This is a genomic window from Pygmaiobacter massiliensis (assembly GCF_900199435.1).
GTDB lineage: Bacteria > Bacillota > Clostridia > Oscillospirales > Ruminococcaceae > Pygmaiobacter > Pygmaiobacter massiliensis.
This window is the reverse complement of sequence record NZ_OAML01000003.1, coordinates 1208249-1436440: the sequence shown is the minus strand read 5'-3', so window position 1 is coordinate 1436440 and position 228192 is coordinate 1208249. Positions and strand designations below refer to the sequence as shown.

The following is a 228192-nucleotide window of genomic DNA, read 5'->3' as shown; positions in this document are numbered from 1 at the left end:
CGCATTGTGGCAGGGGGCATATCCCTTTAAAGTGCAGGCAAGCTGCCCGCGCCCACGGGTATAGCTGATTACTTCTCGCTGATAGCCTTGTAATTCTGCCACGGGTGCACTGCCGGACAGCACTGCCATCTCGCCCTGTTGCAGGGGCGGTGCAAAGGTGCCGCTTTTGCGCTGCATGTCCGCCATTGCGCGTCCCAGCGACTCAGCAGGCAGCGTCAAACGATAATCATACCAGGGCTCCAGCAAAATGCTTTCTGCCTGGCGCAGCCCCTGCCGCACCGCACGGTAGGTCGCCTGCCGAAAATCCCCGCCCTCGGTGTGCTTTAAATGCGCGCGCCCGGCAGCAAGGGTGATTTTCATATCCGTAATCGGTGAGCCGGTCAGCACACCAGGATGCGTTTTTTCTTCCAGGTGGGTTAAAATCAACCGTTGCCAGTTTTTATCCAGAACTTCTTCACTACAGTTGGTTGCAAACCGCAAACCGCTGCCGGGCGCTGTCGGCTCCAGTAACAGATGCACTTCTGCGTAATGGCGGAGCGGCTCAAAATGGCCGATGCCTTCTACTGTTTTTGCAATCGTTTCTTTGTACACGATGCTACCCTGCCCAAAGCCCACCTGCCAGCCAAAACGCTCTGCCACAAGCCTTTGCAGCACTTCCAGTTGCACTTCGCCCATTAATTGCAGATGAATCTCTTGCAACTGTTCGTTCCACACAATATGCAGCTGCGGGTCTTCTTCTTCCAGCGCGCGCAGCTGCGCAAGTGCCGTATGAGCCGACACCTGCGCGGGCAGTTCTGCCCGGTAGGTCAGCACCGGCTCCAGCACCGGGGCTTCTGCATCGGGTTCGGCGCCCAGCCCCTCTCCGGGATATGTTTTACTGAAACCGGTAAGGGCGCAAACCATGCCACACTCCGCCACTTCGGTGGTTTCGTATTTTGTACCGGAGTAAATCCGAATCTGGTTGACTTTTTCACTCCACGGCTCACCTGTTTTAGTTGTTCCCGCAAGTGACGTTTTCACCGGCAGGCTACCTCCGGTAATTTTGCAGTAGGTCAGACGTGCACCCTGCTCGTCCCGCGCAATTTTAAAAACTTTTGCGCCAAATGCTTCAGCACAGGCTGGCGCTTGCGTGTAATCCTCCAGCCCGCGCAGCAACGCTTCAATGCCGTCCAGACGCAGCGCGGAGCCAAAATAGCATGGAAACACTTTTCGCGCTGCCACTGCACGGATGGTACCGCCTTGTGACGGTGCTCCGCTTTCCAGCACTTCTTCCATCAGCGCTTCGTCGCAAAGGGCAAGGTTTTCTGCAAAGGCCGTATCCTGCGCTTGCCCAAACACAACGCAGTTTTCGCTGAGCCGTTGTTTTAGCTCTTCTAAAAGCCGCTGCGCATCCGCCCCGGCAAGGTCCATTTTATTTAAGAATAAAAAAGTAGGAATCCGGTGCCGTGCAAGCAGCCGCCAAAGCGTTTCGGTATGGCTTTGCACTCCGTCGGTACCGCTAATTACGAGAATGGCATAATCCATCACCTGCAAGGTGCGTTCCATCTCGGTCGAAAAGTCCACATGGCCCGGGGTATCCAATAGCGTAAAGCGGGCCGTGCCATATTGCAGCACAGCCTGTTTTGAAAAAATTGTAATGCCGCGTTCTTTCTCCTGCGCGTTCGTATCTAAAAAAGCGTCGCGGTGGTCTACGCGGCCCAATTTGCGCAGTGCCCCCGCAGTATAAAGCAGCCCCTCTGACAGAGTGGTTTTGCCGGCATCTACATGCGCGAGTATGCCCAGAGCCAGTTGTTTCATAGCGTTGCCGTCCCATCTTGTTTTCGGCTTTCGGCAACTTGCCGTGTGCCATCTCTTTTATGTTATTATAACCTGCTTTTCCGATAGGCACAATCAGCAGAATCGTCGAGATTAGCATAGAACAGCAAATGTTGGCTCCCTATCGCATCAGCACTCCTTCTTAACTTTCATACTCATCGGTAAATGTACCCAAACAAAAACACAGCCGAACTTTTTGTTGTTCGGCTGTGTTTTAGCAAAAATTTTCAACTAAGTGTTGCAACAAGAACAACCGATTAGCTAAGAGTGTTACTGTTCTGCTTTTGCAAGATATTTCCCGGAACATTCGCGGTTTCTTTGCCAGAATTAAACTGATCCCATGCAAGATCTATAGAAAGGGTTGCATTGCCCCGCTGGGAAAGCTCATCGCTGATTCCGCTCATTTTTTGAGCGTTGCCGCTGGTATAAACACCCTGGGCATCGGGATCCATTGCAACGGCCAGGAAAAGGTCCAAACGCTCATCATTCGGTTTGCAGAGCAAAGTATTGTGTTCACACACTTGAGCAATAGTTGCCTCACTCAAGTTAGTAAAGGCAGACAAGCGCAGAAACTCTACACCACCTACCGTAAATGTGGACCCGGGACCAGCTTTAACAGCTAGCTCTTTGCAGAGTGCGAAAGTATCGCCGTCGCTATTTCCCCCAGTCTCATGGTCTACCAGCAGTGCAACACCCAGCATATCATCTACGTGAGCTTTGTCAATGCCCGAAACACTAAATTTCACATTGCTCAATTTGGCTGCAAGGTTGCCGATATTGATAATATCGGAACGGTATGCCTGTGCATAGCCCGGATAGAGATTATTAAGAGAGATTGCAATTTTATCACTGTGCAGAGTGCCCTCCGGATAAACCTTATTCACCTTTTCGTCCGCCGTGAGAGGAGTCGCATCATCCAGTTTGGTGGTTTGGGGGTCAATGGTCACACTATGGTATCCCTCGGTGCGCTTTGCATAGCTTTTTAAAGCATTTGCGTCTGCAATTCTATTGTAATAGGTGCCACGTCTAAAATAATCACTCTTTACATAGTTACTATTTTCGCCGTTGGCTCCTTTGATGCCATCGATGATGCTCCAGCCATTCTCTTTAGCTGCTCCGAGCTCATTGTTATACTGAGCATACAAACCAAAGTCAACAAAGGTGACATCCAAATCACCGGTGGTGGCCTTAGTAGTTACATTCAGGGTATCGGTCCAGTATGCGTACCCGGTACCGGTTAAAATCATGGAAAATGCCAGAACACCGGCGATGACTGATTTTTTGCTTGCTTTTCTCATTTCAAAACCTCCCAAAAAGTTTGTATCTTTATTATAAGAAAGGTTTTGATTTTCCACAGCGCACTTTCTGCCCCTTTTTGAGGGCCAAAATATCCAATCAATTCACCCCAAAAGCATCGGGCTAACTACTACTTAAGTAGTAATGTGTGGGTGGCAATAAAGGTACCACCGGTTTTCGCTTAGCACGCCAAACAAACCCTCTTTGGCAAGGCCCGCAAGATCAGCCGCATAAAGCACCGGTTGCTGCAACTCTTCCGAGAGCAAAATCAGCTGAGAGATTTCTTCCACCTTGAGCAGCTCTCGCCCTTCTGTGGGCGGCATTTGATGAATGTTCACCATGCGGCTGCCGTATTTTCTTAAAATTTCACGCAGGCTGTCGCGGTATTTTTCTTCTGGCGTCTGCGGGCGGGTTCTACGCAGCACATACCAAGCCACAGCAGCGCCAGCCGCAAGGCAAACGGCACCCAATACTATTTTCGCAGCATCCGGGTGGCCCGGAGTTGTCACTTCAGTGGAAATATCCGCTGTAAGGGCTGTGGGTTCGGACTTTGCCAACTCATAAAGATCATTGCCTTTGCCCAGCGGAATATGAAACTGGTAGCTAAACTCTTTTTCGGTAGCGCCATCCGGCGTATTCGCAGAAAAAGTCCCCTGATACAGCAGATAGAAGTCCCGGTTGGGACTGGTATCTAAAATTGCGTCTGCCTGTGCGGCCTTCTCGCGGTATTCCGCCGGTACAATGCGAATCGGGGCTTCCATTTTTGCCTGCACTGCCTGCTGGTTGATACTACCCGTTTGCAGCGAATAGCTTTGGCTGTAAACCACCTGCTTTGTTTCGTTTACGGTACGGTAGCCTTCCAGTACGGCAGTCAGTTCGTATCTGCCAGTTATCGCGGCCTCTCCGCTGCCTTCCAGTGTTGCTGTAGGGATTAGTTCAATGTAATCTGTTAGCTTTTCCGAATACACGCTGCCTTCTTCCATCCACTCCTGCGGGTACAGCTCGTTGGCTATCAGGTGAACCCGGTAAGCAGCGTCTACTGTAATTTGCGCTTGGTACAACGGTTGCTGTGTTGTCACCGGGGCACGTTGGCTGCCTGTAAACAGCAATGCAGCACCGCCACATACCAGCCCGGCAGCTGCTGCGAGCGCTATCAACTTATTTTTCGCGCTCAGTGCGCGCTTAGGCGCTTTTTCTGCTCCTCTCATTACCCGCTCGGCGCTATCTGCAATCATCGGTATTTCTGTTTTTTCTACGGCCTTTGCCGTGCTATTTTGCTCCATTCTCCACTACCCCTTCCGGAATTTCCTCCTGGCTTTTCAGCAAAAGTACCGGCATCCCTACTTTTGGCACAATTTTTTCTACGGTGCCCTGAATATCATTTGGGGCTACTTCCTGCTGGTCGGGCGAATCGTTATTGTCGCCTTTGGTTACAAAAGAGAGGTTGCCAGCCTCGTCCTTTTTTATGGTGAGGATGCGATGTGTAATCGTGATATCCTCTCTTTTAAAATTGATGATATCGCCTTCTCGTAGTTGTTCCAGCTCTGCTTCTGTTTTCAGTTTCCGAATTACCACTGCATCTCCGGGCTGAATCAGCGGTTCCATACTGCCGGTTAAAACCACGGACGGATAGTAACGGAACACCCCGACACAAAACCAGCAAAACAGCACCGCTGCGGATATGCTGGCAATGTAGCTGCCAAAATTCTCTTCTCTGTCTGGCAGTACCTCGTGGTTCAAAACTTCATAGCGCGCTTTTAGAATTTGCGCAAAAAATACCGGGTAGCAAATACCGATGGCGCTTTTTGCAAGCCAGCCCAGATTCGGCAGCACCGGAAAAATTCGTTCAAACACCTGCAAAATGCCGAGGTATAGCATACTTGTTGCCGGCCCGCCATACCACACCAGCACACATGCAGCCAAATTTTCTGCAAGCACCGGCAACGTTTCACTGCACACCGCAATAAAAAGAGATTTGCCCGAACCCGTGAGCTTTGCCCAGTTCCACTGCGTTGCCGTAAGCAGCAAGGTAGTAAACACCATAAGCGGCACCCGCCAGCGGGGCAGGTAAATCGCAAGGCCCAGACCATAAGCCCGCACTGTTTCCCGTGCGGCCAATAGCGGCAGTAAAGCCAGCAAATTGTAGAGAACACCCAGAGGGGTATGGTCGTACGGTGATGGGGCAAGCTCTTTTAAAAAGGCCGCCAGCAAAAAGCAGAGCGCCAGTTTCATCAGCGCGCCCAGCACCGCACAACTTTGCATGGTGCCACGATGAACCAGTTTACCGTAAGTACCCAGCTGGGGCAGCCCAAATTGCACAAGCAAAAAAAGGCTGACCCAGCAAATCGGCATGGCAAAAACCGAAAAATTCATCAGCCTTTGCCATGCCGGTGCAGAAAAACCGGCAAACAGCAAAAAAATTGCGATTGCCGTAATGCCGTATTTTTTCGTGCTGATCATTTTCTCCTCCAGTACAGCAACGCACTAAGCAGCCATATCTGCCATAGGCAGCAATTGCCCATTCGCAGGCGGGGCAGCTTCTTGCACTGCGGGTTGCTCCGGCGTGAGGGTCATATCCGGTTCCGGTGCAGCCGTAGGCTCCGGTGTATTGAGGACTATGCCAGGCTCCGCGCTGGGCACTGCACTCGGTTCTGCCGTCTGCTGCGCCGGAGAAGAGTCTGTCGCTGTGGATGCACTAGGCTGCGGTGTTGTCTGTGGATGCGTAGGCAGCGCATCCGGTACAGCAACTTCAGCCACTGGCTGTTTTTTCGTTGCAGCCGCCGCCTCGATTTTCACGGGGTAGCAAATTTCGCCTGTGCCGTCCAGTTCCAGCTGTGCTGTCCAGTAGGCCAGGGCAGTTGGCACAGCACAAAAAACTAAAATAAAAGCCACCAAAGCTTTTTTTCGATTTTTAAATAGCATGTTTGGATGAACCTCCATTACACAATTGGGCCCGTTTTGCAATTTATGCCCCTTGGGTAAAGGCAAGCGGCAACTGCAGCCGATATTGTACGGCAAGCGCGCCCTCTTGGCCCTGTATTTCTTCCGGCAGAGTGCTCGCGGGGAGGACTACTGCTTTTTCCCGCATTTTCGCCAGCGCGACACTTTCTTCTGTGAGCTTCAGGTAAAGAGTACCGATGGCTTCTCCGCTTTTAGCATACGCAATACCTTGAGTAGCCTGCACTTCCAGCGCGGCGGGGATGCCCTCCGGGCAGCTACTCAGTGGGTACTCTTTTTCGCCTAACCGAAGCACAAAATTTTCTGCGGTAAGTGCCGCTTTCATCTCCGGTTCTGCCAGGTTTGCTTCCTTTGCCGCTACTGGCGCGCTGCCTGCCTCCGGCTGAATCAATGGATATTCTACAACCAGATACTGCCCTTGCAGAAAGGCCTCTGGCAATCCTTCATCGAAATTTATGAGCAGGCTTCGGCCATCTCCGGTCAACGTAGCCTTAACTCCTGTTTCCTGCTCAAGCCCCGGCTGTTGCAACCGAACGCCGCATTGCTGTGCAGGTGCAAACTGCAGGCCAAAGTTGCTCGTTTTCAGCGAAGCTGTGATATTCAGTTGGTCCGTCCAGTAAGCATACGCGGTGCCAATGCCAGAAAAGCCTGCTACCAGCAATACCACCGTTACTGCTTTTATCATGGTACGACGTTGCCGCTTCAAACAACCCTCTCCTTTCTTCTATTTTCCAGCAGCGCGCTTTGGTAGGCACGCTGAAGCAAAAAGGTGTTTTTGTTGGCAAACAAAGCTGCCTCTACCCGGTTTGTAGCGTTCAGTTTTTCCATGATACCGGCAACATACTTCTTTGTAGTTCCCTCTGAAATATAAAGCTGTTTCGAAATCTTTTCGTTGCACAGCCCCTGCCCCAGCAGCATCAGCACATCCAGTTCTCGGTTGGTCAGCTGCTGCACACATCGCTCATCCTGGCTTAACTGCTCTTGCGTGTCAAACAGCGCGGGGGAGTAAAATTTTCCTCCCCGCTGCACTACGGTAAGTCCATAAAGAATTTCGTCTACAAATGCATCTTTTAGCACGTAGGCATCCACCCCTAGACGCTTGGCATACTCAAAATCACTTTTACGCGAACAGGAGGTGATTAAAAACGTTTTCATCTGCGGATATTTGGGGAGTGCCCACTCTAAAAAATCAAATCCGCTCTCGACACCTAGGTTCAAATCTATAAAAGCAACTTCTGCGTTTTCTTTCTGCACTTGCTCTTTAGCTTCGCGTACTGTTCCTGCCTGCGCGATTTCTTTTTGCGAAAAATGTAGTTCTATCAGTGATGCCAACCCCTGACGGGCAATCGGATGGTCATCTAAAATCAGGACCATAACTACCTCCTAAAAATCAATGCAGCGGAATCTGAGCCATAAGCCGGGTGCCTTTTGGCTCACCCGGTCCAATGGATACCTGCCCCGCCAGCAGCTTTACCATCTTGTTGATGTTATTTAGGCCGTTGCCTTCAAATGGTTTGCTCTCTTCCCGTTTGAATCCCTCTCCGTTATCCGCCACTTTTAATGTAATGTTGCTCTCATCCATCCGAATCGAAACATCTGCATAGGTGGCTTTGCCGTGACGCAGAGCATTGCTTACCCCTTCGCAAATGATACGGTAAGCTGCTATTTTTTGCGCGCTTGTCATCTGCTCTACTCGGTCATCCAGCTCTAGCTCCAGCTGGGCATCACTGAGCCGCTGCATCTCTTGCATATATTCCTGCAAGCGGCTGGTAAAGGTCTCGCCCTCAAAGCTTTTGCCATAAATGGTTTGGCGCAGTTCTTTCATGGTTTGTTCGGTAGAGCGCTCAAGTGCACAAATTTCTTCTTTCATTTTCTCTTCTGACGCATTCCCCGCGTCTCGTTCCAATCGTTTCAGATTGCAGGCAATGCCAAAAAGCCTCTGGATAACAGTATCGTGAATCTCGTCAGTGATGCGACTCTTTTCCTGGGTGACAATCAACTCCTCTAGTTGTTTTTGGCTATCTAGGTTTTTAAAAATCAGTTCGATGAGTTCAAAGTAAAAATTTTTTTGCCCTGTCTCTGTCTTATCGTGCGAAGAAACAGGTAAAATTATCAGACCGGCTGGCAGCCAACCCGCTGCACCAACTGGCTGCACTTCATAAGTTTGGCCAGCTTGCATCGTACGGTAGCTCATCTTGTTTTCGCCTTCTGCTTCTGCCAAAAAATTATGCGCCAAGACTTTTGCGTCCTCTGCCGATACTTTGTTGCTCTGAAGTCTCTCCACCTCGTGCTCTCCGCTAAATTTCACAAGAGCACAGCCCTCCGGTGCAATGGTGCGGCAGAGGGTGTCAGTAAGCTGCGCCATTACCCGTTCTGGCTGCGTCATCGCAAACAAAGTAAACGTGTTATACAAGTCTGTAATCTGGTCAATCGCCTGATGATTGAGCTCCTTTTCGTGCAGCAGAATACAGTTGAGTGCCTGCTGCTTTTCTTGCAAAGCACTGAGCCTGCGCACGTAACGACAGATAACGTCGCTGCTGCCCAGCACAATAACGGCCCCAAAGCAGATATTCGCTGCCATATAAAACGCGCTCATCTCGTTTGGCAAAAAAAAACGGCTCAGCGTAAGGCTGGCGGTACACCATACAAAAACAATCACCGTACCGACAACCGTACGCTTTAATGCCATTAACATCATTAACGAGCCAAAGTAGTACCAAAGGTATGGGCTTGCAACGCCGCCGCTGAGCAAGGTAAAAACGCCGTAAGCAATCAATTCGATGCCCAGCGTAATATAAAACACGGTTCTGCTGCCCTGCTCTATAAACAATTTTTTATATAAATAATTCCCTAAAGCACAGGCCGACAACATCCCTGCAGCAATCACCAAACGTATTGCCGTATGCCCGCTTTGGTGCGGCGCAAGGGTAAGAAATACCAAAGTAGAGACCAATGCGGCGACCCACCGAAACCGAATACAGAGCCTGCCATACCGTGCCAGCTCTTCTTTTTCCATCCCGTCACCTACCTGTAAAGACACCTTTTTATTAGCCTAACATTTTTCTATCCTGAGTCAATTCTTTTTCATCGCCGTATTCGGCAAGGTTCGTGTTGTTTTGGGGCACAGGAGCACACATATGGGCAAACGGTGTAACTGCTTGTTTTTTCTTGTCTACAATTTTTTTGCTAAAAGCAGCCTTTTTTGCGGAGACCGGATTGCTTTTTAATTACACGCAAAAAACCCTCTTACAGAGAGTACTCTCTGTAAGAGGGTTTTGCGTTGCCGAAAGCAAAGGAAAAACTGTTTTTCGCCTTGGCACAAAAGTTTGCATTACTGGTCAAAAAGTATTTCCAGTGCCAGCATCTGCTCTACCGCTTCCGTCAATCGCTGGGGGGGAAGATGCCGAAAGTTGAAAAACGAAACCATGGCTTCCACCTGATTTTTTCGGGTCGAAATATCTTCTACCGCCGCTGAAGATTTCTCTGCCCGAATGCCAAATGCTATGTACGATTCTCCTTCTTCCGACATTAAAGTCGTTTGGGTCAAAAAATACTGTTCCTCCTGCATTTTTTAGCGCCTTCTCTCTTTAAATTAATGATGAGCGATTTCTATGTACTACCTTTAATAATAATAACAAGGAGCCTTTTCATCAACAGGCAAATAATGTAAAGCGAAAAAAATGTAATATCTACTTAAATTATGTTAGTAAAATGGTAGTATTAGACGAAACTTTTTGTCAATTCCCAGAAGTGGAAAAAAGCAAAAAAGTGTCAATATAGCGATTTTATTTCTCGTTTTCCTGAAAATTCAAAACGTTTTAAATCTTATAACTAAAGTTGATTCGTCAATAAAAATATGGTAAATTTAAGACATCTTAATTGCCATTAAAAAAGAGTGCAAGGGAAGGAGCGAAAAAGTGAAATCTTTACCTAAGCTCCTAGACCGCATTGTAATATTCCTCATCTTATTTGCCCTCACAGGTTTCGCCGCCATCTGCCTGTTAAGAGATAATTCTTCTTTTACCGATAAACAAGCTTTACCGCTGCAGGAAAATTGGATAAACACTACTTCTGGCGATACTGTCAGCTTACCGGCCAGCTTGTCCCTGACAAAAAACGTGCCGCTCACACTGCAATTTACGCTGCCTGAAAGCAGCCCTCATCCCTATACCGAACTTTATTTTTCACCTTATTATTATGACCTTGAGGTGTATCTGGACGATCAGCCGCTGCTAAAAGAAAAGTTTGAGCCTGTCTACTTTTCTCGCACCAACGGGGCGCGCAAGGTTTTCGTTTCCTTGCCTGATGATTGGGAGGGAAAACAACTTACCATTGTAATTACGCCCCAGGTACAGATTTCCTCGGTTAAATTGACCGCACCTACTCTTTGTTTCCAAACAGATGCTCTGACCGAAATTTATCTACTTAATCTCCCCAGCCTGGTTGCCACAAACATTATTTTTTTACTCGGCATATGCCTTGTGGTCTTGTATCGGGTATTGCGTAAAAACAACCATAATGATTCCGGCCTGCTGGCACTGGCACTATTTTCGCTGCTTTGCAGCATTTATCTCAGCACCCAGCTTGGTTGGAATAAGCTCTTGTTCGCCAATACCACTCTGCTGTATATCGCAGAGTTTGTTGCCCATTTACTACTCCCCTTGCCTTTACTACTTGTGTTAAAGAATGCATTGGCCGACCGTAGTCGCAGGGTAATTGACGGGTGCCTTTGTGCTACGGCCCTGCACGCAACTATTCAGAGCCTGCTTTTTTTATTCGCAGGAATTGAATTTCGCGAAATGCTTCCCGCGGCGCACCTTCAGTTGTTGATCTTGGTTATCATCACGGTACCAATACTTGCTTTTGGTCGCTTTCGACAATCAGGCCAACGGAGGCAAGTCTGCATTTCTCTTGTTCCTATTATTGTATGCAGCAGTATTGATACCATCATCCACTACTTTACCAACGTTGCGCTGCCTGCCTTCTTCCTGCAAATTGGCTTTTTCACCTTTGTTGTATTGCAGGCATTCTTTTTGATTCGGCTTTATCTGAAAGCATGGGAGGTGGAGCAACGCTCAAAAGCGTACGAGACGCTTGCCTATACCGACCTTTTAACCGGGCTGAAAAACCGCAATGCCTACGAGTCAGATGCCGAGTATCTGGACGTTATGCTAAAACGCAATTTGCGATATAACATTAGCTGTATTGCAGTAGATGCCGATAATCTGAAACGCACCAATGACCAAGAGGGACACGCTGCGGGCGATTTGTTGCTTCAAACCATTGCCGAGGTGCTGAAAAAGGCCTTCCCTAAAAACCTTGGCATCTATCGTATCGGTGGCGATGAGTTCACGATTCTGCTGACTTACCGCAGCAAAACCGAACTTCGGCTGGTTTTAGAGGAAGTGGTAAAAAGTCTTGCTGCCCATCGTTTTCAAAATCTTGCAATCTTTTCTTTCTCGTATGGCATCTCTGATTCGACCGAGTTTCGGACCTTAGCGGCACTTACCGCACAGGCAGATGCAGAAATGTACAACATGAAAAAGCACCACCGTCAAGAAGCAGGGCTCATCGAATAACCACTTTTTCAAAACCAAAAAGCCAGCACCCATTCTTTTAAAGGAAAGGTGCTGGCTTTTACCTTTTGCCATGCTTCAAACAGCCTACCTCGCACAAAAGTGACCATGTCACGGTAGCCGTCGTGATTTTTCCTGTACAATGGTGAAACAATCAATGGGAGGTAACCTTGTGCAAACAATTATAAAACGAATCAAAAAAGCGTATGTCGAAACAGAAAACTGTGTGGCCTGTGGCTGCTGTGTCAAAGTTTGCCCGCGCGATGCAATCAGCGTCCCAGACGGCATCTGCGCTCTAGTGGCAGTGCAAAAATGTATCGGCTGCGGTTTGTGCGCCCGCGAATGTCCGGCTTCCATCATCTCTTTGTTGGAGGTGCCTGCATGAAAAAGCATTGGTACGATTTTTTATGGATTCCCTCGCTGCTTTATCTCACCCTCGGTTTTTTTAACATTCTATTTGCATGGCTGGGGTTAATCTGCTTTTTTGTTCCCCTTGTTATTTCTCTTTTTGGGGGCGGCAAGACATATTGTAATCGCTATTGCGGACGGGGCCAGCTGCTGGCTCTGGTGGGTGGTCGGTACGGATTTTCTCGCAAAAAAGATATGCCACGCTTTTTGCGGAGCAAATGGTTTCGTTATGGTTTTTTGATTTTCTTTTTTGTCATGTTTTTTCAAATGCTCTGGAACACCTGGCTCGTCTTTTCCGAGGTAAACGACCTGCGCCAGGCAGTAACATTGCTCTGGAGTTTTCGTCTGCCCTGGCACTGGGCCTACCATAGCAGCGTCGCCCCTTGGGTAGCACAGTTTGCTTTTGGCTTTTACAGTGTAATGCTCACTTCTACCGTGCTTGGTTTTCTCACAATGCTGCTGTTTAAACCCAGGTCCTGGTGTGTTTACTGCCCTATGGGTACGATGACCCAACTTATTTGCAAGGCCAAAGCTTAGCGCATTGGGTGAGGCTTTTATTGCAAAAGGAGGCTTTTTATGAACGAAAAACCGAAACGCAACATCCCCCGCTGGCTGCCCATGCTGCTGCTCGCACTTTTGGGCACCTTGGGTGGCTTTCTTTGGTACCGCTCTGTCGGATGCACGACCGGCAACTGTGTGATTTCTTCCAATCCGCTGCTTTCCACCTTTTACGGTGGAGCTATCGGCGCTTTGCTTGGATATGTATTTACCCCTGCAAAAAGCAAATAAGCTCGTCTTTTCCGTCAAATCAATTATATAATTAAAAGCAGTCGCTTTCTTTCAATAAGAAGGCGGCTGCTTTGCAGTTATAGTAATATTCTCTCAAGTGTAAGGTGCAGTTGTATCATATAAAACAAAAACCGCGCATCGGCTCTGCAAACAGAGAGATGCGCGGTTTTTCCGGATTATTTCTGCACAGGTCCGGACACAAAATGAGGAGGGGCTTAACTGGGACACTAGTTCAGGTATTGACCCAAGCGAGCTCCGCCAAGGTCGCTGCCGTCAGAATCCGTAAACAGTTCTGCATAGCCGGGCACATTGCTGAAACTAACAGGTGCGTCTGCATACTGTTCTGAGTAGGATTTGGTATACTCAATAATGCCTTGCAGGTGGCGGCCGACACGTTCTTCAATCGGGTGGCCGTTTTCATCGTAGGGCACATAGAGCATGCCGAGTTCGGCGCTCTTCTCATAGGCTTTGTCGATACCGGTCAATGCCAACGCTTCGTTGGTAGCGCCGCGCAAACGGCCCTGAGAGGCGTTAGCGGTTTCCATCAGAAGTGGAATCGTGTCGGTATAGTCGCCCAGTTCGCGGTGGGTAAGGCCGTGCAGGTTGACCGGCGAGGGCTCCAGCGCCATCGAAATACCGGCAAACTGCAGCTCCATAAGGCCAACCGAAGCAACGCTCATGCCTTTTTCATGAGAAACAGTCGCATTAATAACCGGGTATTCGGGCGATGCTTCGTGCAAATCAAAGGTAAGGTTTACATTTTCAGCTTTGATCATCTGAGTAATGGCATATGCCACTTTCTCAGTGAGATTTCCGTTTTCCACACCGGGATAAGCGCGGTTAATGTTGCGTGTTTCAGAGCCGGAAAGTGTCTGCCCGGAAGCCGCGTGCACATATACATCCGGGTCGGGCCACTGGTCGATTGGGTTGGTTGCACGAGAGCCGTAGCGGAAAGTACGGACAGCGCCATCTTTGTTGCTAAAGTGGATATACTGAGGCGAAGCCTCCTGAGCATCGTTGTGCGTCATACCGCTGCGGTTGGTGTAGGGGATGACGTAAACGGTACCCTCGTCCACCACTGCATTTTCAATAAAAGTAATAGCGCTCATATAGCCGGAAGGCTCGTTGCCGTGAGTGCCACCCAAAATGAGCACTTTGCCGCCGGGCTTTTTGCCCTGCATCACATAGATTTCGGTATCGCCGTTGGTGCCAGCAATGCCGTCAAAATATTCGCTAAGCATATGAACTTCGGAAACGCCGGGACCGGGGATAATGTCACCGGGGTTTTTAAGCTCTATAAAATTGATGCCAGTAACTGTCGCAATCGCCAAAGCAAGCACGAGGCAGATGGCACCGGTAATGGTGTTTTTCTTCATCATCTGTCCTCCTTACTTAATCATCAGCAATCTGAGAATCATCGGAATGACCACCAGCGCTGCATTTGCCTGGTTCGTTACTTTTTCTTCGGTGAAGAGATTCCACACCGTAAATACCAGTACGAGACCGATAATGCCTCGGTAAATCAGGGTAATCATAGTGTTAACCTCCTGTTATTTCAGTACGATAAAAGGTGCAAGCTGGTTGGCGAAAATGATAAACAGAATTGCCCAGACAATAAGCACCAGCGCAGGGATAAGGCACTTTTTAAGGACCGGCGTATATTTTTTCATGCCAACCACCTGTGCTGCAAAAATGCCAGCTAGTGCCGTCGGCGGCATCATGTCGCCCAGTGCTGCAATCAGAGAAATAGCAGAGGCAGTGATAATCTGGTTGCTGCTCATAAAAGCCAACAGGAAGGGGACGCCCAGTACCGACGCTGCACCGTAAGAGGAAACTGCACCGAATAGCGGGATAGCAACCGCCATTGCCACGTACAACAAACCGTTGGGCAGGCTCAGGCAGCTGGTTACGATAAAGCCACGCACGCCGGTTAGCGTCATCACCTGAATAAACATGCCTACGCCCATCAAAATACCGAGTACTGGCAAAACACTCTGCACTGCGTCTTTGCAGACGGTAACAACCTTAATTTTGTTGCCGGTGAACAGGCCTACCGCCGCACCGATGAGGAAAATCAGCGGCATGCCCAGGCTCGGGAAAGACGGTACCGCTTTGTTCAGTACCATCAATACCAGCGCAAGCAAAATAGGAATAAAGATACGGAAGCCATACTTTTCGCGCGGCTCATTGTTCAGTTTCAGCTTAATTGCTTCATAGTCCAGCTTTTTGACATATTTGTAGCCAAATAGCAGCACGGTAAAAATAGCAAGCGGGAAAGTAAGCAGCGTAAGCGGCAGCTCAAATCCAACATAGGGAATATCAATACCGCCACCGATAATCATTGCAGGGATGTTGACCGGGGGCGCAATCATACCCAGCAGGCCGCCCATAGCAATAATGCTTGCTGTTTCCAGCGCGGGGATGCCCATTAACATCAGCACCGGTGCCATGATGGAACCGGCAGAAAGCACTGCCGCGGTGGAAGAGCCGGTAATCATACCGGGGAACATGATAACCAGCATGATAAGGCAAAGCAAAAGTGCGGGCACTTTATGGAATTTTTCAATAATCAGCGAAGCCAGTGCGTCCAACGCACCGGATTCCTGCACCACCTTCATAAAAATCATCGCGCAGGTAATAACCAGCACGGTGTCTACATAAGAGAAGGTGCCCTCAACGAGATGGCGCAGGGGAATGCCCTGCCCGCCAACCAGCGCACCGATAACTGCGGAAAGCACCATGGAAATGCTTACCGGCAGTTTCAGTGCAAAGCAACCAGCGGCAAAGGTGACCACCATCGCGAGAAAAATAATTAACTCGTGACTCATTTCATACCTCCGAATCGTGTGCAGCCACACACGAAAATAAGCGTTTTTTCTCTGCCCGCGCGCCGCGCGGTACCGCAGTGCTTATTTAAAAGCAGCTTTCAGCGGGGTGAGCACTTCGCCCATCGAAGTCACTTCATCCATCGGGATGCCAGCTTTGGAGGCAAGCTCGGTCATCATGCCGTCTTTGTTGCCCTCTTTAACAACGATAGCGTAATCTGCCTTGGTAAAGCAGGGGGCGATAAATTTATCAGAAAGGTCGCCACGGCGTGCTTCGCCGCCGATGTGCAGCGCAAGGATGGTAAGGCCTGCTTCGTCCGCTGCGTTAATCAGCTTCTCTACACGCGCAATCTCCTGGTCTGCGTCAATACCGGCAGCACCAAGGCCTTTGGAAGAACCGCCGATGGCAAGCACCAGCGTTTTTGCATCGCCGAGGTCGCTGCCGTCGGACATATTGTCGATGCTGTATTTCAGCTCAGCTTTGTCCATCATTACTTTTACCATTTCAACGTCAGCACTCTGGCCTACGCTGGTAAGCAGTGCAGGCTGCTCTGCGATGGCCTCTTTCAGTCCCTCTACGGTTGCGGTGCTGCCTGTTGCGGTGCTGCCCGCTGCCGAAGAAGCCGGTTTGCTGCCGCAAGCGGTCATGGAAAGTGCGAGCATAGCTGCCATTGCAACGGCAATCATTTTTTTCATCATCGTAATATCCTCCTGATGGGTGGTTGTTGGTTTTTCTCTTTTTTCTCATGCCCCTATTTAGGGGAATAAGCACAACGGGCAAGCCCATTGTGCTTATTCCATAAAAAGAGCAATTTAATAAATTGTGTAAGATTTAGAAGCCAAGTGCCTTACCGTCACGGCGGGGGTCGCCTGCGCCGTCAAGGGTACCGTCTTCTGCATAACGTACTGCGTTAACAGAACCAAAGCTGCGGTTCCATTCGTCGTTCGGGTTACAGATGTGGCCCATCTCGGTCAGCTCAGCAATGACATCTTCGCCAATGCGGGTTTCGTAGCTGATGGTGTTATTGCGGAAACCGGAGATACGGGGTGCATCGACGGCTTCCTGCATGGTCATGCCGTGGTCGATGAGGTTAGAGACAACCTGTGCAACCGTAGCAATGATGGTGGTGCCGCCCGGGCTGCCCAGTACGGCGAAAGGCTTGCCGTCTTTCATGATGATGGTCGGGCTCATCGAGCTCAGCGGGGTTTTGTTGCCTGCGATGGAGTTCGGGTGATCCGGACCAACCACGAAGTCAGCCATTTCGTTGTTCAGTACAAAGCCATAGCCATCTACTGCAACGCTGCTACCGAAGTAGCCATTGACCGTAGAAGTCACCGAGACCATGTTGCCTTTTGCGTCGGCTACCGAGTAGTGTGTGGTATCTTCGTGCTCGAACATCCAAGGATCGTCGGGCAGAACATTTTCGAGAGCAACTTCGGCATCGATTTTGCCGGCGAGTTTCTTTGCGTAGTCTTTGCTGAGCAGGCCATTGATGGGCACATCAACAAATTTGGTGTCGCCCATGTATTCGCCGCGGTCAGCGTAAGCCAGCTTAAATGCCTCAGCAATGATGTGCAGCTCTTCTGCCGAGCAATCTTCCATCGAGGGCAAATCAAAGTTCTCGAGGATATTAAGTATCTCCAGCACGATGGTGCCGCCGGAGGACGGAGAAGGAGAAGAAATAATATCGTAACCGCGGTAGCTGCCTACCACCGGCTTCATAACTTCAACTTCATAGTTTGCGAGATCTTCCATCGTAAACACGCCGCCGTATTTGTTTGCATTGGCGACAATGGATTCTGCGATTTCGCCTTTGTAGAAAACGTCTGCGCCCTGCTCAGAAATCAGCTCGAGAGTCTTGGCGTAATCCAGATTTTTGAACGTCTCGCCAACTTCGTACGGAAGTTTCATGCCGTCGACATCTTTGAGAAAAATCTCGCCGCTCTCCGCAAAAAGGGTAAGGCTATCGTAGCTGTTTTTCATGTCGTTGGCCAGAGTCGGGGTAACGGTAAGGCCCTTATTTGCCAGCTCAATGACCGGCGCGAGCACCTGCTCACGAGTCATGGTACCATAGTTATCCAGCGCGTAAAGCAGGCCCGCCACAAAGCCGGGGACACCTGCCGATTTGCCGCCAACCCAGTTCTGGTTGCCAATAACTTTGGTGTTGCCGTCTGCATCGGTATAGGTCTGCCACATATCCGGTGTGGCTGCTGCCGGTGCAGACTCACGGAAGTTGATGAAAAGGTCTTCGCCAGTTTCTGCGATGTGCAGCGTCATAAAGCCGCCACCGCCAAGGCCGGTTGCATTTGCCTCTGCAAAACCAAGCGTAAAGCCAACTGCGACTGCCGCGTCTACTGCGTTGCCGCCCTGCTCCATAATGATTTTGCCAATTTTGGATGCCTCATATTTGCCAGCAGAAACCACGCCGGTGCTGCCGGTGGCATCACGACCAGTTTTGGTCAGACTCAGATCATCCCCCCATAAAACAAAATCGTCCAGCGAGGTGTAGCTTGCATCGGTCGCAGAGCCCGATGTGCTAGAGGAGGCTGCCGGTGCAGAACTGGATGCCGCGCCGCAACTTGCAAAAGATAAAGCCATTGCACACGCAAGTGCCAGTGCTAGAAAACGTTTTCCCATCTTCTCTCATACTCCTTTTAATCATTTAACGCGAAAGAAAACTTAATATTTTTTCATTAATCACGAATCTTTCACATTTATCTTAGCCCTATCTTAGCACATAAAAATAGCTTGGTCTATTTTTTCTCTTTTATCTTTCGTGGCAGTTTGACTAAAAAAAGCAACGTTTTTTGGAATATAAATCCGTTTTTCTTCCTGATTTGGGCGAAATGTAAGTTTTTTCTTTCTAAAACAAGCAATTTTCATAATATGAAACATTTCTTCTCTTCGCATGGAAATACAAAAGGCTGCCGAACTTCTTAAAAAGCGTCCGCCAGCCTTATGCATATATATTCAATTGTATATGCGTTTTATTTTTCTATCCATCGAAAACTTTGTTTGGGTCTGCCAATCTTACCATAGCTGCTTTTACTTTCTAATACACCTTCTGCGACCAGGTGCTGTAAATAGCGATAGGTTGTTTGGTATGCAAGCCCGGTAGCAACTGCTATCTCATTTGCAGTCAGGTAGGTTTCTCCTGCGCGGGTCAGGCAGTCGCGAATCAAATCTAACGTTGCACCGCCAATCCCTTTGGCCACCGGCTCAGCAGCCTTTCGGCTCTCCATCAGACGCACATGCAATTTAATACGGCTGATAATGTCGGGGGCCTTGATGGGTTTAAGGGCAAAATCGCTTGCTCCGGCTTCCAAAAAGCGATCTGCCACCTGCTGGTCCTCGTCAATCGTAAACACAATAATCGGCACATCCCCGCCAATTTGCCGCAGCATACGCACCCCCTCAATGCCGTTGATTTCTGGCATGTGGTAGTCAATCAGCACTATGTCGGGCCGGTGTTCTCGAAAAAGCGCAATTCCTTCTTTCACATGGCTTGCCGTTAGGGCTTGCCAGCCTTGAAAGTCAAACACGGCTTTGAGCGCAAAACGAATTTCTTCGTCATCGTCGATGGCAAGAATGGTAAGTGTGCGGTTATTCATCTGTTTCCTTCCCTTCTGGCAGTACAATGGTAACGTCGGTTCCCTCGTCTGCCCTGCTTTCCATGTGGATGGTTCCTCCCGAACTGGTAACAACCTGCTTGACAAAACTTAGCCCCAGCCCGTGCGAAGAACGAGTAGAAAATCCACTTTCCCAAATCTGCTGCATTACGTCCTGCGGAATGCCTCTTCCGTTGTCTTCCACGCGTAAAATAATATAATGTTCCTGTTCCTGATTGCTGTACACTGCGGATAGCCCAATCCGCCCGGATTGCTTATCTACAGCATAAAAAGCGTTTTCAATTAGGTTGACCAGTGCACGCACAAAGCGAATTTTATTCACTTCTATCACAGCATTCGGTGCATCGTTATACACTTCTACTAAGCTTGCATATTCCGAAACCGAAATATCTGCCAACACTGCGTCAAATAAGCTTTGCGTAGTAATCGGAGTAAAATGGTTTTCGTTGAGAATCTCAGAAATCATTCCGCTCATTCGTTCAATCGAGGATTCTATTTTTTGTAAGTACACCTGCTCTTGCAAGTCTCCACGCTGTTCACTGGCCAGCTTCACAAGGCTCACCAATGCCTGTGCCGAGGTAAGCGGAGATTTTAAATCGTGTACCAAATGCCGCATTTCGGCATAGGTTCGATTTTCCAGTACGCGTATGCGGGTTTCCATCATCATTTCTTCATTCTGCTTTTTCAGTTCGCCTACTGCGCGCAAATTATTTTCGTCTCGCACCAGCATGTAAAGCAGCAGGCCAACCAGCATAAACAGCACAAAAAACAACAGTGCCATCGATTGCAGCACGCCTTCGGCCTCGAGAAATGCTGCTGTAAACTTAATTTCTGTCGAGGTTTCTCCCCGCCCCACCGGCAAAGCGGAGAGTGCTGGCATCACATCGAGAAACTGCACCGCCGAAATAAACATTGTGACCATCATCAGTTTTTTCGGCAGACTGACCAGGTTATAGTCTGCTCTACCGAGAAAGAGCAGCAGCCCAATCAGCACAAACGCGGGCACGCCAAAATCGTACCGAATATCAAATAGCCGTTCAATTAAAAAATACACCTGTGGAATGATAATCAGTACAATCGCCGCTTTTTCCAACCGCAGCTCTTTGCCGCCCCGTGTAAGAACAATCGAATCGGCCATAATAAAAGTGCCGAGATAATGCGGCAGACAGCGCAGAATATTCAGGCTCACCAATTTCAGCGCAGCTATCATTACATATACCGTGTTTTCTTCGCGGATTGCCGTTATTAAATCTCGCGGAATATGCAGCTGCATCACGGTAAAAAGGCGCGGCATCAAAATGCCGAGGGCTACCAACAGCAATCCAACTGTAAATTTTCTTTTATAAAAGCGCCGCACTTCTATTTTTTCCAAGGTCTTGTTCCCCTTTCCGCATAGGGTTTTCCACCGTTTTCTTTTGCCCCGATGGAAAGCTGGGTTTCAGGGTCTACCGGGCGGCGCATCCACCAAAGCCAGACCAGCAGTGCCAGCACGCTCGCAAGCGCGGCAGTAATCAGCCCACGAGGATAAGCTGTGGTATAAAACACAGCACTTTCTCCGGCTACGGACGTCACAAGCGGATCAAACGGTAACGCGTAGTCAGCAACAATCTGCTTTATGTTGAGCAGATTAATGACCGGCAACCCCTGCGCTTGATACCATTGCACAAGACCGCTTTTTTCGTCTATTCGCCCGACCGATAACGTGCTTTCCAAAAGCCCTTGCCCAACTACCGTTGTTTCGCCCTGTCCAAGCGAGGTGGTATTGCCGCCCACCGCTACAAAGCAATCAATCCCCGCGGCTTCATACAGTTGGCGGCGCGCGGTAAGGTTTGCGTTATAGTCAGTCTGTTTCATCAACTCAAGTCCTGCGGTTTGCAGCCGCTGCTCTATCTCAGCCGCAAGCGTCTCATCCATACCATGCCCGGTGTCGTAGTCGCCGCCCATGGTCACAAGACGGCTGTCAGTAGAAATCAGCCCGTCCATGTAGAGCAGATGAGCCATTTCCGGAAAGGTCAGCTGCGGGTTATTGGCACCATAGGTTGAAGCGCCAACCGAAGAAATATAGGTCAGGTTCAGTTTCATCGCGTCGCAGGCAGCAATTACCGCAAGGTTCAGCGCCGGGAAAGAACCAGAAAATCCGGCGCCAACATTGTCGCCAGCCGCAAGCCCCGCCTCAGTGAACATACGAACGACCATCGCAGCCATGTTGGGGTCTGCCGTGGTGCGCTTAGCTTCCAGCGCGCCAAGCGTGGTGGTAATGCCGTTGTACTCTTCGCCAATCATTCCGGTTTTACGCAAATCGAGCGGTGAAAATTCGATGCCGTACGCCTGCTTGTAGTGTTTTACCGCCTGCATGGCAGTCTCCATTCTGCGGTAGGCATCCAGCTGTGCCTCGTAGCAGGTGGTTTTTGCTCGGGTGCCCATTGTGCTTGCAACGCCAACAATGCTCCAAAGCAAAAGTGCCGCAGCGAACAACAGGCTGTAAACTCGTTTTTTGCTCATACCGGAAACACCGGTATGCCAAGCCAAAGCATAATAAGCGCCAGTATCCCCGTAACGATGGAGAGCGAAACGAGAGATTTTGCAATGCCTTGTTTTTCAAATTCCTGTGCAATAATGCCCGGCACCAACGCACCGATAAGCCCGGGGTTATGTACCAGCAAACCTGTTTTTAAAATTGCCCAGTTGATGGCAAACGAAAGAAGAATCATAACCGCAAATCTGCGCCGCCCATATAAAATGGTGACGTTGCCAAGCAACCTTGAGAGTCCCCACGTGGCAAGAACAACCGCCAGCGTATAGCCAATACGCGCCGGTGTTTGCAGACAAAGGGCAATATACCCCGGTACAACCAACCCTGCGGGAGAAAGGCCGGTGCACTCATAATAAATCAGGCTGAGTACAACCCCTAAAATTACGATATCATGGTACAAGCGCATCCCCCTCCTCTCTCACTCTTGCCATTAGCAAATGGCCTTCTGCGGCAATATTGCCCGCAGCAAAAATAACCATATTTTCATCGGCTGCAAGATCAAGCTCGTCAGCGGAGGCAAAGCAGCGCACCGGTACTGGCCCCACTTTTTGCAGTTTGCGCGCAAAAGCTTTTTGGGCCGCGCCAAGCAGCCATACCTCGTCCGGCTTTAGCCGTTTGGCCAGCAAAAGCATATGTGCGGTGCGGTAGCCGCGGTCCCGTCGGTTGTTAATCAGCAACACTAGCCGGCGCTGTGCGAGTTCGTGTCGCTCTTTCATCTGATGCCACACCTGTTCGGACGATTGTGGGTCGTTGACCGATAATGCCCCTACAAAAAGTGCACCACCCGGCAACCGATGCAAGGAAAGCGCATACGGGTCCTTACAATAATGCGCCATCCCCTGCAATGCTTGCGGGCGCGGCACGCCAAGGTGTGCACACACTGCCAACGCCAATGCTACGTTCTCGTCAAAATCTATGGCTTGTGCCGGTAAATTTTCTGCGGTTGCCAGAATCGCCTTGGCGCCTTTTTGTGCTGCATTTTTTGCTATCTGCGGATAAAAAATTGCATCTGCGGTAAATACCACACCATTTTCTGGAATCATCGAGCAAAGCGAATCACAAATTTCTGACAGCGTGCCCCCCATCTCATCGGTGTGATCCAGCCGCACATTGGTAATAACGCCGATGTCAGCACGCATCATTTTTTGCTGCGACAGTTTTTGCAGTGCCGGGTCTACCGCCATGCACTCTGCTATCAAAACCTCCGCGCTATTTTCTGCGGCACGTTGCAACACCCAAAGCTGTTCTCGGATATTGGCCGGCCCGCGGCGGAGAATCTGTTGTTCGCCCCCCTCCGCATTAATTGTCATTGGCAAGGTTCCCGTGGTTTTGCAGAAGCATCGCTTTCCCCCAGCGCGCAGACCTGCGTCAATCAACCTTGTTACAGAAGATTTGCCGCGGATACCATTGACGTAAACCACATGCTGTAGCTTTGCCCGGTTGCGCAAGACGCGGCGGTTTTCATAAACCAGATAAATGATCTCGCCCGCAAACAGCAATAAAATAAAAAGCTCCAGCAATCGCGTCACATCCTTTCTTTACCATTATATAAGACACGCCTACAAAAGCCAAAGGAGAAAAAAGAGAGAAATTCTTCCAGCTGAGTAAGGCAGTGCATTAAATTGATTCGAAAACTTTCCTTTAGAAGATATATTTTATAAATTTCGCTCAGATAAAAAGCTATTCTTTTCAAACACTTACCTTTTAGCGAATGTTTGAATCCGCTTTTGAGCGACAAAATTTCATCTTCTCACCCCTAAAAATCCACGAAAGCCACGTGGTTTATCACAATTGTGTCGCTTATTTTCTTGAAATGACACTTTACTTATAAAGCGATAAAAGCTTCTTTTTTAGGAGCTAATTAGAAAATAAAAATCCGCAGAAGCTATCTTCTGCGGATTTTTTTATTCGGTTTTCGGCTGTGCCGTTACCGTTGGAGGTATGGTTTTAATCCCAAACACAAAATAGACGATATGAAACACCCAGACTGCTGCAAGGATCATGCGACCAATTGGGACTCTGCCCATCATCAAAAATCCAAATGCCATGGTCACGGTAACCAGAAGCATAATGCGCAGCTTGGTTTTCCATGTCATGCCCTCCCCTTTTACGAAGGATTCAAGATTGTTTTTATAAAGCTTTGTCGCAACAAACCAATGATGCAAACGCTCAGAGCTTTTGCCAAAGCAGCACGCTGCCAACATTAGAAATGGAAAAGCCGGCAGCAGTGGCAGTGCAGCGCCCAGTGCCCCAAGCCCTACCCCAATACAGCCAAGGGTAATATAAATCACTTTTTTCAATTTCATTGACTCTCTGCCTTTCTTCGCTTTTCCCGGGTGCTTTCTATTACATGTCGCACCGCCATAACAGGGTGCACAAACAGCATCCGCGGTCCTGCAAAACGCATCACTTCGCGAATTTTTTCGCGCATCTCCGCGTTATAGCAATGCACCTTGCAGTTAGAACAAAACGTCTTTGTTTCCATAAACGGGCACTTATCACTGCGCGCTCTGGCATACGCCTCCAACGCGGCACAATCAGCACACAACCCTTCTAAAGCGCCATGCTTTTTGCGGCAATAAAGCTGAATCATTTCGCTTACCAGTTGCTTTTCCCGCTCGCGCTTATCTTGTTGTTTCATTAGCTCACCCGGCCATGCTCTACGCTGTACACGCTATCTGCCAGCCGCATGGTAGACGCACGGTGAGATACCAACACCACGGTTTTGCCCTTGCGCTGCTCGGCAATAGATTTCAAAATCACTGCTTCATTCAGGCTGTCGAGGTTGCTGGTCGGCTCGTCCAGCAGCATAAATGGTGCATCGTGCAAAAAGGCACGTGCCAAGCCGATACGTTGACGCTCGCCGCCAGAAAGCGTGTCACCAAGCTCGCCGACATGTGTTTCGTAGCCTTGTGGCAGCTTGCTGATAAAATCATGCACCGCCGCTTTTTTGCAGGCTTCTTCAAGTTCAGCTTGGGTTGCATCCAGTTTTGCAATGCGCAAATTATTTGCAATGCTATCCTGAAAAAGGTGCGTTTCCTGTGTGACAAATCCCTGCATCTCTCGCAGACAGGTGGTGTTGATCTCGTTGATGCTGTGCCCAGAAACAGCAATTTCGCCTTGCTCTGCCACCCAAAAGCGCATCAGCAGCTTCAGTAAGGTAGATTTTCCGCTACCGCTTTTGCCGGTAACGCCAATCACCTTTCCTTCAGGGAAGTTCGCCTTTACATTTTGCAAAATCTCTTCACCACCGTAAGAAAAACTTAAATTTTCAACGCTTGCACCGGAGAACTCACAATCTGTTTTGCCGGTAATCTCTTCTGCTACCGGTTTTTCTTCTAAAATATCCAGCACGCGATTGCCTGCGGCAAAGGTGTTTTGCAATCCGCTGCCGAGGTCTGCCAGTGCCACAAACGGGCCAAACGAGCTCATCAGTGTAATCACAGCAATCAGCGCGCGAGAAAAGTTAATCTGTCCGCTAAGCAGCAATGCCGACGCCACAAAAAGCATCAGTAAATCAAACAGCAAAATAGCCGTCTGCGTCATTGCAGTGTTGGTTCCCGCTCGGTCTTTCATTGCTTTTTGCTGGGCAGACAGCTGCTCTGTTCTGCTTTGCATTTCTGCCAGGCGTTCTTGGCCGGCATTATATTGCAGCGTTTCTGAAAGCCCGCGCAAACTATCCAGCACAAAGGTGCTCAGTTCGCCGGATTGACGACGAAAGCTCAGCCCATTATCTTTGCTGCATCTAGAGGTGACGAGCGGAATAATAACACCTACGGTAAGGTATGCCACCAGTGCAACCGCCGCCAACACCGGGTGCAGATGCCCGATGATTTTGCCCATAAAAAGCGCCATCAGAAAAGCAATAAGTACCGGTGAAATGGTATGCGCATAAAAAACTTCGAGCAGCTCAATATCCGAGGTGATGATGGAGATGAGGTTGCCTTTATCTTTGCTCTCCAACTTTGCCGGGCACAAACGCCGCAGTGCAGCAAATACTTTATCTCGTAATAAAGCGAGCAGTTTAAACGCAATAAAGTGGTTGCAGTATTGCTCGCCATAGCGAAGTACGCCGCGCAGCAGCGCAAAAATTAAAACTGCCACAAAAACCGTTTTCGCCGTAAAGTGAACGCTCATACCCAGAATATCCAGCAGTGCCATACCGCCGAATACCGGAATCATGACAGCGCACAAATGCCCCAGCGTGCCGAGCAGCACTGCTAGTGTCATATATCCTGCAAGCGGGTTTACCAGGCCAATCAGCCGCATGCAAACCTTGAAATTGCTTCTTTTTTTCATGCTTTCGCCTCCTGTGCAAACTGCTCCAGATTTTGCTGCGTATTCCAAAGCTGCGCATAAACGCCGCCTTTTGCAAGCAGCTCGGCATGGGTACCGAACTCTTTCACTATGCCGCTCTCCATTGCGCAAATGACGTCTGTGCCTTGGGCATTCGCAAGGCGATGCGTAATGAGAATGACTGTTTTCGTCTTTGCCAATTGCTGAATCTCTTCCATAATCTCATTTTCACTTTCGACATCAACATTAGAAGTTGCCTCGTCAAAAATGTAAACCGGGCTGTCGTGCAGCATTGCGCGTGCCAAAGCCAAGCGCTGGCGCTGCCCGCCCGAAAAATTGCTGCCCTTTTCGGCAAGTCGGGTGTCCAGCCCGTTTTCACTACGCAGAAACTCTGCCAAGTTTACCTGCTCAAGCACCTGCCACAGGGCATCCTCGGTTGCAGCCGGTGCACCCATGCGCAGGTTTTCGCGCACCGTGCCCTTAAACAGGTAGCTGTCAAAACCTACATAGGTCATGCCGCGCATCAGGCTCGCTTCAGAAATGTCTTTCAAGTTTATGCCGCCAATGGTAACTCTGCCGGTGTAATCGCTGTTGCACCCCATGAGGATAGAAGCCACCGTAGATTTACCGCAGCCGGATTCCCCTACGATTGCAGTGAAACTGCCTGCGGGGAAAGAAAAGTTAATCCCGTGAAGAATCTCACGCTCCGGTTCGTAAGAAAAGCGAAGATTTTCGCAGCGAATCGTGCTGTCTTGCGGAAAATCAGCCGTACCACGCATATTAGGCTCTGCGATATCCAGCAGACGAAAAATCTTTTCGCTTGCGGCCATGCCGTTCATCGCAATATGAAAAAAACTGCCCAAAAGCCGCATCGGTATGTAGAAATCTGCCGACAGCAAAATAATCGCCAGCGCACCGCCAAGGCTTACCGCGCCGCTGCGCAACTGTGTGGCTGCCATAATCACGCCCAGCGCGGCGCCACCGTAGGCCAGTGCGTCCATCAGCGTAATTGAGTTTAGCTGCATGGTAAGCACTTTCATCGTGATTTTACGAAAGCGCTCAGACTGCTCGTTCATTTCCTGATGTTTAAACTCATCTGCCTGGTAAATCTTCATCGTGGTAAGACCCTGCAGGTTTTCCAAGAAAGTGTCGCCCAGCGTGGTGTACTCTCCCCAATATTTCGCGAGCAATTTTTTTGCAAAGGTTTGCACGGCTGCAATGGTAATGGGAATGAGCGGCACACAAACCAGCAGCACCGACGCAGCGGGAACGTTGATAAAGCAAAGTACCACAAATAGGGTAAGCGGTGCCAGCATACTGTAAAAAAACTGCGGAAGGTAAGCACCGAAATAGGTCTCCAACTGATCAACACCTTCTACGGCTACTTGTACCACCTCGGCTGCCGAAGCTTTTTCTTTATAGGTCAGCCCCAGCCGCAGCAGTTTTTCATAAATCAGCTGCCGCAGCGTGCTTTTTACTGATTTCGAAGAAAGAAACCCCATTTTTGTGGCGGCTTTGGTGCAAACAAAACGTACTGCAACGGCGCAGGTGATTACCAAGGCTGTAAACGCCAGCGTTTTGTTGCTCGCAGTGCCTTCATACAGTTTTTGCATCAACCGCGTTACAGCTAAAATCATGCCGATGTTGGCGACAAGTGCAGTCCATTGCAGCGCCACGTTACCGGCGATGTATTTTTTGCTTTCCGGCACTGTACCGATAAGCCGTTTGTTAATCATCATAACCTATTTCCCTTTACATTCGATGTTCTCGCCGTTCCTCTTTACCAAAGAGTTACGGTGGCATTTTCTATTATTTGGCTTGGTTAGTTTAAGCTAACTGCTTGTGTAAAAAATAAGTTAGTGCAAGCTAACCGTTTTTTATCATACGGACTTTCCTTAAAAAAGTCAAGCAAATTTCAGTTTAAGCTTGATAGGAAATAATACCAAAATGTTTTTTCAAAAATTTATTTTTGCTTTTACTTCATTCACAGTTTTTGTTAATTGCTTACCTTTATATAGAAAAAAGCAAACGGCAACGGGCCATGCCTCGCCGTTTGCTCTTTCGCTGCCTTCCATATAACGAACATTTTTCTCTGTTTCATTTTTGTCCATCATCGCAAACCTTGCATGATAGCTGTACTGTCGCAGGTTCTAAAATACAGCTTTCATTTTTATAAAAGCCAAAACAGGGCCACCCTTTCGGGCGACCCTGCCTTAGCTTTAGAGAAGCGCGGGAAACTTGCGCTCTAACAAGTTCCTGGGTTTTGCTGCGGAGCGAAAAACCCTGATAGGAATCTCCTCCCCAAAAAGCTCTCGGCGGAGAGTGCCTTCTGGCGGGCGGAGCGATTACAACTTGGCTTTCTGCTTCTGCACAAAGCAGTTTTGCCAGGCCCTATCACCAAATAAGACTCCCGGCGGCGGCTGCGCCCTTGCTTTGCACAGCGACCGCTTGGTGCTGATTTCAACAGCACTCGTAAAATATTTCAAAACACTTCTTGTTCAGAAAATTTCTTATGCTACCTTCTCTTTTTTGCGCTGCATGAGAGCATTTACAACCGGAATCAGTGCAAAGCCCAAGATGACCAGAACGATGACGATTGCAACCGGACGGGTCAGGAAGTAAGCGAACAGGCCGCCCTTGGTGCTTGCCATCAGCAGTGCACGGCGGAAGTTTGCTTCCAAAATGTCAGCAAGCACAACGCCCAGAACCAGCGGAGCCGGCTCGAAGCCATAGATTTTCATTAAGTAGCCAATGACACCGAAGATGAGCATGATCAAAACTTCGTACATGCTGTTGGCAAGTGCGAAGGTGCCGATGGTTGCAAGTGCTACGATGATGGGCACCAGCACAGAGTTCGGCACGAGGCAAACTTTTGCCATCTGTTTTGCCATGGTCAGACCGATAATACCCATAAGGATATTTGCAAACATAAAGCCAAGGAAAATTGCGTAAGTAGTCGGCGCTTTAGCACCGGTGAAGAGCTCGCTGCCCGGCTGCAAGCCGTGCATCAGCAGTGCACCGTACAAAATAGCGGTAACGGGGCTGCCCGGGATGCCGAGCGTAAACAGCGGAATCAGTGCACCACCGCAAGCTGCGTTGTTAGCTGCTTCCGAAGCAGCAATACCCACAGTAGAACCCTTGCCGAATTCTTCGGGGTTTTTAGAAGAGCGTTTTGCCATGCTATAGCTGATCCAAGCTGCGATAGAGCAACCAGCTGCCGGAATAAAGCCGACAAAGGAGCCAATCAGAGAGCTGCGCATCATGGTCGGGCTAAGCTTTTTGGCATTGCCCTTCTCCCAGCGTTTGCCGGTAAGCGCTTTCGAGGGATCGTCTACGATGGTGTTGCCACGGCCGGTAATCAGACGATCTACCAGAATCAAAACCTGGGCAATCGAGAACAAGCCGATGAGAATCGGGGTGGAGTCAAGACCATCCTCCAGCCACATCTGGCCAAAGGTAAAGCGAGAAACGCCGGTAATCGAGTCCATGCCGACGCAGCCGATTAACAAACCGACCAGCGCGGAGAAGATGCCCTTTGCACGGTTTTTTCCGGTAAGGCCGGAAACGACCAGCAAGCCAAAGCAAGCAATCAGGAAGTACTCAAGCGCAGAGAAACGAAGGCTGAGTTTTCCCAGCACGGGGGCAAACAGGATAAGGCACAGTGCGCCAATAATGCCGCCGACCACAGAAGCAACGGTAACAACCGAGATTGCTTCCATGCCTCTGCCTTTTTTGGCCAGCTCGTAACCGTCTTCGGTTGTAGCTGCCGAAGCTGCCGTGCCCGGTGTGTGGCACAAAACTGCAGTGATGGAACCGCCATAAACACCGGTGGTGTACATTGCGGTCATCATGACCAGTGCAGCCTGAGGGCTCATGGAGAATGTGATGGGAATCAGCAGTGCAATACCCACCGAAGGTCCAAGGCCGGGGATAATACCAATCGCCATGCCTGCAACAACGCCAATGACAAGTGCCAAAATCACTTCCCACGAAGCGAAAAGCCCCAGGGCGCTAGTAATGTATTCTAACATATTCTATTACCTCCCTGGTTAAATAAAGCGGAAATAAGATCCCAAAATGCCGATTTTGTAGATGGGCAGTTTCAGAATAACAACGAACAGGATGTAGGTGATAACCACGTACGAAACGGTGATAATCACATTTACCTTCCAGGACTTTACACGCAGGTACTTCTGTGCAAAAAGCAGGAAGATGGGGGTGGCTACCCAGTAACCGATGTATTTAAAGCCCAGATAGTAAATAAAGATAAACAGCAAGAACAAGAATGCATTTTTGCTGCTTTTCAGGGTCATGGCGTACTGAAACTCGCCTTCTGCCTCTTTGGTTTTGCGCAGACCATTAACGATAACAATCAATGCGCAGACTGCCATCATCGCACAAAGCGCGACCGGCAGTACCGATGCTTGTCCCGGAATATTCAAAGAAAGCACCAATACCCAAGCAGAGAAGGCCAGCAAAACCGCGCCAACCCAAACGTCACGATGGATTTGTTTTTTCATAGTATCCTCTTCTCCATACACATAAACACCAATGCAGTGAATCTGTTTTCGTAAAAAAGGGTGCCCTTATAACAAGGGCACCTTTTTTAGATTAACCCCAGATTTCCTGGCGTGCCTCAACCTGGCTCTGCAGCAATTCTGCATATTCTTCGCCACTGGTGTTGTCCAGCTGCAAGCCGAGGGTAGCCATATCTTTAATGTAAGTTTCGTCCTGCATAGCCTTCTGCATGGCCTCGTTCATCATAGTAACGATTTCTTCCGGCACGCTGTTCGGGTAGAAGTAGCCGCGTGCTGCAAATGCAACATAGCTTTTGCCGGTAGCTTCTTCAATGGTCGGCACGTCGGGCATAAAGTCGTTGCGCTCGTCAGCAAAGACGGAAAGAATCTTCATTTCGCCCTTCTCGTAGTAGCTCTGTACGTCCGAGATGGAAGCGAAGAATACGTCGGTATCGCCTGCGAGGAACATGCTGCGGCCGTCAGATGCGCCGTCAACCGGGATGGTAACAATCTGAGTGCCGAAGTTGTTGTTGAACCACTGTGCGGTGGTAGAGTCACCGTCGGTGATGCCGGTAGCCTGTGCGGAGATCAGTACCGGGTTTGCTTTTGCATACTCGATAAAGCTATCCATATCGCTAAAGCGGGTTTCGTCTGCACGAATGGCGATAACGTTGTAATCAAGCACCTGGTTGGAGAGCACCTGAACGTCGTCAAGGGTGTATTTGCGCGGGTTTTCGGGATCAAGCGCACCCATAACATAGTTGTGGTTGATGAGGCCGATGGTGTAGCCGTCGTCGTAATCGCCGGTGATCAGGTCGGTCCAGGCGATCCAGCCGCCGGAGCCAGTCTGGTTCTCTACAACAACGTTGACGCCCAGCTCTTTAGAAAGTGCGGTTGCCATGTAGCGAGCGCCGAGGTCGGTGCCGCCGCCAGCAGAAAAAGGACATACCAATGTAATAGGCCCACTGGGAAATGCACCTTTTGCCGGCTTGCTAGCCGTGTCAGAACCGGCTGCCGAAGAGGAAGCCGCGCCACCACAGCCCACCAGCGCAAGCGCAAGGGACATGGACAGGATTGCAGCGATAATTTTTTTCATAGTCTTCTGTTCTCCTTTTGTTTTGTGTTCTTTTTCGTTTTCATCTGCACGGGCAAAACTGTGCAAAATTTAGCCTCAGCCCGTGACGATTTATGTTGTTATTATACAAACGCCTGCACTTCTTGACCAACAGTTTTTCCCTGGTCACCAACAATTAAAAGGCTGTTGCCGGAAACTGCTTACAGCCACCCGGAACAGCCTTTTGGTTGTTAAAACAAACGTTTTTTCTGTTGGACAGTAGTGTACTTCTGTTTTTATACTATCCCCATACGTAAGATTATTTTCGTGCAAGCCACCCACCGGCAACGTACGGCAAAAAAACAAAAGGATAGGTTAAAACGATGAACAAAAAAGAACGCGTGTATGCAGCTATTCATTTTCAGGAGACCGACGAGATTCCGTACTCTTTTTGGAGTCATCTGCCGGGCATCGATCTGGATGCTACTCAGTTAGCTCATGCTACTTATGATTTTTATAAGACATATGATCTTGACTTTATCAAAACCATGAACAACGGCATGTATGCCATTGAAGATTTCGGCTGCGAAATCGACTATTCCGAAATTGAAAAAGGCGGCGTCGCCAAAATCGTTTACACCCCGGTACAGGCACCGGAAGACTGGAGCAAAGTGCAGCCCTGCTCGATTCACGAGGGCAGCCTTGCCCGCGAGTTGGACAGCTTGAAACAGCTGCTTGAGCTGGTAAAGGACGAGAACGTTCCTGTTATCTTTACTGTTTTCTCCCCCATTACCATTGCAGATAAACTGTGTGGCAAAAAAGTGCTCGACCATATCCGTGCCGGTTATGGCGAAGAAGTAAAGCGCGCTCTTTCTGTCATCGCTGAAACCACTGCCCAGCTGGCTGCGGAAGCAATTCGTTTGGGTGCAGACGGCGTCTTCTTTGCTTCTCAGATGAGCGTTTATGACGTTATGGACACCGAAGTCTATCTCGAATACGGCAAACCGTACGACATTCAGGTGCTCGAGGCGGCAAAAGACGGCTGGATGAACACGCTGCACGCTCATGGTTCCAATATTATGTTTGACGTTCTGCGCGATTACCCGGTGCATGTATTCAACTGGCACGCATGGGAAACCCTGCCCGCCATTGACGAGGCACAGCAGCTGACCGGCAAATGCCTGATGGGCGGCCTGAACCGTACCGACATCACCAGCTGTGACCGCAACGCCATTCGCCACCAGATTTTCGATTGCAAACGTCTCACCGGCGGCCGCGGCCTGATTCTTACCCCGGGCTGCGTCATTCGCTACCCGCTGAATAAAGGCATGCTTTCTTACATCCGTTCCGCAAAAGAATCCGTAGAAGGCTGCACTTGCGGCAGCTGCTGCTAATCTACACCGTCCTTATTCATCAAACACCTCTTTGGCTGCTTTGATGAACTCGGTGACCGAGCGCGCATGATACCCACCTTTTTTGGTGCCGATGACCAATTGGCTGCTTGCCAAAGAGTCATCCAGCAAAAAGCAGAACAGATCTGACGAAGGCTTATTTGCCTTTTTCAGCTCGTCCCATAGAAAGGTTTTTGCACAAAGGCTGACCCCGATGCCAGCGCGGCAAAGGGCCAGCATTGTCATTGTATTGTAGGTGTGTGCAGACACCATCGGTTCAAAACCGCCTTCTTTGGCAGATACTTGATGAAGGAGCTGGCCGGTCCAGGAGCTGCTGTTCGCCACAACAAACGGACAGTGTGCAAAGGTTTGCAGCGGTAGCGATTTGCTGCTCATAATCTGCTGGCGCTCTTCTTCGGAAAAATATTGCTGCAAAATTGGGGCAGGCACCACAATGTACTGGCTTTCGAAAAACAGCGGCTGTGTTTCAATCAGTTCGCTGGCAAAATCAAACCCGATGGCCACATCAATTTTGCCCAGCTCCAGCCGTTCGCGCAGCGCGCTTTGGTCCCCTTCATACACATGAATCCGCACTTGGGGAAAGCGGCGGTGGTATTCACTGATTAGGCGGGGAAGCATGATATTTCCCCGGGAAGGTGCAATGCCAACCGTCACTTCGCCCCGACGGAAGTCTTTGATATCCAGCAGCTCTTTTTCTGCCTTTTTATGTAATGCCAAAATTTCTTTGGCGTTGCTGTAAAGGCTTTCTCCCGCTTCGGTAAGCGAAATGGGCGCGTGCCGGTCAAAAAGCAGCACACCATATTCGTTTTCTAGTTTTTTAATATGGTTGCTCAACGACTGCTGAGAGATAAAAAGTTGTTTTGCCGCTCTGGAAAAATTCAATTCTTCCGCTACTACTACAAAGTAGTGTAAGTTTAAAAAATTCATGTAATTGCCCCTTATGTAAATAAAGATAAAATTTTAATTGAAAATTCGAGCTATGGCTACATTAAGAATAACATATCGCACTTTTTAGCACAAGAAAGCGCATTTTTTACACCCCTGCGCAATCACGCCTGGCAAGAAACAGAATAGGAGTTTAAACATTATGGATGAGATGCTCTACCAAAACCATCTGGCCCTTTTAAAACAAAATTTGAAACTCGCACTGGGTTGCACAGAGCCCATTGCAGTTGCTTACGCGTCGGCAAAAGCCCGCGAGCTTTTGGGCACCGAGCCCTGCAAGCTGACCGTCGAATGCAGCGGCAACATCATTAAAAACGTAAATGGCGTCGTGGTGCCGAATTCTGACCAAATGAAGGGCGTAGATGTGGCTGCGGTGCTCGGCATGGTCGGCGGCGATGCGTCCCGTCAACTCGAAGTGTTGCAGGGTGTCACGAAAGAGCATATCGCCAAAACCGCTCAGCTTTTAGAGCAAAACTTCTGCTGCTGCCGTTTGGTAGAGGGTGTTGAAAACCTTTACATCCGCGTATTCATTGAATCCGCAGACGGCCACAACGCCGAAGTTGTGATGCGCGATTACCACACGAATATCACTCATATTGAGAAAGATGGCACTGTCCTTCTTGACCAGCAAAACCCGGTTACCGCAGCCCCGGCTGAAGCCGAAACTACCTCTGGCCGTCCCGAGTTGATGACTCTGCAAAACATTGTGGAGTTCGTAAACGAGGTAAAACTGGAGGATCTGAAACCTATCCTCAGCGCACAGATTACCTGCAACTCTGCCATCTCGGAAGAGGGTCTCAAAAACGCCTGGGGCACCCAGGTAGGCCGCACTTTGCTTGAAATTTATGGCGACGACGATGTGCGTGTTCGTGCACGTGCTGCGGCTGCCGCTGGCAGTGATGCCCGCATGAGCGGCTGCACTCTGCCCGCTGTAATCAATTCCGGCTCTGGCAACCAGGGCATCACTGTTACCCTGCCCGTTGTGGAGTATGCACGCGCACTCAATGCTTCTGAAGAGAAGCTGTACCGTGCACTGGCACTCTCCAACCTGGTCAGCATCCAGCAGAAAAAGTATATCGGTAGCCTTTCTGCTTACTGCGGCGCTGTTTCTGCTGCAACCGGTGCTGCTTGCGGCATCGCCTACCTGCAGGATGAATCGTTTGCTATCATCTGCGATACCATCGTTAACTCGATTGCCACCATTGGCGGCATGGTTTGCGACGGCGCGAAGCCCAGCTGTGCTGCAAAAATCTCGGTAGCAGTAGAAAATGCTTTGAATGCACTTGAAATGGCAAAACGCAAACGTGCGTTCCAGCCGGGCGAAGGCATTGTAAAAGAAACCGCTGAAGAAACCATCAAAAGCGTTGGCCGTATGGCACGCGAGGGTATGCGCAGCACCGATGTCGAGATTCTCAACATCATGCTCAACAACTAATTTCCGCAAAGCTCTGCTTTGTTTTTCTGCTTACTTTGTACGACTTGTCCTGGTACATCGCTTCTGTCAGAATAACCATCCAATTGCAAAAAGGCCCACTCGGATTTATCTCCGGGTGGGCCTTTTTGTTTTTGCAGCGCGATTCCGCCTTATAATAATGGACAAAGCTGTCCGCACCGGTGTCATCGTTTCAGCCTCTATGCCATCCTCACCAGTTGCCTGGCGTGTTATGATGATAAAAATAAAAAAAATATAAAACTTGCGCAACCTCGCCCTGTTTTCGGGGTCCTTATAAGTGAAAGGCCTTTATGCTGACGGAAAGGAGGATACAATGCACGATCACGAAATTATTGCGCTTTATGAAACGCGCAACGAACAAGCTGTGGCAGAAATGCAGGCGCGCTACGGAAACTACGGTTTTTCTATCGCTTACAATATTTTAGGCAGCAGCGAAGATGCTGAGGAATGTGTCAATGACGGCTACTTACGGCTTTGGAACAGCATTCCCCCACAAAAACCTGAGGTGCTTTGCGCTTTTTGGGGAAAGATTGTGCGCAACCTTGCACTCAACCGATACAAACACTTTACTGCTCAAAAAAGAAACCTCGGGCAAATCCCGCTGGCACTTTCTGAGCTGGAGGACTGTATTACCCCTGCGCATTCTTTACAGACTGCAACCGAATGCAGAGAAATTACTGCCTCTATTAATCGCTTTTTAAAGGAGCAGACGGCGGAAAATCGAATTATTTTTATCAAGCGGTACTGGTATCTTATCTCGGTAGAGCAAATTGCTACCCAGCTGCAAATAAGTGAGAGCAAAGTTAAATCTTCGCTTTTCCGTACCAGAAACAAGCTAAAATCACACCTGCTGAAAGAGGGGATTTCTTTATGAATCAAAATGAAAAATTAATGCACGCCATTGGCGGGATAGACGATAATCTGATTGCCGAGGCTGACAAAAAAGTTACATCTAAAAAAATCAAGCTGCGCTGGGTTGCGCCCATTGCCGCTGCACTTGCTCTGACAGTAGCTGTCGGTGCGGGCTACCAGCTGCGCAACCAGGGTGGCCTTACCACCACTCCTCCCCCGGGCTATACCGACGGTGTAGGCAACACCAGCCCGATGGAAATGCGCAGATTTTTCAATTACAACGGTTTGCGCTATGCCTATGAAAGTAATCTTATCCCGGACCAGTATCTCGAGCTGGAAAATGAAGTGGCAGAGATTACCGCAGACCTTAGCACTGACCCGGAAAAGCTGGCAGCAGCCGACCTTGCAGGCACCTTTTTACCCGGCAGTAAAATTTATTCTATCAAAGGGCAAAGCCCCGACCTTCGCCTTGCAGTTTCTGATGGCGAAAAAGTTTACGTTTGTCAGGTTACCGATACCCTCAGCGGAGAAGGGCTTGACCTTGCTTCTTTCTTTCAAAACACTGGCATCTTCGAGAACACTCTCGAAATTATAGTATTTGATCACTTTGGGCAAGAGCTTCTCAAAGAGCTTGACCAAACCGCAGCGCAGCAACTGCTTTCGCTGGTGGAAGACGCACAAAAAGCCAAACTCAGCAACGAGCAATACGAACAAATCGGCACCATGCAGACCAACGGCAAGTCTTTCTCTGTGGAGTGCTCGTTGAACGACGGCACCCAGTACCAATTCTATGCCATTCCGGAGCTGGGACTCGTGATGGTCGGTGACAACACCTACGAGCTTACCGCCGAGGGCAAAGACGCTTTTGCTTCCCTGCTCGCAAATTAAACTTTGCTGCGAAGCATGGGTAAGTCTGCGGACAATTCACTTTGTGCGCTTACCCCCGCTTTCTTTATGGGCACCAAAAAAGAGGAGACGAAAGTCTCCTCTTTTTGTATTACAAACCATTTATGAGAAACGGGCGGCTTGCTTTTTCTGGTATTCTTTAACCTGCGCCTTTATGTAAGCAACCGATGACGTAGCATTGAAATCAGGGCATCCTCTGCACCAGCGTGTAGCAGGTAGCTTTCTGCTGTGCCATAGGTATTTGCAATAAAATCAAGTGCCTTTTCAATCTCGCAGGGGGCTGACGAGAACACGGCATCCGGAATCACAATCCCATGGTTTTGCAGCATACGCTGTTGTTTTTGCTCAAAAATCTGCTGCATATTTTTTTGGCTGGTGCTATAATCGGCTATAATTTGCTCGCGCGGCACCCCGGCAAGTAAAAGCAGCAACATCGCCACCACCCCGGTGCGGTCTTTGCCCGCAGAGCAATGAAACAAAACGGTTTGGTCGCTGTGGGCCGCAAAAGTTTTAAGCACTTTCAACAATTTTTGCGCACTGTATTGTAGCAATTCCACATACACTTCGCCCATGCTGGGGGGCATGTCTTTCGTAAAGCCGCTCGAGGCTGCTTTGTCCAGCATGGGGAAAGAATAGTAGCTTACCTGTTGCAACAGTGCCTCGGGGCTGGGTTCTTCGGCCCGCTCTTTTTCGCTGCGCAGGTCAACCACACAGCCCACGCCATACGCCAGCAAAAATTCAATATCGGCCTGAGTAAGCGCAGCAAGCCCATCTGAGCGCAAAAAGCGATGTGTTTTGGTCACGGCACCATCGGCAGCGGGGTATCCGCCGAGGTCTCGTGTATTGCGGGTGCCGCAAAGAGGCAAAGGCTGCGAACTGCAAATAAATTTAGACATGGCTTTCTCCTACTTTCGATTTGGTCAGCGCCCCCCAGCGGGTGCCTTGTGCAGTGCGGCGCGAGATTTTCTTTTTCGCCGTGTGCAGGCTGGTGTTTTCCCACACATCTTCACGCATATTTGCGCGAATATATACCACTGCTCCACCAAGGCAAATGAGGAACATCAGCACCGAAAGTGCAGCCGCTCTTTGGTAGTCCATGTAGGTGCTTGTTTGCTGGTATAAAAGAATACCCAGCATTTTCGGATTATTCGGGCCGGTCAGGTACGGAATGGTAAACGAGCCAATCTGTCCCATCAAAATAAAAGTAGCGCTGACGATGATGTCTTTGTAAGTAAGGGGCAGAATGATGGTTTTTAGAATATTCCAGGCCGAGCAGCCGCAGTCGCGGGCGCTCTCAATGTAAGAATCGTTTACGCTGGATAGCGCCGCGCTGAGCAGCATGGCCGAGAAAGGCACCGAAAACCACAGGTTGCACAGAATGATTCCTTTAATATCATATATAAGCCCGGGTTGATACTGTATGCCAAAAGCGAGCAAAATGCGGTGAATCAGTCCCGCATCTTTAATCACATTCATCACCGCATACACAGCGGCAATGCCCGGCATAAAGCGCGGCAGCAGATATAATTTGCCAAGCAGCCTGCTGACTGGCCCTTTTGAAAACCGGAGGTAAAGTGCGAGCAAAAAGCTGAGCACCACGCTAAGCGCCATCACCGAAAGTGAAACTACAAGAGTAAATACAAAGCTTTCAAAACTTTCTCTGCTTTTAAAAAAATAAAGGTAATTATCTAGCGTAAACGCGCCGTCTGTGGTGCAGAAGGATTTGACCACTGTGTTAATTACCGGCAAAACCACGACGCAGAGCATGATTGAAAATGCCGGCAGCACCATAATGTAAGGCAGCCATTTATGCTGTTTTTGTTGTGTCATAAAAGATTGTCACCTTTCTGTGCTGGCAAATGCGCCAGGCGTGCCTGTGCTTATTTTGCCAGCGGAGAAATCTGTTCTGCCCAGCGTGTGCGCAAATCCACCATCATAGAGCCAATCGAAAAGTAGCGCAGGCTTTTCATATCAGTTTCTGCCAGCCAATCAGCATTATCCAGATTCTCAAGCTTAGCGGAGTCCACAACAGGCGAAGCATACATCGTATTCCAGCCCAGAGACTGTGCCTCATAGCTGAGAAAATAATCAATAACGGAAAGTGCAGCTTCTTTATCTTTTGCGATGGTAGGGATGCAGAACCCGGCCAGTGCGCCCATAAAAGAAGGCTCAATCTGGGTAAGTTTGATGGATTCCGGCATGGTGCCCATGGCTTTTTGGCTAAGCACCATATTTACAAAAGCAGGGGTCATATCAATCTGCTTGGTTGCCAGCAAGTCCAGCGCGCCGGCATTTTTCATCGGGTACTGCACCTTGCCCGCGGTCTGGTAAAGGTACGGGTGCAGCTCTTCAAGCAGGGCGAAAGCGCTATCCCACTCTGCCGTGTGTTCGTCTTTCCACTTCAGGTCAGCGCTGGTAGCTGCCTCGGCGGGCAGCTGATTGTACACGGTGTTCGCTACAAAGCTGGTGCCGCTGCCACCGGTGGACGGGTCACAATAAGTAAATCGGCCCGGATTCTCTTTAATCCATGCATACAGTTCCTCTTCCGTCTTGGGCGGATTCGGGACAGTTTCTGAGTTATAAGCGAGATACACCGCCGTGCCGCGGTACGGCACAAAGGTATCGCCCACCACGTTTTCTTTAAAAATCACATTCTCATAATTCGGGATTTTAGAAGTGTCGATTGGGATAAAAAAATCAGGAGCAGTCTGTGCCAGAATCGAAGAGATGCCGCTGTCATCCAGCGCAATCAGATCAAAATCGGTATCGGTTTCCCCTGCTGCGTAAGCTGCCGCCAAGCGGTCGGGCAGGCTTTGCTCGCTCGTACCGGATACGACAAACTGAATTTCAACACGAGCTTTTGTGTTATAGTTGGCATCCGCATTATGCGCATCCGCGACTGCCTGCAGCGCATCGCGCACTTCTTGCCCGCCATGGCCCCAGATGGTGACTGTGGGCACCTGTGCTGCACCAGACTGAGAAGCTGCGCCCGCCGAAGCAGTGCCGCCGGTTGCGGTAGAGCCACAGGCAGTCATCGAGAGGCCGAGCGCTGCCGCCAGCATTGCCGCACCGCACTTTTTAGCCAAAAGATTGCGTTTTTTCATGGATGGTTCCTCTTTCTTTTCTTGAATTTAGAAAAATTTATTCACTCAACAAGGAGAGAATCGGTTAAAAAACAGTCTGCCGGGTGATGGTGTAATGCACCCGCTGCCCTTGGGTAAAATCAGCCAGACGCTCTTTGGGCAAAAACACCTTCAGCGTTTCTCCGCTGGCGGCCCGCAAAAAGATTTGCGCGTAGTGCCCCAGCAACATAATATTTTCAATCTCACCGTTTCCTCCGGCGCCGCCGCTGGTAATAGAGATATCTTCCGGGCGCACAGCAAGTGTTTCGCTGCCGTGAGAGATAAAATTCATTTCTCCGATAAAGCCTGCAACAAAGCGGCTCGCCGGGGCGTTATAAATTTCTGTCGGTACCGCCAGTTGTTCAATATTTCCCTGGTGCATCACCGCAATTCGGTCAGAAACGGCCATTGCTTCTTCTTGATCATGGGTAACGAACAACACGGTAAGGCCTGCCTCGTTCTGGATGCGCTTCAGCTCTTCTCGCATCTGGCCGCGTATCTTTGCATCCAGCGCAGAAAAAGGCTCGTCCAGCAGTAATAAAGATGGCTTGAGTACCAGCGCACGAGCAATGGCAATGCGCTGCTGCTGCCCGCCAGACAGCTGTGCAGGGTACTTTTTTTCGCTGCCGCTCATATTCACCAGCTGCAACATGGCACGAATTTCTTCCTGCATTTTTTCTTTCGGCTCTTTGCGCAGCTTTAAGCCAAAGGCCATATTTTCATAAACGGTCATGTGTGGCCACAGATTGTAGCTTTGAAACACCATTCCCGTAGGGCGTTGTTCCGGCGCAAGGTTTTGAATTTCTTTGCCGTCCAGCACAATTTTACCGCTGTCGATTTTATTGAATCCGCCAATGGCGCGCAAAATCGTGGTTTTGCCACAGCCGGAAGGTCCCAGCAGGGTAAGCAGCTCGTTTTGGTGTACTTCCAGGTTGATATTTGCAACACCTTCGTTTGCGCTGAATTTTTTTGTAAGGCCAGAGATAGCCAGTTTTACCGGGGAATTGTTCTTCATCAATATGCTCCATTCTGCCGCACTGTACGGCATACACAATACGAAAAAGTTCTGTTACATTTTAAGACCATTGGACAAAGCACTTGCACTGAGGTATTTGCGAAATACAATCATCAGCACCACCGATGGCACCAACAGCACAATCGCAAACACCGCACCTGCCGTATCCGGAAAAGACATGATAATGCCGTACAACTCGCTGGGCATGGTATGTACATTAGGCAAGCCAATCAGCAAAGAGCCCTGAGCTTCTTCCATCGAACCGAGGAAAGTGTAAAGCGCCGCTACAATAATGCCCGGCTTTGCCATGGGCAGCGTAATCATAAAAAAAGTGCGCAGCGCAGAGGCTCCAACATCACGCGCACTTTCTTCCTGCTGGATGTGCACCGTGCGGAAAGATCCGCTCGGAATCCACACCATAAACATCATCGTGTTTACAATGTGCACCAGCACGACACCGAAAAATGTGCCCATCAGACCAATCTTGTAAAAGATAACTGCCATTGCCGTATAAATGCCCATTTTGGGAAAAGCATTGGTGAACAAAAAGCTCAGTCGCACAAGGCTGCGGCCTTTAAAATCATACCGGGCAAGTGCATAAGCTGCCGGCAAACATACCACCAGAGAAAGCAGCGTTACCACCACCGCCAGTGCCAGCGAAACCAGAATCGACTCTACCAACTTGCCGTTAGAAAAGACGTAGTTCCACCACTTAAACCCGTAAGTGGCCGGTACTACGTTGGGGTACTCGTATTTTTCTGCAAAAGAAACCAGCACCATGTTGACCAGTGGGCCGTAGAAAATCAGCAAGAATGCAGCGCAAAGCAGGTACTCCCAAAACTTGTTTTTGCCGAGCGTGTAATACAAACGTTTCATCGTTGTGCTTCCCCCTTTTCACAGTAAACCGGGGCTCCCACAGCGAGCAGATTTTCATAAGTACAGCTATTTTGGTACAACTTTATCACGGCGCTTGTTACACTCTCAGCCAGGGTATGCTTTAGCGGGGTGCAAAGGTCGGTTTCATAAGTTATGCTTTCTCCGTCGCTTTGCTGTATCACAAGCAAAAAAGCAGTTTTCGGCAAGGGCAGTGCAGCGGGGGCAAAAGTGACAGTGATGCTGCCATCTTCTGCTTGCGTGCAAAACAGCGGACCCTTTGTCACTATCGTTTGCTGGGCAAGAATCGCCTGCAACACACGCTCTGCCCGAGTGCCCTCGGCTCCCTCCGGGCTGATGCAGTAGGTGACAAAAACGTTTTGGGGCGTAGGCAGTTGGTGCAGGTCTTTGCCGCTGACCGCCGCAAGCCGGTGCCCTTGCAGAACAAGGCTTTCCCACAATGCGAGGGCTTGCGCATTGCCCAGCACCGCGTCCGGGCCAGAGGTATTTGCTACCTCAATATAATTAATCAGTTCCCAGTTATACTCCTGCAGGTTCATCCGGCAGCCTTCGGAGATTGGGTGTCCAAGGCAAAACGGATGTGCCAGCCCAACGGCAACCGCCCCGGCATCATGCAGCGTCTGCAAAAAGGGGTCGGGTGCTGCGGGGTCCAGGCGGGTCAAATCCACCATCCTGCGCAGGCCGAGTGCAAGAATATGACCGTAAAAAGTGGTAATCTCTACCCCCGGAACAAGGCTAAGCTGCGGATACTCCTTTTGGGCCAAATCAAACGCAGGCCTATGGGCCGAAACGGTGTTGTGGTCTGTTAATGCCAAAGTTTCAAACTTGTTTTCGGCGGCGTACGCAAGCAGCTGTTCTACTCGCAGCTGCCCGTCAGAGTGGGTGGTATGGTTGTGCAGCTCTGCGCGAATATATTTCATTGCTTGTATTCCTCCATGGTCAGGGTATACGCCGTTTCATCGTTCAGCACATTCAGCACATGGAGAACGACCCGCGCCACACCGCAGGGCTGGCAAGGGGTAAATCCTTCGCTCGCCGCCGTAGGCGTGATAAAAAATTCTTTTTCTGCACTGTTGCGGTGTGCCGAGCCTGCGCAGTAATCGTCAAAAAAGACCGACACGTTAATCTCTGTTTTTGCCGATGCACAAAAATGGTCGAGGAGCTCTTTCGTTGGCACAAGCTGCGGCGCCTGGGCGGCAAGTGTTTGCTCGCACTCATCGCGAAAATCTTCTTGGCTCTCCATCAAATTCTTTTTATCAAATACAAATTTCAGCTGTACACCTGTTAATGCTTTCGGCAAAACGGTGCTATAAGCAATGTGGCCCACAAAACCCTTGGGCAAAACACCTTTTACGGTATAGAATGTTTGCGCTTGCATCTCAGTCCGCCTTTCGTTTTCTGTGTTTTGATTGTAACAATAATTGAAAACCACAAACACCAGCCCTATGACAAAAAGCGGTAAAAAGAAAGTAAAGTGTCTAAAATTGGCCATTTTGTTTTCATGCTATAAACGATAAGAATTATAGAAGGTGTCCGGTATCTCGTGCACACCAAAACCGCCTCACCACTGCAGCGAGCATTTATTGCTTATTCACACGTCTTGGCGCACCTTCTTATGAGGCTTCAAAAATCCGAAAAATATTTGATATTTGTTTGTGAGTTTTATAGAACGCGTAAAAAAACAGTTGACAGCATTGCGCCGACGGTGGTAGAATACGACCATCAAATCTATATTGCCAAAAGCAATGATGGAGAAAAGTACCCGCAAAGGTCACTTTCAGTGAGTCGGTGATAGTGTGAAACCGACGGTAGACAGGCGGCGAACGAACACTCCTGAGCTATGAGCCGAACCCTTTGAGGAAGTAGGTGATTCGTATTCGGCGCGTTAAGCCGATAGCAGCTGTCAGGCTGTGAAAGTGACCGGAAACGGTAAGTTAGGTGGCACCACGGATTGCGTCTATTCGTCCTAAAGTTCTCAAAGTGAGACTTTTGGAACGGAGTAGACGTTTTTTTGTTGCGTTTTTTGCAGCAACCATCTCGATTTACTGTTGGAGGTAGAAAATTATGTGTTCGATTATTGGCTTTACCACGAAAGAAATTACAAAAGAGCAGATTCTTGCCCAGTTTGCTGCGGTTGAGAGCCGAGGCCCGGATATGACCGAGGTGCTAGAGACCAAAGGTGCCTGGCTGGGCTTTGCCCGGCTCGCTATCATGGGCCTTTCTCCCGAGGGGATGCAGCCGTTTACAGACGGCGAGTCCGCAGTCGTTTGCAACGGCGAATTATATGGCTTTCGCTCTTTAAAGCAGCAGCTGGCCACGAAAGGCTATACCTTTGTTTCGGAAAGTGACTGCGAGTTGCTTTTGCCGCTGTGGCAAGAATATGGCGTTGAGATGTTTGCAAAGCTGGACGCGGAATATGCTCTGATTTTATATGATGCAAAATCAGGCACCGTCATCGCCGCTCGAGACCCTATTGGTATTCGGCCGTTATTTTACGGCTATACCAAAGATGGCGCCATCGCTTTCGCAAGTGAAGCCAAAGCACTTGTGGCAAACTGCCACGACATTATGCCTTTTCCTCCTGGCCATTATTACAAAGATGGTCAGTTTATCTGCTATCGAGACATGACCGCCGTTGCCGCTTACACCGACGAGGATTTAGAGTCTGTTTGTACTCAAATTCACGATAAATTGGTAAAAGGTATTGAAAAGCGGCTGGATGCTGATGCACCCTTGGGCTTTTTGCTCTCCGGTGGTCTCGATTCTTCTCTCGTGTGCGCTGTTGCGCAGAAGCTGATGCCCAATAAGCCCATTCGCACCTTTGCCATTGGTATGGAAACCGACGCTATTGACCTGAAATATGCAAAAGAAGTAGCTGACTTCATCGGCAGTGACCATACCGAAGTAATTATCACCAAGCAAGACGTATTAACGGCTTTACCTACTGTCGTTCGCCTGCTGGAAACTTATGATATTACTACCATTCGCGCCAGCATGGGTATGTATCTGGTCTGCAAAGCCATCCATGAGACGACTGATATTCGAGTGCTAATGACCGGCGAAATCTCCGATGAGCTGTTTGGCTATAAATACACCGACTTTGCCCCTTCGGCGGAAGCTTTCCAGCAGGAGGCTGCTAAGCGTGTGCGTGAGCTTTATATGTACGACGTTCTGCGTGCAGACCGCTGCATCAGTGGCAACTCCATCGAGGGCCGGGTCCCCTTTGGAGATTTGGATTTTGTAGCGTATGTGATGTCTATCGATCCGAAAAAGAAACTGAACACCTATGGCAAAGGAAAATTTCTGCTGCGCCATGCTTTTGAAAAAGATGCACTGCTGCCGGAGGATATTTTGATGCGAGAAAAAGCCGCTTTTAGCGATGCGGTTGGCCATTCGTTGGTAGATGATCTAAAAGCCGCTGCGGAAGAACGCTATACCGACGAAGAATGGAAAGCATGCGCAGAAAAATATGCCTATCATGCCAAGCCTTTTACCAAAGAGTCGCTGATGTATCGTGAGATTTTTGAATCTGCCTACCCTGGCATGGCCAAAATGGTGGCAGATTTCTGGATGCCCAATAAGGACTGGGAAGGCTGCAACGTAAATGACCCCAGCGCCCGTGTGCTGGCAAACTACGGCACCAGCGGCATGTAAGTTTTTCGATTAGCTATAGTCCTTTTTACTGTTATAAAAAAGCGGCCGCCCGATAACTGGGCGGCCGCTTGCGTATGCTCTTAGGAAAGTGTATCTGCTTTTATGCTTATAAAATTTTTCTTATTTGTAGCGACATTCTTCTTATGCGCAAATAGTATCCTGTATATTATCTAAACTTGTGTAAATCTTTTACTTATATAAAAAGTAAAAGTGGCTTAAACATTACGTTCAAGCCACTTTTTAAATGGTTGCGGGAGCCAGATTTGAACTGACGACCTTCGGGTTATGAGAATTATCGAAAACAAAAAGAGTGCCATTAGAGTTTGCTTTTTCTTTAATGACACGCTTTTTAAAGGAGTTTACTATATTATTTATGTGGATTATAAGTATTTTAGGAGCGCCGTTGGGGATTCAAGCATTCCTTCAGCATCAATTAAGTTAAGTTCACTTTTAGCTTTAAATAAACATAATATAGAAATACTTTATTATGCTTATTAAGTAAATCCCTTAGAATGTGTCCATCTCTATACAGCTTTCTAATTCTCGCAGGCCTTTACAGCAGCCACTAAGGCCAACACAGCCGGTTTTATTGCTTCATCCGGAAAAATGTTTTCTGCAACGTGCAATCCTAACCCTGTTTCAGGCATTTCTTTTATTTGGGTGCCTACCAAAAATTGTACGCCTACGCCTCCACAGGCCTGCTGCAGACAGGAAAAGTCATCTGACCCCATAGACGGCTGTAAATCACGGATAATCGACGTTTTTCCCAAAATTGGCTCAACCTCTCGGCAAATAGCCTCACAGATATCGGGCGTATTAATGAGTGGCGGCATCCCCTTTTCCGCCTTTATCTCACATGAGGCTCTCATCGCCTCACAGCAGTTCGCGCTTAGGCGTTTTATTGCCGCTAAATGATGCTGCCTAACCGACTCGTCAAAAGTACGAAGCGTCCCCTTCAAAGTGACCATATCCGGAATAATATTGGGAGCAGTTCCCCCGTTAATCTGCCCAAACGTCAAAACTGCGGGTTGAGTCGGACGGTTTTCCCTGCTTACAATCGTTTGCAACTGAGTTAAAAGATAGGCACTGACTGTAATCGGGTCCACACACAGGTATGGATGGGCACCATGTCCCCCTTTTCCCTTCACTTCAATGGTAATTGTATCGCAGCTGGCATTACTGGTTCCTGCCAGCACCCCTATCTTACCCACCGGCAAAGCCGGAGCACAATGCAGACCTATCAAGGCCTCTGCTTTTACAGTTGAAAGCACCCCCTGCTCCAGCATTGTGGCCGCCCCGTCACAGGTTTCTTCTGCACATTGAAAAATCAGCAAAATACTTCCATGTAGTTTGTCACGCCTGCCTGACAGCGTCTTAGCGCACCCCAACAGGGCAGTTGTATGAATATCATGCCCGCAGGCGTGTGATATTCCGTTCTTGCGGGAAGCAAACGGCAACGCTGTCTGTTCCTGAATCGGCAGCGCGTCAATATCCGCTCGTAGGGCAATGCACTCGCCCGACAGCTGGCCGCGAATAATGCCGACCACCCCGGTAGTCAAACCGTATTCCAGTATCTCAACACCGTACGATTTCAGTTCTTGACGAATCAGTTCACTGGTTGCAATCTCGCAGTGCCCCAATTCCGGATTCTGATGCAATTTATGCCGAATTTCGTAGAGATAAGGTAGATCTTGATCTATTTGTTCTTGTATTTCCATAGGATTCTCCTTACTGATTTTGCCCCGTCATCATGCGCATAATGACTCGGTCAGTTTCCCTCATTCCTACTTTGCCCAAAATCCCCACATTGCGAATGGTACTCTCCACATCATCTTCCACAATGCCGTCACCGCCGCAGAAACGCTGATTATTCTGACACATTTCATAACCGAGAATGCCTGCGTCTACCGCAGTAGCAATCTTCGCGGCACAGGACGACTTTGCGCCATCGCAAATAATCCCTGAGGTAATAGCCAGCGCATTAATTAAAGTTTGCTTAATGGCGGGCAAATTCGCCCCCTTCAGGTAGGCGATTCCAGCGCCCGCACCAGCGCCCGCACTGACCGCGCCGCAGTACGCTGAAAGTCTGCCAATTCCGGTTTTTTGGTGCAGTGTCAGCAGATTGGAGAGTAACAGAGCTCGATACAATTTTTCCTGTTCTACTCCAAGTTCTTTTGCAAATTCAATAACTGGCAGTGAAGTCGTCATCCCTTGGTTGCCACTACCCGAGTTGATCACTACCGGGAGTTCACAGCCATTCATTCGGGCATCCGAACCTGCTGCTGCACATGCTCTAGCACGAATCCGCACATCGTTGCCATAAGTATCCAGCAATACTTTGCCGATATTAGCTCCATAACTTTTGTTCAGCCCTTCTGCCGAAATAGCGCTGTTCATCTCGATCTGACGGTCCAATATCTTTTTCACGTCATTCACGTTTGCTGTGTTCGCAAATTCGTAAATATCATTTACCGACAACACTGTATAATCGGGAATGTCAGAGTTTTCTGCTGCAGTAATTGCTTTTTCTTCCAGAACTTCATTGTCCTTGCTGACCAGCACTAGATTTGTATGTTCATTCACTGCCCGCACCTCTGCACAGTGACCGCCTGTGGACACCCGAACAGTAATGTCCAATACATACTCTGATTCTGCAGGACAGACAGTAATTTTTGCGTTTTTTAGATAATCCGCAAGACTTTGTTTCACTTCGTCCGAAACCGACGCGATCACTTCTAAAGCTTTGCTCTCGTCTCCGCCCAGCACACCCACTGCCGCAGCAACTTCAATTCCCCTGCCGCCGTTAGTATTTGGCACAATGACACTTTTCACGTTTTTAATAATGTTTCCGCTAGCGATTACATGAATTGTATCTGGAATCTTTCCCAGCACCGCGCGAGCTTTTGCTGCACAGTATGCGATCGCAATCGGCTCGGTACATCCCATTGCCGGCACGAGTTCTCTTTCTAAAATGCGCAAATACGTCTGATACTGCAAGCTGTTTCTTTCCATGATATTACTCCTTATTACAAATAAAATTGTGGGATAAGGCTTTCCTCATCCCACAATTCAGGGAAGCTTTTCCCTTTGGTTTAATTTTTGACGACTAAGTCCTTTACCACGTCTGCCTTTATCGGCTCAATCGTGACATCTTCTCCGGTTAGTACTGTCTCGCATGCAAGCCCCGGCTTACCGTTGCATTTCACTCCGCAGCGGCCGCAGATGCCGTGCTGACAAGCACTGTGGGAGAAAAAGCTTAAAGAACCATCTAAATTGTCTGCGATATAAGTCAGCAGATCCATAACAGTCATGCAATCTTCCGCTTTGATGTCAAGCTCAAAAGCATCATAGTGCGGCTGCTTGTCAATCGTGGGATCAAATCGATAAATTTTAGCAGTCATTATTTCTCCTCCAGATTCTTCATTCCCAAATCCTCTTCCAAGATAAACGACTCATAGTCGATTTTTTCCGGCTTGCGAAGTGGAATTTTGGTAACATCAGGAACCTTTTTCTCCAGAATATCTTTGCCGTCTTCGCAGTGCGCCAGCAGGCGAACCTGCCAATCCACATTGTCAATATAAGGATAGTCCTCGCGCAGATGCAATCCGCGACTTTCTTTTCTTGCCAAAGCCATTTCAGTTGCCACGCGAGAACAGGTCACCAGATTTTTCACCTGCAGTGCCTGCATCAGTTCACGGTTGTACACCAAGCTTTTAGAATGAATTACAACCTTTTCGACTGCCTCGTCCAGTTGATGGTAGATATCCAATCCCTTTTCCAGGCGTTCCTGATTACGCACCATGCCCAAAGCATCATCCGTGACAGTTTCCATCTGGTGCAGCAGCTGACCTACCGTTACATTGGAGTCGTTATCGAGAAGGCTCTGAATCATCCCCACAGCCTGTTCAACCGATTCCGATGCCGTACCGACCAATTCCTGCGCTGCAGTGCGCTGCGCTGCAACCTCGCCGGCTTTATAGCCCTGGACAATCATCTCAGTCACAGCATCCGCTACGCGGTTTGCGCCAAAGGCTCCACTGGCAACCTCGCCGGCAGCATACAACCCCGGAACACCTGTAAACATGTTTTCATCGATAAAGATACCGCCTACACTGTACTCGCTGGAAAGGCCCACTTCGATTTTTCGTTTTTTCTTGGCCATCTCACGATATTCTATCACGCTCTCGCCATGATAATATCCGTGGCGATAGAAGCCGTCGAAATGCTCCATAACCGCATCGAACATCGTATCAATTTCTTCGTCGGTGAAACGGCTGAAATCAAAATAAATACCGCCGTTTTTCGAGCCACGGCCCTGATTGATGACCCTGCCGAAATAGAACATATGCACCAGCTTGCTCATTTCGCTGGTTGCCTCCATTTCGCGCAATGCTTCCGGAACCTCAATTTTATCGCCGTTGCAGTCCACCGGGTCATAGTTAAACGCCCGACGGAACGTACAAATCGCGGGTAGAATGGAACCTCTCATATTATTCGGCTCAATGGCGGACATCAAAAAGAGCATGAATTCCATATCTGCCAGCTTTGCACCGGCACGATAAGCCATCGCCTGACCGTCGCCGGTCATATCGGTATTCGTGTTTTTCAGTGTGTACGGCTGAAAGCCGCCGGTACCTAAAATGGTTGCCTTTGCCTCAAATTGTAGCAGCCTGCCGGTATAAAGCTCAATGCCCAATGCGCCGGTAACCTGCTCACCGTTTTTCAGCAGTTCCACAATAGCCACGTCGTCGTAGATGGAAACTCCTGGGGTCTTTTTTACGCCTGCAAGCAGGGCGCGGCCCATGCTGCGGCCTGTTACATCCCAGTTTGCCGGGGCATAAAAACGGAATTTTTCACCGATTTCTTCGCCCCATTCCTTTACCTCATAAACAATACGGGGGCTTTCTTCAATAAACTGCTCCACCAAATTCTGGTCGCTGAGATTAAAGCCATCATTGACAATCGACTTAAACATTTCCTCTTTTGTAAAAGTCGGGTCGGCCTCTTCAATATGATAATCATGGTAGGCACTTTCGCCGTCCATCCCATAGGAACCGCCAATCATGATTGTGTTGCCGCTGTTGCCGGTTTTTCCCTTGGAGACCAAAGCAACTTTAGCGCCGTTTCTTGCCGCTGCTACTGCGGCAGTACACGCTGCACCGCCGCCGCCGACAACGAGAACATCCGTAAAAATCTTTTCTGCTACTTTCAGCATGGTAGCCATCCTTTCCGTATCAAAATTGTACTTAAATAAGATTAAAATCCGTGTCCTGATAACGAGTCAGGACGTCTGCCATATCGCTGCCGTAAGCATCTGCAAAACGTTTAAGAACCTCTGCGCTGATTGCTGCACCGCCGGTCGCAAAAATTGCTGTTATAATCTGAGAATAGGTTTTGTAGCTGTGTGCACAATGATAATCGAATCCCTTCAGATATTCTTTGTGCTTCTGAAATACCGTTCCATCAGGAATATTAGCATTGCGGGCTGTTTGGATACAGCAATCATGCTCGTGCATGCTCTGAGGAACTTCAAATACCAGATAGGGATTGAATCCGCGCACAATTGACTTGTCCAAATGGGTACAGTAAACCGTTCCGGCTTTAGACATATTCATTTCGCGGAATTGCGTCGCCCACGGGCACTGGGTCACTCGTTCGTCAAAATCGGGCTGATAAGAAACCATATATCCTTGGTTGTCGCAGCCTTCATCTTTTACGCTCTGGGTATTGACCCACTCGCCATATTCCCGATACGTTGCAAATGTCAGAGGCTTTCCATCTCGAATGGCTCGCTGCGCCATGCGCGATCCACGCTGCTCAGCATAACGCTGAGTCGCCAATACAAAAGCCGCTTCGCCTCGCTCCTGATATTTTTCAGTCAGCAGTGTATAAAAAGTTGCTGCCAGAAATGCGTGGTGTTTTTCAGTGAATTCTTTCAACATGGTAAGGTCCTTTCTTTTGCCGGTATTTAAAACTCAAGCTACTTCTTCTAACTCGGGATAAAATTCATTACCCGCAATCTCTTCTTTAGTACGCAACAGATTAAACTGAATGGTAGCACACACCGCAATCAGCAAAAACACCACATAAAAGGAATATTTAATAATTTCGAAGGGCGAATCCAGTCCTGCTAAAGAGGTTGCCATCAGCATTCCGGTGCCAATGGGAGAAAGTCCCGGAATAATGCATGCAAAAATATCTAAGATGGATGCAAACCGTTCGGGGGCAACTCTAAACTTTTTTGCAATCGGCTTGCACAATGGTGCCGAAAGCAGAATACAAACGGTGTTATTTCCTACAAAGAAGTCAATGATGCCAACCAGCAAGCCCATAAAATACTGGGCTCCACGCCGGCTTTTAATATTCTTGTGAGCCATGACCGCCAAGCTGTGCAATCCGCCCATATCTTCTACCAAGCCCACAATAGCTTTCAGCATCAGCGCAATGAAAATAGTATCCAGCATACTGGCTGCGCCGCTGGCAACAGCCTGAGAGAAGGTCACAATAGTCAGTGTGCCAGTAACCATACCAATCACACCGGAAAGCAGAGTTCCGGCAATCAGTACAATAATTACATCCATACCCGCTACTGCAAGCACCAATACCGCTACATATGGGACAATCTTTATTAGCTCGTAGGCGTAATCTCCCGCTGCAACTACAGCGCCAGAAGTCATCACCCCATAAACAATCATTGTCACAATAGCTGCAGGAACAGCAATCGCAAAATTCATACGAAACTTGTCCTTCATTTGGCATCCAGCACTTCTGGTTGCTACGATAGTTGTATCCGAAATAATGGAGAGGTTATCGCCAAACATGCCGCCGCCCACTACGGCAGCCATAGCAAGCCCGGTATCAAGTCCGGTCGCCTGTGCTAATCCCACTGCGACTGGACCGATAGCGGCAATGGTTCCCATGTGGGTGCCCATCACTGTGGCAAGAACAGCCGAAATCAAGAATAAGCTGGGAACTAAAAAACTCGGCGGAAGCAAACTTAAACCAAGGTTTGTGGTAGAGCTTACTGCCCCCATTGCCTTGGTGGTGCCTGCAAAAATACCAGCAAAAATCAGTACCATAAACATAGTCATTAAGCCGGGGCTAGCCATCTTTTCGCAGCAGCTATCAAATTTAACTGAAAACTTGCGTTTTCCCATTAAAAGTGCAACTATAATAGCTACGATCAATGCAAAGTTTCTGGGCACCTGTTTAAATGGATCTGGTGTGCCGATAGCGGTAAAGAAAAAACCGCAGCCTACATAGATCGCAATGAAGATAAACAGGGGGGCAAATGCGGCAAAGCCATAATTCTTTTCCGCTTGAATCGAAACACTGTCTTTTTTATTTGACATGATTGTCCGCCTCCTTATAAAACGCAAAATAACCTGCACACGTAACTCCTTTTGAGAGTCCACTTCCGCTACTTACACAAGCACATGGATACTCAGCACGCCGTATGCGGGGCCTGTAAGTTTGTTGCCAGCAACAGTTGTCATTATATCGAACAAACATCAAACCGACCAACATGTTTTTTGCGCAACAGTTATCTATTTAAAAGATAACTGGATTGCGTCGCAAATCGACATTCTAAAATTTTTGCAGCTTAAAAGCTCTGTACGCAGTTTTTGTCTTCCCTTGTACACTATATAAAAATTCGGTATTAATTTTATTTTCTCTTTTTTCATGAAAATCGTTTAGTTTTTAAAAGCATACTTGTGTTTGTTATCTTTTTTACAGATCCCTGTTATACTATTTGCAGATATCAAAATTTTGTATGAACAAAATTTCAACGTTTTTCCTATGAAATTCTTGATCGGATTAGTGAATAGTGACAAATTAGTTTAACCCGTTTTATCTCTGAAGGTTTTTCCGTCTTTGCATCACCCTTTTAAATATTGCTTTTCTTGTTTTTTTGAACAATTCGCTTTATAATGCAAATAGCCGCTATCGTCAAAAGAGATAAGGAGATTACAATGACCTTGGTTCAATTAAGATATGTAATAGAAGTGGCAAAAACCGGTTCGATCAATAAAGCTGCTTCTAACCTTTTTTTATCGCAATCTGTTTTATCCACGGCTATCATGAATCTGGAGAAAGAGGTTGGGCATGAAATTTTCATGCGAAACAATCGTGGCGTTTCGCTGACTCCTTTCGGGCATACTTTCACCTCTTATATTTCAGCCATTCAGACCCAGCTACAGCAGCTTGACACCTTAATCAAGCGTGGGGACTCCAGCCATACCTTTTCTTTTTCTGTTGCCAGCATGGGCTTTTATTTTTTAAACCATATTTGTGCGGATCTTTACAAAAAATATCACGCAGTTGGAGTTCGCATAGAAGATTATGAGGATCATGAGAACAATATAGCTGATATGGTTGCAAGCCAGATGGTTGAACTCGGCTTTGTACGAATCTGGAGTTGCTATAAAAACTCCTATGTCCGCCAATTGCACTCTAAAAAACTACAATATTACCCCATTGCTAAGTTGGAAATTGCTATCACCGTAGGGCCAAAATGCCCCCTTTATTCTTCCGAAAGCGATACTGTCGCAGCGAATGAACTCAAAAAATATCCCGCAGTTATGTACGCAAACATTGACTCCGGTCCTTATTCGGACATTTACGAAAGACTTCACCTGCCGATTGCAAGCAGCCGGTTTGTCACTTCTTCCCGTTCCACAATTTATGAAATGCTTGGCGCTACTGATTGCTATTATCTCAATTCCGCATATCCGTTCGAACGAATGCAAAAAGGCTTCGAAAGTGAGTACTCTTCACTGAGGACGTTAAAGCTTGCAAACAGCACTATCTTTTCTGAAATGGCATGGATCAAACGGGAAGACGCCACCCTTTCGCCTATTGCACATGAAGTCATTAGCCGTGTGATGGAATTTTTTTCAGAAAACACTAGCCTTGAAGAAAAGCCCCCTTTTTCTTCAAACAAAAACTGCAACTGAAGTTTTCCTCTGCTGCCTACTTACTCCCCATATCTTTCTGACTAAAGCACGCCCTTATGTCGTTCTTGCCGCAATTACAATGTTTTTATCACGAGGCGGACAAGTTCTATTTACAATCTAACCGACTGTATTTTTCTTCGCAATTCTCGATTAAAAACGTCCATTAACAAACACTTCCCACTACCAATTCCAAGTCACCTGGAATAAGCAGAGTGTCCTTATTGGATTCGAGTATCCTCATGAGCACACTCTGCTTTTATTTTTTCTTTGAGCCGCCGTCCTTCTCTGCGCTCAAACGGGTGGAAATAATCACAGAGGAACCGAATCGCCTTTCTTTGGGCGTATAGTCAACGACTGCTAAAAGCCATAAAGGATAACAACATTTTTGTAGTGTTCGCTCTGACCTTTTCAGCGGAGTTGAACACGAAATACTTTATTAACTTCATGGTCAGCCGTCGAGATCGTTTACGGTTCGGAAACAGAAAGCATCTAGATGCCATTCGAGATATGAATTCTATTGCAGGCTAACGCCCTTCGCCTGGAACTGCAAAGCAATCTATATACAAGCCTTGACACAACTAATTTAAATGCATACCACTATATTTCACAGCTTAATTAAAGGGCAGCACCCGTATGATGACAGGCACTACCCTTTTGCGGTTGTTGTAAAACGCGTTATGCCTTGGCTAACCTTAGTCAAAAAGGGATACCAACATAAAAAGCTGTTAACCTTTCCAATGTAATCCAGATAAGAGTGTAACGCTATATTCTAAAATACAATTTTATTTCATTTAAAAAATTTTTTTCCACTTCATTGGTTAAATGATCTTTTCTCTTTATCCAAATAATCTGTGACGAAATGGGACAGTCTTTTAATTTTAATGTGCGCCTATGGCTAGAGGTATTTGGATTCGTGCCCTCTTCGGGATAATTCATAGAATTAATATAAAAAGCATCTGTTGTGTCTAAAAGTTCAAATATAGCGGCTCGCGAAGATGTTGAAAATTTAGAATGCAGATGGGGCATATTCAGTTTGTTGAAAACATCTGCATATGGTCCGATATCATCGCTAGTATACATCAGCGCAGTATAATTTTTTAATTCATGTGCATAAACAAAGTCCTCTGCTTTATAAAAAAGTGGATTAAGATGACCTACTGTAATACCTACCTCTAAGGTGGCTAATGGATGAAGTTCGATTTCCTGTGCGCGGAATTGCTGTTGCAAGGATGGCATATAGCAACTCCATATTCGCAATATACCGATTGTTGCTTGCCGTTCTGCTACGAGTGTTGGGATTGACTGCGCATATTCTTCGAATTGTCGGATGGACAGCCGTTGTTCCTTGTATTGTTTTATTAAGTCAGCACAAATGGCAGTTACAAAGGGGAATCCCATGCTAGCTACACAAAAAGTTTGTTGTCCGCTATCTTGCAGAAAGCCATCCAGTTGATCTAATGACAGTTTAATAGGCAGGATATGGTCAATGAATAAAACACCGAAAGCAGTAGGGGTAACACCCTTATTACTTCGGTAAAAGATTGGCTGGCCTAATTCCTTTTCTAAATTTCTTATGGCAGATGAAACGACAGAATGCGAAATAAAAAGGTTTTGCGCAGCTTTATAAATTGACTTTGTTCGAGAAATCTCTACGACATATTGTAGTTGTGAAAAGGTCACGTAAAGCACTCCTTTCAATCCAATATAGAAACAACCTCTTGTGAGAGTCGTCGACCTTCGCATTAATATCATATACGAAACGCGTTAAATATTCAATTTTTCACTCACACAAAGATTTTCTGTCGGCGCAAATTAAGGTTGCTGTCACAAAAACAATCAGCAATTGACTGATTTTGCCGCTTCTCAGAAATTTTTTGCGGTGATATTATATACATAGTTAATTGCTGCAATTAACTATGTAAAAAGACATCCATAAAACTTTGTCAACTCCTACTTACATAGATAATAAAAGGTTAACATCCAACAAGCACACGGCTCTGGGTTTAGGTGTTATTGGGCTTTGGACAATTTTAATTTTTTTATTAATAAAGTAAAAGTTGCAGTAAATTCTGAAATGAGGCGTTACAATGAACAATTTAGTTGAATTAAGGCAGCAAACTCAATTTGATTTCTTTGGAAAACTGTATGGACATCTAGCTCTGTCTATGAATGAATGGCTAGGAAAACGGGGCGAAAGGTTATTCCGCCAAGCTATTCAAAACTACGGCTTCTCTAAAGGAACCGCGTTAAGACAAAAACAATCACAAGCCAAAATCAAAGTGGACTTGAAGAATATGTTCATTGCCCAAAATTGTTGCGGCCGGGATCCTCGTTTTTTTCGTCTCTACAAAAAAAACGAAGCAGATGTTAATTTGTGTGAGGTATATTCCTGTCCGTTAGCAACACTATGGGGAAATATGGAATGTTCGAAATTGGGAGAATGGTATTGCGAAGAATACCTTCATGCTTTCATAAATGGTTACACTGAAAGTGTAGGGCAGGCGAACGTCTCCAATTATTTGACACGAAGCACCGATAATCGATGTGTGCTGGCATTCTATTATCGGAAAGCTAATATGACAGATGAACAAAAAGTGCTTTTTTCCCAAGGTTCCGATGCAGTTTTAGAAGACTATATTTTAGACGATATTCTCTTGTTATACAATTGTGTGTATGACCAAATTAAAAACAATAACGACGCTCGCCGTGCGGTGGCATGTGGATTGCGAGAATACACCAATGAGATCATCAAACTGATGATCTCCACAGTGCAACGCACAGGGGAAACTCTTGATGAAGCTTTCTTGCGAGAGTACTGTCCCTTTACATCAAATAAAAGTATGCTGGAAAGAATGCCCGAAGAAACAGCCCTATTCTTTGATGCAAATGTACTAGTACGCTTTCACTCCACAATGGATAAAATGAAAAAGGAGCGATTATATGCTGACTAAGGAGCAACAGGAAGCCACCAACTTGTCGGACAGTTTTACTTTAGCTTATGGATTTCTTGGAAAATCCTTAATTCAAATGTATGGTGACCTTGGAGAAAAAGCATTAAGAGATGGCACTAGAGCTTTTGGACGTGATCGCGCGGAGGCCTTACGGCGCAGACACTTAGAAGCAAACTATAAAGTAAACATGAAAAGTCTTTTCACGGTCGGATACGACCTTCCGAGCGACCCTCGCTTTAAAAGAGAGCTGCAGTTTATTGTAGATGAAGCGCGCGTCTCACACACACTTTATTGTCCTATGGCTGCCATTTGGAAAGATTATGGGATGATGGATATTGGCCGAATTTACTGTGAGGAATTTCATAATGCCTGTTACTCTCACTACGCTTATAACTATACAAAAGTAAATTTGTCAAAAACTCAAACACAGGCAGAAGATGATTATTGTGCGTTCAATGTGCTGCTAATTCCAGAAAATCTTCCAGAAGAACTTAAGCCAATCTGTTTTGAACAATACGATCCAGACTATTCCGGCCCTTCACATCCTCTTACATCCCCCACCGCTAAAGATGGTTTTAGCTCATTGTATATCAAAATATTACACCACATTTTCTGCGCGGCTATTGCGGTTTTGGGAGAAAAAGGGATCCTTGCTGTTCAAGGCGCGCTTCAATTTTCTGCAAAACATGCGCTGCAATTATTTGGACAGCAAAACGAGCAATTAACGCAAGACTATTTCTTTCGCAATTATCCCTTGGCCCAAAATATTGAGGACGAAAAAATGTGGAGCGATTATGATTCTCATAATTTGAAACAGTTAGTGCTAAAAAACTTTTACGATGTGGTTTATGCCACGATTCCTTGAAAGACTTAACGCCAATGTAAGATAATTTCAATTATTATCATTTAAATTAAGTCACATTGATAATAATCTCTCCGCTAAAAGCAAAAATGTCCAAGTAGCTCTCTCCTTTGCTTTTCTTTGCTGCAAGACGCCGGACTTCCCCATTTTACATTTCATGCGTTGCGTCATACCTTTGCAACAAGAGCGTTAGAACAAGGTATGGATCCCAAAACGCTTTCTGCGATTTTGGGACACTACAGCGTAGCGTTCACGTTGGACACTTATGCGCCTATGCTAAACGAGCATAGGCACAAGACCATTCGCCTAATGTCCAATCTATATTTTTAGTAAAAAATAAAAAGAGCAGCGGAATTTCTCTGATTTCACAGAGACAGTTCGCTGCCCTTTTTTCTTGTATTCATCTATAATGTAAAAATGGATACAAATTATAGGAAGGCTTGTGATCCAAGCTTAAAAAAGATATAATGTATCCATTGTCATAAATATTATATTGAAGCAATGAGGTATCCTTTAATGAAACCTATTTCAGCGACCTCCCTTAAAGATAAAATTGTTGAAACTTTGCAACAAGAAATTTTTGTCGGTAATATAAAAGATGGAGAAGAATTGGCCCAGGAAGAAATTTCGACTAAGCTAGGTGTTTCTCGCATGCCTGTACGTGAGGCTTTTTTACAGCTTGAATCACTAGGCGTATTGGAGCGGTTACCCAATCGGCATGTACGAGTGATCGGAATCACCGCGCAACATGTTCATCAAGTTTTTTCTATGTTAGCCGCCATTGAAATCGAACTTGCAACCCAGCTTCTAAAAGCGCAACCGCACAGCCAAAGTGTACAACATGCATTTGAAGGTTACAGAGCCAGTGTACCGCAGCAAGGCGCACAAAAAGGCATAGAAAAAGAAAATTCGTTCCATTTGCAAATAAGTTACGCACTAAAAAACCAACAACTCTCTCAGTTACATGCCAAACAACGTGGCGGTTTTTTTGGATTTTGCTTGACTCACTTGTCGCTAGACTGGAAATTAATGCTTTCCAATAATACGGATATCTACAACGCTTTTATGGACGAAAATGTGGTAGCGCTTCAAATAGCAATTCGTCGATATTACATGGACATAGCACAGCTAGCTGTAAAGGAGAATCACTTTGAATAATCTACGCCCCATTCAATTGCTTCCTGCTCGGGAGCGCGTTGCAGCTGCAGTGCGCAAAGCAATTTTGACACATGAGCTTTCTCAAGGTACCGTAATTACACTTGACGAAATTGCATCACAACTAGAAGTATCGGCAACACCCGTACGCGAAGCATTCCAAATTTTGGCGCGGGAGGGTTTGCTCGTACAACGCCCCAACAAAGTGGCCGAGGTGCAAGGCATTACGCCTAAATTTATTCACGACCACTATGAAACGCGCGCAGTTTTAGAGAGTGCTTGTGCCCGAAATGTTTGCCTTAATCATGCAAATCTTACAGAAATTCAGCGTGCATATGAAGCGAGCGAGAGCGCAATAAAACAAGGTGATAGCTTAAGCTATTCCAACTGCAACCAAGCTTTTCATTTTGCTATCTGGGAAGCAAGTGGAAACAGTAAAATGAAAACGTTGCTTAGTGAGATGTGGAATGGACTTTCAATAGGACAAAAGATAACTGCAGAAGACTACGCAAAAATCTCCATAAAGGAACACGAGAAAATTTTACTAGCTCTTACTCAGTGTGATGGGCAACGAGCCTATGAGGAAATGCACGCGCACATCATGCGCAGCATGGAAAATATTATGACTCATTTTTCGACAACCGCAGAGGATACGCATTATTAAATTTTGTTAGTATGCATATTGTGAATATCCACAGCTTATACGGCATTTTTTTGGTGTTATGCTGATTTTTGTTTTTTTAATTGACAATTTCATGAAGAGAAGGTATTCTGTGCTTAATAAATGGATACATTATCATATATCTAATATTTGATAATGTGCCGTAATAAAGTAGGAGGAATGACATGGCACTCACGATTTTAACTCTTTGTATGATCTTGGTATTCATTCTCTCGCTCGCCACAAAAAAGTTATCAGTGTTTACTGCACTCACCTTGGTCCCTCTCGCGTTCGGGCTCATTGCTGTCTTTATGACCGGTGGGCAACTGACGGATATTTTTATGTGGATCAAAAACGGTGTGTTTTATAGTGTAAACGCTGAAAGTGGCAAGGTTTCTATGGGGGTGATTTCCCCTGCGATTTTGATTCTGTTTGCTGTTTTATATTTTGACATCATGCTAGGCGTCGGTTTGTTTGACCCTTTATGCGAATTTTTTATTAAACGTGCAAAGGGAGATCCCCTCAAGGTCGCGTTGGCCACCGTGCTTGTAACGATGATTGTTTCCATTAATGGTGACACGACTACCACCATACTCATTGCGTTGGCAGCTTTCTTAGGGCTGTATAAACAGATGAATATGAAGCCAATTTATCTTGCAGTTATTGTCGTCACACCTATTGGTATTTTCAATCAATTGCCGTGGGGCGGCCCTACAATTGCAGCTGCTACAGCATTGGATGTTGATATCAGTGCCCTGTTTACTCGCTTGCTTCCGGGGATGGTGCTAGCTGCTTGCTATGCGGTATTTATGGCATATTTCATAGGCAAAAAAGAACGTAAACGGCTGCAATTTGACCCCAAAGCCCCAAAAGAGATTTCCGATGAAATGATGCAAAGCATGCTGGATGCTATCCGTCAAAACGAACCGGAGTTGAAACGACCGAAGTTGTTCTGGTTCAATCTGCTATTCACGCTTTCCTTGGTCGCCATGTTAATTCTTGACGTAGCACATGGCGGAGTGCTGTTTATGCTTGGTAGCGCGATTGCACTATTAGTAAACTACAAAACTGTAAAATTATCTAACGAACGATTGAACGATTTAGCTGCGGATGCTCTTGCTCCGGCACTTGCCACCTTGGCGGCTGGTGTGTTTTCTGGGGTTCTTATGGGCAGCGGTATGGCGGCATCCCTCGCTGGTAGTATAGCTTCGCTGATACCACAATCCATCGGTGCGCATATGCTTCCGGTGTATGCAGCGGCAGCAGCCCCTGCCATTTGTTACTTACCACAGGACGCCTTTTATTTCGGAATTGCTCCGGTGGTTTGCGGTGTTATGGCGCAGTTTGGCATCACTGCGGAACAGACGGCTGTTGCTTCCATGATAGGGCAGTCTTTCCGTTTAATTAGTCCGGTCATTCCTGCGCTTTACTTATTGTGTGATGCAGTGAAAGAAGAATTTATCGATTTTCAGAAAGAGTATATAAAGCATGCCTGGCCTATCTTGCCTATTTATCTGGTTACTGCAATTGTACTGGGTTTTATCCCCATCTAGCGGTTGCACAATGGGCCTTGAAAGTCCTTTGCTTCTTCCCTTGCCACTTTATCCCTAACTCATTATTAAACTGGAGGTATCGTTATGAGCAACCAAGCACAAATAGATTCTATGACCGACACAATGAGCGCCTTTGTGGCGCTTGTGGGCAAAAAGCTGCCAGATGACGTGGAGGCTAAACTCGCCGAACTGCGCGCGAAAGAAACCAGCCGTCTGGCTACTACAATTTATGACACCATGGCAGAAAATCAAGCACTTGCCATGAAGCTGAACCGCCCCTGCTGTCAGGATACCGGTGTATTGCAATTTTGGATAAAATGCGGCACTCAATTTCCACTGATGGCACAGTTGGAGCAAATTTTGACAGATGCTGTGCTACGCGCAACTGTAAATGCGCCACTGCGTCATAATAGCGTAGAAACTTTTGACGAATATAACACTGGCAAGAACATCGGCAAGGGTACCCCTACGCTGTTTTGGGATATTGTCCCGGATTCTGACCAATGTGAAATTTACACCTATATGGCCGGCGGCGGTTGCACTCTACCGGGCAAAGCAATGGTGCTGATGCCCGGCGCTGGATATGAGGGCGTGACACAGTTTGTGCTAGACGTTATGACAAGCTACGGCTTGAATGCCTGTCCTCCGCTTCTTGTGGGGGTAGGTGTTGCAACCAGTGTTGAAACTGCGGCACTGCTTTCAAAGAAAGCGTTGATGCGCCCCATTGGAAGCCATAACAGCAATGAACGTGCCGCCAAAATGGAGCAGCTACTGGAGGATGGAATTAACTCTATTGGCCTTGGCCCACAGGGCATGAGTGGCGCTTTTTCGGTCATGGGTGTTAACATTGAAAACACAGCACGTCACCCGTCCACCATCGGCGTAGCCGTCAATGTGGGCTGCTGGTCGCATCGCCGTGGGCATATTATTTTTGACAAAGATATGAACTATACCATTACAACGCATGCGGAGGTGCAATTATGAGTGAAAAAAGAATTCTGACAACCCCAATCAAATCGGAGGACCTTGAAAACATTCAGGTGGGGGATATTATTTATTTGAATGGATATATCGTCACCTGCCGGGATGTAGCGCATCGTAGATTAATCGAAGGACATCGCGCCCTGCCAGTAGATTTGAACGGCATTGCAATCTTTCATGCTGGACCAATTGTTCGAGATTTAGGAAATGACAAATTTGAAATGATTTCTGTTGGTCCAACAACCAGTATGCGCATGGAAAAATTCGAGAAAGAATTCGTAGAACAAACAGGGGTGAAAATCATTGTGGGTAAAGGTGGCATGGGGCCGAACACCGAAGCCGCTTGCAAAGGCCAAAAAGCAATCCATTGTGTTTTCCCCGCTGGGTGTGCCGTTCTGGCGGCAACCGAGGTGGAGGAAATTGAGCGCGCTGAGTGGCGCGATTTGGGTATGCCGGAAACACTATGGGTCTGCCGCGTGAAAGAATTCGGCCCACTTATTGTATCTATCGACACTAGCGGTCGGAACATGTTTGAGGAAAATAAAGTTGTTTTCAACCAGCGGAAAGAAAAAGCCATCGCGGATATTTGTAAGGAAGTAAGCTTTATAAAATAAACCTTCACAATGCAGCAAGTTGGATGGGACCTGTACACTTGAATTAACACATTCGCTGGCGGGGTAAGATGGCCGCAGAAAAGCCATCCAATTAAAGCAAAGCATGCTTTCTAAATCATTTTTGCCGTTTTAGGACACTACCGCGTAGCGTTCACGTTGGGCACTTATGCACATATGCCAAACGAGCATAGGCACAAGACCATTAGCCTAATGTCCAATCTTTATCTTTAGTAAAAAATAAAAAGAGCAGCGGAATTTCTCTGATTTCACAGAGACAGTTCGCTGCCCTTTTTTCTTGTATTCGTCTATTATGTATATTACTGGTAGGGGTATTGGGAGCATCCTAGGGTTTTTATGCTTTGGCCGGGCTTAAAAGCAACCTTCTAAAAGAAAACAAAAGTGGCTTAAACATAATGTTTAAGCCACTTTTTAACTGGTTGCGGGAGCCAGATTTGAACTGACGACCTTCGGGTTATGAGCCCGACGAGCTACCAGGCTGCTCCATCCCGCGATATAAGGCACTGCCTTGAGTGCTTAATGAGTATACCACATAGATTCTACGATGTCAAGCACTCTTTTGCGTTTTCTCCATGTCTTATTGTACGCCGCTTTTCAAAAATATATTCCACTTTTTAAAAGTACAGCAAAATTTTTGCTTATAAAGCACATTATTGCCCCACTGCGGCAGCAAGGTCTGCCGTGCGGTGCAGCGCCTCACATGCCGCAAGCCGCTGTGCATCGGTGTACTTGCCAGGGCGCACCAAACGGTGCAAAACCTCGTAATACGGCATCTGCTCTTCTCCTGATGCACTTGCGCGCAAGCCGCTCAAAAGAGGCACAAAGGCGGCTCCTGCCGTGACGGTGAGGCAAAGCGCTGCCCGCTCTAACGCCTTGCTCGCCGTGTTGCGGTCGCAATCTGCAAGAGCTGCCTCGCCCACTTCTTCCAGCACAAGCTTACAGTGGCGGCTTAGTTGCTCGCCCAGGTGCTTGGCTGGTTCCATCTGTTTGCTGCTCTGGGCAAAAATTTTCTCGGCATGGCTCAGCATTGCATCTGCAATTGCCGCCCACAAAAAGCTGCGCGGTGCCTGCGCAATAATTTCCGTATTCAAAAAGATGTGCTCGGGCGCTTTTTTGCAAAAGTAAAGCTCCGTTTCACCTGTCGCAGTATAAAGTACGCTGAGCGCAGTGCTTGCTGCGCAACTGGACGCGACTGTGGGAAAAACAAATACAGGCTTGCCGCAAAGGTCTGCTGCCGCTTTGCAGGTATCCAGTGCCTGACCGCCGCCCACAGCAAATATCATATCGGCCTTTTTAACCGATTTATGTGCCGCAAGTTTTTCTGCATTTGCACGGGTAGCGGTGCCCCCATACCAAACAAAATCCACCAACTTCAGCGTAGAAAACGCGAGCGAAGCCGTCAGCATGGTTTTCACCTTTGTCACCGCGGTGCGCCCGCCCACCACCACCACTTTTTTGCCATACGGCTCGCATACCGCTGCGACCGACTGGTAAGCTCCACTGCCCGCAGTATAGGCAGGACGAAAGACGTTGTAATTTTTCATAGCAATTCTCCTCATGTCACAAAAAAATGAAATGAACCAGCTACAACAAATCCGTTTTCTACCGTCGCTGTGCGCTTTTATTGCAAGCAATAAAAAAACGCTTTGTCTCTTATCTAAGAGACAAAGCGTTTGCTCTGCGGTACCACTCTTGTTGCTGCCCTTCTAAAAAGATATGGCAGCCCCTTTTGCAACATCTTCGCCCTAAAACGGCGGTCAATGTGCGACAGGATAACGACTGTCAACCGGTCCCACATACTCAGGCAACGCCTTTTCCGCGGACTGCTCATGGGGGATTTTTCACACACGGCCTCAAACCTTATCTCTCAGCAAATGATAAGTTCTCTGGAATTCTCCGCACGGGCTACTTTTCCCAATCAACGCAATTTGTTATATTACTATTTATAATAGATACTTTCCCATGATTTGTCAACCCAGCACTGCAAGTTTTTGCAATGCCTCCCGTGGGCAGGCAAACCGTTTTTCTTACAGGGTGCGCAGCGCGTCAATGAGTGCGGTTTTGTCCATCGTTTTGGCGTCCTTCTGCTTGATGACTCGTGCCGGTACACCGGCAACCACGGCGCCAGCCGGAACATCTTCGATGACCACGCTGCCCGCTGCAACCACGGCATCTTTGCCGACGTGCACACCCTCGATTACAACGGCATTGGCGCCAATGAGCACACCGTCTTCGACGATAACCGGCGTTGCACTTGCCGGTTCGATAACACCTGCAAGCACCGCACCTGCGCCGATATGGCAGTTGGCACCCACAGTTGCGCGGCCGCCCAGCACGGCGCCCATATCAATCATGGTGCCCTTGCCGATTACTGCGCCGATATTAATGATAGCACCCATCATAATCACCGCGCCATCGCCAATCTCGACTTCATCGCGAATGACTGCACCCGGCTCGATGCGGGCATTGATGTTTTTCATGTCCAGCAGAGGAATAGCGGAATTGCGGCAGTCGTTTTCTACAATAAAGTTTTCGATCTCGCTGCGGTGTGCCTCGAGGATCGGGCTCAGCTCCTTCCAATCGCCAAAGACGATCTTATCGCCTGCGCCGAACACCTGCGCCGTGCCGTAATCGACCGGTGCTTTCTCTTTAATATAGACTTTTACCGGTGTCTTTTTTTCTGCGGTGCTGATATAGTGAATGATCTCTTCTGCGGTTTTTTTCATGGTGATGCCCCTTTCCTTTTCAGGGTCTGCTCAAAAGCTGTCGTTGTGCCCATGCAAATCGCTGCGCCGGTTTACGGCGAACAAGCCGCTGCTCGGCAACTTCCTTTTGATACAGACCTTCGGCGCTGCCTGCTTTACAGGCGCTGCGCCCGGCCAAGCACAACAGCTTAGCCGCAGCGGTTTCAGAGGGCTTCGGCCGGTGCACAGCCCCTCTTGCTATGCATCGGCTTTACGCCTTCTCCTGACCACCATTGCCGGACCTTTTTGCGAGAGAAACCGAACAGCTTTCCCGTCTGTTTATTCCGCCTCGTTCTCAAAAAGGATCTGATCCAGCGTGTAATAGCCTTTCGGTAGTTTGGCAAGCGCACGTGCGGCATGCAAGGCGCCGCTTGCAAAAATGCGTCGGCTTGCTGCCTTGTGGGTAATCTCCAGCACTTCGTCCTCGCCAAAAAAGCTGACAGTATGCTCGCCCGCGACGGTACCGCCGCGGATAGCATGGATGCCGATTTCGGTTTTGCCGCGTCTGCCGCAAAAGCCCTGACGCCCGTACACCGGTGTGAGATGGTGTTCGGGGTCTACTGCATCTACCAACAGCTTAGCGGTGCCGCTCGGGGCATCCGCTTTTTGGTTGTGGTGGGTTTCGATTACTTCGATGTCAAAATCCTTCAGCACGGCGGCCATCTGACGCAGCGCACGTGCCATGACTGCCACGCCCAACGCATAGTTTGCGCTGTAAAGCACCGGCGCAACCGTCCCAAGGTCGCGCAGCTCGGCAGCCTGATCCTCCGCATAGCCCGTTGTGCCAGAGACCAGCGGCGTTCCCGTTCGCCGCACAAACTCCGCCACCTGCGGCAGTACCGCGGGGGAAGAAAAATCGATTGCCACATCTGCCACGTCTTCAAGCGTAGCAAGGGTATCGATATTTTTGCTGTTTACTGCACCCGCCAGCGTCAAATCTTCCGCCGCGGCGATGCACTCTTCCAGCATCTGGCCCATACGTCCATGTCCGATCAAAAGAATTCTCACAAAACTCCCGCCTTTGTCAGCGCATTGCGCAATGTTTCGGCATGCTCTGCTGTCATTTCACAGAGCGGCAGCCGGAAGCCTCCGACCGCTTTTCCCATCATCTGCAACGCCGTTTTTACAGGAATGGGGTTTACCTCAATGAACAGCGCGTGAATCAGCTCGAGGTAAGAAAGCTGAATCTCTCTTGCGCGGGCAATGTCGCCGGCATGGTATGCAGCGACCAGCTCGTGCGTCTGCGCGGGGCAGACGTTTGCGAGCACTGAAATAACGCCCGCACCCCCGAGGCTGAGCAGCGGCAGAATGATATCGTCGTTGCCGCTGTACATACAAAAATTATCACAAAGTAGCTTTGCTACCTCGGTCGCGTAAGAAATGTCACCCGACGCCTCTTTGATACCGACAACGTTCGGGTGCTGGGCCAGCCGCGCCAATACCGGCAGCGGAATGCTGCAACCGGTGCGCCCCGGCACATTGTAGAGGATGCAGGGAATGTGCACCGCATCTGCCACGGTGGCAAAATGGCGGTAGATCCCCTCCGCATTTGCTTTGTTATAGTACGGCGTAATCAGCAGCAGGCCATCTGCACCCAGATTTTCAAACATGATGCTTTTTTCCAGCATTGTTTCGGTAGAGTTGGAACCACTGCCCGCGATGACAGGAATACGCCCTGCCACCCGCTTTACGGTGTAGTCACAAACCGCGGCATCCTCTTCGTGGGTCATGGTAGAAGATTCACCCGTCGTGCCCAGTACCACCAGACCGTCAGTGTGGTTTGCAAGGTGAAAGTCAATCAGCGCGCCCAACGCGTCAAAATCGACGCTGCCGTCTGCGGCAAACGGGGTGACGAGAGCAACAAGAGAACCGGTTACATTCCAGGCCATACTATGCCTCCTCTTCTTCACACAGGTCGAACGCGGCGGCAAGTGCCGCAATGGCGCGCTCGGCATTTTGAGCATCTATCGTCAGCGAAATCGAAATCTCGCTGGTGGTGATCTGGTAATAAGGCACGTTTGCCTCTTGCAGCACGGCAAACGCTTTGCCTGCGATGCCACTGTGGGTGACCATGCCCGCACCGACGAGCGACAATTTGCACAGGCCCGGCTGAAGCTCCAGCGGAGAAGCGAAGCCGCGCTGCGGTGCTTGCTCCAGCAGGGTTTTAGCAGCTTCTTCGCTGCAGCTGAAGGTCAAAATGCAGCTGCCATCTGCACCCATCTGCTGCGAAATCATATCTACATTGATGTCCAGCGCCGCAATCACCGAGAATAACGCATTGACCGGTGCGCCGCCGGCTTGCAGCCCGCGCGCGGTGACCATGCAGCAATCTTCCCGAATGCTGATACCGGTAACTGGCATCTCTTCAAAATTCATCTGATCCATGATGTACGTCCCTTTCGTGTGGTCTGGTTCGAGCGACTGCCCAAGGTAAAGTCTGACACCGTATTTTTTGGCCAACTCTACACTGCGGGTTTCCAGCACACCGGCACCGAGCGAAGCCATTTCCATCATCTCGTCACTGGTGACTGTGGCGAGTTTTTTTGCTCCCGGGCAACGGCGTGGGTCTACTGTGTAAACGCCGTCTACATCAGTGTAAATTTCGCAATCCCAACCGAGCTTTGCCGCAAGGGCAACCGCGGTTGTATCAGAGCCACCGCGCCCGAGGGTGGTAATGTTGCCCTCTTCGTCGATGCCCTGGAACCCGGCCAACACCGGGACATACCCTGCATCAATATACTTTTGCACCGCTTCAATGCGGATATCCTTGATTTTTGCATGGCGGAAATTTTGGTTTGTCACAAACCCACCCTGAAAACCGGTAAGGGATACCGCCGGCACACCAAGTGCCGAAAGCGCCATCGCCAGCAGTGTAACGGTTTTCTGCTCGCCGGTAGAAAGCAGCGAGTCCATTTCGCGTGGCGGCAGGTCCTCACCAAGCTGAGAAGCCAGCGCAATCAGCTCATTTGTAGTTTTGCCCATGGCAGAGGCGACCACTGCGATATTGCTGCCCGAGCGTTTGACTTCTGCCACCCGCTGCGCGACTGCTTTGATCTTTTCGATGGTGGCAACACTGCTGCCGCCGTACTTGTGTACTACATTCATATGAAAGTGTTCTCTCCTTCCTGCCTGACCTTTCAAATTTGTCCGTAAAAAGACAAACAAAAAAGGCCAGTAAGGAAAGCCCTTACTGACCGTATATCCATAGACGCACCCATCTACAGAACGATTCCAACGTAAGATAGCTCCCCTGCAATTGGTTTGCAGACAGTGCCACGGGTATTCCCCGGGACCCCACCACACCGCCGTACCCGGCAAGCGCAGTTCGGCGGACTTGCTGCAAATCGTGGTCACTGCCTGTCGGCTCTCACAATTCTTGTCGCATCCGCGCCTCTATCATTTTCTCGTATTCTACCACCCGCTCCGCAAAAAAGCAACCCTTACACGCTATGTTTTTTCAAAAACCGGCATTTTGCAGTGTTCTGCGGTTGCAAGCCGCCTCATGTTGGGTTACAATGGCAGAGAATTACTATTGCCAAGGGGGACCGCCGAATGGAAACCGTCATTACTTATCGCCGCGCTCTGCACCGTATTCCGGAACTGGGCTACGAGCTGCCGCAGACGCTGGATTTTGTAAAAACACATCTTGCTGCGCTGGATTGCACTGTTGCCCTGCCCAGCGAAAGTGCTATTACTGCTTTTTTTGATGCGGGCGCCAAGACTGCGCTCGCTTTCCGCGCCGATATGGACGCACTGCCGATCGAAGAAAAAACCGGTGCAAGCTATGCCTCCTGCCATGTCGGGCAGATGCATGCCTGTGGACACGATGGCCACACCGCCATGCTGCTGGCCTTTGCCGATTGGCTAAGCGCCCACAAAACCGAACTAAAAAGCAATGTACTGCTGATTTTCCAGCCGGCGGAAGAGGCAACCGGCGGCGCACAAAGCGTTTGCGCCACCGGACTGCTCGCAGCCCATAACGTGCGCGCTGCCTTTGGGCTGCACCTCTGGCCCGGCCTGCCCGCCGGTCAGCTTGCCACTCGCCCCGGCCCGCTGATGGCACGCTCCTGCGAGGTCAACGTTACCGTTACCGGCAAAAGTGTACATATTGCCAAAGCCGCCGAGGGTGCCGATGCCGCCGAGGCCGCTGCCGCACTGCTGCTGGAGGCTTACCGCATGGAACGCACCGAGCTGCCAGCCGACTGCCTACGGCTGCTGAAATTTGGTGAGCTGCATGCCGGCACCGTGCGCAACGCCCTTGCTGCAACTGCGGTGCTGCGCGGCAGCCTTCGCGCTTTTTACGATGCCGACTTTGAGTTTTTGCAGCGCCGCCTGCGCGAGCTGTCAGAAACCGTGCCTGCGCAGTTTGGCTGCACCGGCAGCCTGCACTGTACCGAGGGCATCCCTGCTGTACACAACGATGAAACACTGACCGAACAGCTTTTTGCGATGCGTCCGGAAATGCTGCGATTGACTGAGCCTTCTATGACCGCCGAGGACTTTTCATTTTACGGTAAAGAAGTTCCGGCAGTGTTCAGCTTTCTCGGTACCGGGCGCAGCGAGCCGCTGCACGGTGACCATTTTGATTTTGAGGAATCCACCCTGCTTGCAGGCGTTGAATTCTACAAATCGCTGCTGGCGCTTTAAACCGCGCTGCCCCGGCAGCCGTCAAAAAACTCAGCGCACTATGCGCTAAAAGGAGGTCTGCTTTTTGGAGTGGATGGGCTTTGTATGCCTGATGATTTTACTTTGCTACTCGTCCTATCCCGGCAAAGTGAAACGGCTCGAAAAACAGGTAAAAAAATTAGAACGCGTGCAAAATGGAGGGACCGCTATGTCAAAACTGATTTCTTCGCTGGTGGGCAAAACCTGCAAGCTAAAAACCGATGAAGCCCTTTTGCTTTCTGGCGGCACCGAGCTGACCTGCCAGATTGTCGACGCTGACGATGAGTGGGTACAGTTTACCTACACCGATAAAAAAGCGGGGCAAAAAACCCGCCTGCTGCGTATTGACACGATTGAAAGCATTGAAATAATCGAGGAATAAAAACGAACGGACACCATCGCTTTAAGCAGCAGTGGTGTCCGTTTCTCATCCTTTGTTCCGTTGCTTGTATCCGGCTTATATCAGATACAGCGCAATAAAGCTTAACAGCAAAATGTGCCCGGGGTAAAACCAGTAGCAAAAATATTTAAAGGCTTTTTCGCTTTTTCCCGTCAGGGATTTTTTGCCGTTGTATAGCTAAATAAACACTAAACTCAGCAATGCCAGCCCCTGCTCGGGAACTCAAAGCCGTTGGGGAAAATAAGCACTTTGCCACCCAGGCAAACCCAGTTAATATACCAAAGGCCTATAAATTGTACCGCCAACTCTATGTATTTTTTCGGCATCAATTTTGCCAGGTAAAAAATCAAAACCGTTAAAACGCCAACCTCTGAATAATCAACGAAAGCAATGGTTCCTGTAATAACGTTCAAAACGCAAATGCCGGCAATGCAAATTACCTTTATGGCCAAATGAAAGCTACATGCCAGCACCTTATCAATCAGCTTTAAAAAGACCAGTGCCAGCAAAAATGTAAACATCACGTTTTGATGAAACGGGCCTATTATTTCTCCACCCATCATCAAATTGTACGGAATTTCCGAAATCAGTGCAAAAATCGGGAATGCAATTCTCCCTATTTGTGTCATCCAGCCATACCCCGCCACATTTACAACGGTCATATAAGCGTGGTCAAAGACCATAAAAAGCATAGCCAGCACTTTTAGCCACTCTCTATTTAAAATTCGGCAGCGGCTTTTTGTTTTTGTTGTGATTTTCATCTCCAAAAGTTTATTTGTCTGGCTATGATAGTAAATCCGCGGTATCTCTTCAAGAAATCTCAAGTTACGGAGCTTAAGATTCACTTTGCTTTCCAGGGCAAAGCGCATAGCTTTTAAAATTACTTATAACGCTGTGGCGTTAGCGCCGATTTTCTTGCGCTACTTTTCTTTTGTGGTTTGCGGTGCAAGTTTTTGGGCAACCTCGCTTACAGTGTCTTCAAAAATGCTTCCATTTTGTCCATCGCTGTGCGGAGCTCTTCGTCACTGTAACAGTAGGACAAACGAATATACCCTTCTGCACTGAAGAACACGCCTGGCACTGCGCCGACGCCGCCTTCTTTGATCATGCGGGTACAGAACTCTTCCGAACTCATCCCGTATTTTGCAATCGAGGGGAATACGTAAAATGCGCCTTCCGGTTTTTCAACCTCCATGCCCATCTCTGCAAGCCGGCCCAAAATAAAGTCGCGGCGGCGGCGATAGGTTTCACGCATCTCGGTAACATCGCACCCCAGTGCGGTGACACACGCGTGCTGCACAAACGCATTGATGGAAACAATGCAGTTCTGGTTTACCTTTTGCAGCTCAGCGCGCACCGGCGCGTCTGCGCAAAGGTAACCCACACGCCAGCCGGTCATTGCATAGGGTTTGGAAAAGCTCTGAATCAGAATAATCCGATCGCGCAGGTCGCGGTATGACGCAAAGCTGTGATAGTTTTCGGTATAGCTCAGCTGTGCGTAAACGTCATCGCACAGCACAAACAAATCATGCTCTTTTGCGGCGGCACGCACGGCCTGCAAGCTTTCTTCGCTGTACACGCAGCCGGTCGGGTTGTTCGGAGAGGTGAGGATAATCGCTTTGGTTTTTTCGGTAATGACAGCACGCAGCCGCTCTGCGGTGATTTGAAAATGGTCGTCCTGGGTGGGCATCGGCACGTAGACACCGCGACTGATTGCAATGATGGTTTCATAAAGTCCGAACGCGGGGGTCGGCACTACCACCTCATCGCCGGGGGCAAGGATGCCGCAAAGCGCGCAGAACAGCGCACCGGTCGCGCCGGCGGTAACGATAACTTCATCCGGGGTATAGTCGTAGCCGTTTTTCTCCTGCTCAAATTTGGCAATGGCCTCGCGCAGGTAGGGCTCGCCGTTGCCCTCCGGGTAATGGGTCAGGTTTGCATCCAAATCTTGTTTGGCGCGCTCTTTCACCGCGTCCGGCGTGTTAAAGTCCGGTTCACCTATGGTTAACGCAACGCAGCCCGGGGTGGCTTTTGCCATCGCGGAATACGCACGGATACCAGACATTGCAATGCCGGTAACGGCGGGGTTCATTCGTTCTTTCATTTGAGGTCACGCTCGCTTTCCCACATTTTTTTGGCAGCCCAGCCAGTACCGTATTAAAAAAATTACGGTTCTGCCTCTTCCCTTTGGCTGCAAGGATGTGCTATTATAGCAGAAATCTTGTTTGTAATAATATACCAATTTGAAAAAATTGTAAATAAAAAAGGAGTCCTCCCATGAAAACCCTGCCCTTTTCGGAAGAAAAACTGCGCGAAATTATCGCGCAGTACCCCACTCCGTTCCATCTTTATGACGAAGCGGGCATTCGCGATACAGCACGTCGGTTGTATGATGCTTTCGCCTGGAACCGCGGCTTTAAAGAGTATTTTGCGGTAAAAGCGCTGCCGAATCCAGCCATTTTAAAGCTGCTCGGCTCGATGGATTGTGGCACTGACTGCGCTACCATTCCCGAACTGCTGCTCTCGAAGGCGGCAGGGCTGACAGGTGAAGATATTTTATTCAGCTCCAACGATACTCCGGGGGAAGATTTCGCGCTGGCACATAAGCTTGGTGCCATCATCAACCTGGACGATATCACCCACATTCCTCTACTCGAGTCGGTCTGCGGCATTCCCGAAACCATCTGCTGTCGCTATAACCCCGGCAGTACCTTCACCATGACCAACTGCATTATGGGTGATCTTTCTGACACCAAATTCGGCATGACAAAACCGCAGCTTTTTGAGGCAATGAAGCTGCTGCGCGACAAAGGTGCAAAGCGGTTTGGCGTACATGCGCTGCTGGTTTCCTGCTCGATGGAACAGGACTATTATCCGCAACTGGCTGCAAGCTTGTTCCGGCTTGCAGTAGAGCTGAAGAACGAAACGGGCATCTCGCTTTCTTTCATCGACCTTTCGGGCGGCATTGGCATCCCTTACCACCCAAACGAAGCTAAGGTGGACATTGCTGCCGTCGGGCGTGGTGTGCAAAAAGTATACGACGAAATCTTGAAGCCGGCAGGGATTGAGCTTTCTATTTACACCGAGCTAGGCCGCTTTATGACCGGCCCGCACGGGTATCTTGTCTCTCGTGTGCTGCACGAAAAGCACACTTACAAAGATTACCTCGGGCTGGACGCCTGTGCTGCCAACCTGATGCGCCCCGCCATTTATGGGGCCTACCACCACATTACGGTAATGGGCAAAGAGCAACAGCCTGCCGACCACACTTATGATGTCACCGGCGGCCTTTGCGAGAATAACGACAAATTTGCCGTTGACCGCGCCTTGCCCAAAACCGTGCCCGGCGACCTTGTCGTCATCCACGACACCGGCGCACACGGCTCTTCGATGGGGTACAACTACAACGGCAAACTGCGCAGCGCCGAGCTGCTGCTGAAACAAGACGGCAGTGTCGCACTCATTCGCCGTGCCGAAACCCCGCAAGATTACTTTGCAACGCTCGACTGCTGCCCCGAATTTGACTTGAGCGAAACAGAAACAGAATGACACTTGCCGGCATAGACTGAGAAAAACCCTAAAGGGAGTGGAGAGTCTATGCCGGCTTCTTATTTTCATTTTGAGCCGCCCATGGTGCGGTTTTTGCTGCAAAACGGTGAGCCCCTAATCCTCGTAGATGTGCGCGAGCGGGACGAATATGCGCAAGGCCATCTGCCCAACGCGATAAACCTGCCGCTGGGCACGGTGGAAGAAAGTGCACGCGAAGTGCTGCCCGACAAAACTGCCAGCTATATCGTCTATTGCCAGGGTGGGCGGCGCAGTGCTTTGGCTTGCGGTTTTCTCTGCGAGCAAGGGTACACCGATGTAATTATGATGGATGGCGGCATTGACCGCTGGCCCTATGAGATTGCGCAGGGTCGTTAGCCGTGCGCAGGGTGACGTTATTTTGCCACCCTGCGCCTTTTTGAGCGAAAACTGCCCCTGCCGTAGTTTCATGGTAGCATCTCCGGCACAGACGATACATAAAACCGCTTGCGGTATGCACAATAACATTCTACTATCAAAAACAGAGCAGTTTTTTACTATCTGCCGGTAGTAAAATCGTGTTGTGAGGTGGGGGATAGCATGGCAGACTACAAAAAAATGTACACAACGCTGTTTAACAAGATCACCCAGATGATTGATGATCTGGAAGAAATTCAGCAGCAAACAGAGGAAATGTATATCGAAGAGGAGGACCCGCCGCTGGAAATTGCGCAAAACAGCAAAGAACCAAACCTTCCGCGCTGATGGCAAATGCCGCCGTGCAAGGGCCTTTTTTGACGGTTTGTAGATAATATAAGGCAGGTTGCTTTATTGCACCCTGCCTTATTGTGCAAACAAAACACGGCAAAAGCCGAAGTCGCACAACGCTGTGCTGCTTCGGCTTTTGTTTTATAGTGTTATTAGGGGCACTTTTTTGCACCAACTGGCTGCAAGAATTTATTTGCAGCCGCCACAACCGGCACAGGCGGTGCATTTACCGCTCTTTTGCCACAAATCATCCGCTACGGGCGCCCAACTCTCGGCAGCTTCGCAGCATTTTGCAGAAAGGTCCCGCACGTTTTCCGGGTTCTGCAGGTCGGTAGAATGTGCACCGGAGTTTTCGACCATCTGGGTCAGGCGGCCGGGGTTATCCAACAGCGGGCAGGGACGCAGGTGGTTTTCGTTAAACGGCTGATTTGCACGGTACTGCATAAACAGCGGAGACTGATATGCCTGCAACAGTGTTTTTTCGTGGATATTGGAATCGGAATAATGGATGAAAGCGCAGGGCTCAATATCGCCGCCCGCGTTGATGTGCAGATAGCAGCGGCCGCCTGCGATACAGCCGTTGACAAATTCACCATCGTTCCAGAAATCCATCGTGAACAAGGGTTTGGTGGAGCGGAACTTACGGATCTGGTGGTACATAAACTCGCGCTGCTCGGCAGTGGCCATCAGGCTGGGCACTGCATCTTTGCCAACCGGCATATAAGTAAAGAACCACGCAAATTTTGCACCCTTGGCAATCATATCGTCAAAGTAGGCCTCACTGCCGATGACGTTGGTGTTCTGGCTGGTGTAGCAGCAGGAGATACCGAACGGCAGCTTGCGAGAACGCAGCAGCTCCATTGCTTTGACTACGGCAGAGTAGGTGCCCTCACCGCGGCGGAAGTCGGTTGCCTCTTCAAAGCCCTCTACACTGATGGCAGGGATAAAGTTTTTCACCCGCAGCATCTCGTCGGCAAAGGCTTCATCGATAAGGGTAGCATTGGTAAAGGCAAGGAAAGCACAATCATCGTGCTTTTCGCAAAGCTTGATGATATCATCTTTGCGCACCAGCGGCTCGCCGCCGGAATAGATGTACATATAAGTACCCAGCTCTTTGCCCTGGGTAACGATGGAATCGAGGGTATCGAAATCCATGTTTAGCTTATTGCCATACTCGGCGGCCCAGCAGCCGATGCAGTGCAGGTTGCAGGCAGAAGTCGGGTCCATCAAAATCGCCCAGGGGATATTACAGTTGTACTGTTTTTCTGCCTCTTCTTTGCGGTTCATACCCACGATGGCACTGTTAAGTAAAAAGTTGCGAAACAGGGTTTTACGCACTCCTGCATCGATATCAGTATACAGGCTTTGGATATATTTGTACCAGTTGTTGTCGGGGTCTTTCAAAAATTCGCCAATCATTTCATAGGCGGGCGCGTAATGGCCCTCTTTATCAAATTTTTTCACCCAGTCCAGCACCTTAGGGATATTGGTTTCCGGTTCATCTTCGAGGTAAGAAAGCGCAACCTTTGCGCCCAGACTTTCTACATACTCTTTCATACGAAACGCCATGCTATTTCCCTCTTTTCTCCTGTTGCGGCACAAGCTGCTTCTCACACCGTTCTAGGAATATCATATTCTTGACTCTACGATACCATGTCCTATTTGCAGGTGGTTGCGTCAGTTCTTGCCGTTTGTATAAAATTAGTACAAAACTCTAAAACCATCCTATATCTTACTTGCCTTGGGTTCGGTTTTTCGGCACAGAGCAATTGCTTTTGCGGCTTATTGCTGTTTTAGTAGCGCCGCCGGGAATTTTGCGGTAGAATGAGGCTAACACGATAATAAAAACAAGGAGCATCCAGTATGAAGAAAAAATTTGCTTTTTTGCTGATGGGTCCCGATTATACCCCGTCGCAGCACACTGCCCTGTTTGAGACCGAAGCGATGATTACCCGCATCTGCACCGCAAGAGACTTTGATGAAGCTTGTTTGCTGGTACAACAGCTGCAGCGTGAAGGCTTTGGTGCAGTAGAGCTTTGCGGGGCTTTCGGCCCCGAAAAAGCGCAAACCCTCACCCAGCTGACCAACAACGAAATGGCCATTGGCTATGTAACCCACGACCCTGCTTTGGATAGGCTGTTCACTGCGTTTTTCAGCGAATAAGCTGCTTTCACCTCCATATCAATTTTTTCACCGTTTGCCGTGCAGCCTTTTGCTTTCAGGTTGCACGGCTTTTTTATTTTTTGCTCGCCAGCAAATTTTCTACTCTTGACATATATAGATTATCTATCTATAATTCATATGTAGATAATCTATATAAGGAGGCATTGCTATGGCACCAGAAAAAGGCCTTGCCGCAGGCAACACCGCCACGCTTATTTTAAAGTTGCTGGAAGAGCAGGATATGTATGGCTACCAGATGATTGAAACGCTTGCCAAACGGTCAGACAACACCTTTAATCTCAAAGCCGGCACACTTTACCCGCTTTTGCACGGGCTGGAAAACAAAGGCATGGTGGAATCGTACGAAGAAAAAGCGGACAGCGAGCGGGTGCGTAAATATTACCGCATTACCCCCAAAGGCAAAAAGTTGCTGCAGGAAAAATGCATGGAATGGGCTGCTTACTCAAGCGCTGTGAACAAAGTATTGAACGGAGGTTTGCGCTATGGCATCGTTTGATGAAATTCAGCAGTATTGCGATACTGTTTGCGGACAAATTCGATGGAAAAAAGCAAAACCACTGATAGAAAAAGAGCTCAAAGACCATCTCTACGACCAGTGTGATGCTTACCGGGCTGCCGGTATGTCAGAGACCGCCGCAATTCACAGTGCAGTGCAGCAGATGGGCGATGCAGTAGCCGTCGGTGCCGCGCTGGACGGCACACACCGTCCCAAACCACAATGGGCACTGCTTGGGCTCACCGGAGTTTTGCTGCTGGCCGGACAGTTTTGCTCGGCTGTATTCGGCGGTGCTGCCGAGCCTGTTGGCTTTTTTATGGCTGCCGCGGCATTGCTGGGCTGCTATTTTCTCGATTTTTCTCTTCTTGCCCGGCATACTCTGCCGCTTTACTTTGCCGTATTGCTGGGGTCTTGCTTTGGGCTGCTAACGGGGCCCCAAGTAAATGGAACAGCCTGGCTGTCGCTGGGCGGGTTTGGATTTTCTATGAGCTACTTTGCAATTGTATTTCCGTTGCTTTTTGCAATGCTTATTTATTCTCTGCGAGGGCATGGGCTGGCAGGTGTACTTTTATGCGGGCTGGGCTATTTGCCGCTTATGTTTATCCTGATACAAATTTCTTTTGTCTCGGGGATGCTGCTGTTTACACTTTCTGCCTTAGCACTGCTCTGCTTTGCTTTGGCGCGCGGCTGGTTTGGCTGTAATAAAGCTGCCGGCTTTGCGCTGGTGTTGGTACCCACCGCAGTGGTGCTCGGCGTTGGCGCATTTATTTTGCTCGGCCATCCCTACTTTTCTGCTCAGCTCGCGCTGTTGGCAGACCCTTATGCCGAGCGAAACGGCAGTGGCTTTCTTCTCTGCCTTGTGCGGGATTTGCTTGCCCACGCACAGATGTATGGCACCGGTTCAGCTTCTGCTGAAACTGCCGCAAGCCTTGCCGCGCTGGATCATTCTTCCCCCGACTATCTGCTCACGCTGATGATTTACCGCTTTGGCTGGGTCGCGCTCTTTGTCGTGCTTGGGGTGTTTGTGCTTTTCATCGGCTTTGCGGGGTACACTTTAACAAAGCAAAAAAGCATGCTGGGCAGTTTGATTTCTGTTTCGGTCTTGTCTGTACTGTTTTTACAGTGTGCATTTTATTTTGCAACCAATCTTGGGTACGGTCTGTTCTCAGCATTTTCGTTGCCGTTCCTCTCCTCTGGCAATGCGGCACTGGTGCTCAATGCCGGACTCACCGGATTGATGCTTTCGGTTTTTCGCTCTGGCGCATGTTTTTATGACCAAATGCCGGGGCAAACGTCTTCTCCGCTTTTCTCTTACAAAAACGGCGCGTTGATTATCCGCATTAAAAATTAATTTTGTAAAAAACAAAGGCAGATACCAGCGATGGCATCTGCCTATTTTTATGTATTTGCTGTTTCTGGCTGAGGCTGAATACAGTCGTCCACCAGGCTGCCATTCAGCACCCGGCGCAAACTTTCGCTATATGCCAAAAAATCTTCTTTCATACCCTCGCGCGCCCATTGTGCCACCAGCCCTACAACTGCATAGGCATAAAACCGGGCGGCAAAATCCAGCTCTTTTTCTGATATTGCATGGTGCCTTGCCTGCGTGGCACTGTAAAACTGGTCGTGCATCTGTGCCGTAAGGTAGGCAATCAAGTACTCTTGCAGCGAATTTTGACCCGTAAGCCGAAGGGCATTGGTGTAAAAGGCGCGGTTCTCGCGCAGATAGCCACAGGTGCGGTACAAAACCTCCTGCCAGTTGCTTCCGCTGATGGTCGACATGGCAAGCGGCACTTCGCTGCGAAAAATCCAGTTCACCAAGTCATATTTATCGCGAAAATGATAGTAAAACGTATTGCGGCTTATCTTGCTTTCCGCAATAATCTCACCCACCGAAATCTCTTCCAGTCGCTTTTGCTGCATCAGCTTTTTCATTGCTGCTGCAATCACCCGTTTTGTGCGCTGCTGGCCCTTCATCGAAAACTCCTTTCCCCCCGCCGGGGCTATCGCTATGGCTTTTGTTTGGCAGCAAAGGCTGCCCGCTTTATTTTGAGTATAGCACGCTTTTGGGGTGGTGTCCCTCGGCAAACCCGCCAATTTGTCGCGTTGCGCAAACACATATGGCAATTTTAGATTTTCTTTTCCCTTCTGTTCGCGGTATAATATAAAGAATACTTTTTCTTTTTTCGGCGATTTTGCGCGGCTTTTGCGGCCGCCATTTTGCCAAACTTATAAAGCAGAAAAGCGCTGCTTGCTTTTATGGCTCGCACCACTTTTGCAGCAGACAATATACCATGCACAAACTGTGCGTCTTAGAATAATTCTTCGAAAGGGTGGTTTTATGGCATCAACATCACGTAGCAGCTACCGGGAGAAATGGCTTTTACCGGCACTGCTGTTTGCGGGGTTTGCGCTGCGGGCTTTTCTTGCGGTTTCTACCGAAGGGTATCCTTACGATACCAATACTTTTTTGGCATGGGCACAGCACATGGCCTCGCAAGGCCCCAGCGGTTTCTATTCGCCCGGTTATTTTGCAGACTATCCCCCCGGGTATATGCTGGTGCTTTGGGGCGTCGGCAGCCTGGTGCGGATGCTCGGCGTTGCCATCCACAGCCGCACTGCATTGTTTTTGCTTACCCTTGTGCCAATTTTGTGTGACCTTGCGCTGGCAGCTTTGCTCTACCGCATGGCGGTACCGCGGCTGGGTCGGCGCGGTGGCCTGCTTGTTTTTTGCCTGGTGCTGTTTTCGCCGATGCTCATCTTTGACTGCGCCGTATGGAAACAGGTGGACTCGGTGCTTTCGCTGATTTTATTGCTTTGTTTTTTTGCGCTGCAAGGCAAACAATATCTCTCCGCCGGTATATTTTACGCTGCTGCGTTGCTGATAAAACCACAGGCGCTGCTGTTTGGGCCGGTGTTTGCAGCCTGCTATCTGCTGCCATTTTGCTTTGGAGAAAACGCAAAACAGCGAGGACAAGCTTTAAAAAATGCCTTTTTAAGCTTGCTTTGCTGCCTTGGCGTACTGGCAGTGTTTGCGCTGCTTTTTCAGGGCGAGCAGGAGCCGCTGCGCTGGCTGCTGAAGAAATACACCACCACCGCTGTTTCTTATCCTTATGCGTCGATTAACGCATTTAATCTTTTCGCGCTGCTCGGTGGCAACTGGGCCCCGCAGGATGCCGTGCCTTTTTTGCTGAGCTGGAAACAGTGGGGCTTTGTCGGCATTCTTGTCATCACCGTGGTTACCGGTTGGTTTGCCGTTGTGAGCTACCGCCGCAACCCCAAACAATTCTCACCGTTTTTGCTGGGCGCGTTTTACTGCTGCGGCATCTTCATCCTGGCGCACAATATGCACGAGCGGTATCTCTTCCCAGCGGTGCTGTTTTTGTTCGCTGCTTTTGCCTTGCTGCGCGACAGACGCCTGCTTGCGCTTGCCGTTTGTTTTAGTTTCAGCGCGCTCGCCAATGTGGCAACCATTTACCTGCACGTGAGCGGCAGCGATGAGTTTTTAACAACAGCTTCTTCCAAGTTAATTGTTTTTATCATTTCGCTGGCACAGGTGCTTTTGTTTTGCTGGCTTTGCTACGTCTGCTACCAGATATGCATTCGCGGGCAGGTAAGCCCAATGCAAAACACACCCCGGCCTGCTTCTCGCTGGACGGAGCTTTGTGACACCAAACAGCCTCGTTGGAACCGCTTTGACACGATTGCCGTGGCACTGCTGACCGCTGTCGCCACGTTGCTTGGCGTTTGCTACCTCGGCAACACGCGCGCGCCGCAATCCAGCCTGCACACCACCGAAGAAGCACAGTTTACCGTCCAGTTCAGCGCCCCGGCAGAGGTGAAACGGGCATTGCTTTTCCCTGGCATTGGCAGCGGCAAGTGCACGGTAGCAACGCCTGAGGGTTTGCCTCTTTATGCTTTTGAGCTTTCGCAGGGCAGCTGTTTTTCCTGGCAGATTGCAGAAGAAGCATCTCTTTCGGCCGCGGCGGGCCAACAGCTTACGGTTACCCTTTCGGGCGGGCTCACTTTAAACGAGCTGGCTTTTCAGGACACTGCCGGCAACACGGTGCCTGTTACCGTTGCGGACGGCAAAACAGAATTCGCCCCGCTTTTTGATGAGCCGGGCTCTGCCCCTGCGCGTCCGAGCCAGCTGGACAGTATGTATTTTGACGAGATTTATCACGGCCGCACCGCCTACGAAATGCTGCATGGGCTGGATGTTTACGAAACCACGCATCCACCGCTTGGCAAAGATTTCATTTTGCTCGGCATTGCGCTGTTTGGCATGAACACCTTGGGCTGGCGCATTATGGGCGCTTTGTTCGGTGCTGCGATGGTGCCGGTATTTTACCTGCTTACGCGGCGGCTTTTGCGGCGGCGCGAGTGGGCAGCTTTCGCGGCATCGTTGTTTTTGTTTGATTTCATGCGGTTCACCCAGTCCCGCATAGCGACCATTGATGTATTTGTCGTGTTTTTTATTTTGCTGGCAACCTACTTTATGGTAGCCGCCATGCAAACGATGCTTGCAGAGGGCACTCGCACCGCACTCAAATATATCGCCGGTTCCGGCATTGCCTTTGGGTTTGCATGCGGCTCTAAATGGACAGGCATTTATGCCGGTGCGGGGCTTTGCGTCCTTTACTTTGGCACTCTGATTGCAAGGTACCGGCTGCTTTGTGAAACCGCCGAAAAAGAGGATGCCCGCAAACGCTTTGGGCAGGATTTCAGCACTGCGATTTGGGCCGGGCTGGCCTTTTTCGTTGTGATTCCACTTTTCATTTATATTGCTTCTTATCTGCCCTATTTTCTGCGGCCGGACACAAACTTTGGTCTGCGCGATTTTTGGAATTGCCAGCTTTCGATGTTCCGCTACCATAGCGGCCTTACCGCCACTCACCCGTTCCAGTCCTCCTGGTATTCGTGGCCAGTGCTCTGGCGCCCGGTGTGGTACTATATGGGCACGGGGTTGCCGCAAGGCACCTATGCCAGCATTGCTGTGCTTGGTAACCCGCTGGTTTGGTGGGGCGGCCTGGCCGGTATTGTTTGGTTGCTGGTGCGCACCGTGCGCGGCGGGCAGCGTGCCGAGGGCACCGTGGTGCTTATCTCGTTTGCCGCACAGCTGCTGCCCTGGGTGCTCGTTACCCGTGCCGTTTTTCTCTACCATTACTTTGCCTGTGTACCATTTATCATTCTGGCACTTACCATGCTGCTGATGCGCTGCGAAGCGGCGCACCCCCGCACTGTGCAGCGGCTGCGGTACCTGTTGCCGGCGGCGGCAGTTTTGCTGTTCTGCTTTTTCTACCCGGTGCTCGCAGGCGTACCGGTACCCTACGGGTGGGCTGCCGCACTTAAATGGCTGCCCAGCTGGGGGTTTTATATCCTTTAGTTTAAGACTACGATAAACGAAACGAGGAGCGACCATGACTGCACCGTTTACGCTGCCTGCCTGGACACCTGATGATTATACTACTCTGCTGGCCGCTTTGCGCGAATCCGCAGATGAGCCCTACCGCGTTTTTCATTCCCGCCTGCTGCCAGGAGTAGATAACGTGCTGGGCGTACGCGCCCCCAAACTGCGCAATTTTGCAAAACAGATTGCACGCGGCGATTTCCGCTCGTTCCTTACCCTGGTCACCGACAACAGCTATGAAGAAGCGATGCTCCACGGGTTGGTGCTCGGCTATGCAAAGCTCACCCCCGAAGAGGCATTTCCTCTTATTGAAGCGTTTCTGCCCGCCATCACCAACTGGGCCATCTGCGATATGTGCACCTCTTCGCTGCGTGTGCTCACCAAAGAGCCGGAGCTCGGCTTTGCTTTTATCTGCAAAACACTGCGCCGCCCCGGGGAATACGAAAAGCGGTTTGCCATTGTGGCGATGCTGGATTTTTTCTTAGAGCCAAATTTTATCGACCGGGTGCTGCCGCTGATTTGCGGGATGACACATGAGGGATACTATGTTAAAATGGCGGTGGCATGGGCACTTTCTGTCGCCTTTGTGCGGTTTCGTGAAAAAACGCTCGAAGCGCTTGCCCAATATCCGCTTGATGATTTTACGTACAACAAAACATTGCAAAAATGCTGCGAAAGCTTTCGTGTTTCGGCAGAAGATAAAAAGCTTTTGCGCAGTATGAAGCGATAATTTTCCACAAGAAAGAGGGTCTCCTGTTGAAAACTCCGCAAATCGATTCTTCCGTTTATCTCGCCGAAGGCGCGCGTGTGCTGGGCGATGTAGTACTTGAGGCTGGCTGCAGCGTTTGGTACAACGCCGTGATCCGCGGCGATATTTCTTCTATTCGGGTAGGCCGCGGCACCAATATTCAGGACTGCTGCGTGCTGCACACCGACCACAACCATTGCCTCATGGTAGGCGAAAACGTCACCGTTGGGCACGGTACCGTGCTGCATGGCTGCACCGTAGGCGACGGTACACTGGTGGGCATGGGCAGCACCATTCTCAGCGGCGCGGTTATCGGCAAGGGCTGCCTGATTGGCGGCGGTGCACTCGTTACCGGCAATACCATAGTGCCAGATGAGCATTTGGTGCTTGGCTGCCCCGCAAAGGTTATTCGCCCGCTGAATGATGCCGAGCGCGCCCAGTGCGTACAGGGCGCCGAGGAATACCGCGAGCTTGCGGACGAGGCAATGGCAGAAAAGAAATAACCACTCTTACGGTGCACGTTTGCTTTTGATGCACCAAAAAAGTCCCGAGCCGGTAACTATGCCGGTTCGGGACTTTTCTTTTATCTTCTTCGCTCATAAACGAGGTCTACCATTCCGTTGTAGCTTTGGGTTGAAATCAGTTTTAAGCACAGCGCATTCGAGCTTTGGGCAAACAGCGGAATTCCTTTGCCCAGCAGCACCGGGATGACCGTGATGCAAAAGCGTTCAATTAAATCTGCGGCAATCAGTTGCTGTATAAGCGAGGCCCCGCCGCAAATCCAGATGTCTTTGCCCGGCTGAGCTTTCAGCTCGGCAACCAGCTGCGCCGGTGCACAGCGCGTAAAAACAATCTCTTCGGTATCCCTCTGGGGCTGCCGGGTAATAACGTAGCTGCGCTTGTCCGGGTACGCCCATACGCTAGGCGAAAGCTCAGTGACGATTTGCCGATAAGTTTTGCCGCCCAGCACCACTGTATCAATCGTATCTAAAAATGCTTCATAACTGCCGGCGGCCTGCGGGTCGCTTCCGTCCCCTTGCAGCCAACTGACACCGCCCTGTTCATCTGCCAGATACCCGTCAAGGCTCACCGCAATATATAGCACTGCTTTTCTCATGTTATCCACTCCGCTTAGCAGTAACGCGCAGCTTTCTTCGCATCACCGCTCTATGTATTTTGCAGTGCACTCACAGCAGTTTTGCCGCCACCAGCCATACTACGGCCACCCAAAACAAAACAATCGGAACCGCGTACCACCAGCGGCGCGGCCGCCCGTCCTGCCACAGGCTTTCGGCCTCTTTGCGGCATTGGCTCAACACCTCGGGCGGGATAAGCCGGAGCGTGAGGGCTACAAGGCCGGGCAAAATCAGCAGATCATCCAGGTAGCCGAGCACCGGAATAAAATCCGGTACAAGGTCAATCGGTGAAAGCGCATACCCAACTGTAAGTGCCGCCACCAGCTTTGCGGCAAGCGGCGTTTCTTTCTTTTTCAAGGCGATAAAAACGGCCGGGATATCCTGCTTTAGTTTTTTCGCCGCAGCTTTCAGGTCCATCAGTCACTCCTCTCGCTCCTTTGGAGCATCCAAATAAGGCAAGATGGCACCATAGGCGTCGCACAGTGCATCAAACTTTACTGCACAGTTGGCCGGGCTCGAGCTCGGCAGCAACAGCGCTGGTATGCCGCAGGTTTCCGCACAGTGTTTTGTGTAGAGCTGATATGCTTTTTTGCCGGTGGTAAACATGGCGCGCAGCGAGGCTGTTTCTAAAATAGGTCCAAAATCGTTTGGTACTGGGCACTTAATTGCGGCATCTGCCGCACCCTCAATCTCGCAGGAGGCAAGCGTATCCCAAAGGGCAATGCCTCGACGCAGCAAAAGGTCACGCTTTTCTTCGATTGTATCAGGCAATGGCTCGTTCAGTATCGTGCAAATCACTTTCCAAAAGCGGTTTTGGGGATGCATATAATAAAACCCGGCCTTGCGGGAGGCGGGTGAAGGCATTGTGCCTAGAATCAGCACCTTGCTGTTTTTATCATAAACCGGCGCAAGGGGATGCGCCACCTGTTCTGCCTGAGCCATGACTCCAGCTCCTTTCACTGCGTGGTAAAAAGACAAAACAGGGTGCGCCGGTTTCCCGTGCTGCACCCTGTTTTGAATAATTCAATTAGTCCGCTTTGGGCGCCTCTACAGCAGCCTCTACCGCAGAAACAGCTTCCTCGATGGGAGCAGCTGCTTCTGCCGGGGCAGCTTCGCTATCTTCGCAGCCACAATCATAGCCACAGCTGCAGTCGCAGCCGCAATCGCAGTTCAGGTCTTCATTATCGTCAAAGTCCTCGCTGAAGAGCATCTGCTCATACTCAGCCAGCTCTTGCTCGCGTTTTACGAGGTAAAGGTATGCAGCACCCAATGCGCCCGCAACGGCAGCAAGGGCAACCAAGATGGAGACAAAAGTAGATTTTTTCATTGTAATTTCCCCTTTTTGTTTTCTTTTCTTGCGTTTATAATCATTTACAAAAGTTTTACCCGCTACAGCCACAGCCCCCGCAGAGATCGACATCATCGTTACCGCTTTTTTAATGGCTGCTGTTTTGGCGATGGTTTTCACCAATTTTCCCATACCGCTCGTTCCTTTCAGCCATATGCCGCGCAAAAGCGCAAAGCCTGTTTTGGCTATTTCAAAAAAAGACCATAAGTGCCTACTATTGCAAGCTCCGAAATATGGTGTATCGTGAGTTTATTATAAGATAAACTTTTCGGTTTTACAATAGTTTTACCCAATGCCGGCACAACTATCCGTGTGGGAAGAAATCGCTTATTTGCTGATAAAAAGCTCTTGCTCGGGGGTGCGGCGCAGCGCTTCGGGCACAAATATTTTCTCCAGCACACCAATGCCGAGGTCTGCCAGCAGCGCCAGCAGGCAGGCAGGCAGTGCGCCTGCCAAAGTCATGCCCATATTATGTGCACGCATTCCGTCGAGAATCAAAAAGCCCAATCCACCGCCAGAAATGGTGGCGATGGTAACCATGCCGACCGCCGCAACCATTGCTTTGCGCACCCCACGAAAAATGTGCGGGCTTGCCAGCGGCAGCATTACAGTAAACAAGGTTTCGCGGTAGGTCATGCCCATGCCGAGCGCAGCATCCAGCGTAGGCCGGTCAATTTGGTGCAGCCCTTTATCGGTGCCGAAAATAACCGGCAGCAACGTGTAAATAAGTGCCAACAGTAGTGTGGTAATCAGCCCCTGCTGCCCAATGGCAATAAAAATACCAAACAGCGCAAGCGCTGGCAGCGTTTGCAGCAGGCCAATCAGCTCCAGCAGCGGGCCTTTGAGCTTTTCGTTGCGATAACAAAGCCAGCCCAGTGGTACCCCAAGTGCCACCGCAAGGCTGAAGGTAATTAAGACAAGCAGCAACTCTTTCAAAGTACATTCCAGCACAAAGCTGCTGTTTTCCACAAGAAACATTCCCAAACTCAAAACTCTTCCACCTCCTCAAGCTCAATCGACTGCTGGCTTAGGGTGGTAACAACGGTGGAATTGGTAATCAGGCCAATCAGCTTATCCTCTTCCACCACCGGGATAGCATTTACTTTGTACTGCCGGAATTTCGCCAGCAGCTGCAAAATATTCTCGTCGGGGGCGGCGGTGGTTTTCGCCTCTCGCATCACGCTCAGCACGGCAAGGTCTTTGTTGTCGCAATGGTGGATGTGTTCCGCCTTTACGATGCCGAGGAAGTTGTTTTCTTCATCGGTAACCAGCAGTGAGTCGACCTTTGAGAGCCGCATCTTTTCAATGCTTTTCAGCATCGGCACCTCCGGCCCGGTAATGACGGGGCGGGTAAGCATAATATCGCGGGCGCGGATTTCTTCCGGGCGCTCAAAAATGCGGTTGCGGCCAATGTAGGCTGCCACAAAATCGTTTGCGGGTGCTTTTAAAATCTCTTCCGGCTTGGCATATTGGGCCACACTGCCCTCATTCATCACACACAGCTTATCGGCAATCTTAATCGCCTCTTCAATCACGCTGGTAATGAATACCACTGTCTTGCCGCTTTTGGCCTGCAGGGTCACCAGTTCGTCCTGCATGTCGCTGCGGTCTGCCGCAGAAAGCCCCGCAAACGGGTCGTCCATCAGCAGTATTTCCGGGTCCGATGCTAAGGCGCGGGCAATGCAAAGTCGCTGCTTTTCCAACGGACTTAACTGGTAGGGGTAACGGCCGACAAAATCGCCGCCCGGCAGCCCCAGTTGCTCCAGTGCCAGCTCCATCCGCTTTTCCTGCTCTGTTGCGGGTAACAGTGCAATGGCGGGCACCACGGTGATATTGCCACGCACCGTCAAATGGTCGAAAAGGCCGGTATGCTGGGTGACATAGCCAATACTTTTGCGCAGTGCGATTACGTCCTGCGAGGCTATGTTTTTGCCGTCAATAAGCACACGGCCCGAGGTAGGCGCGATAAGCCGGTTGACAAGTTTCAGTGTGGTGGTTTTGCCGCAGCCCGAAGGCCCCGCCAGCACTACCAGCTCACCGGTGGGGATTTCAAGACTGATATCCCGCAGCACCGTCACGCCGCTTACGCGCTTTGTAACCTGTTCGAATGTAATCAAAGGAATTCTCTCCCGTTATCTATAATAGGGTCTGGTTTCACCTTCATTCTAACACACACCGCTTAGCATTAAAAGCTTCTGCCGATAAAATACACTTGATTTTAACATAATTTAGAGTTTATTCATTTTTGCTTTTTCCTTCAAAATAGTGTATACTAATAAAATTATGCGATAAAACGCAGAATTACAATTTATCACTGCTTTACAGCAAAAGGAACCATATGACATTTGAAAATTTAGACCTCATCCCCCAGCTTTTGCAGGCAATTGAAGAGGTGGGTTACACCACTCCTTCGCCGATTCAGGCAGAAGCCATCCCCCCTGTTTTGGCAGGGCGCGACCTGATTGGCTGCGCACAAACCGGCACCGGTAAAACGGCAGCCTTTGCCATTCCCATTTTGCAAAATCTCACCTGCAACCCTGTTTCGGGGCGACGGTATATCCGCACACTGGTGCTTACCCCTACCCGGGAACTCGCTTTGCAGATCAAAGAAAATTTTGATGATTACAGCAAACACCTTAAGTTGCGTAATACTGTTATTTTCGGCGGTGTGGGCCAAACCCCGCAGGTAGAAACCCTGCGCCGCGGCGTGGATATTCTTGTTGCAACACCGGGCAGACTGAACGATTTGTGCGACCAGGGCCACATCGATTTATCTCACCTCGAGCACTTTGTTTTGGACGAAGCAGACCGTATGCTCGACATGGGCTTTATCCATGATGTGCGCAAGGTGCTTAAACGTTTGCCCGCGCAGCGTCAAACGCTGCTGTTCTCTGCCACCATGCCGCCCGAAATCGCAAAACTGGCGGCGCAGATTCTGCATAATCCTGCCAAAGTAGAGGTAACCCCGGTTTCCTCTACGGTGGACGCGATTGAACAGAGCCTCTACAAAGTGGACAAGGCCAACAAACGGCCGCTGCTGAACCTCGTGCTGGCAGAACATCCGGAGATGGACTCGGTGCTGGTATTCACCCGCACCAAACATGGCGCAGACCGCGTGGTGCGCGACCTTGCAAAGGCTGGCACAAAGGCCATGGCAATTCATGGCAACAAAAGCCAGACGGCGCGCGTCACGGCACTCGATAGCTTTAAATCGGGCAAAATCCGCGTGCTTGTGGCAACCGACATTGCCGCGCGCGGCATCGACATCAGCGAGCTTGCTGCCGTTATCAACTACGACCTGCCCAACGTGCCAGAAACCTACGTACACCGTATTGGGCGTACCGGGCGTGCAGGGCGCAGCGGCGTTGCCGTTGGTTTCTGCAACTTCGATGAGCTGCCCTACTTGCAGGACATCGAAAAGCTGATTGGCAAAAAGATTCCGGTTGTGGAAGAGCACCCGTACCCGATGCAGATTTTTGAGGCGGCCCCGAAACAGGAGCGCGCACCCCGTCCCCCGCGTGAAAACCGTCCCGCCAAACCGGCAGGTGGTGCAAAGCAGGGCGGCGGCAAAAAAAAGGGCTACCCGCCGCGAGGCAAGCGCCCCGCACAGCAGGGCAGTGCGTCCGGCAAATCGCCACGCCATAACCGGCAGGGCTAAACGGGAATAAATTGCCGCTTGACAAACATTTTGTCACTTTGTATCATATAGTAATGTATTCTAGCATTTATACTCACATAAGGGAGTAGTTTGCACGGCGATTCTGCCTGTGCCAAGTCAACATTCTGGTGTTTTTTCACCTGGCTTGGATTAAAAAACGAGACTTATGTATAGCTTTTCTTAGAAGGGCTATACATAGGTCTTTTTTATTGGTTTTTCGTTTTGCAGCATTGCCCTGCCAACTTTATTTAGGAGTGATCGTTTTGGGGTTGTTTGATATTCTTTTAATCGGCGTTGGTCTTTCTATGGACGCCGCCGCCGTTACCATTGCCAATGTGCTGGGGGACGCCGGAATTCCGCGCCGCAAGGTATTTGCCATGGCGGGGGCCTTTGGCCTTTTTCAGGGGCTCATGCCGGTATTCGGCTTTTTCGCTGGCAGCCTGTTTGCTGATTTCATCAGCCGCTATGCGGGTTTTGTCACCCTTGTCGTGCTGGGCGTTATCGGTGTTTCGATGATAAAAGAAGGCTTTTCTCACAAAGAGGAAAGCGAAGCGCCCAAAGCACTTACACCTAAAATTCTGCTGGTGCAGGCGATTGCCACCAGCATTGACGCCTTTGCGGTCGGCGTCAGTTTTTGCGCTTCCGGCGCAGATATTTTTACCGCTGCACCGATTATTGCCGCTACCACCTTTTTCTTCAGCCTGCTTGCGGCAAAGCTGGCAAAGCGGTTCGGCCACCTGCTGGGCGAACGTGCTGAGGCTTTCGGCGGTGTGATTCTTCTGCTAATCGGCATCAAAGCAATGTTTTTCTAGCTTTTGCAGGTTGCGACCATGCGAGTATTCTTTTGCTTTTGCATCAAGATATTATAAAAGGCCATCGTTAATAAAACGATGGCCTTTTGGTTTGTGCGGTGTTTTTTATGGGGCACGAAGGTTAGATATTGTTATTTCGTTACCCACAAAAAGTTCCAGCCCGGAAAAATGAGATGTAAAATAAATGCAATGAGAACCGCAGCTAAAATCGCAATGCCGCAATAACAGACAATTTTCCATGCTTTGCTGATCACCGATTTTGTTTTTTCCACATCTGCAAAAAGAGAGGACACTTTTTCGTCTGTTAAGCTTTTTTCACGCACATCCTGCACGTCGATATCCTTAATCAGTTCATCTAAGGTCATATCAAAGTAATCACTTAACATCACCAGCCTTTGAAAGTCCGGGTAGGACTGCCCCGCCTCCCATTTAGAAATGGTTTGTCTGGACACCTGCAACTCAAAGCCTAATTCTTCTTGAGAGAGCCCCTGCTTTTTTCTAAGGGACTGCAATTTTTCGTGAAACTTCATTTGTTCAAATCTCCTTTTTGATTTTCTATCATCAACATAGCTTATTGCTGAAATTTGAACAAGCAACTATGGTTGGCAATCTGTCTACATTGGCTAACATGAAAGCTTTTCATAAGTAAAAAGCACAGTTTTCCGCAGATAACCAAGTTTTTTAAGGGTGAAAAGCATATTCTATTCATCCAGCATTACTTGGAATTTTACACACTCGGCACAGTCTGGGCATTGTACCGGCGTAGGCTTTACGCTGCCGCCACGGCGCGCTGCGTAGGCAAATGGATAAATTGCATTGAGTGCCACCATGCACAGCTTTGCACTTTTAATCGTGTCTATGCAGGCGCCGGTAAAATAAATCTCGTCGCCTACCGCATAATGCGGGCAATCAGACTGCGTTACCACAACCTTCACCTTATGGTCCTCCATCATTGGTTCCCCTTTCTTTTGGTGCACATAATGTGCGCTTGTTTTTGTTATGTAGCCAGAAGCAAAACGTCGCTCATTTGGGCTCGTGTAGGTGTTTCAAGTGTTTTGCCTTTTGGCTTTGTTGTTTTTGAGTATAGCAAAAAGCGGCAGATAAAGAAAGTTGATTCGTTGTACTTTGCGCAGTCAGGACCTTTGCCAGCCGCTGTACGCCATCTTAGCACCAAAAACCTTTACGAAGCATTTTTTGCGTGCTAAAATACAGGCAGTACGCCGTGGGCAAACATCGATTACAGACAGAACAGGAGCTTATCGCATGATTTCTTACCGCAAAGCTGCGCCGGAAGATTGTGCCGCCCTTGCACTCGTAAAGCAAAAGGTATGGCAGGCAACCTATCGCGGCATTTATCCGGATAGCAAAATCGATAACTACAGCCTTACCGAAAACGAGCAGTATTTTTTCAGTCTTATCCAAACTTCCGACATCTCTCTTTTTGTTGCTCACCGCGGCAAAGAAATCATCGGCTATATGTGTTGCGGCAAACCACTGCACCCGTTTCGGGAGTACCGGCAGGAACTTGCCCTGCTGTATGTACTGCCGGAATATCAGGGCCATGGCGTAGGCAAAGCCTTGTTTTCTATTGCACGACAGCAATTTGAGGCCGTTTTTTGCCGAGAGTTTTTTATCTCGGTAAACCGCTATAATTTGAATGCGCTGAATTTTTATCTGCATCTGGGTGGGCTTGTCGCTGAAATTGACGAGGATAAACCGGACAAATCCGAAGTGCAGATTAAACTGTGCTTTAAGATTCCCCCGCAATCAGAATAATTTAGCCCTATGGCTTGGCAGTAACTTCTTGGCACGCCATTGCAGCAGAGAAAGACAAATGCTATACTTATCAACATAGATATTTGAATATTTCCGCCTCAGAATAATCTAGAAATTCAGGAGGAGCGCAATGAAAAAAGGCATCGCTTTCGCTAGCCTCTTTGCCATATTTGCTCTGTTTTTTTGCGCCTGTGGCGCACAGCAAGGTGCCCAGTTAAGCGCAGCTGCTACTGATGCCATCCTTATGGTAAACGAAACATTGTACTATGGCACAGACGAGGTTGGCCCTATGGGCGACGCGGGCTGTGTAGCGGGGAAGATTTCTTCTGCCGTAAGTTCGGGCGAAATTCCTTCGCAAAATGGCGAATCAAATTTTGGCTGCATCGGAAATCCCTACACCTCTGATTTTGGAGATGGAATGATTATGGTTTTGATGGAAGATGAGGCATATCATGTCTTTCATGCGCAAAACCCCTCATAGCTTCCTCGTTTTCTTTTGATTCGTTAAACCTATGTTACTCCACTTTCGCAACTTATAAACTTGCTATAAATCACAAAAAGCTCCGTGCCTTATCGGCTCGGAGCTTTCTTTTTCATCACATTGCTGTAAAATTTGAGCGCTGCGCCTTATTCACCGGTGGCTACATAGCGTTTGGCACGAGAATAGCTCTCGGCATCGCAGATCAGCAAAAACACATCGCCGGGCAAAAACTCGGCATACGGCCCGGGCGAAAGCATCAGTTTACCACCGCGCCGTATGGCGACGATGGTTGCGCCGGTGTTGTGCCAAAAGTTGACGTCCGCCAGGTTTTGCCCCATCAGGGCATCCCCTTCACGAATCGGAATTTCGAACGGGGTAAGCGGGCTGAGGTAGGCAAATCGCTCGTAAGAGTCCAGCAGGGCCATAACCGCCTCATTTAAGCGGCAGTCCAGCTTTTGGCGCTCGCGGGTGAGCAGATTGATGTTCTCTTTCAGCTCATCTGCGGCGGCTGCATTGCGGAACTTTTCCACAAAGTTTTGCGCCTTGTCTACATTCTTGATAAAGATGCCGCTGCCCTGTTTCATCTCGATGATATCCATGTCTTTGAGCAAAAACATGGCACGGCGCACGGTTTCGGGCGAAACGTTATATTTGCTGGCAAGGGTAGACCGCCCGTGCAGCTTTTCGCCCTGCTGGTATCGGCCCCCGGCTATACTCTCTGCCATATCCAGCGCGATGAGCTGGTAGACCGGTTTTGGAAATTGAGACTCCTGCACCAATCAGGACACCGCCTTTTCTTTGTGATAGCGCCGGGCAGGCTTTTATTAGAAGCCGCCAGCGGTGCGCGGGAACGGGAGCACGTCGCGGATGTTGGGAATGCCGGTAACGTACATAATCAGGCGCTCGAAGCCCAGGCCAAAGCCGGCGTGCTTCGCGGTGCCGAAACGGCGCAGGTCGAGGTACCACTCGTAATCGCGGCGATCCATACCGTTTTCTTCCATGCGGGCAATCAGTTTTTCCAGGCGCTCTTCACGCTGGCTGCCGCCAATCAGCTCGCCAACGCCGGGTACCAGCATGTCGGCTGCCGCAACGGTTTTGCCATCTTCATTTTCACGCATGTAAAAGCTCTTGATGGCTTTCGGGTAGTTGGTGACAAATACTGGCTTTTTGTAGATTTCTTCGGTGAGGAAGCGCTCGTGCTCTGTTTGCAGGTCGGTGCCCCAATCCACTTTATAATCGAACTTGTCGTTATGCTCTTCGAGGATTTTCACTGCGTCGGTATAGGTGACGCGTGCAAAATCGCTGCTCACCAGCGCGTTGAGGCGCTCGATGAGTGTTTTATCATAGAACTGGTTGAAGAACGCCATCTCGTCCGGGCAGGTTTCGAGGATATAGCCGACAACAGATTTAATCATTGCCTCGGCGAGGTCCATATCGTCCTCAAGGTCTGCAAATGCAATTTCCGGCTCAACCATCCAAAACTCGGCTGCGTGGCGCGGGGTGTTGCTGTTCTCTGCGCGGAAGGTAGGCCCGAAGGTGTATACCTTGCCAAAGGCCAGTGCCATGCTCTCTGCTTCCAGCTGGCCAGAAACAGTCAGGTTGGTGCTGCGGCCAAAGAAGTCTTCGCTATAGTCGACTTTGCCGTCTTCGGTACGGGGCGGGTTGGCAACATCTAGCGTGGTTACGCGGAACATCTCGCCTGCACCCTCACAGTCCGAACCGGTGATGAGCGGGGTATGCGCATAGACAAAGCCATTTTCGTTGAAGAATTTGTGCAGTGCATAGGCAGCCACGCTGCGCACGCGGAAAGCGGCTTCAAAGGTATTGGTACGTGCGCGCAGGTGCGGCATCGTGCGCAAGAACTCTACAGTGTGGCGCTTTTTCTGCAGCGGGTATTCGGCCGGGCAGCTGCCTGCCACGGTGATGCTGTCTGCATTGACCTCAAACGGCTGACGGCTGTTCGGGGTATGCACCAGAGTGCCCTCTACGATGAAGCTGGTTCCGACACCGCATTTGGTGATTTCTTTATAATTATTCAGCTTATTCTCCTCAAACACGACCTGCAGGTTTTTAAAGCTGCTGCCGTCCGAGAGTTCGATGAAGCCGATGCTTTTCGAATCGCGGACCGTCTTTGCCCAGCCTGCCACGGTCACTTTAGTGCCGTCTGCCGGTGTGGCGCGGTAAAGAGAGACGATTTCGTTTCTTTCCATAATCTTGACGATTCCTTTCTATGGGGTGCCGGAATGTTACCGGGCACCCACTTCCTGTATTCCACGGCGGCGGCTGAAAAAGGGGCCACGGCCGGATAAAACAATACATCATTTATTATAGGAGGAATTTTGCGGAATGTAAAGGGCGGAGCCGTAATCTGCACACACAAAAACAGCCGCCCTTTCGGTAAAGGGTCGGCTGTTTTTTGCCTTTTTAATCGGGCGGCTTATTTTGCCGTGTCAAACTGCGAGCGAGGCGAGTGCTTCGCCCACCAGCTTTGCCGCGTGGCAGGCTTCTTCCAACGTATTGGCGTGGCCGCCTACCTCTATCAGCAAGCTGCCGGTGGTAAGCTGCTGGTTATAGTTGCGGTAATCGAACAGCACCGGGCGGGCAAACTCTGGCCAGCGGGAAGCCATTGCATTTTCCAGCTCACCTGCAAATCGCAGGTTCTGCTTATAGTTCGGCATACCCATATTACCGTTGTCTGCACCGCAAATAATCATCACCTGTGCGGTCTCTTCACCGTTCACCGTCGTCACCGGGCGCACGCGGGTGCCATCTTCTTTTTCAATGGCATCCCGGTGAATATCCAGCACTACTTTAATGCTGGGGTATTGTGCAAGATAGCTTTCTACCGTCGCCTTGCTACGGTCATAGCTGCCGTTATAGGACGGGTAGTCATGCAGCGTGGTGTCATGCAGCGTCACAATGCCTGCCGCATTCAGGGTGTCCGTAAGAACATCCCCAACCTTCGCCATATTGCGGGTGACATCGGTGGAGCGGCTACCCTCTGCCGGGTCATACCACAGCTCTCCGGTGGATTGATACGACTCGGTGGTATGGGTGTGCATGATGAGCACCTGCGGCTCTTTGCTGTTTTTGTCGAGCTGGAACGGCATTGGCTGTGCCAATGCTTCTGCCACTTCCGCGCGCGGCAGGTCGGTTACATTTTTGATTAACCCGTTGCCGCAGGCTACCGTGATATTATCCTCTTTACCGGTATAGGTCGCAAGCACAACCGGCATTGCATTTTCCGGCTTTGGTGTTTGCGGCTCTGCCGGAGTAGATTGAGATTCTGACGGAGCCGGCGTGGGCAATTCTGTCCAGAAGCCGCCGCCCTCTTTTTCCGGTGTAGCGGAACCATCCTCTATACTGAACACCTGCCCCATTGCCGCCACTGCGCTTTTGGGGGCAGCAAGAAAAGTACCTGCCAATGCCGTGGCTTGCAGTGCATCCGCTGCCGTAGGGCTTAAAGTGCGTACAGAAAGCACCAGTGCAGCCGAAAGCGGCAGACAAAGCAGCAGCACCAGCGCTCGGCGATATCGTTTGCGTCTGTGCATCTTTTACCGGCCTTCCCTTCTGCCGGGCGCCGGCGGTTGATGCGGCCCGGCAAACGCCGCATTCAATTGTTTTCTGTTCATCGGTTTCGCGCCTCCCTGCCGATAGCTTGCCTCTTTTTTGCCGGGCGGGGCAAAAAAATGCCCGCACGACTGGCTATAAAGCAGTTTATGCGGGCAAAAGAGTAATTATGAGGTTAAAAAGGTAAGCTCGGCTACCGAAAGGTTCTGTTGCAACGCGCGGTTGATGGAAAGCCCCAGTACATTGGCGGCCCGGCGGATGATATAATCAATCTCTTTCGGCGTTACCACCAAGCTGTGGTTGCAGCTGCAAACTTCAGCGGCATCCATTACCGTGGGTACGCCCATGCAGATGACCGGCACGCCAAGCGTTTCCTGGTCCAGCCGCTTGGCTTCATCGCCGCCGGGGCAAAGCCCGGTATCGGTCAGCTGCACGGTGCAGCCCAGCCGCGCGGGGTCGCCGGTAAAAAGGCTGTCGATGCAGAGCACCGCCGCGGGCTGGGTATCTTTGACCAGCGCCCGCACAGTTGCGGCGGCAGGAAGGCCGGTTTTGCCCTCAATGCCGGGGCAGAAGGTAGAAACACCGCGCAGTTTAAGAAACGCGCGTTCGTCCTCTTCTACCGGGATATGCCTGGTGACGAGCACCTTATCACAAACTTCTGGGCCCAAGGCATCGGCAGTAATTGATGCATTGCCAAGCCCAACGACCAGGATATCGCCCTCGTCAGGCAAAAAGTTTTTCAGCTCGTGCGCAATTGCATCGATATAGTGTCGGTTGTGGTCGTCAATATAGGCGAAGTTCGGCATATCCACCGTAGAGTAAGCACCTTTTTTGCGCGCCAACCCGTCGCGCAGTATCTGCACCCGGGTGATTGTGACGTCTGCAACATAGCAGGTTTCAAACTCAACACCGGGGGGCACCGTTCCTTTTGTTTTTTGCCATAATTCGGCAGCAATGTCTGTATAAATTGGCATTTTTTAGTCTCCCCCAAAAAAAATTGAAAAAACTATTGTATTTTTCCTTTAAAAATGGTAATATAAATAGCACTGTTATGGTTTACAAAGGAGGTGGTATTATGCCCAATATCAAATCTCAGAAAGACCGTGTGAAGCAGGCTGCGAAAGAAGCCGCGCACAACAAGGCAATCAAGACCAACCTGAAAACAGTCGTTAAGAAGGCAGAGGCCGCCGTTTCTACCGGCGCTACTGATGCTGACAAGACTGTTGTTGCAGCAGTTTCTACCATTGATAAAGCTGCTAACAAAGGCGTTCTTCACAAGAACACCGCTGCTCGTCGCGTTTCTCGCGTGATGCGCGCTGCTAACAAAGCATAATTTTATTTTCAGCGGAAAATGAGGACCTGTCCAACCGGACAGGTCTTTTTTTTCGCTTTTTCTTTGCAACCTCATCAATTAATTTTTATATTACTTTTAGCACTGATCTTTGCTGTGGCCGATGACCGCGGCAATAACACCGCACACCAAGCTTGCGGCAATGCCGCCTGCTGAGGCGGAAAAACCACCTGTCAGCGCGCCCAGCAAACCGCTTTCTTCTACGGCGTGCACTACGCCCTGTGCGAGCAAATGTCCAAAGCCAATCAGCGGAACCGTAGCGCCGCTGCCAGCAAACTCGACGAGTGGGTCGTACCAGCCAAGAGCAGAGATAACCACGCCCGCCACAACGTAAAGCACCAGAATGCGCGCAGGGGTCAGCGTAGTTAAATCAATCAGCAGCTGACCGACAACGCAGATCAAACCACCGATGACGAAGGCCCATACATATTGCATTGTTTTCACTCCCTTCCTTTTTGCACGGTTTTACGAATGAGACCCGGCCTCGCTGGTAAGGTATACCAGATGTGCAATGCCGGGAATACTTTCTTTTTGCTGGAATGTGGTAGTACTCATCAGCGCGCCGGTTGCCACAAACAACACTTTTTTCAGCTCACCGCGCACAAGCTTGGGCAAAATATACGTGCAAAGCACCGAGGCACTGCAACCCGCGCCGCTGCCCCCCGCGCCCGTATTTTGAGCTTCACGGTCGAACAGCAGCAAGCCGCAATCGCTGTGGTTGGTCAGTTTTTTGCCACCTTTCGCGCAAAGCTGTTCCAGCAAAGTGCTGCCCACTGCGCCGAGGTCGCCGGTAAAAATGCGGTCATAGTCAGCTGGTTCGGTGCCGGTATCGCTGAAAAACCGCAGCAGAGTGTCTGCCGCAGCCGGTGCCATTGCGGCGCCCATATTGTTGATGTCCTTGATGCCCATGTCATTGATTCTGCCAAAGGTAACGGCTTGTACATAAGGGCCTTTGCCATTCGGCGCAAGCAGAACACTGCCTGCGGCGGTGGCTGTCCACTGGCTGTTTGGTGTGCGTTTGCCGCCGTATTCGAGCGGAAAGCGAAACTGACGCTCTGCCGCACAAAAATGGCTGGAGGTCATTGCCATGGCATGTTTTGCATACCCTGCCGCGCAAAAGCTTGCGGCGAGGGCAAGCCCTTCCGCCATAGTGCTGCACGCACCGTATAGGCCCACCATCGGTGCACCTATATCGCGCTGTGCGTAGTTGCTGGCCGTACATTGTGCCTGCAAATCACCCGCAAACACCATATCCAGCTTATTCGCTTCAATCGCGGCTTTCTCCAGACATTTTTTTGCAGCAAGCCGCTGCATTGCCACCTCTGCGCGCTCCCAAGTCATTTCGCCAAACATCGTATCTGTATCACACAGGTCAAACTCTTTGCCCAGCGGGCCCTCGCATTCTTTTTTACCACCTACGGCGGCAAATGCATCTATCGAGGCCGGCTTCGCAAAAAGAATCGTTGATCCTTTTCTTTGCTCCATTGCTTCGTTCATCCTTTCCGGCTAATCTCGCGGGCAGTATCAACCCAAAAACGGGCGGATAAAATAGTAGACAACGCCCCAGATGACGCTTGCCATCATGCCCCAGACGATAACCGGACCTGCAATGACAAACATTTTTGCACCGGTGCCCATCACAAAGCCCTCGGCTTTAAATTCGATGGCCGGCGACACTACAGCGTTGGCAAACCCGGTAATGGGCACAAGGGTACCTGCACCGGCTTTGCTCGCAAGCTTTTGGTACCAACCCAGCGAGGTGGCAACGGCAGACATGGCGACCAGTGTTGCGCTCGAAAGCGTACCGGCATCGGTCAGTGTCATGCCCCATACCATGTAAGCATTGCGCAGCACCTGCCCCAGCAGACAAATTGCCCCACCCACTACAAACGCCCACAGGCAGTCTGGCAGCAGTTTAGAGTTTGGACTTGCTTTTTTGACAAGCTCTGCATATTGCTGTTTTGTGAGATTCATGGTGATCCCCCTTTTTGTGATTCCTGTGGGGATTATTTCCCCCCGGGGTCGGCAATATGTATTTGGGGTACAAATTTCGCCCAAATCATCGCGTTTTAGCCTCTTTTTTTGGTGCCGCCTTTTGCTTTTTTGCCAGGTGCGGTATAATAGCACAAGATATCTCTCAGCGCGCCGTTTCGCCTGTTGCGGGCGCTGCTTTTATGTTTTTACAGAAAGGGACCTTTTATGAACATCACGCTTTGTCAGCTCAACAGCCAATTCGTGCATTCGGCACTGGCACCGTGGTACCTTGCCGCTGCCGCGCAGCAGCTTTGCACCGTGTCGCATACCATACACGTTGCACAGGGCACGGTAAACCAGGCAGACGATGCGCTGATTGAGCTGCTTTGCCAGCATGAGCCGGAACTGCTTGGCCTTTCTTGCTATATTTGGAATGTAGAAACACTGCGCAGACTCCTGCCAAAGCTGCGCGCGGCATTGCCCAATACGGTGTTTGTGCTTGGCGGCCCCGAGGTCAGCTTTTGTGCCGAGGCCTTCCTCGCACAAAATCCGCAGGTGGATTATATCCTTTGCGGCGAGGGTGAGCGTTCGTTTGCTGCACTTGCGGACGCCGCTGCCGGTGTAAGCGGGATAGAAGAAGTGCCCGGCCTTTGCCGCCGCACCAAAAACGGTATCGTCTGTTCTGCACCGCCCGCACCGCTCGAAGAGCTGTTCGACCCTTACACCGACGCTTATTTTGAAGCGTTGGGCGGCCGTATCCCTTATATTGAAACCACGCGAGGCTGCCCCTTTACCTGTGCATTTTGTCTTTCCGGTCGAGAAGACCGGCTGCGCTGTTTTTCTCTCGACGCCGCATTTACCGCGTTGCTGAAATTAGCCGCAAGCGGCGCAAAGACGATTAAATTTATCGATCGCACTTTTAATGCAAATGAGCCGCGCGCCCGCCGTATCTGGGAGTTTTTAGCGCAAAAGCGGGCCGAAGGGTTGATTCCTGAGGGCGTATGCTTTCATTTTGAGGTAGCGGCTGACCTGTTTACTGCTGACTGCCTTGCTTTCCTCGCTTCGGTACCGGCAGGGCTCTTTCAGTTTGAGGCAGGGCTGCAAAGCTTCCACCCTGAAACGCTCGCCGCCGTACAGCGCAAAACAGATTTGGATAAACTTTGCCGCAATCTTACTGCGCTGCTTGCCCCCGGCAATCTCCACCTGCACATTGACCTTATCGCCGGGCTGCCGCATGAAGACCTTGCAACTTTTACGGAAAGTTTTAACCGCGCCTTCGCCCTTGGTGCACACCAGCTGCAGCTCGGGTTTTTAAAGCTGATTCACGGCAGTGCACTGCGGCGAGATGCTGACGCTTACGGTATGCGCTGTGCAGCTGCCGCGCCGTATGAGATTACAGAGAACCAGTGGCTTTCCCCTGCGGATCTTGCGCGGCTTACCCGCGCAGAACAGGCGCTGGACTTGATTTATAACAGCGGCCGCTATCATCGCAGCCTGCCGTATCTGCTCTCGCTTTGGCAGGGCGGTGCGTTTGCTTTTTTCTCTGCTTTTTCGGCTATGCTCGTCCCGCTTGGCGAGTACCCGGCCGCCGAGGCCGTTGCTGAGTGCTTTTATCGTTTTGGCTGCGGCATTGCAGGCATCAAACCCGCGCTGCTGCGGGACCTGTTGGCGCTGGATACACTTTCTTCCCGCCGGGCGATGCGGTTGCCTGACTTTTTGAAGGTGCGGGACGACCGCTTGCGGCGCATTAATCTGCTGGTACGCACCGGCGCTGCGCACCTGCCGGGCGCAGACAAGCTACCCGAAAAATTTCATGCCGGCAAAATAGGTTTTTGCATTTTATATAGCGGCTACGGCTGCTGCTCCGACAGCGAGGTGCTGGCACTTTTTGATTACTCGGACCGTAACCCTGTGACCGGAGCCTATGCCGTGACAACGCTGCCCCTGCGCGAAGCGCTGGGCGAGCCTGCCGGGGAATGCCCGGTCTGCCGCGCGCCTTTCTAGCGCACCATTTCCTTAATAGCTGCACTGTGCAGAGTTCTCGTCTGCTGCCTTGTAATCGCTGACACACTGAACAACTGAGCTGCAAAGGTTTTGTTTGGCAAACAGCGCCTATTGCAGTATGACTGCCGTTGCACACATAAGAAAGCCATAAAAAATACAGCACAGCTTTCGCATTCTAGTTTGCGAAACCACTGTGCTGTATTTTATTTTATTAGGCTGTGGCCCGTAGAGCTTGCCAAAACAATTTGGCTCTTTTACTTTCTCTGCACGATAGCAGCCGCTTTGCCGGGTATTTTTTCTTTCTGCTGTTTTTGGTAGCAAACGACACCAAAAACCACCACTGCACCGCCCAGCAAGGTGCGCAAGGGTGGAATTTCTCCGCAGAGCAGCGCAACCCATAACGGGTTTGCCACCGGCTCCAGCGCACAAATCAGGTTTGCCGTCAGCGGGTCGGTGCGGGCAAGCCCTGCGGAAAGCAGCAGGTAAGCGCTGCCGGTCTGAATTAGCCCCATTGCAACGATGCAAGCCAGCGAGGCTGTATCTACCGGCTCGTTCATTAAAAAGGGCAGCCCCGTTACCCCAGCAAGCAGTTCTCCCAGCAAACAGGCCGAAAGCGCATCAGCTTCTTCCATCTGCCCGGAAAGGAACACACCCGCAAAAGTAAGGCCCGATGCAAGGCCAAACAGGTTGCCTGCCACGCTGTTGCCGCCGCCGGCACCGCAGCACAGCACAGTGCCGCAAAACACCACCCCTACCCAAAGCAGCTTTCCTTTGCTTGGCTTTTGCCCCTGAAAAGCCCAGAGCAACAGTGCCACAAACACAGGCGAGGTGTATTGCAGAATAATCGCGTTTGCCGCGGTGGAAAGCCGCGCCGAAAAAATATAAAAAATGCCGGTAAGACAAACGGAGAGTGCCCCGGTGATAACTGCGAAATTGAGCTTTATCCGATGCCCCCGCAGCAAACAAACCGCACCGGTGAGCAGCGCAGCCACAAAGCATCGTCCACTGTTCAGTGCCATGGGCGAAAGCCCGGGCGACGCTTTTACGCAAACCCCGCCGATGCTGAAAGCCAGCGTTGCCGCAAGGCAAAGCAGCGCGCCGGTTCCCCTTTTCTCATGCTTTGGTTGCAATGGCGGTCACTCTCCTTTATAATGTCGTTATAACTTTATTTCACGCTGTGCATTTTGGGCGCCTTACGGGCGCGGCACAGCAGGCAGTAGCAGAAGATGCCGCTGCTGTTCTACAATATGAAGGGCGGAAACGATCCATGACTGAACACATCATTGCCCCCGCAGAGATTCTGCTGCCGGGCGAGAACATCGACATGAAAAAATGGCCTGCACTTGCCTGCGACCAATTCACCTCTCAGCCGGAATACTGGCAAGCGGCAGAGCGCTTTGTCGGCAGCGAGCCCAGCGCCCTGCGTCTGGTACTGCCGGAGGTTTACTTAGAAGAGCCGGGCGTAGAAAAACGGATTGAAACAATTCACGCTGAAATGGACCAGGCACTGGGCTCGGTGCTCAGCCGCGCTGTCCACGGCTTTGTTTATACCGAACGCTGCACCGAGAGCGGTGTGCGCCCCGGCCTCGTTTGCGCATTGGATTTGGAGGCTTACAGCTATGAACCCGGCGCAGAGCCGCTGATTCGCCCGACTGAGGGTACCGTTACCAGCCGCATCCCGCCCCGCCTTGCGGTGCGCCGCGGTGCCGCGCTCGAGCTGCCGCATATTCTGATGCTGCTTGACGACCCCACTGACACTGTTCTGGGCCCCATTGTCGCTGCAAAAGAGCACCTGCCTAAACTGTATGACACCGAGCTGATGCTGGGCGGCGGCAACGTCGCAGGCTGGGCCGTGGAAGACCGCGCCCTCGTGGACGGTGTTATTGCAGCGATTGACCGTTTTGCTGCCACCCCCGGCCCCGGCGGCAGAGCACCCATTGCGATTGCGGCAGGCGACGGAAACCACTCGCTCGCTACCGCAAAAGCCTACTGGGAGGAGCTGAAAGCAACTCTTTCACCCGAAGAGGCTGCAAACCACCCGGCACGTTACGCCCTTGCCGAGCTGGAAAACATCCACAGCCCTGCCATTCTCATCGAGCCGATTCACCGCGTGGTATTCGGCATTGAAAAGGCAGCCTTTACTGCCGCACTGAAAGAATATTTCGGCGAAACTCTTGGAAGCGAGGGCGAGCAGCACTTTACCGTCATTGGCCGCGGCCCGGCAGAGGACGAACAGCTTGCACTACGCGAGCCAAAAGAGCCGCTTTGCGCTGGCAGCATTGAAACATTTTTAGGCGCATTTTTGCCCAGCCATCCGGAATGCCGCGTTGATTACATCCACGGCGAAGAAGCTGTGCGTGCACTTTGTGCAGAAGGCGCTGCGGGCATTCTGCTGCCGCCCTTCGAAAAGGACGACCTGTTTAAAGGTGTTTATCTGGGCGGCGTGCTGCCCCGCAAGACCTTCAGCATGGGCCACGCAGAAGAAAAACGGTATTATCTCGAGTGCCGCCGCATCCAAAAATAATCATCATTTTTTACAAAACCGATGCAGTTTTTTCTGTGTCGGTTTTTTATTTAGAGAAATTTTCCGCCCCGTTTTCACTGTACTTTAGGGCGCTATTATGCTATGATAAATGCGCTTATACTTATATGAGCCTTCCATTTTAACCCAGTTTTGGATACTTTATAATGTTAGGAGCGCACTGTTTTGACTGAATTTCCTACCAACCGTTCGCCAAAAAAACGGGGCAAAAAGCCACAGCATAGCTCTTTTTCCGATTACATTGAAGTAATTCGGAGACTGTCACCCAAAAAGAAAAAGCAGCTCATTTTATTTTGCGGCGGCACTGTGCTGGCATTGGTACTTATCATTGTTCTTATGTTTAAGCTCATCGCTTCTGCCACAAGCGGCGGCACAAGCTCTTCTTACCTCGAAAATATTCCGTCGAGCGTATCTGGCAGCACCCCCGCAGCAGACAAGGACTATGATAAAAATGCAAACTCGCTGAACAGCGACCAGTACAAAGAAACGATTTTGCCAGAAAGCAAAGATGCCGGGCAGGACTATATTGACGAAACGCTGTTTATCGGCGATTCGAACACTGCCCGCATGATGTCGTACGGTTTCACCACGCTCGAAAATGACATCGGCACTGTTTCGATGGGCATTCAACACGTAACCTCTAAAAAATGCGCATTTTTTAAAGGCTACGAAAATGGCGTGACGATTCCGCAGGCCGTAAAAATTATGCAGCCCCGCCGCATCATTATCACCTTTGGTACTAACAACACCATCGGCTGGTCGCCCGATACTTTTGTAAAAGAGTATAAAAAGGCACTGGATGCGATTCACGAGGCTTACCCCTATGCCGATATTATCATCAACTCGATTCCCCCTGTGCACCGCTACCGCGACAATCCGTCGGTAACCATGCAGACGATTGACAGCTTTAACAAAGCACTTGTCGACCTTGCAAAGCAGGAGGGCTATAAGTTTTTGAACAGCGCCGAGGTGCTGAAAGATGAAGAGACCGGCTTTGCAAAGTGGGACTACACCATTAGCGATGGCATCCATTTGAACAAAGAAGCGATGACCGCGATGTTTACCTACTTCCGCACCCACAGCTACATCACCGAAGACGAGCGCCCTGCACTGAAAAAGGTACCTGCCCGTTTGGAGGCCCCGTACGATATCATCACGCAGGACCCGCTTGCTGTGCATGCAGACAAAACGCCGTCCCCCTCTTCTTCTGAAACTGCAAAGAACTATACTGTTACTTTCAGCGTGCAGGACCCCGCCGCTGGCAAGCTGGAAGGTGCCACCACCCAGACACTGGCTGTGGGCGACAAGACCTCTGCGGTAAAAGCAGTGCCAAACAGCGGCTACATGTTCTCGCACTGGACGATTAATGTCGGCTCTATTGATGACAAAAACCCGGAAGTGGTGTTTACATTAAAGCTGAAGGACGAAAAGAATATTTCGATTGTTGCGCACTTTAAAAAAGCGGCAACACCAACGCCTTCGCCGTCACCGTCACCGACTCCCACTCCCACTCCGAGCCCGACCCCGACTCCCACTGTAACACCACCAACACCGACTACGGAACCAACTACCGCCCCGACTACGGCTCCGACTACAGCACCGACCACGGCACCAACTGCGCCACCAACCATACCGCCAACCACACCACCTACCACGCCGCCAACCACAGCGCCCAGTTCTTCTGCCCCTGTGGATCCGGCACCTACTCCTTAATCGGTGTGAGTTTTTAAGCTAAATCCGAGCGCATCGCCTTTTTAGGCGGTGCGCTTTTTCCTAAAGGGAAATAAAAAAGAAGGCACTCTGGTGAAAGAGTGCCTTCTTTTTGTGTATCTATCGTTAGAATTTAAAGTAATCCATACCGCCTTCAAAAATAGGCTGATATTTGTTGCCCGGCACATTCCGGAAAATGTCGGCACCAGTGCGCTCAGAATGGCCCATCTTTCCAAAGACGCGTCCATCTGGGCTGGTGAGCCCTTCAATGGCATACACGCTGCCGTTCGGGTTCACCCGAATATCCATCGTGGGTTCGCCGTCGAGCCCCACGTACTGGGTGGCAATCTGCCCATTTGCAGCAAGGCGGCGAATCAGTTCTTCGCTTGCCACAAGTCGGCCTTCGCCGTGGCTGATAGCGATGGTGTGCATCTCGTCGACATTACAGTGCATCAGCCAGGGAGATTTATTCGATGCCACGCGGGTGCGTACCAACCGGCTCTGGTGGCGGCCGATGGTGTTAAAGGTGAGCGTCGGGCAGGTGTCGTCGGTATCAATAATCTCGCCAAACGGTACCAGCCCCAGCTTAATAAGTGCCTGAAAACCATTGCAGATACCAATCATCAGGCCATCACGCTGATGCAACAGGGTGTGGACTGCATCTTTGACGGCGGGATTGCGGAATACCGCCGTGATAAACTTGCCGCTGCCATCCGGCTCATCTCCGCCCGAGAAGCCGCCCGGCAGAAAGATAGCCTGACTCTGCCCGATGATACGGCACATCTCCTGCACACTTTCGGCCACGCTTTGCGGGGTTAAGTTGTTGATAAGAAACACTTCGGCCTCGCCGCCCGCACGCTCAATTGCGCGTGCAGAATCGTACTCACAGTTGGTGCCGGGGAATACCGGGATAAGCACCTTCGGCTTTGCGATGCCAAGCTTTGGCACGCGGTATTCGTTGGTGTCGAAGCTGAATTTTTCTACCTTCTCATCTGTGGTGAGAATATTGCATGGCAGCACGCTCTCCAGCTTGCCCTCGTATGCTGCCTGCAGTTTATCCAGGTTGATAACCTCGTCACCGGCGCGGAAGGTGTATTCTTCGGTGGTGATGCCCAGCGGCACACCAATGTCGATATCATCGCCAGCCAGCTCTAAAATAAAGCCGCCGTAATTGGGGCCAAACAGTTCTTCCGGGTCAAAATCTTCATCCAGGGCAAAGCCGATTCGGTTGCCGAGTGTCATCTTAAACAAGCCCTCTGCAATGCCGCCGAAGGCAGGTGTCCAGGCCGAAATAACCTCCTCTTGCTCAATAAGGCTTTCCACAGCATAGTAGATGTCTTTGAGGCTTTCGGGATCTGGGCGCAGGCCGTCTGCCTGGCGCGCAGGGGCGACCCATACAACACGGCTTTCGGGAAGCTTGAACTCGGGTGAAGCAACACGGCGTGCATCGCCCAGTGCAGTAGCAAAGGAAACCAGCGTCGGCGGCACATCGAGGTTTTCAAAGCTGCCAGACATGCTGTCTTTTCCGCCAATGGCGGCAACGCCAAGATCCATCTGTGCATCTACCGAGCCGAGCAAAGCGGCAAACGGTTTGCCCCAGCGCTTCGGGTCCTGCCCCAGCTTTTCAAAGTATTCCTGGAAAGAGAGCCAGACCTCATCGTGATCAAAGCCTGCTGCCACCAGTTTTGAAACACTTTCTACCACTGCAAGGTAAGCGCCGGTATACTGATCCTGCTCACTGATAGACGGGTTAAAACCATATGCCATGCCGCTGCAAGTATTGGTTTCGCCGCCCAGCACCGGCAGTTTTGCTGCCATTGCCTGAGCCGGAGTCAGTTGTGTATTGCCGCCAAACGGCATCAGCACGGTGGCTGCACCGATGGTAGAATCAAATCGCTCCACAAGGCCTTTTTTGCTGCATACGTTAAGGTCGGTGACGAGGTTTTGCAATTTTTCGGCAATGCTGCTGCCCGGTACGGGTTTTATCTGCACCGCTTGTGGGCCAACTTCTACTGTGATATGTTTTTCAGCACCGTTGCTCGCGAGGAACGCGCGCGAAAGGTCAACAATTTTTTTGCCGCGCCAGTGCATCACAAGGCGGGGCTCTGCGGTGACTTTTGCCACAACGGTTGCTTCCAGATTTTCTTTATGCGAAGCCGCGATGAACGCATCTACATCTTCCGGAGCAAGCACCACGGCCATCCGCTCCTGGCTTTCGCTGATGGCAAGCTCGGTGCCGTCCAAGCCGTCATATTTTTTCGGCACGGCATCGAGATCAATTGCAAGGCCGTCGGCCAGCTCACCAATCGCAACCGACACACCGCCCGCGCCAAAGTCGTTGCAGCGTTTAACCATGCGGGTCACTTCGCCATTGCGGAAAAGGCGCTGCAATTTGCGCTCAATCGGCGCGTTGCCCTTCTGCACCTCGGCTCCGCAAGTTTCAAGGCTTTCCATTTTGTGCGCTTTAGAAGAACCTGTTGCGCCGCCGCAGCCGTCACGGCCGGTGCGCCCGCCCAGCAGCACTACAATATCGCCGGGGGCCGGTACTTCACGCCGCACATTTTTGGCGGGTGCAGCGCCTACTACGGCGCCAATTTCCATGCGCTTCGCCACATAGCCAGGGTGGTATAGCTCATCCACAAAACCGGTGGCAAGGCCGATTTGGTTGCCATAGCTGGAATAGCCTGCCGCTGCGGTAGTAACAAGCTTGCGCTGTGGCAGCTTGCCCTCCATCGTGTCTGCAACCGCCACCAGCGGGTCGCCCGCACCGGTCACACGCATGGCCTGGTAAACGTAGCTGCGGCCCGAGAGCGGGTCGCGAATCGCGCCGCCGATGCAGGTGGCCGCACCGCCGAACGGCTCAATCTCGGTGGGGTGGTTGTGCGTTTCGTTCTTAAACAGGTACAGCCAGTCTTCTGCCTCGCCGTTTACATCTACTTTTACCTTGATGGTACAGGCGTTAATCTCTTCGCTCTCGTCCAGCTCTGGCAGCAGCCCTTTGGCTTTTAAATAACGGGTGCTGATGGTAGCCAGATCCATCAAGTTGATGGGTTTCGTGCGGCCCAGCTCTTCACGCATAGCGATGTAGCGCGCAAAAGCTGCCGCTACCGCCTCGTTTTGGATATTGGCTGCGTCGATGGTGGTGCCAAAAGTGGTGTGGCGGCAGTGATCCGACCAATAGGTGTCAATCATACGGATTTCGGTGATGGTCGGCTCACGGTTTTCCTGTTTGAAATAGTCCTGGCAAAATGCGATGTCGTCCGCATCCATTGCGAGAGCGTAGTCCTCTACAAACTGCGCAAGCCCCGCCGCGTCCAGCGCCAAAAAACCTTCCAGCACCGCCACATCTGCTGGCACGGGGTACGTTACAGCGAGGGTGGCTTTTTCTGCAAGGTCTGCCTCGCGGGATTCTACCGGGTTGATGACATACGCTTTTACGGCGGCGAGCTCCTGCTCGGCGAGCTTGCCAAAAAGCAGATATACTTTTGCGCTGCGCACCGCGGGGCGCTCGCCCTGGCTAATCAGCTGAACGCATTCAGCGGCGCTTTCGGCGCGCTGATCAAACTGGCCGGGCAAATACTCGGTGGCGAAAACAAAATCCGCTCCATCGGGCAGCGTTTCGGTTGCAAGGTCAATCTGCGGCTCACTGAAAACAGTGGGCACACAGGCATCAAACAGCTCTTTGCTTACACCCTCTACATCATAACGGTTGAGAAAGCGCAGGCCGGTGAGTCCGGTGATGCCAAGCAAGCTACGCAGCTCTTCCAGCAGGTGCTGTGCTTCTACGTCATAAGGGGCTTTTTTCTCTACATAAATACGGTAAACCATTTGGGGTCACCCGTCCTTTCTCTGATTAGCGGCAAGCGCCTTTTGACCGATATCGCTGCGGCAGAAGTGCCCCTCAAAGGAAATCTGTTTTACGCCCTGATAAGCCTTTTCGATGGCTTGGTCAAGCGTTTCGGCTGTGCCGGTCACGCCCAGCACCCGGCCGCCCGCCGTAACCAGCCGTTCGCCCTCGCATTTGGTGCCCGCATGGTAAACCGTCACATCACAAAGCGCAACGCCGCCTTTTGTCAGACCGCGCATCTCGCAGCCGGTTTTGTACTGTTGCGGGTAGCCACCCGAAGCAACTACCACGCAGGTGGCTGCGCCGCTGCTAAAGTGAACTTCGGCTTCACCAAGGCGTTCTTCTGTAACTGCACGCATGATGGAGAACAAATCGCTCTCGAGCAACGGCAGCACGACCTGGGTTTCGGGGTCGCCAAAGCGGCAGTTGTATTCAATCACTTTCGGCCCGTCCGGCGTAAGCATCAGCCCAAAGTACAGACAGCCTTTAAAGGTGCGGCCCTCGGTGTTCATTGCCGCCATCGTCGGCAGAAATATCGTTTCCATGCAAATCTTTGCAATTTCCGGCGTGTAGTAGGGGTTTGGAGCAATCGTGCCCATGCCGCCGGTGTTTGGGCCTTCGTCGTCATCCAGCGCGCGTTTGTGGTCCATGCTACTCACCATCGGCACCATCGTTTTGCCATCGGTGAATGCCAGCACGCTTACTTCGGGGCCGGTCAAAAACTCTTCAATTACCATCTGGTTGCCGGCACTGCCAAACATTTTATCTTCCATAATGGCTTTTACGCCTGCCGCCGCCTGTACAAAATTATCGCAGATCAGCACACCTTTGCCAAGTGCCAATCCGTCCGCTTTAAGTACGATGGGAAACCGTGCTTCGTGGCGGAGATAATCCACCGCCTCGTGGGCAGAATCGAACACCGCATATTGCGCCGTGGGAATGCCGTATTTTTTCATCAGCTCTTTGCTGAACACCTTGCTGCCCTCAATGATGGCAGCCTTTTGGCTAGGGCCAAACGCCGGTACGCCGATTTCGGCAAGCCGGTCTACAAGGCCCAGCACCAGCGGGTCGTCCGGTGCAACCACGACATATTCGATGCCGTTTTCTTTGACGAAATCTACCACGCCGTCGAGGTCTGTCGCCTTGATGGGCACACAGGTGGCATCATAGCTGATGCCGCCATTGCCGGGCAGGCAGAACAGCTCGGTAATCTCTGCGCTTTGTTTAAGCTTTTTTATAATTGCGTGCTCGCGGCCACCGCCGCCCACTACTGCAACTTTCATATGATAACGCTTCCTTTCCTGGGAACTGTGCCTTCGCGCGGTGCAAAGGGCACAAACTGGATTTTAGCCGTTTTAGTGGTGGAACAGCCGCAGCCCGCAAAAGGCCATGGCAATGCCGTACTTGTCACAGGTTTCAATGACATTATCGTCGCGGATAGAGCCGCCCGGCTGTACAATGCAGGTAACGCCGCTGCGGTGTGCGCGCTCAATGTTATCTCCAAACGGGAAGAATGCATCGCTGCCCAGCGCAACGCCGGTAACAGCCGCGAGATATGCTTTTTTCTCTTCGCGAGTCAGCGGTTCGGGGCGTACGGCAAAGGTGTTCTGCCAAACGTCGTCGCCCAGCACATCCTCGTAATCATCACTGAGGTAAACATCAATGGCATTGTCGCGGTTGGCACGGCCCAGACCTTCTTTAAACTGCAATGCAAGCACTTTCGGGTGCTGGCGCAGGTGCCAGATATCCGCCTTGCTTCCCGCCAGGCGGGTGCAATGGATGCGGCTCTGCTGCCCGGCACCAATGCCGATGGCCTGTCCGTCTTTGGCATAGCATACCGAGTTGGACTGGGTGTATTTAAGGGTAATCAGCGCAACCAGCAAATCACGGCGCTGTTCTTCGGTAAGGGTTTTGTTTTTGGTAACAACCTGCCGCAGCATTTCCCCGGTAATGGCAAGGTTATTGCGGCCCTGCTCAAACGTAACGCCAAATACGTCCTTATGCTCGATGGGCGCCGGGCAATACGCGGGCTCAATTGCCACAATGTTATAAGCGCCTTTCTTTTTGGTTTTCAGCACTGCCAGCGCTGCCTCTGAATAGCCCGGGGCAATAATGCCATCCGAAACCTCTTTGGCAATGATGCGGGCAGTCGCCTCGTCACACTCGTCTGAAAGCGCAATCCAGTCGCCAAAGCTGGACATACGGTCTGCGCCGCGGGCACGCGCATAGGCGCTGGCCAGCGGGGTCAGCTCCATTTCTTCCACAAAACAAATCTTTTTCATCGTATCCGAAAGCGGTAGCCCAAGCGCTGCGCCCGCGGGCGAGACATGTTTAAAAGAAGCGGCTGCGGGCAGGCCGGTGGTTTCTTTCAGCTCTTTTACCAATTGCCAGGCATTCAGCGCATCTAAAAAATTGATATAGCCGGGGCGCCCACATAACACTGTAACCGGAAGCTCACCCTGCTGCATAAAAATTTTAGCCGGCTTTTGGTTGGGGTTACAGCCATATTTCAGTTCTAATTCTTTCATCCTCAAATGTTCCTTTCGCGCTGCGCACTCAGCGAATGATATCGGCTTTTTTGATGGGTTTTTCTGCCGTCTGCCCGGCTGTTTTTTCGTATTTATTGATGATTCTTGTTTCAGGCTCACTGCCGTCCAGCGGCAAGTAACGCACAAACAGGCTCACTTTATTCTCTTCGTTAAGGTTCTCCCAAAGCTGGTTTGCAAAGCTATCGATGTCTCCGCGCAGCACTACTCGCTCCGGCTCGCCTGCAAAACTGGGAATCGGATCTCCGTCGCAGCGATAGGTGTGCAAAAAGCGGCCTTCGCCTGCAACCGGCTGCGGATATTCAAAGAAAAACCGCTCTACCGATTCTGCATTGCCCTCGTCACTTTTTAAGATGGACATGCGATACCGCATTTTTCCGCTGTTTATTTTTACATAGCCGGAAATGCGCGGAGTAAAGTTCGGTGCGTCCGGCTCAAAGGTGCGGGTACGCAGCGCACGGGAGAAGCTGCCGCCGTCTGCCATCGTGTCATAGATGGTGTCGGTCTGGTCTCCGTTGGTCACAATCGTGCGCTGGCCTAGCACCCGTACCGGCGCGTAGATGATAAGGCTGGGGTCAACCAGCTTGGAGGGATCTGCCGCCTCGGTAATAATGCCGCCGTCACAGGGTGTAAACACACGGTTGCGGCTATTGCCGCTGCGGCCCATGATGAAATAGGCAATCACGGCATTCTTGCCGTCCTCACTGCGGCCCAGCACAATGCCGCGGCCGGGGTAGCTGTTTTCTGTAAGAAGCGCTGTAAGGTCTAAACCTGCCATAATACCCTCTCCTTTTTTCTATTATTGTTTCGGGCCGCCCGCACAAGCGTGCCTGAGCCCTTGTTTCGTTTTACGTTTCGGTCCGCCTTAAGTATGGGCTGCGAAATGTGCCCGCAGCAAAGTTTCTTGCTTTTAGTTATCTTGTACGGTATATCTCACTACGCCAGTCCCGCGCAGCAAAGTTCGATGGCGCGGGGCAACAGCTGCCACTCGGCCTCTTCCATGACGCGGCGCTGCAAAAGTTCCGGCGTATCGCCGGGCTGCACCTCTACCGCTTTTTGCAACAGTATCTCGCCGCCGTCGGGCACCTCATTTACAAAATGTACCGTTGCACCGGTCACCTTAACGCCTTTTGCAAGCGCGGCCTCGTGTACTCGCAAGCCATAAAAACCTTCGCCGCAAAAGCTGGGGATTAAGCTGGGGTGGACATTGAGAATGCGGCGGGGATATGCAGCGATGATGCGGGGCGATAAAATCGTAAGATACCCCGCCAGCACGATCAAGTCAATTTGCGCCGCTTTCAAGGTGGCAAGCAGGGCATCGTCAAACGCTGTGCTGTCTGGGTAGCCTTTGCGCCGTACCACCGCGGTGGGAACCTCTGCATTTTGTGCACGGGTCAAGGCAAACGCATCCGGTCGGGAGGCCACCACCAGCGCAATTTGGCCGTGTGGTATCTGCCCCGCGGCTTTCGCGTCAAGAATCGCCTGCAGGTTGGTGCCCCCGCCGGAAACAAGAACAGCAACCTTTAGCATAACGCTACGCCCTCGCCTTTGACCGCTTCACCCATAACGTAGGCTTCTTGTCCATTGGCGCGTAAAATCTCAACGGCTTTGTTCGCATCTGCTTTGGGCACCACCACGCACATGCCGACACCCATGTTAAAGGTATTGAACATATCACGCTCCGGCACATTGCCGATTTTTTGCATTAGGGCAAAGATGGGCGGCGTTTTGACCGCTGCTTTTTCAATTTTTGCGGCAAAGCCTTCCGGCAGGCAGCGCGGAATATTCTCGTAAAATCCGCCGCCGGTGATGTGTGAGACCGCGCGCACCGTTACCTGTTCGGCCAACGCAAGCACAGGTTTTACATAAATGCGGGTCGGCTCCAGCAGCGCTTCACCAAGGGTTCGGCCCAGCTCTGCGCTATACAAATCCAGCCCCTTGTTTTCCAAATCAAAGATGCGGCGCACCAGCGAAAAACCGTTGGAGTGCACACCGGAGGACGGCAGCGCGATTATCGCATCGCCCTCCTGCATTTTGGTGTTATCGAAAATTTTCTCTTTGCTTACAGCACCTACCGTAAAGCCTGCAAGGTCGTATTCGTTTGCCGGGTAAAAGCCGGGCATTTCGGCGGTTTCGCCGCCAATCAGCGCCGCACCGGACTGCACGCATCCTTCCGCTACGCCGGAAACAATCGCAGCAATCTTCTCCGGTACATTTTTGCCGCAGGCGATGTAATCAAGGAAAAACAGCGGTTTTGCACCGCAACAGATTACATCGTTGACACACATCGCCACGCAGTCGATACCAACGGTATCGTGCTTATCTATCATAAAAGCGATCTTCAGCTTAGTGCCTACGCCATCGGTGCCGGATACCAGCACCGGTTTTTTAAACTCTTCCAAATCCAGTTCAAACAGGCCACCAAAGCCGCCCAAGCCGCCCAGTGCGCCCGCTGTCATGGTGCGGGCCACGTGCTGCTTCATCAGTTGAACTGCCTCGTATCCGGCGGTAATGTCTACGCCCGCCGCTTTATAGCTCTCGCTAAAGCTCTTTTCCATTGGTCAACCCATTCCTTTCCGGGCGGCGGTATTTATCTGCTCGCCCTGCCGTAAGCGCTTGTACTGCTTCGGCCTAGTCGCTATCTTCTTCTGACGCGGTGCGCTCAGAAAGTTTCATCTCAAATTTATTTTTTTCGGTCTGGCGCGGCGGCTCGGTGGGGTATTTGCCGGTAAAGCATGCCTTGCAAAAGCCCTGCGCGGTTTTCGGCGCGAGCGCATCCAGGCAGTCGGTGGAAAGATAACCGAGCGAATCAACCCCGATGATATCGCGGATCTCTTCGATGGTGTGTTTATAAGCAATCAGATTTTCGCTGGAATCAATATCGGTGCCGAAATAGCACGGATAGAGGAACGGCGGCGACGAAAGCCGCATATGTACCTCTTTTGCACCCGCCTCACGCAGCAGTTTCACGATTTTGAGGCTTGTGGTGCCACGCACGATGGAATCGTCGATAAGCACGATACGCTTGCCGCGTACCACCTCCGCGATAGGGTTGAGTTTAATGCGCACGGCATCTTCGCGCTGCGCCTGGCTGGGTGCAATAAAGGTGCGGCCGATGTATTTGTTTTTCAAAAAGCCAAGGTCAAATGGAATGCCGCTTTCCTGTGCATAGCCGAGCGCGGCATCCAAACCGGAATCCGGCACACCGATGACAACGTCTGCCTCTACCGGATGCTGCTGTGCAAGAAAACGCCCGGCCTGCTGGCGTGCCAGATGTACACTGGAGCCATCAATGACCGAATCCGGCCTTGCAAAATAAATGAACTCGAAGATGCATAGGCTGCGCGGCTTTTTGTTGCAGTGTTCTGTGTGGCTCGTGATACCGTCTTTGGTAACGACCACAACTTCGCCAGGCTCGATGTCCCGCACAAATTCAGCGCCTACCGCGTCAAGCGCGCAGGATTCGCTGGCAAACACCACACTCTCTCCGATTTTGCCCATGCAAAGCGGACGAAAGCCCATCGGGTCGCGTGCAGCAATCAGCTTGCGCGGGCTCATAATCACAAGGCTGTATGCCCCGGCAATTTTCTCCATTGCCGAAAGCACAGCCGTTTCAATCGAAGGCTTTTTGATACGCTCTTTGGTAATGGTATAAGCGATAACCTCTGTGTCGGTGGTGGTGTGGAAGATTGCACCCTCCAACTCATACTCCTCGCGCAGCTCAGCGGCATTGGTAAGGTTGCCGTTATGTGCCAACGCCATATGGCCTTTGACGTGGCGCACCAGCAGCGGCTGCGCATTGGTGCGCCGCTTAGAGCCGGTGGTTGCATAACGGCAGTGGCCTACCGCCATCTGACCGGGCAGGGCATCCAGTTTTTCCCGGTTGAATACGTCGTTTACCAGGCCGGTGTCCTTATGCAGGTTGATGACACCGTCATCATTCACTGCAATGCCGCAGCTCTCCTGCCCGCGGTGTTGCAGCGCGTAAAGGCCATAGTAGGTTAGGCCTGCCACATCGCCGAGATTTCCCCGGTCATAAAGGCCGAAAACGCCGCATTCTTCATGCAGCTTGTCTGTAAGCAGTTCTTTCATCGGTCTGTTCTCCTTTTTATTGTGGCCGCGTGGGGCGGCACGGCTTATGCGGGGCGTTAAAGTGAGGCCAGCTCCGCCTGCAGCAAATCATTTTTCGCGGCAATTTGCTGCGCCATCTCGGCGCGTTTTTCTGCCAGCAGTGCTGCAATACGTGGGTTTTCAATACTCAGCATCTGTGCTGCAAGCACAGCAGCATTTTTTGCGCCGTTCAGCGCAACCGTGGCAACCGGGATGCCACTGGGCATCATCACGGTGGCGAGCAATGCATCCAACCCGTCCATGGCGCCGCCCTTGATGGGAATACCGATGACCGGCAGTGTGGTGCTTGCCGCCATTGCGCCCGCCAAGTGGGCCGCCATACCCGCTGCGGCAATGATTACACCAAAGCCGTTTTCGCGCGCGGCAGCGGCAAATGCAGCGGCCTCTTTCGGTGTGCGGTGTGCGCTCATAATGCGCACCTCGCAGGGAATCTGCATACTTTTCAGCTCTGCTGCGGCCGCTTTTACCGTAGCCCAATCACTATCGCTGCCCATAATGACAGCTACTTTTTTCTCTTCCATCTCGTTTCAACCTCCGCTTTTAAAAAACAAAAAAAGACTAGGGCGCGATACGCCTTAGTCTTATATGTTACACTTATTCTGTTTGCAGCTATTGCGCCGGCAGCTCACCCCTAGAATGTTGCAGCTAGGCCCGGAGAGCGCACCATGGGCGCTTGGGGGGCAGTTCGCCCCAGTGTCATATGAGAGCCAGAAAATCTGTTTGCTCATAATAGGGTCCTCCGTTTGGCACGGCATCATTGCCTGCATTTTTCATTGTAGAGAATCTTGTGGGTAAAAGCAATCCATTTTTCATTGCTTTCTTATTTTTTGGCAAACAGCCAAGGATTGCACAAAAATTTACCCTTAACTTTAGAGAAGTTTACAATACCAACAAAACTCGCAAAAACAATCGAAACTCGACGTTCACTTTTAAAATTTTGGCTGTATATTATTCCCTCTGTTTACAGATACTAGGGGCAGAACATAAGAGGGACAACCGTGTTAAGCTACAGCTTTTCGCGTCTTCCCTTAAGCTAGAAAGGACGGTTTTATAGCTATGAAAGCAACCGGTATCGTGCGCCGCATCGACGACTTGGGGCGAGTGGTCATCCCAAAAGAGATCCGCCGCACCCTTCACATCCGCGTAGGTGAACCACTTGAAATTTTTGTAACAGGAGAGGGCGAGGTCGTTTTTAAAAAATACAGCCCGCTGGGTGACCTTTGGGCCATTGCGGGCAGATATGGCGAAGTGCTGAGCAAAAATGCCTGCGCACCGGTGCTTATCTGCGACCGTGACCACGTGGTAACAGCCGCTGGTTTCCCCAAAAAAGATGCAGTAGACCGCCCGCTGACCCGCGCGTTTGAAGATATTGTAGAAAACCGCCGCCTTTATGTTGCACAGCCGGGCAACAGCGTGCCGGTGTTTGAGGACGGCCCTGCCGTTTCCATCGCTGCGCCGATTCTTTGCCGCGGCGATATTGCAGGTGCTGTTGTTGCCCTTGCCGGCGATGCACCTGCCGACGACAGCCAGGCAAAACTGATCGCGACTGCCGCCGCCTTTTTGGGCCGCCAGCTGGAGGACTAGCCTTCTCCTCTGTTCGGATATATGATGTCTCTCCTTTTTTCAAAAAACCACGCCTGCAAACAGCCTGCAGGCGTGGTTTTTTATTTTGTCATACTTTCCCCAAAAGCCGCGCTTTCTTGCTGTGGACAGTGCCGCAGCCAAATGATACAATGCAACCAGAGGACCCGAATGTGCGTGTTTTGGGGGGATAGCGGCTTTGATTTTTGCAGTATTACAGCTGGACAATGCCATCACCGGCATCGAAAATCGCTTTGCGATGATAGAGCAGCAACTGGCGCAGCTGGGGCGTGTCGATTTTGTGATGCTGCCCGAGCTTTCTACCCCCGGCTATTTGCCCACGTACGAGCTTTGGCAATACAAAGAGCCGGGCGGCATGCGTACCAAAACCTGGGCCGCAGAAATGGCAAAAAAGTATAACATTTACCTCGCCTGCGGCTATCTGGATTTTTCTGACGGAGATTATTACAATGCTTATTTGATTACCGGGCCAGAGGGTGTGTGCGGCAGTGTATATAAAGAAGAGGCGGAATCTAATATTTTTTGCCGCGGCAAATTTTCGCACGTCATTTCCACACCGCTCGGCAACATTGGGGTCGGCATTTGTTTTGATTCTCACCGCGCCTGTTTTTATGAAGGTATAAAAACAGAAGAGCTGGTGCTGATTCTGATGCCGCACGCATGGGCAATGCCGGTAGGCCGGCACGGCAAAGTAGACCCGCCCACCCTTGCAAAGATAGATTTCCTTGGTCGCAGCTATGCCGATGCTTTTGGCGTACCTGTACTGTTTTGCAACGCCACCGGCCCTGTGGACCGCATGGCAGGCGTAACCGGAACACTGATGAGCAATTATCGCTTAATGGGGCAATCGGGCGTGTATCTGCCCTCTAAGGCGCCGCTGTACTTTAAAGAAGCCCGGATAGGTCTTGCCGTAGCAGAGCTTACCCCCAGGCGGCTGCAAAAAGAAATTCAGTTTTATGATGATTACATCGACAAAGGCTCCTTTTTGTTTCGGCATCTGGTTTTACCCTCTGATATTCGCAAGGGAGTGCAGGAATACCAAAAGCATAAACAAATCAGCGTAGAGGAGTGAGTGCCCCTTATCTGCCGCGTGTTAGATGCATTCATTTTTCAACAACTAAAAAAACCACCCCAGCCGCTTGTGCTGTGGTGGCTTTTATTTTGCAAGAATCAACTAAAATATTTCGTGGCCATCTCGGTGGCTTTGGGGTCCAGCTCAAATCCGTCTGCTGTTTCTTTACCAGGGAATGCGTCATACTGCACTTCCGGGCTTTGGCGTACAAAGAAACCAAAAATGCGGGCATACTGGTAAATTTCCGGCGCGAGAATGCTGGTAGAAAGCCCGGTATCGCCCGACCGCAGCAGGTCCGGCACCAGCGTTTGCAGCCTGTCCGCCCCCGCCGCCACGTAAAGCGCAAAGATACGGGCTATAAATGGCGTTTCCGATTCGGTATCCAGATGGCTGAGCCGCAGTAAATCGGCAATGTTCTGCGCCGAAAGGGCTGCTGTCTTGTCCTTTGTTTCCATGCTTTCTGCCCCGGCCAGTGCCATCGTCTTTGCATCGATGCGCACCGCACCTATTTTGGTGCCCAGCGCAATCAGCGATTCAGAGCTCATTTGCAGGTAATGGTCAATCTTCATATCAAAGGTCTCGGCGATACGTTCTGCCACATAACCGGGGCCTGCGTATTCCCACGCGGCCTGTGTGGTAACTACACCGCCCTTAGCACCGCGCAGCAGGGTGTCCGGCCGCAGGGCGATTACCGCCACACGGCTCTGCCAAGCATCAAAGCGAATCAGTACAAAGCGTGTTTTTTCGCCTTTGACCACCACAAACAGATTTCGGCTGTCGTCCACGGTGGGCAGATCCACCCCAACGCCCTGTTCAGAAACTGCTGCCGGTGCTTTTTGGCCAATGCTGATGGTCTTTGCGTAATAGACCGCCGCGTAAAGCGGTACGAGTACGGCAAGCGTACAGATAAAGCTGACCCAGAACGCCTTGCGTCTGCTCATCGTCTTCCTCCCCCTAAAAAGTTTTCAGGATATATTCTCGGCGGCTCGGCCAAAATATATACAAAATAACGAAAGGAGAATCTTACGCATGAACAATAAAAACAAAAAAACAGCACAGGAGATCATCGACAGCATCGTAAATATGCCCCCCAGCGACACCGACCCGAACGGCAGCTACACCGGGAGGCCTGTGGACGAAAATGCCGTGCCGGTGCAGGACGCTGACGACCTGTAAGCAAGCAGCAATACCTTCTGGCCCATTTTGCGCCGGGGCGGCTGACGGGACAAACCCACAAGCCGCCCTTCTTTTTTGTCCGACCATTGCAGCAAATTGTCCTATTAACATTTGCGCCATTTTATGGTATGCTTTTTATAGAATTAGTTCTTCACAACGTATTGTTTTTCACCGATGCTATGCGCTTTTGCAGCGCTGGCAAGCGGGCGAATCGACCACCATTTTCCGCGTTTTTTCAAGGAGGGGTTCTCGATGACACAGGGTCTTGTTCTGGCTGGCGGCGGCGCGCGCGGCTCTTACCAGATAGGGGTAAAACGGGCGCTGGACGAATTGGGATTTCAGCCGAAAGTTTTTACCGGCACCAGCGTCGGTTGCTTAAACGCCGGGCTGTTTGCGCTTGGGCTGGACGATATAGCCGAGAGCATGTGGCTGCAGATTGCAGACAAAGACGTCATGGTGATGCCCGAAAAATTCTGGGGTCGCGAGCTGACCGACTTTTTACGCGACGTACAGGGCGGGGGCGGCATGGACGTTTCTCCGCTGGAAGAAAAAGTGCGTATGCTGATGGACGAAGACGCACTGCGCGCAAGCGGCGTTGCTTTTGGGCTAATTACCGTAAATAAACGCACATTAAAGCCGCTCGAAGTGGGGCTGGATGAAATCCCTCACGGGCAGCTTGCAGATTATATGATGGCTTCTGCGGCCTGCTTCCCCGCAATCCGCCCCCATGCACTGGGCGAAGAGGCGTACATTGACGGTGGTTACTACGAAAATATGCCCATTGATCTCGCTGCTCGGCTGGGCGCAGATCAAATTGTCGCCGTTAACCTCGACGGCATAGGGTTTACCCGCCGGCCCAAAACGCCCGGGCTTAAAGTGCGGTATGTACAAAGTTACTGGCCTCTTGGCAATATTTTAAAATTCGACCCGCTGCTGGCTAAACGCAATATCTCGCTTGGGTATTTGGATACCTACCGTGCTTTTGGCAAGCTGAAAGGGCAAGCATACTCGCTGCGCGCACCGGAGTACACCAAACTGCTTGCCGGGTGCGGCGTACGGTACCAGGCAATGATAGAACATGTTTGCGAGCGGCACCTGCCCTTTGGGCCTGCGCTGTCTCTGCTGATTTCAAAAGGCAGAGAGCGCACCCGCAACCCGCAGAGATCGCTCTTGTTTGCGCTGGAAACCGCCGCCGAACATCTGGGGCTGGACCCCACTGTGGTTTACACAGCAGAGGAATTCTGCACCGCCTTGGTGGAAGAATTCAGCCGCAAAAACCAGCGTGGTTACCAGTTCTCCGGCTTGCTCAGAGGCACCGAATCGCCCTCTGTGCTTACCCTTGGCCTTGCAATGGCAAGCCTGGACCAGCTGCAATGTGAAGCAGTGGTCATGGCTGCCTCGGATATGCTCAGCAAACGCTGAACCAATCTACCTTTAAAGAAAGGAGAGCCGCATGAAAGAAATCAATGGATTCTGCGCCTCCCCCGGTTTGGCACTCGGCCGTATCGTTACGGTCGAGCGCCACTACTCCGCTTCGGGCCGCACTGTCAGTGCGCCCGGCCGCGAAGCTGCCTTGTTTGAAGCGGCAGCACTGCTTGCGCAGGACGAGATTGCCTCGCTTGCGCACAGAGCTGCGAGCGAAGAGGGCGACATCTTTATTTTCCAACGCGAAATTCTGAACGACCATGGACTTTTGTCCACGATATTGCGTTACATAGACGCAGGCGAAGGTGCCGCTGCTGCGGTAGAGCGGGCCGCCAACCTGTATGCCGAAAAGCTGCGCGCCGTTCCGGATGATTATATTTCGCACCGGGCTGGTGATGTGCTGGACGCCTGCCACCGAGTGGTCAGCATTTTGGACGGTCGCCCGCGTGAGCGTGTGCATCTGAAAGAGCCTTCTATTTTGGTGTCGGACGAATTGATGCCCAGCGACCTTGTCAGCTTGGACAAATCACTCATTCTCGGTATTGCAATCAGCGCAGGTTCTGCGCAGAGCCATTGCTCTATTATTGCGCGCACCTATGGCATCCCCGCGCTTGTTCTTTGCGGCGAAGAGCTGCTTTCTCTACCTGCAGGTATGCTTTGCGCACTGGACGCCGGCGAAGGCATGTTGGTTGCAGAGCCGGACGAAGCGACCATTGCGCGTTTTTCTCACCGCATCAGCATCTCGCACCGTGTCAGCATGGAAGCAGAGAAACTGCGCCGCACCCCCTGCATCTCGAAAGATGGTATTCAAATAAATCTGCTCGGCAACTGCGGGGGCCCGCAGGACATCGCAGCGGCGATTGCAGCCGGTGCCGAAGGCGTGGGACTGCTGCGCAGCGAGTTTTTGTTTTTAGGTGACCGCCTGCCCGACGAAGAGGAGCAGTTCCGTTTTTACCGCGACTGCCTGCTTGCCGCTGGTGGACGCCCTGTGACCATCCGCACACTGGATATTGGCGCGGATAAATCGGTTGCAGGTATAAGCGAAAGCCGGGAGGAAAACCCGGCCCTGGGGCTGCGCGGCATGCGGCTCTCACTTGCAAAACCCCATTTGCTGCATACGCAGCTTGCAGCTTTGCTGCGTGCTGCTATCTACGGTGATTTGCACATCATGTTCCCCATGGTGACAACTGCGCAGGATTTGGATGAAGCATTTGCGGTGCTCGATCAAGTGCGCGAAGCCCTTACGGCACGCGGCGCAGATTTTCGCGCAGAGCTGCCGGTTGGCTGTATGATTGAAACGCCGGCGGCTGCCCTGATGGCAGAAGAGCTGGCGCCGAAAGTTGATTTTTTCAGCATCGGCACCAATGACTTAACCCAGTATACACTGGCGGCAGACCGGCTAAACCCGGCCGTCACCCGTTATTTTGACCCACACGCCCCCGCGCTGCAAAAGCTTATTAAAATGACGCTTGCAGCTGCTGAGGACGCTGGCATCCCTGTTTCGGTTTGCGGCGAAGCGGCCGCTGCACCCGAAACTGCGCTGCTGTATGCAACGCTGGGGGTCCGCAAGCTTTCGATGGCGGCGGTGTCGATCAGTGATGTCAAGCTTCGGCTCAACGACGCGCTGATCCGCTCTGTTTAACCACTGCCGGCACCTTCGCCGCCCTTGGCGGCGGTCGGCTTGCACTGTGAAAGGAAGGAATCTTTTATGAACGATTATATCATTATCACCGACTCAACCGGTGATTTCACCCCCGCGCTTTGCGAGGAACTTGGCATCCAGGTCATCCCCATGGAATTTATGCTGGACGATGTTTCTTACCGCAACTATCCCGATGAGCGGGATCTTTCCGGCAAAGAGTTTTACGATAAATTGCGCACGGGCAGCAATGCCACCACTGCGCAGGTAAACATGGCAACTTATTGCGACGTTGCACGCCCCTATTTACAGGCAGGCAAAGACGTGCTTTTCCTTGTATTCTCCTCCGGTCTTTCGGGCAGCTACAACTCCTGCACCCTTGCGGTGGAGGACCTGAAAGCAGAGTTTGCCGACCGCGAAATCGTTGCGGTAGATACCCGCGCAGCCAGCATGGGCGAAGGCTTGCTTGTCTATTACGCGGCACAGCAGCAAAAGGCTGGCAAAACGCTTGCCGAGGTTGCCGACTGGGTAACCGAAAACCGCGGCCATCTGTGCCACTGGTTTACTGTGGATGATTTGCACTTTTTGCACCGCGGCGGTCGTGTCTCCGCTGCCAGCGCTGTGGTCGGCTCTATGCTTTCCATCAAGCCGGTACTGCATGTAGATGACGAAGGCCATCTGATTCCGATGGAGAAGGTGCGGGGACGCCGCCAGAGCCTCGACGCGCTGCTCAAGCACCTGGACGAAACGATTTGGGTGGGCAAAAGCCCGGTGGTTTTTCTCAGCCACGGCGACGCACCCGAAGATGCGGCTTATGTGGAAGAGCAGCTGCGCGGCAAATATGGCATTGAGCGCATCGTGACCAACCTCATCGGACCGGTCATCGGCTGCCACTCTGGCCCCGGCACCGTGGCACTGTTTTGGCTGGGCGAGCACAAATAAATACACAAAGAGCAGAGTTTTGCAAAATGCATCGCCCTGCTCTTTTCTTTTGCCTTGTTTTATAAAGTAACTAAAGCAACGCAAAAAGCAATATGAGGAGCTGCTGTTTGACAGAGCTGCAAACTTTCCACCAGCGCACCCGCTCGTTGTTGAAAATTATTGCGTGACGCGTCGCTTTTTATGTTTTACCAAAAACGCTTTCCCGATAAAATTTCGAGAAAGCGTTTTCACCATAATAGTCTTTAATACTCTGTATATGCCTTAATCGGCTTTGCTAATCTCTGATGCAGCATCTTTCCAGGGATTTTGCTCTGAAAGCTGTGCTACTCGCTGATTGCGGTACCAAACGACTGCGACCCATATACCCACACCGCCAGCCACTACAACTGGCCATGGCAACGTAAACCACACTGCGCTGCCCATCTTGGCATACCAATATGCAATGCCCGCAATCGGTATAAACAGAAGGACGCTCAGCCCCAGTGCTTTGTAATTCGGCTGTCCGGATTGATACCGAAAACGGGTGCGCTGGTACATCATCGTCACGAGCCAGAAGTAAATGACAAGTAGTAAAAGTGCCATGCCCGGTGTTGATCCAAATTCTATGCCAAAGCGGTCTTTGGACAAAGAGAACGAAAGCGCCAGCCAGGCACCAAACAGCGCATTCGGCGCATTAAATACCACCCAGTCGGCCATCGTGCTTGGCCGCAGTGTTTCTGCAAGCCCTTCGCAAAACTCTTTGCGGTCGGGGCCTATCACGTCCTCAAAGCTTTCGCCTCGGTCCTGTGCTTCCTCTGCCATGCCGATAAGATCTTTGCGCAACACTTCAAGGTCATACGGATTGCGGTTTGTACTCTTTAAATAGCTCAGCACATCATCTAAGACATCCTGATCTTTTTCGCGCAAGCGGCTCTGCCGCGTACGATTTTCTTTACAAAGCTGTTTCCACTCGTTTTTCATTGCGAAACTCCTCCATTCTGCCGATACGATATAACCTTTTTATTTTCTATTCGCACGACGGTTTCGCCCCGTCCTTCCAAGGGCTTTCTTGTGCAAGCTGAGTAATACGCAGCTCCCGCCGCCACCTAAGCAGAAGGTAAAGCCCCCACGGCAAGAGAATAACTGAGATAACAGGCGCTGTATAAATAAAACCTTGGCTCAATAACGATATCCACCGAGAAACAACTATTGCTACGGGCAACGTAATTGCTCCAAGCCAAAGAACTTTATAGTTCGGGTTCTTTTTCCACGCATGAAAGCGATTAAGCTGATATGCCCAACACAGCATTCCAAAGTAAATCTCCCAAAATAACGCAAACATAAGAAATCCTATATCAATTTGAATAAAAAACGGAAGGTTTCTGGGCCTCACGCAAAATGAAAGTATGACTAATCCTGCTAATGAGGCCGAGGGTGCCATAAAAAGAATCCAATCTCGAAAAGAACAATGCCGCAGTGTTTCTGCAAGCCCTTCGCAAAACTCTTTGCGGTCGGGGCCTATCACGTCCTCTAAGCTTTCGCCTCGGTTTTGTGCTTCTTGCGCCATACCGATAAGATCTTTGCGCAACACTTCAAGGTCGTACGGATTGCGGTTTGTACTCTTTAAATAGCTCAGCACATCATCTAAGATATCCTGGTCTTTTTCGCGCAAGCGGCTCTGCCGCGTGTTATTTTCTTTACAAAACTGTTTCCACTCGTTTTTCATTGCGAGCCCCCTCCATTCTGCACCTTGGCAACCGCGGCAGATATCTCTGCCCATGCGTCATAAAATTCTTTTAACGTCTGCTCGCCTTCCGGTGTCAGCGAAAAATATTTTCGGCTCGGCCCCAGTGGCGATGGTCGAAACTCTGCAAACAGCAATCCCTTTTTTTCAAGCCGCATCAGCAACGGGTAAACCGTGCCTTCACGCACACCATCAAACCCCGCCTCGGCTAGCCGCACCACAATCTCGTAGCCATAAGTGGTTTCTGCTGAAACAATTTGCAGGATACAGCCTTCCAGCGTGCCTTTGAGCAATTGAGACTTATCAAACATTCTTTCACCTACTTTGCATTGTATAGTAGTTTACTACATTGTATTGCAAGGTAGGCAATCTGTCAACTAAAAAAGCGCTTTCCCGATAAATTTTCGAGAAAGCGCTTTTTTATTTTTCTTTTTTTTGCTCGCGGTGATGCTGCACCTGCTGTTTTTTTTCAGAAAGCATCTTTATCAGCCGGTCGTGACACAAAATGCCGACCAGCCCAGCCGCACCGGTAACCAGAAATACGGCAATCATCAGGCCAAACTGCCCGCGTGCCAAAGTAGCCCCTGCAAAGGTAGAGGACACCACCGACGGAATCCGTGCGAGCGTGGAGAGCATGAAAAATCGCTTGGGGCGCATCGGTAAAAAGGGCGCAAGATACAGCAAAATATCTTTTGGTGTACCCGGTACCAGAAACAGCAAGAACACCAAAGTCTCTACCCGCCGGGGTTCTTGTAAAAATCGGTACTTGTGAAACTTTTCGCCCTCTAGTGGGTTTGCCCCCAAAAAGTGCATAAAGCAGTAAATAAGTACCGAACCGATCAGCACCCCAACCAGGCAGATTATCATGCCGCCCAAAGTGCCGTAAAGCGCACCTGCCATGATCTCTACCGGTTCGCCCGGGATCACAGCGACAAGAACCTGAAGCATTTGCAGCCCCAAAAAGGCCAGCAGGCCACGCCACCCTGTACTGCGCACAAAGGCGACAAACTCATCCCTCGCCTGCTGCGAGGTAATCAGTGAATATAGCTCTTGCCGCCAATGCCACAACACAAATGCCGTAGCCAGTAAAAGCAGGGCAAAAAATATTGCCGAAAACCATTTTTTGTTTTTTGTTTGTTCCATCTCGATCATTCCTTAGAGCCCGGCTGCTTGTTTGGTACAGCCTATGCCAACGCTGGCTGTTTTGCTCGTCCGGCAGCCATAGCTCATTTTTGTGCTGCATTCACTTTGTGCCGTGATACAAAGCCGGGCTATTTGCTTAGCCCGCTGCAAGCTGTTCTGCATGAAGTTCTTCGAGACAAAGGTTATGTGCCTTCATATAGGCTGCCGCATCACGCCCCACATAGCGGTAATGCCACGGCTCGTAGCCGATACCGGTTGTGCCCGTTTTGTCAGAAGGATAGCGCAGTACAAAGCCGTACTCAACGCAATGCGCCATCAGCCACTCAAACTCAGGGGTATCCTCAAACTCTTCGGTCAAGTCGTCGTGGGTATTGTACCACTTGGCAGATACGATGTCTGCCGCAAGACCGAGGTTGTGCTCGCTGGTGCCGGGAGCCGCCACCCATTTAGCGGCCTGCTCTTTTGCGAGCTCTGGCTCGTAATTTTTAGAGAGGTAGAAATTCACCTTTCGCTCGTGCAGGGCTTTTTGCCGGGCAACGCTACGATAGGCGGATACTAAGTAGAGCGGGCAACCATCGCCGGCGGCAGCATTGAGCATAGCTTCCAGGTCTGCTGCAGCGCGTTCATCAAACGAGCGGTCGGGATACTTTTCAATACTTCTCGTTTTAACAGAAAAATCCCCAGGAAGGGGATTTTCTGCGTTTACGAGCATGGTGCCCCAGTTCGCCGTGGGGCGAACTGAAGCGGAGTTATTATCCATACCGGAATCCGGGCGCATGCTTTCGTCAGGCATTACACTGGAGCTGCCACTGCTAGAGTTACCCGGAACTGTGGTACCGCTGCCATCAGGCATCATACTATCGGCGCCCAAAGAGCCGGAGCTCGGAGTGGTAGGTGTGGGGGTAGCCTGTGCCGAAGAAGAAGAGGAATCATCTTTGCCCCAGCAGCCGCAGAAGAGTGCAGCAGCCAACAGGCACACGGTAAGCAACGAAACGATTTTTCTAACCAACGATCATCCATCCTTTTTTAGAAGGCTGACCGTAGGGTCAGAACCTTCTTTTATAGATTGCCGGTTAGGACCATTACTGCAGTAAGTGCAGCAACGGGCGCGGTTTCGCAGCGCAAAATGCGGGGACCCAGCCCTGTGAGGATACAGCCTGCTTCTTGTGCTTGCTGCGCCTCTTCGGGTGAAAATCCGCCTTCTGCGCCGGTGACCAGTGCAATGCGTTTTGCATCCGCCAACCGGCTATGTAAATGACCGTTTGCAAACAACGGTTCGCCTCCCTCTTCATAACAAAAGAACGAGGCATCGTAGTTTTTTACTTCATTTAATAACATTTTGTAAGAAATAGGCGTATTTACTGTGGGAATACGCCCGCGCGCCGCCTGCTTTGCGGCTTCTTTTGCAATGCGTTGCCAGCGCTGTGCTTTTTTATCTTCATTTTTGGCACGCGCAACGCAAAACCGACTCTCAAAAGGTACAATGCGGCTTGCTCCCAGCTCTGTTGCCTTTTGAATAATAAAATCAATTTTATCGCCCTTTGCAAGGCCCACATATAGCGTAACCTCTCGGTCGGGTTCTGATGCAGAAAGCGCGCTGGAAAGTATTTCCGCTTCTACATAATTCACCGAAACGGTAGAAAGCCGCCCTTGATACTCCATGCCAGCGCCGTCGCACAGGCGCACTTCGTCCCCTTCGGCGGCGCGCATGACCTTTACCAGATGAACAGCATCCTCTTCGCAGAGAACAGCTTTTCCATCTGTAATGGATTGCGTAAAATAAAGGTGGCTCATAATCGGTTCTCCCTCATTAAAACGTAGATAGCGAAATATAACTAGCGCGCCAAAATGCAGACCCAGCCATTCTTACGGCGGATTTCCTGTACTTTCAGCCCTGCTGCCTCAATGGCTGCTGCGACCTCTTGCTCACGCTCGTCAATAATGCCGCTTGCAATAAATAAGCCACCCTCTGCGAGCAACGGTTTTACTGCGGGCGAAAGGCTGATGATGGCATTGGCGACAATGTTGGCCGTGATAATGTTATAAGTGCCACTTGCTTTGTCAGACAGGTTACCTGCCTTTGCAATAAAGCGACTGTCTACCCCGTTGAGGGCAGCGTTTTCGGCGGCGGTGCGCACGCACATTTCATCAATGTCTACACCCTCTGCAGAGGCTGCACCCAGCAGCAGCGCGCCAATTGCCAGAACACCGCTGCCTGTGCCGATGTCGAGCATCCGCTCGCCACCCTGTACAAACTCGTCAAGCGCTTCAAGGCAAAGGGAGGTTGTTTCATGGGTGCCGGTGCCAAAGGCCATGCCGGGGTCAAGTTTCAGCACAACACGGTCGGTGTCGATGGTTTCCCATGACGGGCAGATAGCCAGTCGGTTGCCGAGCGTCATTGCATGATAAAAAGCCTTCCAGCCGTTGGCCCAGTCCTCTTCTGCCACACCGCTGATTTCCAGCGTACTATGCAGCTCGGCTTTTTGCAGCCGCTCTTTGAGCAGTTCTACCACTTCCGCAGGGTTTTCGTCCGGTGAAAGATAGAGATGGACAGCCACGATGCTGCGGTCCTTTTCGATGAGCTCCTGTTCAATCAGGTCGATGTGGGCAATTGCCTCGACCTGCTGCTCGAGATCCGAGTAATCTTCAATGTAAATCCCGCCACCCGAAATCCCGGTCGCGATTGCCTCTGCGGTTTCGGCCTCTGCTTTGGGCACGGTAATTTTAATGTCTGTCCAGTTCATAATAGATTGTTTCCTTTCTGAGGGCAAAAAAACTTTTTTGCCAGAGGTGGCCGGCTTTTTTATTCCGGCCTATTGTCTTCTTCGGTCGCTTCACTGATAATGTAGCGCGGCCGCTGCTTTGTTTCCATATAAATCTTGCCGATATATTCGCCGATGACACCAAGGCAAAGCAACTGAATGCCGCCCATAAAGCAGATGACGCAGACCATACTGGTCCAGCCTGCTACCGTAATACCGACCAGTTTGCTTAGGATTGCCCAAAGCACGCCGATAAAGCTAATAACCGACACCAAGAAGCCCATACCGGTAATGATACGAATAGGCTTTACCGAAAGGCTGGTAATGCCGTCAAAGGCAAGTGCCAGCATTTTTTTTAAAGGATAATGGCTCTCGCCCGCCATACGTTCGGCTCTATCGTAATACACACTGGTGCTTTTAAAACCGACCAGCGGCACCATGCCGCGCAAAAAAATATTAACCTCTTTGAATTGGGAAAATTCCTGCAATGCGCGGCTGCTCATCAATCGGTAGTCGGCATGGTTAAAGACGACATTTGCGCCGAGCCAGTTCATCAAATGATAAAATCCCTCTGCGGTAAACCGCTTAAAGAAGGTATCTGTGCTGCGTTTTGCGCGCACCCCGTAAACCACATCGCAGCCGTCCAGGTAAGCATCTACCATTGCATCCATCGCGTTGATGTCGTCCTGTCCGTCGCAGTCAATTGATATGGTGACATCGCACCGATCTTTTGCATACATCAGGCCGCCCAGCAAGGCATTCTGATGGCCACGGTTGCGGGAGAGGCAAATGCCCTCGAAATGTTCGTCCTTGTGGGACAACTCTTTAATAATGTTCCAGGTATCATCTTTACTGCCGTCGTTGACAAACAGCACCCGGCTTTCTTCATTGATTTTTTTTTGAGCGATAAGGCTGCGGAGCTTGTCTAAAAACAACTCGCTTGTGATTGGCAAAACCTCCTGCTCGTTATAGCAGGGAATTACAATATACAGTTTGGGCTGATCCATGATATTTCAAAACTCCTTTGAGCCCGCTTGACCGGCTCTTATACGGCTTTTTATGCCGCTTGTTATCGCTTATAGTATAATCCATTTCCGGCAGTGATACAAGTTATAGCTTTCTCCGGAAAAAATAAAAACGTCGTCCTCATTTGCTGTGCACTCAGCAAGGGCGGCGCTTTTATTTCGTTTCTCATTTTTTGTTTTATTATCCTTGTTGGTATATTTTCTTCTTCTGCGATTCTTCGCTCCTCTCGGCAATTTTTTTCGGGTAAAGTGGTTTCAGTTGGGAGAGTCGCTTGACTTTCCTCTTATATTTTATTATCATTTAAATAGACTTTCTGTTGTTTTTGCCACGAAATTGAGAAAAAATGAGAATTTTTGATGAATCCCGCCTAATTGAACATCCTTTATTCCAAAACCTTAGCAAAGAACAATTTGCTTTGGTTTGGAATTTCCTCGAGCCACAAATGCGCGCACATCCCCGCGGTACACTGATTTTCCGTCAGGGGGATGAAGCCTCAAATTTAGGCTTGTTGGTAGAAGGGCAATTGCGCATTGAGCGAACAATTCCTTGTGGTAAGCGCATTTTACTGCAAGAAGAAGCTTCGCCCGATGACCTTTTGTGTGCCAGTTTTGCCGCAGTCCCTGGGCAACAGCTTACTTACAGCGTACGAGCCCATACCGACTGTTTTGTCTACCATATTGACTGCCGCCGTCTGCTTTATTTGGGCGAGCACGGCTATAGCCGTTTGCTTCTGAATTTACTTGCGATTATTAACAGTGAATCGCGCTCTTTCGCGCGGCGCAGCACGATTCTATCGGGCGGCAGCGTGCGTGATCGCATTTCCCTTTATCTTTACAAGCAGTATCTGGCGCACCAAACTCTTAATTTTACAATCTCGCTCAATCGCGAAGAGTTAGCCTCATTTTTGTGCGTAGATCGAAGCGCACTTTCCAAAGAGCTTAGTTTGATGCAACGAGACGGGCTATTGTCCTATCATAAAAATGAATTTCATTTATCCGAATGCTGGTTGGAACAGTATGATAGTACTTGGGCTTTTTGAACTTGTTTTTGCTGCAAAAAAGAATACGACCAAAACAAAGCCAGACATCTGATACATCCATCAGATATCTGGCTTTGTTTGTTTTAAAGCACTAAAATAGTGCCAACTTTTCACTTCTTTTATTTGCTGTGCTTTTTAGGCGCAACAAAGATCATTAGCTGTTTTCATTCATTGCTGTCAACGCAGCCTGCTGCGCAGCAATCACCCGGTCAGTCCACTGGTCGAACTCTGGATCTTCCAGCTGAAGCTCCGGGTGTGCTAGTAAATACTGCACACTATGGCGCAGCCCTTCCTCTGCCGATACCACTGGTCTATAGTCCGGCACTATCAGCTTGAGCCGAGCGGTATCAAACAGCACAGAATGCGCTTTATCCCCCAACAGCTTGCCGTAAAAATCGTACTGCTTGCCTGCCTGTGCCAAAAATTCACTCGTTGCATAAACGGGGTGCAGCGCGCTTCCCAATTCATCTGCAATAATTTCGTAAATCCGGTTCCAGCTAAGTGCTTCGCCAGAAGTAATCTGGAGCGTCTGGCCATAGGCGTTCGGGTTGCCTACCAATCCTACAAATCCTGTCGCAAAATCTTTACTATGTGTAATTGTCCACAAGCTGCTGCCGTCACCATGAATCAGTACAGGCTTGCCTTGCTGAATGCGCTGTAATACGCTCCAGGGCCCGCGGTCCCCCTTTACGGCAAGCGGCAGGCTACGCTCAGAATAAGTATGGCTTGGGCGTATAATCGTAATGGCTGCGCCGCCCGACACTTTGTATCCGCGCAGGTACTGTTCTGCTTCTATTTTGTCGCGGCTATACTGCCAGTATGGGTTCGCAAGGGGTGTTTCTTCAGTAATAAAAAAGTTTTTCGGCGGTTTTTCATAGGCAGATGCACTGCTGACAAAGATATATTGTTTGCTGCGGTGCGCAAATAAGGCAAGATCCCTCTTTACATCTGCTTGATTAAACGCAATAAAATCAGCCACACAGTCAAACTGCATCTGGTTTAACGCTTGATCTACTTGCTCGGTATTGTGGATGTCACAGCAAATACCAACAGTACCATCTGGCAGTGGTCGGTTACCACGGTTTAATAAATAAACTTCGTTGCTATCCGCCACCAGTTGACGGCTGACTTCTGTGCTAATAATTCCAGTACCACCAATCAATAAAATTTTCATTACATTCTCCCTATCTTCTCACAACATTTAAGCCAGTGTTTTCTTTATTGTACCGTGCACTTAATCTGAGGTCAATGTGTCTTGCTTCTGGGCTTTTGGGTGTTTTCCTCCGCAACGGAATAAAGTGCAAATGCTCAAGTTTTAAAGTAGTATTCTGCCGATTCCAGATGTGTAAAGCTTTTTCCCACCGTTTTCATGGGCAGAATAAATTATTCAAAAAGAAAAAACCGCGCAGAAATTCTGCGCGGTTTAAAATTAAGCTAAAATTACAGCGAAAGAGCCTCTTTCACTTTGCCAATGATGTGCTGGCCGATATCGCGAGAAGCATCAACCGTCTGAGCACCGATGTGCGGGCTGACGATGAATTTGTCGCACTCAAACAGGGGAGATGCAAAGCCTGCACCAGCAGTCAAACCGCCGCCAGCAAGTTCGTTCTCCATAACGTCGGAAGCATAGCCGCCAATTTTGTTTGCCTGCAGTGCTTCGTACATGTCTTTCTCGTTGACGATGCCGCCACGGCTCATGTTCAGCACGATGCAATCATCTTTCATGAAAGCAATCTGCTTTGCAGAGATCAAATCTTTGGTCTCCGGAGTGAGGGGCACATGGATCGAAACATAGTCAGATGCTTTGAGCAGCTCTTCAACGGTCATGCCGGTTGCGTTCTCTTTCTCAAAGTCCTCTGCTTTCAGGAACGGGTCGTACGCAACGATGGTCATGCCAAAAGCACGGCCCAGCTCTGCAACACGGCGGCCAATGCGGCCAAAGCCCATTACGCCGAGGGTGCGGCCACGCAGCTCACGGCCAACAAATTTGTATTTATCCCACTCGTGCTTTACTTTAACATCGTTGTTTGCAGTCATGGTATCGCGGGAAAGGTCCAGCATTTTGGAAATGGTCAGCTCTGCAACAGCATTTGCGTTGAGGCCGGGAGCGTTAAAGACCTGGATGCCTTTCTCTTTTGCATAATCCATATCGATGTGGTTCAGGCCAACGGAGCAAACGCCGATAACCTTCAGATTTTTTGCTGCATCCAAAATCTCTTTGTTGATTTTGGGATCCACACGCATAATCAGAACTTCGTATTCGGGGATCAAAGCTTTCAATTCTTCCTGGGTGGGAAGCATTTTTGTGTCGACCTGCATAAATTTGCCGAGTTCCGCGCTAATGGACTCGTGTACTGCGTCAATAATTAAGCATTTCATGATAATTTCCTCCAAAATTAAAGTGATGCATGGGAGATACATTCTCTATCAAAGTATACCCCACAAACGGGCTCGCGTCAATAGACGAGCTTAGCTGGCAGCTAGCGAGTTTGTGTTATTCTGCGTTGTTTTCTGTAGGCAAGTGTAGAACTTATTCAGGTTGCCTAAGGAGCGCGCTTTTTTTCGTGGTTTTGCCAAAGCTTCTTTTTTGTTCTTCGCCTACTTTTCTTTACTTTAGCAAATCTTTATCTTAAAATAGAGGTAATATCGCCTGATTATAAAACAGCTTTTCGCTTTAATTTTTACAAGGGGTCTTTTTTATGCCAATTTATCCTCCCCGTATGCCAAGTTCATTGGTTCGGTGTTCTCAACTTTCAGATTTATCAGAGCGGGCGCTTGCAGAAGAATCTACGCTCTCTCAACTGTTGATCGATCATGCCCAAGAAAATCGTTTTGATTTTTCTGCGCTCGAAATCAGAGCAAGCAGGTTTGAAAACTGCACCTTTTCTGCCTGTCGATTTTCCCATGCCACCTTTATTGATGTTTGCTTCGAAAATTGTGATTTCTCCAACAGCACTTTTACAGATGCTTATTTTGAACGGTGCCAGTTTTTGCGCTGCAAGTACATAGGTGCCCAAATGCAAGATACCCGATGGAAATCAGTACTGATACAGGGGACTAGTTTTGAACTTGCTTACCTTGATGGTGCCAAAATGACCGATATTATAATGGATGACAGCAACTTTTCTAACGTATCTTGGTCTGAAGCAAACTTGAAAAAAGTGCAAAACTTAAAGTGCCGCTTTGTGCGAAACAACTTTTTTCAAACAGCTCTGGCCGGAATGGATTTTTCTTGTAGCGAATTAGCCGCACCTATCGTTTCTGCCTCTGGGGCGGAGCTAAAAGATTGTGAAATTAATGCACTGCAAGCAGCTGACTTAATCACTTTATGGGGCGTAAAGATAAAGAAGTAGCTTTCTGTGCACCCTCCCCTATCGCTTAAAAGTGAGTTTCCATGTGATTAAGTAGACTTTTCATTTTATGTCTGATAAAACTTGTTTTTTAAGGATTTTATCGCACTTATATGCTGATTCGGCGGCAACTTTAAGTTGTCGCCATTTTTTAGAGTGAAGTAGATTTCTCTGTCTAAAACAATAAAAAGAAAGCAGTGCACTCTTTTGAGTGCACTGCTTTTTGGCTCCCCCTGTTGGACTCGAACCAACGACCCTGCGGTTAACAGCCGCATGCTCTACCGACTGAGCTAAGGAGGAATAATTGGTGACCCGTGGGAGAATCGAACTCCCGTTTGCGGCGTGAGAGGCCGCCGTCTTGACCGCTTGACCAACGGGCCATAAAAAAGAAAAAGAGCCGGCACCTACCTATCCTCCCGGGTCGTCTCCAACCAAGTACTTTCGGCACGATCGAGCTTAACTTCTGTGTTCGGAATGGGAACAGGTGGAACCTCGACGTCATCGGCACCGGCTACATATGCTCAGAACTTTGCTTCGAGCCTAGCCTTACACATATTCTTTTTCTTTTAAAGGGTTTGTACCCTCAAAACTAAACATTGATTTACTGCGTTGACAAATGTAGAACCTGACAAAAGATGTGGTCAAGCCCTCGACCTATTAGTACATCCTAGCTCAATGCCTCACAGCACTTACACATGATGCCTATCAACCTTGTAGTCTTCAAGGGGTCTTACCTGATTAACTCAGTGGGATATCTTATCTTTGGGCCGGTTTCACGCTTAGATGCTTTCAGCGTTTATCCGATCCGCACTTAGCTGCCCAGCTATGCCCTTGGCAGAACAACTGGTGCACCAGAGGTGCGTCCATCCCGGTCCTCTCGTACTAGGGACAGATCCCATCAAATATCCTGCGCCCACGACAGATAGGGACCGAACTGTCTCACGACGTTCTGAACCCAGCTCGCGTACCGCTTTAATTGGCGAACAGCCAAACCCTTGGGACCGAATACAGCCCCAGGATGCGATGAGCCGACATCGAGGTGCCAAACCTCCCCGTCGATGTGGACTCTTGGGGGAGATCAGCCTGTTATCCCCAGGGTAACTTTTATCCGTTGAGCGATGGCATTTCCACTCACATACCACCGGATCACTAACTCCAACTTTCGTTACTGCTCGACGTGTCTGTCTCGCAGTTAGGCTGGCTTATGCGTTTGCACTCTATGGCATGGTTTCCGTCCATGCTGAGCCAACCTTTGAACGCCTCCGCTACTTTTTAGGAGGCGACCGCCCCAGTCAAACTGCCCACCTGACAATGTTCCCCGACCCGATTCAGGGCCGCAGGTTAGAATTTCAGTATCACAAGAGTGGTATCCCAACATTGGCTCCACCAAAGCTGACGCCTTGGCTTCAAAGCCTCCCACCTATCCTGTACATGTAATACCGAAACCCAATATCAGGCTACAGTAAAGCTCCATGGGGTCTTTCCGTCTTGTCGCGGGAAACCGGCATCTTCACCGGTACTACAATTTCGCCGGGCGGGCTGTTGAGACAGTGCCCAAATCATTACACCATTCGTGCGGGTCAGAACTTACCTGACAAGGAATTTCGCTACCTTAGGACCGTTATAGTTACGGCCGCCGTTTACTGGGGCTTCAATTCAGTGCTTGCACACATCCTCTTAACCTTCCAGCACCGGGCAGGTGTCAGCCCGTATACGTCATCTTTCGATTTAGCACAGACCTGTGTTTTTGCTAAACAGTTGCTTGGGCCTATTCTCTGCGACTCACATTGCTGTGAGCACCCCTTATTCCGAAGTTACGGGGTCAATTTGCCGAGTTCCTTAACAACCCTTCTCCCGTTGGCCTTAGAATCTTCTTCCTACCTACCTGTGTCGGTTTGCGGTACGGGCGCCTAATCAATACATGTGGCTTTTCTCGCCATCGTCCAAGTACACTTCCCTACTAAATTTCAGTCCCTTACGCCCAGGTAAACCAACACCTGGGATGTACCCTTTCAATGTGTCCCCACACTTAACAATTTTGGCGGCTACGGAATCTCTACCGTATGTGCATCGGCTACGCCTTTCGGCCTCACCTTAGCTCCCGGCTAACTTGGAGCGGACGAACCTTGCTCCAAAAACCTTAGGCTTTCGGCCATGTGGATTCTCACCACATTCGCGCTACTTATTCCGGCATTCTCACTTGTATACAATCCACCGCCGCTTACGCTACGACTTCACCTCGTATACAACGCTCCCCTACCCAGATATTTGCATATCTGCCTAAGCTTCGGTGCAGGTTTTAGCCCCGTTGAATTTTCGGCGCAGAGTCACTCGACCAGTGAGCTATTACGCACTCTTTGAATGAGTGGCTGCTTCTAAGCCAACATCCTGGTTGTCTTAGCAACTCCACATCCTTTTCCACTTAAACCTGCTTTGGGACCTTAGCTGTAGATCTGGGCTGTTTCCCTCTTGACAATGAGACTTATCTCACACTGTCTGACTCCTGTGAAACAATACTCTGGCATTCAGAGTTTGATAAGTTTCGGTAATCTCTCGACCCCTAGACTATTCAGTGCTTTACCTCCAGGTATCTTATCACAAGGCTAGCCCTAAAGCTATTTCGGGGAGAACCAGCTATCTCCGAGTTCGATTGGAATTTCTCCGCTACCCACAGTTCATCACCGACCTTTTCAACGGGCGTGTGTTCGGACCTCCATGGAGTTTTACCTCCACTTCATCCTGACCATGGGTAGGTCACCCGGTTTCGGGCCCAATGCATGCAACTAAGCGCCCTATTCAGACTCGCTTTCGCTGCGGCTTCGTTGCTGAACAACTTAACCTCGCTACATACATTCGCTCGCCGGACCGTTCTACAAAAAGTACCTGATCACACATTGACGTGCTCTCAGTGCTTGTAGGCACAGGGTTTCAGGTTCTATTTCACTCCCCTCCCGGGGTGCTTTTCACCTTTCCTTCACAGTACTATACGCTATCGGTCACTAGGTAGTATTTAGGCTTGGAGGGTGGTCCCCCCGACTTCCCACGGGATTTCACGTGTCCCGCGGTACTCTGGATCCTGCTCAGTCACTCAAGTTTTCACCTACATGGCTCTCACATTCTTCGGCGTGCTTTCCCACACACTTCGGTTAACTCTCATGAATCTTAAATGCAGTCCGTAACCCCGAAGGTATTTCTACCCTCGGTTTGGCCTCTTCCGCGTTCGCTCGCCACTACTAGCGGAATCTCTTTTGATTTCTCTTCCTTGCCCTACTTAGATGTTTCAGTTCAGGCAGTTCCCCACATACACCTATTTGATTCAGTGTATGTTCTACGGACATGACTCCGTAGGGGTTTCCCCATTCAGAAATCTGCGGATCAATGTTTATTTGCAACTCCCCGCAGCTTATCGCAGCTTATCACGTCTTTCATCGGCTCCTAGTGCCAAGGCATTCGCCCTGCGCCCTTTTTAGCTTGACCGTTTTCTTTTGCTATTTTGATTCTCCATTTGCCAACTAAAAGAATTTTTACGAAATTGTAGATTTTAATCAAATCTAAATTTTGTGAAGTACTCACTTGGGAGTAAATACTTCATCTTTGTAGTTTTTACGCAGTTATCAATGTTCAGTTTTCAAGGTACATTTGCATTTTCGCTTCTCGCTATATCGTTTCTTTCGAAACGTGGTGGGCTCAAGTGGACTCGAACCACCGACCTCACGCTTATCAGGCGTGCGCTCTAACCACCTGAGCTATGAGCCCACATTTGGTGGAGATGAAGAGGTTCGAACTCTTGACCCCCTGCGTGCAAGGCAGGTGCTCTCCCAGCTGAGCTACACCCCCATACATAGCGGTCGCTAAATGCTTTGAAGGCAAGGCCTTCAAAATTAAACAATATGAATTAGAAACTCTTACGAAACCCTGTACCAAGCATCGATCACCTAAGTGTTCGTGCTTGCCTGACTCCTTAGAAAGGAGGTGATCCAGCCGCACCTTCCGATACGGCTACCTTGTTACGACTTCACCCCAATCACCAGTTTTACCTTCGGCAGCGTCCTCCTTGCGGTTAGACTACTGACTTCGGGTCCCCCCGGCTCTCATGGTGTGACGGGCGGTGTGTACAAGGCCCGGGAACGTATTCACCGCGGCATGCTGATCCGCGATTACTAGCAATTCCGGCTTCATGCAGGCGAGTTGCAGCCTGCAATCCGAACTGAGACTATTTTTATGAGGTTCGCTCCACCTCGCGGCTTAGCATCTCTTTGTTAATAGCCATTGTAGTACGTGTGTGGCCCAGGTCATAAAGGGCATGATGATTTGACGTCATCCCCACCTTCCTCCGTTTTGTCAACGGCAGTCTTGCTAGAGTCCTCTTTCGTAGTAACTAGCAATAAGGGTTGCGCTCGTTGCGGGACTTAACCCAACATCTCACGACACGAGCTGACGACAACCATGCACCACCTGTCACCGTGTCCCGAAGGACTTCATGTATCTCTACACTATGCACGGGATGTCAAGACCTGGTAAGGTTCTTCGCGTTGCTTCGAATTAAACCACATACTCCACTGCTTGTGCGGGCCCCCGTCAATTCCTTTGAGTTTCAACCTTGCGGTCGTACTCCCCAGGTGGATTACTTATTGTGTTAACTGCGGCACGGAAGGGGTCAATCCTCCCACACCTAGTAATCATCGTTTACGGCATGGACTACCAGGGTATCTAATCCTGTTTGCTACCCATGCTTTCGAGCCTCAGCGTCAGTTAGTGCCCAGTAGGCCGCCTTCGCCACTGGTGTTCCTCCCGATATCTACGCATTCCACCGCTACACCGGGAATTCCGCCTACCTCTGCACTACTCAAGAAAAATAGTTTTGAATGCTGATACGGGTTGAGCCCGTAGATTAAACATCCAACTTATCTTCCCGCCTGCGCTCCCTTTACACCCAGTAATTCCGGACAACGCTTGCACCCTACGTTTTACCGCGGCTGCTGGCACGTAGTTAGCCGGTGCTTCCTCCTCAGGTACCGTCATTATCGTCCCTGAAGACAGAGGTTTACAATCCGAAGACCTTCTTCCCTCACGCGGCGTCGCTGCATCAGAGTTTCCTCCATTGTGCAATATTCCCCACTGCTGCCTCCCGTAGGAGTCTGGGCCGTGTCTCAGTCCCAATGTGGCCGATCAACCTCTCAGTCCGGCTACCGATCGTAGGCTTGGTGGGCCGTTACCTCACCAACTACCTAATCGGACGCGAAGCCATCCTTCAGCGAATAAATCCTTTGATCACTGTACCATGCGGTACTGTGGTCTTATGCGGTATTAGCAGTCGTTTCCAACTGTTGTCCCCCACTGAAGGGCAGGTTCTTCACGTGTTACTCACCCGTTCGCCACTAAGCTTGTACCTCGTCCATCCGAAAACTTCAGAAGTGCAAGCTCCGTTCGACTTGCATGTGTTAGGCGCGCCGCCAGCGTTCGTCCTGAGCCAGGATCAAACTCTTAATCAAATGATATCAAAATCAGATGAATCTGAATTAGATCGCTCTTCACTCAGTACGCAATCGCTTGCGTCCTTAAAATGAATTACTTAAATAGGAATTTTATATTAACGAGCTGCTTTCCTAGCAGCTCAAGGGTTCCGTTTAAGCTTCGTTCATATTGTTTAATTTTCAAGGTCCTGCAGCCTTTCGGCCTTTTTCGCTCGCCGCCGTTTCGGCGGGTTGCAAGAATTAATTATACACGATTGATTTCGCTTTGTCAAGAGGTTTTTTGAAGTTTTTTTCGAAGCCGCTAGGCTCGTTTCTTTACTTCGTTTTTCCTCCAGGCCCGCTCGCCTTTCGTGTCAGCCGCTCACCGGAGCAGCTCATATATAATACCATGCCACCATCTTAAAGTCAACACCTTTTTTCAAGTTTTTTTGCAAAAATGCAAGTTTTTTATAGATATTCCTTCCCTTAGTCTGTTTTACCCCTAAATACAGCGTTTTGATGCCATTTTTCGGTGCTTTCAAGGTATATATCTACTGTTTTTATCTGATATTCTAGCTGTTTTCGGGCTTTCTTATGCCGTGATTTTGCGAATTTTTTGCTTAAATTGTTTTTACGACCTTCATTATTACGCTATTTTAACGCCTACTGAACAAACATCAATTTTTGCGGCAGGAACCTGCGTGTGAAAAAAGCGCACACGAAGTGCTCAAAATACATTTTCTGAAAAAGTGCGCACTGAATCTTTCTCAGATTCAGCACCAAAAAACTTGTTTTTTTGAATTCTTCGCTCCACTTTTACACAAACGTTTCTTCATTAGTGCGCTGCTTGGTTTATCTTTACCCTCTTGAGTTTCGTATCAGCATTAAAAAACACCGCAGAGTAAATCTCTGCGGTGTTTAATAGATCAACTGTTAGGCCATGCCTTTGTAGCTGCAAGAGTAAGGATAGGATTATTCCTTATCCTCTCCTTCTTCCTCATCGTCAAAGTCGATTTCGAAGCTCTCGCCGCAAGCAGGGCAGGACAGATCTTCGCTGAGAAGAGTATCTTCGTCAACGGTAACGGTCTCGCCGCAAGCCGGGCAGGTGATGGTGTACTCTTCACCACCGCAGCAATCGCAATCCTCGTCGCACTCGTCATCATCAAAGATAACGTTCTCGATATCGGTGAGATCCTCATCGATTGCGTCGAGCTCATCATAGACCTGGTCAACATCTTCATCAAGATCTGCCACAGTCTGTGCCAGCTCCTCAAGCATATCGTACATTGCGTTCAAAACTTTGACTTCCTTTTTGGAAGCGTCGAGCTCCAAGCCCTCCATGAGGCCTTTCAGATATGCGGCTTTTTCAGTAAGGTTCATTATGTTGCACCTAGCCTTTCTTTTTCTATTATTACAAAATCGAAAATTCGATTATGCGCGCTCCATATACTCGCCGGTGCGGGTATCGATACGGATTTTCTCGCCTTCATTGATGAAGAGAGGAACACGAATCTCTGCGCCGGTTTCGAGTTTTGCGGGTTTAAGGGTGTTGGTTGCAGTGTTGCCTTTTACGCCCGGCTCGGTTTCGGTGATTTCGAGGACAACAAAGTTGGGAGCCTCAACACCAAAGACTTTGCCTTTGTAAGACAGAACTTTAACCATTTCGTTCTCTTTAACGAATTTGAAAGCGTCAGAGAGCTCGGACGCATTCAGGGGAGACTGCTCGTAGGTTTCGGTGTCCATGAAGTAGTACAGGCCACCATCCTCATACAGGTACTGCATCTCACGGCGCTCGATGAAAGCGGTGGGGAATTTAGCAGTGGGGTTGTAGGTTTTCTCCAGCACAGCGCCGGTCATAACGTTTTTGGTTTTGGTGCGCACGAAAGCAGCGCCCTTACCCGGTTTAACGTGCTGGAACTCTACGATTTGAAGCACGTTACCGTCTTCTTCAAAGGTGACGCCGTTGCGAAAATCGCCTGCAGAAATCATATAAAATATCCTCCAAACAAAATTGAGTATAAAATGTTCAGACAGCTACAACTTAGCTATCATGAGTCGATTTACCTGTATATTCTACCCTAAAAACCTGTGTTTTGCAAGAGTAACACCAAGTAATTGAGCGTAAATTAAAGAATAATCAAATTTTTATTGCTTTTACCAAGAATTTCGCAGCCAGCTTCGGTCATGACCACCGTATCCTCGATGCGTACGCCGAACTTGCCCGGCAGATAAACACCCGGTTCAATGGTCATCATTTGGCCCTTTTGCGCAGTGGCTTTCGCTGTCGGAGAGAACCGCGGCTCCTCATGAATCTCGATGCCAACCGAGTGTCCGAGTCCATGACCGAAATTATCGCCAAAACCTGCATCACGAATCACTTTGCGTGCAATCTCATCAATTGCTTTGCAATCCATGCCTGCTTTAGCTGCATTGCAAGCCGCAAGCTGTGCTTTCAAAACCGTATTATAGACCTCTTCCATCTCGGGGGTGACGTGCCCAAGGGCCACGGTACGAGTCATATCTGTGCAATAGCCGCGCACTTTGGCGCCGTAGTCCATTGTGATAAAGTCGCCATCACAAAGCTCGCGCTCGCCCGGCTCGCCGTGAGGCAGACTGGTATTGGGTCCAGAAACCAGAATTGTCGGGAATGCAAGCCCGGTGGCCCCGTGGGTTCGCATATAGGTTTCCATCATAAGGCAGATGTCAATCTCCCGCATACCGGGACGAATCTGCCCACAGATGTAAGTAAAGCATTCGTCAGTAATGCGCTGTGCTTCGCGCATACGGGCAAGCTCATCCTCATCCTTGATTTCACGCAGAGCCGCAACAGTTTGAGAGAGAGATGCGTCGCTGATCAGCTCTACACCAGGCAATTCTTTTTTCAGCTCGCCGAAGTACTTTAAGGTAATGTCATTTTCTACATTAAGACGTTTGACATTATGCTTTTTCAGCAGCTCTGCTACCTGCGAAAGAGCGTTTTTCTCAAGGATAACCTCTGCAGTCTGTACTTCGCGCCGAGCAATTTCGATATAGCGAGAATCGATGATGAAATAGGCCTTATCTTTCAGCACCAGTACCGTGCCGGCATCGCCTGCGTCCAGGTCCAGAAAGTAGAACCGATTGGGCTCGGTCTTAATGAGGGCTGCCTCAAAATCTGCCGGCATTGCGTCGGCCAGCTTGGCAATACGATTTACCATAATTGTACCTTCTTTATTTTTTATTTTGTAAGACTGTCGTAATACTGCCGCATTGCGCGGGAATCTATCGCCTGCGTACCTGCTGATTCACAAATAATCGTCGGTGTCAGGCCGCGCTCGGCACAAAGCTCTATAAACGGCTCAAAGTTTGGCCCGTACTCCTGATCTGCAAAGGTCAGATGGCATTTTTCGCCGCCTTGCGTATATTGTATTTTGGAAAAATGAACGTGAAAGTTTTTAGCACGGTCATCGCCCAGCGATTCCTGCATTTGGTCCAGCACAGCTGCAAAGTCCTCTTTACAGCCAAGCCCGCCCATGGTACGGGCATTCAAATGGCCAAAATCCACACAAGGGGTAATCCTCTTGTCCACGCTGCAAAGCGCCAGCACCTCGTCTACTGTCCCCAGCTGGTTTACCTTGCCCATCACTTCAGGGCAAAGGGTAATATCCGAGTAACCATGCTCATCCATTGCCTCTACGGCATGCCGCATAGTATCAAGCGCTTTTTCCAGCGCTGCTTCCCGGCTTTGCTTGCCACAGGAACCGGAATGGAAAATCACGCGGTTGCCGCCAAGGCTTTTAACCGCAGCAGCGCTTTGCAGCAGGTATCGAATACTGTTCATGCGCTTTTCATCATCCAAGCCCGACATAGAGATATAGTATGGCGCGTGCAGCGAAAACCGAATCCCCTGCTCTGCGCCGATTGCTCCCAGCCTGTTGCCGTTTTTCTCGGTCAGCCGTACGCCGCGCCCGCACTGGTACTCAAACGCATTCAGTCCAAAAGAATGCAAATATTCCGGAACCTGAAAAGCATTTTTATAGCCCAGCTCTTCAAAATCGTCTGCAACGCCCGCAGTGCCAAACCGAATCTCACTCATGCAATTTACCGCCCTTTTTATAATAATGCCGTATAAATGGCACCTCTAACTTACGCTTAAAGCGGATATTCCACTTGGTATCCTCTGCACGCGGCACTACAAGTAGCATAGTAATGCCATATAGATTAGCGCCCAGTGCATCGGTAAAAATCTGGTCGCCCACAAGCGCAATCTGCTCTTTGGGCAGGCCCAGTGCGCGGCGCGCTTTTGCAAGGCCCCGTGGCAGAGGCTTTAAGCTGAAAGAGGCAAAGGGCAGGCCGATGCGTGCTGCAAACGGGGCAACCCTCTTCTTGAAATTATTGGACGCGACAATCAAGGATATACCCGCAGCCTTCATTTGGCACAACCAAAGCTCTACTTCTTCCGGCAGGTCCTGGCTTCCGTGTTCGGTCAAGGTATTGTCCACATCTAAAATCAATGCGCGTATACCGCGCTGTTTCAGATATTCGGGTGTAATGCGGCTGACGCTCGCAAAAAAGTCTGTGGGCAAAAACAAGGGCATACTGATACTCTTTCCTTTCTGATTGCGGCGGGGCCGCTAAAACAAAACGACTGGGCTGCATCTGTAGGTAAGGCGCAGCATGATAAAATGAAAAAAGCGGACCTGGTAGACAGGCCCGCTTTCAATGCGTCATCACACGCCGCAGCAGTTATTTGAATTTACGCTTGCGGGCGGCTTCGGACTTTTTCTTGCGTTTTACGGAAGGCTTTTCGTAGCATTCGCGTTTACGAACTTCTGCAAGAACACCAGACCGTGCGCAGGAGCGTTTGAAACGGCGCAGTGCACTGTCAAGTGATTCATTGTCTTTCACTCGGATTTCCGACATCTTTGTCCCTCCCTTAACGTTTGAGGTAGGAGTGTGATCCATTCAAGCGGAGGAACTCCCTCTAAAGAATCAACATTCAAATTATACCTTATAACCTTCCCTGGTGTCAACACTAAATAAAGGTTTCAGGCAAATTTATTATTTCACCACCACTTTTTTCAAAGCGAGCAAAATACATCCTTTTATTTTCTTGCTTTCCAAGTTGTGCCAAGCGGGGGTCTGAGACCGCCTTGGCACAACTAAAACAAGAAAAGCGATACTAGCGTATGGTTATTTCGCGGCAATATTCACAAGTTTGCCCGGCACGTAAATTTCTTTTACAATTTGCTTGCCTTCCAGCGATGCCTTTACGGATTCCTGCTCTTTTGCCTGTGCCAGGGCATCGTCCTTAGAAATGTCTGCCGCCGCAGTGAATCGTGCGCGAACCTTGCCATTTACCTGCACAGCAAGCTCCACGGTGTCCTCTTTGCACTTTTCCTCTTCGTAGGTCGGCCATTTTTGGTGTGCAACCTGGCCCTTAAAGCCAGCCATCTGCCACAGCTCCTCTGTAAGGTGCGGGGCGAACGGGTTGAGCAGCAGCAAATAGGTGCGGTATTCGCCACGGGTAATGCTGCCGGTTGCAAGAATATCGTTCAGCAGGCTCATCAGGGTAGCGATGGCCGTGTTCATCTTCAAGGTGACGATATCATCGCTGACCTTTTTGATGGTCTTATGGAAGGCAGTTTCCAGCTCTTTGCGGTACTCGTCGCCGGGCACCACAATAGCAGAAAGGTCATATACACGCTCGAGGAAGCGTTTGCTGCCTTTGATGGAAGAGGTGTTCCAAGGCGCAGTTTTTTCAAAGTCGCCGATGAACATCTCGTAAATACGCATGGTATCTGCACCGTACTCATTGATAACATCATCCGGATTGACCACGTTGCCGCGGCTCTTAGACATTTTAATGCCGTCTTCGCCGAGAATCATACCGTGACTGGTGCGTTTTGCGTAAGGCTCCAGCGTCGGCACAACGCCGATGTCATATAGGAATTTGTGCCAGAAACGAGAATACAGCAGATGCAGGGTGGTATGTTCCATGCCACCGTTGTACCAATCTACCGGGCACCAGTATTGCAATGCTTCCGGGCTTGCGATGGCCTCATCATTGTGGGGATCGCAGTAGCGCAGGAAGTACCAGGACGAACCTGCCCACTGGGGCATGGTGTCAGTTTCGCGTTTTGCAGGGCCACCGCAGCAGGGGCAGCTGGTGTTAACCCATTCGGTCATTTTAGCAAGCGGGCTTTCGCCATCTTCGCCCGGCTCAAAATCCGCAATCTCGGGCAGGCGCAGCGGCAATTCGCTTTCGGGAATCGGCTGCCAGCCACATTTCTCGCAGTAAACCATCGGGATGGGCTCGCCCCAATAACGCTGACGGCTGAATACCCAGTCACGCAGTTTAAAGTTGGTCTTTTTCACACCTTTGCCGTTTTCTACAAGCCATGCAGCAATAGCTTCTTTGGCTTCGTCTACGGTTTTGCCGGTGAGGAAGCCGCTGTTTACCATCATGCCGGTAGCGCAGTCGGTAAATGCTTCTTTCTCGATATCGCCGCCTGCAACCACTTCAATAATGGGCAGGTTGAAGGCTTTTGCAAAGTCATAGTCGCGCTGGTCATGGCCGGGCACTGCCATAATGGCGCCGGTACCATAAGTGGCGAGAACATAGTCGGAAATAAAAATGGGAATCTCCGCACCATTAACCGGGTTAATGGCTTTTACGCCTTCCAGGCAAACACCGGTCTTATCTTTTGCAAGTTCGGTACGCTCAAAATCGCTCTTTGCCGCTGCTTCTTTGCGGTAAGCAGACACTGCATCAAAGTTGGTGATTTTGTCTGCCCATTTATCGATGAATTTATGCTCAGGAGCCATAACCATGTAGGTTACGCCGAACAGGGTGTCGGGACGAGTGGTGTAAACGACCATATCATCGCCCTGTGTGGTACCAAATGTAACTTCTGCACCATGGCTGCGGCCAATCCAGTTTTTCTGCTGGGTGGTAACACGCTCGATGAAATTCAGCCCATCCAGATCGTCAATCAAGCGGTCTGCATACTCGGTGATTTTCAGCATCCACTGGCTTTTCACCTTGTGGACTACTTCGCCGTGGCAGCGCTCGCAGGTGCCGTTAACAACTTCTTCGTTTGCCAGCACAACCTTGCAGGAGGTACACCAGTTAACGCTCATCTCTTTTTTGTAAGCCAGACCTTTTTTGTAAAGCTGCAAAAAGATCCACTGCGTCCACTTATAGTAAGACGGATCGGTGGTGTTGATTTCGCGGTCCCAGTCAAACGAGAGGCCCAACGCCTGAAGCTGGCTCTTAAAGCGAGCCACGTTGTTTTTGGTGACGATTTCGGGGTGGATATGGTTTTTCATCGCAAAGTTCTCGGTCGGCAGACCAAAAGCATCCCAGCCCATCGGGTACAACACGTTGTAGCCGTCTAGGCGTTTTTTGCGCGCCACGATGTCCAGCGCAGTATAGCTGCGCGGGTGGCCTACATGCAGGCCCTGCGCGGAGGGGTACGGGAACTCAACCAGTGCGTAGAACTTAGGCAGCGTAAAATCCTGCTTTGCCGCAAATGTGTGTTCGTCCGCCCATGTTTTCTGCCATTTTCCTTCAATGGCTTTGAAGTCATACTTCACGATGATCACTCCTCAATATATGTGTCCGCCGGCAGCAAAGCTTGTCCACCGGCGGGTTAAAATAACCAGGGGTCAATATTCGATTTCAACGGGAGTAGCATCTGCCCAAAGGCGCTCCAGGTCATAGAAATCTCTGGTTTCGGGGTAAAACACATGGACAATGACGGTACCGTAATCAATGACGATCCAGTTTTTCGCGTCAAGACCTTCACGACGGTCTGGCTTACGGCCAGCCTCAGAAAGTTTAAATTCTACTTCATCAGCCAAAGCGCGTACCTGCGTCGAGCTGGTACCAGTAGCAATAACAAAGTAATCGGTAAGAACGGTAAGGTCTTCTACTTTCAGCACACGGATATCGCGCGCTTTTTTAGAATCCAAAGCCTTCGCGGCGATGGTTGCAATTTCAAGTGCGTTCATAAATTTTTTCATCCTTTCTAAACTGCATACCCGGCCGATTTGGTCGGGCAGCATGGACCGCTGAAATCAGCGGAATATTTCTATTGTGCCCCGGAAGAGGCTGGCGTTTCCGGCTGGGTATAACTGTCTTTGCCCCAGTTTGCCGTACCGCTGTCAATTTTATCCATCGACTGTACGGTGCCGCTGTCTCTGCCGTTATTGGCAAGTTCGATGATGGTCAACTGGTCTGCCGGTACTGGCTCGCTATACGGGCGGAAGTAGGTATTCAGCATTTCCGCTGCTGCTTCTTTGTGCACGCTCACCAGAGATTTTCCATTCCAGTTGCAGGGCTCGCAAGGCAAGGTAAACATTGTGATGTTCTCACTGGGCACCTCACGTACTTTCAGGGCAAGGCCGCCCATTTTTGCCAGACCAATGTCGGTTTTGACATACTGGATATAAGCAGGCATTACTTTTACAATGTCCTTTGCGGGGAAACTTTTGAACGTTTTGAGCAATGCCGAGTACATATAGCGCTGCATCTCAAGACGGCCAAGGTCGGCGTTTGCATAGTTGTGGCGCTGGCGCACCATAAACTCCGCGGTAGCGCCGTCCACAATCTGGGTACCGGCGCGCAGCGTATTTCCGTAGTCATCGGTGATGTCAAACGGAACCGTAACCTCGATACCGCCGATGGCATTGATTACCGTCTTAAAGGCATCCATGTCGATGGTGACATAATAGTCAACCGGCAGCTTCAGCTGCTCATTCAGCACCGATGCAAGGTTTGCAATTGCAGGGTCTTGTTTGCCGGAGCGCGCCACGGCGTTAATTTTGCCGGTGCCGCCGGTGGGTACTTCTTCGCCCACATAAGTATCACGCGGGATTTGAAGCATGTTGATGCGGTTCGCTTTTACATCAAAGGAAACATACATCACAACGTCTGTCATTCCCATGCCATCACTGTAATCTCTGCCTTCTTCGTAGTCGATACCCGCACACAGAATGTTAACCACGTCATCGCGGATTTCCTGCGGGGTATTCAATAAGTTAGGCAATGAAACGGCACCGCCTGTGACCAGGTGGTTCAGCGCATAATACCCGCCGCCGCAAATAAGCAGTAAAACGAGCAGTGTTGTCAAAAAACGATGTCCGCCCTTTTTCTTTTTCTTTTTACGGGACGAGGCTCCGCTGCGTCCCGTCTGCCGGGTATCCTGTGCATATGGAGAAGACGACTGGGCCGCGCGGCGATGCCCCTGCGTTTCTTCGGGATGATAATAAGGATTGGTGGGTTGCTTTTTCAATGGTTGTTCCTTCCTTTCAGCCGAGCGCGCTGCCTTTGGGCAGCGATATGCTCTTCTGTAGGGCAGCGGTACAGGCTAATGTGTACCTTCTGCCTGCTGCTTCATCCAATCCAGCGCCGCAATGCTGTCTGTGTCGATGTCGCGTTTTTCTTCTGTAAGCCATTGCAGGCTTAGTTCAAGCGCACGGGTAATTGCTGTGTCCAGATTCTGTTGCAGCAATGCCCGAAGTTCCCCAACTTCTTTGTAGTTACGCTCCGCGCTGCACATATCCGCCATATAGATAATCTTATCCAGCTTCGTCATACCGGCTCTTGCCGATGTATGATACCGAATCGCATTCAATATTGCCTCATCTTCAATATGCAGCGTGTCTTTGCTGTAAATCATTGCCGCTGCCGCATGCCATACACCTGCTGGCTTTTGGTCAACGTTATCCGTAATTATAGCATTTTCATGCAACATCTGCAACATTTGCGCCTTGGGCATTTCTTTGCAGATATCATGTAAATATCCCGCTATTTCTGTCTTTTGCGGGTCCGCCCCATACTGCTTTGCCAAAGCCGCTGCCAGCTGCGCTACATTGCAGGTATGGGTATAGCGTCGCTCGCTTAATGTTTTTTGGGCAAGGCTGCGGCAATAGCCCGCATCAATCATTGCGGGAATCCCCTTTCTGTAAATCGGGTGGCGGTGTAATACCTCTGTCACCTCTAGCGGAATAAACGCCGAGATATCTTTGCCCTCCTCTGCTGCCTGGCGCAGCGCCGTAGAAGAAAGTTTAAGCACCTGCACATCCATAAACAGAATCTCCGCGTTTTCTTTACGCAGTGCCTCAATGGCAGGAAGCATCTGTGCCGTTTCCTCAGCGTCACGGCTTTGTGCCACCAATATCACCTTGCTCAGCAACGTGCGATAGTCATGCCACTCGGTAAAAGTCAGCAACATATCGCTGCCAATGGCAAGATAAATTTTCGCACCAGGGTATTTTTCTGCCAGATGCTCTACCGTAAGCAAGGTATAGCTTTTGCCTTGACGCTGCAGCTCAAATCTGCTCAGCTGCACGCGTGGGTCTACCGATAAAAAGCAACGGCACATTTCATACCGCCACTCGTCCGGTGTTTGCGACGCCGCTTTATGCGGCGGTGTGCCTGCCGGCATTACAATAATTTTATCCGGCTGCACTGCTTCTATTGCATGGCGCAGCAGCGCAACATGCCCGTTATGTGGCGGGTCAAATGTGCCGCCAAACAGCAATAGCTTCAAACCAATTCTCTCCCTTAGCGCCGTCTTCGTTTAAAGGCGATACTCTACGATGTCCTCCAGCGCATGTCGTGGTCTCGCCGGAGGCTGCTCTGCTGCAACCCCAAGCACCACGGCTGCCAGCAGCGTATCTTCCGTATTAAGGCATACGCATAATTCGCGATAAGCAAAAAAGGTATTGCAAACCCACAGTCCGCCAAGTCCCTGATGCTCTGCTTCCAGCAGCATATTTTCAATGCAAGCTCCGACTGACTGAGTGTCCACCAACTCCGTGATACGCTTTTCCGGGGGAATCGGGTCAAACGGCGATTTCCCAAACGGATTCAGCACCAGCACCGTAATTGGTGCGCTACGCATAATGCTCAGCGTGTTTTTTGCATCCGCAATACCCCAAACAGCAGATTCCGGCAAAACGCCCTCTCCTGCTTCTTCTTTGGCTAAGCCTTGTTCCATTGCATTAAGCACACGCTGTTTTTCTGCCCCACCCAAAACCACAAATCGCCAAGGCTGTTTGTTTTTGCCGGAGGGTGCAAGCGCCCCTGCGGTAAGCACCGCCTCCAGTTGTTCGCGGCTTGGCATCTCGTCGGTAAATCGGCGAATGCTGCGGCGGCTCAGAATTTCTGCTATCATCTTGTTCTCCTAAGCGTTTTACTTGCGCTTTTTGGTCTCAGTTAGCAGCTCTGCATAAGCGCTGTTTTCTTTTTTCTGCTTGTAAAGCACAAAACGGCCGCCGATTACCTGTACGACCTCTGCATCCACTGCCTCTGCAAGGGCATTTGCTGCCTCTTTGGCGGTATACATGCTGGTTTCCAGCACCTTCATCTTAATCAGCTCGCGTGCTGCAAGGCAGTCTGCGGTAGATTTGATAAGTTGCTCGTCGATTTCGCCTTTGCCTACCTGAAAAACGACTTCCAGTGTGTTGGCTTTTGCGCGAAGAGTCGCGCGCTGTTTGCTTGTAAGCATAATTTACTCCATTCTTAATGCAGCGTATTGCGCTGCTCTTTTCTGTTAAACTTCGGCGCGGCCGTCAAAAACAGACGCACAAGAACTTTTTTGTAATATATGATTGCCGCTGTGGGCCCTGCCTTTATTGCCTGAATGATGCAGGCGCAGCAAAACTACTGCCCCTCTGCATAATTTCACACAACAGCATTACCTATGTGGCATTGAAGGTTACGCCTATTTTTCAAGGAGGCTAGGCAATCCCTGTTCCATTTTTCTCATTGCCTCGCCGCGGTGGCTGATGGCATCTTTCTCCGCGTCCTCTAGCTCGGCATAGCTGCGTTCTTCCGTATTCGGGCGCTTGCCGCCTTCTGCAAGACCAACTTGCGCGGGAACAAAAATCGGGTCATACCCAAATCCATTATTTCCCGTGCGTTCAGTGCTTACAAAGCCCGGACACTCTCCTTCAAACAAATACGAGCTTTGGTCGGGAAAATAAACACAAACCGCAGAAATAAATTTTGCACCGCGCTCTGCCTTAGGTACTCCTTGCAAAGCTTGCAGCAATTTATCGTTGTTTGCTTCGTCATCCCCATGCCGCCCGCAGTACCGTGCAGAGTACACCCCCGGTGCACCGTCCAGCACATCTACCGACAGCCCGGAATCGTCGGCAATGGTCGGCATTTGTGCAGCTCTGCAGATTGCTTTTGCTTTTATCTCTGCATTCTCTGCAAAAGTCGTACCGGTTTCTTCCGGCTCTAGCGTAATACCCAGCTCTTTCTGGCTTTTCACGGTATGGCCCTGCCGCTCTAAAATACGACGAATCTCTTTTAGTTTTCCTGCATTGCCCGTTGCGGCACAAAATTCCATGTTATAGACCATGCCTTTCTTTAAAACTTGCCGGATTCAATAATATCAGCTTATCAGACGTAGGTAAAAAACACATTGAAAAATTTATTTTCCATGCTTTTCCTTATATTGCCCGGTTCCGGTGCCCGGTAAGCGTGTTTTTATTTTACAAATAGTGCATCCGTAAAGGCTTTCGGGTCAAATTCCATCAAATCGTCTACGCCCTCACCCACACCGATAAAGCGCACCGGCAGTCCAAGCTTTTGTTTGATGGAAAGGACGCTGCCGCCTTTGGCCGTGCCATCCAGCTTTGTCAGCACAATGCCAGTGGCTGCTGCTGCATCCACAAACTGCGCCGCCTGGCTGATGGCATTTTGCCCCGTAATCGCATCCAGCACCAGCAGGGTTTCCACATCTGCCTCGCCACAGGCTTTTTTGACCACGCGGCTGATTTTAGACAGCTCATCCATCAAGCTCTTTTTGTTGTGCAAGCGGCCCGCAGTGTCACAAATGACAATATCCATACCCTTGGCGGATGCACTTTGCACTGCATCAAAAAGCACCGAGGCCGGGTCAGAGCCCTCACTATGTGCCACAATTGGCACCTCAATGCGGTTTGCCCAGATGGTCAGCTGCTCTGCCGCTGCTGCGCGGAAGGTATCGCCCGCTGCCAGCAAAACCGTTTTGCCCTCATTTTTGTACAGGTTTGCAATCTTTGCAATTGAGGTTGTTTTGCCTACACCGTTTACGCCGATGACGAGAATCACCGCGGGTTTACCCGCAGGGGCAAACGGCGTTTCCGGTGTCATCATTTCAGTAATTAGTCCTTTTAAAGCTTCCAGTGCTTCTGCACCTGTTTTCAGGCGGTTCTTTTTCACCTCCGCCTTGAGCTTATCCACCAGCTCTTCCGCAACGTCGATGCCGGTGTCTGCCAAAACAAGCTGTTCCAGCAGTTCTTCATACATCTCGTCGTCAATGCGGTCGGCGTTTTCCATTTCGCCTATGTTGCCAAAAATCGCGTTGCGGGTTTTGGCAAGGCCCGCGCTTAGTTTTTCAAAAAATCCCACGGTGTAATCCCCCTTGTTACGCAATCACCTCTGCGATGCGCTTACCTGCAAAAGGCAGCAGCTCGCAGAGGTATGTAGACCGGTTTGCCCGGCGGCTTTGTGACTTTTGGCCTGCGCTGATTATGAGATCAGCTTCACATCAACTTCGTTGACATTCAAACGCAGCAGCTTGGAAACACCGTCTTCCTGCATCGTTACACCATAAAGCACATCAGCCTCTTCCATGGTGCCGCGACGATGCGTGATGACGATAAACTGCGTGTCCTGCGTGATTCTGCGCAGGTAGCTTGCGTAACGTACAACGTTAACGTCGTCAAGCGCTGCCTCAATCTCGTCCAGAATACAGAACGGTGCAGGATTGACTGCGAGAATTGCAAAGTAAATAGAAATCGCGACCAACGCCTGCTCGCCACCGGAAAGTGCCGACAGGTTTTTAATGATTTTGCCCGGAGGCGCAACGGTAATATCAATGCCGCTTTCCAGCACATTCTCTGGCTCTGCCAGCGAAAGGCTCGCCGTGCCGCCGCCAAACAATTCTGCAAAAATGCGGCCAAAATGATGATTGATTTCCTCAAAGCTTGCCGAGAACAACGACTTCATTTCACCGGATAGATCTGCAATCAGCTTCTCCAGTTCCGATTTGCTCTTTTCTACGTCGCCGACCTGTGCGCGCATAAATTCATAACGCTCGCGCACTTCAGCATATTCCTCAATCGCGCCCACATTAACATTGCCGAGGGCTTTAATTTTACCGCGCACTTCGCCTACTCTGCGGCGCAGATCTGCCGAAGATTCAAACTCTATGGCAATTTCAGCAGCATCTGCGGGGGTCAATTCATATTCTTCCCACAATTTCTGTGTTGTCGCATCATATTCCGTCTCCATTGCAGCTTTGCGTTCTTCTAAACGGCTAATTTCACGCGAGAGTGCCTCGCGCTCATTTTGAAGCTCACGCACCCGCGCAGTCTGGCGCGTAATCGAACCTTCCTGCTCCATACGGCGGTCGGCCGCTGTTCGAATCTCTTCTTCTTTTGCCGCAATGCGCGCAGTGCTTTCTGCTTTTTGCAGTTCTACCGTTGCAATCTTGGCTTCGCTCTGTGCGATTACTTCGTTCAGCGCGTTGATGCTGCGGGTCAGCGTGGTCACACGCTCCGCGGTATCATCTGTTCGGTGGCGAAGGGTTTCGATATTCTGGCGTGCCAGCACTCCGTCTTTTTCAGCAGCAAGTCGGTCCATCTTGCACTGAGAAAGCTCGCCCGAAATACGATTGCGAGTCTCGTTAAAGCTGTCGTCGCCATCGGTAATACTTGCAAGTTCACTTTCAAGCGCATCAATTTCGCTGCGCAGTGTCGCTTCCTCTTCTGCGCACCGCCGCGTGGTCGCCTCTGCCGTGCCAATCGCCACAGCAAGGCTCTCCCGCTCTGCTGCAAGCAGCTCTGCGGCCGCTTCGCGCTGAGAAAGGGCTGTGTTTAAGCGAGAAAGTTCCGCTTCTGCACGAATCTTATCGCCGCCCGCAGTGATTGCCTCACTCTCGGTAACGGCCAGCTCCGCTGCCAGCTTTTCGGTTTCCGCTTTGATTTTATCCATTGCCGCGACACGCTCGGTGCGCAGCGCGGTCAGCTTTTCAATCTTTTTGGTCAGCTCTTCAATTTCGGTGCGGCGAGTAAAAAGGCCTGCGCTGCGCGAAACCGAGCCACCGGTAAACGAGCCGCCTGCGTTGACGACCTGTCCATCCATCGTAACAACACGATAGCGGTAATCCAGTGCTTTCGCCGCCCGCGAAGCAGCGTTAATTTCATCTACTACAACAATGCGTCCGAGCAGGCTGGAAACAATATTTTTATATTTTTCGTCGTATGCCACAAGGTCAGATGCCAGCATGGCCCCCTGCGGTAACCGGTTGACATCAAAGCTGGAAGGACGCACAGTATCCAGCGGCAAAAAGGTTGCACGGCCGGCGCGTTCTTCTTTCAGCAATGTAATGGCGGCTTTTGCGGCGTTTTCGTCCGCCACAACAATGTTCTGTGCAGCAAATCCCAGCGCCGTTTCAATTGCTGTTTCATAGCCTTGCTTTACATTCACAATCGAAGAGACTGGGCCAATGATTCCGCGCAGACGGCGATTTTCTGAGGCACGTGCCACATGCTTTACGCTCTGGCTGTACCCGTCCATGCTGTGCTCAAGGTCTTTTAAAATACGAATACGCTGGCTCGCAGAATCCACCTGACGATCTGCCTGTTCTGCCGCTTCCTGTGCCTGGGCAAGTGCCTCCCGGCGGGCGGCAAGTTTCATTGAAAGGCCTTCTTTTATGTTGCCAAGCCGCGTCAGCTTGTCCTCGCAGTCACCCAGCAAAGTGCGGGTGTCGCGTTTTTCTTCCTGCAAACGTTTGGTTTCGTTTTCGTCCTCTTCACTGCCAGAAACCAACGTAGCCATACGTGTTTCTGCACTTTGCCGTGCAGAAAGCGCAGAGGCCGCTTCTACCTTTAGGTCGGTGGCACGCTGAGAAAGATTGGTCAGCCGCGCAGAGATAATACCTTTGCGCTCGCCGGTTGCCTCGCCCTGCTTTGCAAGGTCGCTGAGCAATGTCTCCAACTCTTCAATACGGGCACTGAATTTCGTGATTTTTTCTTCGCATTCCGCTGCCGCCTGCTCATATTTGACAAGCTCTTCAGTCGTGTTTTGTTCACCTTCGCCCGCCGCACGAATTTCGGCTTCGAGATTCGCGATTGTGGCACGGTTATGCTCAATATCATTTTTCAGCACCGCGATGGTAGATTCCGAACCTGCCACCTCTTCGGTGATAGAACGAATTTCTGCATTTGCACGCTCAATTTCGATATTAAGCCGCTCAATGCCGCTGCGAATGTCCGCCGTTTCGCCGTCAATTTTGTCAATCTCTCCGGAAGAGCGGTCATAGTCTGCCTGCGCTGTTTCAATATTGCGTACCGCGCCGCGCACATTGTCTTTTGCTTTGCGCAGCATATCGGTCCACAGCGTTACTTCCAGCGATTTGCGTTCAGCGGCAAGCTGCAAAAACGCTTCCGCTTTTTCACTTTCTTTTTCAAGAGGTCCAACGCGGGCCGTCAGCTCGTCCAAAATGTCGCGCAGACGAACCAGATTGTCCTCTGCTGCGGCAAGACGGCGCTCGGCCTCGTTTTTGCGGTAGCGATATTTTGCGATGCCGGAAGCCTCTTCAAAAATTTCGCGCCGCTCGTTGGATTTTGCGCCAACGATTTCAGCAATACGGCCCTGCCCGATAATAGAGTAGCCATCGCGGCCAATGCCGGTATCCAAAAACAGCTCGTAAATGTCTTTTAAGCGAACATTTTGACCATTGATGCCGTATTCGCTTTCGCCGCTGCGATAATAGCGGCGGGTAATCACAACCTCATCGTTTTCAATATCAAGCCGACGCGCAGTGTTATCAATATAAAGCGAAACCGCAGCAAACCCCATGGCACTGCGCAGCTGGGTGCCGCCAAAAATGACGTCCTCCATTTTGCCTGCACCACGCAGCTGTTTGGACGAAGTTTCGCCCAGCACCCAGCGGATTGCATCTGAAATGTTGCTTTTTCCGCTGCCATTAGGCCCTACAACTGCGGTAATGCCCCCTTCAAAGGTTACGCGGGTGCGGTCAGGAAAGGATTTGAATCCCTGTATCTCAAGTGCCTTTAAAAACACATTTTCACATCCTTATTTAGTCTGGATCATTACCGTGCGGCCGGTAACCGTCGGCGATTCTGTAATCACAAGCTGATAGCCTGCCTGGGCAAGCCGTGTAAGATTTTCGTTTTTTTGACCCGCAGCTGTACTGCGCTGGCCCACTGCGACAATTGCGGTATATTCCCCCGGCTTTGCGGATAAAAGCTGCTGGCGAAACTCTTCGAGATAAAGTCTTGCTTCACAAAGTTGCCGAAAAGCAGGATGATATGGCCCACCGACCACCGATTCAGCAAGACATGGTTCATCATGCAGCCCTACCCGAATCACTTTGATTCCTTTTTCTTCAAACAAAGCAATCAGCGGTGCGGTCGCTTCTACTGCCTGCTCTACGGTCAGCGGCTTATAGGTTCCGCCCTCCATCAGCGTGGCAAGATAAGTATCTTTAAGTACTAAGGCCGGGTAAATGCGCACGGTATCAGGAGCAAGCCCGGCAAGCGCAATGGCGGTATCCCTTGCAAAGCGCACCGGGTCTGTTTCTCCAAATAGTCCTACCATCATCTGCAGCCCCAACGAAAAGCCTGCATTTTTAATCTGGGCCGCGGCAAACCGCACCGAAAGTGCATTATGTCCGCGGCGGTTTAGCCGCAGCACTGTGTCGCTCATGCTTTGGGCACCCAGTTCAATGGCCGTAACATGATAGTGTTTGAGCACCATCAACACCGCAGGATCAATGGCATCTGGCCGGGTAGAAATGCGGATGCCTGCTGCGCGGCCCGCTTCTACAAAAGGTGCCGCGGCTGCCAGCAGCTGTTCCATCAGCGTTCTGTCTATCGCGGTGAAGCTGCCGCCGAAAAAGGCAATTTCTGTATTAGCCCCTTCGCCGGGAACAGGCAGATGCGCTTCGCACATCGCCGCAACGTCCTTTGCCGTCGGCAGATTCATCGCGCCGGAAATACTGTGCTGGTTGCAAAAGCTGCACTGCTGCGGGCAGCCTGCATGCGGCACAAAGATAGAAAGATTTGCGTGCTTTTTCAAACGGTGTTTCTTCCTTTATCTAACTTATTCGCGGTTGCCAAACAGCTGTAGTGCCTGCTTTGCCGCCTGCTGTTCTGCCGCTTTTTTGCTGTAACCGGTACCGGTGCCAAGCACATTGGAGTTAAGATGCACTTCCACTGTAAAGCTTTTGTGGTGGTCGGGTCCGCTTTCGCTTGCCACGACATAACGCAGCCGCTCTTCCGGGTTCTGCTGAATAATCTCCTGCAGCCGGGTTTTATAGTCTTCCTGGTTTACCTGCTCGGTGGTCACAAACGGCAAAATAAAATCTCTTGCCGCATCAATTCCGCCATCCAGATAAATTGCAGCGATTACTGCCTCAAATGCGTCAGCTAAAATAGAAGAACGCTCGCGACCACCGGAAAGTTCCTCGCCCCGGCCCAAACGCATATAGCTGCCAAGGTCCAGTCGCTTTGCAAACTCAAAGCAGCTGGTTTCGCAGACAAGCGCTGCACGGGTGCGGGTCAATTCGCCCTCGGGCAGATTTTTGTGTGCTTCAAATAAATAGTCACTGACAACGATAGAAAGCACCGAATCGCCCAAAAACTCGAGCCGCTCATTAAATTGCTCGTTGCGTTTTTGCTCGTTGGCATAACTCGAGTGGGTGATTGCTGTTTGCAGCAATGCGATATTTTTAAAGGTATAACCGATTTTTTCTTCTAATAATTGCAGATTTCCCATCGTATCTCTACGTCTCACTTTCTGCAGCTTTTTCCTGCGCGTTGTGCATATTCTTCTCGATTGCTTCTATCATACCATTCTCACAGCAGGTTTTCGCCTGCCGAATCGCATTTTTAATTGCTTTCGCGTTAGAAGAACCGTGCGCTTTAATAACCACCTTGCTGATGCCAAGCAGCGGCGCTCCGCCGTATTCGTCGGCATCCAGCTTTGCTTTAAACTCGCGTACGCCGCTTTTTAAAGTCAGCGCTGCAAGCTTAGTGCCCAGGTTTTTGAACATCATCTTTTTTAGCTCGCCGGTGAAAAATTTTGCAAGGCCTTCGGTCAGTTTTAAAATAACATTTCCCGTAAATCCGTCGCAGACCACAACGTCCGCAGCGCCGGTGGGCACTTCGCGCGGCTCAATGTTGCCGATGAAATGAATTGATTTGTTTTCTTTCATCATCGCATGTGCCGCAACATAAATGGGAGTGCCTTTGCTCTCTTCGGCGCCGTTGTTCACCAGTGCCACTTTGGGCGAAGGGCGCCCAAGTACCTTTTCTGCATAAACGCTGCCCATGGTTGCAAAGCAGTCGAGCATTTCTGCGGGGCACTCTACGTTTGCGCCGGAATCCAGCAGTAAATACGCCTGATCGCGACCAGGGATGACCGTTGCAATTGCAGCGCGTTTGACGCCCTTCATGCGTTTGGTAATAAGCGTTGCACCCGAAAGCAGTGCTCCGGTAGAACCGGCAGAAACAAAGGCATCACCCTTGCCCTCTGCAAGCAGCCGCAGACCGACCACCATCGAGGAATCTTTTTTGTGGCGAATTGCTTTGGTGGGGTCGTCGCACATTTCGATGATCTCACTGGCGTGTACCACCTCAATGCCCGAAAGGTCAATATTTTCTGCTTTGGCTGCGGCAAGTATCTTTTGCTCGTCGCCAACTGCCGTTACTTCAACTGCGAGCTCTTTTACCGCCCACGCGGCACCTTTGAGAATTTCCGCTGGGGCATTATCTCCGCCCATTGCATCTAAAATGACACGCATCTCTGTTTCCTCCTGTCTGTTACTGCTTTACCGCCGTGCTTTATGCTTCAGCAAGCGCCTGTTCCATTGCGGCCACGCCGCGCTCTGCCAGTGCCAAATAGCGTTGGCGTTTATCTCTGATATGATTTTCCAGCGGGGGCAAAATGCCCATATTGCTGCCCATCGGCTGAAAATCTGCATTTTCGGTAGTAACATGGCGCATTAAAGCACCGCACATGGTTTCTGCCGGCAGCATCAATTCCGTTTTGCCTGCAAGCCGCCGCAAAATATTATGTGCTGCAATCAGCCCTGCCGCGGCACTTTCCATATAGCCTTCTACGCCGGTAATCTGCCCTGCGAAAAAGACATTTGGGTGCTCTTTTAGGGCCAGATTGCCGCCCAACACCTTGGGGCTGCACAAAAAGCTATTGCGATGCATTACGCCATAGCGCACAAACTCTGCATTTTCAAGGCCTGGAATCATAGAGAAAACTCGCTTTTGCTCGCCGAATTTCAAGTTTGTCTGAAAACCGACCAGATTGTAAAGGCTGTTTTCTTTATTCTCACTGCGCAGCTGAATGTTTGCCCACGGGCGATGGCCGGTGGCCGGGTTTACAAGCCCTACCGGGCGCAGCGGCCCATAGCGCAAGGTGTCCATGCCGCGCTTTGCCATAATCTCAACCGGCATACATCCCTCATAGACATTGATGGTGTCGCCCTCGTGCAATTCTGCGCGCTCTGCATTTACCAATGCTTCGTAAAACTCTTCATAACCTGCTTTATCAAACGGGCAGTTCAGATAATCTGCGGTGCCGCGCCCATAGCGGGAGGCAGCAAAGATTTTTTCCATGTTCAAACTGTCAGCCGCCACAATCGGAGCCGCTGCATCGAAGAAAGAAAGGCTCTCCTGTCCTGTCAGGCGGGTGATTTCCTCTGCAAGCGCACCTTCGGTGAGAGGGCCGCTGGCAATTAGGGTCAGCTCGTTTTCATCAATCACAGTAACTTCTTCGCGGCAAAGCGTAATATTCGGATGCGCTTCCACCGCTGCAGTTACCAGCCCAGAAAATTCATCCCGATCCACGGCCAGTGCGCCGCCGGCAGCAACGCGCGCTTTTTCCGCTGCGGGCAGCAGGTGGCTGCCCAGCAATTTCATTTCCGCTTTCAACAGTCCGCTGCCGGAATCCAGCCTGTCGGCTTTCAGCGAGTTGGAGCAGACCAGCTCGGCCAGTCCATCTTTTTTATGTGCGGGCGAAAAATGCACCGGCTTTTGCTCATACAGGCGCACTTTCAAGCCTGCGTCTGCAAGCAGCAGTGCCGCCTCGCAGCCTGCAAGCCCGCCCCCAATGATTTTCACTTCTTGATTGCTCATTATTTTTTAATCGGCGTCGTGTAGCCGCACCCTTCCGTGATGCAGACGAGGTTGCCGTTTTTGCCGCCTTTTTTAAACAGCGTTTTACCGCATTTGGGGCACTTTTCGGCACTCGGCTCATCCCAAGTCATAAATCCGCAGGTGGGATTTTTCTCGCAGCCATAATAAATACGGCCTTTTTTCGAATGACGGATCAGGATGCGTCCGCCGCAAAGCGGGCATTCGCCGTCCGCCGATTTTACGATACGTTTTGTGTTCTTACATTCCGGAAATCCCGGACAAGCCAAAAACTTGCCGTAACGTCCGGTTTTGATTACCATTTTGCGTCCGCAAACTTCGCAAACCTCATCCGTCTCTTCATCCGGCACCTTAATCTTGGTGTCTTTGAGATTTTCTTCGGCCTGCTTGAGCGTTTTATCGAAGTCCTGATAGAAGGAATCCACCGTAGAGACCCAGTCGGCATCGCCGGATTCTACCTTATCCAGGTTTTTCTCCATCTGTGCAGAGAAGTGCACATCAACAATGCTGGGGAACTGTTCCATCATCAGCTCGTTGATGGTACGGCCCAGCACCGTAGGCGCCAGTTTCTTGGCATCACGTTCCACATAGCCGCGGTCGATTACCGTAGTAATGATAGGCGCATAGGTGGAAGGACGACCAATGCCGTTTTCCTCAAGCTCTTTGATGAGCGTTGCTTCCGTATAACGGCTGGGCGGCTGAGTAAATTTCTGCTCTGCTGACAAATCGCGCAGCTTCAGCTTTGCATCTTTTTCCAGCGGGGGCAAAGCAGTTTCTTTTTTCTCTTTTTCGTCGGTCGCTTCTTCATAAAGCGCAGTGTAACCGTCAAAGGCCACAGTATATCCGCTGGCTTTGAAGAGATATTCTCCAGCGGTGATTTCGACTGCCATGGTATTGTGCAACGCATCTGCCATCTGGCTTGCGATAAAGCGGCTCCAAATCAGCCGGTACAGCTTTGCAGTATCGCCCGAGATGCTTTTTTCCACTTCGGCGGGCGTCAGGGCAGGGTTAGAGGGACGAATCGCCTCATGCGCGTCCTGCGCGGCAGTTGCATTTTTGCTTTTATAGGTGCGTTTTGTTTTGTTGACGTACTTTTCGCCCCATTCACCGGTGATAAACTCTTTGGCTGCGGTGACGGCTTCGTCAGAAACACGCAGGCTATCAGTACGCATGTAGGTAATCAAACCGGTCGTACCCACGCCTGCGATGTCAACGCCTTCATAAAGGGTTTGTGCCGCGCGCATGGTACGGGTAGCGGTAAAGCCAAGCCGGCGGCTAGCCTCCTGCTGCAATGTAGAGGTAATAAACGGCGGTGCCGGTACTTTTTTGCGGGTGCCGTTGGTCAGCGCACTGACAACAAACTCTTTGCCTTCCAAGTTGGCCAAAATTTCGTCCGACTGCTCTTGGTTGAGCACTGCACGTTTTTCGCCCGCTGCAGTGCCATAAAAGCGTGCCGCAAACTTTTTGGTGCTCCCTTGTGCAGAGAGCTGTGCGTCGATATTCCAGTATTCTTCGGGCTGGAATGCTTCGATTTCTTTTTCGCGGTCTACAATCAGCCGTACTGCGACCGACTGCACACGACCGGCAGAAAGGCCGCGCCGGACTTTACGCCATAAAAACGGCGAGAGTTTATAGCCCACCAAACGATCCAAAACGCGGCGAGCCTGCTGCGCGTTAAACAAATCTTTATCAATGCTGCGCGGGTGTGCCATACCGTCGGTAACACCTTTTTTGGTAATTTCACCAAAGGTGACACGGTTTTCTGCATCCACGTCCAGCCCCAGCAAATTTGCAAGATGCCAGCTGATAGCTTCTCCTTCGCGGTCAGGGTCAGTCGCGAGCAGAACGCTATCGCTCTGCTTTGCGGCGGATTTAAGCTCTTTGACCAATTTTTCTTTGCCTTTTATGCTGATATACTGCGGTGCGTAACCACGCTCCACATCAATACCCAGCTGGCTGCCGGGCAGGTCACGAATATGCCCCATCGAGGCCATGACCTCATACCCATCGCCCAAATATTTGCGGATGGTTTTTGCCTTTGCGGGTGACTCCACAATGACGAGTTTAGACATAGTACACCTCGTAGTTGTTTCAATTCCTGCAAATCAGGAACTAACTTTCATCTAAAAAACGAATTCCAATGCCGATTTTCTTCTACTATGCAGTTCCCTGCACCAAAGTATTCGGCTTACAGGGCATGATTCCCTGAATTTTTATCCTCATAAAATAAGCCGCGTGGGATATTTTACCACATTCCCTTTTTGTTTTTCAAATCAATAGCCAAGCATTTACCCGCTACTCATTTTAGTACCAATCTGGTTCCTATGGCATCTGCACGCAGTTTATGCTATTTTCTGTAAATCTTGCTTATGCTTATGCTTAAAAATTTTTTAAAAATTGTCGCCCGGCCTGCTGGGTGCATAACCCGGCAAGCTCTAGCTCGGTAAGCGCCGCCATTGCAGCCGCAAAGGGTAGCTGCGCTTTTGCACAAAGTTCCGCAATGGGCTGTGGCTGGGCTGAAAGCACCTTGCTCAATTTCTGCGCCGCGTCCGAAAGCGGCAGCAGCTCTTGCTGTGCTACAACGGGGGCATCTTGCGGCGTAATCTCTGCCGCCGGTAAGTATTCCGCCAGCACATCCGCTGCGGAAGCAATCGGCCTTGCGCCGTCTGCAATTAAACTGTTTGTCCCCTCTGAGAGAGGACTAAAAATGCTGCCCGGCACCGCGAACACATCGCGCCCGTAGTCTAGCGCAAAACGCACAGTGCTCATTGTGCCGCTGCGCTTGCGCGCTTCAATGACGCACAGTCCTCTAGAGAGACCTGCAATCAAACGGTTACGCAGCAAAAAATAAGCACCCTGCCCCGCTGTGCCGATGGGCAGTTCTGAAATACATACGCCGTGCTGCTCTACCAGTCCTCTCAGGGTGGTATTGCGCGCGGGGAAGGTAACATCGATAGCTGTTCCCAACACGGCAATGGTGGGCGCGTTGCCTCGTACAGCGGCTTTATGGGCTTCACTGTCCAGCCCATCTGCAAGCCCTGACACCAGCGTTACGCCAGCAGTTGCAAGCCCATCTGCAACGAGCTTTGCCGCCTCGATGCCATAAGCGGAAGGCCTGCGAGTACCAATCATTCCGACGGGAACCTCAGTCTGTAGGTACCGCACATCTCCGGTAGCATAAAGTACCGGCGGCGGTGTGTCGATTTGTTTCAGTATCGAGGGATAACGCGCATCCGTATAGCACAGCATGGTAACGCCTTTTTCTTCGTGTTGCAAAAGACGCGCTTTTAGGCTATCCGGCGTTGTTGTGGCCAAAATGCGCTGCTGGGACGGGGTCACCATCCCTTGCCGCAGCAAATCCATTCGGCCTGCATAAATAGCCTCGGCATCTGCGCCGTAAGCTGCAAGCAGCGCCTGCATACCATGCGCGCCGGCACCGAGTCCGGCAGAAAGCCAAAGCCAGTAAAGCTGCTCGTCCATGCTGTTCCCTCGCTTTCGTTGTTTGGTTAGCAAAGGCTGCGGAACTCCCACATCAGCACAGAGGCTGCAACTGCGGCGTTGAGCGATTCCATCCGTTCGCTGATAGGAATTTTGACCGCCATTTCACAGGCGTCAATGGCATCGTCAGTCAGTCCGTTGCCCTCATTGCCAATGGCAAGCACAAGCCCGCCCTGAGGTTTGAACTCAGAAAGATCTACCGCCCCGCGCAGCGCTGCAGCGGCAGTGGACATTCCCTTTGCAGAGCAAACACGCAAAGCAGCCGGTAAATCCGGCGTGCGAATAATCGGCAGTTTAAACGCTGCACCCATAGAAGCACGTAAGGCCTTTTGCCCAAACGGTTCTGCGCAGCCTTGCGAAAGCAGCGCCCCGTCAAACCCAAATGCCGCAGCGCTGCGCAGCACTGCGCCGACATTTGCGGGGTCCTGCACATTTTCAAGCGCGATATAGCGCCCTGTCGGGTCCACCTGGGCCTCATTCCATACCGGCAATCGGCAAACGGCGAATACGCCTTGTGCGCTTTTCATGCCGGATATTTTTTCAGCGACACTTTCGCTGATAGAGATATGCTCGCCGGGCAGGCTATCGATTTCAGGCCAGCGTTTTTGCGCCATATAGGTATAATATAATATTTCAATGACGATACCGCTTTCGGCTGCGTCCAGGCAAAGCTTTTTGCCCTCTGCAAGAAAGCGCTGTTCGGCTTTGCAGAAGGCTGGTTTTTCCATTAATTTTTGGGCGTATTTCACCCGTTCATTGTCACGGCTTGTCAGCTGTTCCGGCGTGATCCTCACCTCTTTACTTTACATAATGAGGCCATTTGCAGTGCCATTAGATGGCACTGCAAATTTGCCCCAATACAAAGGGACGCCCGCGCGCTACTGCGCCCGGGCGTTACCTGTGACACGCACCGGGCGCGCCACACGTCCCCTGCGAGTCAAAAATTATTTCGCAGCCTTTGCGGTCTCAACGAGTTTTGCAAAGGAAGCTGCATCGTTGATCGCCAGCTCAGAGAGCATTTTGCGGTTCAAATCGATACCTGCTTTTTTCAGGCCAGCCATGAAGCTGGAGTAGTTGGTGCCCTGTGCGCGGCAAGCTGCGTTGATACGAGCAATCCACAGACGGCGGAAGTCGCGTTTTTTTGCTTTACGGCCAACGAAAGCGTAGTTACCGCTTTTCATGACCTGCTGTTTTGCCATCTTAAAGTGAGTAGATTTGCTGCCGTAGTAACCCTTTGCAAGCTTCAGGGTCTTTTTTCTTCTTTTACGGGTCATCATTGCGCCCTTGATACGAGCCATAATTTTGTTCTCCTTTGATATATAATCTTAGTCGTGATGAATTTCGTTCGTGTCAGCCTAATTTATAATAAATTAAGCGTAGGGCAGCATTTTCTTGACGGTTGCTGCATTGGTCTCATCAACATAGCCGGGTTTGCGAAGGCCACGCATACGCTTGGTGGTTTTTTTGGTAAGAATGTGGCTACGGAATGCCTTGCCGCGTTTGATTTTGCCGTTTTTGGTCAGTGCAAAACGCTTTTTAGCACCCGAGTGAGATTTCATCTTAGGCATAATAGAAGTCCTCCTTAAAATTAAAACCTTATAAAAATTTATTTGCCGGAGTTGGGCACAGCCAGGAACATCTGCATGCTGCGGCCCTCAAGTTTCGGCTGTTTTTCGATGTTGGCTTCCCCGGCCATGACCTCAGCGAAGCGCTTCATCACTTCGAGGCCGAGCTCGGTATGCGCCATTTCACGACCGCGGAACCGAATCGAAACCTTAACCTTATTGCCCTCTTTGAGGAAACGTTTGGCGTGGCCGACTTTTGTGTTAAAGTCGTTTGTGTCGATATTCAGCGAAAGACGAATTTCCTTTGTATCAACGATCTTCTGGTTCTTTCTCGCTTCTTTGTCTTTTTTCTGCTGCTCAAAGCGGAATTTGCCGTAATCCATGATCTTGCAGACAGGAGGGGCTGCAGTCGGAGCAATCTTGACAAGGTCAAGATCCTTTTCTGCTGCCATTGCCATTGCATCTCGAGTGGCCATAACGCCAAGCTGTTCGCCTTCTGCGCCGATCACACGAATCTCTCTGTCGCGAATTCCTTCGTTGAGTTCCAGTTCTTTTTTGCCGCTAATCGTAAAACACCTCCAAAATAATGTAAAAAGAGTGTGGCCGCATTTAGCCACACTCTGAGAATACACAGTTACAGAACGCCTGTAATTGCCTATTGACCCGAGGCCGTAGGCCTGCAAGGTGAGTGCGGGGCTGCCGCATCTGCTTTATTGACCTATCAACTATACCATAACCTGCAAAACTTGTCAACCTTGGCACAAAATTATTTTTGCAGGGCCGGCAGCGGTGTATCTACCGCAATTTCAATGGCTTTACCCAGCGCAAACGAGTAGATGCAGCATTGCCGCACTCGCACGCCAAGTCCTGCCTCTACCGCCTGCTTGTACAAAAGCAGCTGGGCCGTATAGGCGCGGCGCAAAGCGGCTTCGTCTTTGCCGCGGTCGGTCTTATAATCCAGCAAAACTGCTTCATCGCCGAACAGCAGCACGCAGTCTGCGATGCCCTGAACCAATACCTGGTGGTCCTGTAAATCGTCCGGCAGCCCATCTTTCAGCATGGATGCCGGCAGATGAGTGAAGAACGCATACTCTCGCAGCACCTTGTCCGCCATACACATCGAGCGGAAGATGTCCGATTCCAAAAAGCGACTCAGCGCTCTGCGGTCGATGGCCGCTGCCTGTTCAGGCAAAATAAATCCAGAATTCACGAGTCTTGTAATCTCGGCCTCGGTATCTCTTTGCAACGAAAGAAAGTTCACGTACTGCAATGCCGCGTGCAGGGCGGTTCCACGCTCGGTGGCAGAAAGGCCACTGCCGTACATAAAGGACGGCCTTTTTGGCACCGACGCTTCGCCGATGCGATGGGTAAGCGCGGAAACCGAAACTTTTGCAGGAAGCTCAAGCAATTCTGCGCGCGGATAATGCCAATGGAAGGCTTTGCGCAACCGCATTACAAGCGATTCGTCCGGCTCGGCCGTGCGAAGAAGCTGTGCTTTTTGCTCGCACTCTTCGTGCAGCGGTGCCGCGAGAATGCGCGCCGAAAGTTTGCCTTCGGCAACTTGCAGCGGCAATGTAGCGGCACTTGCGGCTGCGCGGAATTCTGCCCCATCGGGATGCAGCAGCGCGGCGGCTAAAATCCATTCGGAAAAGCTTTTTGCCGTGCGCAACATCCATGGGGTAATGCCGCCCGCGCCCGCCAGCTGAATCGCCAGTTTGCCAAGCACCTTTTCCGGGTCCGACGCACCGCAGGTGATAATTGCAAGGTCTTTTGCGCGGGTCAGTGCCACATAAAGCACCCGCATCTCTTCCGACATCTGTTCCCGCTCCAACGCACTGCGCAGTGCTTTTTGCGGTACGGTTGGGTATCGTGCGCCACTTTCGGTGCGCAGTGTCATGCCAATGCCAAGTGCCGTATGGCGCAGCACCGGCGCCACATTCAGATCTTGTCGGTTAAAGCCGTGCGCAGTGTCTGCTAAGATGCAAACCGGAAACTCAAGGCCTTTCGAGCGATGAATACTCATAATCTGCACCATGCCCTGCGGCGCAGCAGCACCTTGGGTCGAAACGCTGCGGCCGGAAGCAAGGCTGCTATCGATACGGCGCAGAAAGCCCGCCAGGCCCGCGCCGCTGCTCGCATCATATTCCCCTGCAAACGCAAGAAAGCTGCGCAAAGCCCCAAGTCTTGCGGCACCTGCGGCAACATCGGCAGCGTCTGCCACCTGTGTGCAAAGCAGATAACCGGTTTCTTCCAGCAGGCGGTTAGTCAGCGCCGCAACCGGCAGCAAACCGCCTTCCCTGCGCAAGGTCAAAATGGTAGAAATAAATCGCTGTGTTTTTTCGGTATCGTCTGCCCGAAGCGCCATCCAAAGGCCGCCCCGGGGGGTTTTGGCCCTTAGTGCCGCAAGCTCTGCGCCTGAAAAAGCAAACATCGGCGAGGTCATCACCGCAGCAAGCGGTACATCCTGCGCGGGGTTATCCAGCACCCTCAATGCCGCAATTACCGGCTGTACCGCAGGTTCGGTAAGCATCGCAGTATCAAGGTCAGCCGTAGCTGGCACGCCATGTGCCTCCAGCGCTGTAAGATACAGTTCACCGCTGCCTGCCGGGCTGCGCATCAAAACACAAAAATCCCCATAATTGCAAGGGCGAAGTGTGCCATCTTTTTCGCGCACAAGAAAACCTTCGCGCACCATACTGCGAATACGCTGTGCAACCGCTTCGGCTTCGCCAAGCTCTTTGTTTTCGGAAATATTAATCAGATCAATTTCTACCCCGCCGGGCGCTGGGCTTTCGCCTGCTCCGGCAATCAGTTTCTCTGCCCCGTCGTAAGTAATCTCACCAACCTCGCGGCACATTAGCGCACAGAACAAATCATTAATACCGCTTACCACTGCTTCGGTGGAACGGAAATTGTGGGGCAAAATCAAGCTTGCCGGATGGCTTTTGCCATCATAAGGGGCAAACCGCTCTTTTTTATCAATAAACAGCTCTGGCATCGCCTTGCGAAACCGGTAGATGCTCTGTTTTACGTCGCCTACAAGAAACAGGTTGCTCTCGTCCTCATTTGCCAGCATGCGGTACAGCATATCCTGCAACGCATTGGTATCTTGATATTCGTCTACCATCACCACATCATAGCGCGCGCTGATTTCTTTGGCCAGCGGTGTTTTTTTACCATTTTCATCAACAAGAAGCTGCAACGTCAGATGCTCAAAATCGGAAAACTCAAGCACTTTTTCAGATACTTTTGCTTCAAAAAAGCGGTCACTATACATCCGTACCGCATCGGCAAGAGCATCCACCATCGGCGCAAGGGCAGCGCGATCTTCCTCGAACTGCTCTGCCGAGCAAACAAGATAATCCGATAAAATATCTCCCAGCAGTTCTTTCGCCTGTTTGCGCAGCGCTTGAACTGTTTCTTTTTCGGTGCCGTCAAACCCGCGCACCGACTTCAGCTTAACCGGTTGATACCCGGCTGCAATGCGTGCGTCGTCCCAGCGTTTTTGTTCAAGCAGCTCCTGCAACCGCAAAAAGCAGTCACGATCAATCAACAGGGCGTCGGCATAGCCGGCAAGCTCCGGCGTTTCCCGGATAATATCCAGTGCCGCATTGCAAACCGCAATGCCCTCGCTGGCAACTTCTCCCGCGCCTTTGAGCAGCTCTTTGCCCCAGAGGGATTCTTCGATGGCTTGTTCACCGTGGAAAAGCGCACACATGGACGAAAGTGAAGTTTCAAAAAACGGCAGCGCCCGCAGATGTTCATACAATCCTAAAACAGCATCACCGGCAGCGCGGTCATTGCGTGCTTTGCCAAACACTGAGGCAAACTCCCGAAACGCTGGTGATTCATAGCTCGCTTCCAGCACAGCCGCAAGCGTTGCCTGCGAAAGTTCGTAGCGGATTGATTCATCGGCCACGCGAAAATCCGGCGGAATGGGCAGCCGGCTGAACTGCTCGCGCAAAAGCTGCATGCAAAATGCGCTGACGGTAGAAATCTGTGCACGCTGCAGCAGCATTTTTTGGCGGCGCAGATGCATGCTGCCGGGGTCTTGCTCCAGCGCGTGGTCAAGTCGCTGCGCAATACGGCTGCGCAGCTCAGCGGCCGCAGCATTGGAGAAGGTCAAAATCAGCAGGCGGTCTGCGCTGGTAGGATTTTCGGCAGAAATCAGCCGAAAGGCGCGTTCCACCAATACAGCCGTTTTGCCGCTGCCTGCCGAAGCAGAAAGCAGGAGCGTACCGCCTTCGTCTTCGATTGCTGCTTGCTGCTGTGTTGTCCATTTAGGCATCCGCGCCCACCTCCTCTTCGTCAAAAATATTCGCTTTCACGGTAATGCCACGCTCTCGCTTGCCGTCCTCATGGCAGCAAACGGTTCGGTAATCGCAATATTCGCAAGGGCGTGTTTGGCCTTTTACCAGCGGCATAGCATCCACCGCACCCTCATATAAGCCGGTCGCCATCTCAGCAATCAGCTCTTCAATTCGTTTTTCCACTCTTCCAAGCTTTGCGAGGTCCGCAATTTTGGCGCGCGGACTGATTTTGCCTGTGCTCGTGCGCCGAACCGGAATAAAGACACCGCCTCCCTGCTTATCCATCGCATTCAGCACCATCTCATCCTCGATTACAAGGCCATCCACTTTATAGGTAGGTGTCCATTCGCGAGCTTTTTCGCGCTCCATCAGCGCAGGTGCCGGGTCTGCCAAAAGGTACAGCACACCCGAAGGCACGGCACCTGCAAAACGACCATCTGACGTGTTGCAGATGCTGAACAGGTAAAGCAACATTTGCAAATTCAGCCCTGCATAGACCTCATCCAAGCTAAAGTCTTTACTTCCGGTCTTATAGTCCACAACTCGCACATAGGCATGCCCATCGCGGTGCAACACGTCTACACGGTCCACTTTGCCCGAAACCAGTACTGTCTGTCCGTCGGGTGTCTGCATGGTCAGTGGGGCAATCTCTTCGCCCGGGCCAATCCCAAGTTCGAATGCTTCCGGGTGAAAGCTGCTTTGCCGCTGCTCTTCCCGGATGAAAATCAACAGACGGGTAGCATTGGCTTTCAAGCGGCTGACAAGGTAGCCAAAGCGAATACCGCTTGCCGCGGCAGGCGGAATATTCTCTGCAATATATTCGTCTGCCAGCCGGTTTACCAAGGCCGCCAGCTCTTCGTCTGTCTGCTCCGTAAAAGTTCCACCACAGCACTGAATGCCTTTTTCGAGAATGGCATGCACAAAGCTGCCACTTTCTACCGGTGAAAGCTCTGCCGGGCGGCGCGGACGCAACCGCAGTACATATTGCAAAAAGTAGCCGTAGCTACATTTATAAAACTGCTCTACTTTTGAGGGCGACAGGTGCAGTCGTTCGCCCAACAGCTGATGCATTGCAGCAGTGTCCTGCACATCAAACCGGCGCGGCATAGCTGCGGCTGCAAGTTTTGCCAGGCGCTCAGATGCGGCCGGTTCTTGCTCCAGCGCAGCAGAAAGGCTGGCCGTCAATACTGTATCATCCGCATAACCTGCCGCAAACCCGGCAAGCGCAGACGGAACACTGGTATAATACGCCTCGTCGGCCAGTGCCAATTGCGGCGGCACCAGCAGCTCTACGATTTTGGCCGCAGCGCTGGAGAGCGTCTTGGCCTCGCCACCAAATGCCGGCGCGCTCAGCCACAACCCATCCGAAGCACTGGTGAGTGCACGGTAAAAGAACATCTCTTCCAGCAATACCCGCGCCTCAAACCCACCCGACATTTCAATGCCGTGGGAGGCTAAAAAGTCTCGGTCTCCTTGGGTGAGCAGCCCTGCCTGCGCAATACCGCGCGGGAATTCACCCTCGCAAAGGCCCACCACAAAAGCGTACTTCGGCCCGGCTAAACGCATACGGTCAGCACTGGTAATTGCTACGGTATCCAGCGTGCGGGGCACATTGCCCACTTCACTGCCTCGCAGCAAAATCAGCAGCAGCTCGTCAAACTCTGCGGGGGTAACAGCATCTTCTCCCAAAAGCTGCGCCATCGTGTCCAGCGCGTCCATGGCAAGATCCCAGCTGCGCAGTGCATCTTCGGCGGCAGCAAGTCGCCCTGCATCGCGCAGCTGCGCCGCAAACTCAGCCAAGTGGTCCGGGGCACCAAAGGTGTCCAGCAGCAAAAACAAACTTTTGGCAAGCCCGGCCCCTGTTGTGCTGCGGGTAACTTCCAAAAAGCGTTCTGCCTTTGGTACGATAGCGGCACGCGCAGCTTCTGCCAGAGCAAGCTGCGCTTTGTCCTCTTCCCGCATTTCTCCAAAACCGGCAGGGTTCAGAGTAAATGACTCTCGCCAATCTGCCGCGCCCGGCTGCCATACAAACGCGTAGTTTTCCAGCGCAGTTACCTGCTCGATAGAAAGCCCACACAAATCCGTTTTCACTAGCGCAAGCAAGCTGCGAGTAGAAAGCCCCGACTTTGCAAGCCCCAGTGCAGCGCGCAAAAATGCAGAGGGAGCTGTGTACTCCGCCGTAGTATTGGTATCTGCAAAACAGGGAATATTTCTTTCGCCAAGTTCCTGTTTTAAAATCTCGCCGTAAGTTTCAAGGTCACGGCAAATCACAACAATCTCGCTGTAACGCGCCCCGTCCATAATTAGCTGGCATATTTTTGCCGCCACGGTGCGGCACTCCTGATAGCGATCTGCCGCAGATGTGTACCACACACCATCGGCTGCTGCATCTGTAATTTTTCGCCCACACAGCAATGCATCAATCGCCGTGATGCCGTTGCGCTGGGTGCGTAGATTTTCAGTTAAAACCACCGGGGTAGCCACCGGCACCTGCTCTGCTTTCGCAAAGCGAATCAGCCGCTCTGCGGTCGCTTTCACCGGGCTAAACATTCCAAGACCATTTTCGTGGTCAGCAAGCCCATCGCAGCAAAGCGCTACCGTCACACCATCGCACAAAGCAATCATGCGGCGCAACATGGCATATTCCGGCGCGGTAAAAGCATCAAAATCATCAATAAAAAAGGCAACCGGCTCTGCCATTCCTGCCGTCAGCTTTGCTGCGCTGCGCGAGATTCTGTCCTCGGGATCAAGTGCTTTGCCAGCAAGCACGCCTTCGTAAGCACTGTAAATTAAGGCCAGCTCCGAAAGCCGCTCGCCTGCTTCCTCACGTGTAGCATCATAAAGGGTTTCGCAATCTGCCCCGGCGGATTTAAAACGCTGTATTACTTCTGCACAGCTTGCCAGAAAAGTCGCATTGTGCCGGTGACGGTGATAATATTTCACCTCATCGCCAAGCTGCTCAATGGCGCGGCGCACAAAAACACAGCGCCCCGCATCGCTCAGCGTCGGCACTGCCCCGCCGCCTGCAAGGTTTTCAATTCGCTCCGATAAAGTACGGAACGAAGCCGGCGTACAATAAGGCGAAAGCCGCTCCCCTAAAGTTTCGTAGCAAAGCAGCTCTGCCGCCTGGCTAAACTGCTCCGGCACCAGATAAATGCTGCGTTTTCCTTCTTTGGCGCGCGCGGCAATACTCTCCAGCAACCGGGTAGTTTTGCCGGTGCCAGAGGTGCCAAGCAACAAATTAAGCATATCGCGTCTTCCTTTCTTGCCGCTGTTTCGCTTTGCGGCAGCAGATTACTGTATTCTGGGCAAAATGGCGCCTTATTAATGGGCTGCCGCCCAATACAAAACAAACCAGGCAATCTTTTTTCAAAAAGTTCTTTTCAATGCGCTGCTTGTCAGCCACAGCTGGTGGCCTGCGCAAAAATCAATAAGTAAACGAATGCCAAAAAGCATCGGCTGTAAATACTCGGCGCGGCCCAAATACAATTTCTTTTCTCGGCTTGTCCGTTCTCGTCTTTTTTACTTTAAAGTAAAAGAAAAAGCCGACAGCCTTTGCATTGCTTTTGCAAAAGCTGTCGGTTTAATTGTAGTATGGCTGTTTTAAAAGGTCAACGTTTTTTCGAGTTTTGCGCCTGTTCCATTAACTGGGCTTTCGGTGTTGCGGTCGGGGTCGGCGTAGGTGTCGGCTCGGGCTCGGCGTCCTTTTTTTCTCCTTTGCTGAGCCACTCCACTAGCGCAAAGCGCACCTCATAGCCGCTTTCCAGCACTTGTTTTTCTTCGTCCGTGTACAGCGCATCAGCGGTTGCATCGCTTTGTGCTGCTGGCAGGCAAAGCTGCGGGAACAATACGCAGAACCAGTTGTGCCCCGCTGCTGCACCAATTTCAATGCGCACTGCATCATACTGGCCTGCCGGAAGCGTATAGCTGCCACCGGCTGCACGCGGGTAACGGGTTGTCGCAAAATACATACGGGTACGATATACTTTAACGGAATAATCATAGCCTTCGCTGCGGATTGTCTTTTCTGCAGCGGCGCGAATCTTATTCAGCTGCGCATCGGCTGCTTTTTCCGCCTCTTGCTTGGTGTTCGCTTTCTCAAAATCTGCTGCGGTTACTTTCAGCACAGCATCGCGCACTTTCAGCTTTAACGCCTGGTCCGCTTCTGAATCCGAATTGGCAAGCACATGAAACCGCAAAGTATCTTCACGGATGGCATCGCAAACTGCGGCGAATGAGGAAAAACTCGAAGTAAGTACAATAGCAAGCAGTGTTCCCACCGCGATAGCAATTTTTAGCTTTTTCAAAAAAGAATCCACGTCCTTCTCTCTGCATTTTATGGCTGTTTTAAGCCTTGTGCTGAGAGTATGGACGTGGACTCGGTAATTTATACCAATTATTTTTCAATTTTTGTTCCTTCTGCACGCGGGGCAAGTACCCAAACCTTTTGCCAGCGCTTTTTCAGCTGGCTTGCCGCACTCTGGGCTGCCTGTTCGGTTTTAAAAATCCCGTAAACCGCAGCCCCGCTGCCGGTCATTAGTGCTGCACCTGCGCCCGCTTGCGTTAAGGCGTTGCAAATGGCCTCCGTATCCGGGCCGTTACTTGCTTTTTCCAACACGTTTGCAAGGCATGGCATCAAGGCATCGTAATCTCCCGCCGTCAGTGCCGCCACGGCTGCTTCGTTATTCGGACGCTTATCTGTGCCCACCTGATCGTAATTCGCAAAGGCTTCTGGGGTAGAGATGCCGTATCCCGGCATGACCACGACAAAGCGGCAATCCATAAGTGCAGGCAACGGCGTGATTTTCTCTCCAAAGCCACCTACACGCGCAGTGCCCCCACAAATGGCAAACGGTACATCCGCACCAACCGCAGCACCCAGAGTGCAAAGCTCCGCTAGTGAAAGCTCTGCGCTGTAAAGCGTGTTAAGCCCTACCAGAACAGCTGCTGCATCCGCGCTGCCGCCTGCCATGCCGGCGCGAATCGGCGCTTTTTTCTCGATATGGATATGTACGCCAGCAAGGAGCCCTGTCTCTTGAAAAAACAAAACCGCCGCTTTATAGGCCGTGTTGCTGGGGCCCATGGGCAGCCTTGCACCCGTCGCCGTAACGCAGATGTCTGCGGCGCGCGCCAGGGTCACCCGCTCGGTGAGGTTCACTGCCTGCATCAGCATATCCATTGTGTGGTAGCCATTCGGCTCGATGCCGGTAATATCCAGCGTCAAATTCAATTTTGCAGGTGCCGAAACGATTACGCTGTTCATGGTAACATTCCTTTCTGATTCATCAGAGCTTAAAAAACGGGAGACTCTTTACATCGATAGCCTTTACCGGGCACATTTCGTGGCAGCAAAAGCAGCGAATACAGTCGTCTTTTTTAATTTTTGCTTTTTTGTTTTTGACCTCAATGGTACGCCCGGGGCAGATTTCGGCGCATTTGCCGCAGCCAATGCATTTTGCACGGCGGATAACAGGGTGCGGTGCCGCAAACCGTGTCACCATCGGGGTCGCCCAGCGCAACCCGGTAGGCACTTGGTCGCCAAACGTAATATCCGCATAACTGGAGGGCAGTAAAAATCCCTCTGCTAGCACCAGCGAGTCGCTGCCCGATGCCAGCGCCTCTTCTGGAAATTGCTTTGCACAAAGCCCGCGGCGCATAGCTGCGGCAAGATAAGGCACTTTTTCCGGCGTAATACCAATCAGCTTTGCAACTGCAAGGTCCAGCAAATATGGGTCTTCACTACCCAAGAGAATCCCCATTACTTTGGGTGTGCCACCCGCGGGGCCGTCACCTTCCAGTGCTACAATACCATCTGCAATAGTAAGCGCCGGGGCCACTGTTTCACACAGATCTACCAGCATTTCGCCAAACTGCTCCCGGTCGGGAAAGCGCATATGAAATTCCGCTTTTTGTAGCCCCGGCACACAACCAAACAGATTTTTGACCGCACAGGTCATGCCGGTCATCACATGGGTTTTCACCTTCGACAGGTCGATGATAAAATCACTTTCGATTACCGGAGTGAGCAGGTTAAATTCTTTGCACCGCAATCCATTTGCAGCTTTTCGCCCGCTGGTGGTTTGCTCCCAAAGGCGCAGTTTTTTTTCTTCGCACACGCCCGCCAGCCCAGAAGCTTTGTAGATTGCCCGCATCGAACTTTCGGTGTAAATGCCACCGGAAGAATCCGCAAGCGTAATATCGGCAACGCCGCGCCGGTGCAGGGCATCTGCCACCGCTGCCACCACCATGGGGTGAGTTGTCACCGCTTTTTCTGGGGCATGTTTTGCCAGCAGGTTCGGTTTTAGCAAAACGCGGCTGTGTGGCCCAAGGGCTGCTGCTTTTTCGCTTGCAGCAAAAATAGCCTCTACCGCGGCATCCAGCGCATCGGCATCGGCGTACGAAAGTCCAGATTTTAAAACAACCTGCTTCATACTGTAGGTACTCTCCTTTCAGCATTGGTAATTGGCGTTACGCAATGCCGTAAAAACCGGCAAGGCCCAACATTTTGAGCCTTGCCGGAAATAGGCGGCGTCCACTGCAAGATGATAGCTTAATGCAGATGCGCCGTTTTGTTCTTTTAAGAATTACTTTTATTTTTGAGCTCTTCCAAAAAAGCGCTGATGCGTTTGAGCGCCTCAGAAAGATGTTCAATGGAATAAGAGTAGGAAATACGAACAAAGCCCTCGCCAGAATCGCCGAATGCTGTACCGGGCACAACTGCAACTTTCTGAGCATAAAGCAGCTGTTCACAGAATTCTGCACTGGAAAGCCCGGTTGCCTTGATAGATGGGAAGACATAGAAGGCGCCCTCCGGCTCAAAGCAGGTCAGGCCCATTTTATTAAGTGCGTTTACCAGCAGCTTGCGGCGCATATCGTACTCTTGGCGCATTGCTTCAATTGCGTCGTCACCATCGCGCAGTGCAACCAGCGCTGCGTACTGGCTGGTAGTTGGCGCGCAAATAATGCCAAACTGATGGATTTTGACCATGATGCGCATAATCTCCTGCGGAGCGCACATATAGCCAAGGCGCCAGCCGGTCATGGCATATGCCTTTGAAAAGCCATTGACGTAAATGCAATGCTCTTTCATGCCCGGCAGGGCAGCAATGCTCACGTGGCGCTGACGTCCATAGGTCAGTTCCGCATACAGCTCGTCCGTAATTACCATAATATCTGTGTCGCGCAGTAGTTCTGCCACGGGGGCAAGATGTTCTGCACGCATAACGGCACCCGTGGGATTGCCGGGGAATGCCATAATAATAGCCTTGGTCTTCGGCGTAATGGCTTTGCGCAGACCTTCAGCCGTAATGCGGAAGCCGTCCTCTGCATGCAGCGGCATCGGCACCGGTACACCGCCGCACAATTCGCACAGCGGCGCATAGCTGACATAGCAGGGCTCCGGAATGATAACCTCTTCCCCTTCGCCGGAGTTGAGCAGCGCACGCAGCGCAAGGTCGATTGCCTCGCTGCCGCCGGTGGTTACCGCAATTTCGGTGGCGGGGTCATACGAAAGGTCAAACCGGCGTTCCAGATAATCTGCAATCGCATTTCGTACCTCCGGCAGACCGGCATTGTTGGTGTACCATGTTTTGCCGCGTTCCAGGCTTTTGATGCCAGCATCGCGGATCATCCAGGGCGTTTTGAAATCAGGTTCGCCTACACCTAGCGAGATGCAATCCTGCATCGTCGCCGCAAGGTCAAAAAATTTACGGATACCGGACGGCTTGATTTCTGCCGCACGGCGCGCAATGATAGATTCATAATTCATTAATTGTTATACCCTCTCTCGTCAGCTTCGGGCGCATAGCTTACGCCATGTTTTTTATAGGTGCGCAACACAAAATGCGTTGCTGTAGAAAGCACGTCATCCATTGGGGAAAGGCGCATCGCAACAAACATTGCAATCTCCTGAAAGTTCTTGCCGGACATCACCAGCGAAAGGTCATATCCACCGCTCATCAGCATTACGCTCTCCACTTCGGGGTAAAGGGCAATACGGGTGGCAATTTCATCAAAACCATGGTCTTTTTTAGGCGAAACACGCAGGTCAATCAGTGCTTTCACACGGTCTACCTCTGTTTTCTCCCAATCAATCAGCGTTTTATAGCCTTTGATGATACCTTGCTGTGTATATTCATCGATGGCGGCAGCCACCTCTGCGGGGGTCGCATCGACCATGGCGGCGAGTTCTTCGACGGAAAGCCGTGCGTTTTCCTCCATCAGCTTCAAAAGATCTTTCATAACAAGCCCTTCCCTTCGTAAGTGGTTTTATTTTATTTGCGTCAAATGATATTTTATTATACATTACATTTGGCAAATTGTAAATTATCTGCTATAATGCTCTTTATTAATCTACAATTTTTGCCTTTTTATTTCAAAGATTTTATTTTTACGGAGGTACAGGCATGAAAGCAGTTATTACCGTTGTTGGACAGGATACTGTGGGCATTCTTGCACGTGTAGCAAGCGTATGCGCAGACCACAGTGTCAATGTGGAAGAGGTAACCCAGAGCATTTTGGGTGGCACCTTTGCTATGATCATGGTTGTCGACGTAAGCAAATGCACCGTAGCTTTTGATGAGCTGCAGCGTCTGCTGACCGCCGCCGGCACTGAAAAGGGCGTTGAAGTCAAAATGACGCGCCAGGAACTTTACGACGCGATGCACCGAATCTAATCGGGTTTGCCGTATTGTTCGGCCGATAACTGCATTGTTTTTTCATCTTAAGTATACCAGAAAGGAACCTCTCCATGCTGAACACCACCGATATTTTGGAAACGATTCGCATGATCACCGACGAGAACCTGGACGTACGCACTGTAACCATGGGTATTTCTCTTCTTGATTGTGTTGATGAAGACCCGCACAAATGCTGCGAGAAAATCTATAAAAAAATCACCACCAAAGCGGCAAATCTGGTCGCTGAGGCAGAAAACATCAGCAACACTTATGGCATCCCCATCGTTAATAAACGCATTTCAGTTACCCCCATTGCGATGATTCTTGCAGGCTGCAAGAACCCTGACCCTGTTGAATTTGCACTGACTTTGGACGCCGCAGCAAAAAAAGTAGGCGTTAACTTTGTAGGCGGTTTTTCTGCACTGGTGCAAAAAGGATTTTCGGCGGGCGATATCGCACTTATCAATGCCATTCCTGAAGCGCTTGCCAAAACCGATATTGTTTGCAGCAGCATCAACATCGGCTCTACCAAAGCAGGCATTAATATGGACGCTGTGGCAATGATGGGTAAAGTTGTGCGCAAAGCTGCAGAAATCACGGCTGACCGCAACTGCATCGGCCCGGCAAAGCTGGTCGTTTTCTGTAATGCGCCCGAGGACAACCCTTTTATGGCCGGTGCATTCCACGGCCCCGGCGAACCCGATTGCGAGATTCACGTCGGCGTTTCCGGCCCTGGCGCAGTGCGTGCCGCTCTTGCGAAAGACAGCGAAGGCATGTCGCTTGACCAGGTTGCCGAGCTGATTAAGCGCACCGCATTTAAAATCACCCGCATGGGCCAGCTGGTCGGTAATCTGATGAGCGAGCGTTTGGGCGTTCCCTTCGGCATTGTTGACCTGTCGCTTGCCCCTACCCCGGCTATCGGTGACTCTGTTGCTAATGTGCTGGAAGAAATGGGCCTCGAAAGCTGCGGCTGCTGCGGCACTACGGCTGCTCTTGCCCTGCTCAACGACGCTGTTAAAAAAGGCGGCGTTATGGCCAGCAATGCAGTTGGCGGCCTTTCCGGCGCTTTCATTCCGGTTTCTGAAGATGCCGGCATGATTGCCGCTGCCGAATGCGGCAGCCTGTGCATCGAAAAGCTCGAAGCGATGACTGCGGTTTGCAGTGTTGGCATCGATATGGTGGTCATCCCCGGTGATACCCCGGCTGAAGTCATCAGCGCACTGATTGCAGACGAAGCCGCTATCGGCATGGTCAATAGCAAAACCACCGCTGTCCGCGTTATCCCGGCTATCGGCCTTGAAAAAGGCCAGCAGCTCGATTTTGGCGGTCTGCTCGGCTACGGCCCCATTATGGATATCAGCAAATTCTCCCCTGCCAAATTTATCGCGCGCGGCGGCAAAATTCCCGCACCGATGCAGGCACTCAAAAACTAATTTCAACTGCGCAGCCTTTGTGCAATACCTTTTGAAACAAGAGCAGCAACCATGCATTTTTCGCATGGTTGCTGCTTTTTCTTTGTTTTTACACCAATATGGTTGACAAATAACAAGGCAACAGGATATAATGGCAACAAACATTTAGATGTTTTTCTAATTATCAAACAAACATAGAAAGCGAGTGTTTTGCAATGCTGCAAATAGAACATTTTTCTAAAATTTACGCAGGCGAAAAGCGTGCGGTAGACGACCTTTCGCTCACCGTGCGCAAAGGTGAAATTTTCGGCTTTATCGGCCACAATGGTGCCGGCAAAACCACAACCCTGCGCAGTATTGCAGGCATTTTAGATTTTGAAGAGGGCATCATCACCATCGACGGCCACGATGTGCAAAAAGACCCCGTTGCAGCAAAACAGGTAACTGCCTTTTTGCCCGACAATCCGGACCTTTATGATTTTCTTTCCGGTATTGATTACCTGAACTTTATTGCAGATATCTATGGCATCTCTGCGGCGCGCCGCGAAGAGCTGATTCGCAAATACGGCGATGCCTTTGAGCTGACCGGCGCGCTGGGCAGCAGCATCGGCAGCTACTCACATGGCATGAAACAAAAACTCGCTCTCATCAGTGCTTTGATTCGCGAGCCTAAGCTGCTGATTCTCGATGAGCCGTTTGTAGGGCTGGACCCCGTGGCCGCACACACCGTCAAAGGCTTTCTGAGAGAACTATGCGACCAAGGCAGCGCGGTGCTTTTTTCGACCCATGTGCTGGAAGTTGCACAAAAGCTCTGTGACCGTATTGCAATTATCAAAGCCGGCAAACTTGTCATTTCTGGCGACACCGCCGAAGTGGTAGGCAACTCTTCACTGGAAGAAGTTTTCCTCGAACTTGCCGCCAAAGAAAGCGAGGGCGGTACTCTGTGAAAATTTTCTTCGCATTAAGCCGCATCAATCTCAAAGGGCTTCTGCTCTCTTCCAGCCAACACCGCAAAGCGGGCAAAAAGGCCGCCAGTGGTGTAGGGGCATTGCTGCTGCTTTCGTTTATTGCGCTGTACATTGGCTGCATTTACAGCTTTTTGCTGGCAAGCCAGCTTGCCCCTGCTGGCGGGGCCGACCTTGTGCTGCCGATTATGAGCGCGATGGCCGCAATGGCAAGCTTTATCTTTTGCATTTTTAACGCCGCCAGCTTCGTGTTTGGTGCCAAAGATAACAATCTGCTGCTCAGCCTGCCAATTTCATCGTTCGTAATTGTTCTTTCTAAATTAGCGGCTCTTTATTTAGAAAATCTCTTCTTCTGCTTTTGCATTTTGCTGCCCGCCACCATTGCTCATGTCGCTTTTGGTGGGTCACTTCTTTCGGCTGTTGTTTTCTTTCTCCCGGTGGCTCTGCTGCTTCCGCTGCTGCCCTCTGCACTGTCGCTGGTGCTTTCGTTTTTGGTTAGCCTGTTTGAAAGCCGCTCCAAACACCGCGCGCTGCTGAGCATCGTATGCAACCTGTTATTCTTTGCAGCGATTATGATTGGCTCGCTTAAGCTAAACAGCAGCCTTGCTTACGTGGCCCAAAATGTTGAGGGCATGCGCAACGCGCTAGCCACTTACCTTCCTCCGTTTTACTGGGTGCGCGACTGCATTGCCGACGGCAGCATCGTTGCTTTGCTGAAACTGGCTGTGCTTTCTTTAGGCCTTATTATTGCGGTTTCTTACCTGTTCTCTAAAACTTATAAGTCCCTCATTTCCAAGCTGGAAAGTCGCAGTGCACGCAATGATTACAGCCTCGGCACACAATCGGCCACCAGCATGCGCAAAGCTTTGCTGCGCAAAGAGCTGCGCAAATATTTTGGCTCTTCGATTTATCTGTTCAATACGATTATCGGACCGCTGATGCTGGTAGGCGGCAGCATTTATGGTTTGTTTGCACGTTCCACGCTGCTCGAAGCACTCGGTGGCATGGGCATGCCCGGCTCAGAGCTTTTGCCAATGGTCTGCGCCGGCCTTGGGTTTCTGCTCGCTATGTCCTGCATCACCGCCCCTTCTATTTCCCTGGAAAGCAACCGCCTTTGGATTTTAAAAGAAGCACCGATTGCGGTGATGGATATTTTCCGGGCAAAGTTGGAACTTCACCTGCTTATTATCGTGCCGTCTGTGGTATTTGCAGTGCTTTGCTTTGGCTTTGTATTAAGCCTTAGCGCTACCCACGTTTTACTGCTTTTGCTGCTGGGCATTACGATGACCTTTTACGAAGGGCTATTCGGCTTGTGGGCGAATTTGCTGCTACCAAAGCTTGACGGCGTAAACGATACGGTAATTGTAAAGCAGAGCGCAAGCGTTTTGGTTTCCATGCTGGGTGGGCTGTTGCCGGTTGGTCTGGGCGCACTGCTTTGCTGGCTGTTGGGACGCTTATTGGGCATCACCTCTGTTTTATGGCTGGTCTGGGTACTGCTTATCATCGGTTGCCTGCTGTTGCATCGCCTTTTAAAAACACGCGGTGTTGCAAAATTCAATGCACTTTAAACTGCTATTTTTTTAATCTAAAAAACGGATAGACGCTCTGCGCGTCTATCCGTTTTTGCTTTAGCGATGCTATTTGCTGTCTGCGCCTTGTTGCCGTTAGCTGGCGTTGGTGGTCTGCTGCTTGGGTGCTGTTCCCATCTTGCCACCCTGCATACGGCCACCTTGCGCCGAACCCGCACCATAAATGATATCCGTCAGTGTAATGGTCTGTGCCTCCGCCCCAATTTGCAAAGTATATGTGCCGCCTTTCTCAAGGCTTGCACAGCTGATTAAAACAGAATTAAACTGTTTTGCCGAAGTATAGCTTGCCAACGTTTCGCCATTTGCGTTTTTAAGCGTAACTGCGGTGCCGGCAGCTGCAGCCGTTTGGGTGTTGATTAGTATCGCGCCTTGCGTAGAATCGCTGCCAAAATTTTGTGCCATGCCCGCGCTGCCTACTGCTACAAAAACGCCTCCGGAAATTTTCGCGTTGCCCGAATAGTCAAGCGCGCCGTTGCCGTCGTTTGTTGGGCCAGCCACATAGGTTTCCCCACCGGTTACGGTCAAATCGCCGTTAGAATCCACACCATCACCGCCGGCATCCACCGTTAACTTACCGCCAGAAATCAAAATGTAAGCATTTGCGTCAGTATGGAAGGTATCACCGCTGTTCATGCCGCTTGCATCGTTACCGCCCGCTGCATTCAGCCCATCATCGCTGGCAGTCACACTGATATTTCCGCCGCTGATTTCGATGCTCTGCCCTTCTATACCCTCATAGCTTTTTGCAATCGTTAAATTGCCCGCAGTTATCGCTGCCTGTGCATCGGCATGGATACCGTCATCGCCTGAGCTAAGCTGAAGCTCACCGCCATTTACCTGCAGATTGCTGTTGGAATGCAACGCATCATCTCGCGCATCAATGTTCAGTGTGCCACCCTGTATATAAAGCCCTGCTGTTGCTTTTATGCCTTTGGTAGAAGTCGAATTTTCCGCTTGTGCTTGGGTCGCACTGCTCTCTGCTGAAGTGCTCGGCTCTGCTTGTGGCTGGGCAACTGCATCTGCAGTAGCCCCTTCCTCTCCGTTTGCTTCTGGTGCGGTGCCTTCTGGCGGCGCATTCTGCCCTTTTTGTGTAGCGCCTGCTACCGGTATACTGCCGTCTTCCTGGCCCTGTGGCAGCTCCGGCATATCCGCAGGCCGCTCCCCATTTGCCGCAGGCTCTGTGCCATTTGGCATCTGCCCACGCTGCGGGCGCTCACCTTTACCGGTTGGTTGTGCCGTTTGTTTTGCAACAGCGTTATCACTGCCACCGCCAGCGGTGATATTCATTGTTCCATTATCCACTTGCACCACGCCAGAAGCATCCAGTCCATCGCCCGATGCATTTAGCGTAAAGGTGCCATTTGCAATATAGATAAAGCCCAGAGCGCTGTCTTTGGTATTCTCTGCGTGGATTGCATCCTTACCCGCCGTAACGGCAAAAGTCCCGTCAGCAATTCGTACACTGTCATTTGCCGTTACGCCTTGGTTTTGGGCATTAACAGTATAATTGCCACCGGTAAACACCAGATCGTCTTTGCATACAATGCCATGCCCGTATGCCGCATTTACCGTCAAATTGCCTTGCCCGTTAAAGGTAAGGTCTGATTTTGAAAATACAACACCATCGATATTATTATCATCAATCGCTACAAATTCCTGCGTATTGGAAAGTGTATTGTTACTGCCCTGCGCAAGAGTGACAAATACTTTTTCGGCCTGTTTGATATATAGTGCAGCGGAAGTGTCACTGTTGATCTGCACTCCATTAAAAACCAGGCGCACCTTTGCATTCTCGTTTGTGTCTACAATAATTTGCCCATTGGTAAGAGTACCACTTATCACATAGGTGCCTTCTTCACTAATGGTTACTGACTCCTCTGAAAGCTCGATTGTTTTCGCTGTGCTCGTATCATATCCAATCTCTTTGTCATTGTCGGTAAACATTTGAAAAATGTCCAAAAGCCCTGTGCCGGCTATTGCAGAGGATGCTCCTGTACTGTCAGACTGCCCGGTTTGGGTGGTTGTCGCACTACATCCTGCAAGTGACAGCGCAAACGCCAACGCTACGATAAACGCAATTATTTTCCTATTCATACTTACCTCCTTAAAGCTCGCAGGTATTCATTTCCTGCCGGGAAATCGAAATTTCAAGGTTGCCGTTGCGGCAACGCAGCTGGTCAATAAATTCTTTTTCTTTAGACGCCTCTTTTAGCGTTAGATTATAGGTTAAATTAAACAGGCTGCCCATATTAGTGGTTTTCACGTTAACCACTTCACAGTGGGTGGTGTAGCCCTCAAATAAATCGTCAAAAACGCCACTGTAGTCCAAATCTTCTGGTATTGTGATGCGCATGGTTTTTTCAAGTGCGGTGCTGCCTTTTGCGCCAAGCCCAAGCGATTGGTACAGCAGGGTAACGGCGATAAGAATCAATGTAAACAATGCGGCAAAAGCCAGGTAGCCCATACCGGTTGCCAGTCCTGCACCCATCGCAAGAAAAATTGCACCAATCTCTTTTGCGGTCCCCGGCACGCTGCGAAACCGAACCAAAGAAAACGCGCCTGCCACAGCTACGCCGGTGCCTACATTGCCGTTCACCAGCATAATAACCACACAGACCACTGCCGGAATAATAGCAAGTGTTACAACAAAGCTTTTGGTGTATCTGCTTTTATAGGTATAGCCCAAAGCGAGCACAAGCCCCAGGGCCAATGCCACGCCAAGGCAGAGTAAAAAGTCATTTAAGGCAATAGTGGTTGTGGTTGTGGTATCGAATACCCCTTTAAAAATCGAATTCTGCACGTTTATGCTCCTTCCATGCTTGTCATTAGCTGCTGATATACGGTGCCGTATTTGGAAAATGAAGTCTGGTAGATTCGCTGTTTGGTGAGTATCTCGGTCATCCAAAGCGGGAGTGCGCCAATCGTTTTCAGCTCCATCAAAACTTTGTCCTCGGGCAGTATCAAGGTGCCATATGGCTCGGCGCAAAGCGAAAGCTCTTTGGTTCTCCAGCGGATATTCTCATCAAATGTCACCCGAAATTCCGGATCTTCTTTTGCATAAAAAGCCTGCCGCTCGTAAGATAAAAATACTTTGGGCATCAGCTTACCGTAAAACGCGCGAAAATAATCCAGCTCGCGGGTAATTTGGCTTATTTCAGGTGGCGCCGCTTGTTCGCAAAGGTAGGCCATTGCGTCCTGTTCTGGCATTGCAACCCTTCTTTTATAAACCACCGATTTGTATTTTTTCTTTAGCTCGACAAATACCGGCGTTTGGGCGGTAGCGATACCGTAAGCACGCACCCGCAGCTTTTCTTTATAAATGGGTTTTCCCAGTGAGCGGCGTACCAGCAAATCGCTCGGGGTATCAAAATAGATATTGCAAATGGTGCTCCGGCCAAAGGCATCTTCTTGCATTTGTTCCGCTATGGCCTGCCATATCTCGTGTTGCTGCTCCCTGGTAATCAAATACTTCTTTTCATATCGTTTGAAAACAGTTGGTGTTTTTACCATCTCCGCTCTCCTTTCTGCTCTCGTTGCGATATTGCCATTATAAAGGCCTAACTTAAAACCAAGTTTAAATTTTGCTTTTTCTTGCAAATCTTTTTACAACAAAAAACAGCCCCGAAAAATTCGAGGCTGTTGGATGGAGTGCTTGGCTAAAAAAGCGCGGTGAATTCAATGGAGCGCGTATCCTTACTGTGCGCTGTTAGCTTTCCTTTGTGCTGCTCTATAATAGACTGTGCAATCGAAAGGCCAATACCGTATCCCCCTGCTTTGGAATTGCGTGAAGAATCCGCTCGGTAAAAGCGTTCAAACATTATATCATGGCTTCCGGGCTCTATGCCGTTTACGGTATTTCTGACCCAAAGCCGATTTTTTTTGCCTTGTCGGCTTAACTTCAAGCTAATTTTGCCCTCTGCGTCGGAATAGCGAATTGCATTTTCCAGCAATATTGACACCACTTTACGCAAAGCTGCCTCATCACCAAAACACGAAATCCCGTCTTCTATTTCCAGCATCAATGTTTTTCCGCTGGTCTGTGCAAGCGGCACAAAAGGTTCTGCTTCTTCTTGTACCGCATCGGACAATGAAAAATCAACCATGGGCAGTTTGGCATTTTCTTCATCCATCCTTGCCAGAGATACTAGCTGCACTGTCAGCTCTGTCAGCCGGCGAATTTGATTGCGCGTGCTTTGGGTCCATTCGCTTTCACCGCTCTGCATCTCGATAATCTCGGTGTTTGCACCTATGATAGTAAGCGGAGTTTTTATCTCATGCGAGGCATCGGTGATAAACCGTTTTTGCTTTTCGTAGCTTTCGGCCAGAGGCTTAATTGCGAATTTGGATAAGACATAAACGAGAACAAAAACACCAACCAACCCCGCCGCCGCTACCATTAAACTCGTAACTAAAAAGGAGCGAAAGGTGCGCAGGTCTCGTCCGCAATCAAGAAAAACGATCATTGCCTTATCGCCATTTTTTGAAACACTATATTTATAGTCTTGAATAAAACCATCACCGCGGCCGCTGGCATAAGCTTTTTCTGCCATCTCATTAGCCACTGCTGTATTAATTGCGGCAATCGACCCCGTATCAGCAGCCAACGCCCTTCCCGACCTATCTACGTACACTGTAAAAAAGCGGGTTTCGTATGGTGTTTCGGGTGAAACATTGTGCCGGTCTTTTTTTTGCTGTATTGGTTCGCCTTCCACCAATTTGGGAAAGCGTCCCTCATTTTCAGCGAGGATATGAATCAGCTCGTCTGCTCTTTGGTTGATATTATAAAATGTTACCCCGTTAATCACGCCAAGAATTACGACAAGCACTGCCAAAACAGACAAGGTTGATACAATAATCATTTTGGTGCGCAGTTTTTTAATCACGCTTGCGTCACCTCCAAAGAATAACCTGTGTTTCTGGTAGCTTTAATGCTAATGTCGGCCTTTAATGTGGCTAACTTTTTCCTTAGATAGGAGATATACACCCACACAACGTTCATCTCGGTTTCACTGTCGTAACCCCATATTTTTTCCATAAACCGTTCCGTCGGTATTATCTGTCCTGGGTGAAGCATCAGCATCTCCATCATCTGGAACTCTTTATTGGCAAGCCGAAAGACACCACCTGGTCCGCTCAACGCAAAACTTGCGCGGTTTAAACTAAGGTTGCCTACACACAGCACTGCATCGGTTACTTGATTTTGTCGCCTTGTCATGGCACGAATGCGAGCGAGCAATTCTTTCGTGGCAAACGGTTTGCCCAAATAATCGTCTGCACCAGCATCTAAGCCAGCTACTCGGTCGTCTATTTCGGTTTTTGCCGTCAGCATTAACACCGGCACATCCTTACCCTGTGCGCGTAAAGCGTGCAATACCTCCAAGCCATTTTTCTTCGGCATCATAACATCTAAGATGACTCCATCGTAACTTTCTGTTTCCAAATAATCCAGCGCCTCTTCGCCGTCATATACTGCGTCTACCGAATAATTATTATGTTTTAATATTGCTACCAGTGCATTGGAAAGCTCTTTTTCATCTTCTGCCAATAGCAAGCGCATCGCATTCCCCTCGCTTTCTGGATAAATTATACCTCATTTGCCTTAAAACTACTTTAAAATAAATCGGTTTTAGTCCACATGCGGTATTACTGGGTTTATTTTACCACAAAATAAAGAAAATCGGAGACTTCTTGTTGCGGCAAAGCAAACTACTCTTTGCCACTGGAAACGCACGTTACTTTTGTTCAATATGCATCGCCATTTTTCGCCCGAGTATGTTACAATAGCCGTAAGGAGATGAATGTAATGCAGCAATCCACTCAAGAGTTTATTGCGAGCCTTTTGCGGCCACGTGACCCCTTAAGTAATAAAGGTTCGCACGGGCATGCCCTGCTTTGCTGTGGCAGCGCAAGGTATCGCGGCGCGGCGCGCCTTGCTTCAGAAGGTGCTCTGCGTACCGGTGCGGGTTTGGTTACGCTGGCCGCTACCGAAAAAGTTTTAAATATTGTACTGCCGGCTTTGCCGGAATGTGTCTGCTTACCGATGGAGGAAGCTGCAAGCGGCTCTCTTTCAGCAGCTAGCTTGCCTCAACTGCTTTCTGCCAGCAGCAAAGCAACTGCTATACTTTTTGGCTGCGGGCTCTCTCAAACAGAAGATACCAATGCAGCTTTGCTTGCATTGCTCACAGATACCACACAGCCACTGGTGCTGGATGCTGACGGGCTCAATTTGCTTAGTACACAGCAACCTTTTCATTTTGAGCGTGCGGCCATACTTACACCCCACCCTGGAGAGATGGCACGGCTTTGCCATACTACAACAGCGCATGTACTTGCAAATCCGGCAAGCACCGTGCAAAAGTTTGCCATACAAAGCAATGCCGTTGTACTGTTAAAGCTACATCGTACACTGATTGCTCTGCCCGACGGCACGCTTTACCAAAACACCACCGGAAATGCTGGCCTTGCACGTGGCGGCAGTGGTGATGTGCTTGCTGGGATGATTACGGGTTTGCTTGCACGAGGGTACTCCCCTGCTGATGCCGCTTTAATTGGCACTTATCTGCATGGTGCTGCCGCAGATGCCTGCGCTGACGTCACAAGCGAAGAGACGATGTTGCCGCAGGATCTTTTTGCTTTTCTACCGCCTTTGTTGCGAGTATAAGTGTACAATAAAAAAATATTTTCAATTCTTCTTGATATATTACATATAATGGTGTAATATAATATTAAATACTACATTACATGTTTAGGAGAATTGTTATGGAAAAGTTGTTTCGTAATGCACAAGACCCCGTAAGTTGCGGTACCCACGCATTAGGGGCATTGCTGGCTTTACTGGGTGGCTTTTTTATGTTAGTGCGCGGGGCAGAAGCCGGCAGCTCTGCTCGGGCCGTTGCTTCAGCAATGTGCTTTTGTCTTTCTATGATTGCACTTTATTCGGCAAGTGCCATTTATCATTTTTACCCAGGCAACACTTCCAGCACCGGTGTTAAAAAGGTGCTGCGCAAGGTAGACCATAGTATGATTTACGTGCTGATTGCAGGCAGCTACACCCCGTTCAGTTTAATGATGCTCCCTCCACAAAAAGGCACTATCTTCTGCGCAGTTTTATGGGGCATTGCCATCATCGGCATCTTAGCAAAAATTCTATGGATTAACGCTCCCCGTGTGCTTACCACTTTGCTTTATCTTGCGATGGGTTGGTCAATTCTTTTTGTCATCCGCGACTTTGACATTTCACATCCCGGTTGCTTGTTTTTGGTTGCCTTAGGCGGCATCTTCTATTCTATCGGTGCTGTGTTCTATGCACTAAAACGGCCAAATCCTTCTGCGAGTTTTGGTTTTCACGAAGTTTTTCATGTTTTTATTCTGCTAGGCTCGTTTTCGCATTATCTTGCGGTTTTCTTATTTGTATTATAAATCCCTGGATTTAAAAGCTGCTTTACGATAAGTGAAGCAGCTTTTTTTACTATCTTTTACAAAAATTTCTTTTTTGTGCATAGGTGCGACAGGTTTTTTATGATATACTGTTAACAGTTACGCGCTTTTTTCACTGTCGCGAAACGGTATTTTTTAACCATGTTATTACACTGAGGGAGGTTTCCTGTTTGGAACAACCAAGACATCGCGCGCCCCAAAGACGGCGACGCAAAAAGAAAAAGAACTACCGGCCTGCAATTATGCTCACGGCAGTTATATTGGCCATATTCATGCTGATCGGTGTAGGCGTATACGTTTACCTTGATAACCTTGTCAACGAAGGCGATGCCGGTCAGCTTACACCAGATATTGTTCCAACGGAGCCGGAAATCAGCAAAAAAGTAATTAATCTTCTCGTAGCCGGTATCGATTATGATTCCGATGACGATGGGCGTGATTACTCCGATGGCCTGGGCATGACCGACGTTATTATGTACGTCAGTTGCGATATTGAAAAGGGTTCGATTCGTATGCTTCAGATTCCGCGCGACAGCTATGTTGGAGAAAATGCCCCCACGGGCGGCACTGGCAAAATTAATGCGGTTTACAGTCATGGTGAAGATTCTCGCAATCGCATTTCAAACCTTGCAAAAGTGGTGAACGAGCAATTCAAACTGCCTGTCGATAATTATGTTACGATTGATATGGCCGCTTTCAAAAAGCTGATTGGCATTTTGGGAGGTATTGAGATGTACGTTCCCTGGGATATTACTGATCCAGAGGGCAATACCGTGCCACAGGGTACTCATTTTGTAGACGGAAATACCGCTGAGTGGATCGTCCGGCAGCGCAAAGAGTATAATGAGGGCGATCTAAAGCGTTTGGAAGTGCAGCAGTATTTTTATGCAGCCGTATTTAAAACGTTCATGACCTTCCCCATGTCGGACCTCATCAAAGTTGCTCCCGGCCTTGCCAGCTACATCAATACCGACCTGAGCATTTCTGAAATGCTTTCTTTGTTTGGCTGGCTGCAAAAAGTGGATAGCAGCAACATCGGCATCGCACGCTGCCCCGGCGGCAGTCTGTATGAAACCAACGGCCATAAAGGCATGTATGGCATTAACGCCGAAACGCTTGCTCCACTCCTTAACGAGCATTTTAGGCCGTACGGCACACCGGTAGACGCCAGTGAGCTGGGCTTGCCGAAAAACCTAGAGTTCCCGGTTGGTGAGATTGCCGCATCTATCAATTTTATTGGTCAGCTTTCCAGTGCCGCAACGGAATAGTTTTAAAACAAGTGCCACAGCGTGACTGAGAAGTTTGTCTAAACAAAATCTTATAAGGACCTATAGTCCCAGAAAATGGCCTCTCAAAAGAGTAGATAGCAAACGATGCTGTCAATCACTTTTGAATTTGCGATGTTTCGGGAGTATCGGTCCTTTTTCTTCGCTTTTTACCGCCTACCTACGAAAGGTTTGTTTTGTAAGGAGGAGATTATGAAACCGGTGATATGCCCACATTGCAATGCTCAAGTGCCTATTTCTTTTCGCGGCAGATGGCCTGTTTATGCAGAATGCCCGCAATGCAGTCGCCTTTTGATTGAAAAAAACAAACAAATTGCTCGTATTCTTTTTTGGATTTTAACACTTGTCCCTTACATTTTTCAAAGCCGTTTGGCTTCCGTTGCTAGCACTTACTATGATTTCTCTGTAGGAGAAAAAATTTTGTTTTTCTTACTGCGGGCCGGGATTTATATCATTTGTCTTTATGCCATTGACTTAATTATTTATTATTTTTTTCGCGATAATTTTCACTTGCATCGCATGCAATAGCTTTTAGGGTGCCTTTGCGAGCGCACAGTATAACAGGAAACACAATACCTGTTGCTATGCCATAAGAGGATTTCTGCCACTCTTCCATATCACACGAATTACGATAAAAAAGCCCTCTGTGTAAAACACAGAGGGCTTTTTCGTGATCCAAATTAGATCAATTCAATGATCGCCATCTCAGCAGCGTCGCCGCGGCGAGCGCCGATTTTGATGATGCGGGTATAGCCGCCGTTACGGTCAGCATACTTCGGGCCGATCTCGTCGATCAGCTTTTTCGCAACATCTTCTTTGGTGATGAAAGAATAAATCTGACGTTTGGTGTGCAGGCTGTCCTGCTTGCCAAGCGTAATCATTTTTTCAGCAACCGCGCGAACCTCTTTTGCTCGGGTCACAGTGGTTTCAATCTTCCCGTTCTCGAACAGGTAGGTGACCATTGCTCTGAGCATTGCCTTACGGCTATCGCTGGTTCTGCCAAGTTTTCTGGTACCGGGCATCCCAATTCACTCCTTTGCGGTGTTATTACTCGTCTTCTTTGTTCAGCTTGAAGCCGAGGGATTCCAGTTTTGCGATAACCTCTTCCAGGCTCTTGCGGCCAAGGTTACGCACTTTCATCATCTCGTCTTCGCTCTTGTTGGTCAAATCTTCGACCGTGTTGATACCTGCACGTTTCAGGCAGTTGAAGGAACGAACAGACAGGTCGAGCTCTTCGATGGTCATCTCAAGCACTTTTTCCTTGCCTTTGTCGTCTTTTTCTACCATGATTTCGGTATCCATCACTTCCTGAGACAAGTTCACAAACAGGTTAAGGTGCTCGGTCATCACGCGTGCTGCAAGGCTTACAGCCTCTTTTGCATTAATGGTGCCGTTGGTCCAAACCTCAAGCGTAAGCTTGTCGTAGTCGGTGATCTGGCCTACACGGGTATTTTCCACCGTGTAATTGACCTTCAGTACCGGAGTATAGATACTGTCGATGGGGATTGCGCCCAGCGCAGTAAACTCGGCATTTTTGTTACGGTCAGCCGGGACGTAGCCGCGGCCACGGTCGAAGACGAGCTCCATAACGAGCTTAGCGCCTTCGTCCAGTGTAGCAATGTGCCAATCCGGATTCAAAATTTCGATTTCAGCATCCTGCTGGATGCTGCCTGCAGTGACTTCGCCTTCACCAGAAGCCTCAATGCGAACGGTTTTGGGGCCGTCGGAATAAAGCTTTGCAGTGACGCCTTTCAAGTTGAGAACAATCTCAGTAACGTCTTCTTTAACGCCCTCGATGGTAGAGAACTCATGCACGACGCCGTCAATCTTCATAGAGGTGATAGCAACACCCGGAAGAGAAGACAGCAAAACACGGCGCAGGCTATTGCCCAACGTAGTGCCAAAACCGCGCTCGAGAGGTTCCACAACGAACTTGCCGTAGCGACCGTCCGCACTGAGGGCGGCGGTATCTATTTTCGGTCTTTCGATCTCTATCATGTTAAAACCCTCCTTCTTGTGCAAAAGCTGCCCAGCAGCCTTTGCCAAATATTCGCATTCCCAATGCTACTTTGGGGTTATTTGGAGTAAAGCTCAACGATGAGATGCTCTTCGACGTCGAAGTCGATGTCAGCACGGTCAGGCAGACGGGTAAGGGTAGCCTTGTAGTTGTCTTTCTCAAGGTTCATCCAAACCGGGGTCGGACGGCCAGAGTTTTTCTCGCTGCACTCTTTGATCTTCTCGCAGTCACGGGTACGCAGCTCAATCACGTCGCCCTCTTTGCAGAGGTAAGATGCGATGTTAACGGTTTCGCCGTTGACAGTGAAATGGCGGTGAAGAACAAGCTGTCTTGCCTCTGCACGGCTCATTGCGAAGCCTGCACGGTAAACAACGTTGTCAAGTCTGCTTTCAAGGATCCGAAGCAGATTTTCACCGGTGATGCCGGCCTGACGCTCTGCCATAACAAAGTATTTGCGGAACTGGCTCTCGAGCACACCGTAGTATTTTTTAGCTTTCTGCTTTGCACGCAGCTGTACGCCGTACTCAGAGACTTTTTTGCGAGCCTGGCCGTGCTGGCCGGGAGCAAAGTTTCTGCGGGTAAGCGCGCATTTGTCGGAATAGCAACGTTCGCCCTTCAAAAAGAGCTTCTGTCCTTCACGACGGCACTGGCGGCAAACTGCGCCTGTATATCTTGCCATGTCTGTTTCCTCCTTAACTTAAATGCGGCGACGCTTCGGCGGGCGGCATCCGTTGTGGGGAATGGGGGTAACGTCCTTGATCATATTTACCTCCAGACCGGCAGCCTGCAGCGCACGGATAGCGGCTTCACGACCTTGGCCGGGGCCCTTAACGAATACTTCAACCGATTTCATGCCATGCTCCATTGCGGCTTTAGCAGCAACCTCTGCAGCAGTCTGAGCTGCATACGGAGTGCTTTTACGGGAGCCACGGAAGCCCTGGCCGCCACTGCTTGCCCACGACACGGCATTGCCCTGTACGTCGGTAATAGTGACGATGGTGTTGTTGAACGTGCTCTGGATATGAGCCTGACCACGGTCAATGTTTTTACGCTCGCGTTTACGGCGCGCGCCAGCTTTGCGGGCAGCGGCTGTATTAGCTTTTGTTGCCATGAACCTTTACCTCCTTTGGGTATTACTTTTTCTTGTTCGCGACGGTGCGCTTCGGGCCTTTGCGGGTACGCGCATTGGTTTTGCTGCGCTGACCACGGACAGGCAGGCCTTTGCGATGACGAACACCGCGATAGCAACCGATCTCGATGAGGCGTTTGATATCCATCGCGCTGTTGCGGCGAAGGTCGCCTTCAACGATGAAGTGTTTGTCAATATACTCACGGATGAGAGCGACTTCATCTTCGGTAAGATCTTTAATGCGGGTATCGGGGTTGATGCCAGTCGCTTTGAGGATCTCGGCTGCGGCGCTGCCGCCAATGCCATAGATATAAGTCAGACCGACTTCAACACGTTTTTCTCTGGGCAGGTCTACTCCGGCAATACGTGCCATAATTCCTTGCACCTCCTATTTAAATATTGCGTCTTAGCCCTGACGCTGTTTGTGTTTCGGATTGGGGCAGATTACCATAACGCGACCTTTGCGTTTGATAACCTTGCACTTTTCGCACATCGGTTTCACGGAAGGCTTTACCTTCATAATGGTACCTCCTTATTGCTTCACTCTTATTTAGAGCGCCAAGTGATGCGGCCTTTTGTTAAATCATAGGGCGACATCTCAAGTGTTACTTTATCTCCGGGCAGTATGCGGATGAAATTCATACGCAGCTTGCCGGAAATGTGAGCCAATAACTGGTGACCGTTTGCGAGCTCTACCTTAAACATTGCGTTTGGCATTGCCTCAACTACGGTACCTTCTACTTCGATTACATCGTCTTTAGACAAGCTCCTACCCTCCTTAGGTCGTGGAAAGCGTGGCAGTTAATTCTGCTATCGCTTTTTTGAGCAGTTTGTCAGTCGCCAGTGCTTCTTCACTGAGCGTTTTATTGGTGGCAGCAAGATGTTTTTGCTTTTTTGCTTTGGGTTTTGCAACCCGCCGCTCTTTGCCGTTGGCAATCAGTGCCATATCTCCCTCGATGCCGAGCACCGCGAAGTATAACCCCTGATCACGCCCAGCTTTCGAAAGAACGACCTGGCCTTTATGATAGTCCATTTCGTCCCCCTCTATTCCGGGTCTGTGAGGATAACCGGCCCTTTTGCCGTAATTGCTACCGTATACTCGAAATGAGCACTCAGAGAGCCATCACGGGTCCGAACCGTCCAACCATCGGGCATCTGCCGCACCGGCGGCTTTCCTGCATTGACCATGGGTTCGATCGCGAGCACCATGCCAGGAACAAGGCGCGGGCCCCGACCGGGAGTACCAAAATTCGGGACTTCCGGGTCCTCATGCATGTCAGTGCCAATACCGTGACCGACGTAGTCGCGTACTACGGAAAAGCCGTTTGCTTCAACAAAAGTCTGTACTGCGTGACCAATATCACCAATTCGCGCGCCCGCGACAGCAGCCGCCAAACCGCGTTGCAGCGATTCTTTGGTAACATCCATCAACTTCTGGGCTTCTTCGCTGATTTTGCCTGCCGCAAATGTGGCAGCATTGTCACCGTGGTAGCCTTGATAGACAGCACCTGTGTCGATGCTTACTATATCACCCTCGCGAATGACAGTATCATCGGGAATGCCGTGGATTACCACGTCATTCACCGAGATACATGCACTCGCCGGAAATCCGCCATAATGGAGGAAGTTCGGTTTTGCGCCCTCGCTGAGGATATAGTCATAGATGATTTTGTCGATCTGGGCAGTGGTGACTCCGGGTTTCACAGCTTTTCCGCCGAGCGCGAGCGCCCGGGCCGAAATTCTGCCCGCATGTCGCATCAACTCGAGTTCTTTCGCCGTTTTTACAGAAATCACATTATGCCTCCAATGCTTTCAGTACGAGCGCGGACGTGTCCGCCACGAGCCCGTTACCTTCTACAACGACCAACTTGCCACGTTCTGCATAAAAGTCTTTTAAAGGCTCTGTCAGCTCGTGGTAAATGTTTAAACGCTCGACAACCGTTTCGGGCTGGTCGTCCTCGCGGGCAATCAGCTCACCGCCGCAGCGATCGCACTTATGCGGGTCGCGGCTGGGGTTGTGCGTAACGTGGTAACTGGTGCCGCACGACACACAAACAACTCTGCCGGTGAGGCGCTGCACAATCACTTCGTCCGCAACTTCAAGGTCAATCACCTTGTCGATTACGATGCCGAGTCGCTCGATGGCCTCAGCCTGAGCGAGCGTGCGGGGCACGCCGTCCAGGATGAAACCGTTCTGGCAATCCGGAGCCGCCAGTCGCTCCTTGATGATCTGAATAATCACATCATCAGGAACGAGGTGGCCCTGATCAATCAGAACTTTTGCTTGTTTCCCCATTTCGGTGCCGGTTTTAATCGCTTCGCGGATAATATTGCCGGTGCCGATGACAGGGATATTCAGCTCTTGGCTGATGATTTCGGCCTGAGTGCCTTTACCAGCACCCGGTGCGCCTAACAGAATAATATTCATGGCGGAGTTGCCCTCCTCTTCTTTATTCCAAGAAGCCTTTATGGTGTCTCATGAGCATAAAGCTCTCCATTTGGCGGGCAGTATCCAATGCAACACCAACGACGATCAGCAGCGAAGTACCGCCAAGCTGAATGTTGATGTGAGTCAGGTTACCGATAACGATCGGCAGCAGAGCTACGATTGCGAGGAACGCCGCACCGACAAAAGTGATTTTGCTGAGCACCTTCACAATAAAATCGGTGGTGGGCTTGCCGGGGCGAATGCCCGGGATCGCGCCATTGTTCTTACGCAGGTTATTGGCAATTTCTACCGGATTATACTGAATCGCAACGTAGAAATAGTTGAAGCCAATGATCAGCATGAGGTAGATCAGCGCATAGCCCAGCTGATTGTAGTTAAACCAGCCCAAGAAAGTGGACCAGAAACCATCATTAATCTGGAACAGTGCTTTGATCGTGCCAGGGATACTGATCAGTGCCGATGCAAAGATGACGGGCATAACGCCGCTCATATTCACCTTAATGGGGATATGAGTGGACTGACCGCCGTACATTTTACGGCCAACCACGCGTTTTGCATACTGAACCGGAATACGGCGCTCAGCGCTGGTCATCACAACGATGAAAGCAACACTGATAACAGCCAAAACAAGGATCAGAAGCAAGAACAGAATGTAGTACCAGGGATAAGATGCGAACATCTCGCCCTCAGCACTCATAAAGTAGTATTTGTAACCATCGCCCAGCATACCGCTCAAGGAGGTAGCACCCTCAGCTTTGCCCTGGAAACCGTTGATGATGCCAAGGACATAGCCGTAGATGGTGCCGGGAATGGTACCCATACGAGAGACGATACCGGCGAAGATCAGCAGCGAAATGCCGTTGCCAATGCCTTTGGTATCAATCTGTTCACCGAGCCACATGATGAGCATGGAGCCTGCGGTGAACGCGAAGACGATAACGGTGGCAGTAAACCAGCCATAGCCGCCTTCAGTGTAGAGAACTGCATTTTGGTTGCGAAGCAGGAAGTAGTAAGCGATAGCAAGCGCGAAAGCAATGCCGCAACCCGTGTAACGGGTGATGCGGGCAAGCTTACGCTGGCCTTCGGGGCCTTCTTTCTGCATGCGCTCAAGAGCGGGAATCGCAACCGTGAGCAGCTGAATGATAATGGAAGCATTGATATAGGGCTGCACGGACAACGCGAACAGGGTAGCCTGTGCAAACGCGCCGCCGGTCAGCATGTTGATGTAGCCCAGCAGGTTGCCGGAGCCTTCAATCATATTTGCAAGCTGAGACGGGTCCAAAAACGGAACCGGGATCGCAACACCAACTCGGAAGATAACAATGATGAGCAGTGTAAAGAGCAACTTCTTACGAAGGTCCTCAATTTTCCAAGCATTTTTAAATGTCTTGAACAAACTACTTCACCTCTACCTTCCCGCCTGCCTTCTCAATTTTCTCTTTTGCGGAGGCAGTAAAGGCAGCGGCCTCTACCGTCAGCTTTTTGGTGATTTCACCGTTGCCAAGGACTTTTACGCCATCGTTGACCTTTTTGATCAGGCCAGCTTTGAGCATTGCAGCGGTATCAACCACAGTGCCGTCTTCAAAACGATCCAGGTCGCTGACCTTGATGGTGGTGTAGACGGTAGCAAAAATGTTGTTAAAGCCACGCTTCGGCAGACGGCGAGCCAGAGGCATCTGGCCACCTTCAAAGCCCGGGCGTTTTGCACCGGAGCGAGCTTTCTGACCTTTGTGACCGTAACCAGCGGTTTTACCGTTGCCGGAAGCTGCGCCACGGCCCTTGCGTTTCGCCGGGCGAGTTGCGCCAGCAGCGGGTTTCAATTCATGGAGCATCATTTTAGTGCACCTCCTTGCTTTTACGCTTTGGTAACCTCGACGAGGTGGGAAATTTTGACGATCTTGCCAGCAGTTGCTGCGTTATCCGGCTGGACAGAAACTTTGCCCACGCGGGTCAGGCCCAAGCTGGTAGCAGTTGCGATCTGGTCTTTTTTGCGGCCGGAAAGGCTGCGAACCAGTTTCACAGTGATGGTGCCCTCGACTTTTTCAGCTTTCTTAGCAGCTGCTTTTTTCGGGGCCTTCTCTGCTGCAGTTTTCTTTGCCGGTGCTTTCTCAGCGTCCTTTTTCGGAGCAGCTTTCTTAGCAGCGGGCTTTTTCGCAGCGGTGGTTTTTGCTGCTGCGGGTTTTTTGGCGGCGGTCTTCTTGGCCGGCGCTTTTTTCTCTACTACTTCTTCAGTAGCTACAGTGGTGTTTGCTTCTGCCATGAGTACTGCCTCCTTATCCTAAGATTTCTTTAACGGTTTTGCCACGAATTGCAGCAACCTGCTCTGCGGTGCGCAGAGTTTTCAGACCGTTAATAGTTGCGATAACAACGTTGCAGGGATTGTTGGTGCGTACGCATTTGGTACGGATGTCCTTAATGCCTGCAACTTCAACAACTGCACGAACCGGGCCGCCAGCGATAACGCCGGTACCGGGAGCAGCCGGACGCAGAATAACGTGACCTGCGCCAAACAGACCGAGGGTCTCGTGAGGAATGGTGGTACCTTTCAGAGAAACCTGGATCATGTTCTTTTTAGCTTCTTCGATGCCCTTGCGGATTGCTTCGGGAACCTCGGAAGCTTTACCGAGACCATAACCGATTTTGCCTTTGCCGTCGCCGACAACTACGAGGGCCGAAAACTTAAAGATACGGCCACCTTTTACGGTTTTGGATACGCGGTTAATTGCGACGACCTTCTCGATATACTCGTTCTGGTCCTCGGAGCCTCTGCCGGCTCTTCTGTCGAATTTTTTATCAAATGCCACTTTTGTATCCTCCCCTTACAGCTCAAGGCCGCCCTCACGGGCGCCCTCGGCCAGAGCTTTCACACGGCCGTGGTAGACATAGCCGCCGCGGTCGAACACCACTTTGGTGATGCCCTTCTCCTGGGCTGCTTTCGCGACTGCGAGGCCAACCTTTTTGGCTGCTTCGATGTTGCTGCCGATTCCCTCAAAACCTTTGTCCATGGTAGATGCAGCTGCGAGCGTTACGCCTGCAACGTCATCAATGACCTGGGCATAGATGTGGGAGTTAGAGCGGAAAACATCGAGGCGCGGACAAGAGGCTGTGCCACTGATTTTACCGCGAACACGGCGGTGACGGCGAAGACGAGCTTCGTTTTTGTTCGGCTTATTAACCATCTTATTTCACTCCTTCGTTTATTTTGCGCCCTTACCGGCTTTACCCTCTTTACGGATAACGTACTCGCCAACATAGCGGATACCTTTACCCTTGTAAGGCTCGGGCGGACGTTTCTCGCGGATTTCCGCGGCAAACTGACCTACGCGCTGTTTGTCGATGCCGTGCACAGTAATGTGGTTGGCATCGGGCACTTCGATGGTGATGCCATCGGTTTCAGGTACGATGACCTGATGAGAGTAACCCAGGTTCATGACGAGGTTCTGGCCCTGCTTTGCAGCACGGTAACCAACGCCCTGGATCTCGAGTGCTTTCTTAAAGCCTTCCGTTACGCCAACAACCATGTTGTTGACGAGGGTGCGGGACAGGCCATGGAGGCTGCGAGCCTCTTTATCATCATTGGGGCGAGACACGATGATCTCTTCGCCCTGCTGCTCAACTTTGATGAGCGGGTGAAGGGTGGAATTCAAGGTGCCTTTGGGGCCCTTAACAGTGACATTGCTGCCCTCGATAGCAACAGTGACGCCTGCCGGGATGACGATGGGTTTTCTTCCGATTCTCGACATTGTCTAATTCCCCTCTCTTACCACACAAAGGCGAGGACTTCGCCGCCGCAGTTCTGTGCGCGAGCAGTTCTGTCCGTCATAACGCCTTTGGAAGTGGAAACGATTGCAGTACCAAGGCCTTTCATGACCTTGGGCATATCCTCACAGTTGGTGTAGATACGCAGACCGGGTTTGGAAACCCGGCGAAGTCCGGTGATAGCCGGGGTATTGTTCTCGCCGTATTTGAGCGTAACAGTAATAACGCCCTGTTTGTCGTCCTCTTTCAGCTGCATACCCTTGACATAGCCCTCGTCTAACAAAATCTGGCAGATCGCCTTCTTCAGGTTAGAAGCGGGAATATCTACTGTCGAGTGTTTTGCAGAACTGGCATTCCGAATACGGGTGAGCAGATCAGCGATAGGGTCGGTGATGTGCATGCCATGTACCTCCTTTTATAGTAGATAGATTACCAACTTGCTTTCCTTACGCCGGGAATTTCGCCTTTATAAGCGAGCTCCCTGAAGCAAATACGGCAAACGCCATATTTGCGCAGATAAGCGTGAGGGCGGCCACAGATTTTGCAACGATTATAAGCACGGGTGCTGTATTTCGGTGCAAGCTGCTGCTTTACTTTCATGGATGTTTTAGCCATTAGTTACCCTCCCTTAGTTTGCGAACGGGGCGCCGAGCGCACGGATGAGCTCTTTTGCCTCTTCGTCAGTCTTCGCGGTGGTGACGAACACGATGTCCATGCCACGAATAGCATCGATCTTATCGTAATCGATCTCCGGGAAGATCAGCTGCTCTTTGATACCCAAAGAGTAGTTGCCACGGCCGTCGAATGCGTCGCCGTTGATGCCGCGGAAGTCGCGAACGCGCGGAAGCGAAACGCTGAACAGGCGGTCAACAAACTCGTACATTTTCTCACCGCGCAGGGTGACTTTGGCGCCGATGGGCTGGCCTTCGCGAAGTTTAAAGTTCGCGACGGATTTTTTCGCCTTGCAGACGATGGGTTTCTGACCGGTGATCTTGGAAAGGTCTCCGAGGATAGCTTCCATAATCTTCGGGTTGTCGCGAGCCTCACCGCAGCCGCAGTTGATGACAATTTTGTCAAGCTTCGGGATCTGCATGACGCTCTTATAGCCAAATTTGCTCATAAGGGCGGGAGCAATCTCTTTGGCGTAAGTTTCTTTCAATCTAGCCATTGTTTAAACTCCTCCCTTAAAATTCTGCGCCGCATTTTTTGCAGACGCGCACTTTTTTGCCGTTGTTTACGATATGGCCGACGCGAGTGGCTTTGCCACACTTCGGGCATACAGGCATAACTTTGGAAGCATAAATCGCGGACTCTGCTTTCACGATACCGCCCTGCTCACCCTCACGACGGGGTTTCACATGTTTGGTAACCATGTTGCGGCCTTCGACGATAACTTTGCCTTCCTTCGGGCTGACCTGTAATACCTTACCGGTGTTACCGCGGTCTCTGCCGCTGATAACCATAACGGTATCGCCGGTCTTAACATGAACTTTACTCATTTTAAAACCTCCTTACAGCGATTCCGGAGCCAGGCTCAAGATCTTCAGGTAGCCGCCCTCGCGAAGCTCGCGGGCCACGGGTCCAAAAATACGGGTGCCTCTCGGGTTTTTATCTTCTTTAATGATAACAGCAGCGTTTTCGTCGAAACGAATGTAGGAGCCATCATCACGGCGCAGGCCTTTTTTGCTACGGACGATAACAGCCTTAACGACCTCGCCCTTCTTGACCATGCCGCCGCCGGGGGTAGTTTTCTTTACAGAAGCGACGATGACGTCGCCAATGTTGGCATATCTCTTACGGGAACCGCCAAGCACGCGAATGCACATAAGCTCTTTTGCACCGGTGTTGTCGGCCACTTTGAGATAGGTTTGCATCTGTACCACAGTTGCGTCCTCCTTTCAAAGTAACAGGCTTATTTCGCCTTTTCTACGATGTTGACCAGTCTCCAGCGTTTGTCTTTCGACAGCGGGCGGGTCTCCATAATCACTACACGGTCACCGATGTGAGCCTCATTATTTTCGTCATGAGCCTTAAACTTAACGGTACGTTTGATGATTTTCTTGTAGAGAGGGTGTGCGACGTGGTCAGCGATTGCAACCACGATGGTTTTGTCCATTTTGTCCGACACTACAACGCCGGTACGAGTTTTGCGTAAATTGCGCTCCATTGTTTAACTCCTCCCTCTCTCTTACTGTGCGTCCTTGAGCTCAATGCCACGAAGTGCAGTTTTCACACGGGCAATGTCTCTTTTGACGGCTTTAATGCGCTGCGGATTTTCGAGCTGGTTGATGGCATGCTGAAAACGCAGGTTGAACAGCTCTTCTTTCAGCTCGGCCAGTTTCTTTGCAAGATCAGCCGCGCTCATTTTTGCAAGCTCATTCGCTTTCATTATTCAGCTACCTCCTCTTCCTCTCTTTTCACAAACTTGCATTTAACGGGCAGTTTGTGTGCAGCAAGGCGCATAGCCTCGCGAGCATTTTCTTCGGAAACACCGGCGATCTCAAACAGGATGCGGCCGGGTTTGACGACTGCGACCCAGTACTCCGGGCTGCCTTTACCAGAACCCATTCGGGTTTCTGCCGGCTTCTCGGTAACGGGCTTATCAGGGAAAATTTTGATCCACACCTGGCCGCCACGTTTGATGTAGCGAGTCAGTGCGATACGAGCGGCTTCGATCTGGTTCGAGGTGATCCATGCCGGCTCGAGAGCCTGCAGACCAAACTCGCCCTGGTTGACCTTATTGCCGCGCTGTGCCTTGCCTTTGAGGCGACCGCGCTGTTGGCGACGGTATTTAACGCGTTTCGGTAAAAGCATTATTTGCTGCCTCCTTCTTTACGGGGTTTAGCGCCCTTCAGCACTTCGCCCTTATAAATCCAGACCTTAACGCCGATCTTACCATAGGTGGTGTTTGCCTCAGCAAAACCATAGTCGATGTCAGCACGCAGAGTCTGCAGGGGGATGGTGCCCTCATGATAGCTCTCAGAGCGGGCGATATCTGCGCCACCCAAACGGCCGCCGACCTGAGCTTTAATGCCCTTAGCGCCAAGACGCATGGTACGGCCGATGCACTGTTTCATTGCGCGGCGGAAAGCCACACGACGCTCCAGCTGAGAAGCGATATTCTCTGCAACGAGCTGTGCATTTACGTCGGGGTTTTTCACCTCGAGGATGTTGACCAAGACTTTTTTGCCGGTCATTTTCTCGAGCTGAGCAGCGATTTTCTCTTTCTCCTCGCCACCGCGGCCGATAACCATGCCGGGTTTTGCGCAGAAGATGGTTACTTTGACAATGGCAGTGCCAGTTGCGTCATTGTAACGCTCGATTTCGATCTTGGGAACGCCGGCGTTGTAAAGCTGTTTTTTCAGCACTTTACGAATGTTGTAGTCCTCTACGAGGGTGTCGCCGAACTCTTTTTTGCTGGTAAACCAGCGGCTGTCCCAGTCTTTAATGACACCAACACGGAAACCGTGGGGATTAACTTTCTGACCCATGCTGTTTTACCTCCTTACCCTTCGATCTCTTTAAGAACAACCGTGATGTGGCTAGTTCTCTTGAGGATTCTGTATGCGCGGCCCTGTGCACGGGGCATAACTCTTTTCAGGGTCGGGCCCGGGGTGACATAGCACTCTGCAACATACAGGTTGTTTTTGTCCATATTGAAATTGTTTTCCGCATTTGCAGCAGCAGATTTCACCAGCTTGTAAAGGAGCTCAGAGGCGGCCTTCGGGGTGTACTGCAGAATTGCAAGCGCCTTATCAAGGGGTTCGTTGCGGATCAAGTCCAGAACGATGGAAACCTTGCGAGGCGAAATGCGAGCATAGCTTAATTTAGCTTTTGCTTCCATTGTTTGAATCCTCCTCCTTACTTCGATGTTTTGGAGCCGCCATGACCCTTAAAGGTACGGGTCGGTGCGAACTCACCAAGCTTGTGGCCAACCATGTCTTCAGTGACATAGACGGGCACGTGCTTACGGCCGTCATGCACCGCGAAGGTGTGGCCGACGAACTGCGGGAAAATCGTAGAGGAGCGGCTCCAGGTTTTGAGCACGCGCTTCTCGCCTGCGGCGTTCATTTCTTTCACGCGCTTAAGCAGAGCGGCCTGTACGAAAGGTCCTTTTTTAATACTTCTACCCATGATGCTCTCCCCTCCTTATCTTTTTTCTGCACGTTTGACAATGAACTTGTCAGAACGGTTGTGCTTTTTGCGGGTTTTGTAGCCCATGGTGGGTTTGCCCCACGGAGTAACAGGGCTGGGACGACCAACGGGGCTTTTGCCCTCACCGCCGCCGTGCGGGTGATCACAGGGGTTCATGACCGAGCCGCGGACGGTCGGACGCCAACCGAGGTGACGTTTGCGACCGGCTTTACCGATGTTGACGTTCTCGTGGTCGATGTTACTGACCTGGCCGATGGTTGCCACGCAGTTCAGCGGGATGTTGCGCATCTCGCCGGACGGCAGACGAACCAGTGCATAGCCGTTCTCTTTTGCCATCAGCTGAGCCTGATTGCCAGCGGAACGAACCAGCTGTGCGCCTTTGCCGGGGTACAGCTCAACGTTGTGGATGATGGTACCAACGGGAATGTTAGCAAACGGCAGGCAGTTGCCCGGTTTGATGTCAGCATGCACACCGCTAACAACAACGTCGCCGACAGCCAGGCCGTGCGGTGCGATGATGTAGCTTTTGGTGCCGTCTTCGTACTGAATCAGAGCGATAAAAGCGCTGCGGTTCGGGTCATACTCGAGGGTTTTGACCTCTGCGGGCATGTCGATCTTTTTGCGTTTGAAATCGATGACGCGGTACTTGGTACGGTTGCCGCCGCCGTGATGGCGAACGGTGATGCGGCCAGTGTTATTGCGGCCGCTTTTGTGTTTCATCGGCTCGAGCAGGCTTCTTTCCGGCTCGACCTTAGAAAGAACCGAGTAATCGGTGACCGTCATACCACGACGGCCCGGTGTAGTCGGTTTGTACTTCTTGATGGCCATTACTATTTCACTCTCCTTATGAGCTTCGCGGGGTCATATGCCCCATACTTGAAAGCGTCGTGCGCTTTCTATCAAGTCAACGCGGGTCTAAAATTAGACCATGCTCTCAAAGAACGCAATGCCTTTGGAGTCTTTCGCAAGGGTGATAATCGCTTTCTTGGTAGAAGCGGTATAACCTGCGTTAGCGCCCTGGCGGCGGAAACGGCCGCGCACGCTGATGGTGTTGACTTTCTCTACCTTAACGCCGAACAGCTCTTCGCAAGCGCGAGCGATGTCGACTTTGGTTGCAAAGGTAGCCACCTTGAAGGTGTATTTTTTCTGCTGCATGTTCTGCATGGAAGCCTCGGTGATGACGGGCTTCAGAATGATGTCCTGTGCTGCAACTTTCATTACGCGAATACCTCCTCGAGCTTTTTCGCGGCATCCACGTTGATGACCAGTTTGCGAGCATTGATGACGTCATAAACGTTCATCGCAGTTGCAACAGCAGTCTTCACGCCAGCAATGTTTGCTGCGCTCTTGACGAGCTTCTGGTCAACTTCGGGAGCAACGATCAGGCTTTTGCCGGTAGCACCAACTGCAGTCAACATATTGACAACAGTCTTGGTTTTGAACTCGGTAACATCGAATTTGTCGACGATGACGAGGTCGCCACTGGCTGCCTTTGCGGACAGCGCGCTGAACATTGCAAGGCGTTTCACCTTTTTGTTCAGGGTGTAGCTGTAATCACGGGGTTTGGGGCCGAGTGCGATGCCGCCGTGGGTCCACTGCGGAGAGCGGATAGAACCCTGACGAGCACGGCCGGTGCCTTTCTGACGCCACGGTTTTGCGCCGCCGCCGGAAACTTCGCTGCGGGTCTTGGTGCTCTGAGTGCCCTGGCGCTGGTTAGCGAGGAAGTTGACAACTGCCGCATGCATAACGCGCTCGTTGGGCTCAATGCCGAAGATGGCGTCGGAAAGCTCGATCGTGGAAACTTTCTTGCCGGACATATCCATAACATCAAATTTCGCCATTTTGCTTTCCTCCTTTACGCCTTAACGCTATCGCTCAGGGTAACAATGCTGCCCTTTGCACCGGGCACAGCGCCCTTGATAGCAATAAGATTATTTTCAGTGTCGATTTTGACGACTGTGAGATTCTGCACAGTCACACGCTCTGCGCCGAGGTGGCCGGGGAGCTTTTTGCCCTTAAAGACACGGCTCGGGGTCGAGCAGGAGCCGTTGGAACCAGCGTGGCGTGCCACAGGGCCGGTGCCGTGAGACTCACGAAGACGGTGGCCGTTCCAACGTTTGATGGTGCCGGCGTAGCCTTTACCTTTGCTGAAGCCTGCAACGTCGATGTGGTCGCCAGCTGCAAAGGTGTCTGCTTTTACGATGTCGCCAACAGCAACAGCAGAGATGTCGTCCAGGCGGAACTCGCGGAGGGTGCGCTTCGGAGCAACGTCTGCTTTATCGAAGTGACCTTTCGCAGGTTTGCTGACTTTCTTTGCGGAGATGTCGCCGTAACCGAGCTGCACAGCTTCATAGCCATCGCTTTCAACGGTTTTCTTCTGGACAACAACGCAGGGGCCAGCCTCGATGATAGTGACAGGAACAACCTTGCCCTTTTCATCGAACAGCTGAGTCATGCCCAGCTTCTTGCCGATAATACCTTTTTGCATTTTTATGCCTCCTAATAGGTTATTGGTTGAAGGCGTTCGCCCTCAACATGACCTCTCCGATGAGAGACGAGTTTGAAATCCGGTTTGTTTAAGGAGTAACTCTTAAATTAGCCTTTGATCTCGATCTCGACGCCCGCGGGGAGCTGCAGGCTCTGAAGAGCCTCAACCGTCTTGTTGGACGGTTTCAGAATGTCGATCAGACGCTTATGGGTGCGCATCTCGAACTGCTCACGGCTATCCTTATACTTGTGGACAGCGCGCAGAATGGTAACGACCTCTTTGTCGGTGGGCAGGGGGATCGGGCCGGAAACCCGAGCGCCTGTCCGCTTAGCGGTCTCCACGATGCGCTCCGCAGCGGTGTCGATGAGCTGATGATCATAGCTCTTCAAACGAATTCTGATTTTCTCCTTGACTGCCAATGTAATCGCCTCCTTGATTTTTGTCTGCCTGGCGGTTAACAAATACTGAACACCGCGCCGGGTGTATCACGCTTTTGCATGAAGAAAGCCGGTGAACCGCTAGGCGCAGTTCTCCCGGACAAGCCATCACGCAAAGTTCGTGGAAATTGGACCCACACGGGGGTCATAACCCTTTGCAATCAGTATTTTGTCGCCCGGTTCATGATCGGACATACTCGGCGGAAAAACCCATGCTAGGCATGGCAACCTCCCGCTTCAACGCATATCTGCCCCTGCTGAATGCCAGGGGCATCGCAGTCGCCTAATCATAATACAATAAAACCCCAAGCAATGCAAGGGGTTTTTAAAAAAATTATAGAATTTTTCAAAAAAAGTTTGTACGTTTCACCAAAGATGAATTTTCTCTCACTCTATACTGGTTTTTTCTAAGAAAATTCATAAATTCGCTTATTTCTTGCAATTTTTGGTGAGTTCTTCCAGTACTGCGGCATCTGGTGTGATATATGCGGTTTCATAGTGCTCATAAAGCACCATGCCTGGTGCGAGATCGCCGGTCTTGCGAATGTTTTTCACCTCGGTGTAATCAACCGCTACCTTAGCAGACGCTGCCTGGCTGGAGTGGTGTACCGCCAGCATTGCAGCTTCGTTTTTGGTGGAATCGGGAATCTCCTGCCCTTCGCTCATTACGACCGTGTGGCTGCCCGGTGCATTTTTGGTATGAAACCACAAATCTTTGCCGCGCGCTGTGTGCAGTGTCAGTTTATCATTCTGCAAGTTGTTGCGCCCTACCAAAATTGTAAATCCATCGCTGGAGGTATAGCGAATAAAATCAGCAGGCTTCTGCTTTTTATTTTTCAGTTTATAGCTGCGTAGGTAGCCCTGTGCTTTCAGCTCAGCGCGGATCTCTTCCAGCGCAGGCTCCCCTGTTGCTACTTCAACTTCATACAGCACTGTCGTCAGATATTCAATCTCCCGCTGCCCTTCTTCGAGCAGCTTCACCAGCATCTTGGCCGCAGTCAGCTTCTTTTTGTACTCTTTAAAATACTTCTGCGCATTTGCCGATGGCGAAAGCCTTGCATCCAGCTTAATCGCAATCGGCTGCCCATCGTAATAGTTGGTCACTGTTACGCTGCGGGCTCCTTTTTCAATGGCGTAAAGGTTCGCTTGCAGCAGCTCGCCACAAATGCGCAGATGATCGGCGTCGTTGCTTTCCTTCTGCTCTTCCATACGGGCATTTTGCTTGCGGCGGGCACGCTCAAGCAGGTTCTGTACAGACTTGGTCAAATCCCTGCTCTTTTGACGCATTCTCTCCGCCGCATCTTTGACGGCGTAGTAATCATCCAGCAGAGCGCTGTAACTTTCGTTTTCTATCAATTTGCATGCCGGCAAGTACTGTGTAAGCGGTACGAAACTAAACTCGATTGGTTTCCCCTCTGCGGTACATACCGTCGTGGGTGTTCCCCCGGTTGCGTACAGCGCACGCAAAGCATCAATGCCTTGCGCCAATTTTTGTGCATCGTCATCTGTCAGCTCGTCTGCTGCCAGTTTGCCCTCACCCAGCGCGCGGAACGTAATTTCGCGGCAAACCACCGGGCCAATGCCACCCGCACAGCGCATAAGTGCCGCAGCAACATCGGTCTGCTGGCTGCGTACCGCAGCAACCAGTTCGGTTGCTGGCACCTGCATAAAGCTGGGCTTGTCCTGCTGCGGGGGCAAAGTGTAAGGCAGGCCGGGCAGCAACTGACGCAGCTCCGACGCCTCAAAATCGACCCGTTTGAGCGCGTCGATGATTTTGCCCTCGCCGTTAATTACTACCAAATTCGAATAGCGGCCCATCAACTCGGCGGCCAGCGTAACCGTGACAGTGTCACCCATTTCGCTGGTGCAGGTAAAATCTAAAAATATAATGCGCTCCCCTTCCACAGTGCGTACATCGTCCAGCCGTCCGCCGGTAAGATATTTGCGCAGCAGCATACAAAAGGAAGGCGGCGTCTGCGGATTTTCGAATTTCTCATTGGTAATGCCGATGCGTGCCGAGCCGCTGCGTGCCGAAACAAACAATTTGAAGTTTTCGGTACGGCTGCGCATGGCAATCAGCACCTCGTCACGTGTAGGCTGAAATATTTTATCAATGCGGGCAGAGAGCATTTTTTCCCTTAACTCTTTTGCCAGCAGCGCGAGGGTCGCAGCATCAAGTGCCATCATCCTCACCTCGTTTCTATTGGATTCTAATAAATTAAATTGTAGTCGCTGCCGGTATCTCTATTATACCTTATATATAAGTAAATGGATCCTTGCAGCGACGGCTGACCAGAACGCGCAGGCCGGGGAAGTTTTTTGCAAGGCGATCAGCAAGGACCGGCACAACAGGATATTCGGTACCAAAATGGCCTGCGGTGACTATGCTGATGCCAGCGTGCTTCGCGTCAATTGCCTCGTGGTGGCTCGCCTCTCCGGTGAGCAAGCAGTCTGCACCCGCAGCCAGTGCCGACCAGATAAAGTCTCCGCCGCTGCCACCAACAAGCGCCAGTCGAGAAATCGGCTTGCCGGTATCCGCCAGCTTGACTTGAGTATTGAACTTCTCTTTGCAGAGCGCAGCCAATTCAGCTGCACTTATTGGCGCGCGCAGCTGGCCGATACGGCCCAGTTCATCAAGCTTTTGCACATTAGTCAGACCGAAAATGGCAGCAAGCACGTCATTCACGCCGCCTTCTGCTGCATCCAGGTTGGTGTGCATACAAATGCCGCTGATGTTCTTTTTTATCATCCGGTAAACGACGTCTCCTCTGCGTACACTGCGCAGCGGCTTGAAGATAACAGGATGATGCGAAACAATCAGTTGGCAGCCCGACATCTCCGCTTCGGCCACAATCTCGTCAGTGATGTCCAGTGCAACCATCACACTGGTTACATCCCCGCCACAGTCCACTAGCGTACCGACGTTGTCCCAATCTTCCGCCAGCTCTTTTGGGGCCAATTGGCTTAGATAGTCGTAGACTTCTTCTATTCTAGGCATCGTTCCACTTCCTTTGCAACCTCTTCACAAAGTTTTTCTTCCTCTGCTAAATCTAAGTAGCGTCCAGAGGCTTTTTTGCCATCCAGTTCTTTTTTCAGTTTTGTGTAAACCTTTCGCAGATACCCTAATGTCGCTTTTCCACTGCCTTGCGTATGAAGCCCCAGCGTGTAAAACAGCTCACTTTGCAATAGGGATACCCCGGTATATCGCACTTCCATGATGGTGTACCAATACTTGCCCTGGCTGATAGGCGTCTCGCTGCATAGCTCATACCCGTTTTGGTAAAGCCAGCGCCGCAGCTCCGGATGACCGGTAGCAGGCACAAAGACAAAATGGTATGCTTCACTTTTGGTCCATGGCGCGGCCTCTAAAATCTCGGCAATCGTTTCACCGCCCATACCAGCGATAACAATATCTTTGACTTCTCCGGCAGAAATCACCGAAACCCCATTGCCAAGCCGGCACTCTACCTTATCTGCCTGCCCCGCGCGGCGCACTGTGTCTTTTGCTTTGGAAAGCGGTTCCGGCCGTAGATCGGCAGCAATTACATATGGGCTTTTGCCGCTTTGCGCCAAAAACGCAGAAAGCTTGCCGTGGTCACAGCCAATATCCGCCACCGGCACCCCGGGGCGGACCTTTGCTGCAACAGCGGCAAGCCGCGCATCTAAAACGATTTTTTCCATTTATTTGCTGGCGTGTGCGTTCAGCTTTGCAAGCAGTGCTTCCACATCGGTGCCATGCACCATGCAAGCCTGCTCAATCGTTTCGCCGCGGGAAGACGGGCAGCCCAGACAGTGCATTCCAATTTCGAGGAAATACGGTGCAGTGCTCGGGTCTTTATCCAGAATATCGCCAATAATTGTATCTTTTGTGTAAGTCATTAAAAACACCTCTTATTTTGTATTGAGCCTTTGTCGCTTAACTTGGCTGTATTTTATTATTGTACCCAACAAAACTCTATTTTGCAAGGGCGCGCCCTGTATATTTTACGGGCTTTTACGGCATACTTGGTATAGATTTTTGAATGTGCGAACCTGAGAACGCGGCGTTGGTTTGCACATAATATAAGAAAGGACAGAGGAATCATGGTTCAAAAAATTAGTCTGCTTTTATTAATTGTCGGCGGCCTTAACTGGGGACTCATCGGCATCTTCAATTTTAACGCTGTCGGCTGGCTCTTTGGTGGCAGTGCTTCTATGTTGGCCCGTATTATCTTTACGATTGTGGGCCTTGCAGCGCTGATTGCTATTCCCGCTCTTTTCTCCTCCGATTCATCTCCGGACATTCCCGGCGATGTAGAGTAGCCTTTGCAAAATACAAAGTACCCTGTAGCGATGTTTGCTGCAGGGTGCTTTTTTGTTTTGTTGATTTGTCCCTTATTAATATAGCACAAAGTTGGCGGCCCTCTTTACGGCCCAAATAAACACAAAGTGCCTTGAGGCTAGTCTGCTCCAAGGCACTTTGTATATTGAAATCAATTTAAAAAGCGAGGGTGCTTTTGTTATTTTTTCTGATAGCTCTTGCAGAAGTGCGGGGTAGCAACTGCATTTTGTGCCTGAGCCTGATGAGTAACTTCAATCGTTGCAAGGCTGCATTTGCTGCACTCTACGTTATATGCACACTCACTCACATCACATTTTACACCACTGTTATTCATAGTATAAAACCTCCTTTTTCATTAAAAAATGATTGTTTCGGTAGTATACGAAGCGCACCGGCGAAAATGCAAGGAATATTCTGGTGTTTGTGCTTTTAATAAAGCTCGGTGAAAGAAGCTTTCTCTTTAATCGAAAACTGACTTTTATGAAAATCCAGCAACCCCTCCTGTTTCATTTTGCTTAGTTCATTTGACATAGCACTTCTATCAACGCAAAGATAGTCTGCCATCTGCTGGCGATTAAAGGGCACAATAAATTGGTTGCTGCCTGCACTTACCGCCTGAGCAGATAAATATGAAAGCAGTCGCCCCCGAATGGACTTGGGCGTAGTATGGAAAATTTTGCGAGAAAGCGCCAGATTTTTTTGTGCTGTCACCCAAAGCAAATTCTGTACCAGACGCTGGTGCGCGCCGCAGGAATTCGAACAGGTGGCAAGCAGCCGCGACACCTCTAAAAACAGCACCTGGCACTCCTCCGCCGCTACCACATTAACCATCAGCGGCTCGCCGGGCAGACAAGCATAGGTTTCGCCAAACACCTGCCCCGGCCCAATATTGTCTAAAATATTTTTATTGCCCCAGATATCGTCATTTTCAATATTAACACCACCGGCAAGCACCATGCCCATGGCATAGATGGCGTCCCCCATATGATAAATGGTTTCGCCTTTGCTAAAGCTTTTCTTTTCTGCTTGCAAGCAAACCAGCACATCTTTCGCTTCCTGTTCCGACATTCCGCGAAATAGTGCAAACTTGATGAGTAAATTGTAATTCATAGCTCTCCTCGTTTTTGTTGTTTAAACAACATAAATGGTGGAATCATTATATTATAATCAAAGCATAAAGTCAACCACACAAAAAGGAGTGCTTTTTATGATTCGAAAAATTATTGAGATAAATGAAGAAAAATGCAACGGCTGCGGCCTTTGTGCCAAAGCCTGTCACGAAGGTGCCATTGGCATGGTAAACGGCAAAGCAAAACTGCTGCGCGATGATTACTGTGATGGCCTTGGCAACTGCCTGCCCGCCTGCCCCACCGGGGCCATCAGCTTTACGGAGCGCGAAGCCGCTGCTTACGACGAGGCTGCTGTGCTGGCAAACCAGAAACAAAAAGAAGCCGCCGCCCCCCTGCCTTGCGGCTGTCCGGGCAGCCAGTCGCGCACCATTTCGTACGAGGAGGCTCCGGAAGTGCAAGCCTTTGCTGCGCCCACCTCTCAGCTTCGTCAATGGCCGGTACAGATTAAACTTGCTCCAGTCAATGCGTCCTACTTTAGCGGCGCCCATCTGCTGATTGCCGCAGACTGCACCGCTTATGCCTACGCAAACTTTCATCAGGAATTTATGCGCAACAAAGTAACGCTGATTGGCTGCCCCAAACTGGACTCGGTAGATTACAGCGAAAAACTCACCGAAATTATTCGCCAAAACGACATTAAAAGTGTCACGGTGGTGCGTATGGAAGTGCCTTGCTGCGGCGGCATTGAACATGCTGCGGTTACTGCCTTGCAGCAAAGCGGTAAATTTATCCCTTGGCAGGTTGTCACCATTTCTACTGATGGCCGAATTTTAGAATAATTTTGGGAAGACTGTTCTTGTCATGCTTTTCTGCATGACCCAACCGCAAAACGCGGCAATTGAAAGGAGCATTGTTATGAAATTCTTTGTTAATGACGCTTGCATCGGCTGTGGCCTGTGTGCCTCAACCTGCCCGGAAGTATTTAAAATGACCGACACCGGCCTTGCAAAAGCAGTAGACGCTGAGGTTGCGCCGGATGCAGAAGCCTCTGCGCTGGAAGCACAGTCTGGCTGCCCTGTCGCTGCTATTGAAACCGTTTAATCGAAAGGAGCTCGCTTCATGTCCATGATAAAAAATCTGGCGCATGAGCAGGTGCTGGACCTTGCCTCACAGGTGGAGGTCCAGCCCGGCCAGATCGTCAGCAAAACTCTCTCGCAAAATGCTGCTGTTAGCGTTACTTTGTTTGCCTTTGATACAGGCGAAGAAATCAGCACCCACGATTCCGCCGGTGACGCGATGGTCACCGTACTCGAAGGTGTGGGGCAGTTTACTGTAGATGGAAAAGTTTATGAACTTGCTGCAGGGCAATCGCTTGTAATGCCAGCACAAAAACCTCATGCTGTTTTTGCAAAAGAAAAATTCAAGATGAGTCTTTTGGTCGTTTTCCCCTACAACAAATAAACGCTTATTCTACTAAAGGAGAAATTTAAGATGGATACAAAAATGTTTTGCTTCCAGTGTGAGCAGACAGCCGGTTGCTCCGGCTGTACCGGCAACGCTGGTGTCTGCGGTAAATCCGCGTCAAATGCCAATTTGCAAGATGAGCTGACCGGTGCTTTGATTGGGCTGGCCCGTGCTTGCGCCAACAATCCCAAAACCGAGAATACCGACCGCATTATTCTTGAAGGGCTTTTCACTACAATCACCAATGTCAACTTCAATGATGAAACGGTACGCGCCCTAACAGAAAAAGTAAGTGCAGAAAAAAGCCGCATCGTACCGGGCTGCACTGCCTGTGCTTCTCGCTGTGGCAGCACCGACAATTACGACCTCAAGCGCCTGTGGAATGCAAATGAGGACATTCGCTCCTTGAAATCTTTGATTCTTTTTGGTATTCGCGGCATGGCTGCTTACGCTTACCATGCGATGGTGCTGGGTTACACCAGCGATGAGGTCAACGCCTTCTTCTACAAGGCACTTTACGTGCTTGCCGAAGATTGGGGTATGGAAGAACTGCTGCCGGTCGTCATGGAAGTCGGCAAGGTGAATCTTGCCTGCATGGAGCTGCTCGACAAAGCCAACACCGAAACTTTTGGCACTCCCGTTCCCACCACTGTGCCACTGACCATTGAAAAAGGCCCCTTCATCGTCATTACCGGGCACGACCTGTATGATTTAAAGCTGCTTTTGGAACAGACCGAGGGCAAAGGAATCAACATCTACACTCACGGCGAGATGTTGCCTGCGCATGCTTACCCGGAGCTGAAGAAATATTCGCATCTTAAAGGCAATTTCGGCACTGCATGGCAAAATCAGCAAAAAGAATTCGATCATCTCCCGGCACCGGTGCTGTTTACCACCAACTGCTTGATGCCAGTTAAAGCAAGTTACGCCGACCGTGTCTTTACTACTGAGGTTGTTTCTTACCCTGAAATGGTACATATCGGAGAGCCACGCGACTTTACCCCTGTCATTGAAAAAGCTTTAGAGCTTGGTGGCTATGCACAAGACACCCTGCTGACAGGCATCAATGGCGGCAGTACCGTTATGACCGGTTTTGGTCATGGCACTGTTCTCTCGGTCGCAGACCAGGTAGTAGCTGCTGTTAAATCAGGCGCAATTAAGCATTTCTTCCTCGTAGGCGGATGCGATGGCGCACGTCCGGGCCGCAACTATTATACCGATTTTGTTCGCCAGACACCGGACGACACCATTATTCTCACTTTGGCCTGTGGCAAATACCGTTTCAATGACCTTGATCTTGGTACGATTGGCGGTCTACCCCGTCTGATGGATATGGGCCAGTGTAACGACGCTTACAGCGCCATCAAAGTTGCTGTTGCCCTTGCCGAAGCCTTCGGCTGTGGCGTCAACGAGCTGCCGCTTTCCATGGTGCTCTCTTGGTACGAGCAGAAGGCTGTCTGCATTTTACTGACACTTCTTTATCTCGGCATCAAAAATATTCGCCTTGGTCCTACACTGCCGGCTTTCGTTTCTCCCAATGTGTTGGCATACCTTGTCGAAAACTTTAGCATCGCCCCCACTACCACGCCGGAAGAAGATTTAAAAGCACTGCTCGGCTAATTTTGTTCGCATCTTCGTACAAAGCTTGCTTTTGCAACCAGTTGCACTGACTTGATAAAAAAGGACACCCGGACTTTCCGAATGGAAAGCCGGGTGTCCTTTTGTTTGGCGGTGGTGTTCCGGCCGTAGCATTCATTCGCTGCGGCAGTCGTCCTCCAAGAAATCGCCTTGCTTTGTTCAAACAAACAGATTTTTAATGCGTTCTACAAAGCTGGTCTTTTTCGCTGCCTTGTCTGCTGTGCCGTTATCTTTTTCTTTTGCCTTGGGCGCAGTGGTTTTCATCACAAACTGGGTGGTTACATCCGCACCGTCAGGTGCACCTGCATAGCTATGGTAGCTCTCAGCAGACTGCTGCATTTCGTCTAACACCTTTACTGCGGTGCCCGCATTTTTCAGCTCTTGCGAGCTGGTCAGCTTACTGATGCCCTCATTGTTATATTTAATGAGGCCATCGCGCAAGGTAACCGCGCCATTTGCAAGTTCTTTGCCGCCAGAAGCCAGTGCATCTGCGCCTTTTTTCGCCTCCGCTGCACCGGAAGCAAGCTTCGACGCGCCCGCACTTGCCTCGGCAACTGCTGCAGTATACTGACCCAGTCCGCTGATAAAGGCACGCACGCCATCCAAACTGCTGCGCAGAGATGCCATGGCCTGGTTTGCCCCTTCCAACTGTCCGGAACTGCTTACTGCATATGCAACGACCTGCTCATCAGTGCCAGCAGCAAGTGCTGCACTAACGAACTGAGCGTCGAGCGCCTTATTTTTCGCATCGGCAAGGCTTGCACCAAAAGCGGCCTGGTCCAATCCTGTGGGGTTGGCTGCGCGGTATGCCTTTGCACCGATTGCAAACACCAGCTGCAAAGTGCCTTCATCATAGCTGCCGGTGGGATCCATCATTGCTTTGGTTGCTTCAAACGCAGCGGCCAGTGCCCCTGCCTGCTGGTCTGCGGGCAGCGCGGCAAATGCCTGCTGCGCAGCTGCTGCATCACAGCCCTGCTGCTGCATAATTGCGCCGATGGCCATCGTTGTCAGAATGCTCTGCACCTCCGGCACAGCGTAAAAACCGCCGGCAGCTGCTATTGCAGCCTGCAACGCGGCCACCTGTGCCGCGTTGGTAGCTTTGGCGCCAGCGCCAGTTAGCAGGGTGGGCAAATCACTCTTATCGCCTTCCGCAACCATTTTGTTGGCGGTGTAAAGTACGGTGGTCACGCTTGCCTCATCCAGCGAGCCGCTTGCATTGATTGCTGCGCGGAGCTGGTTGCGTGCGCTTTCTTTTGCCTGTGTGCCTACTGCACCGAGAATAGAGTCCAGTACAGCACCGTAATTGTCATAGGTAAGTGCCGGAATTTCGCCAGCATATCCAGCAGCTTTCAGTTGTGCAGAAAGTTGCGAGTTAGCGTTGGAAAGGATGCCGTCGGCAATTGCCTGTGCACCTGCGGTCAATTCCCCACTTTTGCCGTTAAGGGTAGCCAAACCGCCAGAGAGCGTCGCTGCGCCACCGCTGAGGTCGCCAGTACCGGAAGCCAGTTTGTTTGCGCCGGTCGAAAGCTCGCTTGCGCCGTCTGCCAACTTTTTGCCGCCGTCAATCAGCTCATTGGTTGCAGTTTCAAGGTCATCCAGACTCGCAAAAACGTTGTCAAAATCGCCATTGCTGTTCTTCTCTTTCAGCAGGTCTGTGTCGCAGCTGCTGGCAATCATAAAGCTGGGTACTTCCAGATTTTTTACATCAGCTTCAATGGTTACAGTGTCTAACAAGTAGTCGTTTAAAGAATCAAGACGCCCCGTCATTAGTCCAGAGAGACTTTCGCGTACACCGGGCAGTGTTACAAAGCCCACAATCTGTTTTGAGCTGTCGGTTTGTACAATGCCATGGTCGGCAACGACATTTTCAAAATTGTCCACCGGTAATGCGCAGCCAACCACCGTTACAAACGGAGTCGCAATTTTACGGGATTTTCCGTCTACGGTTGCGGTGCGGGTTTCGTGGTTGGTCAAGGCCAGCTTCATCACCAGATGGCCGCTTTTGCCTGCGGCTTCTTCTGCGGTCACCTTTTTGCCGTCAAGAACATAGGTGATTTCTACTGTAACCGGCAGCTGCCCCTGAGAAATGCCCTGATAATAAACGTCGCGATCCTGGGTGCTCCACTGCAAAAAACCGTTTTTATCTACCGGCACCTCGCTGGTTTTCAGGTTAACAATATCGGCAAGCTGTGCACGGTCCTGGATATTGCCAAGGCCTTTATCTGCATGCACCCAGTTGCTGACAGTTTGTTTAGAGATTGTGCCGTCGGCACCAAGGTTGACATAAACCGTTTCGTGTTTTGTAACTTCCGCTGCAAATGCAGGCAGTGCAGACTGGCAAACCAAGGCCGCACTAAGTGCACAAGCGGTAAAACGTGTTGCTTTTTTCATAACAGATTACTCCTTTACATTGGATTTGGAAATCCAGCGAATGGTTGTTTTTTTGATAATAGGATCCAGCAGGATCAGCAGCGAGGGCAGAATCAGCAGAATCACGAACATACTAATTAAAGCACCACGCGAGATAAGCAGGCAGATGCTCTGTAACAGTTCCATGCGAGAGATGGCAGAAACACCCACAGTTGCCGCAAAGAAAGTAAGGCCACTGGTAAGAATACTCTGGCTGCAACGCTCAACTGAAATCTGCGCTGCTTCTTTGGCATTGCGTCCGGCGCGTCGTTCTTCACGGAAACGCGTGGTCATCAAAATTGCATAGTCAACTGTAGCGCCCAGCTGAATCGTACCGATAACGATGCTGGCGATAAACGGCAATGTCGTATCCGAAAAGTACGGAATGCCCATGTTAATGGTAATAGCACTTTCAATTGCCGCAACCAGCAGTACCGGAATCGAAAGGCTCTTGAAGGACAGTGCAATAATAACAAAGACAGCTACAATAGACGCAATTGAAACGTTCTTGAAGTCAACATCTGCAATTTCAATCAAATCTTTTGTCATTGCGCCTTCACCGGTAATCAATCCATTCGGGTCAGCCTTTTTGATGACGCTATTCATTTCGTTAAGCTGTTCGGTCAACTGATCAGTGCCGCTTTCATAAGCAGAGTTGACCATCAGCATACGGTAGCCGCCCGCGTGGAACAGTTCCAAAACATCTGCCGGCAGCATATCTTCCGGAATTGCCGCACCGAGGTATTTTTCTACTGCCACCACGCTTGAAACGCCATCAATGTCTTGAATCTCAGAGCTTAGCTGAGTAATTTCTTTATTCTCCAGCTTTTCAGAAACCAGCACGAAATGGGTTGTCGTCATGCCAAAATCTTCTTTCAGCTTGTTGGTGCCCACAATGCCCGTCATGTCTTGCGGCAAACTGTCAAACAAGGTGTAGTACACATTGGTTTTGGCCTGTGCAAACACAAACGGAATAAAGCACACAACAAAAACTGCCAGAATAATTTTATGGTGCGCCACTACTTTGTGGCTGGTTTTGGTAAGCTGCGGGATGAAAACCCGGTGCGTATATTTGCTAATCGGCTTTTTCATGCACAGAATCAACGACGGAAGAATGGTAATTGTGCAAAGTACGCCGAGGAATACGCCTTTTGCCATAACGATGCCAATGTCGCGTCCCAGTGTCAGCCGCATGGTGCAAAGTGCCAGGAAGCCCGCAATTGTGGTAAGGGATGAGGCTGCCAGCGAAACAAAGGTGTTTTGAATGGCCTTCGCCATCGCATCTTCGGGCGTGTGGGTCTGGCACTCTTCTTCATAGCGGTGCAGCAAGAAGATAGAAAAGTCCATCGTTACGCCAAGCTGTAACACGGTGGCCAGTGCCTGGGTAATGTAGCTGATTTGTCCGAGGAAGATATTCGATCCGAAATTGTACAAAATCGGGAATAGTAACCCCAGCATGAACAGCAGCGGCACCACTGTACCCTTGATGGCGAGGAACAGAACAACAAGGCTTGCACCAACTGCGCAAAGAATATACATTGGCATTTCTTTGTCGACCAGTGCTTTGGTGTCCTGCAAGATTACCGACATGCCACCAAAGAAGCAGTTTTCACGAAGCAGAGTTTTGATGCCCGCTACTGCCTGCATCGTGCTTTTGCTTGCCGCTGCATCGTCAAACCGAACCACCATCATTGTGGCATCGTGCTCTTCGTTGTACAGCATATCCTGCACTTCTGCGGGCAGCATACTGGTTGGAACCGATACGTCCAGCACATCGCTGAGCCAGAAAACGTCCGATACGCCATCTACTTCGGCAATTTGGTCTTTCAGCTTCAGGATTTGCGATGTCGGCATCCCCTCCACTGTCACCATGCCGGTGGCGGCAATATGAAAATCGTTTTCCAGGCTCTGCTCGCCAATCATCGATTCCAACTCTGGCGGCAGGTAGGTAAGAATATCGTAGTTGATGCGTGTGGCTGCGGCGCCTATAATAGACGGAATCAACAGCAGCACTGCAACAACCAGCACCAACTTGCGGTGCTTTACAATGAATTTTGCGATTCGTTCCATAACGAGTTTCTCCTTCCAAGAAATGACCATTAGTCACTGAACGCTAGTATATTCCAAAAATGACTGTCGGTCAATATTCAAAGTGACCAATAGTCATAATTTTTATTGTGATTTTTTTGTCAACTATGCGGGGATTGCAAACGCGGCCTTGCTGCGATATACTAAAATTACGAAAAAAGGGGGAATGCGCGGTGAGTCATCTGCTGGACCAAAAGAAAGAAGCAAAACAAAAGAACCTGCTGGATGCCGCCTATGCGCTGTTTTTAGAGAAAGGCACCGGCAAAACCTCTATCAGCGACATTGTAGAAAAAGCCAACGTGGCAAAAGGCACTTTTTATCTTTATTTTCGCGATAAAGAGGACATCTTGCAATCGCTGATGTACCGCATCAGTTATCGAGTGCTGGCTGAGGCCTATACCCATGTAGAGAAAAACCGGTCAGAAGATTTTGCCACAAACGTGTTGGTTTTGGTGGACTATATTATTGAATACTTTAAGCGCGATGTACTTGTGCTGCGGTTGATGGAGCGTAATTTTTCCTGGCCAATGGTCGAAAACCGCTTGGCAAAATGCGACGATCCCCTGTTTGAGCGTATGATGCGTGATGTGCGTGAAAGCCCCGTGATGAAAAACCGTACAGAGGACGAGGTATTCAAGCTCATCTTCATCATCATTGAAATGTGCGGCTCTACCTGTTATTCCTCTATTGTGCTTGGGCGACCGGACAAGATTGACAACATGAAACCCGTACTTTACAGCATCATTCGCAAAAGCTTAGAAAGCTGATTTTGATTGGCAATGCAAAAAGCCCCGCTCTGCCAGAGCGGGGCTTTTGTTTTTTGTTTAAATCGTGTGAAATACTTAGCCTTTTTTGTGGCTTTTGAAATAGCTATGAAGTACTTCCAGTGCCTGCTCTCGCAGTACGCCACTGGTCACACTCGGCCGAAACGGCGAGTTCTGGAATACAAGCTCAGCACAGTCACTGCCTGCTTCGTCCAGCAGGGCACATAACTCTTTATCGCTTGCGCCATATACCAGCCGGCCCAGCTTAACCCAAACCATAGCGCCGCAGCACATAAAGCAGGGTTCACAGCTGGAATACAGCGTATATTCGCTTAAATCGGTGATTTGGGTTTCTGCGCAAAAGCGGCGAATCAGTCCTGCCTCTGCATGAAATGTGGGATCTGTCTTCGTGTAAATTTGGTTTTCGTTGGTGTATACCACTTTACCATTTTTCACAAGCACCGCCCCGAAAGGCTCGTTACCGTGTTCAACCGCAAGGGCAGAAAGCTCGATGGCTTTTTGCATAAAAAGTTCGTCTTGAGTCATTAGTTCTACTCCTCTTTTAGGCATAATCAACAGCGCAGAAGCTGCCAAACAGGCCATTTTTTCTTTTTTATAAGTTTTTATCATAGGTTTGATACTGATTTGAAATTTTGAAATGCAAAGCTGTGACGCTCTGCTATTTTCCATGTGTCCATCTAAATTATACTAAAAACTTGTTCTCTGTGCCGCGCGACCAAATTTTAAGCCCAATAAAACCGAACAAGCAGAGCACCGCGCCCGCTATAAAAGCGTAACATATGTTTCTATCTGCAAGTGCGCCAAAAACAACATTCGTGCCTACCCCAATCGCGTTGATAATCACCGCAAAAAGGCTCAGGGCTGTTGCCCTGTTTTCGGTGGCAACCTGTAAATTTTGCAGCTTACTTTGCAAGGGTTGAAATAAGCTGAATGATATCCGCAATGTAATCATGCATCCGACAGAGACTACCGCAGAAGATGTAATAGCCAGCAACACGCAGCAACTAGTTGCAAAAAGATAGCACCCTGCCATCAACTTCGCTGCGCCTATTCTCTGGGTAACCTTTGAAGAAAGCGAAGAAACCAACCCCGCCAACGTCACCAGCACATAGGCAGCACCGATGAAAAATTGCGGCATTCCTGTTTTTAAATACTGCAATTGGTTGAAATATACTGTTAGCGTTTGGTGTGTTTCATTTAAAAGCGCAACACCAATCAAGAACAATAAAAGGTATTTGTTACTCCAAACAGCCTTTAGCGCATTCATCCATTCATTTTTCGCAGCGTGGCTTTTGCATCGCGCTGTATCTTTTACTTCTGTTAAAAATAAAGCCAGTATGGCAGCAGTACCATAAGAAATCACAGTGCATAACGCTGCAAGCATATGATCTTCGCGAATAAAGACCGAGAAAACAAAGGCCGCGATTAACAGCCCGACCGTGGACAAACTGTTGTAGGTGCCAAAAACTTGCTGGCTGGTTTCTTTTTTACTGGACAAGTACAAAATGCTGATATCAACCCCCGACAGCCCAGAGATAACCACGCTCAAAACCAGCCGCTCCAGCAAAAAACCAGCAAAATTCGTTGCCTGCCAAAATATAATCTTCGAGATAAAAAACAGTAGGCAGCAAACCAGCATGGTGCGCTTATAACCTATTCTGTCTGCAATGATGCCCCACGGAAGTTCCAGTGCAAGACACAGCGCAAGCGATATGCTCTCGATTAGCGTTATTTGAAACACCGTAATGCCTTGCGCTAACCGATACAACGTTGCAATTGGGCCATAGAAAACCATACCTTGCAAAAGCGCAATGGCATACATAAGGTAAATATTCTTTTTTAACATAAAACCGCCCTATTCGTTGATTGCAAAGCAAATAACACCACCTATATGTGGTGTTTCACTCTTTGTTTGTGCTATTAAATCGGGCAGTTCATATCAGCACTCCTCTTTTTCGTTTTCTAATAAATGCATTGAATATTACACTTAAATTTTATCATAGATAAAGCCAAAAAGCTATCGTGTGTCTTTGTTTTATCCCCTGCATTTTCCTTCGTCTTAAAACACATTCTTTATCCAATAAGCAGATGTAAACTGCACGACCGCAGCCACATGGTTTTTACAAAATACAGCGTTTCAGCAGAGGTTTACATTGCTTGTAATTAAATAAAAGCGGCTAAAGCACTGTGTTTTAGCCGCTTTTTTTGTATGAGCTGGTATTTGTAGATGTCAGTCTGGCTTTATCGGGTAATTTAAACTTGTACTACAATACGGCTCATAATATATTTAACTCTAATTTATTTTTCGCGTGAAAATGTGATGAGGAGATGTCTTGTTAGTTTGGTGTGAGCATCGGGAGAAACACTCACAACTTCCCAACCTTCCGATGCCATGGTATTCATAAGACTTTCCTCTTCAGAAAAATCTTTGCTCATTTTAACTCTGATAATTTTATATTCTTTCACAATAACACCGCTTATTATAGAAATAACCTTTACCGCGACAATGCCACATGATGATATTGAACTTCCGCAGCCCATCATAGAATCGTTTGCCCGGTTTCTTGTGCCAGAGATGCGCAAGTTTCACCTAGTGAACAAGGGCAAAAGGAATTTGCAGCGTGGCAGGAGAGGCTAGGGGGAATAAAAGCCAATAACAAAGAAAGCAGACAAGGCAATAAACGTTGTCTGCTTTTTTTCGCTTGATATCTATTTGCTTGTGAGAGAATCACTTGATTAGTAAGGCTCTTGATTGTGCTTCCCTGCTCGACACGCTAGATACCACATATGGAGAAGAAGCCGCCTTTCCCAACAGCGTACTATTGAAATATTCTACTAGGCCTGAATCTACAGAGTTTTTAAACTCTGCTATAATCTTCATTTCTTGTGCTGTGTGCGTTTCCGGATTATCGTTCACCTGAGTTTGCTCGTTCATTTCTGCATTTGGCATATTCTCTATTGCCTTTTGCTTCAGCTGTGGTATACTGCTCTCATAAGATGCAATCGCTTTGCTGGGGTCGGCATTTATGCCTATTCCAGTCTTGAACAAAGCGGTTGCATCTTCTTTTTTTAGAGAATTTATTTCTCTGATTTGATTTTGCAATTCAATTGCATTTTGCTGTTTTTTGTTTTGCAGGGTGTTCACCGCGGTATCACAGGCACCAAGGATCCCACCCGCCAGTGCTCCGGCCGCAAAGTTCTGCAGCAACTCGATCCAACTAAACTCGGCATCCGGCTCTTTGCTTACTTTGTCAACGGCATAGTTGGCCATGTGTCCCGCGACTTCTTCCAATCCCTCTGCCGTCATTTCAGATAGCATGTTTGCAACAGCCTCACCGCCTGCGGCGCCCGCTGCTTTTTCAAACCCTTTTTTAATTATATTTTTAACTGCCGATTTATTAGACCCCTTCACTACATCTGTTAAGGTATCCAAACCGATTTTTTCTATTCCCGCTTCAATCAGTCCAGATGCCAAGGCACGGCCCATCGCTTTTGATGCGCCTGCGCCTTTTTCTGTTTCTTCTCTCACGGTATCCGCAGCAGAAAGAGCACCCATCATTGCAATGCCTGACCCCAGCACTACTGCTTCCATGGGCAGCATCGCTGCGTTTTGTGCTACGCTGGTGCCAACTCCATAAGCAAACTTCTCATCATTTGATAGGCCTGTTTGGGCTTCTTCTAGCCGCTGCTGTCCCTTATCAAATGCCTTATAGGCTTTACTCTCTTTAGACACCGGGTTAGGTACTTTTTCTTGTGCCACTGTGGCCTGCAGCGCTTTATCGTTCTCTTAATGTAAAAGACCAAGAAACTCGCGGCAAAAAAATGATGGTACCTTACGCAGTTTTGTAACTCCGCCGCAGGCTCTCGAATCATACCGTTCTCAGCTTGGTTTGTTACGTTCTTGGGGTATTCCTCTGAATTTAAATACTCGCCTGTTCCAAATTACTTGCCAACATTCCTATTATGGTAGATGGAGCCGTTATCTGAAATCAAACGGATTTGCTCATATTTCCCCTTATGAGTTGCGCCATACCTTTGTTTCAATAGCCAAATATCTTTCAGAGGGACAAGTTAAGCCCTTGGTTGGACACTCTCAAAATAGGGACACCTATGGCCAATATGGAAACCTTCCAACAGGCGAAGCTGAACGTAAAGCAAAGGAGCTGGGCAGCATTTTTGA

Annotated in this window: 227 protein-coding genes, 5 tRNA genes, 3 rRNA genes, 1 riboswitch and 2 other annotated features (2 of these 238 only partly in view); of the genes, 60 read left to right on the top strand and 175 right to left on the bottom strand. The window is 50.3% G+C overall.

Annotation, left to right across the window (positions count from 1 at the left end; all coding sequences use genetic code 11):
- From C1A11_RS11465 to C1A11_RS11425, 9 genes are all read right to left on the bottom strand, one after another.
- Window positions 1-1797 carry the 5' portion of a translation factor GTPase family protein gene (locus C1A11_RS11465; protein ID WP_102050585.1) on the bottom strand. It extends 780 nt beyond the left edge of the window, so the window shows 1797 of its 2577 coding nt (coding positions 1-1797); its start codon is at window positions 1795-1797; its stop codon lies off the left edge, out of view.
- A 275-nt stretch (window positions 1798-2072) separates the two neighbouring features.
- Window positions 2073-3113, bottom strand: coding sequence for a hypothetical protein (locus C1A11_RS11460; RefSeq protein WP_102051080.1), 1041 nt, complete (start codon window positions 3111-3113; stop codon window positions 2073-2075).
- Between the two features lie 132 nt (window positions 3114-3245).
- Window positions 3246-4394, bottom strand: a complete 1149-nt coding sequence (locus C1A11_RS11455; protein ID WP_102050584.1) for a DUF5305 family protein — start codon at window positions 4392-4394, stop codon at window positions 3246-3248.
- Window positions 4381-5571: a signal peptidase I gene (locus tag C1A11_RS11450; RefSeq protein WP_102050583.1), complete on the bottom strand. Its 1191-nt coding sequence runs from the start codon at window positions 5569-5571 to the stop codon at window positions 4381-4383. Before C1A11_RS11450 ends, C1A11_RS11455 begins: the two co-directional genes overlap by 14 nt.
- Before the next feature lie 24 nt (window positions 5572-5595).
- Window positions 5596-6033, bottom strand: a complete 438-nt coding sequence (locus C1A11_RS11445; RefSeq protein WP_102050582.1) for a hypothetical protein — start codon at window positions 6031-6033, stop codon at window positions 5596-5598.
- Between the two features lie 43 nt (window positions 6034-6076).
- Window positions 6077-6775 (bottom strand): hypothetical protein, encoded by a 699-nt coding sequence (locus C1A11_RS11440; RefSeq protein ID WP_102050581.1) that lies wholly within the window; start codon window positions 6773-6775, stop codon window positions 6077-6079.
- Window positions 6772-7443, bottom strand: a complete 672-nt coding sequence (locus C1A11_RS11435; protein ID WP_102050580.1) for a response regulator transcription factor — start codon at window positions 7441-7443, stop codon at window positions 6772-6774. Before C1A11_RS11435 ends, C1A11_RS11440 begins: the two co-directional genes overlap by 4 nt.
- A 16-nt stretch (window positions 7444-7459) precedes the next feature.
- A complete protein-coding gene (locus C1A11_RS11430) occupies window positions 7460-9085 on the bottom strand; it encodes an ATP-binding protein (protein WP_102050579.1) in 1626 nt (541 codons plus the stop codon).
- 315 nt (window positions 9086-9400) lie between these two features.
- Window positions 9401-9637 carry a hypothetical protein gene (locus C1A11_RS11425; RefSeq protein WP_102050578.1) on the bottom strand — a complete coding sequence of 79 codons (237 nt, stop codon included), beginning with the start codon at window positions 9635-9637 and terminating at the stop codon, window positions 9401-9403.
- 349 nt (window positions 9638-9986) lie between these two features.
- On the opposite strand from C1A11_RS11425, the gene C1A11_RS11420 reads away from it, so the two are divergent.
- The 4 genes from C1A11_RS11420 (at window position 9987) to C1A11_RS11405 (ending at window position 12842) form a co-directional block, all read left to right on the top strand.
- Window positions 9987-11648 (top strand): GGDEF domain-containing protein, encoded by a 1662-nt coding sequence (locus C1A11_RS11420; protein WP_102050577.1) that lies wholly within the window; start codon window positions 9987-9989, stop codon window positions 11646-11648.
- A 169-nt stretch (window positions 11649-11817) separates the two neighbouring features.
- Window positions 11818-12030 (top strand): 4Fe-4S binding protein, encoded by a 213-nt coding sequence (locus C1A11_RS11415; RefSeq protein WP_341458148.1) that lies wholly within the window; start codon window positions 11818-11820, stop codon window positions 12028-12030.
- Window positions 12027-12590 (top strand): 4Fe-4S binding protein, encoded by a 564-nt coding sequence (locus C1A11_RS11410; RefSeq protein WP_102050576.1) that lies wholly within the window; start codon window positions 12027-12029, stop codon window positions 12588-12590. The genes C1A11_RS11415 and C1A11_RS11410 overlap by 4 nt, the downstream gene beginning before the upstream one ends.
- Window positions 12591-12629: 39 nt before the next feature.
- Complete coding sequence (locus tag C1A11_RS11405) at window positions 12630-12842, top strand: hypothetical protein (RefSeq protein WP_102050575.1); 213 nt, start codon at window positions 12630-12632, stop codon at window positions 12840-12842.
- Window positions 12843-13069: 227 nt separating this feature from the next.
- On the opposite strand, the gene C1A11_RS11400 is transcribed toward C1A11_RS11405, so the two are convergent.
- The 18 genes from C1A11_RS11400 to C1A11_RS11325 form a co-directional block, all read right to left on the bottom strand.
- Complete coding sequence (locus tag C1A11_RS11400) at window positions 13070-14221, bottom strand: M14 family metallopeptidase (protein ID WP_242965919.1); 1152 nt, start codon at window positions 14219-14221, stop codon at window positions 13070-13072.
- A gap of 9 nt (window positions 14222-14230) precedes the next feature.
- Window positions 14231-14377, bottom strand: coding sequence for a hypothetical protein (locus C1A11_RS13870; RefSeq protein WP_180950337.1), 147 nt, complete (start codon window positions 14375-14377; stop codon window positions 14231-14233).
- Window positions 14378-14392: 15 nt separating this feature from the next.
- Window positions 14393-15670 (bottom strand): TRAP transporter large permease subunit, encoded by a 1278-nt coding sequence (locus C1A11_RS11395; protein ID WP_102050573.1) that lies wholly within the window; start codon window positions 15668-15670, stop codon window positions 14393-14395.
- An 81-nt stretch (window positions 15671-15751) separates the two neighbouring features.
- The gene (locus C1A11_RS11390) at window positions 15752-16366 is read right to left on the bottom strand and encodes a DUF6305 family protein (protein WP_102050572.1); all 615 of its coding nucleotides are present in this window, start codon (window positions 16364-16366) and stop codon (window positions 15752-15754) included.
- A 133-nt stretch (window positions 16367-16499) separates the two neighbouring features.
- Window positions 16500-18305, bottom strand: a complete 1806-nt coding sequence (gene ggt, locus C1A11_RS11385) for a gamma-glutamyltransferase (RefSeq protein WP_102050571.1) — start codon at window positions 18303-18305, stop codon at window positions 16500-16502.
- Between the two features lie 350 nt (window positions 18306-18655).
- Window positions 18656-19279 carry a response regulator gene (locus tag C1A11_RS11380; protein WP_102050570.1) on the bottom strand — a complete coding sequence of 208 codons (624 nt, stop codon included), beginning with the start codon at window positions 19277-19279 and terminating at the stop codon, window positions 18656-18658.
- Window positions 19272-20669 carry a sensor histidine kinase gene (locus C1A11_RS11375; protein ID WP_102050569.1) on the bottom strand — a complete coding sequence of 466 codons (1398 nt, stop codon included), beginning with the start codon at window positions 20667-20669 and terminating at the stop codon, window positions 19272-19274. The genes C1A11_RS11380 and C1A11_RS11375 overlap by 8 nt, the downstream gene beginning before the upstream one ends.
- A complete protein-coding gene (gene pgsW, locus C1A11_RS11370; protein WP_102050568.1) occupies window positions 20657-21799 on the bottom strand; it encodes a poly-gamma-glutamate system protein in 1143 nt (380 codons plus the stop codon). The genes C1A11_RS11375 and pgsW overlap by 13 nt, the downstream gene beginning before the upstream one ends.
- A complete protein-coding gene (pgsC, locus tag C1A11_RS11365) occupies window positions 21796-22236 on the bottom strand; it encodes a poly-gamma-glutamate biosynthesis protein PgsC (protein ID WP_242965918.1) in 441 nt (146 codons plus the stop codon). Before pgsC ends, pgsW begins: the two co-directional genes overlap by 4 nt.
- A complete protein-coding gene (gene pgsB / locus C1A11_RS11360) occupies window positions 22220-23350 on the bottom strand; it encodes a poly-gamma-glutamate synthase PgsB (RefSeq protein WP_180950336.1) in 1131 nt (376 codons plus the stop codon). Before pgsB ends, pgsC begins: the two co-directional genes overlap by 17 nt.
- A 384-nt stretch (window positions 23351-23734) precedes the next feature.
- Window positions 23735-24136, bottom strand: coding sequence for a YbaN family protein (locus C1A11_RS11355; RefSeq protein ID WP_102050566.1), 402 nt, complete (start codon window positions 24134-24136; stop codon window positions 23735-23737).
- Window positions 24133-24471, bottom strand: a complete 339-nt coding sequence (locus C1A11_RS11350) for a nitrous oxide-stimulated promoter family protein (RefSeq protein WP_102050565.1) — start codon at window positions 24469-24471, stop codon at window positions 24133-24135. Before C1A11_RS11350 ends, C1A11_RS11355 begins: the two co-directional genes overlap by 4 nt.
- Complete coding sequence (gene cydC, locus C1A11_RS11345; protein WP_102050564.1) at window positions 24471-26129, bottom strand: thiol reductant ABC exporter subunit CydC; 1659 nt, start codon at window positions 26127-26129, stop codon at window positions 24471-24473. The genes C1A11_RS11350 and cydC overlap by 1 nt, the downstream gene beginning before the upstream one ends.
- Entirely contained in the window at window positions 26126-27862 is a 1737-nt protein-coding gene (locus tag C1A11_RS11340; RefSeq protein ID WP_102051077.1) for an ATP-binding cassette domain-containing protein, read from the bottom strand. Before C1A11_RS11340 ends, cydC begins: the two co-directional genes overlap by 4 nt.
- Before the next feature lie 219 nt (window positions 27863-28081).
- Window positions 28082-28240 carry a hypothetical protein gene (locus C1A11_RS13865; RefSeq protein WP_180950334.1) on the bottom strand — a complete coding sequence of 53 codons (159 nt, stop codon included), beginning with the start codon at window positions 28238-28240 and terminating at the stop codon, window positions 28082-28084.
- Between the two features lie 396 nt (window positions 28241-28636).
- The gene (locus C1A11_RS11335) at window positions 28637-30157 is read right to left on the bottom strand and encodes a tripartite tricarboxylate transporter permease (RefSeq protein WP_102050563.1); all 1521 of its coding nucleotides are present in this window, start codon (window positions 30155-30157) and stop codon (window positions 28637-28639) included.
- Window positions 30158-30175: 18 nt separating this feature from the next.
- Entirely contained in the window at window positions 30176-30646 is a 471-nt protein-coding gene (locus C1A11_RS11330) for a tripartite tricarboxylate transporter TctB family protein (RefSeq protein ID WP_102050562.1), read from the bottom strand.
- 91 nt (window positions 30647-30737) lie between these two features.
- Complete coding sequence (locus C1A11_RS11325) at window positions 30738-31739, bottom strand: tripartite tricarboxylate transporter substrate binding protein (protein ID WP_102050561.1); 1002 nt, start codon at window positions 31737-31739, stop codon at window positions 30738-30740.
- Between the two features lie 341 nt (window positions 31740-32080).
- On the opposite strand from C1A11_RS11325, the gene C1A11_RS11320 reads away from it, so the two are divergent.
- Window positions 32081-33091: a uroporphyrinogen decarboxylase family protein gene (locus tag C1A11_RS11320; protein ID WP_102050560.1), complete on the top strand. Its 1011-nt coding sequence runs from the start codon at window positions 32081-32083 to the stop codon at window positions 33089-33091.
- A gap of 12 nt (window positions 33092-33103) precedes the next feature.
- On the opposite strand, the gene C1A11_RS11315 is transcribed toward C1A11_RS11320, so the two are convergent.
- The gene (locus C1A11_RS11315) at window positions 33104-34036 is read right to left on the bottom strand and encodes a LysR family transcriptional regulator (protein WP_102050559.1); all 933 of its coding nucleotides are present in this window, start codon (window positions 34034-34036) and stop codon (window positions 33104-33106) included.
- A 160-nt stretch (window positions 34037-34196) separates the two neighbouring features.
- Between C1A11_RS11315 and C1A11_RS11310 the strand changes: the two genes are divergently transcribed.
- The 3 genes from C1A11_RS11310 to C1A11_RS11300 all read left to right on the top strand — a co-directional run bounded on the left by C1A11_RS11310 (window position 34197) and on the right by C1A11_RS11300 (window position 37247).
- Window positions 34197-35489 (top strand): L-cysteine desulfidase family protein, encoded by a 1293-nt coding sequence (locus tag C1A11_RS11310; RefSeq protein ID WP_102050558.1) that lies wholly within the window; start codon window positions 34197-34199, stop codon window positions 35487-35489.
- Between the two features lie 331 nt (window positions 35490-35820).
- Window positions 35821-36381, top strand: a complete 561-nt coding sequence (locus tag C1A11_RS11305) for an RNA polymerase sigma factor (RefSeq protein WP_102050557.1) — start codon at window positions 35821-35823, stop codon at window positions 36379-36381.
- Window positions 36378-37247: a hypothetical protein gene (locus C1A11_RS11300; RefSeq protein WP_102050556.1), complete on the top strand. Its 870-nt coding sequence runs from the start codon at window positions 36378-36380 to the stop codon at window positions 37245-37247. The genes C1A11_RS11305 and C1A11_RS11300 overlap by 4 nt, the downstream gene beginning before the upstream one ends.
- A 170-nt stretch (window positions 37248-37417) precedes the next feature.
- Here C1A11_RS11300 and C1A11_RS11295 read toward each other — a convergent pair whose 3' ends face one another.
- The 7 genes from C1A11_RS11295 to C1A11_RS11265 form a co-directional block, all read right to left on the bottom strand.
- Window positions 37418-38161: a tyrosine-protein phosphatase gene (locus tag C1A11_RS11295; protein WP_102050555.1), complete on the bottom strand. Its 744-nt coding sequence runs from the start codon at window positions 38159-38161 to the stop codon at window positions 37418-37420.
- Window positions 38154-39095 (bottom strand): ABC transporter permease, encoded by a 942-nt coding sequence (locus C1A11_RS11290; RefSeq protein ID WP_102050554.1) that lies wholly within the window; start codon window positions 39093-39095, stop codon window positions 38154-38156. The genes C1A11_RS11295 and C1A11_RS11290 overlap by 8 nt, the downstream gene beginning before the upstream one ends.
- A 50-nt stretch (window positions 39096-39145) precedes the next feature.
- Entirely contained in the window at window positions 39146-40369 is a 1224-nt protein-coding gene (locus C1A11_RS11285; protein WP_102050553.1) for an extracellular solute-binding protein, read from the bottom strand.
- A 64-nt stretch (window positions 40370-40433) separates the two neighbouring features.
- Window positions 40434-41402, bottom strand: coding sequence for an ABC transporter ATP-binding protein (locus tag C1A11_RS11280; RefSeq protein WP_102050552.1), 969 nt, complete (start codon window positions 41400-41402; stop codon window positions 40434-40436).
- A 54-nt stretch (window positions 41403-41456) separates the two neighbouring features.
- Window positions 41457-42278, bottom strand: coding sequence for an ABC transporter permease (locus tag C1A11_RS11275; RefSeq protein ID WP_102050551.1), 822 nt, complete (start codon window positions 42276-42278; stop codon window positions 41457-41459).
- Window positions 42275-43216 carry a CehA/McbA family metallohydrolase gene (locus tag C1A11_RS11270; protein ID WP_102050550.1) on the bottom strand — a complete coding sequence of 314 codons (942 nt, stop codon included), beginning with the start codon at window positions 43214-43216 and terminating at the stop codon, window positions 42275-42277. Before C1A11_RS11270 ends, C1A11_RS11275 begins: the two co-directional genes overlap by 4 nt.
- Window positions 43213-43674, bottom strand: coding sequence for a DUF6669 family protein (locus tag C1A11_RS11265; protein ID WP_102050549.1), 462 nt, complete (start codon window positions 43672-43674; stop codon window positions 43213-43215). Before C1A11_RS11265 ends, C1A11_RS11270 begins: the two co-directional genes overlap by 4 nt.
- 358 nt (window positions 43675-44032) lie before the next feature.
- Window positions 44033-44268 (top strand) — a binding site (T-box leader).
- A gap of 92 nt (window positions 44269-44360) precedes the next feature.
- Between C1A11_RS11265 and asnB the strand changes: the two genes are divergently transcribed.
- A complete protein-coding gene (asnB, locus tag C1A11_RS11260) occupies window positions 44361-45950 on the top strand; it encodes an asparagine synthase B (protein WP_102050548.1) in 1590 nt (529 codons plus the stop codon).
- Between the two features lie 536 nt (window positions 45951-46486).
- Here asnB and C1A11_RS11255 read toward each other — a convergent pair.
- From C1A11_RS11255 to C1A11_RS11230, 6 genes are all read right to left on the bottom strand, one after another.
- Entirely contained in the window at window positions 46487-47668 is a 1182-nt protein-coding gene (locus tag C1A11_RS11255) for a M20 metallopeptidase family protein (protein WP_102050547.1), read from the bottom strand.
- Between the two features lie 10 nt (window positions 47669-47678).
- Window positions 47679-48962, bottom strand: coding sequence for an L-cysteine desulfidase family protein (locus tag C1A11_RS11250; RefSeq protein ID WP_102050546.1), 1284 nt, complete (start codon window positions 48960-48962; stop codon window positions 47679-47681).
- A gap of 80 nt (window positions 48963-49042) precedes the next feature.
- The gene (locus C1A11_RS11245; RefSeq protein ID WP_102050545.1) at window positions 49043-49351 is read right to left on the bottom strand and encodes a 2Fe-2S iron-sulfur cluster-binding protein; all 309 of its coding nucleotides are present in this window, start codon (window positions 49349-49351) and stop codon (window positions 49043-49045) included.
- A complete protein-coding gene (locus C1A11_RS11240; protein WP_180950333.1) occupies window positions 49351-51165 on the bottom strand; it encodes an FAD-binding protein in 1815 nt (604 codons plus the stop codon). The genes C1A11_RS11245 and C1A11_RS11240 overlap by 1 nt, the downstream gene beginning before the upstream one ends.
- Before the next feature lie 31 nt (window positions 51166-51196).
- Window positions 51197-51892: an L-2-amino-thiazoline-4-carboxylic acid hydrolase gene (locus tag C1A11_RS11235; protein WP_207653950.1), complete on the bottom strand. Its 696-nt coding sequence runs from the start codon at window positions 51890-51892 to the stop codon at window positions 51197-51199.
- Window positions 51893-51925: 33 nt separating this feature from the next.
- Window positions 51926-53302 carry a Na+/H+ antiporter NhaC family protein gene (locus C1A11_RS11230; RefSeq protein ID WP_102050543.1) on the bottom strand — a complete coding sequence of 459 codons (1377 nt, stop codon included), beginning with the start codon at window positions 53300-53302 and terminating at the stop codon, window positions 51926-51928.
- A gap of 621 nt (window positions 53303-53923) precedes the next feature.
- Between C1A11_RS11230 and C1A11_RS11225 the strand changes: the two genes are divergently transcribed.
- A complete protein-coding gene (locus tag C1A11_RS11225) occupies window positions 53924-54907 on the top strand; it encodes a LysR family transcriptional regulator (protein ID WP_180950332.1) in 984 nt (327 codons plus the stop codon).
- Window positions 54908-55669: 762 nt separating this feature from the next.
- Here C1A11_RS11225 and C1A11_RS11220 read toward each other — a convergent pair.
- Window positions 55670-56587, bottom strand: coding sequence for a LysR family transcriptional regulator (locus C1A11_RS11220; protein WP_180950331.1), 918 nt, complete (start codon window positions 56585-56587; stop codon window positions 55670-55672).
- A 407-nt stretch (window positions 56588-56994) separates the two neighbouring features.
- On the opposite strand from C1A11_RS11220, the gene C1A11_RS11215 reads away from it, so the two are divergent.
- From C1A11_RS11215 to ttdB, 8 genes are all read left to right on the top strand, one after another.
- On the top strand, window positions 56995-57858 hold the full coding sequence (locus tag C1A11_RS11215) for an L-2-amino-thiazoline-4-carboxylic acid hydrolase (protein WP_102050540.1): 864 nt from the start codon (window positions 56995-56997) through the stop codon (window positions 57856-57858).
- Window positions 57848-58723, top strand: a complete 876-nt coding sequence (locus tag C1A11_RS11210; RefSeq protein WP_102050539.1) for an L-2-amino-thiazoline-4-carboxylic acid hydrolase — start codon at window positions 57848-57850, stop codon at window positions 58721-58723. Before C1A11_RS11215 ends, C1A11_RS11210 begins: the two co-directional genes overlap by 11 nt.
- A 117-nt stretch (window positions 58724-58840) precedes the next feature.
- Window positions 58841-59050, top strand: coding sequence for a tyrosine-type recombinase/integrase (locus tag C1A11_RS11205; protein ID WP_102050538.1), 210 nt, complete (start codon window positions 58841-58843; stop codon window positions 59048-59050).
- Between the two features lie 186 nt (window positions 59051-59236).
- Window positions 59237-59878: a GntR family transcriptional regulator gene (locus tag C1A11_RS11200; RefSeq protein ID WP_180950330.1), complete on the top strand. Its 642-nt coding sequence runs from the start codon at window positions 59237-59239 to the stop codon at window positions 59876-59878.
- A complete protein-coding gene (locus tag C1A11_RS11195) occupies window positions 59871-60539 on the top strand; it encodes a GntR family transcriptional regulator (RefSeq protein WP_102050536.1) in 669 nt (222 codons plus the stop codon). Before C1A11_RS11200 ends, C1A11_RS11195 begins: the two co-directional genes overlap by 8 nt.
- Before the next feature lie 182 nt (window positions 60540-60721).
- On the top strand, window positions 60722-62089 hold the full coding sequence (locus tag C1A11_RS11190) for a citrate:proton symporter (RefSeq protein ID WP_102050535.1): 1368 nt from the start codon (window positions 60722-60724) through the stop codon (window positions 62087-62089).
- Window positions 62090-62173: 84 nt separating this feature from the next.
- Window positions 62174-63073: a L(+)-tartrate dehydratase subunit alpha gene (gene ttdA, locus C1A11_RS11185; protein ID WP_102050534.1), complete on the top strand. Its 900-nt coding sequence runs from the start codon at window positions 62174-62176 to the stop codon at window positions 63071-63073.
- Window positions 63070-63684 carry a L(+)-tartrate dehydratase subunit beta gene (ttdB, locus tag C1A11_RS11180; protein ID WP_102050533.1) on the top strand — a complete coding sequence of 205 codons (615 nt, stop codon included), beginning with the start codon at window positions 63070-63072 and terminating at the stop codon, window positions 63682-63684. Before ttdA ends, ttdB begins: the two co-directional genes overlap by 4 nt.
- 434 nt (window positions 63685-64118) lie before the next feature.
- Here the strand turns inward: ttdB and C1A11_RS11175 are convergent.
- The 6 genes from C1A11_RS11175 to C1A11_RS11145 all read right to left on the bottom strand — a co-directional run bounded on the left by C1A11_RS11175 (window position 64119) and on the right by C1A11_RS11145 (window position 69551).
- Window positions 64119-64195: transfer RNA gene (locus C1A11_RS11175), tRNA-Met, on the bottom strand.
- A 157-nt stretch (window positions 64196-64352) separates the two neighbouring features.
- Window positions 64353-65246 (bottom strand): iron-containing alcohol dehydrogenase, encoded by an 894-nt coding sequence (locus C1A11_RS11170; protein ID WP_180950329.1) that lies wholly within the window; start codon window positions 65244-65246, stop codon window positions 64353-64355.
- A gap of 113 nt (window positions 65247-65359) precedes the next feature.
- Window positions 65360-65633 (bottom strand) — a binding site (T-box leader).
- Between the two features lie 96 nt (window positions 65634-65729).
- On the bottom strand, window positions 65730-66428 hold the full coding sequence (dapD, locus tag C1A11_RS11165) for a 2,3,4,5-tetrahydropyridine-2,6-dicarboxylate N-acetyltransferase (protein ID WP_102050531.1): 699 nt from the start codon (window positions 66426-66428) through the stop codon (window positions 65730-65732).
- Window positions 66429-66725: 297 nt separating this feature from the next.
- Window positions 66726-67454 (bottom strand): 4-hydroxy-tetrahydrodipicolinate reductase, encoded by a 729-nt coding sequence (gene dapB, locus C1A11_RS11155; protein WP_102050529.1) that lies wholly within the window; start codon window positions 67452-67454, stop codon window positions 66726-66728.
- Entirely contained in the window at window positions 67451-68335 is an 885-nt protein-coding gene (gene dapA / locus C1A11_RS11150; RefSeq protein ID WP_102050528.1) for a 4-hydroxy-tetrahydrodipicolinate synthase, read from the bottom strand. The genes dapB and dapA overlap by 4 nt, the downstream gene beginning before the upstream one ends.
- Window position 68336: 1 nt before the next feature.
- On the bottom strand, window positions 68337-69551 hold the full coding sequence (locus tag C1A11_RS11145) for an aspartate kinase (RefSeq protein WP_102050527.1): 1215 nt from the start codon (window positions 69549-69551) through the stop codon (window positions 68337-68339).
- 129 nt (window positions 69552-69680) lie between these two features.
- Window positions 69681-69850, bottom strand: a riboswitch (Lysine riboswitch).
- A 148-nt stretch (window positions 69851-69998) separates the two neighbouring features.
- Here C1A11_RS11145 and C1A11_RS11140 point away from each other — a divergent pair.
- Both C1A11_RS11140 and C1A11_RS13970 read left to right on the top strand, forming a co-directional pair.
- The gene (locus C1A11_RS11140) at window positions 69999-71093 is read left to right on the top strand and encodes an amidohydrolase (RefSeq protein ID WP_102050526.1); all 1095 of its coding nucleotides are present in this window, start codon (window positions 69999-70001) and stop codon (window positions 71091-71093) included.
- A gap of 187 nt (window positions 71094-71280) precedes the next feature.
- Complete coding sequence (locus C1A11_RS13970) at window positions 71281-71493, top strand: hypothetical protein (protein ID WP_242965917.1); 213 nt, start codon at window positions 71281-71283, stop codon at window positions 71491-71493.
- Between the two features lie 212 nt (window positions 71494-71705).
- Here the strand turns inward: C1A11_RS13970 and C1A11_RS11130 are convergent, their stop codons facing one another.
- Both C1A11_RS11130 and C1A11_RS11125 read right to left on the bottom strand, forming a co-directional pair.
- Window positions 71706-72272 carry a TraX family protein gene (locus C1A11_RS11130; RefSeq protein WP_278335984.1) on the bottom strand — a complete coding sequence of 189 codons (567 nt, stop codon included), beginning with the start codon at window positions 72270-72272 and terminating at the stop codon, window positions 71706-71708.
- 206 nt (window positions 72273-72478) lie between these two features.
- Complete coding sequence (locus tag C1A11_RS11125; protein ID WP_102050523.1) at window positions 72479-73615, bottom strand: pyridoxal phosphate-dependent aminotransferase; 1137 nt, start codon at window positions 73613-73615, stop codon at window positions 72479-72481.
- A 173-nt stretch (window positions 73616-73788) separates the two neighbouring features.
- On the opposite strand from C1A11_RS11125, the gene C1A11_RS11120 reads away from it, so the two are divergent.
- The 3 genes from C1A11_RS11120 (at window position 73789) to C1A11_RS13860 (ending at window position 75801) form a co-directional block, all read left to right on the top strand.
- Window positions 73789-75060 carry a diaminopimelate decarboxylase gene (locus tag C1A11_RS11120; protein ID WP_102050522.1) on the top strand — a complete coding sequence of 424 codons (1272 nt, stop codon included), beginning with the start codon at window positions 73789-73791 and terminating at the stop codon, window positions 75058-75060.
- 48 nt (window positions 75061-75108) lie between these two features.
- Complete coding sequence (locus tag C1A11_RS11115; RefSeq protein ID WP_242965916.1) at window positions 75109-75435, top strand: rhodanese-like domain-containing protein; 327 nt, start codon at window positions 75109-75111, stop codon at window positions 75433-75435.
- Between the two features lie 201 nt (window positions 75436-75636).
- Window positions 75637-75801: a hypothetical protein gene (locus C1A11_RS13860; RefSeq protein WP_180950327.1), complete on the top strand. Its 165-nt coding sequence runs from the start codon at window positions 75637-75639 to the stop codon at window positions 75799-75801.
- A 192-nt stretch (window positions 75802-75993) separates the two neighbouring features.
- Here C1A11_RS13860 and C1A11_RS11110 read toward each other — a convergent pair whose 3' ends face one another.
- Window positions 75994-77373: a radical SAM/SPASM domain-containing protein gene (locus C1A11_RS11110; protein WP_102050521.1), complete on the bottom strand. Its 1380-nt coding sequence runs from the start codon at window positions 77371-77373 to the stop codon at window positions 75994-75996.
- Between the two features lie 294 nt (window positions 77374-77667).
- Here C1A11_RS11110 and C1A11_RS11105 point away from each other — a divergent pair, with 294 nt between their 5' ends.
- From C1A11_RS11105 to C1A11_RS11095, 3 genes are all read left to right on the top strand, one after another.
- Complete coding sequence (locus C1A11_RS11105) at window positions 77668-77967, top strand: DUF6506 family protein (protein WP_102050520.1); 300 nt, start codon at window positions 77668-77670, stop codon at window positions 77965-77967.
- Between the two features lie 169 nt (window positions 77968-78136).
- Complete coding sequence (locus tag C1A11_RS11100; protein WP_102050519.1) at window positions 78137-78484, top strand: PadR family transcriptional regulator; 348 nt, start codon at window positions 78137-78139, stop codon at window positions 78482-78484.
- Entirely contained in the window at window positions 78471-79835 is a 1365-nt protein-coding gene (locus C1A11_RS11095; protein WP_102050518.1) for a permease prefix domain 1-containing protein, read from the top strand. Before C1A11_RS11100 ends, C1A11_RS11095 begins: the two co-directional genes overlap by 14 nt.
- A 47-nt stretch (window positions 79836-79882) precedes the next feature.
- Here the strand turns inward: C1A11_RS11095 and C1A11_RS11090 are convergent, their stop codons facing one another.
- A complete protein-coding gene (locus C1A11_RS11090; protein ID WP_102050517.1) occupies window positions 79883-80461 on the bottom strand; it encodes a TetR/AcrR family transcriptional regulator C-terminal domain-containing protein in 579 nt (192 codons plus the stop codon).
- A 364-nt stretch (window positions 80462-80825) separates the two neighbouring features.
- Here C1A11_RS11090 and C1A11_RS11085 point away from each other — a divergent pair, with 364 nt between their 5' ends.
- The 3 genes from C1A11_RS11085 to C1A11_RS11075 are packed head-to-tail and all read left to right on the top strand — an operon-like array spanning window position 80826 to window position 85145.
- On the top strand, window positions 80826-83870 hold the full coding sequence (locus tag C1A11_RS11085; protein ID WP_102050516.1) for a phospholipid carrier-dependent glycosyltransferase: 3045 nt from the start codon (window positions 80826-80828) through the stop codon (window positions 83868-83870).
- 34 nt (window positions 83871-83904) lie between these two features.
- Window positions 83905-84624 carry a DNA alkylation repair protein gene (locus tag C1A11_RS11080; protein ID WP_102050515.1) on the top strand — a complete coding sequence of 240 codons (720 nt, stop codon included), beginning with the start codon at window positions 83905-83907 and terminating at the stop codon, window positions 84622-84624.
- A gap of 26 nt (window positions 84625-84650) precedes the next feature.
- Entirely contained in the window at window positions 84651-85145 is a 495-nt protein-coding gene (locus C1A11_RS11075; protein ID WP_102050514.1) for a gamma carbonic anhydrase family protein, read from the top strand.
- 80 nt (window positions 85146-85225) lie between these two features.
- Here C1A11_RS11075 and C1A11_RS11070 read toward each other — a convergent pair whose 3' ends face one another.
- From C1A11_RS11070 to C1A11_RS11045, 6 genes are all read right to left on the bottom strand, one after another.
- Window positions 85226-85759, bottom strand: coding sequence for a dihydrofolate reductase family protein (locus tag C1A11_RS11070; RefSeq protein ID WP_102050513.1), 534 nt, complete (start codon window positions 85757-85759; stop codon window positions 85226-85228).
- A gap of 70 nt (window positions 85760-85829) precedes the next feature.
- Complete coding sequence (locus tag C1A11_RS11065) at window positions 85830-86195, bottom strand: YkvA family protein (RefSeq protein ID WP_180950324.1); 366 nt, start codon at window positions 86193-86195, stop codon at window positions 85830-85832.
- Window positions 86196-86198: 3 nt separating this feature from the next.
- Window positions 86199-86720: a DNA-deoxyinosine glycosylase gene (locus tag C1A11_RS11060; protein WP_102050511.1), complete on the bottom strand. Its 522-nt coding sequence runs from the start codon at window positions 86718-86720 to the stop codon at window positions 86199-86201.
- 85 nt (window positions 86721-86805) lie between these two features.
- Entirely contained in the window at window positions 86806-87258 is a 453-nt protein-coding gene (locus C1A11_RS11055; RefSeq protein WP_102050510.1) for a hypothetical protein, read from the bottom strand.
- Between the two features lie 195 nt (window positions 87259-87453).
- On the bottom strand, window positions 87454-88116 hold the full coding sequence (locus tag C1A11_RS11050; protein ID WP_102050509.1) for an ABC transporter permease: 663 nt from the start codon (window positions 88114-88116) through the stop codon (window positions 87454-87456).
- Entirely contained in the window at window positions 88113-89243 is a 1131-nt protein-coding gene (locus C1A11_RS11045) for an ABC transporter ATP-binding protein (RefSeq protein WP_102050508.1), read from the bottom strand. Before C1A11_RS11045 ends, C1A11_RS11050 begins: the two co-directional genes overlap by 4 nt.
- A 221-nt stretch (window positions 89244-89464) precedes the next feature.
- Between C1A11_RS11045 and C1A11_RS11040 the strand changes: the two genes are divergently transcribed.
- On the top strand, window positions 89465-90784 hold the full coding sequence (locus C1A11_RS11040) for a DEAD/DEAH box helicase (protein WP_102050507.1): 1320 nt from the start codon (window positions 89465-89467) through the stop codon (window positions 90782-90784).
- Between the two features lie 254 nt (window positions 90785-91038).
- Window positions 91039-91596, top strand: coding sequence for a manganese efflux pump MntP (locus tag C1A11_RS11035; RefSeq protein ID WP_207653958.1), 558 nt, complete (start codon window positions 91039-91041; stop codon window positions 91594-91596).
- A gap of 131 nt (window positions 91597-91727) precedes the next feature.
- Here the strand turns inward: C1A11_RS11035 and C1A11_RS11030 are convergent, their stop codons facing one another.
- Window positions 91728-92126: a helix-turn-helix domain-containing protein gene (locus C1A11_RS11030; protein WP_102050506.1), complete on the bottom strand. Its 399-nt coding sequence runs from the start codon at window positions 92124-92126 to the stop codon at window positions 91728-91730.
- 171 nt (window positions 92127-92297) lie between these two features.
- Complete coding sequence (locus tag C1A11_RS11025) at window positions 92298-92549, bottom strand: TIGR04076 family protein (RefSeq protein WP_242965915.1); 252 nt, start codon at window positions 92547-92549, stop codon at window positions 92298-92300.
- Window positions 92550-92859: 310 nt separating this feature from the next.
- On the opposite strand from C1A11_RS11025, the gene C1A11_RS11020 reads away from it, so the two are divergent.
- Together C1A11_RS11020 and C1A11_RS11015 are read left to right on the top strand one after the other, a co-directional pair.
- A complete protein-coding gene (locus C1A11_RS11020; RefSeq protein ID WP_102050504.1) occupies window positions 92860-93372 on the top strand; it encodes a GNAT family N-acetyltransferase in 513 nt (170 codons plus the stop codon).
- A gap of 130 nt (window positions 93373-93502) precedes the next feature.
- Entirely contained in the window at window positions 93503-93853 is a 351-nt protein-coding gene (locus C1A11_RS11015; RefSeq protein WP_102050503.1) for a hypothetical protein, read from the top strand.
- A 146-nt stretch (window positions 93854-93999) separates the two neighbouring features.
- Here C1A11_RS11015 and C1A11_RS11010 read toward each other — a convergent pair whose 3' ends face one another.
- From C1A11_RS11010 to gpr, 4 genes are all read right to left on the bottom strand, one after another.
- Entirely contained in the window at window positions 94000-94629 is a 630-nt protein-coding gene (locus tag C1A11_RS11010) for a GntR family transcriptional regulator (RefSeq protein ID WP_242965957.1), read from the bottom strand.
- Between the two features lie 48 nt (window positions 94630-94677).
- Window positions 94678-96063, bottom strand: coding sequence for an asparagine--tRNA ligase (gene asnS, locus C1A11_RS11005; protein ID WP_102050501.1), 1386 nt, complete (start codon window positions 96061-96063; stop codon window positions 94678-94680).
- Between the two features lie 240 nt (window positions 96064-96303).
- The gene (gene spoIIP / locus C1A11_RS11000) at window positions 96304-97404 is read right to left on the bottom strand and encodes a stage II sporulation protein P (RefSeq protein ID WP_102050500.1); all 1101 of its coding nucleotides are present in this window, start codon (window positions 97402-97404) and stop codon (window positions 96304-96306) included.
- 186 nt (window positions 97405-97590) lie between these two features.
- The gene (gene gpr / locus C1A11_RS10990; RefSeq protein WP_102050498.1) at window positions 97591-98397 is read right to left on the bottom strand and encodes a GPR endopeptidase; all 807 of its coding nucleotides are present in this window, start codon (window positions 98395-98397) and stop codon (window positions 97591-97593) included.
- A gap of 101 nt (window positions 98398-98498) precedes the next feature.
- Between gpr and rpsT the strand changes: the two genes are divergently transcribed.
- Window positions 98499-98756 (top strand): 30S ribosomal protein S20, encoded by a 258-nt coding sequence (rpsT, locus tag C1A11_RS10985; RefSeq protein ID WP_102050497.1) that lies wholly within the window; start codon window positions 98499-98501, stop codon window positions 98754-98756.
- A gap of 96 nt (window positions 98757-98852) precedes the next feature.
- Here rpsT and spoVAE read toward each other — a convergent pair whose 3' ends face one another.
- From spoVAE to spoVAC, 3 genes are read right to left on the bottom strand one after another with little or no spacing between them, the layout of a single operon-like run.
- On the bottom strand, window positions 98853-99209 hold the full coding sequence (gene spoVAE, locus C1A11_RS10980; RefSeq protein ID WP_102050496.1) for a stage V sporulation protein AE: 357 nt from the start codon (window positions 99207-99209) through the stop codon (window positions 98853-98855).
- A 30-nt stretch (window positions 99210-99239) separates the two neighbouring features.
- On the bottom strand, window positions 99240-100259 hold the full coding sequence (locus C1A11_RS10975) for a stage V sporulation protein AD (RefSeq protein WP_102050495.1): 1020 nt from the start codon (window positions 100257-100259) through the stop codon (window positions 99240-99242).
- Between the two features lie 39 nt (window positions 100260-100298).
- Window positions 100299-100748: a stage V sporulation protein AC gene (gene spoVAC / locus C1A11_RS10970; RefSeq protein ID WP_102050494.1), complete on the bottom strand. Its 450-nt coding sequence runs from the start codon at window positions 100746-100748 to the stop codon at window positions 100299-100301.
- Window positions 100749-100973: 225 nt separating this feature from the next.
- Here spoVAC and C1A11_RS10965 point away from each other — a divergent pair, with 225 nt between their 5' ends.
- The gene (locus C1A11_RS10965) at window positions 100974-102752 is read left to right on the top strand and encodes a B12-binding domain-containing radical SAM protein (RefSeq protein WP_102050493.1); all 1779 of its coding nucleotides are present in this window, start codon (window positions 100974-100976) and stop codon (window positions 102750-102752) included.
- A gap of 254 nt (window positions 102753-103006) precedes the next feature.
- Here the strand turns inward: C1A11_RS10965 and C1A11_RS10960 are convergent, their stop codons facing one another.
- Complete coding sequence (locus C1A11_RS10960; protein ID WP_102050492.1) at window positions 103007-103882, bottom strand: DMT family transporter; 876 nt, start codon at window positions 103880-103882, stop codon at window positions 103007-103009.
- Between the two features lie 137 nt (window positions 103883-104019).
- On the opposite strand from C1A11_RS10960, the gene C1A11_RS10955 reads away from it, so the two are divergent.
- Entirely contained in the window at window positions 104020-105276 is a 1257-nt protein-coding gene (locus tag C1A11_RS10955; RefSeq protein WP_102050491.1) for a DUF1015 domain-containing protein, read from the top strand.
- A 183-nt stretch (window positions 105277-105459) separates the two neighbouring features.
- Window positions 105460-107007 (top strand): SGNH/GDSL hydrolase family protein, encoded by a 1548-nt coding sequence (locus C1A11_RS10950; RefSeq protein ID WP_102050490.1) that lies wholly within the window; start codon window positions 105460-105462, stop codon window positions 107005-107007.
- A gap of 123 nt (window positions 107008-107130) precedes the next feature.
- On the opposite strand, the gene C1A11_RS10945 is transcribed toward C1A11_RS10950, so the two are convergent.
- The 8 genes from C1A11_RS10945 to purE form a co-directional block, all read right to left on the bottom strand.
- The gene (locus C1A11_RS10945) at window positions 107131-110832 is read right to left on the bottom strand and encodes a phosphoribosylformylglycinamidine synthase (RefSeq protein WP_102050489.1); all 3702 of its coding nucleotides are present in this window, start codon (window positions 110830-110832) and stop codon (window positions 107131-107133) included.
- Between the two features lie 6 nt (window positions 110833-110838).
- Window positions 110839-112134, bottom strand: a complete 1296-nt coding sequence (gene purD / locus C1A11_RS10940; RefSeq protein WP_102050488.1) for a phosphoribosylamine--glycine ligase — start codon at window positions 112132-112134, stop codon at window positions 110839-110841.
- Between the two features lie 72 nt (window positions 112135-112206).
- Window positions 112207-113379, bottom strand: a complete 1173-nt coding sequence (locus C1A11_RS10935; protein WP_102050487.1) for a phosphoribosylaminoimidazolecarboxamide formyltransferase — start codon at window positions 113377-113379, stop codon at window positions 112207-112209.
- A gap of 28 nt (window positions 113380-113407) precedes the next feature.
- Window positions 113408-114175, bottom strand: a complete 768-nt coding sequence (locus C1A11_RS10930) for an IMP cyclohydrolase (RefSeq protein WP_102050486.1) — start codon at window positions 114173-114175, stop codon at window positions 113408-113410.
- Window positions 114176-114333: 158 nt separating this feature from the next.
- A complete protein-coding gene (purN, locus tag C1A11_RS10925; protein WP_102050485.1) occupies window positions 114334-114927 on the bottom strand; it encodes a phosphoribosylglycinamide formyltransferase in 594 nt (197 codons plus the stop codon).
- Entirely contained in the window at window positions 114921-115955 is a 1035-nt protein-coding gene (gene purM / locus C1A11_RS10920) for a phosphoribosylformylglycinamidine cyclo-ligase (protein WP_102050484.1), read from the bottom strand. Before purM ends, purN begins: the two co-directional genes overlap by 7 nt.
- 73 nt (window positions 115956-116028) lie before the next feature.
- Complete coding sequence (purF, locus tag C1A11_RS10915) at window positions 116029-117489, bottom strand: amidophosphoribosyltransferase (protein WP_102050483.1); 1461 nt, start codon at window positions 117487-117489, stop codon at window positions 116029-116031.
- Between the two features lie 56 nt (window positions 117490-117545).
- A complete protein-coding gene (gene purE, locus C1A11_RS10910) occupies window positions 117546-118049 on the bottom strand; it encodes a 5-(carboxyamino)imidazole ribonucleotide mutase (RefSeq protein WP_102050482.1) in 504 nt (167 codons plus the stop codon).
- A gap of 535 nt (window positions 118050-118584) precedes the next feature.
- Here purE and C1A11_RS10900 point away from each other — a divergent pair.
- The gene (locus C1A11_RS10900) at window positions 118585-119112 is read left to right on the top strand and encodes a stage V sporulation T C-terminal domain-containing protein (RefSeq protein ID WP_102050480.1); all 528 of its coding nucleotides are present in this window, start codon (window positions 118585-118587) and stop codon (window positions 119110-119112) included.
- Between the two features lie 196 nt (window positions 119113-119308).
- Window positions 119309-120202: a carbon-nitrogen hydrolase family protein gene (locus C1A11_RS10895; RefSeq protein WP_102050479.1), complete on the top strand. Its 894-nt coding sequence runs from the start codon at window positions 119309-119311 to the stop codon at window positions 120200-120202.
- Window positions 120203-120300: 98 nt separating this feature from the next.
- Here the strand turns inward: C1A11_RS10895 and C1A11_RS10890 are convergent, their stop codons facing one another.
- Window positions 120301-121143: an LCP family glycopolymer transferase gene (locus C1A11_RS10890; RefSeq protein WP_102050478.1), complete on the bottom strand. Its 843-nt coding sequence runs from the start codon at window positions 121141-121143 to the stop codon at window positions 120301-120303.
- Window positions 121144-121231: 88 nt separating this feature from the next.
- On the opposite strand from C1A11_RS10890, the gene C1A11_RS13850 reads away from it, so the two are divergent.
- The 4 genes from C1A11_RS13850 to C1A11_RS10875 all read left to right on the top strand — a co-directional run bounded on the left by C1A11_RS13850 (window position 121232) and on the right by C1A11_RS10875 (window position 125384).
- On the top strand, window positions 121232-121378 hold the full coding sequence (locus tag C1A11_RS13850; RefSeq protein WP_180950323.1) for a hypothetical protein: 147 nt from the start codon (window positions 121232-121234) through the stop codon (window positions 121376-121378).
- Between the two features lie 252 nt (window positions 121379-121630).
- On the top strand, window positions 121631-122800 hold the full coding sequence (locus C1A11_RS10885; RefSeq protein ID WP_180950322.1) for a patatin-like phospholipase family protein: 1170 nt from the start codon (window positions 121631-121633) through the stop codon (window positions 122798-122800).
- Window positions 122801-122831: 31 nt separating this feature from the next.
- Entirely contained in the window at window positions 122832-124445 is a 1614-nt protein-coding gene (gene ptsP / locus C1A11_RS10880; protein WP_102050476.1) for a phosphoenolpyruvate--protein phosphotransferase, read from the top strand.
- 66 nt (window positions 124446-124511) lie between these two features.
- Entirely contained in the window at window positions 124512-125384 is an 873-nt protein-coding gene (locus C1A11_RS10875) for a DegV family protein (protein ID WP_102050475.1), read from the top strand.
- Window positions 125385-125645: 261 nt separating this feature from the next.
- Here C1A11_RS10875 and C1A11_RS10870 read toward each other — a convergent pair whose 3' ends face one another.
- The 8 genes from C1A11_RS10870 to C1A11_RS10835 all read right to left on the bottom strand — a co-directional run bounded on the left by C1A11_RS10870 (window position 125646) and on the right by C1A11_RS10835 (window position 132019).
- Complete coding sequence (locus C1A11_RS10870) at window positions 125646-126344, bottom strand: hypothetical protein (RefSeq protein ID WP_102050474.1); 699 nt, start codon at window positions 126342-126344, stop codon at window positions 125646-125648.
- Between the two features lie 46 nt (window positions 126345-126390).
- The gene (locus C1A11_RS10865; RefSeq protein WP_102050473.1) at window positions 126391-127089 is read right to left on the bottom strand and encodes a hypothetical protein; all 699 of its coding nucleotides are present in this window, start codon (window positions 127087-127089) and stop codon (window positions 126391-126393) included.
- Window positions 127086-127418 (bottom strand): PadR family transcriptional regulator, encoded by a 333-nt coding sequence (locus tag C1A11_RS10860; RefSeq protein ID WP_102050472.1) that lies wholly within the window; start codon window positions 127416-127418, stop codon window positions 127086-127088. The genes C1A11_RS10865 and C1A11_RS10860 overlap by 4 nt, the downstream gene beginning before the upstream one ends.
- Window positions 127419-127527: 109 nt before the next feature.
- Window positions 127528-128250 (bottom strand): TVP38/TMEM64 family protein, encoded by a 723-nt coding sequence (locus tag C1A11_RS10855; RefSeq protein ID WP_180950321.1) that lies wholly within the window; start codon window positions 128248-128250, stop codon window positions 127528-127530.
- Between the two features lie 136 nt (window positions 128251-128386).
- Window positions 128387-129259, bottom strand: coding sequence for a M15 family metallopeptidase (locus C1A11_RS10850; protein ID WP_102050470.1), 873 nt, complete (start codon window positions 129257-129259; stop codon window positions 128387-128389).
- A 50-nt stretch (window positions 129260-129309) separates the two neighbouring features.
- The gene (locus tag C1A11_RS10845; RefSeq protein ID WP_102050469.1) at window positions 129310-130044 is read right to left on the bottom strand and encodes a 16S rRNA (uracil(1498)-N(3))-methyltransferase; all 735 of its coding nucleotides are present in this window, start codon (window positions 130042-130044) and stop codon (window positions 129310-129312) included.
- A gap of 41 nt (window positions 130045-130085) precedes the next feature.
- Window positions 130086-130994, bottom strand: coding sequence for a 50S ribosomal protein L11 methyltransferase (prmA, locus tag C1A11_RS10840; RefSeq protein ID WP_102050468.1), 909 nt, complete (start codon window positions 130992-130994; stop codon window positions 130086-130088).
- Window positions 130995-131053: 59 nt separating this feature from the next.
- Window positions 131054-132019 carry a glycosyltransferase family 2 protein gene (locus tag C1A11_RS10835; RefSeq protein WP_102050467.1) on the bottom strand — a complete coding sequence of 322 codons (966 nt, stop codon included), beginning with the start codon at window positions 132017-132019 and terminating at the stop codon, window positions 131054-131056.
- A gap of 362 nt (window positions 132020-132381) precedes the next feature.
- Between C1A11_RS10835 and C1A11_RS10830 the strand changes: the two genes are divergently transcribed.
- Window positions 132382-133077: a Crp/Fnr family transcriptional regulator gene (locus C1A11_RS10830; protein ID WP_102050466.1), complete on the top strand. Its 696-nt coding sequence runs from the start codon at window positions 132382-132384 to the stop codon at window positions 133075-133077.
- A 154-nt stretch (window positions 133078-133231) separates the two neighbouring features.
- Here C1A11_RS10830 and C1A11_RS10825 read toward each other — a convergent pair whose 3' ends face one another.
- On the bottom strand, window positions 133232-134251 hold the full coding sequence (locus tag C1A11_RS10825; protein ID WP_102050465.1) for an NAD-dependent epimerase/dehydratase family protein: 1020 nt from the start codon (window positions 134249-134251) through the stop codon (window positions 133232-133234).
- Between the two features lie 266 nt (window positions 134252-134517).
- Window positions 134518-135456 (bottom strand): D-2-hydroxyacid dehydrogenase, encoded by a 939-nt coding sequence (locus C1A11_RS10820; protein WP_102050464.1) that lies wholly within the window; start codon window positions 135454-135456, stop codon window positions 134518-134520.
- A gap of 320 nt (window positions 135457-135776) precedes the next feature.
- Here C1A11_RS10820 and C1A11_RS10815 point away from each other — a divergent pair, with 320 nt between their 5' ends.
- Window positions 135777-136430 carry a pentapeptide repeat-containing protein gene (locus C1A11_RS10815; protein WP_102050463.1) on the top strand — a complete coding sequence of 218 codons (654 nt, stop codon included), beginning with the start codon at window positions 135777-135779 and terminating at the stop codon, window positions 136428-136430.
- Window positions 136431-136651: 221 nt separating this feature from the next.
- Here C1A11_RS10815 and C1A11_RS10810 read toward each other — a convergent pair.
- The 39 genes from C1A11_RS10810 to C1A11_RS10615 all read right to left on the bottom strand — a co-directional run bounded on the left by C1A11_RS10810 (window position 136652) and on the right by C1A11_RS10615 (window position 180677).
- Window positions 136652-136727, bottom strand: a tRNA-Asn gene (locus C1A11_RS10810).
- A gap of 5 nt (window positions 136728-136732) precedes the next feature.
- Window positions 136733-136807: transfer RNA gene (locus C1A11_RS10805), tRNA-Glu, on the bottom strand.
- 15 nt (window positions 136808-136822) lie between these two features.
- A 5S ribosomal RNA gene (rrf, locus tag C1A11_RS10800) occupies window positions 136823-136939 on the bottom strand.
- A gap of 125 nt (window positions 136940-137064) precedes the next feature.
- Window positions 137065-139904: ribosomal RNA gene (locus C1A11_RS10795) — 23S ribosomal RNA — on the bottom strand.
- 202 nt (window positions 139905-140106) lie between these two features.
- Window positions 140107-140183 (bottom strand) — tRNA-Ile (locus C1A11_RS10790).
- Window positions 140184-140188: 5 nt separating this feature from the next.
- Window positions 140189-140264: transfer RNA gene (locus tag C1A11_RS10785), tRNA-Ala, on the bottom strand.
- 128 nt (window positions 140265-140392) lie between these two features.
- Window positions 140393-141919, bottom strand: a 16S ribosomal RNA gene (locus C1A11_RS10780).
- Together the 16S, 23S and 5S rRNA genes with 4 tRNA genes alongside form the textbook arrangement of a ribosomal RNA operon.
- A gap of 933 nt (window positions 141920-142852) precedes the next feature.
- Entirely contained in the window at window positions 142853-143260 is a 408-nt protein-coding gene (locus C1A11_RS10775) for a CD1247 N-terminal domain-containing protein (protein ID WP_102050462.1), read from the bottom strand.
- Window positions 143261-143311: 51 nt separating this feature from the next.
- Window positions 143312-143869, bottom strand: coding sequence for an elongation factor P (efp, locus tag C1A11_RS10770; protein ID WP_102050461.1), 558 nt, complete (start codon window positions 143867-143869; stop codon window positions 143312-143314).
- Window positions 143870-144006: 137 nt separating this feature from the next.
- Window positions 144007-145077, bottom strand: coding sequence for a M24 family metallopeptidase (locus C1A11_RS10765; RefSeq protein WP_102050460.1), 1071 nt, complete (start codon window positions 145075-145077; stop codon window positions 144007-144009).
- Window positions 145078-145097: 20 nt separating this feature from the next.
- Window positions 145098-145955 (bottom strand): TIM barrel protein, encoded by an 858-nt coding sequence (locus tag C1A11_RS10760; protein WP_102050459.1) that lies wholly within the window; start codon window positions 145953-145955, stop codon window positions 145098-145100.
- Window positions 145948-146457, bottom strand: coding sequence for a YqeG family HAD IIIA-type phosphatase (locus tag C1A11_RS10755; RefSeq protein WP_102050458.1), 510 nt, complete (start codon window positions 146455-146457; stop codon window positions 145948-145950). The genes C1A11_RS10760 and C1A11_RS10755 overlap by 8 nt, the downstream gene beginning before the upstream one ends.
- A gap of 148 nt (window positions 146458-146605) precedes the next feature.
- Complete coding sequence (gene rpsU / locus C1A11_RS10750) at window positions 146606-146782, bottom strand: 30S ribosomal protein S21 (RefSeq protein WP_102050457.1); 177 nt, start codon at window positions 146780-146782, stop codon at window positions 146606-146608.
- Window positions 146783-147052: 270 nt separating this feature from the next.
- Window positions 147053-149458, bottom strand: a complete 2406-nt coding sequence (gene leuS, locus C1A11_RS10745) for a leucine--tRNA ligase (RefSeq protein WP_102050456.1) — start codon at window positions 149456-149458, stop codon at window positions 147053-147055.
- A 72-nt stretch (window positions 149459-149530) separates the two neighbouring features.
- Window positions 149531-149875 carry a ribosome silencing factor gene (rsfS, locus tag C1A11_RS10740; RefSeq protein WP_102050455.1) on the bottom strand — a complete coding sequence of 115 codons (345 nt, stop codon included), beginning with the start codon at window positions 149873-149875 and terminating at the stop codon, window positions 149531-149533.
- Between the two features lie 80 nt (window positions 149876-149955).
- A complete protein-coding gene (locus C1A11_RS10735) occupies window positions 149956-151158 on the bottom strand; it encodes an LCP family protein (protein ID WP_102050454.1) in 1203 nt (400 codons plus the stop codon).
- 75 nt (window positions 151159-151233) lie between these two features.
- On the bottom strand, window positions 151234-152418 hold the full coding sequence (gene nadD, locus C1A11_RS10730) for a nicotinate (nicotinamide) nucleotide adenylyltransferase (RefSeq protein ID WP_102050453.1): 1185 nt from the start codon (window positions 152416-152418) through the stop codon (window positions 151234-151236).
- A gap of 30 nt (window positions 152419-152448) precedes the next feature.
- Window positions 152449-153045, bottom strand: a complete 597-nt coding sequence (locus C1A11_RS10725) for a nitroreductase family protein (protein WP_102050452.1) — start codon at window positions 153043-153045, stop codon at window positions 152449-152451.
- 18 nt (window positions 153046-153063) lie between these two features.
- A complete protein-coding gene (gene yhbY, locus C1A11_RS10720; RefSeq protein ID WP_102050451.1) occupies window positions 153064-153378 on the bottom strand; it encodes a ribosome assembly RNA-binding protein YhbY in 315 nt (104 codons plus the stop codon).
- A gap of 216 nt (window positions 153379-153594) precedes the next feature.
- Window positions 153595-154227, bottom strand: a complete 633-nt coding sequence (gene rdgB / locus C1A11_RS10710; protein WP_102050449.1) for an RdgB/HAM1 family non-canonical purine NTP pyrophosphatase — start codon at window positions 154225-154227, stop codon at window positions 153595-153597.
- A 140-nt stretch (window positions 154228-154367) separates the two neighbouring features.
- Window positions 154368-155273, bottom strand: a complete 906-nt coding sequence (gene ftsY, locus C1A11_RS10705; protein WP_102050448.1) for a signal recognition particle-docking protein FtsY — start codon at window positions 155271-155273, stop codon at window positions 154368-154370.
- Between the two features lie 120 nt (window positions 155274-155393).
- On the bottom strand, window positions 155394-158954 hold the full coding sequence (smc, locus tag C1A11_RS10700) for a chromosome segregation protein SMC (protein WP_102050447.1): 3561 nt from the start codon (window positions 158952-158954) through the stop codon (window positions 155394-155396).
- Window positions 158955-158966: 12 nt separating this feature from the next.
- Window positions 158967-159971 carry an elongator complex protein 3 gene (locus C1A11_RS10695; protein ID WP_242965914.1) on the bottom strand — a complete coding sequence of 335 codons (1005 nt, stop codon included), beginning with the start codon at window positions 159969-159971 and terminating at the stop codon, window positions 158967-158969.
- A gap of 24 nt (window positions 159972-159995) precedes the next feature.
- The gene (gene rnc, locus C1A11_RS10690) at window positions 159996-160670 is read right to left on the bottom strand and encodes a ribonuclease III (RefSeq protein WP_102050446.1); all 675 of its coding nucleotides are present in this window, start codon (window positions 160668-160670) and stop codon (window positions 159996-159998) included.
- A gap of 7 nt (window positions 160671-160677) precedes the next feature.
- The gene (plsX, locus tag C1A11_RS10685; protein WP_102050445.1) at window positions 160678-161697 is read right to left on the bottom strand and encodes a phosphate acyltransferase PlsX; all 1020 of its coding nucleotides are present in this window, start codon (window positions 161695-161697) and stop codon (window positions 160678-160680) included.
- Window positions 161698-161737: 40 nt separating this feature from the next.
- On the bottom strand, window positions 161738-163045 hold the full coding sequence (trmFO, locus tag C1A11_RS10680) for a methylenetetrahydrofolate--tRNA-(uracil(54)-C(5))-methyltransferase (FADH(2)-oxidizing) TrmFO (protein ID WP_102050444.1): 1308 nt from the start codon (window positions 163043-163045) through the stop codon (window positions 161738-161740).
- Window positions 163045-165135, bottom strand: a complete 2091-nt coding sequence (topA, locus tag C1A11_RS10675; protein ID WP_102050443.1) for a type I DNA topoisomerase — start codon at window positions 165133-165135, stop codon at window positions 163045-163047. The genes trmFO and topA overlap by 1 nt, the downstream gene beginning before the upstream one ends.
- A gap of 307 nt (window positions 165136-165442) precedes the next feature.
- A complete protein-coding gene (gene dprA / locus C1A11_RS10670) occupies window positions 165443-166543 on the bottom strand; it encodes a DNA-processing protein DprA (protein ID WP_102050442.1) in 1101 nt (366 codons plus the stop codon).
- 26 nt (window positions 166544-166569) lie between these two features.
- A complete protein-coding gene (locus tag C1A11_RS10665; protein WP_242965912.1) occupies window positions 166570-167355 on the bottom strand; it encodes a TrmH family RNA methyltransferase in 786 nt (261 codons plus the stop codon).
- A gap of 150 nt (window positions 167356-167505) precedes the next feature.
- Window positions 167506-167859: a 50S ribosomal protein L20 gene (gene rplT, locus C1A11_RS10660; RefSeq protein WP_102050441.1), complete on the bottom strand. Its 354-nt coding sequence runs from the start codon at window positions 167857-167859 to the stop codon at window positions 167506-167508.
- Between the two features lie 72 nt (window positions 167860-167931).
- The gene (gene rpmI, locus C1A11_RS10655) at window positions 167932-168129 is read right to left on the bottom strand and encodes a 50S ribosomal protein L35 (RefSeq protein WP_102050440.1); all 198 of its coding nucleotides are present in this window, start codon (window positions 168127-168129) and stop codon (window positions 167932-167934) included.
- 38 nt (window positions 168130-168167) lie between these two features.
- Window positions 168168-168635: a translation initiation factor IF-3 gene (infC, locus tag C1A11_RS10650; RefSeq protein ID WP_242965910.1), complete on the bottom strand. Its 468-nt coding sequence runs from the start codon at window positions 168633-168635 to the stop codon at window positions 168168-168170.
- A gap of 257 nt (window positions 168636-168892) precedes the next feature.
- On the bottom strand, window positions 168893-172414 hold the full coding sequence (gene addA / locus C1A11_RS10645; protein WP_102050439.1) for a helicase-exonuclease AddAB subunit AddA: 3522 nt from the start codon (window positions 172412-172414) through the stop codon (window positions 168893-168895).
- Window positions 172407-175685: a PD-(D/E)XK nuclease family protein gene (locus tag C1A11_RS10640; RefSeq protein WP_102050438.1), complete on the bottom strand. Its 3279-nt coding sequence runs from the start codon at window positions 175683-175685 to the stop codon at window positions 172407-172409. Before C1A11_RS10640 ends, addA begins: the two co-directional genes overlap by 8 nt.
- A 362-nt stretch (window positions 175686-176047) precedes the next feature.
- On the bottom strand, window positions 176048-176743 hold the full coding sequence (locus C1A11_RS10635) for a stage II sporulation protein R (RefSeq protein ID WP_180950320.1): 696 nt from the start codon (window positions 176741-176743) through the stop codon (window positions 176048-176050).
- 89 nt (window positions 176744-176832) lie between these two features.
- Complete coding sequence (gene ispE, locus C1A11_RS10630; protein WP_102050436.1) at window positions 176833-177699, bottom strand: 4-(cytidine 5'-diphospho)-2-C-methyl-D-erythritol kinase; 867 nt, start codon at window positions 177697-177699, stop codon at window positions 176833-176835.
- A gap of 22 nt (window positions 177700-177721) precedes the next feature.
- Window positions 177722-178867 carry a DUF362 domain-containing protein gene (locus tag C1A11_RS10625; RefSeq protein WP_102050435.1) on the bottom strand — a complete coding sequence of 382 codons (1146 nt, stop codon included), beginning with the start codon at window positions 178865-178867 and terminating at the stop codon, window positions 177722-177724.
- Between the two features lie 146 nt (window positions 178868-179013).
- Window positions 179014-180204, bottom strand: a complete 1191-nt coding sequence (locus C1A11_RS10620; RefSeq protein WP_102050434.1) for an aminotransferase class I/II-fold pyridoxal phosphate-dependent enzyme — start codon at window positions 180202-180204, stop codon at window positions 179014-179016.
- On the bottom strand, window positions 180204-180677 hold the full coding sequence (locus tag C1A11_RS10615) for an Lrp/AsnC family transcriptional regulator (protein ID WP_102050433.1): 474 nt from the start codon (window positions 180675-180677) through the stop codon (window positions 180204-180206). Before C1A11_RS10615 ends, C1A11_RS10620 begins: the two co-directional genes overlap by 1 nt.
- Before the next feature lie 164 nt (window positions 180678-180841).
- On the opposite strand from C1A11_RS10615, the gene C1A11_RS10610 reads away from it, so the two are divergent.
- The 4 genes from C1A11_RS10610 to C1A11_RS10595 all read left to right on the top strand — a co-directional run bounded on the left by C1A11_RS10610 (window position 180842) and on the right by C1A11_RS10595 (window position 185059).
- Window positions 180842-181111, top strand: coding sequence for an ACT domain-containing protein (locus tag C1A11_RS10610; protein ID WP_102050432.1), 270 nt, complete (start codon window positions 180842-180844; stop codon window positions 181109-181111).
- A 74-nt stretch (window positions 181112-181185) separates the two neighbouring features.
- The gene (locus tag C1A11_RS10605) at window positions 181186-182547 is read left to right on the top strand and encodes a PFL family protein (RefSeq protein WP_102050431.1); all 1362 of its coding nucleotides are present in this window, start codon (window positions 181186-181188) and stop codon (window positions 182545-182547) included.
- 194 nt (window positions 182548-182741) lie between these two features.
- Window positions 182742-183473: an ABC transporter ATP-binding protein gene (locus C1A11_RS10600; RefSeq protein WP_102050430.1), complete on the top strand. Its 732-nt coding sequence runs from the start codon at window positions 182742-182744 to the stop codon at window positions 183471-183473.
- Window positions 183470-185059 carry a hypothetical protein gene (locus C1A11_RS10595; RefSeq protein WP_102050429.1) on the top strand — a complete coding sequence of 530 codons (1590 nt, stop codon included), beginning with the start codon at window positions 183470-183472 and terminating at the stop codon, window positions 185057-185059. Before C1A11_RS10600 ends, C1A11_RS10595 begins: the two co-directional genes overlap by 4 nt.
- Before the next feature lie 96 nt (window positions 185060-185155).
- Here the strand turns inward: C1A11_RS10595 and C1A11_RS10590 are convergent, their stop codons facing one another.
- From C1A11_RS10590 to C1A11_RS10570, 5 genes are all read right to left on the bottom strand, one after another.
- Window positions 185156-187174 carry a carbohydrate-binding domain-containing protein gene (locus C1A11_RS10590; RefSeq protein ID WP_102050428.1) on the bottom strand — a complete coding sequence of 673 codons (2019 nt, stop codon included), beginning with the start codon at window positions 187172-187174 and terminating at the stop codon, window positions 185156-185158.
- A gap of 10 nt (window positions 187175-187184) precedes the next feature.
- Window positions 187185-187880: a DUF4956 domain-containing protein gene (locus tag C1A11_RS10585; protein ID WP_102050427.1), complete on the bottom strand. Its 696-nt coding sequence runs from the start codon at window positions 187878-187880 to the stop codon at window positions 187185-187187.
- A 2-nt stretch (window positions 187881-187882) separates the two neighbouring features.
- Window positions 187883-188590 carry a polyphosphate polymerase domain-containing protein gene (locus C1A11_RS10580; RefSeq protein ID WP_102050426.1) on the bottom strand — a complete coding sequence of 236 codons (708 nt, stop codon included), beginning with the start codon at window positions 188588-188590 and terminating at the stop codon, window positions 187883-187885.
- A 146-nt stretch (window positions 188591-188736) separates the two neighbouring features.
- Entirely contained in the window at window positions 188737-189963 is a 1227-nt protein-coding gene (locus C1A11_RS10575; RefSeq protein ID WP_102050425.1) for a sensor histidine kinase, read from the bottom strand.
- Window positions 189960-190637: a response regulator transcription factor gene (locus tag C1A11_RS10570; RefSeq protein ID WP_102050424.1), complete on the bottom strand. Its 678-nt coding sequence runs from the start codon at window positions 190635-190637 to the stop codon at window positions 189960-189962. Before C1A11_RS10570 ends, C1A11_RS10575 begins: the two co-directional genes overlap by 4 nt.
- Before the next feature lie 246 nt (window positions 190638-190883).
- On the opposite strand from C1A11_RS10570, the gene C1A11_RS10565 reads away from it, so the two are divergent.
- The 4 genes from C1A11_RS10565 to C1A11_RS10550 all read left to right on the top strand — a co-directional run bounded on the left by C1A11_RS10565 (window position 190884) and on the right by C1A11_RS10550 (window position 194331).
- On the top strand, window positions 190884-191741 hold the full coding sequence (locus C1A11_RS10565; RefSeq protein WP_102050423.1) for an NAD(P)H-hydrate dehydratase: 858 nt from the start codon (window positions 190884-190886) through the stop codon (window positions 191739-191741).
- A gap of 98 nt (window positions 191742-191839) precedes the next feature.
- On the top strand, window positions 191840-192499 hold the full coding sequence (trhA, locus tag C1A11_RS10560) for a PAQR family membrane homeostasis protein TrhA (protein WP_102050422.1): 660 nt from the start codon (window positions 191840-191842) through the stop codon (window positions 192497-192499).
- 188 nt (window positions 192500-192687) lie between these two features.
- On the top strand, window positions 192688-193785 hold the full coding sequence (locus tag C1A11_RS10555) for an LCP family protein (RefSeq protein ID WP_145995755.1): 1098 nt from the start codon (window positions 192688-192690) through the stop codon (window positions 193783-193785).
- 210 nt (window positions 193786-193995) lie between these two features.
- Entirely contained in the window at window positions 193996-194331 is a 336-nt protein-coding gene (locus C1A11_RS10550; protein ID WP_102050420.1) for a hypothetical protein, read from the top strand.
- Window positions 194332-194483: 152 nt separating this feature from the next.
- Here C1A11_RS10550 and rplQ read toward each other — a convergent pair whose 3' ends face one another.
- From rplQ to C1A11_RS10365, 36 genes are all read right to left on the bottom strand, one after another.
- Complete coding sequence (gene rplQ / locus C1A11_RS10545; protein ID WP_102050419.1) at window positions 194484-194825, bottom strand: 50S ribosomal protein L17; 342 nt, start codon at window positions 194823-194825, stop codon at window positions 194484-194486.
- Between the two features lie 25 nt (window positions 194826-194850).
- Window positions 194851-195801: a DNA-directed RNA polymerase subunit alpha gene (locus C1A11_RS10540; RefSeq protein WP_102050418.1), complete on the bottom strand. Its 951-nt coding sequence runs from the start codon at window positions 195799-195801 to the stop codon at window positions 194851-194853.
- Between the two features lie 77 nt (window positions 195802-195878).
- Complete coding sequence (gene rpsD, locus C1A11_RS10535; RefSeq protein WP_102050417.1) at window positions 195879-196499, bottom strand: 30S ribosomal protein S4; 621 nt, start codon at window positions 196497-196499, stop codon at window positions 195879-195881.
- Between the two features lie 18 nt (window positions 196500-196517).
- Window positions 196518-196931 carry a 30S ribosomal protein S11 gene (gene rpsK / locus C1A11_RS10530; protein ID WP_102050416.1) on the bottom strand — a complete coding sequence of 138 codons (414 nt, stop codon included), beginning with the start codon at window positions 196929-196931 and terminating at the stop codon, window positions 196518-196520.
- 22 nt (window positions 196932-196953) lie between these two features.
- On the bottom strand, window positions 196954-197322 hold the full coding sequence (gene rpsM, locus C1A11_RS10525; RefSeq protein ID WP_102050415.1) for a 30S ribosomal protein S13: 369 nt from the start codon (window positions 197320-197322) through the stop codon (window positions 196954-196956).
- Between the two features lie 33 nt (window positions 197323-197355).
- Window positions 197356-197469 carry a 50S ribosomal protein L36 gene (rpmJ, locus tag C1A11_RS10520; RefSeq protein WP_102050414.1) on the bottom strand — a complete coding sequence of 38 codons (114 nt, stop codon included), beginning with the start codon at window positions 197467-197469 and terminating at the stop codon, window positions 197356-197358.
- Window positions 197470-197495: 26 nt separating this feature from the next.
- Window positions 197496-197714, bottom strand: coding sequence for a translation initiation factor IF-1 (infA, locus tag C1A11_RS10515; protein ID WP_102050413.1), 219 nt, complete (start codon window positions 197712-197714; stop codon window positions 197496-197498).
- Window positions 197715-197727: 13 nt separating this feature from the next.
- Window positions 197728-197982: a KOW domain-containing RNA-binding protein gene (locus C1A11_RS10510; RefSeq protein WP_102050412.1), complete on the bottom strand. Its 255-nt coding sequence runs from the start codon at window positions 197980-197982 to the stop codon at window positions 197728-197730.
- Between the two features lie 11 nt (window positions 197983-197993).
- A complete protein-coding gene (gene map, locus C1A11_RS10505; RefSeq protein WP_102050411.1) occupies window positions 197994-198743 on the bottom strand; it encodes a type I methionyl aminopeptidase in 750 nt (249 codons plus the stop codon).
- Window position 198744: 1 nt separating this feature from the next.
- Complete coding sequence (locus C1A11_RS10500; protein WP_102050410.1) at window positions 198745-199377, bottom strand: adenylate kinase; 633 nt, start codon at window positions 199375-199377, stop codon at window positions 198745-198747.
- Between the two features lie 22 nt (window positions 199378-199399).
- Window positions 199400-200794: a preprotein translocase subunit SecY gene (gene secY, locus C1A11_RS10495; protein ID WP_102050409.1), complete on the bottom strand. Its 1395-nt coding sequence runs from the start codon at window positions 200792-200794 to the stop codon at window positions 199400-199402.
- A gap of 1 nt (window position 200795) precedes the next feature.
- Window positions 200796-201233, bottom strand: coding sequence for a 50S ribosomal protein L15 (gene rplO / locus C1A11_RS10490; RefSeq protein ID WP_102050408.1), 438 nt, complete (start codon window positions 201231-201233; stop codon window positions 200796-200798).
- A 20-nt stretch (window positions 201234-201253) separates the two neighbouring features.
- On the bottom strand, window positions 201254-201424 hold the full coding sequence (rpmD, locus tag C1A11_RS13965; RefSeq protein ID WP_102050407.1) for a 50S ribosomal protein L30: 171 nt from the start codon (window positions 201422-201424) through the stop codon (window positions 201254-201256).
- Window positions 201425-201671: 247 nt separating this feature from the next.
- Window positions 201672-202139 (bottom strand): 30S ribosomal protein S5, encoded by a 468-nt coding sequence (gene rpsE / locus C1A11_RS10475; protein WP_180950382.1) that lies wholly within the window; start codon window positions 202137-202139, stop codon window positions 201672-201674.
- Window positions 202140-202217: 78 nt separating this feature from the next.
- Entirely contained in the window at window positions 202218-202577 is a 360-nt protein-coding gene (rplR, locus tag C1A11_RS10470) for a 50S ribosomal protein L18 (protein ID WP_102050405.1), read from the bottom strand.
- 18 nt (window positions 202578-202595) lie between these two features.
- Window positions 202596-203141 (bottom strand): 50S ribosomal protein L6, encoded by a 546-nt coding sequence (rplF, locus tag C1A11_RS10465; RefSeq protein ID WP_102050404.1) that lies wholly within the window; start codon window positions 203139-203141, stop codon window positions 202596-202598.
- A 17-nt stretch (window positions 203142-203158) separates the two neighbouring features.
- Window positions 203159-203557, bottom strand: coding sequence for a 30S ribosomal protein S8 (gene rpsH / locus C1A11_RS10460; RefSeq protein ID WP_102050403.1), 399 nt, complete (start codon window positions 203555-203557; stop codon window positions 203159-203161).
- 29 nt (window positions 203558-203586) lie between these two features.
- Complete coding sequence (locus C1A11_RS10455; protein WP_102050402.1) at window positions 203587-203772, bottom strand: type Z 30S ribosomal protein S14; 186 nt, start codon at window positions 203770-203772, stop codon at window positions 203587-203589.
- 13 nt (window positions 203773-203785) lie between these two features.
- Entirely contained in the window at window positions 203786-204325 is a 540-nt protein-coding gene (gene rplE, locus C1A11_RS10450) for a 50S ribosomal protein L5 (protein ID WP_102050401.1), read from the bottom strand.
- A gap of 16 nt (window positions 204326-204341) precedes the next feature.
- Complete coding sequence (rplX, locus tag C1A11_RS10445) at window positions 204342-204656, bottom strand: 50S ribosomal protein L24 (protein ID WP_102050400.1); 315 nt, start codon at window positions 204654-204656, stop codon at window positions 204342-204344.
- Between the two features lie 12 nt (window positions 204657-204668).
- On the bottom strand, window positions 204669-205031 hold the full coding sequence (gene rplN, locus C1A11_RS10440; RefSeq protein WP_376745145.1) for a 50S ribosomal protein L14: 363 nt from the start codon (window positions 205029-205031) through the stop codon (window positions 204669-204671).
- Between the two features lie 38 nt (window positions 205032-205069).
- Window positions 205070-205324 (bottom strand): 30S ribosomal protein S17, encoded by a 255-nt coding sequence (gene rpsQ, locus C1A11_RS10435; RefSeq protein WP_102050398.1) that lies wholly within the window; start codon window positions 205322-205324, stop codon window positions 205070-205072.
- 21 nt (window positions 205325-205345) lie between these two features.
- On the bottom strand, window positions 205346-205546 hold the full coding sequence (gene rpmC / locus C1A11_RS10430) for a 50S ribosomal protein L29 (RefSeq protein ID WP_102050397.1): 201 nt from the start codon (window positions 205544-205546) through the stop codon (window positions 205346-205348).
- Window positions 205546-205971 carry a 50S ribosomal protein L16 gene (gene rplP, locus C1A11_RS10425; RefSeq protein ID WP_102050396.1) on the bottom strand — a complete coding sequence of 142 codons (426 nt, stop codon included), beginning with the start codon at window positions 205969-205971 and terminating at the stop codon, window positions 205546-205548. The genes rpmC and rplP overlap by 1 nt, the downstream gene beginning before the upstream one ends.
- On the bottom strand, window positions 205971-206648 hold the full coding sequence (rpsC, locus tag C1A11_RS10420; RefSeq protein WP_102050395.1) for a 30S ribosomal protein S3: 678 nt from the start codon (window positions 206646-206648) through the stop codon (window positions 205971-205973). Before rpsC ends, rplP begins: the two co-directional genes overlap by 1 nt.
- A gap of 14 nt (window positions 206649-206662) precedes the next feature.
- Window positions 206663-207001: a 50S ribosomal protein L22 gene (gene rplV, locus C1A11_RS10415; protein WP_102050394.1), complete on the bottom strand. Its 339-nt coding sequence runs from the start codon at window positions 206999-207001 to the stop codon at window positions 206663-206665.
- Window positions 207002-207018: 17 nt separating this feature from the next.
- On the bottom strand, window positions 207019-207291 hold the full coding sequence (gene rpsS, locus C1A11_RS10410; RefSeq protein WP_102050393.1) for a 30S ribosomal protein S19: 273 nt from the start codon (window positions 207289-207291) through the stop codon (window positions 207019-207021).
- 15 nt (window positions 207292-207306) lie between these two features.
- Entirely contained in the window at window positions 207307-208140 is an 834-nt protein-coding gene (gene rplB / locus C1A11_RS10405; RefSeq protein WP_102050392.1) for a 50S ribosomal protein L2, read from the bottom strand.
- Window positions 208141-208233: 93 nt separating this feature from the next.
- Window positions 208234-208530, bottom strand: a complete 297-nt coding sequence (rplW, locus tag C1A11_RS10400) for a 50S ribosomal protein L23 (protein WP_102050391.1) — start codon at window positions 208528-208530, stop codon at window positions 208234-208236.
- On the bottom strand, window positions 208530-209153 hold the full coding sequence (gene rplD, locus C1A11_RS10395; RefSeq protein ID WP_102050390.1) for a 50S ribosomal protein L4: 624 nt from the start codon (window positions 209151-209153) through the stop codon (window positions 208530-208532). Before rplD ends, rplW begins: the two co-directional genes overlap by 1 nt.
- Window positions 209154-209167: 14 nt before the next feature.
- Window positions 209168-209800, bottom strand: coding sequence for a 50S ribosomal protein L3 (rplC, locus tag C1A11_RS10390; RefSeq protein ID WP_102050389.1), 633 nt, complete (start codon window positions 209798-209800; stop codon window positions 209168-209170).
- A 107-nt stretch (window positions 209801-209907) separates the two neighbouring features.
- Window positions 209908-210219 carry a 30S ribosomal protein S10 gene (rpsJ, locus tag C1A11_RS10385; protein ID WP_102050388.1) on the bottom strand — a complete coding sequence of 104 codons (312 nt, stop codon included), beginning with the start codon at window positions 210217-210219 and terminating at the stop codon, window positions 209908-209910.
- A gap of 447 nt (window positions 210220-210666) precedes the next feature.
- Window positions 210667-212424, bottom strand: a complete 1758-nt coding sequence (locus C1A11_RS10380; protein WP_242965908.1) for an Rqc2 family fibronectin-binding protein — start codon at window positions 212422-212424, stop codon at window positions 210667-210669.
- Window positions 212425-212491: 67 nt separating this feature from the next.
- Entirely contained in the window at window positions 212492-213235 is a 744-nt protein-coding gene (locus tag C1A11_RS10375; protein ID WP_102050387.1) for a Nif3-like dinuclear metal center hexameric protein, read from the bottom strand.
- Window positions 213223-213918, bottom strand: coding sequence for a class I SAM-dependent methyltransferase (locus C1A11_RS10370; protein ID WP_102050386.1), 696 nt, complete (start codon window positions 213916-213918; stop codon window positions 213223-213225). The genes C1A11_RS10375 and C1A11_RS10370 overlap by 13 nt, the downstream gene beginning before the upstream one ends.
- Complete coding sequence (locus tag C1A11_RS10365) at window positions 213919-214116, bottom strand: DUF1858 domain-containing protein (protein WP_102050385.1); 198 nt, start codon at window positions 214114-214116, stop codon at window positions 213919-213921.
- 204 nt (window positions 214117-214320) lie between these two features.
- Here C1A11_RS10365 and C1A11_RS10360 point away from each other — a divergent pair, with 204 nt between their 5' ends.
- Window positions 214321-214539 (top strand): DUF378 domain-containing protein, encoded by a 219-nt coding sequence (locus tag C1A11_RS10360; protein ID WP_102050384.1) that lies wholly within the window; start codon window positions 214321-214323, stop codon window positions 214537-214539.
- Between the two features lie 197 nt (window positions 214540-214736).
- Here the strand turns inward: C1A11_RS10360 and C1A11_RS10355 are convergent, their stop codons facing one another.
- Both C1A11_RS10355 and C1A11_RS10350 read right to left on the bottom strand, forming a co-directional pair.
- Window positions 214737-214892 carry a DUF1540 domain-containing protein gene (locus tag C1A11_RS10355; RefSeq protein WP_102050383.1) on the bottom strand — a complete coding sequence of 52 codons (156 nt, stop codon included), beginning with the start codon at window positions 214890-214892 and terminating at the stop codon, window positions 214737-214739.
- 95 nt (window positions 214893-214987) lie between these two features.
- Entirely contained in the window at window positions 214988-215668 is a 681-nt protein-coding gene (locus C1A11_RS10350; protein ID WP_102050382.1) for a Crp/Fnr family transcriptional regulator, read from the bottom strand.
- Window positions 215669-215765: 97 nt separating this feature from the next.
- Between C1A11_RS10350 and C1A11_RS10345 the strand changes: the two genes are divergently transcribed.
- The 4 genes from C1A11_RS10345 (at window position 215766) to hcp (ending at window position 218712) form a co-directional block, all read left to right on the top strand.
- Complete coding sequence (locus tag C1A11_RS10345) at window positions 215766-216467, top strand: 4Fe-4S binding protein (protein ID WP_102050381.1); 702 nt, start codon at window positions 215766-215768, stop codon at window positions 216465-216467.
- A gap of 76 nt (window positions 216468-216543) precedes the next feature.
- The gene (locus C1A11_RS10340; protein WP_102050380.1) at window positions 216544-216729 is read left to right on the top strand and encodes a ferredoxin; all 186 of its coding nucleotides are present in this window, start codon (window positions 216544-216546) and stop codon (window positions 216727-216729) included.
- Window positions 216730-216747: 18 nt separating this feature from the next.
- Window positions 216748-217089 carry a cupin domain-containing protein gene (locus C1A11_RS10335; protein WP_102050379.1) on the top strand — a complete coding sequence of 114 codons (342 nt, stop codon included), beginning with the start codon at window positions 216748-216750 and terminating at the stop codon, window positions 217087-217089.
- Between the two features lie 30 nt (window positions 217090-217119).
- A complete protein-coding gene (gene hcp / locus C1A11_RS10330) occupies window positions 217120-218712 on the top strand; it encodes a hydroxylamine reductase (RefSeq protein ID WP_180950319.1) in 1593 nt (530 codons plus the stop codon).
- Between the two features lie 177 nt (window positions 218713-218889).
- Here hcp and C1A11_RS10325 read toward each other — a convergent pair whose 3' ends face one another.
- Both C1A11_RS10325 and C1A11_RS10320 read right to left on the bottom strand, forming a co-directional pair.
- On the bottom strand, window positions 218890-221121 hold the full coding sequence (locus C1A11_RS10325; RefSeq protein ID WP_102050378.1) for a hypothetical protein: 2232 nt from the start codon (window positions 221119-221121) through the stop codon (window positions 218890-218892).
- Between the two features lie 6 nt (window positions 221122-221127).
- Complete coding sequence (locus C1A11_RS10320) at window positions 221128-223209, bottom strand: efflux RND transporter permease subunit (protein ID WP_102050377.1); 2082 nt, start codon at window positions 223207-223209, stop codon at window positions 221128-221130.
- Window positions 223210-223400: 191 nt separating this feature from the next.
- Between C1A11_RS10320 and C1A11_RS10315 the strand changes: the two genes are divergently transcribed.
- On the top strand, window positions 223401-223994 hold the full coding sequence (locus C1A11_RS10315) for a TetR/AcrR family transcriptional regulator (RefSeq protein ID WP_242965907.1): 594 nt from the start codon (window positions 223401-223403) through the stop codon (window positions 223992-223994).
- Window positions 223995-224069: 75 nt separating this feature from the next.
- Here C1A11_RS10315 and C1A11_RS10310 read toward each other — a convergent pair whose 3' ends face one another.
- The 4 genes from C1A11_RS10310 to C1A11_RS10295 all read right to left on the bottom strand — a co-directional run bounded on the left by C1A11_RS10310 (window position 224070) and on the right by C1A11_RS10295 (window position 227772).
- Window positions 224070-224537 carry a nucleoside deaminase gene (locus C1A11_RS10310; protein WP_102051068.1) on the bottom strand — a complete coding sequence of 156 codons (468 nt, stop codon included), beginning with the start codon at window positions 224535-224537 and terminating at the stop codon, window positions 224070-224072.
- Between the two features lie 157 nt (window positions 224538-224694).
- Complete coding sequence (locus tag C1A11_RS10305; protein WP_278335987.1) at window positions 224695-225834, bottom strand: MFS transporter; 1140 nt, start codon at window positions 225832-225834, stop codon at window positions 224695-224697.
- A 476-nt stretch (window positions 225835-226310) separates the two neighbouring features.
- On the bottom strand, window positions 226311-226478 hold the full coding sequence (locus C1A11_RS10300; RefSeq protein WP_180950318.1) for a DUF4177 domain-containing protein: 168 nt from the start codon (window positions 226476-226478) through the stop codon (window positions 226311-226313).
- Between the two features lie 262 nt (window positions 226479-226740).
- Window positions 226741-227772 carry a hypothetical protein gene (locus tag C1A11_RS10295; protein ID WP_102050375.1) on the bottom strand — a complete coding sequence of 344 codons (1032 nt, stop codon included), beginning with the start codon at window positions 227770-227772 and terminating at the stop codon, window positions 226741-226743.
- Window positions 227773-227902: 130 nt separating this feature from the next.
- Between C1A11_RS10295 and C1A11_RS13845 the strand changes: the two genes are divergently transcribed.
- On the top strand, window positions 227903-228192 hold the 5' portion of the coding sequence (locus C1A11_RS13845; RefSeq protein WP_180950317.1) for a site-specific integrase. It continues 76 nt past the right edge of the window; the window shows 290 of its 366 coding nt (coding positions 1-290); it begins with the start codon at window positions 227903-227905; its stop codon lies beyond the right edge, outside the window.

Bases quoted from the DNA above. Each gene is read 5' to 3' on its own strand.
- rplO (WP_102050408.1), bottom strand. From the start codon at position 201,233: ATGATGCTCCATGAATTGAAACCCGCTGCTGGCGCAACTCGCCCGGCG.
- purM (WP_102050484.1), bottom strand. From the start codon at position 115,955: ATGGAAAAGAGCTTTAGCGAGAGCTATAAAGCGGCGGGCGTAGACATT.
- C1A11_RS11145 (WP_102050527.1), bottom strand. From the start codon at position 69,551: ATGAATGTAGTACACAAGTACGGCGGCAGCAGTGTTGCCACCATCGAA.
- C1A11_RS11210 (WP_102050539.1), top strand. From the start codon at position 57,848: ATGCTGACTAAGGAGCAACAGGAAGCCACCAACTTGTCGGACAGTTTT.
- C1A11_RS11020 (WP_102050504.1), top strand. From the start codon at position 92,860: ATGATTTCTTACCGCAAAGCTGCGCCGGAAGATTGTGCCGCCCTTGCA.
- C1A11_RS10860 (WP_102050472.1), bottom strand. From the start codon at position 127,418: ATGTTTGATAAGTCTCAATTGCTCAAAGGCACGCTGGAAGGCTGTATC.
- C1A11_RS11190 (WP_102050535.1), top strand. From the start codon at position 60,722: ATGGCACTCACGATTTTAACTCTTTGTATGATCTTGGTATTCATTCTC.
- C1A11_RS10930 (WP_102050486.1), bottom strand. From the start codon at position 114,175: ATGGCAGGTTTAGACCTTACAGCGCTTCTTACAGAAAACAGCTACCCC.
- C1A11_RS11245 (WP_102050545.1), bottom strand. From the start codon at position 49,351: ATGACTGCTAAAATTTATCGATTTGATCCCACGATTGACAAGCAGCCG.
- C1A11_RS11225 (WP_180950332.1), top strand. From the start codon at position 53,924: ATGACCTTGGTTCAATTAAGATATGTAATAGAAGTGGCAAAAACCGGT.
- C1A11_RS11450 (WP_102050583.1), bottom strand. From the start codon at position 5,571: ATGATCAGCACGAAAAAATACGGCATTACGGCAATCGCAATTTTTTTG.
- C1A11_RS10935 (WP_102050487.1), bottom strand. From the start codon at position 113,379: ATGAAAGAATTAGAACTGAAATATGGCTGTAACCCCAACCAAAAGCCG.
- C1A11_RS10305 (WP_278335987.1), bottom strand. From the start codon at position 225,834: ATGTATGCCATTGCGCTTTTGCAAGGTATGGTTTTCTATGGCCCAATT.
- rpsH (WP_102050403.1), bottom strand. From the start codon at position 203,557: ATGCACATCACCGACCCTATCGCTGATCTGCTCACCCGTATTCGGAAT.
- gpr (WP_102050498.1), bottom strand. From the start codon at position 98,397: ATGCCAATTTATACAGACATTGCTGCCGAATTATGGCAAAAAACAAAA.
- purD (WP_102050488.1), bottom strand. From the start codon at position 112,134: ATGAAAGTTGCAGTAGTGGGCGGCGGTGGCCGCGAGCACGCAATTATA.
- C1A11_RS11425 (WP_102050578.1), bottom strand. From the start codon at position 9,637: ATGCAGGAGGAACAGTATTTTTTGACCCAAACGACTTTAATGTCGGAA.
- rplR (WP_102050405.1), bottom strand. From the start codon at position 202,577: ATGGTTAATAAGCCGAACAAAAACGAAGCTCGTCTTCGCCGTCACCGC.
- C1A11_RS10870 (WP_102050474.1), bottom strand. From the start codon at position 126,344: ATGAAAAACGAGTGGAAACAGCTTTGTAAAGAAAATCGTACGCGGCAG.
- rplW (WP_102050391.1), bottom strand. From the start codon at position 208,530: ATGAAAGTTGCAGCACAGGACATCATTCTGAAGCCCGTCATCACCGAG.
- C1A11_RS11230 (WP_102050543.1), bottom strand. From the start codon at position 53,302: ATGTCAAATAAAAAAGACAGTGTTTCGATTCAAGCGGAAAAGAATTAT.
- rpsT (WP_102050497.1), top strand. From the start codon at position 98,499: ATGCCCAATATCAAATCTCAGAAAGACCGTGTGAAGCAGGCTGCGAAA.
- C1A11_RS10340 (WP_102050380.1), top strand. From the start codon at position 216,544: ATGAAATTCTTTGTTAATGACGCTTGCATCGGCTGTGGCCTGTGTGCC.
- C1A11_RS11295 (WP_102050555.1), bottom strand. From the start codon at position 38,161: ATGTCTAAATTTATTTGCAGTTCGCAGCCTTTGCCTCTTTGCGGCACC.
- prmA (WP_102050468.1), bottom strand. From the start codon at position 130,994: ATGAACTGGACAGACATTAAAATTACCGTGCCCAAAGCAGAGGCCGAA.
- rplN (WP_376745145.1), bottom strand. From the start codon at position 205,031: ATGCAAACCTATCTCAAAGTGGCCGACAACACCGGTGCAAAAGAGCTT.
- ttdA (WP_102050534.1), top strand. From the start codon at position 62,174: ATGAGCAACCAAGCACAAATAGATTCTATGACCGACACAATGAGCGCC.
- C1A11_RS11065 (WP_180950324.1), bottom strand. From the start codon at position 86,195: ATGGACCTGAAAGCTGCGGCGAAAAAACTAAAGCAGGATATCCCGGCC.
- C1A11_RS10380 (WP_242965908.1), bottom strand. From the start codon at position 212,424: ATGATGGCACTTGATGCTGCGACCCTCGCGCTGCTGGCAAAAGAGTTA.
- ispE (WP_102050436.1), bottom strand. From the start codon at position 177,699: ATGAACAGCGTAATCGTTTCGGCACCTGCAAAATTGAATTTGACGCTG.
- C1A11_RS10570 (WP_102050424.1), bottom strand. From the start codon at position 190,637: ATGCGCTTGCTATTGGCAGAAGATGAAAAAGAGCTTTCCAATGCACTG.
- rplC (WP_102050389.1), bottom strand. From the start codon at position 209,800: ATGCAAAAAGGTATTATCGGCAAGAAGCTGGGCATGACTCAGCTGTTC.
- rpsM (WP_102050415.1), bottom strand. From the start codon at position 197,322: ATGGCACGTATTGCCGGAGTAGACCTGCCCAGAGAAAAACGTGTTGAA.
- C1A11_RS11325 (WP_102050561.1), bottom strand. From the start codon at position 31,739: ATGAAAAAAATTATCGCTGCAATCCTGTCCATGTCCCTTGCGCTTGCG.
- C1A11_RS11085 (WP_102050516.1), top strand. From the start codon at position 80,826: ATGGCATCAACATCACGTAGCAGCTACCGGGAGAAATGGCTTTTACCG.
- rsfS (WP_102050455.1), bottom strand. From the start codon at position 149,875: ATGAACGCACTTGAAATTGCAACCATCGCCGCGAAGGCTTTGGATTCT.
- C1A11_RS11105 (WP_102050520.1), top strand. From the start codon at position 77,668: ATGAAGAAAAAATTTGCTTTTTTGCTGATGGGTCCCGATTATACCCCG.
- C1A11_RS11285 (WP_102050553.1), bottom strand. From the start codon at position 40,369: ATGAAAAAACGCAATCTTTTGGCTAAAAAGTGCGGTGCGGCAATGCTG.
- C1A11_RS10375 (WP_102050387.1), bottom strand. From the start codon at position 213,235: ATGCCTAGAATAGAAGAAGTCTACGACTATCTAAGCCAATTGGCCCCA.
- pgsC (WP_242965918.1), bottom strand. From the start codon at position 22,236: ATGCGCTTGTACCATGATATCGTAATTTTAGGGGTTGTACTCAGCCTG.
- C1A11_RS11070 (WP_102050513.1), bottom strand. From the start codon at position 85,759: ATGAGAAAAGCAGTGCTATATATTGCGGTGAGCCTTGACGGGTATCTG.
- C1A11_RS10310 (WP_102051068.1), bottom strand. From the start codon at position 224,537: ATGACTCAAGACGAACTTTTTATGCAAAAAGCCATCGAGCTTTCTGCC.
- ggt (WP_102050571.1), bottom strand. From the start codon at position 18,305: ATGGGAAAACGTTTTCTAGCACTGGCACTTGCGTGTGCAATGGCTTTA.
- spoIIP (WP_102050500.1), bottom strand. From the start codon at position 97,404: ATGCACAGACGCAAACGATATCGCCGAGCGCTGGTGCTGCTGCTTTGT.
- C1A11_RS11100 (WP_102050519.1), top strand. From the start codon at position 78,137: ATGGCACCAGAAAAAGGCCTTGCCGCAGGCAACACCGCCACGCTTATT.
- C1A11_RS11350 (WP_102050565.1), bottom strand. From the start codon at position 24,471: ATGAAACAACAAGATAAGCGCGAGCGGGAAAAGCAACTGGTAAGCGAA.
- spoVAE (WP_102050496.1), bottom strand. From the start codon at position 99,209: ATGCAATATGTATGGGCCTTCGTCATCGGTGGTTTGATCTGCGTTGTC.
- C1A11_RS10775 (WP_102050462.1), bottom strand. From the start codon at position 143,260: ATGAACCTTACTGAAAAAGCCGCATATCTGAAAGGCCTCATGGAGGGC.
- rplP (WP_102050396.1), bottom strand. From the start codon at position 205,971: ATGCTTTTACCGAAACGCGTTAAATACCGTCGCCAACAGCGCGGTCGC.
- C1A11_RS10760 (WP_102050459.1), bottom strand. From the start codon at position 145,955: ATGAGTGAGATTCGGTTTGGCACTGCGGGCGTTGCAGACGATTTTGAA.
- C1A11_RS10550 (WP_102050420.1), top strand. From the start codon at position 193,996: ATGAAACCGGTGATATGCCCACATTGCAATGCTCAAGTGCCTATTTCT.
- rpsD (WP_102050417.1), bottom strand. From the start codon at position 196,499: ATGGCAAGATATACAGGCGCAGTTTGCCGCCAGTGCCGTCGTGAAGGA.
- C1A11_RS11115 (WP_242965916.1), top strand. From the start codon at position 75,109: ATGCCGGCTTCTTATTTTCATTTTGAGCCGCCCATGGTGCGGTTTTTG.
- C1A11_RS10500 (WP_102050410.1), bottom strand. From the start codon at position 199,377: ATGAATATTATTCTGTTAGGCGCACCGGGTGCTGGTAAAGGCACTCAG.
- C1A11_RS11390 (WP_102050572.1), bottom strand. From the start codon at position 16,366: ATGATGAAAAAAATGATTGCCGTTGCAATGGCAGCTATGCTCGCACTT.
- C1A11_RS11200 (WP_180950330.1), top strand. From the start codon at position 59,237: ATGAAACCTATTTCAGCGACCTCCCTTAAAGATAAAATTGTTGAAACT.
- rpsQ (WP_102050398.1), bottom strand. From the start codon at position 205,324: ATGGAGCGCAATTTACGCAAAACTCGTACCGGCGTTGTAGTGTCGGAC.
- C1A11_RS11040 (WP_102050507.1), top strand. From the start codon at position 89,465: ATGACATTTGAAAATTTAGACCTCATCCCCCAGCTTTTGCAGGCAATT.
- C1A11_RS11110 (WP_102050521.1), bottom strand. From the start codon at position 77,373: ATGGCGTTTCGTATGAAAGAGTATGTAGAAAGTCTGGGCGCAAAGGTT.
- C1A11_RS10945 (WP_102050489.1), bottom strand. From the start codon at position 110,832: ATGGTTTACCGTATTTATGTAGAGAAAAAAGCCCCTTATGACGTAGAA.
- C1A11_RS11250 (WP_102050546.1), bottom strand. From the start codon at position 48,962: ATGGAAAGAAACAGCTTGCAGTATCAGACGTATTTGCGCATTTTAGAA.
- rplQ (WP_102050419.1), bottom strand. From the start codon at position 194,825: ATGCCCGGTACCAGAAAACTTGGCAGAACCAGCGATAGCCGTAAGGCA.
- cydC (WP_102050564.1), bottom strand. From the start codon at position 26,129: ATGAAAAAAAGAAGCAATTTCAAGGTTTGCATGCGGCTGATTGGCCTG.
- rplD (WP_102050390.1), bottom strand. From the start codon at position 209,153: ATGGCGAAATTTGATGTTATGGATATGTCCGGCAAGAAAGTTTCCACG.
- C1A11_RS10725 (WP_102050452.1), bottom strand. From the start codon at position 153,045: ATGATAGCAGAAATTCTGAGCCGCCGCAGCATTCGCCGATTTACCGAC.
- C1A11_RS11300 (WP_102050556.1), top strand. From the start codon at position 36,378: ATGAATCAAAATGAAAAATTAATGCACGCCATTGGCGGGATAGACGAT.
- C1A11_RS10510 (WP_102050412.1), bottom strand. From the start codon at position 197,982: ATGGACTATCATAAAGGCCAGGTCGTTCTTTCGAAAGCTGGGCGTGAT.
- C1A11_RS11090 (WP_102050517.1), bottom strand. From the start codon at position 80,461: ATGAAGGGCCAGCAGCGCACAAAACGGGTGATTGCAGCAGCAATGAAA.
- C1A11_RS10615 (WP_102050433.1), bottom strand. From the start codon at position 180,677: ATGAAAGATCTTTTGAAGCTGATGGAGGAAAACGCACGGCTTTCCGTC.
- spoVAC (WP_102050494.1), bottom strand. From the start codon at position 100,748: ATGAATCTCACAAAACAGCAATATGCAGAGCTTGTCAAAAAAGCAAGT.
- C1A11_RS11255 (WP_102050547.1), bottom strand. From the start codon at position 47,668: ATGGAAATACAAGAACAAATAGATCAAGATCTACCTTATCTCTACGAA.
- ptsP (WP_102050476.1), top strand. From the start codon at position 122,832: ATGAAAGAAATCAATGGATTCTGCGCCTCCCCCGGTTTGGCACTCGGC.
- C1A11_RS11435 (WP_102050580.1), bottom strand. From the start codon at position 7,443: ATGGTCCTGATTTTAGATGACCATCCGATTGCCCGTCAGGGGTTGGCA.
- C1A11_RS11395 (WP_102050573.1), bottom strand. From the start codon at position 15,670: ATGAGTCACGAGTTAATTATTTTTCTCGCGATGGTGGTCACCTTTGCC.
- C1A11_RS13865 (WP_180950334.1), bottom strand. From the start codon at position 28,240: ATGATGGACAAAAATGAAACAGAGAAAAATGTTCGTTATATGGAAGGC.
- C1A11_RS10765 (WP_102050460.1), bottom strand. From the start codon at position 145,077: ATGGTAAATCGTATTGCCAAGCTGGCCGACGCAATGCCGGCAGATTTT.
- efp (WP_102050461.1), bottom strand. From the start codon at position 143,869: ATGATTTCTGCAGGCGATTTTCGCAACGGCGTCACCTTTGAAGAAGAC.
- C1A11_RS11170 (WP_180950329.1), bottom strand. From the start codon at position 65,246: ATGAAAAATTACAACGTCTTTCGTCCTGCCTATACTGCGGGCAGTGGA.
- C1A11_RS10620 (WP_102050434.1), bottom strand. From the start codon at position 180,204: ATGAATTATGAATCTATCATTGCGCGCCGTGCGGCAGAAATCAAGCCG.
- rplX (WP_102050400.1), bottom strand. From the start codon at position 204,656: ATGAGTAAAGTTCATGTTAAGACCGGCGATACCGTTATGGTTATCAGC.
- C1A11_RS13860 (WP_180950327.1), top strand. From the start codon at position 75,637: ATGGCAGACTACAAAAAAATGTACACAACGCTGTTTAACAAGATCACC.
- C1A11_RS11235 (WP_207653950.1), bottom strand. From the start codon at position 51,892: ATGTTGAAAGAATTCACTGAAAAACACCACGCATTTCTGGCAGCAACT.
- rpsU (WP_102050457.1), bottom strand. From the start codon at position 146,782: ATGTCGGAAATCCGAGTGAAAGACAATGAATCACTTGACAGTGCACTG.
- C1A11_RS11095 (WP_102050518.1), top strand. From the start codon at position 78,471: ATGGCATCGTTTGATGAAATTCAGCAGTATTGCGATACTGTTTGCGGA.
- trmFO (WP_102050444.1), bottom strand. From the start codon at position 163,045: ATGAGCAATCAAGAAGTGAAAATCATTGGGGGCGGGCTTGCAGGCTGC.
- rplV (WP_102050394.1), bottom strand. From the start codon at position 207,001: ATGGAAGCAAAAGCTAAATTAAGCTATGCTCGCATTTCGCCTCGCAAG.
- C1A11_RS10605 (WP_102050431.1), top strand. From the start codon at position 181,186: ATGCTGAACACCACCGATATTTTGGAAACGATTCGCATGATCACCGAC.
- ttdB (WP_102050533.1), top strand. From the start codon at position 63,070: ATGAGTGAAAAAAGAATTCTGACAACCCCAATCAAATCGGAGGACCTT.
- C1A11_RS11120 (WP_102050522.1), top strand. From the start codon at position 73,789: ATGAAAACCCTGCCCTTTTCGGAAGAAAAACTGCGCGAAATTATCGCG.
- rplT (WP_102050441.1), bottom strand. From the start codon at position 167,859: ATGGCTCGTATCAAGGGCGCAATGATGACCCGTAAAAGAAGAAAAAAG.
- addA (WP_102050439.1), bottom strand. From the start codon at position 172,414: ATGCCTAAATGGACAACACAGCAGCAAGCAGCAATCGAAGACGAAGGC.
- dapA (WP_102050528.1), bottom strand. From the start codon at position 68,335: ATGGCCTGGAATGTAACCGGTTCTCTTGTTGCTCTCGTCACCCCGTTT.
- C1A11_RS11280 (WP_102050552.1), bottom strand. From the start codon at position 41,402: ATGAAGAACAATTCCCCGGTAAAACTGGCTATCTCTGGCCTTACAAAA.
- rplF (WP_102050404.1), bottom strand. From the start codon at position 203,141: ATGTCGAGAATCGGAAGAAAACCCATCGTCATCCCGGCAGGCGTCACT.
- C1A11_RS11270 (WP_102050550.1), bottom strand. From the start codon at position 43,216: ATGAAATATATTCGCGCAGAGCTGCACAACCATACCACCCACTCTGAC.
- purE (WP_102050482.1), bottom strand. From the start codon at position 118,049: ATGGAAGAGAAAAAAGTAGCTGTCATTATGGGCAGCGATAGTGATTGG.
- pgsW (WP_102050568.1), bottom strand. From the start codon at position 21,799: ATGAGCAAAAAACGAGTTTACAGCCTGTTGTTCGCTGCGGCACTTTTG.
- C1A11_RS10830 (WP_102050466.1), top strand. From the start codon at position 132,382: ATGAGAATTTTTGATGAATCCCGCCTAATTGAACATCCTTTATTCCAA.
- C1A11_RS10360 (WP_102050384.1), top strand. From the start codon at position 214,321: ATGGTTCAAAAAATTAGTCTGCTTTTATTAATTGTCGGCGGCCTTAAC.
- rpmI (WP_102050440.1), bottom strand. From the start codon at position 168,129: ATGCCTAAGATGAAATCTCACTCGGGTGCTAAAAAGCGTTTTGCACTG.
- plsX (WP_102050445.1), bottom strand. From the start codon at position 161,697: ATGCGTGTCATTTTAGATGCAATGGGCGGAGATAATGCCCCAGCGGAA.
- C1A11_RS10640 (WP_102050438.1), bottom strand. From the start codon at position 175,685: ATGCTTAATTTGTTGCTTGGCACCTCTGGCACCGGCAAAACTACCCGG.
- C1A11_RS10875 (WP_102050475.1), top strand. From the start codon at position 124,512: ATGAACGATTATATCATTATCACCGACTCAACCGGTGATTTCACCCCC.
- C1A11_RS13870 (WP_180950337.1), bottom strand. From the start codon at position 14,377: ATGATTACCCTGATTTACCGAGGCATTATCGGTCTCGTACTGGTATTT.
- C1A11_RS10320 (WP_102050377.1), bottom strand. From the start codon at position 223,209: ATGGAACGAATCGCAAAATTCATTGTAAAGCACCGCAAGTTGGTGCTG.
- hcp (WP_180950319.1), top strand. From the start codon at position 217,120: ATGGATACAAAAATGTTTTGCTTCCAGTGTGAGCAGACAGCCGGTTGC.
- C1A11_RS11060 (WP_102050511.1), bottom strand. From the start codon at position 86,720: ATGGCTCAGGCAGAACAGGTGGCGCATCCCCTTGCGCCGGTTTATGAT.
- rpsS (WP_102050393.1), bottom strand. From the start codon at position 207,291: ATGGGTAGAAGTATTAAAAAAGGACCTTTCGTACAGGCCGCTCTGCTT.
- asnB (WP_102050548.1), top strand. From the start codon at position 44,361: ATGTGTTCGATTATTGGCTTTACCACGAAAGAAATTACAAAAGAGCAG.
- C1A11_RS10335 (WP_102050379.1), top strand. From the start codon at position 216,748: ATGTCCATGATAAAAAATCTGGCGCATGAGCAGGTGCTGGACCTTGCC.
- C1A11_RS11025 (WP_242965915.1), bottom strand. From the start codon at position 92,549: ATGATGGAGGACCATAAGGTGAAGGTTGTGGTAACGCAGTCTGATTGC.
- rpsK (WP_102050416.1), bottom strand. From the start codon at position 196,931: ATGGCAACAAAAGCTAATACAGCCGCTGCCCGCAAAGCTGGCGCGCGC.
- rpmJ (WP_102050414.1), bottom strand. From the start codon at position 197,469: ATGAAGGTAAAGCCTTCCGTGAAACCGATGTGCGAAAAGTGCAAGGTT.
- rpsC (WP_102050395.1), bottom strand. From the start codon at position 206,648: ATGGGTCAGAAAGTTAATCCCCACGGTTTCCGTGTTGGTGTCATTAAA.
- C1A11_RS11315 (WP_102050559.1), bottom strand. From the start codon at position 34,036: ATGAATTTTTTAAACTTACACTACTTTGTAGTAGTAGCGGAAGAATTG.
- C1A11_RS11330 (WP_102050562.1), bottom strand. From the start codon at position 30,646: ATGAAAAAACAAATCCATCGTGACGTTTGGGTTGGCGCGGTTTTGCTG.
- C1A11_RS10540 (WP_102050418.1), bottom strand. From the start codon at position 195,801: ATGATAGAGATCGAAAGACCGAAAATAGATACCGCCGCCCTCAGTGCG.
- C1A11_RS11140 (WP_102050526.1), top strand. From the start codon at position 69,999: ATGGAAACCGTCATTACTTATCGCCGCGCTCTGCACCGTATTCCGGAA.
- C1A11_RS10955 (WP_102050491.1), top strand. From the start codon at position 104,020: ATGACTGAACACATCATTGCCCCCGCAGAGATTCTGCTGCCGGGCGAG.
- C1A11_RS11455 (WP_102050584.1), bottom strand. From the start codon at position 4,394: ATGGAGCAAAATAGCACGGCAAAGGCCGTAGAAAAAACAGAAATACCG.
- C1A11_RS13850 (WP_180950323.1), top strand. From the start codon at position 121,232: ATGAACAATAAAAACAAAAAAACAGCACAGGAGATCATCGACAGCATC.
- asnS (WP_102050501.1), bottom strand. From the start codon at position 96,063: ATGGAAAGAAACGAAATCGTCTCTCTTTACCGCGCCACACCGGCAGAC.
- C1A11_RS10455 (WP_102050402.1), bottom strand. From the start codon at position 203,772: ATGGCTAAAACATCCATGAAAGTAAAGCAGCAGCTTGCACCGAAATAC.
- C1A11_RS11335 (WP_102050563.1), bottom strand. From the start codon at position 30,157: ATGTTAGAATACATTACTAGCGCCCTGGGGCTTTTCGCTTCGTGGGAA.
- C1A11_RS10600 (WP_102050430.1), top strand. From the start codon at position 182,742: ATGCTGCAAATAGAACATTTTTCTAAAATTTACGCAGGCGAAAAGCGT.
- C1A11_RS10345 (WP_102050381.1), top strand. From the start codon at position 215,766: ATGATTCGAAAAATTATTGAGATAAATGAAGAAAAATGCAACGGCTGC.
- C1A11_RS10820 (WP_102050464.1), bottom strand. From the start codon at position 135,456: ATGAAATGCTTAATTATTGACGCAGTACACGAGTCCATTAGCGCGGAA.
- C1A11_RS11265 (WP_102050549.1), bottom strand. From the start codon at position 43,674: ATGCAAGCGCAAACATTCTATACCGTAAAAGGTGTTTTGCCCAAGGGT.
- C1A11_RS11460 (WP_102051080.1), bottom strand. From the start codon at position 3,113: ATGAGAAAAGCAAGCAAAAAATCAGTCATCGCCGGTGTTCTGGCATTT.
- yhbY (WP_102050451.1), bottom strand. From the start codon at position 153,378: ATGCTTACAAGCAAACAGCGCGCGACTCTTCGCGCAAAAGCCAACACA.
- C1A11_RS10755 (WP_102050458.1), bottom strand. From the start codon at position 146,457: ATGCCCTTGTTTTTGCCCACAGACTTTTTTGCGAGCGTCAGCCGCATT.
- C1A11_RS11355 (WP_102050566.1), bottom strand. From the start codon at position 24,136: ATGAAATTGAAAAAAGTGATTTATATTACCCTTGGCTGTATTGGGGTA.
- C1A11_RS10610 (WP_102050432.1), top strand. From the start codon at position 180,842: ATGAAAGCAGTTATTACCGTTGTTGGACAGGATACTGTGGGCATTCTT.
- C1A11_RS11055 (WP_102050510.1), bottom strand. From the start codon at position 87,258: ATGGGAAAATTGGTGAAAACCATCGCCAAAACAGCAGCCATTAAAAAA.
- C1A11_RS10580 (WP_102050426.1), bottom strand. From the start codon at position 188,590: ATGGTAAAAACACCAACTGTTTTCAAACGATATGAAAAGAAGTATTTG.
- C1A11_RS11410 (WP_102050576.1), top strand. From the start codon at position 12,027: ATGAAAAAGCATTGGTACGATTTTTTATGGATTCCCTCGCTGCTTTAT.
- C1A11_RS11015 (WP_102050503.1), top strand. From the start codon at position 93,503: ATGAAAAAAGGCATCGCTTTCGCTAGCCTCTTTGCCATATTTGCTCTG.
- C1A11_RS11445 (WP_102050582.1), bottom strand. From the start codon at position 6,033: ATGCTATTTAAAAATCGAAAAAAAGCTTTGGTGGCTTTTATTTTAGTT.
- C1A11_RS11380 (WP_102050570.1), bottom strand. From the start codon at position 19,279: ATGAATAACCGCACACTTACCATTCTTGCCATCGACGATGACGAAGAA.
- topA (WP_102050443.1), bottom strand. From the start codon at position 165,135: ATGTCTAAACTCGTCATTGTGGAGTCACCCGCAAAGGCAAAAACCATC.
- C1A11_RS10825 (WP_102050465.1), bottom strand. From the start codon at position 134,251: ATGAAAATTTTATTGATTGGTGGTACTGGAATTATTAGCACAGAAGTC.
- C1A11_RS11275 (WP_102050551.1), bottom strand. From the start codon at position 42,278: ATGAAACGTTTGTATTACACGCTCGGCAAAAACAAGTTTTGGGAGTAC.
- C1A11_RS10900 (WP_102050480.1), top strand. From the start codon at position 118,585: ATGAAAGCAACCGGTATCGTGCGCCGCATCGACGACTTGGGGCGAGTG.
- C1A11_RS10365 (WP_102050385.1), bottom strand. From the start codon at position 214,116: ATGACTTACACAAAAGATACAATTATTGGCGATATTCTGGATAAAGAC.
- C1A11_RS10835 (WP_102050467.1), bottom strand. From the start codon at position 132,019: ATGGATCAGCCCAAACTGTATATTGTAATTCCCTGCTATAACGAGCAG.
- rplB (WP_102050392.1), bottom strand. From the start codon at position 208,140: ATGGCCATCAAGAAGTACAAACCGACTACACCGGGCCGTCGTGGTATG.
- rnc (WP_102050446.1), bottom strand. From the start codon at position 160,670: ATGGGAAATCTGCAATTATTAGAAGAAAAAATCGGTTATACCTTTAAA.
- C1A11_RS11305 (WP_102050557.1), top strand. From the start codon at position 35,821: ATGCACGATCACGAAATTATTGCGCTTTATGAAACGCGCAACGAACAA.
- C1A11_RS11340 (WP_102051077.1), bottom strand. From the start codon at position 27,862: ATGATTAACAAACGGCTTATCGGTACAGTGCCGGAAAGCAAAAAATAC.
- C1A11_RS11215 (WP_102050540.1), top strand. From the start codon at position 56,995: ATGAACAATTTAGTTGAATTAAGGCAGCAAACTCAATTTGATTTCTTT.
- C1A11_RS10855 (WP_180950321.1), bottom strand. From the start codon at position 128,250: ATGGAACAAACAAAAAACAAAAAATGGTTTTCGGCAATATTTTTTGCC.
- C1A11_RS10815 (WP_102050463.1), top strand. From the start codon at position 135,777: ATGCCAATTTATCCTCCCCGTATGCCAAGTTCATTGGTTCGGTGTTCT.
- C1A11_RS11080 (WP_102050515.1), top strand. From the start codon at position 83,905: ATGACTGCACCGTTTACGCTGCCTGCCTGGACACCTGATGATTATACT.
- C1A11_RS11240 (WP_180950333.1), bottom strand. From the start codon at position 51,165: ATGCTGAAAGTAGCAGAAAAGATTTTTACGGATGTTCTCGTTGTCGGC.
- C1A11_RS11320 (WP_102050560.1), top strand. From the start codon at position 32,081: ATGAACAAAAAAGAACGCGTGTATGCAGCTATTCATTTTCAGGAGACC.
- dapD (WP_102050531.1), bottom strand. From the start codon at position 66,428: ATGAAAAAAACCGCAGAAGAGATCATTCACTATATCAGCACCGCAGAA.
- C1A11_RS10890 (WP_102050478.1), bottom strand. From the start codon at position 121,143: ATGAGCAGACGCAAGGCGTTCTGGGTCAGCTTTATCTGTACGCTTGCC.
- C1A11_RS11400 (WP_242965919.1), bottom strand. From the start codon at position 14,221: ATGATGAAGAAAAACACCATTACCGGTGCCATCTGCCTCGTGCTTGCT.
- C1A11_RS13970 (WP_242965917.1), top strand. From the start codon at position 71,281: ATGTCAAAACTGATTTCTTCGCTGGTGGGCAAAACCTGCAAGCTAAAA.
- C1A11_RS10590 (WP_102050428.1), bottom strand. From the start codon at position 187,174: ATGAATAGGAAAATAATTGCGTTTATCGTAGCGTTGGCGTTTGCGCTG.
- C1A11_RS10965 (WP_102050493.1), top strand. From the start codon at position 100,974: ATGAACATCACGCTTTGTCAGCTCAACAGCCAATTCGTGCATTCGGCA.
- purF (WP_102050483.1), bottom strand. From the start codon at position 117,489: ATGAAAGAACTGCTTACAGACAAGCTGCATGAAGAATGCGGCGTTTTC.
- C1A11_RS11430 (WP_102050579.1), bottom strand. From the start codon at position 9,085: ATGGAAAAAGAAGAGCTGGCACGGTATGGCAGGCTCTGTATTCGGTTT.
- C1A11_RS10865 (WP_102050473.1), bottom strand. From the start codon at position 127,089: ATGAAAAACGAGTGGAAACAGTTTTGTAAAGAAAATAACACGCGGCAG.
- C1A11_RS10350 (WP_102050382.1), bottom strand. From the start codon at position 215,668: ATGAATTACAATTTACTCATCAAGTTTGCACTATTTCGCGGAATGTCG.
- purN (WP_102050485.1), bottom strand. From the start codon at position 114,927: ATGCTAAAGGTTGCTGTTCTTGTTTCCGGCGGGGGCACCAACCTGCAG.
- C1A11_RS10975 (WP_102050495.1), bottom strand. From the start codon at position 100,259: ATGGAGCAAAGAAAAGGATCAACGATTCTTTTTGCGAAGCCGGCCTCG.
- C1A11_RS10625 (WP_102050435.1), bottom strand. From the start codon at position 178,867: ATGAAGCAGGTTGTTTTAAAATCTGGACTTTCGTACGCCGATGCCGAT.
- dprA (WP_102050442.1), bottom strand. From the start codon at position 166,543: ATGGACGAGCAGCTTTACTGGCTTTGGCTTTCTGCCGGACTCGGTGCC.
- rplE (WP_102050401.1), bottom strand. From the start codon at position 204,325: ATGGCTAGATTGAAAGAAACTTACGCCAAAGAGATTGCTCCCGCCCTT.
- C1A11_RS10370 (WP_102050386.1), bottom strand. From the start codon at position 213,918: ATGGAAAAAATCGTTTTAGATGCGCGGCTTGCCGCTGTTGCAGCAAAG.
- C1A11_RS11405 (WP_102050575.1), top strand. From the start codon at position 12,630: ATGAACGAAAAACCGAAACGCAACATCCCCCGCTGGCTGCCCATGCTG.
- C1A11_RS11030 (WP_102050506.1), bottom strand. From the start codon at position 92,126: ATGAAGTTTCACGAAAAATTGCAGTCCCTTAGAAAAAAGCAGGGGCTC.
- C1A11_RS10325 (WP_102050378.1), bottom strand. From the start codon at position 221,121: ATGAAAAAAGCAACACGTTTTACCGCTTGTGCACTTAGTGCGGCCTTG.
- C1A11_RS11290 (WP_102050554.1), bottom strand. From the start codon at position 39,095: ATGACACAACAAAAACAGCATAAATGGCTGCCTTACATTATGGTGCTG.
- C1A11_RS11130 (WP_278335984.1), bottom strand. From the start codon at position 72,272: ATGAAAATCACAACAAAAACAAAAAGCCGCTGCCGAATTTTAAATAGA.
- C1A11_RS10565 (WP_102050423.1), top strand. From the start codon at position 190,884: ATGCAGCAATCCACTCAAGAGTTTATTGCGAGCCTTTTGCGGCCACGT.
- C1A11_RS10355 (WP_102050383.1), bottom strand. From the start codon at position 214,892: ATGAATAACAGTGGTGTAAAATGTGATGTGAGTGAGTGTGCATATAAC.
- rdgB (WP_102050449.1), bottom strand. From the start codon at position 154,227: ATGGAATTTTGTGCCGCAACGGGCAATGCAGGAAAACTAAAAGAGATT.
- trhA (WP_102050422.1), top strand. From the start codon at position 191,840: ATGGAAAAGTTGTTTCGTAATGCACAAGACCCCGTAAGTTGCGGTACC.
- C1A11_RS11125 (WP_102050523.1), bottom strand. From the start codon at position 73,615: ATGAAAGAACGAATGAACCCCGCCGTTACCGGCATTGCAATGTCTGGT.
- C1A11_RS10845 (WP_102050469.1), bottom strand. From the start codon at position 130,044: ATGAGCCACCTTTATTTTACGCAATCCATTACAGATGGAAAAGCTGTT.
- rpmC (WP_102050397.1), bottom strand. From the start codon at position 205,546: ATGAAAGCGAATGAGCTTGCAAAAATGAGCGCGGCTGATCTTGCAAAG.
- C1A11_RS11310 (WP_102050558.1), top strand. From the start codon at position 34,197: ATGGATGAGATGCTCTACCAAAACCATCTGGCCCTTTTAAAACAAAAT.
- C1A11_RS10885 (WP_180950322.1), top strand. From the start codon at position 121,631: ATGACACAGGGTCTTGTTCTGGCTGGCGGCGGCGCGCGCGGCTCTTAC.